Genomic DNA, 230686 nt, shown 5'->3' with positions numbered 1-230686 from the left:
GATGGAAACCCGTAACAAGTCGCGGCGGAACACCGCCGCGCCCTTCAGCGTGGCGGTTGTAGTAGTCGGACTGACCGCATCGGGAGGCGGGTTCGCCCACGCCGCGACAACTGGGCCCGCGACTACCGAGCCCGCGACAACTGGGCCCGCGACTACTGAGCCCGCCGAGGACCAAGCTCCGCCGGTGTTGCTGGAAAGCCAACTCGAGCGCATCCTCGCCTCGGTGGCGACCGTCGTCGCGGAAGGCGATGCGGCCTCCGACGCGGAACTGCTGGAGCCACGGGTAGCCGGGGCCGCGCTGGCCCTGCGGACCGCTAACTATGACGTCCGGTCCCAGACCAGCGATATCCCGGAGCCGACCCCGGTTGCTGCCGAGCCGGTGTTGACCTCGATGGTCTCGTCGGAGAGCGGCTGGCCCCGCACCGTCGTCGCCCTGACCCAGTCTGAAGACAACCCCGTTCCGCATGCGCTGGTGCTGGTCCAGGATGACCCGCGCTCCAACTATCACCTCAGTGCGGCAATTCAGATGCTTCCCGGCACCACCTTCCCCGGCTCGGACGGTGCCGCGGGAGTGGCCGAAGTACCCCTCGACGAAGCCCCCGGGCTAGCTCTGGCGCCCCAGACCGCCATGAACGCTATCGCCGATTTCCTTTCCGAGCCCGACGGCGACAACGCCGCTACCTTCGAAGAGAACTCCTTCGCGGATGCCGTCACCTCGTTCCAGGCCGACGTGGTGGCTGACCCGGATAATGACTCCGCAAAGATCACCTTCGTGCATGAGGCGGATCCCGACTTTACGTATGCCCTGTCCACCGGCGACGGCGGCGCCATGGTGTTCGGCTACCTCAACCACACCTATTCCAGCGTGCCGCGCGGAGCCGGTGACTCGATTGACCTCGATGGCACAGTGTATGAGGCACTGACCGGTGAAACCTCGACCGATGAGGGCATTGACGTGCGCTATGGCGAGGCGGTGATGTTGTACGTGCCGCCCGCCGATAGCGATGAACGCGTCACGGTGATCGGCGCTGCCCAGCAACTGCTCTCCGCTGAACTACGGTAATCACTGAACTACGGGTAATTTCAGCAGGACCCCAACGTATTAGGGTGGAACCATGAGTATTCCCAACAGCCGCGGTCCCCTTCCGCCGTCGTCAATGAACCTGCACGGAGCCGTTGACCTGTCAGCCTTGAAAGCCCGGGCCGATGCCGCCCGGACCGCCCAGCAGGGTGGCTCACCGACGCCGGGAGCGCCTCAACCGGTTGCCGTAACAGGAGCGGGAAGTCCCTACGTCGTCGAAGTGACGGAGCAAAGTTTCCCACAACTGGTGCAGCTCTCATCACAGGTGCCGGTCATCATGGACCTCAGGGCCAGCTGGAGCGAGGAGTCCTCGAGGGTCACCGCCGTCCTCGAGGCGATCACTGTCGAGCATGACGGCCGGGTGCTGCTGGCGAAAGTGGACGTCGAGGCGCAGCCCCAGATCGCGCAGGCCTTCCAGGCCCAGACCGTGCCGACAGCCGTTGCGGTCCTGAAGGGCCAGCCCGTCCCATTGTTTGAGGGTGAACTGCCGGAGGCCCAGATCCGCTCGTTCATTGATGAACTCCTGAAGGTGGCCAATACCAATGGAGTCTCCGGCTCATTGCGCGAAGGGGCCGAGGGGGAACCGGCTCCCGAGGAGCCACCCCTGCCGCCTCTCCACCAGGCTGCCTTCGACGCTATCGAGGCCGGCGACTACCCGGCCGCTGCGGCCGCCTACCGGCAAGCCCTCGCAGAACAGCCCGCCGACACCGAGGCCAAGGCTGGGCTCGCCCAGGTTGAACTGATGCAACGGCTCACGGACGTCGACGCCGAGGCCATTCGCCAAAGCGCCGCTGACGAACCCGAGTCGCTCGCGAGTCAGCTTGCTGTCGCGGACCTTGACATCTCCGGCGGTCACGTCGAGGACGGGTTCGCCAGGGTCGTCGCCTTCATCGGGCGGACAGCCGGTGAGCCCCGGGAAGCGGCGCGCGTTCGGCTGATCGAGCTGTTCGACGTCGTCGGCAGCAGCGATCCACGAGTGGCCAAGGCCAGGGGAGCTCTCGCCCGCGCCCTGTTCTAGACGTTTCATCCGCCCGACGGACCGTGGCAGGGGGTATTTAGTCCCTTTGGATGACGAGGAGTTGCCCCCGGCGTTGTTAGCGTTGAGGCATGAGCTCACCAACCCTGCCCTTATCTTCCGGGTCCGCCAGCAGTCCCGCCGCTCAGGAGAGCCCAGCGCTCGTGATCCGGGGTCTCGCCAAGCGGTTCGGCGAGAAAATTGCCGTCAACGGCGTGGACCTCGACGTTCCGGCCGGATCTTTTTATGGACTGGTGGGGCCCAACGGGGCGGGTAAAACCACCATGCTGTCGATGGCGACCGGCCTGCTTCGCCCCGACCACGGCCAGGTGTGGGTCCACGGGGTGGACGTCTGGGAGCGGCCCCTGGAAGCCAAGAAGCTGATGGGTATCCTGCCCGACGGCGTGCGGCTCTTCGACCGCCTGACCGGGGAACAGCTGGTCACCTACGCCGGACTGCTGCGCGGCATGGACCGCGACACGGTGGCCGAGCGGGTAGCTGACCTCCTCCGGGCCCTTGACCTGACCAACGACGCCGGGACCCTGGTGGTGGATTATTCAGCCGGTATGACCAAGAAAATAGCGTTGGCATCCGCCCTGATCCACGCGCCGTCCCTGCTCGTCCTCGACGAACCGTTCGAATCGGTGGACCCGGTCTCCGCAGCCAACATCCGCGACATTCTGCAGAGCTATGTCTCCTCGGGTGGTTCAGTCATTGTTTCCAGCCACGTGATGGACCTGGTGCAGCGGATGTGCGACCACGTCGCGGTGATTGCCGCCGGCGCGGTGCTTGCTGCCGGCACGGTGGAAGAGGTGCGCGGCGGGTCCAGCCTTGAGGACCGGTTCGTTGAACTGGTGGGCGGCCGGAACACGGCGGAGGGTCTGACATGGTTGCGCACCTCCTGAGGCTCAAACTCACCCTGCTCCGCAACTCCTTCAAGCGCAGCACCTGGGCGCTGATCGGGGTGATTCTCGGGGGCATCTACGGGCTCGGGATGCTGGGGCTGTTGGTTGTTGGACTGATTGTGCTTGGCACCGCCGATCCGGCTGTGATCCGCAACGTGCTGGTGATTGGTGGCTCGGCCGTGGTGCTGGGCTGGGTCGTGGTCCCGATGGTTTCCGCCGGCATCGACATGACCCTGGACCCAGCCCGTTTCGTCACGTTCGCCGTGCCGATGCGCCAACTGGTGGCAGGCCTGGCCCTTGGCGCCGTGATCGGCATCCCCGGGATCATTACCCTGCTCGCCTCACTGGCCCAGGTCGGAACCTGGATCCGTTATCCCGCCGCCGCTGCAGTGGCGGCGGTGTGTGCTGTACTCGCCGTGCTGCTTTGCGTCGTCGCGTCGCGCACTGCCGCCACGGCGGTCATCTCCCTGACCTCATCCCGCCGGTTCAAGGACGTCAGTTCCATGGTGGTGCTGGTCCCGCTCATCCTGCTGGGCCCGATCATCGCCGGGATTACAGCGGGCTTTGAACAGTCTCCGGGTTTCGCCAACGAGCTCGCCGTCATCCTGGGCTGGACGCCACTGGGCTACTTCTGGGCGGTACCCGCTGACGTGGCCGACGGCGCCTACCTCACCGCGGCGATCCGGTTTGCCCTGGGCATCGCTACCCTTGCTGCTCTTGCATGGCTCTGGAAGGTCAACCTGGCCCGAGCCCTGGTCACCCCCGCCTACAACGCGGTCACCCGCAAAGGCGCCGGTAACCTGGGATTCTTCAGCCGCTTCCCGGCCACGCCCACCGGGGCCGTCGCTGCCCGCGCGTTGACGTACTGGGCCAGGGATCCGCGCTACCTGGGCTCGATCGTGATCGTACCGCTGGTGCCGTTGCTGATGCTGTTCTGGTCCTACCAATCCGGTGACTACACGACGCTGAACTTCGTGGGACCGATCATCGCCTTCCTGCTCTCCTGGTCCATTTCGGCCGATATTTCGTATGACAACACGGCATTCTGGCTTCATCTCTCGACCGGTGTGACCGGGCAGGCCGACCGGGCAGGCCGTGCGCTGGCCGTCGGCGTGCTCTCGGCTCCGGCAGTGCTGGTCTTCACTGTGGTTCCGCTGTGGATCTCCGGCAACCTCGCGGACCTACCGATGATGCTGGGCCTGTCGGTGGGTGTCCTGCTGACCGGGATCGGGTTTGCCAGTGTGGTGTCGGCGCGGTACACCTACAACGTGCCCCTGCCGGGGGAGAGCGCCATGAAGACCCCACCGGGCACAGGTTTCTCGATGCTCGCGATCCAGTTGATCGGCTGGCTGGTCCTGCTCGCCCTGATGCTCCCCGAACTGGGTCTTGCCATTGCCTACGTTGCTACCGGCAATAGCGCCTTCGGCTGGCTTACGCTGGTGGTGGGTGGTGTCCTCGGAACCGCCTTCCTCCTCGGCGGGGTGAAGGTGGGCGGACGATGGTACGACCGGAGGGCGCCCGAGCTGCTGCAGGCGGTGTCCGTCAACAAATAGGACGCACAGGTTAGGACATTTGATGGAAGTTGTCATCCTCCCCGATCCGTCGGCCATTGCAGCTGTGGCGGCGAATGCCATCGAAGCCCTGATCCGGCAGAAGCCGGCAGCGGTGTTGGGGCTTGCTACCGGGTCCTCGCCGCTGGGGGTTTACGACGAACTTGTGGACAGGTGCCATTCGGGCGGCCTGAGCTTTGCCGACGTCGTGGGGTTCGCGCTGGATGAGTACGTCGGCCTTCCCGCGGGACACCACCAGTCCTACCGGGAAGTGATCCGCAGGGAGTTTACCGACCGGATCGACATCAACCCGACCAATGTTCATGGCCCGGATGGTACCGCCGGGGACATTCCCGCCGCCTGCGCCGCGTTCGAGGAGGCTATTCGCGCGGCGGGCGGAGTGGATCTCCAGCTGCTCGGGGTGGGCACCGACGGCCATATCGGTTTCAACGAACCAGGCAGTTCGCTGGCGTCCCGGACGCGGATCAAAAGTCTTGTCGACCAGACGCGCAAGGACAACTCGCGCTTCTTCAACAGCATCGACGACGTGCCCCACCATGTGGTGACGCAGGGCCTGGGCACCATCATGGATGCGCGGCACGTCGTGCTGATTGCTACCGGTGCGCAGAAGGCCCGGGCGGTCCACGACCTTGTCGAAGGCCCCGTGGCCGCGATCTGCGCGGCGTCAGTGCTGCAACTCCACCCCCACGCCACGGTTCTGATCGACGAGGCAGCCGCCTCGGGGTTGAAACTCGCCGACTACTATCGCCATACTTACGCCAACAAGCCTGCCTGGCAGGGAATCTAACGACCCCGTGCCACCGGCCGCGCTCCGCCGGGGACCGATAGGATGGATCTATGAGTACGCCAGCTGACCCTTTTGACAATGACCCCCGCAATGACCCGCGCAGCGATCCCCAGCGGGGCGGGTCGACCGCTACGATCGAGCGTGAAGAGCTTCGCGAAGAGCTGGAGCCCGGTGATCGCGAACGCCTCGCCCACTATGTGCGCAAAGAGAAGATCATGGAATCCGCGCTGTCCGGGGATCCGGTCATCGCGCTCTGCGGCAAGGTCTGGACTCCAGGCCGCGACCCCCAGAAGTTCCCGGTCTGCCCCGAGTGCAAGGACATTTACAACGGCATGCGTCCCGGCAAGGACGACAAGGACAACAAAGATAAATAAGGTAAGCACCTGTGTCGCCCGTGGTTGGGGAACCGGCTAGCCTGCGGCCGCTGACCTTCGGCATTATTGCCATCATCACCTGTGCCGCCTTCGAGGCGATGGCAGTCGCAACTGCCATGCCCGCAGTCGTCGCCGAACTCGGCGGAGAGTCCAGCTACGGGCTTGCCTTTTCGATGTACCTCACCGCCTCCCTGCTGGGCACCGTGATCGCTGGTACCTGGTGCGACAGAGTGGGCGCCCGCCCCGCGCTCGCCGTCGGGATGACCCTCATGATCGCTGGGCTGCTGGTTTCCGGTGCGGCCGGGGCGTTCTGGCTGGTTACTGCCGGACGGGCCGTCTCGGGGCTCGGCGGCGGCTTCCTGGTGGTGGCCGTTTACGTGATTATCGGCGGGGCCTACCCTCAGCATCGCCAGCCGGTGATCTTCGGGTGGCTCTCTGCTGCCTGGGTGCTGCCGTCACTGATCGGACCGGCAGTGGCAGGCTATCTGGCTGAGGAGGTCACCTGGCGGTGGGTGTTCCTCGGCGTCGCACCGATTGTCCTCGCGGCCTTTGCCCTGGTCTGGCCGCGAACCGCTACGCTCGCGCCGCCCGAGCCGGGTGCCGGGAATCGCAGTGATGGCCGACGTCGGGCGCTTACCGGGTTGGGGCTCGCGGGTGGCGTACTAGTGGCCCAGTTCGCCGTCAACCGGCTGGCGGCGCAGGGTCTGGCGGACGCCGCGGCGTCGGTGGTGCTGGTGGTCCTCGCCGTCGGCGGGATTGTTACCGCCGCGGTGACCTTTCCCCGGCTGCTGCCCCGAGGCACGGTCCGGTTGGCCCGCGGGCTGCCGAGCATCATCGCGACCCGGGGGCTGGTGACGGCAACCTTCTTCGGCGCGGAGGCGTTCCTTCCGTTGATGCTGGTGACCTCCCGTGGGATGGACGCCGCCACCGCGGGGCTGACGCTCAGCGCAGGAGCGCTGGGGTGGAGTGCCGGGTCGTTCGTGCAGGCACGCGTCACGTTCCGCAGGCAATGGTTACTGGTGATCGGCGCGTCGATCCTGTCGATGAGCGTTGGCGGGCTGGCGCTCGCCTCAGCCCCGATGGTGCCGTTCTGGGTTCTGGTTCTGGTCTGGACCCTCGCCGGTTTTGCCATGGGCCTGACCCTGTCCAGCACGTCGGTGCTGGTGTTGAAGCTCTCACCAGCGCCCGAGCGCGGCCGGAATTCGTCGTCGCTCCAGCTCAGCGACCAGTTGGGCGGAGTGGTGGGAAGCACCATTGCGGGAGGGCTTTTCGCCCTGCTGCGCGACCCTTCCGACCCGGGACAGGTCGGCGTGTTTGTTGCGATCTGGCTGGCTCTGTGCCTCTTTGCGGTTGCCGGTATAGTTGCCGGTTTGAGGGGGACACTGGAGATCTCCGACGATCCGGTTGATCCCCGCCCGGACACCACCAGGCATGGAAAGGTCTCTTCTTAAGCGTGAGTAACAACCTGCTCTTCGGCCTCGCCCCGGCCACCGGTGCGTCTCTACCGCCGGCGTACCCCGAACGGGCGGCGTGGGGCACAGCGCCCAAGCTCCGCCAGTGGCAGGAGCAGGCGCTCGCCAAATATTTCAGCACCGGGCCGCAGGACTTCCTCGCCGTGGCAACCCCAGGTGCCGGCAAGACCACGTTCGCGTTGCGCGTTGCCACCGAACTGGTGGAACGCGGCACCATCAACCGGATCACCATCGTTGCCCCCACCGACCACCTGAAACGGCAGTGGGCTGACGCGGCGGCGCGGATCGGTCTGGCCATCGACCCCAACTTCCGGAACGCCGATGGGCGCCACGGCCAGGGGTTCATCGGCGTGGCAGTGACCTACGCCCAGGTGGCCAGCAAACCGATGCTGCACCGCGCCAAGACCGAGGCGGCCAGGACCCTCGTGATCCTCGATGAGATCCACCACGGTGGTGACGCGCTGTCCTGGGGGGACGGCATCCGGGAGGCCTTCGAACCGGCCACCCGGCGGCTGGCGCTCACCGGCACCCCGTTCCGTTCGGACACCGCTGCCATTCCCTTCGTGGAGTACGCGGCCGATGCCGACGGGATCCGCCGGTCCAGGTCCGATTACACCTACGGCTATGGCGAAGCGCTGCGGGACCACGTGGTGCGCCCGGTCATCTTCATGGCCTATTCGGGTCAGATGCGGTGGCGGACCAGCGCCGGTGAGGAAATGGCCGCGTCACTCGGCGAGTCTGCTGTCACCAAGGACATCACTGCCCACGCGTGGCGCACGGCGCTGAACCCCACCGGTGAGTGGATTCCTGCCGTCCTCGCGGCGGCGGACAAGCGGCTCTCCGAGGTGCGGCGCACGGTGGCCGACGCCGGTGGGATGGTGATCGCCACCGATCACGACGACGCCAGGGCCTATGCCGGGCTGCTCAAGAAGATCACCGGTGAATCGCCGACGGTGATTCTGTCGGACGATGCCAAGGCCTCCGAGAAGATCGAGGAGTACTCGGCCGGCGACAAGCGCTGGATGGTGGCCGTCCGCATGGTCTCCGAAGGGGTTGACGTGCCGCGGCTAGCCGTCGGCGTCTACGCGACGTCGACAGCAACGCCCCTCTTCTTCGCCCAGGCGGTGGGACGCTTTGTGCGCGCCCGACGCCGCGGCGAGACGGCGTCGGTGTTCCTGCCATCGGTGCCCACCCTGATGATCCTGGCCAACCAGCTGGAACTGGAGCGGGACCATGCACTGGACCGCCCGGCGACCGACGAGGACGGGCTTGCACCCGAGGAAGCCCTGATGGAGGAGGCGAACCGGTCCGAGAAGGCCTCCGACGAGTTGACCAAGCAGAAGTTCGAGGCGCTTGAGTCCCAGGCGTCGTTTGACCGGGTGCTGTTCGACGGCGGCGAATTTGGCACGGGCGGTGAAATGGGCAGCGAGGATGAGCAGGACTTCCTGGGCATCCCCGGGCTGCTCGACGCCGATCAGGTGGGAGTCCTGCTACGCCAACGCCAGCAGGAACAGCAGACGAGGCGCGGACGCAAGGGCGTCGCTGCCGCGCCCTCGCCGGAGCCTCTGGTTGTTGACCACCGGATGCTGACCGAACTGCGCGGTGAGTTGGCGAAAAACGTGTCGGCGTGGTCGGCGCGTTCAGGGATGCCGCACGGCGTGGTGCATACCGAGTTGAGGAAAGCCTGCGGCGGCCCCGCAGTGGCCCAGGCCAACGAGGACCAGCTCCAACGGCGGCTGAAGAAGCTGCAGGGCTGGTTTATCGGCAAGAAGTAGCCGCCGCTGCTGCTCTAGCGCGAGAGGTGAGGACGCGCCCGCGGTCGGTCGCCGTCGGGCCTGCCATTTCGGTGAGCAACTCCGACCTGCCGGGTCGCCCTGGACATCCGTGAGGGAAATCTTGACCCCCGATGACTTATTCCCTCACCGATCCGCGTCTGCAACTGGCAGGAGCGTGCCGGCGCGCAGACTCGGTGCTACTCGACGAGCTCCACCCCGGCGTCCTCCAGTTCCTCAAGCGCCGTCTCGCTGCTGTCGGGGTGCACTCCGCGGGTGAAGCGGACCAGCACCGAGGTGGTGTACCCGGCGGCGACGGCGTCCAGCGCTGTTGCCCGCACGCAAAAATCGGTGGCCAGACCAACCACTGCCACCTCGTCGACCTCCCGCTCACGCAGCCAGTCATCGAGGGTCACCAGTTCCTCGGGCGTCAGGTCGTCGCCGGCCCCGAGCTTCTGCTCGCCCGTCGGAACCTCGTCTTCGGGTGCAAGGACCCCCTCAAAGCCCGAGTAGGCCGCCTCGAACTGGCCTTTCCGGAACACCGCCTCGATATTTTCCGTATCCAGGTCCCGGTGGAACCCCGACCCCCGAGTGTCGGCGACGCAATGCACGGGCCAGGAGCGGAGAAAGTCCGGGGTCTCGGAAAAATGGGCTCCGGGATCGATGTGCCAGTCCTGGGTGGCGACGATGTGGTCAAACTCGCCGCCTTTCTCGTCCATGAAATCGCTGAGGAGCGCGGCGACGTCCGCGCCCCCGTCGACAGCCAGCGACCCTCCCTCACAAAAATCGTTCTGCACATCGACAATAATCAGGGCACGGGTCATGATTCCTCCTCGTATTCGGTCGGGATGGCAGGCTCGCCGCGTTGCATCCGCATCACTGAGCCGGGCAATTCGGCCATCGACGTGCGGTGGTGGTCAACTGCCCGCCTTACACCGTCTGGTCCCGTCCAGCCTGGCAGGATGTGGCCGTCGCTGACGAACTGCTGCAGCAGGGGACGGTCGTTGCCGTCGTCGAGCGGGGACCGCCCGATGCCCACTACCTCAGCGGTGGCAATGCCGGCGCGATTGAGGCGGCGGAGTGCATACTTCCGGCCGCCGCGTGAGGTCTTGTTCAGCGCCGCTTTCGCCACCGAGACGAACTCGCCGTCATCGTCGGTCCGGCTGACCAGTTTGTAGACCAGGCCCGCGGTCGGGGCCCCGGAACCCGTGACCAGGGAGGTACCGACGCCGTAGGAATCCACCGGAGCCGAGGCGAGGGACCCGATCGCGAACTCGTCAAGATCGGAGGTGACCACAATCCTGGTCTTGTGGTTGCCCAGATCGTCCAGCAACTGCCTGACCCAGCGGGCCTGCGCCACCAGGTCTCCCGAGTCCAGCCGCACCGCACCCAGCTCGGGTCCGGCCACCTCCACTGCGGTCCGGACGCCGCGTTCGACGTCGTATGTGTCAACCAGCAGGGACGTGCCAGCGCCCAGGGAGGCCACCTGCGCGGCGAACGCATCCCGCTCGGAGTCATGCAGCAGGGTGAACGAGTGGGCGGCGGTGCCCACGGTCTTCACGCCGTAGCGCCGCCCGGCCTCGAGATTGGAGGTGCTGGCGAAGCCGCCGATGATCGCGGCCCGCGCGGCCGCCACGGCAGCCTCCTCCTGGGTGCGGCGGGACCCCATCTCGATGCAGGGTCGGCTGCCCGCGGCGCCGGTCATCCGTGAGGCGGCGGATGCGATCGCGCTGTCATGGTTGAGGACCGACAGCACCAGGGTTTCCAGGATGCACGCCTCGGCGAAGGTGCCCTCGACGATCAGGAGGGGGGAGTGCGGGAAGTACGCCTCGCCTTCCGCATAGCCCCAGATGTTCCCGCCGAAGCGGAAATTGGCTAGCCAGTCGAGGGTCAGGCTGTCAACTACCCCGGCCGCCGACAGATGGTCCAGTTGCTCGGTGCCGAACCGGAAATTCTCAAGGCTGTCCAGGAGCCGTCCGGTGCCAGCAACCACTCCGTAGCGGCGGCCTTCGGGGAGCCGTCGGGCGAATGCCTCGAAGACCGATTTCCGGTGGGCTGCCCCGGAGTGCAGGGCTGCCTGCAGCATGGTCAGCTCATAGTGGTCCGTGTATAGGGCGGTGCTGGCCCGGGTGCTGATGACCGGGGCGGAGTTGGAGGCGCTCACAACCAAAACTCTAACCCCTCACGGCGCCGGGATGCCCGGAAAATTCGGTCCATGCCCCGTCCTACAATGGAGTTATGACAGTTGGCACCGCTCCGGACACCAAACGGCTCGAGGAAACGGACGCCGACCAGCTCACGCTCAGCGACATCCCCTGGGTCGTGATTGTCTGGAATGACCCGGTGAATTTGATGAGCTACGTCAGCTACGTGTTCCAGACCTACTTCGGCTATGGCGAGTCCAAGGCGAACAAGCTCATGATGGAAGTCCACCAGGCGGGCAAATCGGTGGTTGCCGGTGGCAGCCGGGAAGAGGCGGAGCGGGATACGCTGGCCATGCATTCCTACGGGCTGTGGGCCACGTTCCAGAAGTCCGACGCCCCCTGAGGCCCTGCTAGCCCGTAACTGGGCTTTCCACACGCGGCGTTTTCGCCGCGACCCGATTCCGACACTGCGCGTTAAGGAGAATTTTTGGCCAAGGCATTCAAGGCAACCCGCCGCGGGATCAATGGGGCGCTGGATCCGGGGGAGCGGCAACTGCTCCGCAAGTTGTTCGAGGACATCATCGAGCTGCTGGAACCCGCCGAGCCGGCAAATGCCGATCCGCTCGCCGCCATGGTGGGTGTGGACAGCATGGCGGTAACCCCGTCGGACAGTGCTGTCAGACGGCTGTTGCCGGACGCGGTCCGCAACGACGACGACGAGGCCCTGGAGTTCCGCCGCCTGACCGAGCGTTCCCTGCGCGAGGACAAGATTGGCGCCCTACGCGGCAGCGCCCTCCTTCTTGAGTCGAGCCCGCTGACCCTCACCGCCGAGCAGGCCCGGATGCTGGCGCGCGCCCTGAACGACGTCCGCCTGGTGCTCGCCGACCGGCTGAAGATCCAGTCCGATGAGGACGCCGCCCGCCTGCATGAGATCGACGACGTCGCCGACGCCGACGACGTCGAGACGTACCTTGCGTTGGTCTACAACTTCACGAGCTGGCTTCAGGAGTCACTGGTTCAGGCCATGTTCGGGCTCAAGGACAAGTGATCCGCCCTCACCCCTGTGGCGGCCACTGGTCACTGTGACTAATTCCACTGGGGTTGGGTTCGTCGAATGTCGGGTGCACGTCTTATGGTCGGTAGATCATGACCTCCGTCCCGGCTGATCTTTCATCGCTGAAGCGAACCGAGGCTCCGATCGGCATTTTTGATTCGGGCGTTGGTGGGCTGACTGTGGCGCGCGCCGTGATCGATCAGCTGCCGCACGAGTCGATCCTTTACGTCGGCGACACCGCGCATGGACCCTACGGGCCCCTGCCGATCGCCAAGGTCCGCGCCCATGCGCTGGGGGTCATGGATGAGCTGGTGGATTCGGGAGTGAAACTCCTGGTCATCGCCTGCAACTCGGCTTCAGCGGCAGTGCTCCGTGACGCGCGCGAACGGTACACGGCCCGCTACGGCATCCCCGTGATCGAGGTGATCCAGCCGGCCGTCAGGCGGGCTGTCGCCTCGACCCGCAGTGGCAAGATCGGCGTCATCGGCACCTCAGCCACCGTGGGATCCCGCGCCTACGAGGACACCTTCGCTGCCGCCCCGCAGCTGTCCATCACGTCGGCTGCCTGCCCGGAGTTCGTCGAGTTCGTCGAAGCGGGCATCACCTCCGGACCTGAGCTCCTCTCAACGGCCCAGCGCTACCTGGAGCCGCTCAAACACGGCGGCGTCGACACGCTGGTGTTGGGCTGCACCCACTATCCGCTGCTGACAGGAGTCATCTCCTATGTGATGGGTGACGCCGTGACACTGGTATCCAGTGCCGAGGAAACCGCCAAGGACGTGTATCGCGCCCTGATTTCCCACGATCTGGTCCGCGTCGGTGACGCAGCACCCAAGCATCACTTCATCGCAACGGGGGACGCCCAGCGGTTCGGCGAACTCGCGCGCCGGTTCCTTGGTCCCGAGGTACTCAGCGTGGAGCACGTCGATCACGTCGCCGCCCAGTACCCCACAGGAAGCCTGGCCCGGATTACCCCCGAGATGATCGCCGCTGCCCGTGTCGACCCGGTGGGGAACCGCCGGGTATGAAGTTGACTATCGTGGGCTGCAGTGGGTCCTTTCCCGGCCCCCAGTCGCCGGCGTCGTGCTATCTCATTACGGCCACAGTGCCCGACGGCAACAGCTCCCGCACCTGGCGGATTCTGCTGGATCTAGGTAACGGCGCCCTGGGTGCACTGCAGCGTTATATGGATCTCCGCGACATCGACGCAGTGTTCCTGAGCCACCTTCATCCCGACCACTGCATGGACCTTTGCGGGCTGCATGTCGCTGTGCACTGGGATCCCAACGGGTGGAACCGGCCCCGTATCCCAGTCTGGGGGCCGGAGGCTACTGCCGACCGGATGGCCACCGCCTACGGACTGGATCTCGATCCGGGTATGCATGAGGACTTCGACTTCAAGCTTTGGGAACCGCGCGCCCCGGTTACCCTCGGCCCCTTCACCATCACCCCGTACCCGGTGCTGCATCCCGTCGAGGAGGCCTATGCCTTGCGCGTCGAGGTGGCCGGCGAAAGGCCGGGCGACCCGCCCCGCGTGTTGACCTACTCGGGCGACACCGACGCCTGCGACGGCCTGATCGAAGCCGCAACCGGGTCCAATGTCTTCCTGTGCGAGGCGGCATTCCACGAGGGCCGCGATGACGCCATTGAGGGCGTCCACCTCACCGGTCGGCGGGCCGGACAGGTGGCGGCAGCAGCGGCGTCGCACCGGTTGCTGCTGACCCACATCCCGGTGTGGAACGACGCCAACCGAACCGTGGAAGAAGCCAGAACCAGCTACCGTGGGGACCTCGCCGTCGCCGTCGCCGGTGTGTCGTACGAAATTTGAGACGACGGCCGCCTTTTATCCGGTGCCACGGCGGGATGCCTGGTCACTCGTCGGGATGTGGTCGCCGTGATCTTCGATTGCCGCGAACGCGGGATCGTCGGCATATGACTTGAGCTTCGCGATGCGGTAAATGATCAGCGCATAGAGCGCCTTCGCGGCGATGTCAGCGATCGAATAGCCGCCCTGTTTCAATACCCATGCGTCGGCTCCCGAGATTCCGAGGAGTGGCAGGGAGTATGCAAGCGGATAGACGATCCAGCTGGCGAGGAGGAGGAGCCGAAGACGGCTGATGAGTACTCGAACCCGCGCGGGCTGTCGATCGAGGGATTTGGTCAGTTCGACGAACAGCACGTAGAGGATAAATAGGAAAGGGATCGTCGACAGAACACCCCACAGCACTCGGGTGCCGTCCGTGGAACTCACCTCACCTGGATACCCGAGGAGGATCATCAAGGCTGCGGCTGGAACGAGTTTCCAGAGGAGCGCCGTCTGAATCTTGCGCGCCAGGGCGAGTACCGCGATCAGCTCCACGAGCAGCAGCGGCACGGTGAGTAACCAGTCGACGTACCGGTACCCTTCGTTGAACGACGCGCCGTCCGCCTGGGTGTATAGGCCACGTCCGCCGACCGCTTCAGTAACGAACGCCTCCTTGAACGAATCAAAGATCCGGAAATAGTGGTAGGCGGCGATGCCACACACCACAGCCGCGATGATGATGGCCTGGCGGTAGCGCGGCAGGACACGTTGCAGGGCCAGGATCAGGAAGAGCGCCGTAAAGAGTTGCGCTGCAATGACGAGCGACAGAAGGTTGTAGACCGTATCGAACTGATTTTGGGTTAGAGCCTCGGGGATCATGAACGTTCTCCCATGCACAGAGTTGGATGAGCCTCGCACCGCCAATTGCGGTGGAGGGAATTGCCCCGTTTCACTGGTTGGTGGGGTAATTCTACGCCTTGTAGAAGAGATGTCCAGAGGCAGTTTTCTTCGGCCGTGAGGTGCGCCCCGTAGACTTAACTCCATGAATCCCGCAGACACTTCCTCACCCGCCGCTGCCATCCTTCGCGCGGATGGCCGGACCCCCGACCAGCTCCGAAACATCAGCATCACCCGTGGTTGGTCCACTCAGGCCGAAGGGTCGGCGCTCATCGAGTTCGGCAATACCCGTGTCCTTTGCACCGCTTCCCTCACCCAGGGTGTACCCCGCTGGCTCAAGGGTGAAGGCAAAGGCTGGGTGACCGCCGAGTACGCGATGCTCCCGCGTGCCACCAACACCCGGTCGGACCGCGAATCGGTCAAGGGCAAGATCGGCGGCCGCACCCACGAGATCTCCCGGCTGATCGGCCGGTCCCTGCGGTCCATCATCGACACCAAGGCGCTGGGCGAAACCACCATCGTGCTGGACTGCGACGTCCTGCAGGCCGACGGCGGTACCCGGACCGCAGCGATCACCGGCGCCTATGTGGCCCTTGCCGAAGCGATCCGCTACGCACAGGACAACAAGCTCATCGCCGCATCGGCTCGTCCCCTGATCGACACGGTGGCAGCGGTGAGCGTGGGAATCATCGACGGCGTGCCCATGCTGGATCTGCCCTACGTCGAGGATGTGCGGGCCGAGACCGACATGAACGTTGTCGTGACCGGCGGCGGCAAGTTCGTCGAGGTGCAGGGAACAGCTGAGGGTGCTCCGTTCGACCGGGACGAACTCGACGCGCTCCTGGATCTCGCATTGCTCGGCACGTCGCAGCTGACCCAGATCCAGCTCGACATCCTCGGTGAGGGTGCTGGTGCCTGAGACGGCGGCCGCGTCACAGCATCCACCTGAGCCGCGGCTGGTCCTGGCCACCCGCAATCCCGGCAAGCTGCGCGAGCTGCGCGAGCTGTTGCGCGGCACGGTGCCTGGCCTCGACGTCGATACCCAGGTGATTGACGCGGAGACCGCCGGCGCGCCCGACGTCGTCGAAAGTGGCACCACATTCGAAGCCAACTCGCTGCTGAAGGCGCGGGAGGTTGCTGCGGCAACCGGGCTGGTGGCGGTTGCCGACGATTCGGGTCTCGCCGTCGAGGTGCTGGGCGGGGCGCCGGGAATCTTCTCGGCGCGGTGGTCGGGTCGCCACGGCGACGACGACGCCAACCTGCACCTCCTGCTGGCGCAGCTAGCCGACATTCCTGTTGGGCAGCGCGGCGCGTCCTTCGTCTGCGCGGCGGCCGTTGCGCTGCCGGATGGCACGGCGCGGGCGACCTTTGGGGAGCTCAAAGGAACTCTGCTCACCGAACCCCGTGGGACGGGTGGGTTCGGGTACGACCCGATCCTGCAGCCGATTGGAGACCACCGGAGCTGTGCCGAATTGTCGGCGGGCGAGAAGAACTCCATCAGTCACCGGGCACAGGCGTTCGCGGCGCTGCTGCCGCATCTGGTCAACGCGCTGAGGTGGTGGGCTGGCGCTGGCGGTGAGGCAATAAACAGCTTAGTAAGGCAAACTTGATGGGAATATGACTACTTCACTGCGTGCCACACTCACCACCCCCGCCGGGGGCGGGTCCCTGATCGAGACGATCTCCGACTGGGCCGTCTCCATGATGGAAACGATTGGAGCCCCAGGCGCGGGCCTGGCGATCGCACTGGAGAATCTGTTCCCCCCGCTCCCCAGCGAGGTCATCCTGCCGCTGGCAGGGTTCACCGCCAGCCGGGGCAGCTTTACCCTGTTCGAGGCGATCTTCTGGACCACTGCGGGTTCGGTGGTCGGCGCGTTGGCCCTGTACCTCCTGGGTGCCTGGCTGGGCCGGGACCGGATGCGGGCGATCGTGTCCCGGGTGCCCTTGGTGGATCTTGAGGACGTCGACCATGTGGAGGACTGGTTCAACCGCCACGGGTACAAAGCGGTGTTCTTTGGCCGGATGATCCCGCTGTTCCGAAGTCTGGTGTCGATCCCGGCCGGTATCGAGCGGATGTCGCTCTGGAAGTTTGTTGTTCTGACCACCGCCGGAAGCCTGATCTGGAACTGCATCTTCGTGATGGCCGGGTTCTATCTGGGCGAGAACTGGCATCTGGTGGAGGCTTACGCCGATGTCTTCCAGAAGATCGTGATCGCTGCGGTCATCCTGTTCGTCGGCTATCTTGTGGTCAGCCGGGTGCTGAGAATCCGCCGCAGGCGCGCGAAGCATGACGCCGCCTGAGGACGTCTGGCCGCTTTTCGGGCTCAGGATCTTGACGCCCCGGCTTGAGCTGAACCCGGTGCGCGATGACCAGCTTCCCGGCCTCATTGACGCGGTGCTGGCCGGGATTCATGATCCCTCGGAGATGCCATTCACCGTTCCCTGGACTGATGCGCCGCGCGAGGTACTGATCCGGGAGACCCTGAAACACCAGTGGAGGCAGCGGTGCAGTGTGCTGCCCGACCACTGGACCCTCAACTTTGCCATCACCTATCAGGGCAGGGTGATCGGGATGCAGGACCTGTCGGCTGAGGACCTGAGCCTCAGACGGACCGTTCAAACCGGCTCCTGGCTCACCCGCTCGAAGCACGGCGACGGGCTGGGCATAGAAATGCGGGCTGCCGTGCTCATGTTCGCGTTCGCGTTCGACTACCTTGGCGCCCACTGGGCGGTGTCCGAGGCCGCCGCGTGGAACACCTCATCGCTGGCAGTCTCCCGAAGCCTCGGCTATACGGACAACGGCGTCAGTGTCAGCGTCCCTAGACCGGGCGAGTGTCAGGAACTCCAGCATGTCCGGCTGAGTGCGGCCGGGTTCATTCGGCCCGGCTGGTCGATCGCTGTAGAGGGGTTCGACGCCGCCCGCCCAGCGCTGCTCTCGTCCTAGGACCCTCCCGGACGTCCGCCGGTGGGCGCTTAGGAATTGTGCAGCTGTGGTGGGTGAGTGTCACCGAATGTGCAGTAGCGGCGGGTTGGAGCGTGTTTCACCCGCCAGTGCTGCGCAATAGTTCCCGACGTCGTCGGACTCACGAACAAACGTCCTCCAGAACCCTTGGCATCGCCCCCTCAGTAACTAACCAACTGACCTGGCTGGTGACCACCCGGAGTGCCGCAATGATCGATGACAGCAGGCCCATCTTTCTGCAGATTGCCGAAGAGATCGAGAGCGAAATCGTCGCGGGGACCCTGGCCGAAGACGCCCAGGTCCCATCACCCAACGAGTTTGCCGCCTTCCACCGCATCAACCCGGCCACCGCCGCCAAGGGCGTCAACCGGCTCGTGGATGAGGGCATCCTGTACAAGCAACGGGGAGTAGGAATGTTTGTTGCCTCCGGTGCCCGCGCCGCGCTCCTGCAGCGCCGACGGGACCGCTTCTTTGATCAATACGTTCGCCACTGGCCATTGAGGCTCGAAAGCTGGGCATTGACCCCCATGAACTCGCGGAGATGGTCCGCACCAGTGAATCAGTGTCAGGGAGGACACCATGAGCTGCGTTATCGAAACCCAGAATCTGGTCAAAACCTACCGGAAGTCAACTGCACTCGACGGAGTCACCCTGTCCCTCGAGCCAGAGAAGATCTATGGCCTGCTCGGCCGCAACGGTGCAGGCAAGACCACGCTGATGTCCATCCTGACCGCTCAGGGATTCCCCACCTCGGGAAGCATCGCGGTCTTCGGTGCCAACCCGTATGAGAACGAGGGGGTGCTCAGCCGGATCTGCTTCATCCGCGAATCCCAGAAGTACGTTGACGCGCTCACCCCGAAGCATGCGTTTCGGTCGGCGGCACTGTTCTTTAGCAACTGGGACCAGTCACTCGCCGACCGGCTGGTGGCGGACTTTCAGCTGCCGGTCAAACGCCCCATGTGGAAACTTTCCCGGGGCAGCTCTCAGCCGTCGGAGTGATTATCGGTCTGGCCTCGCGGGCCGAGCTGACCTTCTTCGATGAGCCCTACCTCGATCTGGACGCAGTGGCGCGCCAACTCTTCTACGATCGGCTGGTCGAGGACTACGCGCTGCACCCACGGACCGTGGTCCTGTCCTCCCACCTGATCGATGAAGTGGCGAATCTCCTGGAGCACGTCATCGTGATCGATCGGGGCCGCATCATCATGAACGACGACGCCGAAAGGGTCTGGGCCGCATCATCATGAACGACGACGCCGAAAGGGTCTGGGCCGCGACCATCTACAAGCGGTGGCAGGCCACCGGGCTTCTCATCACCGGGATCGGCACCGGGCTACTCCTGGTGGTACTGCTGTACTACTTCACCCGGCAGGTCCTGTGGGGACAGGTGGGCCAATTTCTGGGCGGCCAGTCACAGCTGAGCGTCGCGGGCTGGCTCGCCGTCGTCGGGCTGGCGCTGGCCGGAGGCTCCTATCTGACCCTGCGGCGGGCGGAGCCTTAAGGCCCGACCAGCTCCCGTTGGAGGTCGATGCCCGGCTGGTGGAGCCGGGCATCGATCCCCAGCTCCCGGGCCGCTGAGACATTGACCGGGGCGTCATCAACGAACGTGACCTTCCCCGGCTCCACTCCCAGGTCCCGCAGCACATGCTCAAAAATCTCGCGTTGCGGCTTGACCAGCTGAAGGGTGGAACTGAAATACCTCTTGGAGAAGTAGCCGGTCCAGGAGGCCTCTTCGAACCGCGCCACCATCGGGGCCGGCATGTTCGACAGCAACGCCAGCCGCGCACCCTGACTGCTGAGCTCCTCCAGCACATCGATGGTCTCGAGATTGAAGTGGGACCACTGATTGGCGTCCAGCGTATCCAGCAGGTTCGTCTGGTTAGTCGTCACCTCGCGTCCGGTGACCAGGGACCAATAGTCAACCGACGTGGTGCGCCCGGCGTCGAAGTCCAGCCGATGCCGCCAATAGGGCGAGCCGGGGTCCATCAGCCGCACACCGGCGGCATCCTCGAGGTTCAGCCAATCCTCGGGCGTGGGCGCGTTGGAGATCACCATGCCGTAATCGAACAGGTACCACTGTGTGTTTCCCATACCTCAGGGTAGGGGACTGTGGCAGGTATCTCCCGGCGCGCGGGTGAACGTTGGGTAAAATCCAGTCCCGCGCCGCGTAGCGTTGACCCCGTGGGAATAGAGTTCACAGCGATCGACTTCGAGACGGCAAACGGGTTCCGCGGTTCTCCCTGCGCGGTGGGACTGAGCAAGGTACGCGACGGCAGGATTATCGACGAGGCACACTGGCTGATGCGCCCTCCCGCCGGCCACGACCACTTCGACTGGCGCAACGTGCGGATCCATGGGATCTCGGCGGAGATGGTGGCGGACCAGCCACGGTTCGGGGACCTCTTTCCGGAGATCGGAGCCTTCATCGGAGGCGACGTGCTGGTGGCCCATAACGCTGCCTTCGATCTGGGAGTCATCAGGTCGGGGCAGGAGGTGTCCAACATCGCCGGTCCTGCATACAGCTACTCCTGCACCGTGGTGCTGTCCCGGCGCAGCTATTCCCTTCCTTCGTATTCATTGCCGTTCGTTGCCGAGGCGGCGGGCGTCCCGCTGGTCAACCATCACGACGCGGTCGAAGACGCCCGGGCCTGCGCCGGCATCATGATCGATATTGCCCGCAGGAACAACGCTGACTCCCTTGAGGACCTGGCGGCGATGCAGCAACTCCCGCTCTCCACCCAGGATGCCTATCTGCCGGGGATCAACGCGGTGTCCAAAGCGACGCGCGGCGCCCTGTCCCGTGGACCGGTTCGCGCCGGTCCCTCCGGGTGGCCGGAAGAAGGCCTTAATCCGCCGGCGAATGGTGGAGCCGATCCGGCGCACCCGTTATACGGCCAAACCGTGGTGTTCACGGGCATGCTCGGGATGCCGCGCCCGCAGGCCAAGGAACGGGCGGCGGGACTCGGAGCGCAACCCGCCAGCACGGTCACCCACCGCACCACGGTCCTCGTGGTGGGCGACGGGTTTGTGGCATCGGACCTGCGCAATGGTCGGGTCACCGGGAAGGCGCGGCGCGTTCTCGACCTCCACGAGCGGGGCCAGCGGATCGAAGTCTTGTCCGAGGCGGAATTCCTGCAGATGACCGAGGGCCGCTGGCCCATCGACAGTCCGTGACACTCAGCAATTACAGCTCCAGGTGAACCCCGGTCAGGTCCTGCGATGCATCGATCAGCCGGGACGCGGTGTTGCGCTCGCGGGCGTGGGGCTGCGCCGCGACCGCTACCGGGCGCCCCCGCAACTGGAACCAGCCATCCGGGCCACAATAGGAGCCGTTGTCGACGCCGGGATCCGCCACTGCGCGAACCAGCGGCCAGGCCCCGGCGTCTTTGCCCTGTGAAACGGGTGCAAGGATGCGACGCCGGGGAGCGGGCGCGGTAGTGTTCAGCCCGATTCCCGGCCGCCGCGGAGTAAGCATATCCAGGGCCAGGCCGGGGTGGGCCACAATGCTCTGGACCGGGCTGCCCAACAGGCGGAGTCGGGTGGCGAGTTCGAAGCCGAAGGTCATGACAGCCAGTTTCGACGTCGCATAGGCCCGCGGGTTGTTGTACCTGGCGGGCATCAGGTCAGCGGTGTTCAGCCGCACCCAGCGGTGGCTGATACTGCCTAGGTGAACCACTCGTCCGCGCGCGGCGGCAAGCGCCGGGAGCAGGCCAGCCGTGAGGGCGAAGTGGCCGAGATGATTGGTCCCGAACTGCAGCTCAAACCCGTCGGCGGTGTGCTGGCGTGTTGTCGACCCCACCACGCCAGCGTTGGCGAGCAGTGCATCCACCGAACCGCGGGCGGACAGGACATCCACAGCCCGGCGCACCGAATCGAGCCGGGCCAGGTCGAGTTCCTGGAATGACACGTCGGCTGCGGGCATCCGCCGGCGGATCGTAGCGATCGCGGCAGAGGCCTTCTGCTCATTCCTGGACGCCATCACGACTGTCGCCCCGGCCGCCGCGAGCTGCTCGCACGCAAAGTAGCCGAGGCCGGCATTTCCTCCGGTCACCACAACAGTGCGGCCGCTGAGGTCTGTCAGGTCGTTCGGGTTCCAGGTATGCATCACCCAAGCCTAGGCAGTCGGTGGCTCGCAGCACGCATCGCTGGGTTGGCTGGCCTCACCCGGCCGAGGTGATGTCGACGAGAAGGCGGGCCATGGCACTGACGACGTCGGCGCCCTCCAGTTGCGCGGTCCACGCGGCCGGGAGGCCCTGCACCCCGTAGAGCGCGCCCAGGATGGTGCCGGTGATCGAGCCGGTGGTGTCGCTGTCGCCGTCGTGATTGACGGCCAGGGTAACCGCGCTCCTGAAGTGCTGTTCCGCACCGGCGTCAGTCCGGCTCGCCAACACGGCATACACCGCGATTGCCACTGCTTCGTCGGCCGTCCAGCCGCCGCCGAGGGTCGCCGTCATCTGCTCGGGGGAGACGTCGTCGTCGTCCGCCAACTCAACGGCCGCGTCGAGCAACCGCACGAGTTCGGGGACGTTGGAGGCGTGGGCGCGGGCGACAGCGGCTGCCACGGCCTCCGGCAGCGCCCGCCCGTCGCGCACGATGGCGTGGATCAGGACGGCGACCACAGCAGCCCCATGCAGGGCGGCAGGATGACCGTGGGTGAGCGCCGCGGCATTCATCGCCAACCGATCGGCCACCTCCGCCGGAATATGCGGCACCAGGCCGAAGGGAGCCGAGCGCATCACCGTGCCCGACCCCTTGGCGTCCGGGTTGATGGGTCGCGCCTGGGTGCCCATCTCGCCGCTGCGCAACGCGCTCAGGCACGCAGCGCCGGGCCCGCGGCGCTGCCGGAGTACCTCCTGGCTATCAATCCAACGCGGGGGAGGGGCAGGAGCCGACGACGGCGGCGTCTCGCCTTGCGACGCCAGCCACCGCAGGTAGGCCAGCCACAAACACGCAGTTTCGTCGGCGGCCACCCCGTCGTTGGCCCACTGGATGGCGTCCACCAGTCCGTCGACTGTGTACAGCGTGAGCTGCGTGTCGTCGGAGAACTGGAGGTTGCCGGGCAGCGTTTCCGGTGAGGTCACGCCGTCGGGACCGTAGGTCGCGCGGATGGCGTGCAGATCGAGGGTCTCGACCGCGTAGCCGAGCGCGTCCCCAAGAGCGCCGCCCAGCAGGCAGCCATGAACACGGTCCGAAAAGGTAGGAAGGGTAGACACCTTGACAGTCTAATGTCGGGTAGGGTTCTACTGCCCCGGCCCTCACCGGTGCCGCCCGTTACCCCCCCACGTCAGCTCACCCCAATAGCTCAAAGGATTACGTCCACCATGACGCAGACATCGTTGCCTTCCCACGATCTGCACGCTGAGCCGGAACATCCCGGCCGCGCTGCACCGATCCGAGAATTTTCTATCGTAGCCCGGTCCCTGGCTGAAGCGGCGGGCTCATTCCTGTTGGTACTCGCCGGTCTGGGTGTCACCATCCTCAACACCCAGACGGGTGTGCAGCCCACCCTTGCCTTCGGGCTGGCCTTGATTGGAGCAATTGTCGCGTTCGGCTATGTGTCGGGCGGCCACTTCAACCCCGCCGTGACGCTGGGGTCCGCCGTCGCGGGCAAGACCCCGTGGGCTGCGGTTCTGCCCTACGTGGTGGCGCAGGTGGTCGGTGGCCTGGTCGCCGCCGGTTTCATCTGGTTGCTGTTGAGTGCCAACCAGCAGTTTGCTGGCAGTGTGCAGGAGTTGTTCGCCGTGTCGGCGAACGGATTCGCTGACCATTCCCCCACCCAGTTCGCTGTGAGCAGCGCGTTCCTCGCCGAGGTGGTTGGCACAGCGATCTTCGTCGCAGTAGTTCTGGGCGCCACCTCCCGCACCGCAACGGGTGCGCTGCGCAACGCTGGTGGCCCGTTCGCCATCGGCCTGGTCTACGCAGCCCTGCTGACTTTCCTGCTGCCGATCACCAACGGGTCGCTGAACCCGGCACGCTCCACCGCTGCGGCGATCTTCTCCGAATCCTGGGCCATCGAGCAGCTGTGGCTGTTCTGGGCGGCGCCGGTGCTAGGTGCGGCCATTACCGGACTGATCTACCGCAGCACCGATCTCTTCGGCGCGCGGAAGAATGACGACTCCTTGAATGAATCGGCTGGCGACGACCCCGTCCCGGCCGCTTCCGTCCCGGCAGCTTCCGCGGCGCCGGAACCCGTTGGGAAGTCCACGCGGCGTGAATCGACCGACCGGTACCCGGCAGACCACGCCCGCACCGGCGAGGCGGCTGACGACGGCCAGGTGGATCGTCCTGCCGATAGCGACGATGCTCGGACCTTCTTCGACGAATCCGAGAACCGTCCCGACGGGAAATAGGCCTGGTTTCGGCGAAAATCCGCACCGCCGAGGGTGCTGCCCAGGAATGTCAGTGGGGGCCGGTAGCTTGGAAACATGAGGCTACTGCACACATCCGATTGGCACCTGGGACGTTCGTTCCATGGTGCGGGTACCCTGCAGGCGCAGCGGATCTTCATCGATCAGCTCGAGAAGTCAGTCCGTGAACTTGAGGTTGACGTGGTGTTGATCGCCGGCGACGTCTACGACCGGGCACTGCCCGGCGTGGACGTCGTCGGGCTCTTCGATGAGGCCCTCGAACGCCTGACCGGCGCGGGCGCGCAGGTGGTCGTGTCCAGCGGAAACCACGATTCGGCCACCCGGCTGGGTTTTGGCGGACGCATCCTGGAACGCGGGGGAGTGCATTTGCGCACCCGCCTCGAGGACATCGGCCGGCCGGTCCTCTTTCCCCTTGACGACGACGGCGCTGAGCTCGCCGTGTATGGCTTGCCCTACCTCGAACCGCGCCTGGTAGCGGATGCGCTGGGCGCCGGCGCTCCCACGCATACTGCGGTCACCCGGGCGGCACTTGACCTGGTCCGCACCGATCTTGCCCATCGCCAGTCTGCAGGGACAGTCAGGTCTCTGGTCATGGCGCACACCTTTGCCAGCGGGGGAATCACCTCGGCAAGCGAACGTGACCTTAGTGTTGGCGGCGTCGGTGCCGTCCCGTTGGATCTGTTCGAGTCGTTCGACTACGCGGCGCTGGGCCACCTCCACGGCCAGCAGCGGCTCGCCCCCAACGTGCGGTACTCCGGCTCGCCCCTGCCCTATTCCTTCTCCGAAGCCAACCAGGCGAAGGGCGCCTGGTTGGTGGAGATCGGGCCGAAGGGTCTCGGCGAGGTGAGCGCGGTGGAATGGCCCGGATACCGTGAACTTGCCGTGTTGAGCGGGCAGCTCGACGAACTGCTCGCCGACCCACTGCACGAGTGGGCGGAAGACGCCTACTGCCACATCACGCTCGTCGACGCCGACCGGCCCGCCCAGGCGATGGAGCGGCTACGTAGCCGCTTCCCCGCCACCCTGGTGCTGGTTTTCGAACCGGAAGGCGATCGCCGGCAGCCCCCGCAGACCTACAGTCAGCGGATTGCCCGGGCCACCGATGATGTGGACGTCTGCTGTGGCTTCCTCGACCACGTGCGGTCCCGTTCAGCTAGCGAGAGTGAACGCGCGGTCATCACCACAACCCTCGAAGCGGTTCGCTCGGGTCAGGTCGAGCGGTGAGGATCCACCGCCTCGAGCTGCAGGCGTTCGGCCCCTTCGCCGACCGGCAGGAGGTGGACTTCGACCGGCTGGGCGCCCACGGGTTGTTTCTCCTGAACGGTCCCACCGGGGCCGGCAAGTCGAGTGTCCTTGACGCGATCTGCTACGCGCTGTACGGGTCTGTCCCGGGCGCCCGGCAGGCAGCGAAACGGCTCCGGAGTGACCACGCCCCAGAGTCGCTGGCTCCCGAGGTGAGCTGCGAGTTCAGCGTGGGCGGACGCCGCCTTGAAGTGATCCGCAATCCGCAGTGGAGCCGCCCGGCAAAACGGGGAAAAGGCACCACCGCCGAGCCGGCTCGCACCCTGTTGCGTGAACGGATCGACGGGGAATGGGTCCAGAAATCTGCGCGCAATGACGAAGCGGGGGCGGAGATCCAGGCCCTCCTCGGGATGGATCGGGAGCAGTTCACGCGAGTGGTGATGCTGCCGCAGGGAGAATTCGCGGCCTTTCTGCGCTCCGACGCAAAATCCCGCAGGGACCTGCTCCAGCGGCTCTTCTCCACCGACCGTTACGAACAGGTCGAGCAGGTGCTGGCCGACCGTGCCAAGGTGATCGGGGCGCTGGTAGCGGACGCTGAGGCAGGGCTAACCCACATCCGCCGGCGTGCGGTGGACGAGGTGGAACGCTACGCCCCGGCCGGTTCCGGCGACGCCGGTGCGGAGGATCCGAACGCGGAGGATTCCCGTGCTGGGCAGCCGGAGCCGGACTCCATCGTGGTGCTCCAGAAGCGTCTCTCGACAGTGCTGACGATCGCCGCCCGCACCTCACAGGAGAACGCGCTGGAGCAGACAGCATTTCGTGAGGCTTACGAGGACAGGTCCGCCGCGCACGCACGACGGGTGATGCTGGCGCGATTCCGGGACGCCGAACAGTCCCACGCAGCGCAGCGTGACGAGGCGGAAAACCTCCTGGCTCTCGTTGAACGGGAGGGGAAAGCTCGAATTCTGGAGGGTAGCCTGCGGGCCCTCGATCAGGCGGAGGAGACACTGCGCCAGGCTGGGGTCACCGCCACGGCGGCAACCGAGACGGTTGCGGGCTCCAGGGTGGCAGGATCGTTGCTGCCTGACCTCGATACCGGCACCCTGGTCGACGGTGCGGGTGCCACCCGCCGAGAGGTGGACGACACGATCGCCATCCTGGATACCGCCTGCACTGCTGCAACCTCAGATCTGGGGGCATTGCGTGCGGCACTCCCCGACGAGCAGCGACTGCAGGCCCTCGACAACAGGCTCGCCGAGTCTGTGGAGGAGCAGTCACGGATCGAGGCCGCCGTCGGCGAGTGCGCCGCGGCTCAGACCGCGGTCCGCGAGGAGACCGCCGCGGCCCGCGCGGAGTGCAGTGAGCTGGAGCGGCAGGTCAATGAGGAATCGGCTGTGGGGGACCGGGTAGCCGAAGGCAATCGGCTGCTGGCCACTATTGCGGCACTGAACACTGCGCGCACCCGAGTGGCGCGCGAGCAGGACATGTACACGGCGGCCGACCGGCGTTTTCTTGAACTCAAAGGACTCTGGCTGGACACCCTCAGGCAGCGGCTGGAGCAGGCGGCAGCCGAACTGGCGGCCAGTCTCGGGGAGGGCAGTGACTGCCCGGTGTGCGGCAGTCAATCCCATCCTCGGCCGGCGTCGGCTGGCGGGGCACGCCTGGTCACTCATGAACAGGAACAGGCTGCGCGTCAGGAGCAGGACCGCGCAGAACGGGAACTGGATGGTATCCGCCGGGTACGGGATGATGCAGCGCTGGACGTCGCGAGACTTGAAGCTCAGGGCGGTGACAGCGATGGCGCTGCGGTTCAGGCGCAGCTGGAGCGGGATACCGACCTGGTGAAGACGGCAGCGGCAGCACGGCGGGCTCTGGAGCGCACCACGATCCGCCTGGGTGAGCTGGCCGTGCTCGAGGAGGAACGCACAGTCACGCAGCAGTGGTTGGTGACTTCCCTGGCTGAGCTGCGATCCTCGGCGGCCGGTCTGCAGGAACAACGCGGGGAATTGCTGGAGCGTCTCACCGCGCTCCGCGGCGGGTATGCGACTTTGGCCGCCCGTATTGCTGAGTTGGCGTCAGCGCACCAGGCGATGGCCGGGTGCCGTGACGCCATCCAGGGTCTGGTACGTGCTGGTGAGAATCACCGCCGGGCGTCATCCACCCTCACCGAGGCGCTGGCCGGCTCAGTCTTTGCGGACTCCGACGACGTGCGGGACTCCCTGCTGCCGCTCGCTGACGTGCAGCGAGCCGAGCTATTTCTTGCCGCCTATCAGCGGGCCGGGCACCGGCTCGAAGCGGAACGGGAGCTCCCGGAGATCGCGGGGGCGCTCAAGGATGAGGTGGCCGGCCTGCCTGTGGTGACGCGTGAGGTGGTCGACGCGGCGGCGGCCGCCGAGCAGGACTCCGCAGCGCGAGCGGCCGCGAGCCTCCTGTCGCTCAGGATGATCCAGGAGTCAGCGCTTCAGCTGGACCGCTATGCCGGTGAGCTGGACGCGCAGGAGCAGGTGGTGGTGCCGCTGCGCCGCGAGCACCACTTGGTGAGATCGCTGGCTGACACCGCGATGGGTGGTGGGGACAACACCTACAAGATGAGTCTGGGCACCTATGTGCTGGCTGCGCGCCTGGAGCAGGTAGCCGATGCGGCCACCGAACGCCTGCTGGCCATGTCCGATGGACGCTACGCGTTGGTCCACAGCGATGCGTTGTCGGGCAACAAGAAATCGGGGCTTGGCCTGAACGTGATCGATGGGTGGACCGGAAATCGACGCGACACGGCCACCCTCTCCGGCGGTGAGTCCTTCATGGCTGCTCTGGCGCTCGCTCTCGGCCTGGCCGACGTCGTCCAGGCCGAGTCCGGCGGGATTGAGATTGAGACCCTGTTCGTCGACGAGGGGTTCGGCAGCCTCGATGACCAGTCGCTGGAACAGGTGATGGACGCGTTGGAGGGCCTCCGGGATGGCGGGCGGATGGTGGGGCTTGTCAGCCATGTTGCCGAGTTGAAGCAGCGAATCGGCGCCCAACTGCAGGTCGTGAAGGGACGGAACGGGTCTACCCTGCGCATTGTTGACCAGCTGCCGGGCGAGGTGCATCCGGCGGGCTGGTTACAGACAGTGTAAATTGGGGTGCGTCACAGGGTTGGGCGCATCGGGAGGGGGGACGATGCGCGAATAGTTGTATCCGGAAAGACCAACACCATGACCACTAGTACAGCAACCGGCAGTCGGTTGGGGCGCTACGGCCGCCTCCCCGCACTGGCCGGATCTTCTTTCCTCACCATCGGTTTCTTCGCCCGGCTGCCGCTGGCCATGCTGACCGTGGGCGCCCTCACCCTGGTCACGGCAGCCAGCGGATCCGTGGCCACCGGCGGGTTCGCCGCCGGAGCTGTCGGGGTGGGATCGGCCCTCGGCGCTCCCATCCTTGGCTATCTCGCCGACCGCACCGGCCAACGACCGGTGCTGCTCATCGCGGCGGTGCTCAACACGGTCGCCATCGCCCTGGTCATTGGCGCCAGCTACGTCGTTCCCGACTTCTCATCGTCTTCGACCGCAGTGATTCTAGCAGCGGCGTTCGGTATGGGGCTGACCTGCCCGCAGATCGGACCGCTCGCCCGGGTGCGCTGGATTGCACTGACCCGCGGCACCCAGCCGGGGGATCTGGACATTGCACTGTCCTATGAGAGCACAGCCGACGAACTGACCTTCGTGTTGGGCCCGGCACTGGTGGGTCTGCTGGCGAGCCTGATCACACCCTGGCTCCCGTTGGCGCTCGCAGCCATACTCACCATCGCCATGGTGAGTGCCTTCGCGGTTCACAGCACGGTCCAGACAGTGGTGCCGCTGCGCCGCCAGCCGCACCCGGCGCCCCATGGCACGCCGCCCCGGCAGCGTCAGCCCGGTAGCCGTAAATTCTGGCTGTTGGTCCCGCTACCCGTGTTCGGCATGCTTGCCATAGGTACCTTCTTTGGGTCAACGCAGACGGCTCTCATCGCCTTCGCCGGCGAATTTGGCGCAGCAACAACGGCTGGCCTGCTCTACGCGATGATGGGGCTGAGCTCCGCCGCTGCTGCCCTGTCCGTGGCGTACTGGCCGACGCTATTCTCGGCATCCTGGCGGTGGATCATCTCGGCCGGTGGGATGACCCTGCTGGGCCTGCTTCTGTTCCTCCCGCAGGAGGTGCCCCTGATGCTGCTTGTGCTGTTCGTCCTCGGGATCCCCGTCGGCCCCACCATGGTCACCATCTTCAGTATCGGCTCGATGGTCGCGCCGAAGGAGCTGATGGGAACAGTCATGACGTTGCTGGCCAGCGGAATTGTCGCGGGGACGGCGATCGGCGCGTCAGTCGCCGGAAAGCTGGCCGAGGCCAACGGGTTCAGCACCGCCTTCGTGGTGCCGGTGACCGCTGCCGGCGTGCTCCTGGTGCTGGGGTTTGTTTCGCTGGCAGTTCCGCGACAGGATTCAGCCAGCTGACGGCGCCAGCAGTGGTTAGCGGAGCTGGTGCTCGATGGTCCGCGCGCACCCAATGAGCTGCGCGCCGAGCTCAGCGGGGGTGTGCTGGCTGCGGATGTAGACCAGCGCCACAGCCGCGGGGAGCTGTCCGGGAATCCTGACCGGCACCGCAACTGAGGACACGCCGTCGATCACCTCGTCGCGGCTGACCGCGTACCCGGTCCGCTGGGCAGTCCGGGCGTCGTCCCGGTAGTGCTGTCCCGGGGCAAAGCGTTCCCAGTCCTGCTCGGTGAGCGCTGACTGAATGGCAATTCCCGGCGCCCCGGCATTCACTGAATGGCGACTGCCGGGCCGCTGCGCCACGGTAGCCCCGGTGTGCCGTGGCTCCACCGCCACCAATGTGACGCAGTCGTGCTGGTTCAGAACCACCACGAAGGCTGTCATGCTCAGGGTGTTGGCGAGCAGGGTGAGTTCGGGGAGGGCTGCAGACTGCAAGTCACTCGACACGCCGCGGGCCAGCGCAGCGAGGCCTGGACCCGCCTGCACCCGCCCCGCGGTGTCCCGAACCACCAGCGAGTGATCCTCAAGAGTCCGCAGGATGCGGTAGGCAATGGAACGGTGAACCCCGAGGAGCGCTGCCAACTCGGCGATCGACAGCGGGGCGCTCGCCTCAGCCAGAATTTCCAGTGCACGGATCCCCCGGGACAGGGTCTGCGAGTGAGCCGAGGGCGTAGCCGGGATGCGGCTGTGCGCAGACTCCATAGTCATTCCCCTTGCTGTCTGGTGGGCACCTGCGTCACACGTCGTCCGCAGGATTCGTTCAACTATAGAACAAACGGGACGATGGGTGCTGACCACGGGCATGTTCAGTTCATGGGGTGTATGATCGGCGTCACAATTACCGAACGTTCTGTCAGTAAATAGCCGTCCCATTTTTGGAGTACACAATGACGTCTTCTTCAACCAGTGTTGGCAAGCCCAGCCAGCGCGTCACCCGCGAGGAACGCAAGGTGCTGGCAGGCACCCTGGTCGGCACCACCATCGAGTGGTACGACTTCTTCATTTTCGCTCAGCTCACCGCAACAGTCCTGGCCGGGCTCTTCCTGACCCCCCTCTCAGACTCAAACCCCGGCCTGGCGCAGATCCTGTCCTTCGCCCTGATCGGCATCAGCTTCCTGTTCCGCCCGTTGGGAGCCATTGTCGCCGGCCACCTCGGCGACCGGATCGGACGCAAGGCCGTCCTGGTGATGACCCTCGTCCTGATGGGCGGCGCAACGGCGTTGATCGGTCTCCTACCCACCTATGCACAAATCGGCATCTGGGCGCCGGTCCTGCTGATCCTGTTCCGCATCATCCAGGGCTTCTCCGCCGGCGGCGAATGGGGCGGTGCCGCGTTGATGGCTGTCGAACATGCGCCAGTGCACAAGCGCGGCCTCTTCGGAGCTTTCCCCCAGATTGGCGTGCCTGTAGGCATGATTCTGGCGACCAGCCTGCTCCTGCTGCTGCGGACCGTCCTCACCGAAGACGAATTCCTGGCCTGGGGCTGGAGAATCCCGTTCCTGCTCTCGGTGGTACTGATCGTGGTGGGATACCTGATCCGTCGGTCGGTCGCAGAGAGCCCCGTCTTCAAGGAAATGGCGCAACGTAAGGCCGAGAGCAAGGCGCCCCTCCGCGAACTGTTCAGGAACCACACCAAAGAGGTCTTCCTGTCGGCGGCCATCTTCATCGGCAACAATGCGGCCGGGTATCTCCTGATCGCGTTCTTCATCTCCTATGCCACCGGGCGCCTCGAACTGCCCATCCAGCAGGTCCTCCTCGCGACGGTCCTCGCTTCCTTCGGCTGGCTGATCTTCACAATGGTCGGGGGCTGGCTGTCGGACAAGATTGGCCGGGTCCGCACCTTCCAGCTCGGCTATGCGCTGGTGTTCCTCTGGATGCTGCCGATGTTCATCATGATCGACAGCGGCGACATCGTCCTCTACGGGATCGCCCTGTTCATCCTGACCATCGGGCTGGGCCTGTCCTACGGGCCGATGTCCGCCACGTACGCCGAGATGTTCCCGGCGCAGGTCCGGTACTCGGGCATCAGCATCGGGTACGCCCTCGGCGCGATCCTCGGCGGCGCGTTCGCTGCAACAGTGGCACAGGCGCTCCTTGAGGCGTATGAGTGGTCCGGTTCAGTGGCGATCTACATCATGGTGCTGTGCGTGATTTCCTTCATCGGCGTCAGCCTGGTCAAGGAAACCAAGGGCGCGCCGCTCGGCGTGTCACACCACTAACACTCGCGCTGACCACACCGGGGCCGACAGCGGCGGAAAGTTCCACGCTGCTGTCGGCCTCCGTCGTCGGGCGGCGGTGTTAACCTTGGTCCATGCCAGAGATGCCGGAGGTGCAGGGACTCGTCGATTTCCTCAGTCGGAAGCTCCTCCCAGCTGAGGGCCCGCCCGCCGTCGTCGCCGGTCTTGAAGTGGCGTCTTTTTCCGTGCTGAAGACCGCTCAGTTTCCCGTGCAGGCACTCGCCGGGCTGGCGGTGGAATCGGTAAACCGACGCGGCAAGTTCCTGATGCTGGAGATCGGCGGCCTGTTTCTGGTGATGCATCTGGCCCGTGCTGGCTGGCTCAGGTGGTCGGATAGCCTCAGCACCGCGGCGTTGAAACCGGGGAAAGGGCCGATTGCCCTGCGCGTGAGGTTCGCCGATCAGGGGTCAGGTGGTGAGCCAGGCTTTGACCTGACGGAGGCGGGCACCAGAAAGTCGCTCGCAGCCTATCTGGTGGAGCACCCTGAGGAAGTTCCGGGGATTGCCCGGCTGGGACCGGATGCCCTCGAGCTGGATCGCGACTCGTTCACCGAGTTGCTGCATTCGCATGGTGGGCAGCTCAAGGGGCTGCTGCGGGACCAGTCAAAGTTGGCGGGGATCGGGAACGCTTATAGCGACGAAATCCTCCATGCAGCGCGGCTGTCACCATTCGCGCTCGCCAACAAACTCGACGACGACGCCATCGGCACCCTGCATGCCACAATGCACCAACTGCTGAGGACCGCGATTGACGCGGCTGCGGGGCGGCCCGCCAAGGAACTCAAGGACACCAAGCGGGAGGCCCTGCGGGTGCACGCCCGTACCGGTCAGGCGTGCCCCGTGTGCGGTGACACAGTACGTGAAGTCTCCTTCGCCGATTCCTCGCTGCAGTACTGTCCCACCTGCCAGACCGGCGGAAAGCCGCTTGCAGACCGCCGGACCTCGAAGTTTCTTAAGTAGGCATAGCTTCGCGGTGGTTAGCGCGCGGGTCGTGCGCGCCGGAAGCGCCGGTAGCTGTAGACGATGAGGGAGATAGCGATCACGCCGGACCCGATCATGGTCCCCCCGGTAACCCAGCCACCCGGCAGCCACCACCGGTCTTCCAGGGGCCACCAACCGGGAACGGGCGGCTGCAACCCCCACAGCACGCCGATGGCCATGATGATCACGGCGCCGAGGAGGCTGAACGCGATGCGGGGCCAGGTCTGGACGCCTAGGGCAGCCGCCTGCAGTGCGCGAGCCTTCACCGGATGCAGCAGGCGGTCCGCCCACGCGTACCTAAGGGACAGCACCGCCAGGCCCGCGGCCAGCATCAAGAGGCCGGGGCCGGGTAGGACCAGTGCCGCGACGCCGAGTATCACGAGGGTCCACCCGCCCACTTCAATGGCCACTCGCCGTATCCACGGGTGAACACGATCAGACTTCATCATTGGATCAGCTTCCCATATCCAGCCGGCCGGTCGTGTCGCCGCCTCCACCTCGAAGCCACGGGGTGACGTCGTTTTTGGGCCTGGTCGGCTGACTCATAGGATTGCAGGACGAGATGACCAGCAACCAGGAGGACCGCCATGACTGAGCAGCCGAACCGCGAAGATATCAACGCCGACGAGAAGTCCAAGGGCCCCGACGGTACCATCCCGGAGTCCGAAGACGGAGTAGGGGCGGGCGTCACCAGGGAACCGACCAGTTTTGAGCCCGAGGAAGACGCGGACGAGGACAAGTAGGGAAGCAGCTGGGGCGGTCCGCTCAGCCCGGCGTCGGCCTAGCCCAGGGTCGGGGCGTGAGTTGGCGGCGCAGGAATGTAGACGCTGCCGGTGGTCACCCCGCCGGTGACAATCCCACTCGTGACAATCCCGCCGGTGACAAGCTCTGAAGGGTCATGGAATCCGTCGGCGGGGAGAACCTGACCGCTGCCCAGACCGTTGACACCGTCGTCGGCGGTGAATTCCCGCAGGACGAGCGCCACCTCATGCGCGTCGGGGCGCCCCTCGGGACTGCGCGCGGTCATGCTGGTCAACAACGGCACCCACAACGGCCCCAACGATTCCGGGACTTCGGGATCCCTCAGCAGCCGGGCAACAGCCGCCTCGACCACTGCGCCGGGGAATGCCTTTTCGCCCGTGAGGCACTCAAGTAAGACCAAACCAAGAGAGTAGATGTCCGACTTGTAGTCGACAGGAATGCCGTGTGCCTGCTCCGGGCTGAGGTAGTTGGCGGTGCCGATGGTGGCACCGGTCGCTGTGGCTGTCGTGGCGTCGATCACCCTGGCAATGCCAAAGTCGGTCAGCTTGGAGTATAGGCGGGTGTCCTGCTCGCCCGCCCGGAACAACAGGACGTTCGCTGGTTTGACGTCCCGGTGGATGACGCCCTGGGAGTGTACGTAGGCCAGCGCGTCGGCCAGATCGGCGCCGAGTTGGGCCACCTCGAAGGGTTCCAGCCGTTCGGTCTTCAGTAGTTTCCGCAGGTCCCGGCCATCAACAAGTTCCATCACCAAAAAACTGGTGGTCAGCCCCGATCCGTCCTCGTGCAGTCCAGCGTCATGCAGGGTGACGAGCCCGGGATGATTGAGCGTGGCCAACAGCATGGTTTCGGTGTGCTGACGGCGGTAATCGTCGTCGTCGGACGTGCTGGGATTGAACACCTTAACCGCCACATCGCGGCCCAGATTCTGATCGGTCGCGCGGTACACAGCTGCTGCGCCACCCGTGCCAAGGAGCTCAGCGGTTTGATACCGCTGAGCCAGAAGTTCGTTCACGGGGTCCTCACGGTGCGGATGATATGCCAGGGATCAGCTCATAGTGCTAAGTCCGCTGACTATGCCACGGTATCGTACTTTGGCGTGGCGGATGACGCGCCGCACGCAACCCGCAGAAAAGCGTGCGGGTTACCCGTTGATGAAGTCCAGGGCCGCTGTCTTGAAGGCCCTCGACGTCACCGCGTTGGTGTGGGTACGGCCCGGGAGCCAGAGAATCTCGGCGTGTTTGCTGAGGGCCGCCAGTTCGGGCATCGTGGATGCCCGGTCGTCCCTCTCTCCTGCCACCAGCAGCAGCGGCATCCGTGGTACCGCCTCGGCCGGGTTGAACGGTTCACCCTTGATGGCCTCCACCATGGTGAGCAACGCAAAGATGTCGTGGGAGGGCACCAGGCGGGCCATCCGCAGCAGGTCGGCAGTGGAAGCGTCATCGATCGGGGTGCCATCGGTCAGGTAGCGCTGGGCCGCCTCAAGGTCGAAGTCGGCCAGCGGGTCCTCGGATCCCGGCCCGCCCAGGACCATACGGTGCACCAGATCGTGTTGGGTGGCGCCAAACTCCCACGCGATCCTCGACCCGAGCGAATACCCGATAATGTCCACGCCGCTCGCGGCCTTCGAGTCATCGAGGGGGATCACCTGCGCGTCCTGCAACACCTGCAGGAGGTCCGCGCGGATCCGGCTCGGCGCGTAGGCGTCCCGTTCCTCGGGGGACGCGCTCTTGCCGTGCCCGGGCAGATCTACGGTGATGACCCGGCGCCCGGCGTCGGTCAGGGCCCTGACCCAGCCAGAATCGTGCCAGTTCAGCTTGGCCGACGACGCGAAGCCGTGCAGCAGCAGCACCGGGCGGGAGCTGGACTCCGGCCCTGGGCTGTGCTCCTCGACGAACAGGTGAGGGTCGATGCCCTCGACGAGGTGGTCCCGGTGTCGTCCCATGTCGATCTCCTCAGGTTGGATGGATCAGTCGTCGTCGGACACGGGGCTCAGGCGCACCCGCCGCTTGGGCGCATGCTCCTGCGGGACCGTTCCGACAATGCCGGCCGTGTTGTCGGGGACCTCAAACACGATGAGCGGTTGCCCCACTGTGACGACGTCGCCCGGCTCACCATGAACTCTAACCACAATTCCGGCCTGGGGTGACGGCAGCTCGACAGCGGACTTGGTGGTTTCCACCTCGACCAGCGGCTGGTTGCGTTCAACAGTGTCGCCGACGGCGACCAGCCATTCGAGGACTGTGGCCTCGATCAAGCCCTCGCCGAGGTCAGGGAGTGGAAAGGACAGTTCAGCCACGGCGGTGCTCCAATACTCGTTGAATGCCAAACAGGATTCTGTCGATGTTCGGCAGATACTCGTCCTCCAGATTGCCCGAGGGGTAGGGGACATCGAATCCTGTCACCCGTTCCACCGGTGCTCTCAGCACATTGAAGCACTGCTCGGTGATGAGCGCAGCAATTTCCGCTCCCAGCCCGCTGGTGCGTGGTGCTTCATGGACGACGACGGCGCGGCGCGTCTTGGTCACGGAGGCGGCCAGGGCGGCGGCATCGATGGGCTTCAGCCAGCGCAGGTCGACGACTTCGACGTCGATCCCGTCTTCGGCGGCCAGCTCGGCGACCTGCAGGCAACGCGCCACCATGGCTCCCCAGGCGATCAACGTGACATGTCGTCCGCTGCGGGCAACGTGAGCGCCATCGAGGGTGCCGCCGTCGGCAGTGTTGACGTCGCCCTTCTGCCAGTATCGGGCCTTCGGTTCCATGAAGATCACCGGGTCGGGGCGCCGCGCGGCGTGTTTGAGCAGGTGATACGCCTGATGCGGGGTGGACGGTGAGACCACTTTCAGGCCCGGCACGTGCGCGAAGAGGCTCTCAAGGCTTTCGCCGTGGTGCTCGGGCGCGCGGATCCCGCCGAAGCTGGGCACCCGCAGGGTGATGGGCATCGGGAGCGCGCCGCGGCTGCGGTAGTTCATCCGGCCGATCTGACAGACAATCTGGTTGACGGCCGGGTAGGCGAAACCGTCGAACTGCACCTCGGGGATGGGGTGGAAACCGGCCATTGCGAGGCCCACCGACATGCCCAGAATGCCCGACTCGGCCAGCGGGGTGTCAAAGACCCGGTCGGTGCCGAAGCGTTCCTGCAGCCCGTCGGTAACCCTGAAGACGCCGCCCAGACGGCCGACATCTTCGCCGAAGATCAGGGTCTTTGAATTTTCAGCTAGCGATTCAGCCAGGGCCCGGTTCAGGGCCTGCTGCATGGAGAGGTGTTCCAGGTGGGATCCGGGTTGGCCCGTTGCTTCAGCTGCGGCCTCAGCTGTTGCCGTCTGCTCAGACATGCTCTGATTCCTCTCTCCAAGCCTTCTCCTGCTGGTGCAGGGTGGGGGTGTTTTCCTGAAACACGTAGGTGAACATGTCGGAACCCGGCCGCGGGCCGAGAGACTCAACGCCCTCGCGCACGCGTTCGCTTTCTGCTTCCGCGTCGGCCAGAACCCTGTCGAAGTAGTCGGCGCCCGTGCCGTAGGCGGTGCGCAGCAGCTCTGCGCAGCGCTGGACCGGATTGAGGCTGCGGGCTGCCTGTTCGTCGGCGAGGGAGCGGTAGCGGCCGGGGTCGTCGCTGGTGGAGTGCGGGCCGAGGCGATACGTGATGGCTTCGATCAGCATGGGCCCGTTCCCGGCCCGGCAGTGCCCGATGGCCTGGCGGGTCGCGGCCAGGACGGCGACGACGTTGTTCCCGTCAACGGTGAGCGACGGCATCCCGTACCCGGCAGCACGGGCCGCCACCGCGCCGCCGGCAACCTGCGCCGAGGTGGGAACGGAGATGGCCCAGCCGTTGTTCTGCACGAAGAACACCACCGGAGCCTTCATGACTGCGGCAAAGTTCATCGCCTCGTGGACGTCGCCCTGGGAGCTGGCGCCGTCGCCGAAGTAGGCGAGAGCCACCCCGCTGCCGGTCCCGGGTTCGCGCTCCTGTTGGGCGAGGGTCTGGCCGTGGGCCCAGCCGACGGCGTGGAGGACCGAGCCGGCCACCACAGCCTGGATGGGGGCAAGGCGGGTGGTGGCGGAATCGTAGAGGCCGCCGTGCCAGGTGGCCTTATGGGTGGCCATGTACTGCACCATGTCGACGTTCATGGCCCGGGCGACACCCATTTCCCGGTAGGTGGGGAAGACGAAGTCCCTGGTGGTATCCACTGCGTAACCGCTGCCCACCTGGGCGGCTTCCTGGCCCAGCAGGGGAGCGTACCCGGGGATGATGCCCTGCCGCTGCCAGCGGACTGCGGCGATATCCAACTGACGCACTGCCACCAGGAGCCGGTGCAGGGTCTTCAGTTCCTCCTCGGGAGGGATGGGCGTCGGGTTCATTGCCGTCCTTTATGATCGAAGTCACTGTGCTGCAGCGACGCTACGGCCAAATTAGGGGCTCTGCAATCTGTTCTGCTTTAGCTGCGCACTATGTACCGAAATGCCGAGTCTTATGGTCGATCACTGGACAGAGTGTTCGGTAAGCTGGGGAAAGGACGACACAAAAAAAGCGACAGGAGCACGTGCGCCGTCGAACCCACCCCTGCCGCGTGGTCAATAGACCAACGATTGTGACAGTAGTCACTATTGCGCCAAGACACAACCGCGGCGCGCCTGTCCCCGACCCGAAAGGTCACACATGGCTATCGATCCCCTCGACTCCCGGATTGCGGAACTCTTCACGGATGATCCCCGGATGAGTGTGCTTGAGGCGTCACGGCGGCTAGCGGTAGCCCGCGCGACAGTCCAGGCGCGGCTGGATCGGATGCAACGCGATGGCGTGATTGCCGGCTGGGGTCCGCGGATCGAGCCGCGCAGCCTGGGCTACCCGGTAGTCGCCTACTGCTCGCTAACCATCAACCAGGACTCGGGGCACGACGCCGTCGCCGTCGCGCTGGCCGAGATTCCGGAGATCCAGGAGGTGCACACCGTCTCGGGGGAGAGCGACCTGATCGCCAAGGTTGCGGCCCGGTCCAACCCGGACCTGCAACGGGTCATCGACGCGATCATCGCTACCCGGACGGTGGTGCGCTCGTCGACCGTGATTGTGCTCAACACCCACTTCGAGGGGCGGACCCTCCCCCTGATGCGCGCCGCCGCCGAGCACCCCACCAGATAAGAGGGTGAAGTTGGAGAAGTGGCGGACTCCGACTAGAATCACTTAGAGTCACAATGACATTAAGTGTGGGATCGAGGGATCTAATGTACACAGACGCGGCAAACGTCTCCGAACGGCAGCTGCAGCCACCCACCCTGGCTATCTCTACGGTGATCTTCGCCCTGCGGCCCAGCGCGAGGTCGGGCCGTCCCACCCTGTGGCTGCCGTTGGTCCGCCGGATCAGGCAGCCGCATCTCGGCAAGTGGGCGCTGCCGGGTGGCCCCCTTGCCCAGGTCGAATCACTACAGGATGCAGCATCACGTAACCTCCGGGAGACCACAGGGCTGGTCCCCAACTACCTGGAGCAGCTCTATGCCTTCGGGGGGCTCGACCGGGCGGCCACCCAGCGTCTGGTCTCCATCGTCTATTGGGCACTGGTTCAACCTGATGAAGCTGCCCTGACCCAGGAGTCCGAAAATGTCAGCTGGGTCCGGGCTGACAAGCTGGCGGACCTCGCCTTCGACCACAACGCCATTGTTGACTACGCCCTCTGGCGGCTCCGCAGCAAAATGGAGTACGGCTCGATCGCCTACCACTTCCTCGGCGACACCTTCACCCTCGCGCAGGTCAGGGAGGTCTACGAGGCGGTGCTTGACCGCCACCTGGATCCCGCGAATTTCCGCCGCCAGCTTCGAGCGACCCCAGACATCACCCCCACCGATGAGTACCTCCAGGGCGTCCGCCACCGGCCGCCCCGGCTGTACCGCTACACGGGGACGGCGGGCACCCCTGGCGCCGGGACCATCCCCGTGCCGGCCAGCACGTCCACTGACGAGACCCTCAGGAGCCACCCATGACCAGTGTCACCACCGCGATCCAGCTCGTGACCCGCGAGCACGCCCAGACCCAGCGTGTCACCACGTGCTCGCCGGCCCTCGCCAAGGACCCGTGGACAGTCGACCGGGAGATACTGCCTGCCTACGGTCCCGGCGCCTCCATGGGCGACGTTGCGCCACCGTCCACCCCACGGCAGGGGGAGCTACCCGAGGAATACCGGGTCGCCACCGACGAGGAGCTCGACACGAGGATTCTCGCGGCCAAGGCAACACTCGGCGGGCGCGCGGTCATCCTGGGCCACTTCTACCAGCGCGATGAGGTGGTCAAGTACGCAGACTTCGTGGGCGATTCCTACCAGCTGGCGCGCGCCGCCACCGAAAAGACGCAAGCCGAAGCCATCATCTTCTGCGGCGTCCATTTCATGGCCGAAACCGCCGACATGCTCTCCCGCCCGGACCAAGCGGTGATCCTACCTAACCTCGCCGCTGGCTGCTCGATGGCCGACATGGCCGACATCGATTCCGTCACCGACTGCTGGGAGGACCTCGCCGAGCTGTTCGGGACAGAGCCCGACGACGACGGCCGCGTACCGGTCATACCCGTCACCTACATGAACTCCTCGGCAGCGCTCAAGGGATTCTGCGGCCGCAATGGAGGGATTGTGTGTACCTCCTCGAACGCCGCGGCCGTGCTCGAATGGGCTTTCCAGCGGGGTCAGCGGGTGCTGTTCTTCCCCGACCAGCACCTGGGACGGAACACCGCCAAAGCGATGGGGGTGCCAGTGGGGCAGATGCCCCTGTGGAACCCGCGCAAACCGCTCGGCGGCAACGACGAGGCAGCACTGCAGGATGCCCGGGTCATCCTCTGGCACGGCTTCTGCTCGGTCCACAAACGCTTCTCAGTGAGCCAGATTGACCAGGCGAGAGCCGACTACCCCGGGGTCCGCGTGATCGTCCACCCGGAATGCCCCATGGAGGTGGTCGACGCAGCCGACGCCGCGGGCTCCACCGACTACATCCGGCGGGCCATCGAGTCGGCCGAACCTGGGACCACCTTCGCCGTCGGCACCGAAATCAACATGGTCAACCGGCTGGCCGGCCAGCACCCGGAGCACACCATCTTCTGCCTCGATCCGGTGATCTGCCCTTGTTCCACCATGTACCGCATCCACCCGGGCTACCTGGCCTGGGTGCTTGAGGGGCTGGTCGCAGGCACAGTGCTTAACCGGATCACCGTCGACGAGTCAGTCGCCGAACCGTCCCGGGTTGCGTTGGAACGCATGCTCGTCGTCCAGCCATGAGCACTGCCTCGCCCCGCCACGTTGTGGTGGTGGGCAGCGGTATCGCCGGACTCTACTCGGCGCTCCGCCTGCGGCACGCTATCCCCGGAGCCGCAGTCACCCTGATCACGAAGGCACAGGTTGAGGACAGTAACACCTGGTACGCCCAGGGCGGAATTGCTTGCGTGCTGCACAGCAGCGGCGGATCTGGGGACACGGCTCACCAGTGCGGCGCAGACCGGGGCGACAGCGTGGCGAGTCACGTTGCCGACACCCTCGCCGCTGGCGGCGGGTCCTGCGCGCCGGAAGCGGTGCAGGTCCTGTGCGCCGAGGCAGCCCGGCACATCGACGTGCTGCTGGGCCTGGGGATCCCGTTCGACCGCACCGCCGTCGGAGAACTGGCCCTGGGCAGGGAAGCAGCGCACTCGGCGTCGCGCATCCTGCACGCGGGCGGAGACGCCACAGGTCCAGCGGTCGCCCAGGCCCTGATTGCTGCGGTCCGGCAGGATCCGGGCATCTCCGTGCTGGAGAACTCGTTCCTGGCGGACCTGCTCACCGGCGGAGCTAACACAGCGGCACCGGCGGTAACCGGTGTCCAGATCCTGCGCGAGGGGGCCCTGACCACGGTCGACGCCGACGCCGTCATCCTCGCCACCGGGGGTGCGGGCCAGCTCTTCACCCACAACACGAATCCGGCGGTCGCCACCGGGGACGGGGTGGCGGCCGCGTGGCGGGCGGGCGCCGTCGTGAAGGATCTTGAATTTTTTCAGTTCCATCCCACGGCCCTTGACGTCCCCGGTAATGTGCTGATCTCGGAGGCGGTGCGTGGAGAGGGAGCGGTCCTGCTTGACGGGTCGGGGCAACGGTTCATGGCCGCTTACCACCCGGCCGCCGAGCTGGCCCCGCGGGACGTCATCTCCCGCAGCATCGCCCTCCACCTCAGGGACCGCGGCGAGGAAAGGGTGTACCTCGATGCGACCGGTCTGGGCGGGCCGGACTTTCTCGCCACCCGCTTCCCGTCCCTGCACAGGCTGACGGCCGCCCACGGCTTCGACTGGTCGGTTGATCCACTGCCTGTCGTCCCGGCAGCCCACTACTGGATGGGCGGCATCCAGACAGACCTCTGGGGGCGGACCTCCCTTAAGGGTCTCTACGCCGTCGGCGAGACCGCCTGTACCGGGGTCCACGGGGCCAACCGGCTGGCCTCCAACTCCCTGCTGGAGGGGCTCGTCTTTGCCAGCCGTGCAGTCGACGCGCTCGCCGCAAGGACGGACGACGACGGCAGCGGCTGGCCCGGGTTCCCCGCCACACCGCTACAGTTCCCCGACACTGCAGCGAACGAGGTCTGCGACCGTCGTACCCTGCAGCGTCTGCTGACCGACCATGCGGCCGTGACGCGCAGCGGAGCCGGCCTGCGGGTAGCAGCCAAACAGCTCGACCAGTTCTCCGGTGCCAGCGGAACGGTCGAGCAGCGAGAAACGGGAAACCTGCTCATCGCCGCGCGGCTGCTCGTGCACGCGGCGGCGGCCCGCGAGGAATCGCGCGGCGCCCACTACCGCACCGATTTCCCGGGACGGCAGGCACACGGCGGCGACCCCCACCTCACCTCCTACCGAAGGGCGCAGCCATGAATCAGCTGACCACTCAGCCGGCACCGGCCGACGTCGATCGGATCGTTGCCGCGGCCCTCGCCGAAGACGCGCCGTGGGGGGACATCACGTCCGAGACGCTGATTCCCGCTGCCGCCACCGCGCAGGCATCGATCGTGGCTCGGCAGGCGGGAGTGTTCTGTGGCCAGCAGGTCATTGAGGCGGCGCTGCGGCTGACCGATCAGCGCACCACTGTGCGGTTCCTGGTGAACGACGGCGAGGCGTTCGCCGCCGGCGCCGTCCTGGCCGTCCTCACGGGCCCCGCCCGCGCGGTCCTCACCGCCGAGCGGGTGGCGCTGAACCTGGCGCAGCGACTCAGCGGGATCGCCACCCTGACCGCACAGTTCGTGCAGGCGGTGGCGGGCACCGGCGCGCGGATCGTCGACACCCGCAAGACCACGCCGGGGCTTCGGGTCCTGGAACGCTACGCGGTCCGCTGCGGGGGAGGATTCAATCACCGTTTCGGTCTCTCGGACGCCCTCATGGCCAAGGACAACCATCTTGCCCTGCTGACCCGCGGTGGTAGCACAGGCCTCACTGAGGCCCTCACCGCTGCGAAGGCACGTCTTCCGCACACCGTGCACTTCGAGGTTGAGGTGGACCGGATCGACCAGATCGAGCCGGTACTGGCCGCCGGGGTGGACACGATCATGCTTGACAACTTCAGTGTGGACCAGCTGACCGAGGGGGTCAGGCTGGTAGCCGGGCGCGCCCTGGTGGAAGCCAGCGGCAATGTGCGGCTGGACACCGTTGCGGCAATTGCCCGCACCGGGGTGGACATCATTTCCTCCGGCGCCCTGACCCACAGCGTCCATTCACTGGATCTGGGGCTCGACCTGGATCTTGGCCCGGCCCCGGACCAGGCCCCGGCCCCGGCGAGCGGCGCCCCCTGATGATCTATCTTGATGCAGCAGCGACTGCCCCGGTGCGGCAGGAGGTGCTGACCGCGATGTGGCCGCTGATGAGTTCGGACTTCGGGAACCCCTCCAGCCACCACGGGCTCGGGGAAGTGGCCGCAACAGCGCTCAGCGCCGCCCGCCAGGGCGCCGCAACGGTGCTCGGCTGCCGCGCCTCCGAACTGACCTTCACCTCGGGTGGCACTGAAGCCAACAACCTTGCGCTGAAGGGCATGGCCCTCGCCACTCCCCGCGACCGGCACCTGGTCTCCAGCGCCATCGAGCACCCGGCAGTCCTTGAAACACTCGACTACCTGCGCCGGTTTCACGGGTTCCGGATCACCGTCGTCCCGGTATCGTCCACTGGCCTCGTCGACCCGGATGACCTGACCGCGGCGCTCACCCCTGGCACCACCCTGTGCTCGATCATGTACGCGAACAACGAGGTGGGAACTGTCCAGCCCGTGCGGGTCCTTGCGGACCGCTGCGCGGAGGTGTCAGTCCCCTTCCACACCGACGCCGTCCAGGCGGGCGGCTGGCTCCCGCTCACCGTCAGCGAGCTGGGAGTCGACGCGCTGACGCTGTCCGGGCACAAGTTGGGCGCGCCCAAGGGAACCGGTCTGCTCTATGTCAGGGGCCGCACCCCGGTGGAACCGCTGATCCACGGTGGCGGCCAGGAACGGGGGAGGCGTTCGGGGACGGAAAACGTTGCCGGAGCCGTGGGTCTCGCCACCGCCCTGGCGTTGGCGCAGGGGGAGCGGGAGGCCGCGGTCCCTGCCGCAACGGCGCAGCGGGACTTTCTCATCGGTCGGGTGCTGGACACCGTCCCCGGGGCGATCCTTACCGGCGACCCAGGGCAGCGGCTACCGCATCTTGCATCCTTCTGCTTTCCCGGTACCAGCGGCGAATCGGTTTTGCTGGAACTGGAACGGCGTGGCGTCGTCTGCTCCAGCGGGTCGGCCTGCGCCGCGGGCAGCGACGAGCCATCCGCGGTCCTTCTGGCGCTAGGGATAGAGCGGGAAACCGCGCAGACCGCGATCCGGTTCTCGTGGACCGCCGCCACCACTGAACGCGACATTGCCCTCGCCTCCAGGGCCGTCACCGCGGCCGTCGCATCGGTGCGGGGTCTGGGTCGGACGGCCTAGTCCGTATCGAAGACGGTGGGCGGCGCGGCTGTCTCCCGCGCCAGGAAGTGTGCCACAGCCTCGGGATCCTCGACATGGGCGAAATGCCCGGTTCTTGGTAGCACGCCGGCCCGTGCCTGTGGCAGCAACTGGGTCAGTTCCGCAACCTCCGCAGCCGAAGTGAAGACATCATGCCCGCCCCGCAGGATCAGTTGAGTGCCCCCGGCCTGCCGCCAGGGAGAAAAGTCATAGTCCCTGAGTTCTTTCGCTGCAACAGCGAAGGCGGCGGGACGGGCATCGACGGCGAGTGCATCGACGACCGGTCCGGTCAGGGCCGTCGGGCTGACGACGAAGGGCCTCAAGACCAGTTTCAGCAGGCCGGTCCGTTGCGCGACCGCGACCAGGCGGGGTCCCAGCGATCCGGTGAGGTCGAGGAACCGCATGATGGTCCTCATGCCGAGGAGCGGACCCATCGTCGGGAGGTTCCGCCACGGGTGGCGAAACGCACGCGAAGCGATCACCGTGGTGGGGGAGAGGACAACCACTGCCAGGGTGCGGTCCGGTTCGGCTGTAGCGATTTGGAGGGCTGGAACGGCGCCCATCGAATGCCCGAAGAGACGCCATCGACTGTAGCCCGCCTGGGTGAGCACCTCGACGATGGCCGCAGCCTGAGAGCGAATCGTAAAAGCGCCGACGCCGGGAGAGCCACCCCACCCTGGAAGGTCGATCACTACCGTATCCACCTCGGTGGGGAAGCTTGGTGCGGCCTGCAACTGACTGAAGGTGCGCCAGGATCCCGCCGCGCCATGCAGCAGCACCCACGGCGGCGCATCAACCCCGGCGGTCCGCGAAATCCTCACCTGAACCGATCCCAGCGCGGTGTGAAAGCGCTCGGTGGTGACGGTCGTGTAGGGCGAAACGGTGGGCATACCAGTAATTCTGCGTGGTGACCGGTGTGGATGCCTCCCTGTGAGCGGTTTCACTGATTAGACTCACAGCAGGGCACGGCAACCACGATGACAGGACACAGATGAGCCGATCAACGCGAACCGCGCGGATCACTGCCAGGTGTGCGCTGGCGGTCACCGTCACGGTGGCGCTGGCCGGCTGCACCGGTCTGGAAATCGGTGACCGCCCGGCGCAAACCGGGACGGCGTCGTCGTCGTCGTCGGACAGCAGCCCTGCGGCACCCCAGGCGACCACCGAATCGGCGCCAAATCCGACGGTCGCAGTGCGCCCGGTCCCCGACGACGAGTGGGTGGTCTTCACCGACCCGGACTCCCTCGCAAGCTTTGAGGTTCCGCCGGATTGGGTTGTCGAGCCGATCGAAGCCCCCGGGGACGGGTTCGCACCCGATTCCATCCACCTCGCCGTCGAGAATCCCGACGGCGATCTGATGGCGGAGCTCCACACCGGCATCAGTGCGGCGCCGGGGGATTGTTCGCCCGACGACGCCAGCCCTTACACGGTCATCCTCAGCCAACCGGTGGAGCTGCCGTCCACAGCAGCATCCGATCAGTCAATTGACCCCCGGCTAGTGGTCCGCCTGATCGAGGGCTTCAGGTTCTTCAGCTCCTACGGCATCACCGACGTGGTGGGTGGCGCCAACGGTGCCGCGTGCACGCTCACCAACACGGTGCAGGGCCCGGAGCACATCGGGCTGTACTCGTTTGGGGACGCGATCTCGCTGACCGCGTTGACTCCCGAGCAGGTCGGTTCCCGGACCGAGTCCTTCGAAACCATTGCCGACGCCGACAAATTCTTCGACTCGGCGCAATTCACCAGCATCCGCCGGATGATCGCGTCGCTGCAGCTCGCCGAGTAACGCTCACACCGCCGGCAGGTCGGGGAAGGTGACGCCGGTCATCGCGGCGCTGACGTCCCACAGCCTTCCGGCAATCACGGGGTCAAGCACCCGCGGCACCGGCGCCACCAGGACTGCGCTGCCTCTGGTCTCGCCCGGCCCGTCGGGGCCAAAGTAGTCGCCGCCGTGGGCCTGGGGAGACGTCGCCGCCGCCAGAATGGGCAGGGACCCGGCGATATCGGACTGCCCCAGGAGCCTGATGACGCCGCCGAGGACGTTCAACACGCCCGTGGTGCCCATGCCTGCTGTGAGATTGGTATTGGACAGGCCGGGATGGGCGGCCACCGCCATCAACGGCTCGCCCGACGCCTTCACCCGCCGGTCGAGCTCCATCGTGAAGAACAGGTTGGCAATCTTGCTCTGGTTGTAGGCGGTCCACCGGCGGTATTTGGTGGTGGAATTGAGGTCGTCGAAGTTGATGGCGCCCCGCTTGTGCGCCAGGCTGGAGACCGACACGACCCGCGGTGCTGCCGCTTCGCGGAGCCGGGCCAGCAGGAGACCCGTCAGCGCGTAGTGACCGAGGTGGTTGATGCCCAGTTGCTGCTCGAAGCCGTCCTCGGTGAGGATGCGTGGCGTGGCCATTACACCGGCATTGTTGATCAGAAGGTCAAGCGGAGCGGTCCAGTCGGCGGCGAAGCGCCGCACCGAGGCCAGCGATGACAGGTCGAGGATCCGCAGCTCTGCCGTGGCGCCGTTGACCTGGGAACGAAGTGTCTCCAGGGCTGTCGCCCCCCGCGCCTCGTTCCGGCAGGCCAGGGTCACCGAGGCTCCTCGCCGGGCCAGGGCTATTGCCGTTTGCAGCCCGAGACCGCTGTTGGCTCCCGTGATCACCGCTGTGCGACCCTCAAGGTCGTGGACCTGGTGCTGGTGAGTGGAATTCACGAGGGAGCCTTCCTTGTTCTAACGTGGTGGTAGCTTCAGCATAGAGTCCCAACCCCGGGCTCGTCGCGCACTGCCACCCCACGTCGATCAGGAGTACATCCATGCAGCGATCGGTCACTGCCCGCATCACCGCGCGGACCAGCTCCGCCTCATCACTCGTCTTCGCCCTGGCGGCCGTGCGGAACTCCGGGTACAGCAGTTTCGACGAGAACCTTGTGGTGCTGGTGAATGACCAGCCGGTGGTCCCGGGGGAGCTGGCAGATATCCATGGGGGACGGCTTCACACCCTCCAGGTGGACGGCGAGGCGAGCATCGCACTTGAGTACAGCGCGACCGTCACTGGGACGGCCACCGCCGAGGAGGCTTCCGAAGCGGATCTTATTCGCTATGTCCGCCCCAGCCGCTACTGCGAATCGGACCGGCTCCTGCCGACGTCGTACGCCGAATTTGGCTCGTTGGCCGGATCTGGGCTGCTCAACGCGGTACGCGACTGGGTGGGTCAGGAGCTTGCGTATGTCGCCGGGTCCTCACGGCCGACCGACGGTGCCGTCGAAACCCTACTGGGCCGCCGCGGCGTGTGCCGGGACTACGCCCACCTGGTCATCTCGCTGTTGCGGGCGAAGGACGTCCCGGCACGGCTTGCCGCCGTGTATGCGCCGGGCCTGACCCCGATGGATTTCCACGCTGTTGCCGAGGCATGGGTGGACGGTGCCTGGCACGTAGTCGACGCCACCGGGATGGCACCGAGACAGGCGCTGCTGCGGATTGCCACGGGCCGGGATGCCGCGGACACGGCTTTTCTATCGACGGTGGGCGGCAGCCTGCGGCTGGAGAAGCTTGAGGTCACGGCGGTGGTTGACTCCCTGCCCGTCGATCAGCCGGGTGCGCTGGTCCAGCTTCAGTAGTCGACGCGCGCGGAGTCGTCGACCCCCTCGCGGATTCGATGGGTAAGATCAAGCAGCTGTTCCAGCTCCCCGGTCTTGAGGATCGGACCCAGCAGGGTGTGGATCACCCGAACGTGCGCCGCGCCAATCTCGCGTTGCAGCTCGCGGCCCTGATCCGTCAGCGCCACCATCACGCCGCGCTGATCCTCCGGCGCCTGTTTCCGTTTGACCAACCCCTTGGACTCGAGACGTTCCACCATCCGACTGAGACTTGGCTGGGATATCAGCAGGCTTCGGTTGAGCTCGTTGAGCCGGGTCCAGCCAGTGGGACAGCGGGTGAGATTGAAAAGGACGTCGTACTCGCCGATCGCCAGCTTTTTGAAGGAGGGATCGGTGCGCAGGCGGCGCATCACTGCGACCTGGGCCCGGAACAGGGACTCCCAGGCCTCGGCCGTGAGACGGATCGCTGGCTCGGTGGTGTCAGACACGATGGGCCTCGGTCGGCGCGGTGAGCCGGTTCTGGAAGGTGGGTGGCGCCGGGATATGGGCGGGAGTGCGCTCGGCAAACTCTCTTCGAAGAACCGGAAGGACGTCTGATCCCAGCAGGTCCAGTTGCTCAAGCACTGCCTTCAGCGGCAATCCGGCGTGATCCACAAGGAACAGTTGGCGTTGGTAGTCGCCGAAGAACTCCCGGAACGTGAGGGTCTTCTCGATCATTTCCTGCGGGCTTCCGACGGTCAGCGGTGTCTGGGCGGTGAAGTCTTCGAGCGACGGTCCGTGGCCGTAGACCGGTGCGTTGTCGAAGTAGGGGCGGAACTTCCTCACCGCGTCCTGAGAGTTGCGGCTGATGAAAAACTGTCCGCCCAGGCCCACGATTGCCTGTTCGGCGGTGCCGTGACCGTAGTGGGCATACCGTTCGCGATACAGCGAAATGAGCTGCTGATAGTGCTCCTTTGGCCAGAAGATGTTGTTGGCGAAAAAGCCGTCCCCGTAGTAGGCGGCGATCTCGGCCACCTGGGGGGTGCGGATTGAGCCATGCCACACGAAAGGGGCGACGCCGTCGAGCGGGCGGGGTGTTGAGGTGAAGTTGCGCAGTGGGGTGCGGTGTTTACCTTCCCAGGTCACCACGTCTTCGTCCCAGAGGCGACGGAGCAGGTTGTAGTTCTCAATGGTGAGCTCCACGCTGTCCTGCTGGTTCTTTCCAAACCATGGATAGACCGGCGCCGTGTTGCCCCGGCCGAGGATAAGATCAACGCGGCCGTCGGAGAGGTGTTGCAGCATGGCGAAGTCTTCGGCGATTTTCACCGGGTCATTGGTGGTGATCAGCGTGGTGGAGGTCGACAGGATGATGCGCTCGGTCTGGGCGGCAATGTAGCCGAGCAGGGTGGTGGGCGAGCTTGGCACGAAGGGCGGGTTGTGGTGCTCGCCGGTGGCGAAGACGTCCAGACCCACGTCCTCGGCGTGCTTGGCGATGGTCACCATTGCCTTGATGCGCTCGTGTTCGGTCGGTGCCGTCCCTGTGGTCGGGTCGACAGTGATATCGCCTACGCTGAAAATGCCGATTTGCATGGTTCCTCCTCCGGGTAGATGCATTTGCATCTACTATACGTGTAACCGGGGTGTCCGGCGCTTTGTTCCCGCGGTGAATTCGCCGCGGCCCGTCAGTGGGACTTCGCGCGCCGGCCGGAGGGATGGGATCCGTCGCGGGAGCGCAGGCGGGCCTCCCGCCGACCCTCCACGAGCCGGTACAGCACCGGCACCAGGATCAGCGTGAGAGCGGTGGACGAGACCAGGCCGCCGACCACCACGATCGCCAACGGCTGCGAGATGAAGCCTCCCTCGCCGGTGAATCCGAGCGCCATCGGGGTGAGCGCGAAGACAGTTGCCAGCGCGGTCATCAGAATGGGCCGCAGCCGCTGGCGGGCACCCTGGATGATGGCGTCCTCGACGCTCATGCCCGGGCTGCCGTCGTGTGGACGCCGGTACTGGTTGATGAGGTCGATGAGCACAATCGCGTTCGTCACCACGATGCCCACCAGCATCAACATGCCGATCAGTGATGGGAGCCCCAGGGGGATCTGCGTGATGACTAGCAGGGCAATGGCTCCAGTCGCGGCGAACGGCACTGAAACCAGCAGAATCAACGGTTGGATCAGGGACTTGAAGGTGGCCACCATGATCACGTAGACGATGGCGACGGCCGCCCAGAGCGCCAGGAACAGCTGGGCAAAGGAATCCGCCTGCTCAGCCGACGCGCCTCCCAGAGTGGCTGTAGCGCCCACCGGCAGGTCAATTCCCTCCAGACGCTCAGTCACGGCGGCGGTCAGCGCCCCCAGATTCTGCTCGGACGGCGTAATGGACACCTGGGCCGTGCGTTCCCCGTTGGCGCTGGTGACGGACAGCGGCACCGCAACCTCGACCACCGACGCCACCGAGGTCAGCGGAATAGGCCCGGCCGGCGTGGGAAGGCTCAGGTCCTGCAGCTGCCCGAGACTGGTCAGCTCGGTGCCTTCGCCGATCAGTACCGGATAGTCGGTGGTATCGAGGCGCACCTGGCCGCCAGGCACCGGGCTGATACTCCCGCCCAGCAGGCCCGCAATCTGGCCCTCGCTGAGACCGGCGGCGACGGCGGCAGCCCGGTCCACGCTGATCTGCACCTGGGGCTGCGCGGCCGACAGGTTGCTGGTCACGTCGCCAGCACCCTCAACCCCCTGCAATGCGTCGACGACGACGTCGCTCGCGGCCCGCAGGTCCCCGGACGTTGGAGCAGTGATGCTCACGTCGATGGTACTCGAGGTGCCTAGGCCCCCCTGCTGGGCGGACAGCGCGAAGGCCCCGACGCCGGTCAGCGACTCAAGGTCCTGCCGCACGTCATCCTGCAACTGCTCCTGGTCGGCGTCCTCAGCGGTGATGACCGTGAAGGAGGCCACCGACGTCCCACCGGAGAGACGTGCAGCGAACCCGCTGGAGGCGTTGCCGATTGTCACCTGGACGTCGCGCACCTCGGGGAAGCCGGCCAGTACCTCTTCGGTCTGCGACGCGGCCGCCACTGTCGTGTCGAGGCTCGAACCAGGCTCAAGAGTCTGGGTGATGCTGAAGTTGTTCTGCCCGGTGCTTCCCAGCAGATTGGTCTGGAGCAGCGGAATCATGGCCGCCGTCCCGGCCAGGACCAGCGCACCAGCGGTCAGGGTCCAGACGGGATGCCGTTGAGTGGCGCCCAGTACGGGAAGGTAGCCGCGCTGCAGCCACGACTTTCGCTCGGCCTGGTGTGCCCTGGCGCGCACCTCGGCGGGGTCGACGTCGGACGCCGCCGAGGGCAGGAACCAGTAGGCCAGCACCGGAACGATGGTGAGCGACACGGCGAGGGAGGCCAGCAGTGCCATCGAGACGGTCAGGGCAAACGGCCTGAACAGTTCACCGGCCAGGTCGCCGACAAAGGCGATGGGCGCAAAGACGGCAACCGTGGTCAGGGTGGAGGCGGTGATGGCCCCGGCCACCTCGCGGATGGCAGTCAAAATGGCGTCGCGTTTGTCTTCGCCGTAGCTGAGGTGCCGTTTGATGTTCTCGATCACCACGATCGAGTCATCCACCACCCGTCCGATGGCGATGGTGAGGGCGCCCAGCGTGAGGATGTTCAGCGAGTACCCGGTGGCCCACAGGCCGATGAAGGTCACCAGCAGGGACAACGGAATCGAGATGGCCGTGACCAGGGTGGACCGAACCGAGAGCAGGAACACCAGGATAACCAGGACGGCGAAACCAAGGCCCAGGACGCCCTCAGTGGTCAGGTCGCTGATGGAGCGCTCAATGAAGGGTGCCTGGTCAAAGATGACCGTGATCTCCGCGCCGTTGCCCAGCTCGGCTTCCAGCTGGGGCACCAGCTCGCCCACGAGGTTGGAGATCGCCACCGTATCGCCGTCAGGAATCTTCGTCACGGTCAAAGCGAGGGTTTCGGTGCCGTTGGTGCGGGTCACCGACGTGGCGTCGTCGTCGGCCACCGCCACGTCAGCGACGGATCCGAGAGTCGGCGGCGTGTCTGCCGGGTCAGGGGAACCGTCCTCCGACAGGAGAGGGAGCGCCCGGATGTCGTCGAGCGAAGCGATGGGGCTGCCGGCCTGGATGGTGAGGGAGCGGTCGCCGTCGGCAAGGGTGCCCACCGGGATCAGCTCGCCGTTGTTTTCCAGGGCGGTGGCGATGTCGCCGATCGTCAGGTCGTTCGCGGCCAGCTCCTGCCGGTCGGGGAGGATCGAGATGTACTGTCCGGCGCCGCCGCTGACCTCGGCGGCCCGCACGCCCTCGAGTTTCTGCAACCGTGGGACGGTCAGCCGGGCAAGGTCCCCGCTCAGTTCGCTCAGCGGCTGATCTGAGGAGACCGCCATGAACACGATGGGCAGGTCGGTAATGCTCCCGGCCAGGGACTGCGGTTCCACCTCGTCGGGGAGCAACGGCCGCACCGTGGAGATTGCGCGGTCCACCTGCCCCCGCGCCCGGTCCAGGTCGGTGCCGTAGGCGAACATCAGGTTGATGGTCGACACCCCGGTGCGGGAGGTGGCCGACGACGACTCAAGCCCCTCCACCCCGCTCAGGGCACTCTCCAGCGGCTCGCTCACTTGCTGATCAAGGTACTCGGGGGAGGCCCCGGGCACCGAGGACAGCACAGTGATCTGCGGGAACTCGAGCGACGGAATGAGTTCCTGTTTGAGCGAGCCCATGGTGATGACACCAAAGACCGACGCCAAAATGGTGATCAGTGCAATCAGCGCACGATTTCCCAGGGAGAGCTGAGCCAGACGGAACATGTGCCGCGCCTTCTACTTCTGCCGGCCGGATCGACGGCTCAGGGGGTGATTACTGGAGCTTCAGTACCCGGTCGGTTCTTGACAGGATGTCTGCGGCGAGTGAACGGTTCTCGTTGAGCTTGACGCCGTAGCCGGGGATCATGTCTTTCAGCTTCGGCTCCCAGGCCGGCAACTGCGCCGGGAAGCAGCGGCGCAGGATCTCCAGCATGATGGGCGCTGCGGTCGAGGCGCCGGGGGAAGCTCCCAGCAGTGCGCCAACCGAGCCGTCGGCGGCTGTGATGACCTCGGTGCCGAACTGCAGCACCCCGCCCTTGCCCGGAGCCTTCTTGATGATCTGCACGCGTTGTCCGGCGGTGATCAGGTCCCACTTGTCGCCGTCAGCGTCGGGAATGAACTCGTTGAGATAGGTGTTTTTCGCCTCGCGGTTTTTCAACACCTCGGAGATCAGGTACTTGGTCAGGGGCACGTTGTCCTTGGCGACCGCCAGCATGGGCACCAGGTTCGACGGGCGGATGGACCCGGGCAGGTCAAAGAACGAGCCGCGCTTGAGGAACTTTGTGGAGAAACCGGCGTAAGGACCGAACAACAGCGACCGTTCGCCGTTGACGTACCGGGTGTCAAGGTGCGGGACCGACATGGGCGGGGCGCCGACTGACGCCTGGCCGTAGACCTTGGCATTGTGCTGGTTGGCGACGTCGGGGTCGCCGCACTTCAGGAACTGTCCTGAGACGGGGAAGCCAGCAAAGCCCTTGCCTTCGGGGATGCCGGTGCGCTGCAGAAGGTGCAGGGCACCACCGCCCGCGCCGATGAACACGAAGCGGGCGCTCACTGTGCGCGCCTGCCCGGTGGCACGGTTGCGGACCTTGACGTCCCAGCGGCCGTTGGACCCGCGGGAGAGGTCAGCGACGTCGTGGTTGTAGTTCAGGTCCACACCCGTGGTTTCAAGGTAACTGGTGAGGCCGCGGGTCAGCGACCCGAAGTCGACGTCGGTCCCGCCCGCCACCCGTGAGGCGGCCACAGGCTGCCCCCCGGTCCGGCCGCTCATCAGCAGCGGTGCCCACTCAGCGATCGCCGAAGGATCCTCGGCGTGTTCGATGGTTTCGAAGAGCGGCTGGCTCCGCAGTGCTTCGTAGCGCCTGCGCAGGTAGGCGGTGTTCTTCTCGCCCCAGACGAAGCTCATGTGCGGCACCGGGTTGATGAATCCCGAGGGGTCGCCCAGGTGTCCGCTTTCCACCATGTGGGACCAGAACTGGCGCGATACCTGGAACTGTTCGTTGATCGCGACGGCTTTGGCGGAGTCGACCGTGCCGTCGGGTCCGGCGGGGGAGTAGTTCAGCTCGCAGAGGGCGGCGTGCCCGGTGCCCGCGTTATTCCACGGATCGGAACTTTCCAGTCCGGCCCGGTCGAGGCGCTCGAAGAGCGAGATGCTCCAGTCTGGCTGCAACTGCTTGAGGAAGGCGCCCAGGGTGGCGCTCATGATCCCTCCGCCGATCAGGACGACGTCGGTGTGTTCTGCGGGCATTCCCGCCTGGCTTGTAGCAGTCAACTTCATCTCCAGTAGCAAGGGCGCTTAGCTTTGAAGCGTAGCGTCTGGTGGGTTCCTTGGGTAATTGGCCAGCGGTTGTGGTCAGTACAGTGGTGGGTCATCAGTCGGTCTCGGTGGCTTCCAGGTCGACGTCGGCGAGATCGATGAGGTTGAATACCTCGTTCATCACCGGGCTGACCGGGTAGGTCGCCACCCGCTCCGAGACGGCCAGGGCGGAGATGGGGAAGGCCAGAGGGACCGCCGGCAGCCGCCGGGCAATCTGGTCGCTGATGTCCTGGTAGGCGGCCACCCGGTCTTCTCCGTTGGGTAGCGTACGGGCACGATCGATCTTGCTGAACAACTGGTTGTCAGTGAAGGCGAACTCGTCAGTAGTGGTGCCGAACAACTGGCCCACAAAGTTGTCAGGATCCTGGTACGTCCCACTCCAGCCCAGGAGGTGGAACGCGCGGTCGTCGTCGTTCTGCACTGTCTCAAGGTACCCGTCGGCCCAGGCTGTGGGCACCGGCTCGATGGTGAAGCCTGCCTCTTCCAGCTGGGCCTGTACGACGGCGAATACCCCCTCGGGTGCGGGAAGGTAAGGCCGTGAGACATCGGTGGGGTAATGGAAAGGAAGGGGTTCCCCGTCGTAGCCGGATTCCTCGAGCAACTCCCGGGCCAACTCGACGTCGTAATCGTAGGTGGTAATTTCCTCATTGGTGACCGCGAGCTTGGGTGGGACAAACTGATCCGCGGGGGCCGTGCCGTTCAGGAACAGACCCTCAATCACCGCTTGCTTGTCGATGGCGTGGGCTACCGCCTGGCGGAACAGGAGGCTATCCACTCCGGGAAAGTCCTGGTTCATGCCCAGGTACAGGATCGAGTAGGGGTCGCGCTGCAGGAGCTGCTGGCCTTCCCTGACCAGGGTGCCGGCATTGTCAACGGTGACGAAGTCGTAGCCGTCGATCTCGCCGGTAGTGAGAGCATCCAGTCGATCGTCGGGCAGGGCGAGCGTGGTGAACACGACGGTGCCGATCTCGCCGCGTTCGCCCCAGTAGTCGTCGAATGAGGTCAGCCGTACGTCGCCTGCCTCCCAGCTGTCGAAGGTGTAGGGCCCGGTGCCCACCGGATTGAGCGCATACCTCGAGAGCGCAGTGCCGTTGCGCTCTTCGGACAGGTCATCGGCCGCCAGTTCCTCAAGGGCCCGCGGTGAGGACATTGCGAACGAGGGCATCGCCAGGGCGGGGATAAACCCGGTGAGGCGGCTGTTGAGCTGGATCAGGACTTCGAATTGACCGAGCGGCTGGCAGGACGAGTAGACGGATAGCTCGGGTTCGTCGGAGTAGGCGTTGAAGACCGAGCCGAAGGCGATGGCGTTGTCCGCGGTGCGGGTATCGGCGGGCAGTGAATACCAGCGGTCGAAGTTCGCGCAGACGGCCTCGGCGTTGAACGGCTCGCCGTCGTGAAATTCAACGTCCTCGCGGAGGGTGAACGCGTAGGCGCGGCCGTCATCCCGTTCGTCCCAGGAAGCGGCGAGCAGGGGGACCGGCTCAGAGGTGAGGGGGTCAATACCGACCAGGCCCTCAAGCAGCTGGCGTGTGATCCGGTAGGACTCGGTGTCGGCCACCAGTGCCGGGTCGAGCCCCGTCGGGTCGGCGGCGGCGCCGAAGGTGAAGACCGCCTCCGGCGCTCGGGGTGGAGCGGTTGCCGACGGCGTCGGAGTGGACGTCGTCGTCGGCGTAGGAACGGGGGTAGCGCCGGTGCAACCAGCAATGGTGAGGCCGAGAACCGCTGCCACTGCACCGCGGGCCGCTCTGGCCCAGCGGGAGGGTCGGGCAGCTTCGGTCGTCGCCATGGTCTCCTCAGCCGTAGCCGCGCACGGCGGAAAATTGATTAGGTTCTCCAGTCTAAATGATGATCACCGCCGCGGTCTGCGACCAACCGGCGGCCGGTCACCTAACGGGAAAAGGCTGGGATCCCGAGCACCATGACGGTGCTTGGGATCCCAGCCTAGATCGCCCTGGTCCGAATTAGAGGAGTCGAATCAGGGAGTCGATTACTCGCTAGGAGGCATCAGAACGGAGTCAACCATGTACACGGTTGCGTTCTGGGTCATGACGCCACCGCAAACAACAGCTGAGCCGTCTTCGCCGACAGTGATTTCGTCGCCCGAGCCCTCAACGGTCAGCTCTGCACCATTGGCGGTCATGTGGGTTCCGGCAACCTCGTCAGGGGACAGCTGACCTGGGACAACGTGGTAGGTCAGGATGCCTTCGAGGAGAGCCTTGTCGGTCTTGAGGGTTTCGATGGTTGCTTCGTCGATCTTGGCGAAGGCATCATCGGTAGGAGCGAAGACGGTGAACTCGCCACCGTTGAGGGTGTCAACGAGGTCAACGTCGGGGTTCAGCTGGCCGGTGACAGCAGCGGTCAGGGTGGTGAGGATGGGGTTGTTGGAAGCAGCGGTGGCTACTGGATCCAGGGCCATGCCGGCAACTGAGCCGTCGCCTTCTGGAACGGCTGCAGCGTAGTCGGCGCAGCCTGGGCCAACCAGGTTAGCGGCTGGGTCCATGTCTTCGCCCATTTCCTCTTCCATCCCCGACTCGGTTGCTTCGGGTGCGGCTTCGGTGGTGGTTGTTTCCTCAGCGGGCTCAGCTGCAGTGTCGCCGCCGCCGCATGCTGCGAGGCCGAACATGGCCACTGCAGCGACACCGAGGATGGAGAGCTTACGGCTCATGATGTTTCCCATTGAATTTTCTCCTTCATAGGTGTGACCGGGCGTACTCTGCCGATCAGCTAACTAACTTGTCGAACACATCGTGTCGATGTCTCATAGGTACTTCGCTCATGTCCGAACAGAGGATTGGTGGCTGATCCTGAAATCTTCTACGCCATTGAGAAACCGCGGAAACCCGGGGACTTTTAGGACTGAATGTGACCCAAGTCCCACTTTATGGCGGCCCGGCCGGGTAACGGAACGGTCACGCTGGCGGCCTCCTGCAGGTCGGCGTGCTACCCCGCAGCACAGCCTCGTTCAGGCAAAAGAAAACACCCCCGGCCGATACCGGGGGTGTTTACCTCTAACCCTGTGCGCAAGAAGGGACTTGAACCCTCACGTCCGAAGACACTGGATCCTAAATCCAGCGCGTCTGCCAATTCCGCCACTCGCGCCTTCGATGCCGAGGACAGCCAGGCCGCCCAAAACATCAGCCTCCAGTGTACGCGAATCTACTGAACCCCGAGGTCCTTCCTGAGCTTGGCCACATGGCCGGTAGCGCGCACGTTGTACTGAGCCAACTGCACCAGGCCATCGGGCCCGACGACGACGGTCGAGCGGATCAGCCCCTCATAGATTTTGCCATAGTTCTTCTTCTCTCCCCAGGCTCCCCATGCTTCAGCCACCGTGTGGTCCTCATCGGACAACAGTGGGAAGGTGAGCTCCTCGGCGTCGGCGAATTTCCTGAGTTTGGAGACCCCATCGGGCGAGATACCCACCACTGTGTAGCCGGCCGCGGCCAGCGACGCGAGATTGTCGCGGAAGTTGCATGCCTGGGTGGTGCATCCAGGGGTGGCCGCGGCTGGGTAAAAATAGACGACCACACTGGTACCCGCAAGGTCCTTCAGCGAGACCGAGGATCCGTCGGCTGCGGGCAGGGTGAAATCCGGGGCCGCATCGCCTGACATTAGCCGTTCAGCCATTATCAATATCCTTTCAGCTATTTGATTAGTTGCCTTGCACATGGTTGCGCTGACACTTTTCGCAAATCCTTAGCTATCATAAGTAAATAGGGTCGAGCCGTTTGAAACTACACCCAACTGCGGGACCAAGATCAACGCCACACGCCAGTGGGGCGAGAGGAAGTGTTTTCTTTTATGCCGGACCTGGAGCAATGGCCCACCGGTCGACTGCTGACAACCGCCGCTCGACTGGTGGAGCATGCGTGGAACGAGCAGTTGGTGTCGCTTGGCGTGACGCACGCCGGCGTGATCGCACTAGGTGTGCTGGCCAGCCAGGGGCCAATGACTCAGGCGAACCTTGCACAGATCGTGCGGGTTCAGGCGCAGACGATGGGTAAAACACTCTCCAGGCTTGAGACGCGGGGCCACGTCTCACGCACTCGGAATGATCTTGATCGCCGCAGCCACGTGGTTTCCATCACGGACGCTGGCAGCAGCGTCTTGCTAATGGCGAAAGATATTGAACGCACCCTGATCACCGGTGAGGGGCTGGTCTCGGACGAGCTGCGCGTCCACCTTCAGGGTGTGATCCGCGAACTTGGAGCGCCCCGGTGGATTACGAGCGCACCCGCCCCGTCGGTCGCCGTCGATGCCGTACCCGACGACGGCGAACTGCCGCCGTCCGGTTTGTCTGACGGCCCCGATGCACTGGTTCCTAGGGAACACTAGGGCATATCGTTCCTGAAGCTGGAGGTGGCGCCGCGCTTCACCAGACGCCCTTCACCAGCGGCTTCACCAGACGAGGTCGAGGTCGCCGTGCGCGGCGTAGATCAGGCGTTCCGGATCGCTCAGGACGTCGACCGGTCTGTCGCCACCGAGGTACCCATTGGGTAGGCAGAACCATTGCAGTAAATGTCTGTCTCTCCACCCTCCTGCGAGCCCGATCATGGCTACGCGGGCAATCGCGGGACGCGCGTGTCCGCTGTTGGGATCAAACTGGAACCCTGGGTAGAGGACCCGCCCTGCCCGGGTCACCACGCCCAGGATCTGGCGTTTCGCCGCGAGGCAGCCAGCTGGAGGTGAGAGAGGACCCACCATGTCGTCGACCTCCGGCCCGGTGAGCATGCCGAATTCTGCAGCAATGGAGGCCCAGCGGCCGCGTGCCACCCGCCGGCTTATTTCGCCGGCGTGTATTTCCCCGAAGGATGGCACCCCTTCCATGGCGACAATGTACTGCTTTACAGCCCCGTAGTCACTGATCCTGGGGAATTGCAACCAAATTGGTATCCGAGCGGGCGGTCTGCCCCCTCCTCGCGAGCATCGACCGCACCGGCTCTCACGACTGCCGAAGAGGTTTGCGGTCAGCGGTGGTCAGTAGAGGGCCGCAGCCCAGCTTTCGGCAAAGTAATCGGCGATGGGATACTTTTCGCGTCTGCAGGTCAATCAAAAAATAGCCTGACCGGGCGTTCTGCCGGTCAGGCTATTTTCGTGTGGTGCACCCCTCGGGACTTGAACCCGAAACCCTCTGATTATGGGTTGGTGCTGCACCCAAAATTCGAAGCGGTCTCAGAGGTAGCTGCATCAGCGCTAGGGGTAGCGCACGATGAACATCTTGGCCTTTGCCCGGCTGTGGCCGCGTGAGCGTCCAGACGCACACCTGCCGACATAGTGCGATGGCTCTCCGGCTTGTTGGCGGCGGCACTCAATACCGGGCCTACTGCGAGGCGTGCGACCTCGGGTTGAACTGGTACGCCGACGACGAGGGGCGACAAGCTGCCGAACGCTACGCGGAGGGACATAGGTGCTCGACGTGAGCATAGACTCGAAACCGGGTGAACTGTAGCTGGCTCCGAATAGACGGCATGAAACCCTTACTTGCTCCCATCCAGTGGGAAGATGCCATAGCGCCCTGGACAGAATGGCTGCGCGCCGCCGGCCGGCCCAAAACCACAATTTACCTGCGCACGGTTCAGCTGCGACGCTTAGGACGCTTCCACGCCAAACTCTCCCCGTGGGATCTGAGCGCCGGGGAGCTAGTTGCGTGGATCGGCTCTCACAACTGGGATAGCGACACCATTCGCTCCCATCGGGCGGCGCTGCGCTCGTTTTACGCCTGGGGATTGCTCGGCGGCATGGTCGAGGTCAATCCTGCTGCGGGTCTGCCGAGCGTGAAGGCAAAGGCCGGACGTCCCAAGCCAGCGCAGGAATCGCAGTGGAAAGACGCCATGCTCTCCTCCGATCCGCGGGATGCACTGATGATCAGGCTCGGCGCTGAAGCAGGCCTGCGCTGCTGCGAGATATGCAAGGTTCACACTGACGACGTAGAGCACGATTTGATCGGCTACTCGCTGCGCGTCGTGGGTAAGGGTGGAAAGGTGCGCACGGTGCCGCTTTCACCACGGCTAGCGCTAGAACTGCGAGCACGGCCGGCTGGCTACGCGTTCAAGGGCGCGGTTGATGGGCATTTGTCGGCGGCTTACGTCTCCAAACGGCTTAGTTGGGCGCTGGGCAAGGGCACCACGGGGCATATGCTGCGTCACCGCTTCGCGTCGGTCGCCTACTCGGCTGAACGGGATCTAAGGGCGGTGCAAGAGCTTCTAGGCCACAGTTCACCAGAGACAACAGCTCGCTACACCGCGATACCTGACGGTGCGTTGCGTGCGGCTGTGCTGGCGGCGGCGTCCTAGATGAGAGGATGACGACCATGGAAAAATTGTTCATCGTCATACTTTGTCTATTGGGTTTGATCCTGCCAGTCACGGGGATTGTTATTGCATGGTCAAGGCACATCGTCAGGTGGTTCGAGTTCAAAACTCACGCCTAATCCGTTCCAATCTGGACGCTGAGTTTGCTGAACGATACGAACAAGCGCAGCAAGACGGCGAGGCCATGAGGATGTCGGCCATAACCAGTGAAAAGGACAGACTGGCAATTGAGCGTGGGGCCTTACCTGGCACTACCTATGGGCAATTAGATGATCTGGCGTTGTACGGAAACCCATTCGTGCATCTGAATCAAGCTAGGAGCGAGCTTGGGTTCGTAGCCACAGGTGTAATCGCGGCCACGGCAGCTAGCATCTGGTCCCTTTGGGCCACTTAGCGGATCACTAGAGCGCTGGCGAGGGCTGTCGCCAAGGCAGATAAACCCGAGAGACCTGCAACGGCTACTGCGCGAACAATCCACGTTTGTGAGTCTTCCAACGCTTTGATGGCTTTGTCTTGGGACTCCTGTTGCAGCCCGAAGTATTTACGCGCATTCTCCAAATCCGCATGGTCTGGACGGTTGTCCAATTTGTCTGTGAGCGTGCTCACCGTCGTCGTGAGCACGTCCAGCCTCCGGCCGATTTCCCCCATAGTTATGTCATCACTCACGCTTGGCTCGCTTTCCTTCCGGTGCGTTGGGGATGCCGTAGACCGCTACTGCGGCGGTGATGGTGGCTTGGGCGGTCTGAACCCATTCCTGCGCCGTCATGGCGTTGTCGTTGAGTCCGACGTACACCACGGCTAGGCCAGCGAGGATGCCGGCGGTGATGGCTTTGGCGTACTTTGCCGGGTTCATGATGCTTTGCGCTTTCCGTGCGCTCTGCGGCGTGCCTGCTCGTCGATCTTCACGCCGGCCTTCGCTGCGATTGCTCGGATGACGGCAAAGCTGTTGCCGTCGGACTGGACGCCGATGATGCCCTGGCGCTGGTCGTCGTGGAGGTTCTTCACCATTGCGTACAGGTTTTCCTGCTGTGCATCTGAGAGGGCCATGAGAAATCCAACTTTCTTGGGTAGTTTGCTGCGAATTTTGGTGCGGGGGTCGAAACGGCCGTAGGTGCCGTGTTGGGGCACTGGGTCGGTGAACGTTTCTAGGTGGACGTGGGGGCCGGTGCTGTTGCCTGTGCTGCCGACGTAGCCGATGGTCTGGCCTTCGGTGATCTGCTGCCCGGGTTCGAGGTCTTCCTTGTCGAGGTGGGCGTACAGGCTGTACCAGTCGCCGTGGTCGATGATCACGAGGATTCCCGAGCCGGGGTGAAAGGCGATCATGCCGTAGAGGTTCGGGCCTAGAAGTGATCCCCAGTCAGCGAAGACCACTACACCGTTGGCGAGGGCCGGGATGGGTGTGCCGGTTGGTGCGGCAATGTCCGTACCCCAGTGGCCGTGGGGTTGGACAGGTGAGTAGGGGTTCTGCCAGATTTCCTGGCTGACCCACCCAATATCGAGAATGCTGGTCATGATTGCTCCGTTTCGGGACGGTCCTCGGGTGCTTCGGTTTCCTGCGGAACGTCTGCGCACAGTGCACAGACTCCCGTAGGTATGAAGGGGTCAATGTCGATGTGGATCGGCTGACCTGTTGCGTCTAGTTTGTGGTTGCTCATGCTGGGATCGTTTCTACTGCGGTGCCGGGTAGTGTCGTCGGCCAGGGGTCGTTGGTTTGGAAGATGTATTGCCGGTAAACGGGGGTACCGTTCGTTCCTCCGAGGATGGTTAGTGAACCGGCAGTGAACGAGATGATTGTGCGGCAGGCTGTCGTCTGCCCGATGTGAACTGGACCGTTGTCCAGTAGGTGGTAGTCGGGACGGAAACCTGCGGGGAGCGTGTAGACGGGGACTGCCAAGTCAGTGAAGGACACACCGTAGATGTTCAGCTGGACTGTATTGTCGTTACGCCGGAGGTAGGCGTTCGTGCCTGTGTGCGCGGAGAGGTTTGTTTCGATATTGCGGCGTCCTGTGTCTCCGTAAATCATCTGCTCACGGTTGTTCAGGTAGTCCCAGATTTTGACGGCGCGGCCTACCGATTGGTCGATGGTGTACCCACGCTTGCCGAGTGGGATGCGTGCCTTTAGGCCGTCGCCGAGGTCGAGTTCGGCTTCTCCTGTGGTGAATGCATCGGTGAAGCTGTTGATACGCATGGGCTCTCCTTAGATGCTCTGTAGGCGAATGTCGGTGACGTCTACTGGGCCGCCGGCTACCCGTCCACCGGCAACTGTGAGGTTGCCGGTGAAGTTCGCGGGGATCACCATTTGCTTGCGGACCTGAACCCAGTTCGGTGACGCCGGAAGCACACGGTCCTTGGCGGCGTTGATACCCGTCCCGGTTGCCGCGGTCCTCACTGTGGCTCCGGTCGTGGCGCGGACTCGGTAGATGAGTTCGCGGACGCCGCCGAGTTGGGCTTCCTTGCGGCTGAATCCAAAGCTCTGGGTTAGCGGGGTTCCGGTGGCCGTGGTTGCGTAGGGGATGGGGCCGGCGCTGTTGATGGTCCACCCAGTGGTGTTGGCCCAGTTATTGAGGCCGTCGGTGAATCGGCCGTTGGTGATCAGGGTGTTGCGATGTCTCGTGGTCGGGTCAGCGAGCAAAAGACCACCGGGGGTCAGGACGACCAGTTCGCCGGCGTCACGGCGGGCAGCGATGTTGGCGAAGACCGCTTCAAGATCGGCGGTGGTCATGTAGCCGGGGGTGTCGAGGTAAATCGGGTGAAGCATCAGCTTCAGCCCAGCGCGGTCAGCTATCGCACCCCGAATCACGCCGTCAACCCACGCGGGAGTTTGCTCATCAATCGTCGCGTGGCCTAAGCCGATAGGAAGGTCGGCGGGTAGGGTGCGGTGCAGGCCGGGGAGGTAGCCGCTCACCGCCGCGTGGTTGGCGATAGCGAGCTGGCCTGCATAGGTGTTCCAGTGCTGCTCTATGGTTTGCATCGGTGAATAGCCGTCAAATTCCCCGCTGAGAACGCCGGGTGGATCCCACGCCTCGCAAATGATCGCGGGAAGGTTCGTGGTGAATTCCCCGAGTGGGCCAAGAATCTGAGCGTCAATGTTCCCTTTGCCCGTCGCACCAATATGGTCGCGGCCATGGTTAGCCATTTCCCCGCCATCGTTGATGAGCAGGCCTTGCAGTTCTGCCCAGGTCGAAGCGTTACCGGCGGAGCCAAGCTGCCGGGAATTGATGGCTTGCAGCCACGGAAAATCGTATTTGCGAAGCAGGGGAAGTACTTTTGTTTTGAAGTTGGCTAGCCCGTGGTCAAACTTTATGGCTAGGGCGGGTAGGCCAGCGGTGCCGATGACGCCGCCGCGTCGGTCTTTGAACGCGGCTACCAGAGCGGCGCGGTGCGCGGCGGGTGCGACGGCGTAGGGGGTTGGGTCGATGAGCGGAGTCCAGGGGGTCCAAGTGGCGTTGGTGACCGAGCCGGTGGAACGGAACCAGATATTGGCGAAACTTCCGGTAGTTACCTGAAGCTGGTAGGTCACACCGTTGGAGGTGCTCCACACATGGAAGTTGCAGATTTCCTTCGCCGCGAAGTTGGTGATGTTTGCGGCGTCGTTGGTGAAGCGGATGTGGGACCATCCCGTAGTGCGCATGGTGTTGGCGTCCGCGTCTAGCGGCAGAGACGTGCCGGCGAAGGGGTTGATGAAGGTCAGCAAGTTATCTACGTCTTCCAAACCGTTTTGCATGGCTGCGGCGATTTGAGAGATTTTTAGGCTCCCGTCGGGGTAGCGGATGCCCTTACCTGTTGTGCCCATTAGGGTGCACCAATCCTTTGGAAGTCGTTGAAGGTGAGTTCGTCGCCAACATTGTTGATTTGGCCGTCCGAGAATGCGGACACTGCGATGAGGTCGCAGGTCCAGTAGTCGCCGCCGGCCGACGTTTTAGGTGGCCGGCCGAGGATCAGGCTGATATCCCAGCGAGTCCTCTTCCCGTTCCAGACCGCTTCGCCGCCGATGGCGAACCCGCGGATGTCGCTGTAGGCCATATCGGGGCGGTTGTCCTGTAATGCGCGGATCACTACGAGGGTGGTGAAGCGTTGGCGGGGGTCCAGTAGGGCGCGTAGGCCGGCGCGGTCGAAGATCTCCGAATCGTTGATGGTCAGATCCTTCGCACGCCATTGGGTGTCGGTGGCGAGCCACCGCTCGAAAATCGGGTTGATCATGCTTGCGCCGATTCCGATGGATTGCAGGTCAGTTCTGAATGAGGTGGACCGGACGCCGAACTCGGCGCGTGCTGCGCTGGTATCCATGAAGGATCGAGAGTTGACTTCGCGGGTGTCGGAGTCCGCGTAGCCGGCTAGCTCGGCGTCGTATTCGGGAGGAATCACAACGTCGAGAGTCACTTCGGTGATCACGTCTTCGGGTTCTTTCGACCAGGACAGGTCGCGTTGCACGTCCCGGCCTTCGAGGTAACAGACGGTACCGCCGACGTAGTACGGGGCGCCGGGGGTGCGGCCCCAGCGGACGCCGCCGGTAAGTTTGGTCAGCTGGTCGGGGCGTGTGTCGTTGGACACGTCGTGCACGAGGTCGAGCCGGCGATAGGTGGTGTTATCCGGTGGCGAGTAGTAGCTGGTGTGGCGTCTGATCATCAGCTGCCCTCGCAGGTAGGCGTCGATCAGATCGAGCATCGGAATGTTCTGGTAGTGCAGTTCCGCGTGCTGTTTTGTTGGGTAGCGTGTGCCGTCCAGGGTGCGAGGTTCCCACCCTTCGGCTTCGAGGAACGCCTGCACTTCGGCCATCCGCGACGTGCCAGGGCGTGCGGGAAGTGACACGTCGTAAAGTTCGGTCGCGGCGAGGTCGGTCAGCAGGTCAACGCAGACCACGGTATAGAGCATTGCGCCGTCGATGAAGTCCGATGGGTGCGCTTCGGCGCGTTGGATTCTGCCGACAAAGTAGGTGAACGCGTCACTGACGGGTTCGCCGTCCAGGGGCACGTGAACGATAGCCACCATGCGGCCTAGTTCGATGAAGGTCAGTTCTTCAGCGGCACGGACAAGAATGTCAAAGCGTGCCGCTTCAGGGCTTTGCATATCAAGATCGGTGTCAGTGCCGAAGGTCAACGTCAGGCCATCGAGGACCGGCCGATTCGACATGGCGTAGTCGTCCATCAGCCGACCGTCGATGTAGACGCTCGGGGCTGGGTGCTTCATCGTCGGCCCTTGCGCCCGCTGGCGCGTTCGTAGGTTTCGATGCTCTTCACGAGTTCACGGCCGAGCGCTACCCGGTCGGTGCCGGGGCCGGCCTGCACCTCTATGCGGTACTCGTTGCGGACGGTCATCCCACCGGCGCTGGACGAGCCGCTGCCGCCGAATCCGAACCCACCAAACCCGCCGCCGCTGTCACCTTCGCCGGCACCGAACATGCCGGGGACGGGTTCGCCCGGGCCGGCACCGAAGAGCCCACCGGAGCGGGGTGCGGCGGGCATACCGGCGGCGCTCTGCACACCCAGACCGAAAAGACCGCCGGCGATATTTTTGATGGCATCGACTGGGCCGGAGAGCAGACCCTGAATTTTGCTGGCGAGGTCGCCAACCCAGCTGATGGCGTCTTTGATCGCGCCAACGAATCCGGAGATCCCCGAGGTGACGTTTGACCAGACGATGCCGGCGACGGTGCCGAAGGCTGAGAGGGCACCTTCGATACCGCCGATGGGTTCCAGGGTGTTGTTGATCCAGAGGATCGCGTCTTGTGCGCCGCTGACGATCCATTGCCAGACCATGACGGCTACCCGGCCAGCGGCGTTGACCGCGTCCCTGAAAACGTCCACGTTGTTGTAGGCGAGGATCACGCCGGCTACCAGCGCGGCAATGAGGGCGATAACAATGCCGATCGGGTTAGCGGTCAGGGCTGCGTTGAAGAGCCACTGGGCGGCTGTTGCCACGCCGATGGCGGCGGCGGCGGCCAGCTGAGCGCCGCGCGCCGCCACTGACGCTACGGTGTGCCCGATCAGGCCGGCCGTGGAGGTAAGTCGGGTGAGTATGGAGGTGCGCTCGGCGATGATCTGTGTGCCGGTCGCTGCCGTGTTGGCCCTGATCGCTGCGGCCAGTGAGAAGTTCGCTGCCGCCTGAGCTACGGCGATGGGCAGGCCGAGTGCGGCGGCGAGGTTCGCGGCGGTCTGCGCGGCTTTGATGATGACGAAAGCGGCGGCGAGGCCGACGATGAGGGCGGTCAGTGCGCCAGTGTTTTCGGCAAGGAACTGCATGCCGGTGGCTGCGCCTTCCAGCAAAGGGATCGCCAGGGGAAGGGCGCTGGCGACGAGTTCGCCGAGGGTCTGCGACATGTCGCCGACCGCTTTGCCGACTTCGATCAGGATGGGGCCGGCCGGCTTCGCTACGGCGAGGAAGGCATCGAACACGCCAGAGAGCTTCGAGAAGTCGCCCTGCACTGCTCCGGCGAAGAAAGTGGTCAGAGATTCCCACGCGGTGCGGATGCGGAAGGCTGCGGCTTCCATGAATCCGGGGAACCCTGATGACGTGATTTCGCCGTCGTTGTACTTCCATGCAGCGGTGAAGGCCCGTAGACCGCCGATTGCTTCGTTGACTACCTTCCCGAATCCCTGCGAGGGGTCCAAGCCGAGAGCGGTGGTGATGTCCTGTGTCAGACCGCCGGTGCCGAGCAGGTCGATGCCTGCCTGTAGGCGGTCGAGGTAGGAGGAAATGGCCCCCACGCCAGCGAGCAGTTTCAGGTTCACGGCGGTGACCGCTGGGGCGAGGAAACCGCCGAGCTTCGCTGAAAGGTTCGTGGTGGCCGCTGCGAGGGTCTTCTGAACGTTCGCCGTTGATGTGCTGGTGCGCGCGTAATCGCCCTGGGCGTCTTTGGTCTGCTCAAAGATCAGAGCCTGCGCAGCGAGGATCTTGTTCTGCGGGGTCAGCGCGTCCTTGGTGGTCGAGACTAGCCCCAGTTCGAGGGCTTTCTGACGCATGGTGGCGTCATCGAGTAGGACGCCGTAGGCGCGCAAAGGTTCTGCTTCCCCGCGTAGGGCCGCGCCGATGGCTTCAACGGACTGCTCGGTGCTGGTGCCTTTGAAGGATGCGAGGTCACCGGCGAGGGCGGTGAGGTCGGTCGAGAATTTGCCGAGGTCATCCCCGGCGAGGCCGGCTGCTTTACCGTAGGTTCCGTAGGTGTTGGCGGCGTCGATCACTTGCTGGCTGGACAGGCCCAGTTTGGTGTCGGCGGTCGCTGCCTGATCGGTGATCATCTGCATGCTGTCGCCGAACACGACGCCGGCGGCGGCAGTGGAGTCTTCCAGTTCGGAGAACGCGGCCACACCCTGTTTAGCGAAGTCGAAGGTTTTCTTCGCTGCGAAAGCAAGGCCAGCGGCGACGGCTAACTTCAGTGCACCGAACCGCTTCGTCGTCGCGTCCACGGACTGATCCACGCCAGAGAGCGCGCCGCGAGTATCCGCGGCGGCCCTCTGCGCGCCGGTGGCTTCCCCGATGATCTTCAGCGAGAGTACAGCGGTTTTGCCGGCCATCGGGGTTAGTCCTTCCTGTGCCTTGCCTGTTCCTGTTCTTGCAGGATGTGAACGGCCGTGGTGATCACTTCGGGGTCTTCACGTCGCCACGCACTGACCGGGATGTGCGTGGCGACTGCCAGCGCTACGAGTAGGTAGTGGGCTGTTCCGTCGGCGTACCTAAACCCAGCGGCGTCTCGGTGTCCTCGTCGGTGTCCTCGACGGCTTCGACGTTGCTCACGTCGGCCACGTTGGTAGTGAACTCGTCCCACGTCTCGGTGATCGAGCCTTCACGCCGGCCGGCCGACCAGGCACGGAACGGACCCATCTTCAGGGCGTTCTCTTCGAGCGTTCCCCACTTGGCCTTGTTCTTACGCAGAGTTGTTTCGAAGTTCAGGGTGTCGCCGAGGTTCGGGGTGACCACGATTTCGGTGCCGTCGAGACGGGTGATCTTCAGCTGCTGGATAGACATTGCTTTGGCGCTCCTAGAGTTTGTTGATGAGGAATTCAAGATGTTCAGAGAATTCGGCGGACCATGCCGGTTCGGAAGAGGTCGCGCCGTCTGAGAGGAAATGGGTGGCCCCGATGTTTCGGGCTGCCCAACCCCAGTGAATGACGGCGGCATAGGGGGCGTTGGAGTAGACGGTGCCGCCGCTGCTGCTGATGCTGCGTGCGAGGAACCCTGAGACTTTCGGTGCCCGTTCGCGGCCAGCGGTCGCCGCTATGCGTGCCGCTGCGGCCGTGGGTTCGTCCAGGTTCCCTAGGCCGTCGATCAGTCCGGCAAGGCCGGCGGTGATCTGCCGATTACCTGCCAGACTGATCGACAACATGGGCTAAACGACGGCAGGGATATCGAAGGTGGTCGGCTCGCCGATGACTTTGAACTCGAAGTCGCTGGTGTTGCGCGTCTTCACGTCGCCGCCGACTTCCAGCGGAATGATCTTGGCGAATCCTTTCCAGCCGTAATCTGATTCGGCGGTGCTGGGGGTGAACTTGAACGGCAAGACCGTCAGCCGGTTCTCGTAGGCCCAGTGGAGCAGGCCGGCCTTGTCGTAGGACTGAAGCAGGGTTCCCGAAAGTGTCCACGTCAGCGTGTCGTCGCCGTCGAGGGTTTCCCCGCTGAGGACGGGGATAGAGTCCTCTTCCTCTAGCGAGGGGGTGAGCTTCGTTGCCGTGGTCTGACTGCCGAACTGGGTAAGAGTGCCGAGTTCCCCGAACTCCAGCACGCCCGGGCCGAGCCGGTGAGCTTTTACTGCCATGATTTTGTTCTCCTAGATTGAGTCGGTGAAGCTGACGACGTACGCGGGATAGGCGGGCATGCCCGGGTGGCTGAAGGTGGCCGGTTCGGCCGTGTCCAGGCTCATGGGTTCGTGAAGCGCTGACAGGATCGGGTCGATGTTCGCCCACGCTGCAAGACGATCCGCTGAGGGGCCAGCGATGACGTACAGTTCCCACGTCGCTTCGGCGATGTAGTGGTTGAGGTACTTCAGCTTCGGCGGCTGCACAGCCACGGCCGGCCCGTTGGCAAGTGCCGCCGGCACCTTCGCCAGATCCGTCGTGACCAGTGCAAATTCCACGCCGGCGGCGGTGAGCGCCCGGGAGACTTCCTCCACGATTTCTGCGGCGCGTTCGATAGTGCTCATGCGACAGCCGGCCCGAGGTAGGGCTGAAGGAACGGCATGGCCGCTTTCATCGGGTCACGAGCGATACGCATGGGTGCGAACTCGGGGGAGTCCAACCCCACAAGACCATTGCGGGACTGCCGGCGGTGGTACAGCTCCGCGCCGGCTTCGAGGACCGCACGCGCAACCGCGCTGGCAGGCACAGTGTCAGCAGGCACTTTGCTTACCGGCCGTGCCACCATTGCTACGGCTTCATCGGCGCAGTCGATCACGTACTGATCGGTCTCCGACGCCTGCACGTAGGTGGCGAGGGCTTTCACGGTTGCGGGTGCGACGGCCACGATTAGACGCCTGCTGCGGCCGGGGCGGCGATCTTGACGGGCAGGATGGCTTCGGGGAACGGGTTGGTTACCGCGACGTACCCATAGAGGCTCAGCTGCTTGGTGAGGTTGATAATGTTCTCGTCCTGCAGCTGCACAGGTGCGCCGGGGGATTCCAGCGTTTCGATGGCCGTGGGGTCGTAGAAGGAAAGCACTTCGCGGGTAGCGCGGGTGCCGACCAGGGAAACCGGGACGTTGGCAAGGGTGCCGTCGGCGCGCTTCAAGTTCAGCTCGCCGACCTGATTCATGCCGGAGCCGTAGACGTTCATCAGCCGGCGTCCGTCGCCGTCGGTGAGACGGTTCAGGATCTTGAACTGGTCGATGGACGCGTGCATTCCCTCGAGGAGGAAACCGCGCTCTTCGTAGATCAGCGCGGCGTCTACGATCAGATCTAGCCACTCGTTCGTGGTGGCACCTGGGGCGATGGTCAGGGCGCGCTCGGTGAGCGGATCGGCGGTGTTTGCGGCGATGTGGGCGGCGATGATCGCGAAGTACTCGGCGCGCACTCGTGCTTCGGTGCCGGCGGCGTACTTGAGCATCATGGCTTTCCACAGCGTGTTCAGCGTGGGGATGGTAGCTCGCTGGATGGCCTGGAAGCTCATCGAGGACCAACCGCCGACGGTGTGCACTTCGGCGTTCTCGATCTTCAGGGAGACCTTGCCGGGGCCGGCGAGGTTGTCACCTTCGAGCAGCTGCTCACCAACAACGGTGGTGTTGGCCAGAAGCTTGCCGTACTCGATGGTCATGCCCGTTGCTGGGAGGGTGCCACGGCCGAAGGTGTTGAAGATCCGCCGCCGCTCTTCTACCAGCTTGATGTAGTCGCCTACCCATGATTCCTTCACGATGGCATCAGCCAGGACATTGGCCGGCGCTTCGCGGTTCGTCAGTTCGGCGTGGAACGTGAGCGCTTCCTCGTCGCGGTTGGCGACGGCGCGGACGAATTCGCCGATGCTGCGGTAGGCGGGAATGTGGATGGCCGGCGCTTCGGCGGCATTGCCGGCCTGAAGGCTGGCTAGCGCGCGCTCCAATTCCTGCTGGCCGTCGAGGACGGGCTGAAGATCAGCGCGGGTCAGGGTGTCAACTTCAGGGGGCATGGTGGAACCTTTCGGTGATGCAGGGGCGGCTGAGCGGATGGAGGAAACTTTTGCGGTGGTGTAGGCAGGGAAGTTGACCAGCGAGAATTCGCGGGCCTTCACCTTGGTGTGAATGACGGTGATGTTTCCGTCGTCGTCTTTCTCGGTGCGGTAGTCCACCGGGATAAAGCCGATGCTCAGCGAGTCCACTGCACCGTCTTCGAGAAGGGTCCAGGCGTCGCGGCCGACGGCGGTATCTGAGACTTTGCCGGTGACCTCAAAGCCGGCTTCGGTGTCGTTGCCGGCGGTGGCGCGGCCGATGACTTCGCGGTGCTGCCAAAAGATCTTGGTGCCATCCAACTCGATAGCGCCGGGTTCGAACCGTTCGCTGTAGCCATAGCCGAGGTCATAGGTTTCGCCGTAGGGAACGCCGATGCCGGTGAACTCCCGCTTAGCTGTGTCTTTCGAGCGGATGGTGAAAGAGCGGACCATGAGGCCGGCGTCGTTGGTCAGTTCTTCGAGGTCCATTACGCGGCTTCGCTCTCGGTTGATGGTTTGGCTGTGCGGGCTGGCCGGTTTTCCTTGATTTGCTCCCGTTGCGCGTTGGTCAGCGGTGCCCAGCCTTCGATGCCGCGAACCTCGTCGTCGGTGAGGAAGCCGGCGGTCAGGCCGATGGCGTGAGCTTCGTACCGGGTCTTGGTGTCCGTGCGCAGGAGGGCGTCGAAGTTGAAGCGGACCTCCTGACCGCGCACGGTGAGCGAGGTCAGTGCTTCCTCGATCTTGCGGAGGTAGCCCATGAGGGTGAACCGGACAAACGCAATCCAGTCCTGTTCCACGTTCGAGTAGGTCATTGCCGAGCCTTCGACGGCGGCGAGCATCAGCGATGCCGGGGTGCCGAACAACCGTGCCAGCTGGGTGGTAGTGAACTGCTGAGATTCCAGCCACTGGGCGTCGGCCGGCTTTAGCATGATCGGTTCATAGGTGGTGCCCTTGCCCAGCACCTTCACACCGCTCGGGTTGTCCGTGTCTGCCGCGCCGTTCCAGGCGGCCTTGAAGATCTTCGCGACGTCGCCGGTAAGTACCTGCTCCGAGGTGAGAATGCCGGAGGGGATCTTGCCCTCAGAGAACCAAAGGGCTGCGTAGTCGCGCAGTTCCAGAGCGCCGCGTAGCTCGATCTGCGCGGCTTGGATCGGCCCAAGTCCAGTGAGCCGGCCGGGGAGCTTCAGCAGGGTCATGTGCTTGATCTGGTTCGCGGCGTAGGTCTTGCCCTTGTGGTGGTACACAATGACGCCGGTCTTAGCGTCCTTCGCTGGCCGTACCTCGTGCGGGTTCAACGGTGTCAGATCCAGCACGCCGGCTGGGGTGTTTCCGAAGGCCGGCCCTTCGTTGATCTTCCAGTAGGCGTTGCCGGAGACGATCAGCGAGAGCACGGTCTGTTCGATGAAGTCGCTGCGGCTCATGTCCAGGCAGGGCTTTTTCATCAGTGAGGACATCTGATCGAACGGAAGCCGAAGGCCGTTGCGTTCGACGTTGTAGGTGATCTGGCTGGCCGAGGTCGAGAGGATCTGAATGGCCCGGTAGACGGTGGACAGGCTTACCGCTGTTTCGGCTGAGACGCCGCCGGCGGCGTAGCCGCGGTGTGGGGGAGTGATGCCGGGGAGCATTTGAGCGGTGCCGGCATCTGCACGCTTGGCTAGGCCAAGGGCTGCGGCTACGCGGTGGAGGATCGGCATGAGCAAAACTGTGGGGCCGGGGGCTACGGCTGGCCAAGCTTCGGTGCGGTCTCAGCGCATCTCAGCGCGTCTCATGTGATTTGGGCGCATTTCAGCGCAAGCACTCTTAGAAGATTTGGATGCCGGCGACTTCGGGCATGTGATCAATACCGTAGGTGCCCAGCGTGGCGGCTTCCAGCGCCGAGGTAGATCCGTTTGAGGCGCGCCGGCCCCACACCCACGCGCCGTCACCCACGCTCCGTTTCACCGCGATATCGGCGGCGGCGTCCAATGCTGGGTCGGGCCGGTAGCGCCAGATCGCCGGCTCTCCCCTGCGCACGAGACCGGAGTAGACGGCTTGGCAGGCTGCGGCGACGTTGACGGTTTTGATTGGCACGAGCGGTATACCGGCGCGTTCAGCCCTGTCGGCGAGGTCGGCCGACGGGCCGTAGCCGTCGATGGCGAATGGTGCGCCGTGCTTGGCTGAAAGCTCCTTCATGCGGGGCAGAGCCCATGAAGATCCTTCGTGGTGGTCGATAACTTCGGTGATCTTGAACCCGTCCACGATCCCTGTGGCGGTGATCGTGGTGTCGGAATCGTCCATACCGACCGCGGCGGCGAAACACACCTGGCCGGCGAGCTTCACGGCCGTGGAGCCGGCGCGCCAGTCGGCTTCGCTGATAACACGTTCGGTCGCACCAGTGCGGCGGTTGCCGTAGGCCCGACAGAATTCGGAGAGGCCGAGGGAATCCAACCATGAGTCGAGGTCTTCGCGTTCGAGTAGGAACCCGGCGCCGGGGTGAACGGCGTACACGGCATCGAGGAAGGTGGACACTTCGTCGTCCCGGGCGAGGTTTGGCAACTCAAGGTCGGGGGAGATCCCGAAGTCAAAAAACGCCGTGTCGGCAGGCATGTCGAGGCGCAAGCTATCGAGCAGTTCGTTTAGGTACTCGGATTCCGTTGTTCCTTCGGTTGAGAGGATCCAAAGCTGTGGGCGTTGACCGGTGAGCTTGCGGCGCGTCGTCGTCGTCGGGACAATCGCGCCGAGCAACGCTTCGGCCTTCGCTGCGCTGAAATACCACGCTTCGTCAATCGTGTTTTTATCCGATTGTTTCGAGTGAAGTGAATCTTCGGTAGGGGGGTGCGGGCGAATTGCCGAACCATTCAAGAATGTCAATGATTGGGTGCCGTTCGAGAATCGGGCTTTTCCCAGTCGCTTGAGGGGAGATTCTTTGAATAGTTCGGCCATTTGCTTCCACTTCGCCGACGCATGTTGACCGGTTTGCGCCGTGTACCACACCTCTCGGCGCTTTCCCATGAGACAGTTCTGGATATCGTTGGCAAGGTCGAGCGTGGTCTTTCCAGCCTGCCGCTGGACGGTCACAACAATCCTTGAGTAGATGAACTGGCCGCGTTCGTCTATCTCGCCAGCCACATCGGCGACGTAGCGTTGCCAGGGGATCAGCGGTTGGCCGAGTGCAGCCGCTGCTGCGGCCGTGTGAGCGCCGTAGGTCGCGCGGCTGAGGTCGCGGGGCGTACAGTAGCGCGGTTCAACTAGCCCGGGGTATTGCTGGGCGAGACTCGAAAGCATCTAGGAACTCTCTTAGGTCGGCGGGAATATCGCCGGCGTCGGGGCCGGTGTCGGGCGGGTCAAGGATTTCGAGAGTTGCCACGAGCTGCGCGGACTCTTGCGCTACGGCGCGGCCCTTCATGTTGCCTTTGGCGATGCTTTGGGCAAGCTCCAAGGCCGTTTGTGCGAGGAACATTTTAGAAGCAGGTATTCCTCGGTCGGCTTTAATAGCTTCAATGCTTTCACGGACGGACTTTTCTATTTGGCTCTCCCCGTAAATAGGCGCGCGCGAGGGAATGTCTAGCGTTTCCTGTCCGATTGCCATGTTTCGGGTCATTTTCCTACTCGCTTTTTTTATTTTGGGGGGTTGGGGGAGAGGAGGGGAGACGTGGATCTCCCCGCTGGAAAAACCGAACCAGAAAAACGCAAATCATCAGACATACCAGACGACTGCGCGCGTCACTCCGCGACTTCCGAGCTTCGAATCATCAAGCTGCATCCACCACCATGAGTATTCGGGGTCGCTGCTTGGATTGAACCTGCCTACCTGCAACTGTGGTTCGTTGTTCAAGTACTCACGCTCATCAGTGCACCGTGTGCAGTCTGCATGTGGGCCAGCGTTCGGTCCACAGATCTGATCATGCTCGGCTTGATTGGCATAGTCCCGAGCTATCGCTACATCGTGCGTGCGGGTGATGAGTACTCCACCGTCTGAGAAGGTGTGAGCGGCGGGGTTCTTCATTGGGCTACCAATCTCTTGATGGTGCGTGTTCGAGGGCTGCGGTGGTGGTGTCGTAGGCAGTGGTGGTGGTGTGGGTGGTGCCGGCCTTCAGTGCGTACCAGCGGTCTACCGATGCCATCGTGTAATCGGGGCGCATTGTGCGGCAGCGCTCCACCACCGTGGGTCGGCCTGGGTCTATCTCGATGACGTCGTAGTGCAGCGACTTGTACAGGGCTACCTCTAGCGGGTCGGGGATGGCGTGGATGATCCAGACGGTAATGCGACGGGATAGGCGGGTGGCGCGGTCTATCGCTGCTTTACGGGCACCAATGGCGATATGGCGAACGTAGTCGGGGTAGGCGTGTTCGGGGCTTGGCGGTGATGGCATGAGCGCTGCGGCGATCTTGTCGAGGTCGATGATCACATCGCCGGCTATTGCGTGCTCGGCGACGTGAGTGGTCTTCCCCGCTGCGGGTGGGCCGGTCACGATCTTGATGGTTGCGCCGACACCGCTAATCACCCTGTCTTGGCGTTGGGAGTTGCATGAGTGGCAGGCCGGCCTGAAGTTGGTTACGTCATCGGTACCGCCGTGAGCGTAGGGCACAACATGGTCTTTGGTGGTTGCTCGGCGGGTGCAACCGGGTAGCTTCAGCCAGCACCGTATCCCGTAGGTTTGTAGCACCTGTGCGGTGAGTGCTGAGGACTTCCGGCCAGCTCTGCGGCTCATGCCTTCACGACGAGAACAAGATGCTTCGTCGCTTCCTTGTGGTCTTTCGCGGCGTGCATGGTGATACTGAGGGGCATCGGCATGCTCTTGTAATCACACTCCACACAATCGGCCAGAGCACCGTCTCGGCGGCGGTTTCGCCGGCCTTCGAAGACCATGCCAAACCAGAACCAGATGGGGGCGAGAATTAGGGCGGGAACGGCAGCGAGTACGTCGATCATGAGCTTTCCTTGCTGGTCTGGCGTTCGTTTTCGGCTATCCAGCGGCGCACGTTGCCGGGTACATAGCGGATTTCGCGGCCGAACTTGGTGAACGTCGGGCCTTTGCCTGTGCGGCGTAAGTGGGCAACCTGAGTGAGGGTCAAGCGTGCGAACCGGGCGAACTCTTCAGGGGTCCACAAGGCAGGGGCGTCGTTCACTTGATGATCACGCATGCTTCGCCCTGCCGCTGCAGAAGGGTGATTAGATCCGAGACAAGCAACCAAGCGTGCCCGAACGCTCCCCAGCTGGCTCCCCAGCTGTTCTGGATCATGATGGCCGGCCGGCTGTCCGTGGCAGACAAGCGGGATGCATAGGCGACAGCGGTGACGCAGTGACCGCCGATCCTCTCACCGTCCAAGCTCATCAGCCCGTTCACTGGTTTCTGCATGCCGGTTGTCCAGTACAGGCCGAGCACTACCGGGCCGGCGTAGCACAGGGCATCAATCACGTCTTCGTGGCCGAATGCCCAGCGGTAACCCTTGATGTAGCCGAGCATCTGCATGGCTTTCGCGCCGGCTACAACGCTGGTGCCAGGGGTGTCCTCCCCGGGGAACTCGTCCAGCGTCTTCGCGAGCGTGAACGCGCGTTCGGCGAAGTCGGCGAGGTCTTCGGCTTCATGTTCCACCAAGCGTGGAAGAGGTTCGGCGGCGACCGCGGCAGTGAACGCATACCCAACACAGGCACCGTCTGGCCCCTGATGCATCACTGGGCCGTTCGGCCAGAAGCTTTGCGGTTGGCCTAGCCCTTCACGGCCGAGGATTTCGCGCACTGGGTAGTCCCGGCTGCGCTGGTCGTGCTTCGGTGCCCAATCAAGCTTCACGTCGTGTTTTCCTTGTCATTTGCTCGCTGTAAAGGTCTTCAAGAATGTCTGCTGCTTCGCCTGCCCGGCGTTTGGCGGCTTCTACCTGTGCGGTGGCTTCGAGGACTGCTCGGTAGGTGGTTTCCACGTCTGCGCCGGTTTCGGCGCGGTAGAAGGTGAGTCGGCGCTTGTGTAGCTGTTCCCGGTAGGCCGCTAGCACGTCTTTGGCTTCTCGGTGTCGGGATTCAGCTACTTCGAGGGCAGCGGTGCTCATAGGAGGGTGTCCTGGTGTGGTGCGTTGTACCCGGGCTGAAGGCGTCGATGCTCTGGGCAGTAGAAGTAGTCCTGACCGGGCCAGCGGCGTTTACCGACCAGTGGGCAGCCGTCGATGCGGCAGTTGATGATTGGGGTATCACGGCCGGCGTTCACGCAGGAATCGCAGTACCTTCGGCGGCGGCCTTCATGTTGTTTACCGCAGGCCATACAGCGTTGTGGTCGTGGATCTGTTTTGACGTAGGCCGGCCGGGTTGGTGGTGGCTTGTAGGTGGGTAGCTTGATCAAGTCGCCCATGGTGGTTCTCCAATCTCGTGTATACATACGGTCGCTAGCGCGAGGTATTCCCGCGTGGTCCCTCTCCCCAGTTCGCCACCGGTCCAAACAGCGCCAAATACGGTATACGGCTAACACCAATAGCCCCGGCCCTTTTTCGGGACGTGGCTAGCTGTTACATGGCTTTGTCACTGATCAGGATCAAAAGTCACGGCTGGGTCCGGTTCAACCCAATGTTTTCTGCCCGTGTGCTCTGGTTTCTGGCGGGAGCACCTTCACGAAAACGCCATCACGCGGTCTACAGGCAGGCAACACCGCCTACGATTAGCCGAATGGATGAAATAGGTACGTTGGCGCTCGTTGTGTCCGTGATAGCACTCGGCGTTTCGGGGTGGAGCGCGTTGCGGGAGCATGGAAGAGATAGGGCCGATGTGGTTCTGCTGTATTCCGAGGATCGGCAGGAGGTGAAGATCGTCAATAACGGGCCGAAGGCGGCGACGCGAGTGGCGCTGCTGATGATGGAAGAGAAACGTCTGGTAGGCCTACCGATGCGGATACCTTCGCTAGAGAGCGGGGCCGAACAGGTCAATGGTGCGCCGACGACGGAGAGGTTCACTTGCTATCTGTCCTGGCGGGATGGTGGCTGGAATGAGTATCGGCAGGAAATCCCAATTCACCCTGGTGAAGCTGGCTGGCAAGGAACTGGCTATTCTGAGCTGCTTCGGCAGATTCGTCCCGGGGTGAAGGTGAGCACGATACGGGCGGGGCTGAAACGTAAGACGTTCCTCCGCAGGCGTGGGCGCTGGGAGTACATAGCACCTGATATTTGGCAGACAGATCCACCTGACCGGAAATAAGGGCTTGCTCGATGTAGTCCCATGCTGCTGGGAACCCGCCAGCCTGGGGGTTGTTCCGCAAGGCGACAAGTTGATTCGTCTCTGAATCGAGCGAAACGGTCGCTACGTAATCAAACCCGCAGAATTTCACATACACGTCGCGTGTCCGTCTCCACGCAAGCACTTCAGCTTCGGTAATCACAGGCAACGTGCGCCGCTTCGCCCAAGAACGCGAGATCACTCGGGGCCGGCCTTACGAGAATCCGCAAGAGCGTCAACAGCGGCAGGCTCAAACAGGAAGTCGCCGCGATAGCCTGGAAGGCGTTTGGCTGGCAGTCTGCCGTCGTTCGCCATCCGATTAACCGTTCGGGGGGACGTTGAGAGCCTACGGGCCGCTTCGCGGGTGTCAATCAAGCCTAATTGCTGCATGAGCGTCAGTTTGTCGTCTATGCGACAAAAAGTCAAAAGCCAAAACTATTGGCGTGGCGGCCGTTGGTGTCGTATCTTGGACAGTATGACGATCCAGACAACACGATCAATAGGCGCTAGGCCGGACTGGGACCTAACCGACAAGCTGCGTAAGGCTAGGGAGCACGCGGGTATGGAGCAGGGCCAGTTGGCCGAAGCTCTCGGCGTCTCAGGGCGCACGATAGGCCGCTATGAGCAGGGCGCACCGGTCAAGAGGGCTACCCTAATCGCGTGGTCGATGGCTACTGGCGTAGCCCTAGATTGGCTGATGAACGAAGAAAGCCCCTCACCTGATGGTGCGAGGCTTTCTAGTGGGTGCACCCCTCGGGACTTGAACCCGAAACCCTCTGATTAAGAGTCAGATGCTCTGCCAATTGAGCTAGAGGTGCGTGTTGATTGGGCCCATTGGGCCAACCGCAACAGCATGAAACTCTACCAGCACATCGGCTGAAACCCGAAATTGATTCTCCACGCCGTGGTTAGTCCACGCCGACCGACAGCACCCGGGACTGGGCCCCCTCATTCGTGGCAATCCACAGTGTGCCACCGGCGCCTTCGATCACGTCGCGCAATCGCCCATGCTCGCCGCCGAAATGGTTGACCGGCGTTCCGGCCGTTCCGGACGCGAGCGGCACCTGCCAGAGCCGTTCGCCGCGCAGACTACCGATGTAGGCAACGTCGTCGACGATCGCCATCCCGCTGGGGGAGGAGGTAGCTGTCGACGGCCAGACCACCTGGGCGTCGATGAACCCGTCAGTCCCGGGAGCGCCCGTCACGGCGGGCCAGCCGTAATTCCCACCGGGTTCAATGAGGTTTAGCTCGTCGTCGACCTCGGGGCCAAATTCGCTCGCCCACAGCCGGTCGGCGGAGTCCCAGGCAAGGCCCTGCACATTGCGGTGTCCGAGGCTGTAGATCGGTGAACCCTCCACCGGGTTGCCGGGGGCTGGATTGCCGTCGGCAGTGATGCGAAGGATCTTTCCGCCCAGGCTTGCTGGGTTCTGGGCCGAGGCGTCCTGCCCGGCATCGCCGGTGCCAACATACAAGTATCCGTCGGGGCCGAACTTGATCCGTCCGCCGTTGTGGATATTGGCCTTCGGAAGACCGGTCAACACCTCCTGGGGCTCACCCAGTCCGCCCTCGCCATAGGCGACGCCGACCACCCGGTTATCATCCGGTCCGGTGAAGTAGACGAACAGTCGCGGATCGGTGTCGAAGTCTGGTCCGATCGCCAGCCCGAGTAGCCCGCCCTCGCCCGCCGCGGCAATCTCCCGGCCAAGGGTGCCGATGGTGGTGGTAGATCCGTCCACGATCCGTTTGATCTCTCCGGATTCCCGTTCAGTGACCAGCAGCGACCCGTCGGGCAGCGCAGCCAACCCCCAGGGCACACTGAGATCTGCGGCGACAGTCTTTGCGGGGGAGAGGGCAGGCAAGGGGGACGTGGTCGACGGCGCCGGACTGGCCGACGTCGGGCCGCTCGCGGAAGATGATTCCCCCGCCGGGGTGGCCGACGTCGGGGCTCCGCCAACGATCGGTGCTGGCTCAAGGGCTGTGCACGCGCTGACGCCCACGAGCATCACGAGCAGCGGGACGCTCAGCACGCATGTGAAGAGATGTCGGTTTGTCAGCACGATGGCTCACTCCTTGATTTGGCGACCCCGCGGGTCTGGGCCTTCCCCTAGCGCGGGAGTCGACCTCGGCCCAGCATCGTCCGCGACCTGGCTGCGGGAATCGAGAGGTGCGCGGGAGCGGAACCACCAGACGGCGCCAACGACGACGACGATCAGCAGCACCCAGAGCAGTGCATCCATGACACGTCTCCTCCTCATGATGCGGAAAACCCGGACACGTTCGACGTTACGGCCACGTTTCGCGGGTGTCCACCGCCGGGCGGGTGCTCATTCGGCGAGAGACTAGGGTGGGGCGAATGGACAAGATCACCACCGTGTCGGTGCCCAGCGTGGAAATGCTCGATGCCCTGCGGCCAGGTCCCGCGGGGATTTCGCTGGTCGTGTGGGACTTCGACCAAGGGCCGGTGGGGGTGGAGTTGGCTGACATTGACGCCGCGGTTCTGCCGTATATGTCGTCACCCGATCAGTTCGGTCACGCGGTGCGGAGCGCACCCAGCCTGCTGCTCGTGCAGACCCAGACCACCGGCTACGAGGGCATCCCCGAACTGGTTGGCGACGACGTCGCTGTCGCCAGTGCAGCGGGGGTCCACGCTGCGGCGACCGCCGAGCTTGCGATCGGCCTGGCCATTGCCTCGCTCCGGGGCATCGACGACGCGGTCCGCAACCAGACCCTCGGGCAGTGGAAACCCGCGCGCTACCCGGGGCTCGCCGATCGGAGGGTGCTGCTCGTCGGGGTGGGAGGAATCGGCGTCGAGATTGCTCGCCGTCTCGACCCCTTCGAGGTGGAACTTACCCGGGTGGGCCGTTCTGCCCGCGACGACGAGCGGGGGCACGTTCACGGCACCGATGAACTCGTGGCGCTCGCCGAACAGGCTGAGGTGCTGATTGTCATCACCCCGCTGAGCGATTCCACCCGTGGCCTGATCAACGCCGAGGTGCTGGCGGCGATGCCCGACGGCGCACTGGTGGTCAACGTTGCCCGCGGCGCAGTGGTCGATAGTGAGGCTTTGACAGCGGAGGTGGTCTCCGGTCGGCTCTCGGCGGCCGTTGACGTCTTCGATCCGGAACCTGTTCCGGAGGGGCACCCGCTGTGGTTAGCTAGTGGGGCTTTAATCACACCGCATAGCGGAGGTAACACCGGGGCCTTCTGGCCACGCATGATCAAACTGCTGAAGCACCAACTGGACTGCTTTGCCACCGGCAAGGAACCGGAAAACCTGGTACAGCGGGGGTCGCTGTACAGCTGATCTTGCTGGCAATCATCAGCCCATCGCGATGAATGTGGTCATGAACGCGCTGAAGTCCTCGTGGTCGTCCCGTTGATCGATCATGAGGCGGGAGTGTGGGCCCGAGCTGAATCGGGCCTCAGGGTGGACGCCGAACCTGAAGGTCCGCCCCGTACTGGTGCCGACCTCGAAGTGACCGCCGGCGAGGCGGCGGGCATGCGACAGGTTGGTCATGTTGATCTCGACCGGTACCCCCGCGCTGGCCAGCGTCTGTGCATCGACGGGAGCAATCATGATCTCGGTCGGCTTCCACCGGTAGCCCACCACGTAATATTTCGGGGTGACCACACGGGCGCCGTCGGGATCCCGGTGGTGATAGCGTTCGTTGGCCGCGAAGACCAGGTTGTAGTCGCCATAGTTGGGGATCTGCGAGTCAAAAATCTTCCGCAGGCTGTCCTTGAGCTGGTCGCTATCGGGGGTCCGGTCGGGCGGTTGCGGGAGGGCAGGGTCCGATGGAGGCGTCGACATAGTGCCAAGTTTACGTGCCACGGATCCCAGCTTGATGGTCCAGCATGAGGGTGGCGAGTCCCCGCGGGGCCGGCGACCGCATAACCGGGGAGCGGCCGACGTCGGGCAGGAACCGTGCGCAGCCGCCCGCCGATCCCGTAACAGGCCGGTCATATGGAATTGAAGTGAAAGCGCATACGCCTAGACTTTGACCCATGAGCGTGGAAAATACCCCAGATATCAAGCCGCGAAGCCGGGCCGTCACCGATGGATTTGAACGGGCTCCGGCCCGCGGAATGCTCCGGGCGATCGGGATGGGCGATGACGATTTCGCCAAGCCGCAGGTCGGCGTCGCGAGCTCGTGGAACGAAATCACGCCGTGCAACCTGTCCTTGAACCGGCTGGCTCAGAGCGCCAAGGAAGGCGTGCATGCTGCTGGCGGGTTCCCGATGCAGTTCGGGACCATCTCCGTTTCCGACGGCATTTCGATGGGCCATTCCGGTATGCATTTCTCGCTGGTGTCGCGTGAAGTGATCGCCGATTCGGTGGAGACCGTCATGGAGGCCGAGCGGATCGACGGGTCGGTGCTGCTGGCGGGCTGCGACAAGTCGCTGCCGGGGATGCTGATGGCCGCGGCCCGGCTCAACCTGGCAAGCGTCTTTTTGTACGGTGGGTCGATCATGCCGGGCTGGGTGAAGCTCGAAGACGGCACCGAGCGGGAAGTCACCCTCATCGACGCTTTCGAAGCCGTGGGCGCCTGCGCCGCCGGCAAGATGAGCGAAGAGGATCTCACCCGCATCGAAAAGGCAGTCTGTCCCGGTGAAGGCGCCTGCGGTGGCATGTACACCGCCAACACCATGGCGTGCATCGGTGAGGCGTTGGGCATGTCGCTTCCGGGCTCGGCGGCGCCGCCGTCGGCCGACCGGCGTCGGGATGAGTTTGCCCGCAAATCGGGGCAGGCAGTGGTCAACCTGCTGCGCCTCGGGATCACCGCCCGCGACATCATGACCCGCAAGGCGTTCGAGAACGCCATTGCCGTCACCATGGCCTTCGGCGGGTCGACCAACGCCGTGCTGCACCTGCTGGCGATTGCCCGCGAAGCCGAGGTCGAGCTCACCCTTGACGACTTCAACCGGATCGGAGACCGGATTCCTCACCTCGGCGACCTGAAGCCGTTCGGCCGCTACGTGATGACCGACGTTGACAAGGTGGGAGGCGTCCCGGTCATCATGCGTGCGCTGCTCGACGCCGGGCTGTTGCACGGCGACGTCATGACCGTGACCGGGAAGACCCTCGCCGAGAACCTGGCGGCCATCAATCCGCCCGACCTCGACGGCAAGATCCTCCGCGCGCTCGACAACCCGATCCACGCCAGTGGCGGGATCACGATCGTGAAGGGGTCGCTCGCCCCGGACGGTGCGGTCGTCAAGACCGCGGGATTCGACGCCGAGGTCTTCGAAGGAACGGCCCGCGTGTTCGAGCGGGAGCAGGGCGCGTTGAAGGCGCTTGCCGACGGCGAAGTGAAGGCTGGCGACGTCGTCGTGATCCGCTACGAGGGCCCCAAGGGCGGTCCGGGGATGCGGGAAATGCTGGCGATCACAGGTGCAATAAAGGGCGCAGGTCTGGGCAGGGATGTGCTGCTGCTGACCGACGGCCGGTTCTCCGGCGGCACCACCGGGCTGTGCATTGGACATGTCGCGCCGGAAGCCGTCGACGGCGGGCCCATCGCCTTTGTGAAGGATGGCGACCGGATCCGCGTCGACATCCCGAACAAGACCTTTGACCTGCTGGTGGACGAAGCCGAACTGGAGAGCCGGAAGGTGGGCTGGGAGCCGCTGCCGGCGATCTACACCAAGGGTGTGCTGGCCAAGTACGCGAAGCTGGTGCACTCGGCATCCGAGGGCGCCTACTGCGGCTAGCCCGGGGGCCCGCCGCGCCTGTTGCGCCGCGGTGTTGCTGTCGCGCTGCGGGGTTGCTGTTGCGCTGCGAGTGCGGCGTCGCGCTGCGAGTGCGACAGGCTCGACCCTTGCCGCTGAATCGTGTTGAACCTGACCGGTCGCGGATTCCGGCCCTCGACCGGATGGAATCCGCGGGCCCTGGGGCCGTTTGCCGGGTGGGTCTGTGCGGCGGATCTGTCGCGGTTGAGTCCGGTTTGGTAGCGCCAAAAATAGCCGAGTCCCCACGTGAGGCAGACCTAGTAGCCTGCCTCAAGGTCCGAGCGGCGGGAGTGCATTTGGGTCCTTCGGTGGCCGGTTTTTTGGTCTGGAAAATACTTCAGAAAGTTTTTCTGTGTACCTGGGTTGGGCCCTAATAATGTCGGTGGCGGGTGATGGAATGGGGGTATGAAAAGCAGTAGAGCTTCTGCTACCGGATCGGGGTTCCGTCCCGGGTCCGGTCCGGATTCCGGCTCCACGGGTGGGCCCGCGGATATGTCCGCGGGGGCTTCCACGGGCGGTCCCGCGGGGGCTTTCGGTGGGGCTTCGGGTGGGGGTCTGGGTGGGTATGGTCTGGGTGGTCCGTTGAGTGTGGCCGCCGTGTGGACGGCACCTGTGATGAAGGCGCCGGAGCCCCGGCCGAAAAGGGATCTCACTGATTCTCAGACTGACTTTCTGAATTTCTTCCGGGTGGGGTCTGATCCGGATGTGCGGGTGCGTTCCAGTGATGGCCCGCCGGCGTTGACGGGTCGGCTCGGGTTGGTCGCGGTCGCTGGCCTGGACTCTAATCAGGCACTGGATGCGTTGAAGGACGTCGGTGAGGCGAGGTCCTGGTTGGATGCGCAGGAAGCGAAGCTCGCCACCCGGGTCCTGGATCTTCAGGCCGAGCGGAGCCGTGCTGGTCGCGGAGAATGGGGTTTCGAACAAACCCTCGCCGCGAGTGAGATTGGCGCCGCCCTGCACTTACCGGAGCGGACCGCTGGGTTCTTAGTCGACCATAGTGTGCTGCTTACCCGGCATTGCCCAGCGACGTTGAACGCGTTGGAGGATGGCAGGCTCTCGCGCCGGCATGCGTGGGCGGTCGCCGAGGAGACCAGCAGTAAGCCCCGCACCGCGACCGACGAGTTTGCCGCCGACTACGAGAGCAGACTTATCACGCTGGCGGGCCGGACCACGGTGACGAAGTTCTGCCGTCAGGCCGGGCGGTTACGGGAGGCGCTGCACCCCGAATCGATTAGCACCCGGCACCAGAAAGCGGTCAGGGAACGCGGAGTTCTCCTCAACCCGGCCTATGACGGGATGGCCTGGCTCGCAGCGTATTTGCCCGTCGAGGATGCCGCGGGAATCTACCACCGGGTGGACACTGCTGCCCGGAATTTGCAGGGCCCCGACGAACCCCGCACGTTGACCCAGTTACGCGCCGATGTCCTCGTGGATGTCCTTACCGGCGCCGGCCCGGGATCCGTTGGTGAGACCAACCCTGAGAGGGCTACCGGTGATTCTCTTACCGGCTCACGGGCCGGGTCACAGGCCGAAGCACCCGGTGAAGGCAACCAGTCCGGGGAGGGCAACCAGTCGCGGGACAGCGACTCGTTTTGGGGTGTGCAGGCGAAGGTTTTCGTGACGGTCCCGGTGTTGACCCTCATGGGTGGGGATGCGCCGGGTGAGTTGGAAGGGTACGGGCCAATCGACCCGGACACTGCCCGCAGGCTCGCCGGGCACGCGCCGTCGTTTACGAGGATCCTCACCCACCCCTTCACGGGGGCCAGGTTGGGTGCTGATGCGACCACGTACCGGGTGCCCAAAGACCTCCAAGATGCTGTGAGAGTCAGAGACGGGACGTGCCGGCATCCGGGGTGTAACCGGTTGGCGGTGTTCTGCGAACTCGACCACACGATCCCCTGGTCCCGGGGCGGGAGGACCAGTTACTCAAATCTGGCAGCGCTCTGTAAACGTCACCACATGTTCAAAACGGAGGGTTTCTGGCAGTACACCCAACCCGAACCAGGGACGATCATCGCGATCTCCCCCGCCGGGGAAACCTACACCACCAAACCCAACCCACCACCCACACCACCACCACCGCGACCAGAAACCCCACCACCGTTCTAGGATGAAGTGCTTCTTGATGGCCCTGATCGTTCGTGTCTGCGGCTGAACGGTGAGGTAGGGCGGGTTCGTGACCGTTGAACCAGCCTATTCCCACTTTTCCACCCTTTCGGGGGCCGTGGCGGGGTGTGAGGGTGTGAGGTGGGTGGCGGTAGCCGGGTCTAGGATCCGGCAGGGTCCTGCGGGATCAAAGTGATCAATATTGGGTTGTGGATAACTGGTTGCAAAACTTTGGATTCGGTTATTCTGGTGTTTTCGATTGCTTCGACTTGCCCCGTTGTTCCAGGGAGTCATCATGCCACAGCCTCGCAGCACGTATCGTTCGCGGAGTTCGACCGCCGCGTTGGCCATTGTTTTCGGCCTTCTTGTTGCCGGTTGTGACGGTGATGCCGGGCCTCCTGGCCCGCCGAGTCCCGGGACGTCGACGCCGGCTGCCACGTCCTCGGTCCCCGCGGGCACCCCCACACCGTCTGAGCCCGCGACGTCTGGGCCCGCGACGCCTGAGCCGACGGCTGCTTCATCAGACGGCCCCGCCGCGAACATCCCCTTACCGGAGAAACCTGCCCTGGCGGATAAAAACACTGTTGAAGGATTGGAAGCGTTTACCGAGTACTGGTTCGACCTTCTCAACTATGCGTACGCCACGAATGATTGGGCACCACTCGAAGCAGTGACCGATTCTGGATGCGAAACTTGTATGGCGATAAAGGGAGAAGTGCAGCGAGTCTACGGCGATGGTAGCTGGCTCAAAGGTGCGGAGATTGACGTGATGAGCTTCTCCAGCGAGTTCGCGCTTAACACGTCGGGGTCGATTAGCTCGTTTGTGCAGAAGCGACAAAGTGAAGTCACCTACTTCGATTCCGACGGAAGTGAATTGAGCCGTGATCCCATGACAGAGCCGGTGTTCGACGTGGTGATTGCTCTTCACGAGAGTGATCGCTGGTTGATGCTTGACTATGGAAAGCCCGAGGGAACCTAAATGAGCTGCTCGTCAAGCCGGGTTTTGGCCGCCAGCCTGTTGGTATTGATCCTGGTTGGCGGAACATTGGCGTTTCCCGCGTTTAGCGCGGAAGACGAATCTGAATATGGTGTCCAGGTCGATGAGAATTCGTTTGCGGCTTCTGGAGTGACAAAGTCGGGTGCAGACGGTCGAGAGGCCGCGAAGAGCGGTTCGCCCCTCGGCTCGGTTGAGCCCGCTGTTCTGCCGTCGGATGATGGGGTTGATTATACGTATGAGCGGGTGTGTACGGCGGGGTTGCAGGATTTTATGGATCCGGCGTATTGCGTGGAGTTGAATGCTCAGTGTGCTGCGCGTGGGGGTGGGGTGTTGGTGCAGTGGATTGAGGTGAATCGGAATGCGAGTCCGCCGACTCGGACGGCGACGGGCCGGAGTGGGTGTTTGTATCCTGATGAGCCTTTGGTGGCTCCGACGGTTGGGGCGTTGGTGGTGGCTCCGGTGGTGATTTCGTTGGTTGAGTTTGAGAGTCAGCCGATTGTTGCTGCTGGGGTGTTTTCGCAGCCGGATCATTTCGGGGTGCGTAATGCTCACAGCAATGTGTATGCGGTGGCGGGGGAGCAGGAGTTCACGTTTGTGTTTCGGGACGCGCAGATCCGGTTGAGGGCGTGGCCGGTGTCGTATGAGTGGTCTTATGGTGATGGGTCGGATCTGGTGACTACTGATCCGGGGTCGGCTCTTCCTGGTGATGGGTTCAACGTTCAGACGTCGACGAGTCATGTGTATGTGGAGACGGGGGATTATCCGGTGGGGTTGGATACTTTGTTCGCTGGGGATTATTCGGTCGATGGTGGGTCGTGGTTGCCGGTCGCGGGGTTGGCCAGGGTTTCCTCGGAGCCGCATGTGATGAGTATTTGGCGTAGCGAACGGCACAGTGTCGCGCAGACGTGTCTGGAAAACCCTGCCGGGATCGGCTGCTGACCGCCGACGACCGCTGACAATAGCAATCCGCCCAGAAGTCAGCTGAGGTGGATTGGCGGCGTTCCGGCCCGCCGTATCCTACGGCTCGGCGAAGCACGGTTCGGCGACGCACGTCTCGGCGAAGGCCGGGTGGAAGTGGTCCGCACACCGAACCAGTTAGTGTCCACTAACTGGACGACGCGTCCACATAGTGAGACGCGAGACCTGCCCGTTTGACACCCCCCAAAGGGTGAGTGGAAACTACAGATATGCAGTTCGAACCCGTAGTAGTCCTCCTTGCCAAGCGCGTGGCCTAAAGCCCGACTGGTAGTACTACGTCACGCGCAACCCCTCACGGAGCCAACAAGGCTGAGGGGTTTTTTTGTTCCCACCGGACGCAAAGCGCACGACACCCGAAGTACGCAAGCAGTATCGATTCATCAAGGAAGTCACCAATGTCCAAGGGATCGCCCTCCAGCCCCTCGCTGATGGCCAAACCAACCGCTCCGGCGCGCAACCAGCCCCGCGACGCAGTGCAGGCCGTCCAGCCCACTGCGGTCCGAGGCTCCAACACCGTTGTTCCACCCACTGAGATGCTTGGATCCGCAGCGATCGTGCGCTCACTCGAGGAACTCGGTGTCGACGACATCTTCGGCCTTCCCGGTGGTGCCATCCTTCCAACCTACGATCCACTGCTGGCCTCCAAAAAGCTCCGGCACATCCTGGTGCGCCACGAGCAGGGTGCTGGGCACGCGGCTCAGGGCTACGCGATGGTCACCGGCCGGCCGGGTGTCTGCATCGTCACGTCCGGCCCGGGCGCCACCAACCTGGTCACCGCCATCGCCGACGCCCACATGGACTCGGTCCCGATGGTGATCATCACCGGCCAGGTCAACAGCGCGGTGATCGGATCCGATGCCTTCCAGGAGGCGGACATCGTGGGGATCACCATGCCCATCACCAAGCACTCCTACCTGGTCACCAAGGCCGCAGACATCCCGCGGATCATCGCCGAGGCTTTCCACATCGCGTCGACCGGCCGTCCCGGCCCGGTTCTCGTGGACATCTCCAAGGACGCCCAGCAGGCGACGACGACGTTCTCCTGGCCACCCAGGATCGACCTGCCCGGTTACCGCACTGTGGTCCGCGGGCACTCGAAGCAGGTCCGCGAAGCGGCCCGACTGATCGGTGAATCCCAGCGCCCCGTGTTCTACGTAGGCGGTGGAGTCATCAAGGCCCACGGGGCGGCTGAACTGCTGGAACTGGCCGAGCTCGTCGGTGCCCCGGTGGTCACCACCCTGATGGCCCGCGGTGTCTTTCCCGATTCACACCCGCAGCACGTCGGCATGCCCGGCATGCACGGCTCCGTGTCGGCGGTGACGGCTCTGCAGCAGTCGGATCTGCTCATCACCCTGGGCGCCCGGTTCGACGACCGCGTCACCGGCGTGCTCTCCACCTTCGCGCCCGGCGCCAAGGTGATCCACGCTGACATTGACCCGGCCGAGATCTCCAAAAACCGGACGGCGGACGTGCCCATCGTCGGATCGGTCAAGGAGATCATGCCCGAACTCACCATCGCCCTCCGCGAGCAGTTCGCCGCCACCGGTGCGCCGGACATCGAGGCATGGTGGACCATGATCAACCGGCTTCGCGAAACCTATCCGATGGGCTACACCCAGCCCGACGACGGCCTTTCGGCACCGCAGCACGTGATCAAGCGCATCGGCGAAATGACCGGGCCCGAAGGGGTCTACGCTGCCGGAGTGGGCCAACACCAGATGTGGGCCGCCCAGTTCATCAAGTACGAGCGCCCTCACGCCTGGCTGAACTCCGGTGGCCTCGGCACCATGGGGTATGCGGTTCCCGCCGCCATGGGCGCCAAGGTGGGCAACCCGGATCGCGTGGTCTGGGCGATCGACGGTGACGGCTGCTTCCAGATGACCAACCAGGAACTCGCCACCTGCGTCATCAACAACATCCCCATCAAGGTCGCCATCATCAACAACTCCTCACTGGGGATGGTCCGCCAGTGGCAGACCCTGTTCTACGAGGGCCGATATTCCAACACGGATCTGAATACCGGACACGACACCGCCCGGGTGCCCGACTTCGTGAAGCTCGCTGACGCGTACGGATGTGTGGGCCTCCGTTGCGAACGGGACGAGGATATCGATGCCACGATCGCCCAGGCGTTGGAGATCAACGATCGCCCAGTCGTCATCGACTTCGTAGTCAGCCGCGACTCGATGGTGTGGCCGATGGTCCCGTCAGGAGTCAGCAATGACCTCATCCAGATTGCCCGCGACATGACCCCGGACTGGGAGCAGGAGGACTAACATGGCTCGTCACACGCTTTCCGTTCTGGTGGAGGACGTCCCCGGCGTCCTGACCCGCGTCGCCAGCCTTTTTGCGCGCCGCGCGTTCAACATCAACTCTTTGGCCGTCGGCCCCACCGAGGTCCAGGGCATGTCCCGGATCACCGTGGTGGTTGAAGCCGAGGGTGACCTGCTGGAGCAGGTCACCAAGCAACTGAACAAACTCATCAACGTGATCAAGATTGTTGAGTTGCTTCCCGAATCCTCTGTGCAGCGAGACCACATCCTGGTCAAGGTGCGGGCAGACGCTGCAACACGGCTGCAGGTAACCCAGGCAGCCGACCTGTTCAGGGCCTCGGTGGTGGATGTCTCAACGGACGCCCTGATCATCGAAGCCACCGGCACCGCCGAAAAGCTCACAGCACTCCTGTCAGTGCTTGAGCCGTTCGGGATTCGCGAAATCGTTCAGTCAGGAACCCTGGCCGTTGGCCGCGGAGCCAAATCCATGAGCGATAGAGCTCTCCGCAGCGCCTAAAACACGCCGCCGGTTTCACCCCAAGACCACAAGCTGGACTCCAGCACCAAAACACAGGAGAAAATCAAGTGACTGAGTTGTTCTACGACGACGATGCAGACCTTTCAATCATCCAGGGCCGTACCGTGGCCGTCATCGGCTACGGCAGCCAGGGTCACGCTCACGCGTTGAGCCTCCGCGACTCCGGCGTCGACGTCCGCGTGGGCCTCAAGGAAGGCTCGAAGTCACGTGCCAAGGCTGAGGCCGAGGGCCTGCGCGTCCTCAGCGTTGCCGACGCCACCGCCGAAGCTGACCTCATCATGGTGCTCACACCGGACCAGGTGCAGCGCCACGTCTACGCCGAGGACATCGCCCCCAACCTCCAGGCTGGCGACGCCCTGTTCTTCGGTCACGGCTTCAACATCCGCTACGGCTACATCAAGGCACCTGCCGACGTCGACGTCGCACTGGTTGCACCCAAGGGCCCCGGCCACATTGTGCGCCGCGAGTTTGAGGCAGGCCGAGGCGTCCCCGACCTGATCGCCGTCGAGCAGAACCCGTCGGGCAAGGCCCGTGAACTCGCGCTGTCCTACGCCAAGGCCATCGGCGGTACCCGCGCCGGAGTCATTGAGACCACTTTCACCGAGGAGACCGAAACCGATCTTTTCGGGGAGCAGGCTGTCCTCTGTGGTGGCGCATCGCAGCTCATCCAGTACGGTTTCGAAACCCTGACCGAGGCTGGCTATAAGCCGGAGGTTGCCTACTTTGAGGTACTGCACGAGCTGAAGCTGATCGTCGATCTGATGGTTGAGGGTGGGATCGCCAAGCAGCGCTGGAGCGTTTCCGATACTGCTGAGTACGGCGATTACGTCTCCGGGCCCCGCGTCATCGACCCCTCAGTGAAGGAGAACATGAAGGCGGTCCTCGCTGACATCCAGAACGGTGCCTTCGCCAAGCGTTTCATCGACGACCAGGACAACGGCGGCAAGGAATTCGCGGAGCTGCGTAAGAAGGGTGAGGACCACCCCATCGAGACCACAGGCCGCGAATTGCGGAAGCTCTTTTCCTGGATCAAGACCAACGACGATTACAACGAGGGCTCAGTAGCCCGCTAACAAAACGGCAACAAAGCGGCACGACAGGACTCGGCCAGGACGCTCCGGCGTCCTGGCCGAGTGCTGTAACGGCAGGAGCGGTGACGGCAAGGCGGGCCAACGAGCCGCCGAGTCACAAAGCGGACCCAAATGAGACGCCCATTTAGACTTGCCACACCGCTTCACATTCACCAACTCATACAGCACAGCAGCGAAGGATCACCCCCGTGACCAGTAAACCCGTCGTTCTCCTCGCCGAAGAACTGTCGCCAGCCACTGTAGAGGCACTCGGCCCTGACTTCGAGATCCGGCAAATCGACGGGTCAGATCGCGCCCAGCTGCTTGCAGCGATTGTCGACGCCGACGCCATCCTCGTGCGCTCGGCCACCCAGGTGGACGCCGAAGCCATCGCCGCGGCACCGAATCTGAAGGTGATCGCCCGCGCTGGCGTGGGCCTCGACAACGTGGATATCAAAGCCGCCACCCAGGCAGGCGTCATGGTGGTCAACGCGCCCACCTCCAACATCATCTCTGCCGCCGAACTGACCGTCGGCCACATTCTCAGCCTCGCCCGCCACATCCCGCAGGCCAGCGCCGCACTCAAGGGCGGCGAGTGGAAGCGTTCCAGGTACTCGGGTATCGAACTGTACGAGAAGAAGGTCGGCATCATCGGCCTCGGCCGCATCGGCGCCCTCGTGGCGGCGCGCCTGCAGGGCTTCGACACCGAAATCCTCGCCTACGACCCGTACATCACGTCGGCCCGCGCCGCCCAGCTCGGCGTCCAGCTGGTCACCCTGGACGAGCTCCTCGAACAGTCCGATTTCATCACCATCCACATGCCGAAAACCCCCGAGACCCTCGGGATGCTCGGCGAGGCCGCCTTCAAGAAGATGAAGTCCTCGGCCTACGTGGTCAACGTGGCCCGCGGCGGTCTCGTGGACGAGGCAGCCTTGTTCACCGCGCTGCAGGCGAACGAGATCGCCGGCGCCGGCGTCGACGTTTTCGTCACCGAGCCCAGCACCGATCTGCCGTTCTTCACGCTCGACAACGTGGTGGTCACCCCGCACCTCGGCGCGTCCACTGACGAAGCGCAGGAAAAGGCGGGCGTTTCGGTTGCCAAGTCGGTGCGGCTCGCCCTCGCCGGGGAACTGGTGCCCGACGCCGTCAACGTCGCTGGCGGCGTGATCGCACCGGAGGTGCGCCCAGGTATCCCGTTGATCGAAAAGTTGGGCCGGATCTTCACCGCGCTGACCCACGATTCGCTCACCCAGATCGAGGTCGAGGTCGCCGGCGAAATCGCCTCCCTGGATGTGAAGGCACTGGAGCTTGCGGCCCTCAAGGGAGTCTTCACCGACATCGTCTCCGAGCAGGTCTCTTACGTGAACGCGCCGGTCCTCGCCGAGCAGCGCGGCATCATTACCCGCCTGGTCACCACCCCGGAATCGGAGGAGTACCGCAACGTGCTCACCATCCGCGGTGCGCTCTCCGACGGCTCGCAGATTTCGGTGGCCGGGACCCTGACCGGCCCCAAACAAATCGAGAAGCTGGTCGGCGTCAACGGCTACGACCTTGAGATCCCGATCAGTGAACATCTGCTGGTGCTCCTCTACCAGGATCGGCCCGGTGTGATCGGCACCCTCGGCCGGTTGCTGGGTGAGAAGGACATCAACATCGCAGGCATGCAGGTGGCCCGTAACACCGAGGGTGGCCAGGCACTGTCGCTCCTTACCGTGGATAGCTCGGTGCCGCAGGACGTGCTCGACGCCCTCAAGGAAGCGATCGGCGCCACCGTGGCCCGCGAAGTGGACCTGCAGAGCTAGGTTTTGAAATGTTTCAGGGCCTCTCGCCGCGACAGCGGTGAGAGGCCCTTTTCCTTGTGCTGCACAAACGCCACCACCCAGTCGGCGTTCGTCTTGGCGTACTCCCTCAGCGCCCAACCAATCGCCTTGCGGATGAAGAACTCTCTGCCGTAGCGACTGTCGGAGAGGTTCGTCCCGACGACGTCGGCCAGCAGTTGTGGATCGGTTGCAGCCTTGCTGGAGAGCTGGCACAGGATCGCCGTCCGGCGCACCCACAGGTGGTCGTCGCGGGCCCACGCCTGCATCAGCGGTGCGACGGTCTGCGGCGATTCCCGCAGGATCGGTCCCACACCGTGGCTGGCAATCACATCGACAAAGTCCCACCAGGCGCCCGTCTCCACCAGCTGCCGATACAGCGCCAGCGTCTGCTCGTCCTGATACCTGCCATACAGGCGGTCGGTCATGAGCGCGACCGCGGCGTATCGTTCCTCGCGAAAGGCGGCCCCGTCCCACAGTTGGCGGACCGCCCACTCCCACTGCGTCCGGTTAGCGAGCGGGTGCTCAGCGAACACCGACCGGCAGATGAGGTGGAGCGGCCGGGACGACACCCCCAGACAGGGCATCGCCGACTTCATGTAGGCCTGCATCCGGGGCGCCCTCGCCGGATCGGCCACCGCCCGGAGCCGGTCGCGCACGGCAGCGACCAGGTGCCTCGCTTCAGCGACCGCGGCAGGGGAGCCGTCGTCGTCGTGCTCCATCTCAGGGACCATGGCAGGGACGTTACCAGCGGGCCGCCCGGTCACGAAGCGACAACCGGGCCGAAAACAGGGTAATTTCTTTAGGTGACATCCACAGAGCAGCTGCCCCCGTATTACCTCACCACGGCGATCTCCTACCCCAACGGGATCCCGCACATCGGTCACGCCTACGAGGCGATCGCCACCGATGCGTTGGCCAGGTTCAAGCGCCTCGACGGCCATGACGTGATGTTCCTGACCGGTACCGATGAGCACGGCCTGAAGATGCAGCAGACCGCCGACCGGGAGGGCATTCCCGTCCGCGACCTGGCCACCCGCAACGCGCAGGCGTTTCAGGCCATGAACGACGACGTCGGCAGCTCCTACAACCGCTTCATCCGCACCACCGACGCGGACCACTACGAGGCTGCCGCCGCGATCTGGAAGCTGATGGAAGCCCGGGGAGACATTTACCTGGACAAATACGTCGGCTGGTACTCGGTGCGGGACGAGGCGTTCCACAACGAGGACGACACCGAGGTGCGCGACGACGGCGTGCGGTACGCCACCGAAACAGACACCGAGGTGACCTGGACCGAGGAGGAAAGCTACTTCTTCCGCCTGTCCGCCTACCAGGATAAACTCCTCGCGCTCTACTTCGACCAGCCCGAATTTGGGGCACCCCAGTCGCGGTTCAACGAGGTCATCAGCTTCGTCAAGCGCGGGCTGGAGGATTTGTCCATCAGCCGTACCACCTTCGACTGGGGCGTCCCCGTCCCCGGCAACAAGGACCACGTCATGTACGTGTGGGTGGATGCGCTCACCAATTACCTCACCGGCGTCGGCTTCCCTGACACCGAGTCGGAGCGCTTCAAAAAGTACTGGCCGGCGGACGTCCACGTCATCGGCAAGGACATTTCGCGCTTCCACGCCATCTATTGGCCGGCGTTCCTGATGTCCGCCGGGCTTGAGCTGCCCAAGCGGATCATGATTCACGGGTTCCTGTTCAACAAGGGCGTCAAGATGTCCAAGTCACTGGGCAACACGATCGCGCCGAAGGACTGGGTAAACCAGTACGGGCTCGACCAGGTGCGGTTCTTCCTGCTGCGTGAAGTGCCTTTCGGCGCCGACGGGTCCTACAGCCACGAGGCAATCGTCGGCCGGATGAACTCCGATCTGGCGAACAACCTCGGCAACCTCGCCCAGCGGTCGCTGTCGATGGTGGCCAAGAATTGCGACGCGCAGGTACCCGCCCCGTCGTCGTTGGCGCCAGCCGACGAGGAGATCCTGGCTCAGGCCAGCGGACTCCTCGAGGCGTCCCGCGCCGCGTTCGACCGGCAGGAATTCTCCCGCGCGCTCGAACTGACCTGGGGGGTGCTGGGCGACACCAACGCCTACTTCGCCGACCAGCAGCCCTGGGTGCTGCGCAAGACCGACCCCGAGCGGATGAACACAGTGCTGTACGTGACGCTCGAGGTGCTGCGAATCGTCTCGATCCTCGCGCAGCCGGTGATGCCCGACGGCGCCGCGCGGCTGCTGACCGCGCTGGGGCAGGGGACCGGGCCCAACGACGTCGCCCGCCAGTTCGTTGCGATCGCCACGCCGCTGGTGCCGGGCACGGCGCTCCCAGCGCCGTCCCCAATTTTCCCGAAGTACGAGGAGCCAGCGGAGGCCTAACCCCTTTCCGCCGAGACGTCAGATCTGGCGACTCAAAGCCTGTCTGAGTCGCCAGATCTCGCTGTTCGCGGCAGGTTAGTGGTCGCCGGTGAGGAACCGCTCGTGAGCCGTGACCCGCATGATGTGCGCCAGCTGTTGCTGCTGGGTGCGGGCCCGCTCGGTCAAGCGACGAAGTTGTTCGGCGTCCAGCGCGGTTGACCCGGTCTCGGTAAGGGCCTGAAGGGTTTCCCACATGCATTCCTTGCCCCGGACGGCGCTCTGGAGTGCTTCGAGCTCCAGTTGCGCACCGCTGCCCTTGTCCGAGCGGCGCAGGTTCAGGGGATTGATTCTGGTCAACTGCGCGCCAACCTGGGCGATGACCATCTTGACCTTACTCGGCGTGTAGCCGAGGGAACTCACGATCTGCGCCAGTTCCTCCCGGTCAGCTGAGATTTCCTTCACCAGCGAGGCGAAGGTCTGCTCGTGCTCGGTGCCCTCCCAGGATCCTTTGGCGGTGGCGAACAGCTTGACTCCCGACGCCGCGGCTACTAGATGGTCATCAAGGTAGGCCGATAGCCTGCTCGAGTCCGCCGGGTTCGAGTTGCTGCGGGGAGTTGAGGACTGATCCATGGTCTGACCTTTCGAGCGGAACCTGCGAAACGTAAAATCTTATCTTCGCAGGTTTCCTTCGGGGAGGTGCCCGGAGATTCCCCCGGGCACGTCCCAGGACATCCGGCGGGCTATCCGCTCGCCTAGACCGTTGCGAGCCCGTCCACCGGCGACAGCCGTGCGGCTCTGCGGGCGGGCAGCACCGACGCCAGCAGTGCCGCCAGCACGGCGACGGCAAGAACACCCCCCAGCTGCGCCCAGGGGACCGACGGCGTGACGGGGGCGATTGACCCGAGGGCCGATTGGGTGCCCAGCCATCCGTACATCACCCCGAGCAGACACCCGAAGGTTGCCGCCACCCCTGCGACGAGGACTGCCTCGACGGCCAGCATCCCGCGCAGCTGCGCCCGGGTGAGTCCCAGCGCCCGCAGCAGGGACGATTCACGGGTACGTTCGAGCACGGACAGGGACAGCGTGTTGGCGACACCGATCAGCGCGATCAGCACCGCCACGGCCAGTAGCGCGGTCACCACCAGCAGCAGCACGTCGATGATCTCGTTGAAGGACACCCGCTCCAACGCAGCGCCATTAACCTGGTACTCGGAGACGCCGAGTGCCTCAACAATGTCCGACCGAAGCCCGGTCACCCCACCCGCGTCCAGCGAGTCGTCGAGCTTGAGCCAGAGCACGCTGGTCTCGTCGCCCAGCGATTCCACCCCGGGCAGCTGCCCGTCGCCTAGCCGCTTGGCGGTGGCCTCGGTGATCGAGGGGAGGAAATCGCGTGACTGCACTTCCTGCACCGGCAGCGTGACCGGACCGTCGGAGCCCTGCAGGGTGACCTCGGTGAGCGCCGAGTCCTGTGCCATGAAAACGACGCCGTCCGCGAGCTCCACTTCATCGTTGCGGAGCACCAATTCCGCCTCCTCCGGAGCAAACCCGTAGACGGGTGTCTCGCCGGCAGCCTTATCGGTGACAGCCGCCACGGATAGCGTCATCACCGAGTCAACGCCGGCCAGCCGATCGAGGGTGTCAGCAGCGGTGGCGGCATTGTCGATGTCGCCAATGCCTTGAACTGCGAGGTCCACCGGATAGTTGGCGCCCAGTTCGCCCTCAAGCGCCGAACGGGAGGTTTGCGCTCCGGCCATCATCATGGTCACCAGGGTCACCCCGACCAGCAGGGCGCTGGCAGTAGCCGTGGTGCGGGCGGGGTTGCGGACTGCGTTGATGGCGGCGAGCCGGCCGGGCACCCCCAGCGGGGCGGCCAGCTTCCCGACGGCGGTGACCAAGGCCGGCAGGAACAGGGAAGCGCACAGCAGTATCCCGACAAAGGAGAACACTCCACCCGGCAAGGCGATCAGCAGGTTCGCCGCCGCGGCGCCTACCCCCAGCAGACCGAAACCCAGGAGCACCAACACTCCTCCTACCATCAGCCGTGCCTTCCCCTTGCGGGTGGCGGTAGTGGCGTCGTCGGCCGGGCGCAGCGCCTCGAGCGGTGCAACGGCCGTCGCCGCACGCGCTGGTATGAACGCCGCTATCAGGGTCATCACCACACCCACGCCGAGGCCCACCAGCACTGACGACGGCGGGACGGCCAGGGTGGCAAACCCGGTACCCTCCTGGGCTGCTGCCACGCTCACCAGGGCAAACATGACCCCGGCGGCCAGCACGACACCGAGCGTCGAGGACACCAGCCCCACCACCGCAGCTTCGATCAGCACCGAGCTGCGGATCTGCCGCCGAGACGCCCCGATGCACCGCAGCAGCGCAAGATCCCGTGTCCGTTGCGCCACGAGCACCGAGAAGGTATTTGAGATCACCAGCCCGGTGACCAGGACGGCGACGACGGCGAACGCCAGCAGGATGATCGTCAAGTGGTCGGTTCCGCCGGACAACGCAGCCACATCTTCGGTGACCTGCTCGGCGCTGGTGCGTATCTCCGCCGTGACCCCGGCGGTGGTCAGTGCCGCGTTGGCATCGGTCCGGACGGTCGATGGATCGGCCGAGCCGTCGAGGGCGAGCTGGGCGGAGGTGGCCTGGGGTGGAGCGTCGCCGGGGGACGGAACACTGAGGGATTGCACCAGATCCGGCGTCGCGTACACGTGCGGCAGGCCGGAAAGGTACGGGTCGGCGGAATTTTCGGTGATCCCTGTGAGCGTCACGGCAACGGTCAGGGGAGCGGCTGCCTCGCCGTCCAGGGAGTAGAGGGACTGAGCCAGCGAATAGGTGTCGCCTACCGTCAAGTCCAGCTTGGACGCCGAGGACTGGTCAATACTGATTTCCGTCCCGTCGGTGGGCAGGCTGCCCTCCACGAGGGTCGACGTCTGAAGCTCCGCGGGAGCCGTGCTCAGCACAAACACATCGGCTGGACCCGAGGGGAGATCAAGTGCAGCGATGGTCCGTTGCTGGGCGTGGACCGCTGAGACCCCGTCGACGCCGTCCAGCAGCTGTTCGGTGTCCGACGCCGGCAGTCCGGCGTCGGACATGGTGATCACCAGGTCAGCCTTCGCGTAGGTTGCGCCGACGCTTTCCTGGAGGCTTGCCTGGGTGGTGCCCGAGACCATGAGGGTGGCGGCGAGGAAACCGACGCCGAGCATCACTGCCAGCCCCACCGCAACAAATCGCCGGGCATGAAGGCGCAGCTGGGCGAGTGCAACCTGCAGCACGAGTTACGCTCCCAGTCCGGCGAGGGCCTGCGAGATGACGTCGGGGCTACTGCGGTCGAGCTGACCCACCAGTTCGCCGTCGTTCATGAGCAGGACACTGTCGGCGTAGGACGCGGCCACCGGATCGTGGGTGACCATGATGATGCTCTGCCCCATTTCCCGGGTGCTGCGGCGCAGGAGTGAGAGCACCTCGGCGCCTGAGCGCGAGTCAAGATTGCCGGTGGGTTCATCGCCGAACAGCACATCGGGGCGGGTCAGTAGGGCACGGGCCACAGCCACTCGCTGCTGCTGGCCTCCGGATAGCTCGTGCGGGCGGTGCGTGAGCCGGTCGGTCAGCCCAAGGGTGGAGCAGATTTGAGTCAGCCAGTCGGTGTCGAGTTTCCCACCGGCCAGCGCCACGGGAAGGGTGATGTTCTGTTCCGCGGTCAGGGTGGGAATGAGGTTGTACGCCTGGAAGACGAACCCGATCCGGTCCCGCCGTAACCGGGTAAGTTCGTTATCGGTGAGGCCAGTGATTTCAGTACCGCCGATCCAGACGCGCCCGGAGTCGGCGACATCCAATCCCGCCAGGCAGTGCATCAGCGTCGACTTCCCGGACCCGGAGGGACCCATGATCGCGGTGAACCGTGCCCGCTCGAAGGTGATGCTCACGTTTTTCAGGGCCCTTACCCGGGCATCCCCGCGACCGTAGGTCTTCGAGACTGAATCGGCTACTGCGGCGGGGTGGGACGAGATGGACGACGTCGGCGTCGGATCGGCAAGATTGGCTGAAGTATTCATACCTCAACGCTAGGGACCTGCGGTCCACAGCGGATCAGCCTGCGGTGCGGTCTCCGCGGGTGGGTCACTCATCCCGCGGGATGAGCTTGCGCGGGCGCAAGGAGCCACCTACGGGTGTACAACTCCCGTTTCATAGGCGATCAGCACAGCCTGGACCCGGTCCCTGGCCTGCAGCTTCGCGAGGATGTGACCCACATGGGTTTTTACCGTCGCCTCCGACAGGTGCAGATCCGCGGCGATTTCCGGATTCGACAGGCCCCGAGCGATGAGTTCAAATACTTCGCGTTCGCGCACCGTCAGAGACCTCACGGAGTCCGCGTTCTGGCCCGTCGCTGTCGCAGCGCGTCTCAGCATGGGCGCCACGTGGTCCAGGAGTCGGCGGGTGGTGGACGGCGCGATGACGGCGTCGCCCCGATACACGGTGCGGATCGCCTCCAACAGCTCCTCGGGCGGCGCATCCTTGAGGAGGAACCCGCTGGCACCCGCCTGGATCGCGGCCAGGGCATATTCATCCAGATCGAAGGTGGTCAGCACCACGATTCTGGGCCCAGTTTGCCCGGTGTTCGCCGGCAGGCTCGCCGCCGCCAGGATCCGGCGGGTCGCTTCGATGCCGTCCATCCCGGGCATCCGCACATCCATCAGCACCACGTCGGCGCTGGTCGCGTCCAGGGCAGCGACCGCCTCGGCGCCATTGCCAGCCTCGCAGACCACCTGCAGGTCTGGTTGAGAATTGATCAACATGGTGAAGCCGCTGCGAACCAGCCGCTGATCATCAACCAGAGCCACCCGGATGGTAGGAGAGGCAGGCGCGGGTTGAATGGACATAGGTTGGTCGGGCGCGGGGTTGGTGGGGACCGAATTCTCGATCACCGAGGTATTGAACGCTGGATCGTTGAACACTGTCAAGCCTCCGTGTAGGGGATGAATGCGGTGATGCGGTACCCGCCACCGGCTGGGGCGACGGCGGTCAGCTCCCCATCGTAGAGTCTCAGCCGCTCCCGCATGCCCTTGATGCCCTGCCCGGCACCGGTCGACGCCGGATCGGCGCCAGCGCCGCGGCCGTCGTCGTCGATCGTCAGGTTCAGACCTTTTGGCGTCCACGCCAGCGCGACGACGGCGGACGCCGCAGGGCCCGCGTGTTTCAACACGTTGGTGAGGGATTCCTGTACCACCCGGTAGGCCGTCAGTTCGGCGCCGGCGGGGAGGTCCCGCCGGTTGGTGCCGTCCATCGTGTAGGTGGTGGTGAGACCGGCGTGCTGGACCGTTTCGATCAACGCAGGAATGTCACCCAATACCGGCAGCGGGCGGGTGGAGGCTTCCTCATCGGCGAGGAGAACGCCAAGGAGGCGCCGCATTTCGCGTAGCGAAGCCCTGCCGGTCTCGGCAATGGTGCCGAGCGTCGCCGGTGCCACTGTGGGGTCCTGCGCGCTTGCGTACCTGGCGCCGTCGGCCTGGGTGATGATGACCGACAGCGAATGGGCAACAATGTCATGCATTTCGCGCGCAATGTGGCTGCGTTCGTCAGCCGCTGCCAGATCCCGCTCCTGCTGGCCCTCCACCTCAAGACGGCGGGCACGGTCCTCAAGCGCCCGCAGGGTGAGCCGGCGGTTGCGTGCCAGGTCGCCGGAAGTCCAGGACAGCAGCACCATCGTCTGAACGAGGATAATCACAATCGCGTACAACGGGAGGAAGCCGACACCTACCTGAAGAGGGCTGATCCCAAAGTCGGCGCCGTAGCGGATCACGCCAGCAAAACAGCCGGCCGAAGCGAGGGCAAGGCCCCCGAGGCTGGCCCACCGCGGAGCAAGGGCGGCCAAGGTATAAAGAGAGATGAGCACTGCAAACTGGGCTGGCATGGGCGGCAGACCAGTGACAAGCTGCAGCACCGAAACGCCAGCGATAGTCGCAGCGGCAGACACCGGGTGGGACCGCCGCCAGGCGAGGGGAATGGTCAGCGTGGCGGACACCAGGACGTGCGTCAGCAACGCGGAGCTGAGGAACAGTGGAACCACGAGGATCAGGAACAGCACCGCCATCAACACCAGGTCCACCCGGCCCGGGTGGGCGCGCAGCAAACGAGCGAGACGGTGGTGAAGGTCCATGAGGCTCAACTCTAGGCTGGCGTGGACTGGTGTACATCAGCCCGCAGGAGGAGAACGCTGTATTGTCTATTCAGCCAATCTCAGGAAGTGAGACCGATTGTCCATCATGTGACCCAAATCCCTAACCTGTTCGTATGAGCGAACTATCTTCAACAGTCCAGCTGGCCGTTATTCCGGGCGACGGCATCGGTCCTGAGGTGATCGCCGAAGCGGTGAAGGTGCTGCGCAGCGTCACCGCGGCCCTCGATACCACCTTTGCCCTGACCGAGTTCAAGCTCGGCGCTGAACACTGGCTCGAATCCGGTGTCACCCTGCCCGAGGAAACGCTGGACCAACTGCGCACGCATGACGCGATCCTCTTCGGTGCGGTCGGCGCCGCCCCGGGCGACACCCGGATCCCCTCCGGGCTCATTGAGCGCGAGATGCTGTTGAAGCTCAGGTTCTCGCTGGACCACTATGTGAACCTGCGCCCCTCCCGCCTCTACCCGGGCATTGCGAGCCCGCTCGCTTCCCCCGGCACCATCGATTTCGTCGTCGTCCGTGAGGGAACCGAAGGACCCTACGTCGGCAACGGTGGCACGCTCCGTGCGGGGACGCCCCACGAAATCGCCACCGAGGTCTCCCTCAACACCGCCCACGGTGTGGAGCGGGTCGTCCGGGACGCGTTCCGCCGGGCCAGTGACCGTCCGCGCCGGCACCTGACCCTCGTCCACAAACATAATGTGCTCGTGTACTCGGGCCACCTCTGGCGTCGGACGGTCGAGGCGGTTGCCGCCGAGTTCCCTGAGGTCACCCACGACTACCTGCACGTCGACGCCGCCATGATCTTCATGGTCACCGACCCGGCGCGATTCGACGTCATCGTCACCGACAACCTCTTCGGTGACATCATCACGGACCTCGCTGCGGCGATCACCGGGGGAATCGGGCTCGCCGCCTCGGGCAACCTCAACATGGACCGGACCGCTCCGTCCATGTTCGAACCGGTCCACGGGTCAGCTCCGGACATTGCCGGCCAGCAGAAAGCCGATCCGACGGCGGCCATCCTGTCGGTCGCGCTGCTGTTGCGTCATCTTGGCTTCGACAACGCCGCCGCGCGGGTGGAGAGCGCGGTGGACGACGACGTCGCCTCCCGCACCGATGCCCGGCGAACCACAGCCCAAATCGGCGATGCGATCGCCGCCTTGGTGTCCTAAGCTGGTTAACCATGACAGCCACCGACCTGGAATTCAGCCAGCACCCGTCCGCCAACCCGAAATCCGACCAGCAGCGCGCCGAGATTCTCGCCGAGCCCGGGTTCGGTAACCACTTCACCGATCACACGGTTGTGGTCGATTTCACGGTGGACACCGCAGGCAACGGCGGCTGGGGTAACGCACGGCTCGAAGCCTATGGGCCTATCGCGCTCGACCCTGCGGCAGCGGTGTTGCATTACGGTCAGGAAATTTTTGAGGGCATGAAGGCCTACCGTCACGAGGATGGGTCGGTGTGGACGTTCAGGGCTGACCAGAACGCTGCCCGCTTGAACCGCTCGGCGGCACGGTTGGCCCTGCCTCAGCTCCCGGAGAGCATTTTCCTTGAGTCGTTGCGTCAGCTGGTGGCGGCGGACCAGAAGTGGATTCCTACCCGCGAGGGCGAAAGCTTGTACATTCGGCCGTTCATGATCGCCACCGAGGCGTTTCTCGGGGTGCGGCCAGCGCGTGAAGTGTCCTTCAGGGTCATCGCCTCACCGGCCGGCAACTACTTCGGCGGCGAACTGGCGCCAGTGGACATCTGGGTCTCCCGGAACTACGCCCGCGCCGGCCGGGGTGGCACCGGCAACGCCAAATGCGGTGGCAACTACGCCGCATCCCTCGCGGCGCAGCTTGAGGCCGAAGCCCAGGGCTGCAAGCAGGTCCTGTTCCTCGACCAGTTCAATGACAACGCCGTCGAGGAACTCGGCGGGATGAACGTGTTCTTCGTGTTCGAGGATGGTTCGCTGGTCACTCCGGCACTGTCGGGAACTATCCTTGAAGGTGTCACCAGATCCTCGGTGATCCAGCTGGTTAGGGATCGTGGACTCACGGTGACCGAGCGCAAAATCACCCTGGATGAATGGCGCGACGGTGTGGCGTCCGGCGACATCACCGAAGTGTTTGCCTGCGGCACCGCTGCGGTCATCACGCCGATCGGTCAGCTGAAGGATGGCACCGAAGTCATTGGTGCTCCTGACTTGAAGGCCGGCGAGGTGACCATGTCCATCAGGGAGCAGCTACTCGGCATCCAGACGGGCACCTCACCTGACACCCACGGCTGGTTGACCCGCCTGGTCTGACCCGAACTACCAGGAGACTTCTCCACACCCGGGGACGGCGACAGGGGCGTCGCCGTCCCCGGGATGGTTATGAGCCGAGAGGAAGCTTGGCACCGGACCGCAACAGGGTTGTGGTTTTTTCAACGGGCAGCGGCCGGCTGAAGTAATACCCCTGGCCGCCAACGCAGCCCATTTCCTGCAGCTTCAGCGCCTGTTCCTCGGTCTCGATGCCTTCGAAGACGGCTTCCAGACCGGCGGCGCGGATCAGCTGCAGGATGGCTGCGATAAACCCGAACTGGATCGACCCGGTGGACAGTTCACCGAGCAGGGACCGGTCCACCTTGACCATGCTGACCGGCAGTTTCCGCAGATAGCTGATTGACGAGTAGCCGGTGCCGAAGTCGTCGATTTCAATGCACACGCCAAGCTGTTTCAGGCTCAAGAGTGAGTAGGCTTCCACCTCGCCGCCGGTCACGAGGGCGGTCTCGGTGATTTCCAGTACCAACGCGGCAGGGGGAATGTCGAATCGTCGCAGCAGACCCCGCACGTAATCCACCAGGTCGAGCTGCTGCAGTTCGACGGCCGAGAGGTTCAGCCGAAGCTGGAAGTCGTCGTCGAGCTGTATCTCTGCGCGCCAGAGCGCATACTGCTGGATTGCCGAGGCCATCACCCAGCGGTCAAGTTCGATGACCGCACCGATCTCCTCCGCCAGCGGGATGAACTCGTCGGGCATGATGAAGCCCCGTGTCGGGTGGTTCCACCGGACCAGCGCCTCCAAACCGAGGACCCGACCGTCGCGCAGGTCCACCACCGGCTGGTAATTCAGGCTCAACTGGTCCGATTGAATGGCGTCCCTCAGCTCGGACGCAATCTGGCTGCGGAGCTGGCGCTGCAGCAGCATCACCGGTTCGAAGACCTTGATGGTGCTGCGGCCCTCGCGCTTGGCCGCATACATTGCGGTATCGGCATCGAGCAGGACACTTTCGGCGCTCTGCCGGCCGTCAGCGAGCCTGACGCCGATACTCGCACGGGAAAAGACGTGAAGTTCTTCAAGAGAGATCCGGTCGCCCAGTGCAGCCAGGGCTCGATTCGCAATTCTGAGGGCGATTTCCAGCGTTGCCTCGGGTACCAGAATGGCGAATTCGTCACCACCTAGCCGGGCAACAGTGTCGGAATCTCGCACCACTCCGAGGAGGCGGTGGGCGACCTCCTGCAAAACCCGGTCGCCGGCGTCGTGCCCGAAACTGTCGTTGACATCCTTGAAGGAGTCCAGGTCAAGGAGAATCAGCGCCGGCATGGTGGTCTCGCCATCGGCGTTCAGTTCAGCCTCAAGTTTGGCGAGCAGTGCAATCCTGTTGTCCAGGCCAGTCAGGGCATCGGTCATCGCCATAGTCCGCATGTCCTGATGCGCCTGATGGAGCATGGCCGTGCGGCTGGCAACGCGCTCCTCGAAGTCGCGGTGCACCAGTTCGAGTTCTTCGGCGAGCAGATTGAAGCCGGTAATGACGGCATCGACGTCGTCCCGTGCCGGGGAAGGTTCCATCCGGCTGCTCAAATCGCCCCGGGCGAGCTTCACAACCCCTTCGACCAACATGGCGAGTCGGGGATCAGCGTCCTGTTCAGGCATTGAAACAGCTACCCAACCAGGCCATCGCCTCGGACTCAGTGGTGAAGAAACGTGTGGGGCACGGTGGGGGGTCGCCGCCGAGGAGAAAATTGGCTAGCACGCGGTCCACGGAGGAGGTGCCCAGCACAGCGATCGCCGAAGAGGATCGTGAGCCCGTGAAGACGGCTCGTGCATCGCGGCTGATCGAGCCAACCCCGGAGATCTCCAGCAGCACTGGCCGAAGGCTGCCGTTGGCGAGAGCACGCGCCCGTTCGGCATGAGCCTCGGCGATCTCACCCGTGATCTCCACGCCCCGTGGCATGACAAGCCGGATGACGTCAGTCGGGTGATCTTCGCCCGCCTGGTCATTCGGTGTAATTATTGCCGACATGATCCCTTTCACTGCGCCTGCGACTGCTTTTCAACCCGGTGGGTAGTGCACGAACCGCTACCGCGAGGAAATGCGACGGCGACGGTCGTTTGATCCTCTGAGGTCACGGTTGAGGCGGCGATCTCCGTGGTACAGGATGGAGGACCAATCCGCTTCTTCTGGTGTCTTTTCGATGACCGGCGACTTCGTTTCGCGCTTCGTGCGGGGCGGAACATAGAGCCAGTTGAGGACCCCGAGCACCATGTCCACAACTGAATTGTTTACCCCAATGTAGGCGCGAATGGCGCCGGCCGCCAGCACCGCGTTCAGCCCGGCAAACGCGGCGTTGCCCCAGTTCCCCTGCATGGCGTCGCGCCACAGGGTCAGAACGGAGAACGCGACGATGACGTAGGGAATGAACACGTAGAGGGCAGGGGCGGCGGTACGGTCCTTGACCTTCGGGGTGCGCACGAAGGGAATCTTCTCGCCGGTGAACGCCTGCTGGATGGACTTCAGCACACCGGCGAGGTTCACCGGCAGCAGGACAATGTTGAAACCGTAGATCCTGAAGATGTCGCTGAAGCGGTGTCCGCAGTCGCGGAGGTCGCTGCCCATGGCGAGGAAATAGGGCAGAGCGGTCATAAAGACCAACGGGCTGAGAAGCCTGCTGTCGTACGGGTAGCCCAGCAGGAACATCAGCCCGAAGCTGGCCCATGCGATGGACGCCATGTAGTTCACCCGAAGCAGTACCTCGCGCACCAGAATCCGGTCGCGGCGGTAGCGTCGATCCTGGAGCTGGTTCCACAGTTTCGGCAGGATTAGAAGTCCGCCGTTCGCCCAGCGACGACGCTGAACCACCAGGGAGCCAAAGTCCGGGGGAGTGGCGCTGTAGCTAAGACGCTCAGGATAGTTCACGAGGGTCCAGCCGTGGGCGCCCAGGTCGACGCTCGACTCGGTGTCCTCGATGACCGTCCGGTCCTGGATGTAGGTGTGGATCTCGAATCCGCCCACATCCTCAACCTCGAGGATGTCCATCAGGGCTTCCTTGCGTATTACTGCGTTCGCTCCCACCCAGAAGGTGGCGCCGTAATAGGTCATGCCCTGATGCAGGATGTGCTGGATGTCGGTGGTGGCGCCGGCTACCCGTTCAATACGGGTCGGTGCCCCGCGGAAGGAGGAGTACGGGGTCTGCGTGACGGCGACCCGTTCATTTCCCGGCGATTCCAGAAGGTAGACAAGGCGGAGGCAGTAGTCACGCAGAAGCAGCGAATCGGCGTCGAGAGTCAACAGGTAGGTGGAGTCGGGGACGTCAAGGTCCACCTGGGCAGGGCCCTCGGCAGGCCGCAGGATGGTGCCGTTGGGGGACTCCTCGCGATGCCATCGCTTCCCCATCAGGGAGATGTAGGAGTTGAGGTTCATTGCCTTATTGGCCTCATGGGAAAGCGAGGCGAACATCTTCCGTTCAAACGTCTCAAGGCGAGCGGTGAAGATCCGGCACAGCCTGAAGTACAGCTCGGTCACCCGGTCCTCGTTGGGTTGCTCGCCCTGCGCGCGGGCAGCGGTGAGTCCCAGCACCGTCAGCCGAAGCTCCCGGGCGAGACCCATCAGCACCAGGTCGACGAAGAACTCGTCGACGTGGTCCTCGACCCGCTCCGCCGCTGCCATGTCTTCAAGCCAGGCGGCGGCCGCGATGTACTCGTTGGTGAGGACTTCCAGTTCGTCGACACCGGGTGGCACCGGCGCGGTGACACGCTCACGATAGCTGATGAGCGCATCGTTGAAACGGGTTGATGGATCGAGCAGCTGCGACTCGATGTCTTCGGAGAGCTCACGGGTGGTTTTCAGGCGTGCTGCAACTGCGGGATCAGTGGGGAACGGGGGATCGTCGAGGAGCAGGACCACCCGGAGGTCAGGAAATTCCTGAAGGGCCGCGGACCAGAGGGTGGCACGCACCACCTGTGGTTCTTCGGCGTAGGAGGGTACCAGGACGGTGATGCCGTCGTCGTAATGCGCGAAGTGGCGGTCCAGCTCACCCCGCGGCACGCGTTTGTGATCCCGGAACCGGTACAGCGCACCCTGGCGTGCCACCAGATACAGCAGGGCGGAAAAGGTAAGGAACGTGACCACGATCAGGTAGGACACCGCTTCGAGCTGGAAGCGGAATCCCGCAGCCGGGTTATCGACGAGCTGCCGCAGGATCGTTGAAACGACGTACGATGCCCAGCCCACCATGGTTGCGACAATCGCCAGCCGGCCGAGTGCTATCTTCCGGCGGGATGGGGTGGGGTGGACTATCGAGAGGGGCTCGGAACGCTTCTCGGCACCCCACTGGCGTTTGCGCGCGCCCGGACCGTTTTCCTTCGTCTGCTCATCAGTCGCTGCGGTCACTTTGTGATCCTTCATCTCGCTCCCCAGCGACTCGATTGCAGGATCGATCCCTGCTGCTCCCTGCGCAGACGGCACTTGCCGACCACCCGACGGGCGGGGTTCTTCTGCGTTCATTTGGCGGCTCCGCGCAACGGCGGTGAACCGGGTGCATCCGTTATCTGACCGTGCAACAGTAGCACTCGGCAGTGGGACTTATCGTGGTCGGGTAACATGACAGTTTACCGTTCAAGTTTCCCCTCGATCGGCGGGGGGCACGATTCGTGGGGGCACTCATTGGCAAGGCACTTTCCGGGCCGGAAACTTTCGTTCGTTCGTCTTGTTCTGGTGATAGGTGTTTTCGTCGCCGTGGTCGCGGCATCGTTCTCCGGGTGGAACCGTTTTGAGGATGCCAGGGCCGCCGAGAACAGTGGTTCCTGGTTCGCTGGCTACGTCGATGCAACAGCCACCCCCTTCTACGCCTTCGAACGCCCACAGACTGAAGAGGGCGGCAGCGTGGTGTTGTCCTTCATCGTGGCTGATCCTGAAAGCCCCTGCGAGCCCTCCTGGGGTGCCGCCTACACCTTTGACGAAGCCGAATCCACCATGGACCTGGATCGCCGGATCGCCCGCCTGATTCAAAGCGGCGGAGAAGTTGCGGTCTCCTTTGGTGGCCTGCTCAACGACGAGCTTGCTACTTCGTGCACCGATGTCGATGACCTGAAGGACGCGTACGGCTCCGTGGTTGAGCGCTACAACCTCACCACCATCGATCTGGACGTGGAAGGTGAGAACCTGCTCGACACGGCCGCTGGAGAGCGTCGGGCCGAGGCCCTCGCCCTGCTGCAGGAAGAACGCCTCGCCGACGACGAACCGTTGAACGTCTGGCTGACGCTGCCGGTCGCGCCATCAGGACTCACCGAACCGGGCACCACAGCTGTGACCCAGATGCTCGAAGGCGGAGTTGACCTCGCCGGGGTGAACATTATGACCATGGACTTCGGTGGAAGCCGGCCGGAAACCATGAGCATGCTCGACGCCTCGATCACAGCCGCCGAGGCCACCCACGCGCAACTTTCCACCCTGTATGGCCGGGCCGACATGCCGCTCGGTCCCCAGGCGCTCTGGACCAAACTCGGGCTCACCCCCATGATCGGCCAGAACGACGTCGTCGGTGAGGTGTTCTCCCTCGAACACGCTGCCGGTCTTAACGCCTTCGCGGTCGAACGCGGAATTGGCAGAATGTCTATGTGGTCGTTGAACCGCGACGCCACCTGCAGCGACAACTACGCCGATGTCTCAGTCGTATCAGTGGGCTGCAGCGGTATCGATCAGGATGGTCAGAGCTTCGCGCAGATCCTCGGCCAGAAGTTCGAGGGAAGCGCCGGGAGTATTGCCACCACGTCGGCGTCGCCGGAGCCGACGTCGGAACTTGTGGAAGATAACCCCAAGACCAGCCCGTATCCCATCTGGTCCGAGGATGCCACCTACGTGGCGGAGCAGCGCGTGGTGTGGCACGGTAACGTGTACGTCGCCAAGTGGTGGAATGAAGAGGCTACCCCTGACAACCCGGTGCTGCAGGCTGACGAGACGCCGTGGACTCTGATCGGGCCGGTTCTTCCGGGTGAAGCGCCGGTCACGGCACCCACCATTCCTGCAGGAACTGTTGACGAATGGGATCCGGAGCAGGTGTACGAGAGCGGTGACCGCGTTCAGCTCGACGATCACGTGTTCGAATGTAAGTGGTGGAGCCAGGGCGACAGCCCTGAAGCCGCGCTGCAGGGCTCGGCCGGATCGCCGTGGAACCGGCTGACCAACGACGACGTCGTCAAGCTACTGGAAGGTCTTGAGGACGCGGACACCCCGACTCCAACGCCGTCGGCGAAGCCGAGTGCCGCCGCGAAGCCGAGCGCTACTCCTAGTGCCACCGCGAAGCCCACGGCTGACAAGGACTCCTGAGGCTAGGCGGCCGTGACCGGCGGTAAGCCGGGCTTACTGCGGACTTCCCTGCGGCTGCATCAGGGATTCGATCAGCTTGCCCACGTGAGCGGCGCGGTCCTGAGCTCCTGACTGAACGAAAAACGTCTTGGCGGAATCGAGGTAGCTCATGGCTTCGAAATCCTCGCCACGTCCGGCGAGTGAGCGTCCAAGCAACAGATACGCTTCGCCGGCGGTCTGCGAGGCAAGCATGGTGGCGTCGGCGCAGATCGGTTTGAGACGCTTGACTGCTGCGTTGAGCTGGCCGGTCAGGACCAACCAGTGGGCCCGGGTCAGGGACAGCTCCAGCTGATCACGTTCGTTTCCCCCGACGATAGAGCTGGCGGTCTCCGCCCGCTCAATGCATTCGAGGGTTTCAGCGTCCACGACGCCTGCCGCCAATCTGAGCGCAGCAGATGCACGGTTGAACCGTGCCCAGAGGTCAAGGTCATTGTTAGGGGAGAGACTCACGGCGGCCAATGAGTGATATTTGGTGCCGTTGGCAACCTCGTGGCGCATGAACGCTACGTTGCCGATCGTCCAGTGAGCCTTACCCGCGGTCTGTGAGCGCGTTTCGGTGGTCAGCAATACTGATAGGGCGAGGCATTGCGCCCAGGCTTCGTCCAATCGGTCGCTTTCGGCGAGCGATGCAATCAGCGCCTGGTGTGCTTCAACCCGGAGCTCGGGAGCATCGATGGCATCGGCATCGGCAGCGACATCGACTGCTGCAGTAGCCTGTCGCACTGCTTCGGGGAGTTGGCCCAGCCCTTGCAGCCCGACGGCAAGCAGAGTAAGAACCCGGACCGCCAGGGACGGTGACTGGCTGGTCAGTGAATGATCCCGCAGTTGCTGAGCTACTTTGACCGACTCTTCGACTGCCCCTTCTTCCCGCAGACACTCAGCCTGCAGGAATGCCATGTTCCACCAGGCAACCTCATTGTCATCGTCGAGCGCCAGATCAACCGCCTGCCCCGCAATGACGCGCGCTCGCTCGTAATCGCGCTGGCTCCACGCCTCCCTCGCCCGCAGCTCATATAACAGCTGGTCGCCGGGTTGGTTTATCGCCATGGGTGGTAGCCCCTTCGTGCGGTTCTTAGTGGACCTCGGGTGGTGCTAACGGAGTCTCCCGAGTGAAGGTGAGACTCCATGATTTGAGTTTAGGGGATATTGGGCGGGTATTGCTTCCGAAAGTCCATCTTTTCAAACGCTTGGTTTTCTGTATATCGTTCGTATACTAATAAAACTGCGTGAGGTTCGGTGTCTCACGCTTTCTCGCACAAGCAAAGGACTCTCGTATGAAAAGATTATTTGTTTCTCTCCTGGTTGTATCCGTGCTGACGATCGGCGGAGTCTCCACAGCGACTGCTGCTGACGCGGCGACCGGGTTCCAAAGCTCCACGACCATTTCCAAAATTGGAAACTGGCCTCACTAGTCACCTTCTGAGTAACCGACACTTCGTTTCTCGTTGATCCGACTGTCTGGCTGGATGGCCGTGAACTTGCCCGCTGGGGACAAGGTTCACGGCCATTCGCATCTCCGGGTCTCGCCCCGATTCCCAGGCAGGACCCGGGCCGCGGTAACGTGTGATCCATGCGTATAGCCCGATTTGTCGTTGACAGTGACCCAGCATTCGGAGTGGTTGAGGGGGAGGATGGGCAGGAGGAGATTGCGGTCATGGCCGGCGATCCCTTCTACTCAGGCGTACAGCTCACCGGAGTTCGCCACCAACTGGCCGACGTCCGACTCCTGGCTCCGGTCATCCCGCGCAGCAAGATTGTCGGCATCGGCCGCAATTACGCCGATCACGCCAGGGAACTGGGCAACGAGGTGCCACCAGCACCCCTCATGTTCTTCAAACCCAACACGTCGGTCATCGGCCCCGGCGACCCCATAGTGCTTCCAGCATTCTCGGATGAGATCTCCTTTGAGTCCGAACTCGCCGTCGTCATCGGTCGGATCTGCAAGGACGTTCCCCTCGATCGCGTGGACGAAGTGGTTTTCGGTTACACCTGCGCCAACGACCTCACTGCCCGCGACGCCCAGAAAACCGATAACCAGTGGGCGCGCGCCAAAGGCTTCGATACCTCCTGCCCGGTGGGCCCATGGATCGAGACGGACCTCGATACCGAAAACCTGCGTGTCCTGGGAAGGCTCGACGGCGAGCTGAAGCAGGACGGGTCGACCAGCCAGATGATCTGGGGTGTCAGAGAGCTGGTGTCCTACGTATCCCAGGCCTTCACGCTGCTCCCAGGAGACCTCATCCTGACCGGTACGCCGGCCGGAGTAGGCCTGATCAGCGAAGGCGAAAGCTACGAAGTAGAGATCGAAGGCATCGGACGCCTGTCGAACCCGGCGCGTCGCTAATCATGCGGCGGGTACCACGGGGGCCCGTGCGGAAAGGTAGTCCGAGCGCTGAACGCCGTCGGCTTGGCCGATACATTGCGGTCGCAGCCTGCGGCATCCCGTTGGTTTCGGCGCGGGCTGCCTCCCTGAGCGGTGCGCCCCAGATATGGGTGGCGGCACTCGCAGCCCTGGGATTTGGCGCGGCCGCTGTTCTGCCGCTGCGGTATTTCCGTCCGAAAACCCGGGTCCGTACCCAGGGACTGGTTGGGCTGGCCGTCGCAGCGCTCATCTTCGCCGCCTGGTGGTACTTTGCCGCTCCGCTCGGGGTTGGGGCCCTCGCCCCGTAGCGTCTCCGGGGCTCCCAACTCCTCGCTCCGCTCGGGGTTGGGGCCCTCGCCCCGTAGCGTCTCCGGGGCTCCCAACTCCTCGCTCCGCTCGGGGTCGGGGCCCTCGCCCCGTAGACTTAGGACCATCATGACTAATGCTGCTGAGATCCCCCTCGTCACCGATCAGACCCCCGTTCGTGTGCGGTTTTGCCCCTCGCCGACCGGTACCCCGCACGTCGGCCTGATCCGCACCGCGTTGTTCAACTGGGCCTACGCCCGGCACACGGGCGGCACCATGGTGTTCAGGATTGAAGACACTGACGCGGCACGCGACAGCGAGGAGAGCTACACCCAGCTCCTTGATGCGTTGAAGTGGCTTGGCATTGACTGGGACGAAGGCGTGGAAGTGGGCGGACCCCACGCTCCCTACCGCCAGTCCCAGCGCGGCGAGCTGTATCAGGACGTGATCGCTAAATTGCGGACCGCCGGCCACCTTTACGAGTCCTTCTCCACCCCCGAGGAGGTAGAGGAACGCCACCACGCCGCGGACCGGGATGTGAAGCTCGGCTACGACAACTACGACCGCACCCTCACGCAGGACCAGCAGGAGGCCTTCCGCAGCGAAGGCCGCGCCGCCGTGCTGCGGCTGCGGATGCCCGACGACGACATCACCTTCACCGACCTGGTGCGGGGAGAGATCACCTTCCGCGCCGGCAGCATCCCCGACTTCGCGGTGGTCCGTGCCAACGGCGCCCCCCTCTACACGCTGGTCAACCCGGTGGACGACGCCCTGATGGGAATCACCCACGTGCTGAGGGGCGAAGACCTCCTCTCCTCCACACCCCGCCAGATTGCGCTGTACCGCGCACTGATCGACATTGGCGTGGCCAGCTACATGCCACTGTTTGGTCATCTGCCATATGTCATGGGCCAGGGCAACAAGAAACTTTCCAAACGGGATCCCGAATCCAACCTCTTCCTTCACCGGGAGCGAGGCTTCATTCCCGAAGGCCTGCTGAACTATTTGTCGCTGCTGGGCTGGAGCCTGTCCGCCGATGAGGACATCTTCACTGTCGACACCCTGGTCGAGAAGTTCGATGTCCACGATGTGCTGGGCAACCCTGCCCGGTTCGACTTGAAGAAAGCCGAAGCGATCAACGGAACCCACGTCCGTCTGCTGGAGCCCGAAGACTTCCGCCAGCGGATCATTCCGTATCTGCAGGGGGCTGGACTGGTTGGCGAGACCTTGACCGAGCGGGACCACCGGATCCTCGCCGAGGCCGCCCCGCTGATTCAGGAACGGATCACCCTCCTCGGCGAAGCGCCGGACATGCTGGGCTTTCTCTTCACTGACGACGCCGGTATCGAGATTGCCGACGACGCCCGCAAGGGCCTCCCAGCCAACGTGGGTGAAGTGCTCGACGCTGCCCACGCAGCACTGCAGCCGCTCGAAGAGTGGACCACCGAGAATATCCAGAACGCCCTCCGACAGGCACTGGTCGAAGAACTGGGCATGAAGCCGCGGCTTGCCTTCGGCCCGGTTCGGACCGCCGTCTCCGGCAAGCGGATTTCGCCGCCACTTTTCGAATCGATGGTCATCCTGGGTAAGGACTCGTCGCTGGCCCGGATCAGCGCGTTCCGCAGCACGGCCGCCTGAGCGTGGACAACCTCCCGGAGATCGCAGGGGTGTTATTCGATATAGACGACACGCTGGTGGATCTGGAAACCGCGATGGGCAGGACCCTGCACCACCTTGGCTCCGATACCTTGACGCACCTCAGCAACGCGGACTGGACCGAGTACAAGCGGCTCTATATCCACGACCCGTTGGGCTCGTATGACCGGTTCCTCGCCGGTGAGCTCACCTTCACCGAGCAACGGCTGCGTCGGGCGAAGCACGCTCAGGCGGCCTTCGTCGAGGAACCGCTGGAAGGCGAAGCGGCCCGGCGCTGGAACACTGCCTATGAGGCGACGCTACCGTTGCACTTCGAGCCGTATGACGACGTCGTTCCGCTCCTCGACGCGCTGGACGCGGCAGGCGTGCCCTATGGGGCGGTCAGCAATAACGTTTACGATTATCAACGCGTCAAACTCGACCGCTCAGGACTGTCCCGGTTCGACGTCCTCGTCGGGATCGACACGGTTGGCGCAGCGAAGCCTGCTCCGGCGATCTATTGGGAGGGCGCCCGGCAACTCGGCACCCCGCCGGAGCGCACCCTGTATGTAGGGGACAACAGGGTTGTCGACGCCGAGGGTGCCGACGCCGCAGGGCTAATCGGGGTCTGGCTGGATCGGCGTGCTGCCGGACCGGCCGACTTTACCGGTCGCCGGGTCACGTCGTTAGCAGGCGTTTTGCAGTTCCTGCCGGATGTCCGGTAAAGTGATCTCTCGGCGCAGAGCGGTTTGAAGCGGCCTGGATGCTCCGTCTGGAGCAGTCCGGGATGTGCCATTGGGGTATGGTGTAATTGGCAACACACTGGTTTCTGGTACCAACATTCTAGGTTCGAGTCCTGGTACCCCAGCGTTGGATGTGGGCAATTTGGCCGCATTTAGCAGATGTGAAATAATCATCTAGCTCGTTTGGCGCAAGCCGGACAGCACACAGTACTGGCCCCATCGTATAGCGGCCTAGTACGCTGCCCTCTCACGGCGGTAACGCGGGTTCGAATCCCGCTGGGGTCACCATTACCCCCGGAGCCTCATAGGTTCCGGGGGTTTTTCTTTGCCTACCGCAGACTCAGCAGGGCGTACGGCAGAATGGAGTGGTGACCGACACCCTTCCCGCCGCCCAGCCGCTTCTGGCAACGCTGCGCCAGACCGGGGAGGCCCTGCGGGGGCTGTCCTTCCCCCTTGCCGTCCACGGGTCCGACGACGCACAGCTCACCGCGGCGGCCGTGGCAGCCCAGCTGGAGGACTACGTCGTTCCCCGGCTCCTCAGCCTCGATGCACCGCTGCTCGCCGTCGTCGGCGGATCCACCGGTGCCGGAAAGTCGACCCTGGTCAATGCCGTGGTGGGGCACCCTGTCACCCGTTCGGGCGCCATCCGCCCCACCACACGGCAACCGGTGCTGTTACACCACCCGGCCGATGGCCACTGGTTTGCCGACCAACGCATCCTCCCCACCCTGAGCCGGGTTCATGCTGTCGACGCCGGCAGCACTGAACAAGTCGCGGGGCAGCCTGCCGGCGCCGGTACTCCCGGCGCCGCAGCTCCGGGCGCGGGCACCCTCCTGCTGCGACCCGACGCCATGATCCCGCGGGGTCTGGCACTGCTGGACGCCCCTGACCTCGACTCCATTGCCGACGAGAACCGGCGGCTCTCCGGGCAGCTCCTCGCCGCCGCCGACCTCTGGGTCTTCGTCACCACCGCCAACCGCTACGCCGACGCAGTGCCGTGGACGTTGCTGGCCGACGCCGCAGCGCGGGACATCCTGCTCGCAGTGGTCCTGGATCGGGTTCCCGCAGGGGTCGAGGAGGAGGTGCGCAGTGACCTGCACACACTGCTCGCCGCCGCCGACCTGGGCCATGCACCGATCTTCATCGTTCCGGAGCTCCCCCTGGATTCCCAGGGCATGCTCCCGGCCGATGCGGCAGACCCGATCCGCCGGTGGCTGCAGGCTCTGGCCGTCGACGCGTCGGGACGCCAGGAAATTGCCCGCCGGACCCTCTACGGCGCTGTCAGAGCGGTCGCGGGCCGGGTTCACGCCGCAGCCGACGCCCAGGACAACCAGCACGCCGAGTACCTGCGCCTGCAGGTCGCGGCGACCCGCGCCTACGACGACGCCCTGAAGGGAATCCACGAATCCACCCAGGACGGAACGCTACTCCGCGGGGAGGTGCTGGCCCGGTGGCAGGACTTTGTCGGCACCGGCGAGTTTATGAGGGGACTCGAATCGAGGGTCGGCAGGGCGAGGGATGCAATTGGCTCGTTCTTCACCGGCCGGCCGACGCGGGCCATCACCGTTGAAACCGCCATCGAAACCGGGCTCCACGCGGTCATCGTTGAACAGGCGGCGCAGGCGGCAGAGAAAACCGAGCATGCCTGGCGGGACGGTGACGCCGGCCGGGACCTGCTCGCCGGACTACCCCCACGGGGTGACTTCTCGGCGGAGGCTGCACGGGAAATCCGGGCCTGGCAGAAAGACCTGCTGGACCTGGTCAGCGCCGAGGGCGCCAACAAACGGTTCACCGCGAGGATGCTCTCCTTCGGTGTGAACGGCGTCGCGGTGGCCCTCATGGTCGTGGTGTTCGCCTCCACCGCCGGGCTGACCGGACTGGAGATCGGCGTCGCCGGAGGATCGGCTGTCGTCGGGCAGAAGCTGCTCGAAGCGGTGTTCGGCGACGATGCGGTACGCCGCCTCGCCAAGACGGCGCGGGAGAATTTGCGGCACCGGTGCGAGTCGTTGCTCAGCGCGGAACAGCAGCGTTACCAGGCGCTCCTGGAGCCGGCAGCCCGGCAGCTCCCGGCCGAGACGCTTCGCTCCTACGCCCGGAAGCTCCAGACACACGGATCAGCCGACCCCGTAGAGCGCGTCGTGAACGACGACGTGCATGACGACGAGAACGACGACGAGAACGACGACGACGGGCATGACCAATGAGCCGGCATAAGGGTAGGCAGGCCGAATCGGCGGTGCAGACCCAGCTCGAAGCCCTGGACACGGCCCGCGAGCTGGCCACCGGGCGCCTGCCCGAGGGAGACCTGCAAGCTGCCTACGACGTACTCGATCGGGCCAGTACGCGCCGGTCGCTGTCAGACGCCCATACGGTTGTCGGGATCTTCGGTCCCACTGGCAGCGGCAAGTCCTCGCTGCTCAACGCGCTGACCGGGACCGACGTTGCGCGGGTTGCCGCACGCCGCCCCACTACCTCCGAACCGCTCGCCGTCCTCTGGCAGAGCGACGGCAGCGGACCGCTGCTCGACTGGCTGCAGGTGGCCCAGCGCCACGAGCTCCCCGATGACTCCCGGCTGGCGTTCGGCGGACGGTCATCGGCCGACGACGGCGGCGGGCTGATCCTGCTGGATCTCCCTGACTTTGACTCCACCGCTACCAGCCACCGCGAGGTCGTGGAGCGCCTGGCCGGGCAGGTCGATGTCCTGCTCTGGGTAGTCGATCCGCAGAAGTACGCTGATGCAGCACTCCACCACGGGTTCCTCCGGGGGATGTCCGCCCACGGGGCGGTCACAGTGGTGGCGCTCAACCAGACCGACCGCCTGGTCGGGGACGAAGTGGACCAGGTGACGGCCTCACTGCGGGGCATCCTCGCCGCCGAGGGACTCGGTTCCGTGGGGGTCCACCCGGTCTCCGCGGTGACCGGCGCCGGGCTGGACAAGCTGGTGAGGGAAATCGGGCTGACAGTGAAACGCCGGCAAGCCGCGACCGCGCGCCTTACCGCTGATGTCACGGCAACTGCCACCCGGCTGGCCGGTCAGGCAGGACCCACCGACGCCACGCTGCCGTCCAAGGCCGCACGGTCGCGGCTGGTGGATCGGCTGGCTGGGGCGGTCGGCACCGAAACGGTGGTCGATGCGGTAGTCGGGTCCTATCGCCGGGATGCCCACGCCGTCACGGGCTGGCCCGTGACCCGCTGGCTCGGAAAGCTCCGCCCGGATCCGCTGCGCCGCCTGAACCTGCGCCGCTCCGAGGTGGACGCTGCAGTCAGCCGAACCTCGCTTCCGACGCCGGGCCCCGCCCAGCGTGCCGCAATGGATGGTGCGTTGCGCGACTACGCCGACACTGCTACCGAGACGGTGGCCGGACCCTGGTGGGAGCAGATCCGTGCCGCCGCCCAGGGGGCAGCCGAATCGCTGGCCGACGGGCTGGATCAGGCCATCGCGCAGACAGACCTGCGCTGGGGGAGGCGCTCATGGTGGTGGCCCGTAATTGGAGTGCTGCAATGGGCGCTCTTCGCCGCTGCAGTCGCCGGGCTGGCCTGGCTCGGTGTGTTGGCAGCGCTGGGTTTCCTCCAGCTCCCAGCGCCGGAGACCCCGCTGGTCGAAGGTTTCCCCCTGCCCACGTTGCTGGCTATTGGGGGAGCGGTACTCGGTGTCGCACTGGCGGTGCTGTCGTCGGTCGCCGCGCGATTCTCGGCAGCGTCGCGTGGGCGCCGGGCACGACGCCGGCTTCACACCGCGGTGACTGAAGTTGCCGTGCGGGACGTGGTCACCCCGGTGGCGGCCGAGATCACCAGGTACAACGGATTCCGGAAGGCTGTGGCGGCGGCACGCGGCAGCGGCTAGCGGATAGGGGAGGAAGACGGGCATCGGTGGGCAACCTTTCCCTCGCGGATGTCTGGGTTGACCCGGCCTGTTGGAGTTGCTCACCGAAATGGCCCTCCCGACGGCGAACTAACCGGCTGCCGGCATGTCAGGGCGGCGCGTCGTGGTCCAGACCCTCGATCAGCTGCCGAGCGCCGCAAGGACCTTGTGCAAGGTGCGCAGGTTCCGGGTGGTGGTCGAGTTCTTGAACCGCGGCTTGGCCGTCAGCTTGCTCAGCGGGGACTCGAGGGTCCCGCCGCGTGGGGCCAGCCAGGCGGCTGCCTCCGGTCCGAGCACAGTCAGGCCCGGTTCCAGATCCGCCGCGGCGTGAACCAGATCGGCGAGCGCGTCCGGGGCCGAGAACAGTGTGAGGTAGCTGTGGGTGTCAGGATCGTCGGCGGGAAACGGACAGGAATCCACCAGCTCGCGGAGACGGCCTGCCTCAAGGACCACCACCCACGCGTCATAGCCAAAGGTTGACCGCAGCAGTGCCTCAACCGAACTCTTGAGCTCCGGCGCCGACAGATCGGTGGAGCAGGTGAGGTTGCCGGATGCCAGCAGGGTCTTCACATTGCCGACCTCGAGCGTCTGAACAGCTGCACGCAGCTCAGCCATCTTGAGGTTGATCCCGCCAACGTTGACCCCGCGCAGGAAGACAACAAAGTTGGTCATGGCGCACCGGGATTCATAGCCACACCCTACTCGTGCGCCGCCAGGAAGGAGCCAGGTGCCGGCGGTCAGTCGGCGGATTTCCCCACCGCGTGGGTCAGTTGCACGGCGGCGTTGAGCACCACCTCGGCGTGTATGCGTCCCGGCTGCCGGGTGAGCCGCTCCATCGGTCCGGAGATTGACACGGCGGCGATCACCCGCCCCGATGGGCCCCTCACCGGAGCGGACACCGAGGCGACCCCTGCCTCCCGTTCGCCGAGGCTCTGAGCCCAGCCCCGTCGTCGCACCCCGGCCAGTACGGTTGGAGTGAACCGGGCGTCCTGCAGCCCTTTGAGGAGGCGGTCGTGGTCCTCCCAGGCGAGCAGGCACTGGGCAGCGGAGCCAGCCTTCATGGACAGCTGGGTGCCCACCGGAATGGTGTCGCGCAGACCGATCGGGCGCTCGGCCGAGGCCACACAAACCCGCCACTCGCCTTGCCTGCGGAAGAGCTGGGCACTTTCACCCGTCGCGTCGCGCAGGTGCAGCAGCACCGGCGACGCCGAGGCGATCAACCGGTCCTCGCCGGCGGCTGCCGCCAGCTCAACGAGCCGGCTGCCCAGCACGAAACGCCCCTGGATGTCGCGGCTGACCAGTCGGTGGTGCACCAGGGCCTGGGCCAGCCGGTGCACGGTGGGCCGCGCCAGTCCGGTGGCCGCAACCAGCTGCGCCAGTGTGGTGGGACCGGCCTCCAGCGCGTCGAGCACGGTCGCCGCTTTGTCGATCACACCTACACCGCTAGAATTGTCCATAGGATGATATTGCCGTCTCAGCATTTGAGATGCAACTGTTTGGGATATACGACGTCAGTGGAACAGCACCGAAGGGAACCGGTCATGGGCAACACGCTCGCAGAAAAGGTCTGGGACGCGCACGTTGTGCGCAAAGGCGAGGTGCAGGGTGCCGAATCCCAGCCGGATCTGCTCTACATCGACCTCCACCTGGTCCATGAGGTCACCTCGCCGCAGGCCTTCGAGGGACTGCGGCTCGCCGGTCGCCCGCTGCGTCGTCCCGATCTGACAATTGCCACCGAGGATCACAACACCCCCACCTGGGACATCGACAAGCCGATCGCTGACCTCACCAGCCGCACCCAGATCGAAACCCTGCGCGCCAACTGCAAGGAATTCGGCGTCCGGCTGCACTCGTTGGGCGACGCCGAGCAGGGCATCGTTCACATCATCGGCCCGCAGCTTGGCCTCACCCAGCCCGGCCTGACGGTCGTCTGCGGCGACTCGCATACGTCAACCCATGGCGCGTTCGGCGCGCTTGCGATGGGCATCGGGACCTCCGAGGTGGAGCACGTCATGGCTACCCAGACCCTGTCGCTCAAGCCCTTCAAGACCATGGCCATCACTGTGGAGGGCACCCTGAAGCCCGGGGTGACCTCCAAGGACATTATCCTGGCCGTGATCGCCAAGATCGGCACGGGCGGTGGCCAGGGCTACGTGCTCGAATACCGCGGATCGGCCATTCGGGCACTATCGATGGAAGCCCGCATGACCATCTGCAACATGTCCATCGAGGCGGGTGCGCGTGCTGGCATGGTGGCGCCGGATGACGTCACCTTCGAGTATCTGAAGGACAAGCCCCACGCACCCCAGGGCGAGGACTGGGACGCCGCCGTAGGGAATTGGACGACGCTGCGCACCGACGACGACGCCGCGTTCGACGCCGAGGTCTTCCTTGACGCCAACGAGCTGGAGCCGTTTGTCACCTGGGGCACCAACCCCGGGCAGGGCGTCTCCCTATCCCAGGTCGTGCCGTCCCCGGACGATTTCGCCGACGAAAACGATAAGGCCGCCTGCGAGCGTGCGCTCGAGTACATGGCACTGGATGCCGGAACGCCCATGAAAGACATCCGCGTGGATACGGTCTTCCTCGGCTCGTGCACCAACAGCCGGATCGAGGATCTACGGATCGCCGCCGATATCATTCGCGGCCGGGTCAAGGATCCGGCCATCCGCATGATGGTGGTTCCCGGTTCGGCTCGCGTGCGGCTCGAGGCCGAGGCCGAAGGGTTGGACCAGGTCTTCAAGGACTTCGGCGCCGAGTGGCGCTTCGCGGGCTGTTCCATGTGCCTGGGCATGAACCCGGACCAGTTGGCGCCGGGGGAGCGCTGCGCGTCGACGTCAAACCGCAACTTTGAGGGCCGGCAGGGCAAGGGCGGGCGTACCCACCTGGTGTCCCCGGTGGTCGCCGCCGCGACCGCCGTGCGCGGGACGCTCAGTTCGCCGTCGGATCTCGATCCCCTGCCGCCCACCACAAGCCGGCACGACGATACCGGCCAGCACGACGACGTCGTCGTCCCCTCCGCTTCGAACGCCGCTTAGGAGAGTCCCATGGAGAAGATCATCACGCACACCGGTATCGGAGTGCCCCTGCGCCAAAGCAACATCGACACCGACCAGATCATCCCGGCGGTGTATCTAAAGCGCATCACCCGGACCGGGTTCGAGGATGCCCTGTTCGCCGAATGGCGGAAGGATCCGAACTTCATCCTGAACCAGTCGCCGTTCGATGGTGGCTCCGTCTTGGTGGCGGGCCCCGACTTCGGCACCGGTTCGTCACGCGAACACGCAGTCTGGGCGCTGAAGGACTACGGGTTCAAAGCCGTGTTGGCGTCCCGGTTTGCCGATATTTTCCGCGGCAACTCGGGCAAGCAGGGGCTGGTCGCGGCGCAGGTGGCACAGGACGACATCGAACTGATCTGGAAGGTCCTCGAGAATCATCCGGGCACCGAGGTGACTGTTGATTTGCAGGAGCGCACAGTGGTGTGCGGCAGCGTCACGGCACCGTTCCAGATCGACGATTACACCCGGTGGCGGTTACTGGAGGGTCTCGACGACATCGGGCTCACACTCACCCACGAGGAAGCCATCACCGAGTACGAGAGTTCCCGGCCGGACTGGAAGCCCAAGACACTCCCGGTTCGGTCCTGAGCATTGCCTTCGAACCACGGAGATGAATTCAAAGCTACCCGCTTTGCAGACCACCTCCTCGTCATCGATCAGCAGCGTCCAGTCGCAGAGTTTGATGTCGCCCGTCCGTCGTTCAAAATCCTCAAGCACTGACCTGAACCCGGGCCCAAGCCCTCCTGCCGGAACGAGCTTTTGTGAGAACGCTGTTACCAGGTGGTGGTAAAGCGACGTCTGGTTGTAGAATTTCGATCGAGTGACCAGGCCGTCATGGTACGTCCGGACGGAGATGCGGATTCTGAGGTCGCCGCGTCGTGTGTCCAGATAGGAAACCTCCGCGACGTCCGTCGGATCCTCACTCGTACCCTCCCAATTGACTCGATGCAAGATGAACCGGTCGGCCGAGGACAGGCTGAGCAACGGGCTACCGAACTGTTCGAATCTCGCCCTGTAGTCGGCCATATAGTCGTCCTCCACCATCATCAGACCCCCTTCACGCTCAGTATCCGTGCCAGGTATCTCGGATTCAACGAAGCAAACGAAGCTAGCCGAGGTGGTGACCCTACCAGTCGAGGCGTACCAGGCTCTCCGGGTGACTCGGACGTACCTGACTTCACCTGCGCCCCCCGCGGCCATCGAGTCCAGATCGTTGCAATGCAATGGCTGACCGCGCACTTATCAGGGTTGGCGAAGTGGTCAGCGGTCCAGCGAATCACGAAGTGGGGCCGAGATGGGCCGTTGGGCGGGGAATGAATACGCGCAACCGGGGGTTTTCATTCAGTACCCCCGGGGAGCCTATTTCAGTCTGGTTGGACATGCTCCTATGCTTAGCGGGAGGCAATTGCTGCTTTGGGGGCAATCTCTGTTGTGTGCAAATCGAAGGAATTAGGTGTTCATGGGAAGCGTGCTGACCATTCGTGGTGGAGTCCCTCTGACCGGTAAGGTCTCCGTTCGTGGAGCCAAAAACTTGGTGCCCAAAGCGATGGTCGCTACCCTGCTGGGCAACGCCCCCTCGGTCCTCCGGAACGTCCCCGAAATCAAGGACGTGGAGGTGGTGACCAGCCTCCTGAAGCTCCATGGCGTTGAGGTCACCAAGGATCCGGTCACTGGTGACCTGAGCATGGACCCCAAGGGCGCCAAAATGGCTCAGTCGAAGGACATCGACGCCCACGCCGGCGACTCCCGCATCCCCATCCTGTTCTGCGGCCCTCTGATGCACAGCATCGGCGAAGCCTTCATCCCGGACCTTGGCGGCTGCAAGATCGGCGATCGTCCGATCGACTATCACCTGCAGGTGCTGCGTAACTTCGGTGCGGTGGTGGACAAGCGCCCCGGTGGAATCTCGATCTCGGCGCCAAAGGGCCTGCACGGCGCGAAGCTTGAACTGCCGTACCCCAGCGTCGGCGCAACAGAGCAGGTGCTTCTCACAGCCACCCGGGCAGAGGGAATCACTGAGCTCAAGGGCGCCGCCGTCGAGCCCGAGATCATGGATCTGATTGCCGTCCTCCAGAAAATGGGTGCAATCATCACGGTGCAGACGGACCGCACCATCCGCATCGAGGGCGTTGAGGAACTGAACGGCTTCAACCACAAGGCCATCTCTGATCGCAACGAGACGGCGTCCTGGGCATCGGCGGCGCTGGTCACAAAGGGCGATATCTACGTTGAGGGCGCGCGTCAGCTGGATCTGACCGCCTTCCTGAATACCTACCGCAAAATTGGCGGCGCGTTCGACGTCGACGACGACGGCATCCGGTTCTACCACCCGGGCGGCAAGCTGTCCCCCCTGGTCCTCGAAACCGATGTGCACCCCGGCTTCATGACCGACTGGCAGCAACCTCTCGTCGTCGCTCTGACGCAGGCTGAGGGCGTCTCAATCGTTCACGAAACCGTCTACGAGAACCGCTTCGGGTTCACCGACGCGTTGATTCGGATGGGCGCCAACATCCAGGTGCACCGTGAATGCCTGGGCAGCGTCCCGTGCCGGTTCGGGCAGCGGAATTTCCTCCACTCGGCAGTCATTTCCGGCCCGGCGCAGTTGCACGGGGCGGACATTGACATCCCCGACCTGCGCGGTGGTTTCAGCCATCTCATCGCGGCCCTCGCGGCGAAGGGCACCTCACGGGTGACCGGCATTGAGCTGATCAACCGCGGTTACGAGCGGTTCCAGGACAAGCTCGAAGGCCTCGGCGCCGACTTCGATATCAGCTCCGAGCTCGCTGCGGCATCAGTGGAGGGCGGCCGCTAGGCACGGCGGCACTCTTCTATGAATGAATCCCGGAGATCCCGCGCCACGTTTGCCGTGCTGTCAGTCACCGTCCGTCCGATCATGAACGCGCTGATGGCCAAAAAGTATTCGGGAGCGGAGAAACTGCCGCGGGACACCGGTTTCATCGTGTGCCCCAACCACATCACCGAAATTGATCCGGTGGTGATCGGCCACTTTCTGTTCAACCAGAAGGTGACGCCGCACTTCCTGGCCAAAGCATCCTTGTTCACGGTGCCCGTCATGGGGTGGATCCTTCGCGCTACCGGCCAGGTGCCGGTGGATCGGACCACCGCCGGCGCCAACCGGTCACTGGAAGCGGCGCGTGAGGCGATCAATGCTGGCGGCGGCATCGTGGTGTACCCGGAGGGAACGCTCACCCGGGATCCCGATATGTGGCCCATGAAGGGGCGCACCGGCGCCGCGCGGCTGGCCCTCCAGACCGGCGCGCCGGTGGTGCCGATTGCACACTGGGGAGCCCACGAAGTCTTCCCCCGCTACGCCAAACGGTTCTACCTCTTCCCCCGAAAAACCTCGCGGGTCCTGGTCGGCGACCCGGTCGACCTATCGGACCTCGTCGGCCAGCCCATCACCAAGACCGTGCTGGACGCCGGAACAGAGAGGATTCTTGATGCGTTGACGGCCCTGGTCGCCGAGCTGCGTCAGGAGGCACCGCCCACCGAACGGTGGAACCCTGCTGATAAGGACCAGAAGAGCACCGGCAGGGATTTCGAGAGCAAGCCCGAGGAGAATCCGTGACGCGTCCGCCGCCGGCAGTGGCCGCCGTCCTCGGCTCCGGTAGCTGGGGGACGACGTTCGCGAAGATCCTGGCCGACGCCGGGGCAGCCCACGGCACGCAGGTGCGGTTGTGGGCCCGGCGTGAAGATGTGGCGGACGAGATCAATACCTCACGCCGTAACAGCAGGTACCTCGCCGACACAGTGCTGCCCGGGAACATCTTGTGCTCCACCGATATTGCCGAGGTGCTCGACGGCGCCGAGCTGGTCGCCGTCGCCGTCCCCGCACAGTCGCTGCGTCCCCAGCTTCAGGGGTGGAAGCCTCTGCTGCGCGACGACGCCGTCGTGGTTTCGCTGATGAAGGGCCTCGAAATCGGATCGGACGCCCGGATGAGCCAGGTCATTGCCGCGGAACTGGACCTGCCAGCCGGCCGGATCGCGGTCGTCTCCGGGCCCAACCTGGCCCTGGAGATCGCTCGCCAGGAACCCACCGCCTCCGTGGTGGCGTGCCCCGATGAGGAAGTCGCAGCGTGGATCGCTGCTGCCTGCACCGCGAGGTACTTCCGCCCGTACACCAACCCTGATGTGGTGGGGGTGGAGATCGGCGGGATCGTCAAGAACGTGATCGCCCTCGCCGTCGGGATCTGTGAAGGAAAGCAGATGGGCGATAACACCAAGGCATCGGTCATCACCCGCGGACTGGCCGAGACCACCCGCCTTGCCGTCGCGCTCGGCGGCGAAGCGGAAACCATGGCTGGGCTGGCGGGGATGGGCGACCTGATTGCTACCTGTTCTTCTGCCCTGTCCCGCAACCATACGGCGGGCCGGCTGCTGGGCCAAGGGCTGACCCTCGCCGAGGTCACCGGGACCATGAACCAGACCGCCGAGGGGATCAAATCGGCGCAGGCTGTCCTGGATCTTGCCGGCCAGCTGGGCGTGGATATGCCCATCACCGAGAACGTGGTGGCGGTGCTCCAGGGCACCGTCTCCGTCCATGACCTGGGGCCGCGTCTGCTGGCCCGCGATCTGAAATCCGAAGGCTGACTGTGACTGCTGTTTTTCCTCATTCCACCGGTCTCGATTCGACGCTTCCCGACTCGACCGGTCCTGATTCGACGCTTCCCGATTCGACGCGGCGGCCGCGGGTGCTGGTGCTCTTCGGCGGACGATCCAGCGAGCATGCTGTCAGTTGCATCACTGCCGCAGGGGTGCTGGAAGCGATCGATCGGGAGAAGTACGAGGTGATTCCGGTGGGGATCGCCAAGAACGGCCAGTGGGTCGAGGTCTCCGGTGACCCCTCCCAGTGGTCCCTACGGTCGGCAACCCTGCCCGAGGTCACCGCGTCTGACGAGTCGCTGGTGCTGGCCGCTGCGGCGTCCGGAGCCGATTTCGCTGCCACCGAGCTGATGGTCACCGCGGCAGCCCAGATGCCGCGCAGCCTGGGTGGGGTCGACGTCGTCGTCCCCCTCCTGCACGGCCCGTTCGGCGAGGATGGCACCCTGCAGGGCCTGCTGGAAATGGCTGACATCAGGTATGTGGGTGCCGGGGTGTTGGCCTCAGCTGTGGGGATGGACAAGCACTACATGAAGGTGGTCTTCGCCGCCGCTGGTCTCACGGTGGGGCCGTACGAGGTCATCACCGACCGGCAATGGGCCACCGACCTTGACAGGTGCCTCGAACGGGCCGCCGCCCTCGGGTTTCCGTCCTTCGTCAAGCCCGCCCGCGCCGGGTCCTCGATGGGGATCACCCGGGTCTCATCGGCGTCAGACCTTGCCGCCGCCGTCGAGACCGCGCGGGAGTTCGATCCCAAGGTGCTGGTCGAGGCTGGCATCCTTGGTCGGGAGATTGAGGTGGCGGTGCTGCAGGGTCGCGGCACCAACGAACCCCGTACCTCCCTGCCCGGCGAGATCGCTGTCCAGCCGGGGGAGCACGACTGGTACGATTTCGATGCCAAATACGTCGACGGCGCCGCTGCAGAACTGAGCTGTCCCGCTGATCTGCCCCCCGCCGCCAGCGAAAAGGTCCGTACCCTGGCCGCCGCCGCGTTCGACGCAGTGGGCGCCGAGGGCCTGTCCCGGGTCGACTTCTTCTACACTCCCGCCGGGGACCTCATCATCAACGAGATCAACACCATGCCAGGCTTCACGCCGATCAGCATGTACCCGCAGATGTGGGCCAAGTCGGGCCTCACCTACACGGAGCTGATCGATGAGCTGATCTCTCTGGCCCTGAGCCGCAAAACCGGCCTCCGCTAGCCCTCTTATGGGGTAGCCCGATCCGGTTGCGGGTGATGCAGCACGACGACGGCGCCCGCCCCGTTTGGCCGGTCAGGCGTGGACGACGACGGCGCCCGCCCCGTTTGGCCGGTCAGGCGTGGACGACGACGTCGTTCCGGTGAGCAGTCTGGACCGGCGGGGTCAACCTCGACGAGTGGGGCGGAAATGTCGGCCACCGATGTCCAGTTTGCCCACCGATCGGGGCAAAGCCGGAACCGGACCCGGAACCGGACCCGGACACGGAGCCGGACCCGGGCGATACAGCTAGGCGGTGACCAGCACAGCCCCGGCGAGCGTGATCCCGCCAAGGAAGACAGTGGAGATGCCGCCGAGGACGAGGTTTTTCCCACCGGTGCGGGCCAGATGGGGGATGTCGATCCCTGTGCCGAGGCCAAACATCGCGGCGGCGAGTAGCAGCGTCGCGGCGAGTGAGGCAAACCCGAGCACAGGTTCGGGTACGACGCCGGTAGAGCGGAGCAGGACCAGTGCCAGGAATCCCACCACGAAGAGCGGCACAATCGGGGCCGCCCGCCCGGGCACGGTCGGCCGGGTACCCTCGGCGCGGCGGATACCGATCGAGACGAACGCGGCCACCGGCGCCAACAGCACCACACGGCCGAGTTTCACCACGGTCGCCACAGCAAGCGCTACAGCCCCGGCGGTGCTGGCCGTCGCCACCACCTGGGCCACCTCGTGCACGGCGAGACCGGACCAGATGCCGAACGTTTCGGGGGAGAGCCCCAGCAGATTACCCATCAGCGGCAACCCCAGAATCACCGCCGACCCGTACAGAGTGACCATCGCGATGGCGCTGGCCACCTCGTCGTCGTCGGCGTTGACAATGCTCTGCATCCCGGCGATCGCCGATGCCCCGCAGATCGAAAACCCGGCAGCCATCAGCGTGGAGGCGGCCCGGCTGAGCCCGAGCCGTTCGCCGATGTACCGGGTGAAGAGGAAGCTAATGAAGACCGAGGCGATGATTAACGCGAGCACCGGGACGCCAAGGCCCAGAATCTCGGGAAGGGACAGTTGCAGACCCAGGACGACGACGCCGAGCCGTAGGAATCTTTTGGTCGCCCGCTGGATACCGGGCCGGATCCGGGGGTGGAACATCCCCGTGTTGCGCACCAGCAGCCCTAGGGCCAGGGCCACGACGAGAGCGCCGATGAACCCCTGCAGGCTGGCGACAAAAAGGGAAAGAGCCACAGCGGCAGCCATGACCAGCACTCCCGGGAGCAGGCTAAGAAACGCGGCCGAGCGCTGTGTAGTCACTGGGTTTCTTTCAGGGCGCTCGGGTGGGAAGTGCCAAAGAGGAGGTGCTGCCCGTCCCAACAGCGAAAAGCCGGGACGGGCAGCCACTGCCTACAGGAGGTTGTACTCTTCGAGGAAGGCTGTCGCGACAGTCGCGCTGGACTCCTTGTCCACCTGAACCCGTGCAAGGTACTCGGTGAGGTTCTCGGTGGTCAGCGCCGCGGAGACCGCGTTGAGCGACTCTGTCACCGCGTCGGTGACCTTCGCTTCGCGCACGATCGGCACAATGTTCTCCGACAGGAACAGGTTCTGGGTGTCCTCGAGGACCACCAGCGACTCGGTTTCGATCGTCGAATCGGTGCTGAAGATGTTGGCGACATCCGCTTCGCCGCTCAGCAGGGCTTCGCGGGTCAGCGGACCACCGGCGTCGAGGGGCTTGAACTCACCGAAGGTGATGCCGTACACCTCTTCAAGACCGACGAGACCCTGGAAACGCTCGGAGAATTCAGGGCCAGCGGCGAGCGTGAGATCCCCGGCGATGTCCGTCAAGTCATCCATAGTCGCCAGGCCGAATTCCTCGGCCGTTTCGGGCAGGACGGCAAGCGTGTCCTTGTCCTCAGCCTCTGACTGCTCGAGCGCGACAATTCCCTCAGGGAGGACCTCAACCATCGCGTCATACACTTCGTCGGGACCGGTGACACCCTCAGGCGCGCCACCCTCAACGAGCGAGGAATACAGCGCACCGTTGTATTCGGGCAGCAGGTCAATCGAGCCGTCTTCAAGCGCGGCCAGGTAGAGGTCGCGTGCACCGATGTTGAAGCTACGTTCAACCTCAATGCCTTCAGCTTCGAGAACCTGGGCATACATCTCGGCGAGCAGTTCGCTCTCCGGGAAGTTGGCCGAACCAATCGCAATGGTCTCGGCGTCGACTGACTCTCCGCCGGCGTCGGGCTCCAGCGGATCGCCGCCACAGCCGGAAAGGGCGAGGGCCGCCACTCCGAGGAGAGCAACACTGCTCAGCAGTTTGGGTGAGCGTTTCTTTATCATGGGTCGTGCCTTTCGGTCTGGTGTTTACAGCTTATCGGGCATTAGGACGTCGGAACATCCGCGCTGACGGGCGTGGTGCGCCGCGCGGGCTTGTTCGATGTGCGGGTCAGCGCCCTACCCGACACGCCAGGTGACACCACCAGCCGCTGAAGGGCCGCGGCGCCAAGGTCAAGAATGATCGCCAGGAGTGCGACGACGACGGCGCCCGCCACCACACGGTCATACTGGTTCAGCGCGATGCCGTCAACCAGCAGGCGGCCCAGCCCGCCCAGACCTACATAGGCGCAGACGGTTGCGGTGGAGACCACCTGGAGGGTGGCGCTGCGCAGCCCGCTCATGATGAGGGGCAGCGCCATGGGGATTTCCACTCTGAACATGATCTGCAGCGGCCTCATCCCCATGCCCTTCGCGGCATCCACTGAGGCGGGGTCGAGGGCGCGCAGGCCGGCATAGGTGGAGGTGAGGATGGGCGGGATGGCGAGGATCACCAGCGCGGTAATCACTGGCACCAGTCCGAAGCCGATGAGGGTCACCAGCAGGATGATCAGCCCGAGAGTGGGAAGCGACCGACCGGCGTTGCCGGCGTTGATGGCAACGAACGCGAATTTTCCTGTGTGGCCGATGTAGAGCCCGACGGGGATTGCAATCAGCGCACCGATGAGCAGCGTCAGGAATGTATAGAACAGGTGTTCAGTGATCAACGAGGGAATGGTGCCGCTCCGGCCCAGCTCCCAGTTCTCAGGATCAAGGAGAAACTCGAAATAGTCCATCAGGCCCTGCCCCCCACTCGTGTCCACGGAGTCAGGCGCCGCTGGATCACCACAATAATAATGTCGCAGACCGCCGCCAGTAGCACTGACAGGATGATCCCCACGTAGATGGGTGCCAGGTAGTCGAGCTGCAGACCGCGTAGGAACAGCGCACCGAGCCCGCCGACACCGATCAGCGCGCCGACGCTGACGATGCTGACGTTGGCGACCGTTGCCACCCGCAGTCCGGCAAGCATCACCGGCAGGGCAATCGGAAGTTCAACGCTCAGCAAGCGTTTGACCCGCCGGTAACCCATCGCGGTGGCTGCCTGGGTGACAGCCGGGTCCACCGAGTTCAGGCCGTCGGCGACCACGCGGACCAGGAGCGCCACCGTATAGATGGTCAGGGCGATGATGATGTTCAGCGGTGACAGGACGGGGGTTCCGAGGACTGCCGGGATGAGCAGGAACAGAGCCAGGGAGGGGATCGCGTAGAGAATTCCGCTCAGATTGACCAGCGGGTAGTAGAGCTTGTTGTAGCGGACCGCAAGATAGCCCAGTGGCAGCGAAATGATGATGCCGAGGATCACAGGGATCAGCGCCAGATACAGATGTTCCCGAAACGCGATCCAGATTAGCTCGGAGTTGCCGGTGATGTAGTCGATCATGCGGTGGTCCCCGCACGCTGTCGGCGCCGTTCGTCCAGTTGCCGCACCAGGCTTGGGTGCCTGATGACGCCGTCGGCCACGCCTGAGGTATTGACCCTGATGGCGATGCCCACTGGGGAGCTGATCGCCAGGTCGGTCACCACGCGCAGGGAGTCGGTAGCGGTGAACGTGCCAGCCACGGGAAGGGGCAAGCGTTCGTCGGCCAGGCCAGGACCGGACCAGCCAAGCGGACGCCCGGCGCCGTCGAGCACCAGCACCTCGCTTCCCGAGGTCACCGACTCCACCGGATCCAGGACCAGCATCTCGGAGGAGTCGAAGGACAGGCTGCGGAATCCACGGTCCCGGCCCACAAAGTCGGCAACGAAGTCGTTGGCGGGGTTCTCGAGCAGTTCCTGCGGGGAGGCGTACTGGGCAAGATGCCCGCCTTCCTTAAACACAGCCACCATGTCGCCGAGCTTGATGGCCTCATCAATGTCATGCGTCACGAACGCAATAGTTTTCCCCAGCTCGCCCTGGAGGCGAAGAAACTCGGTCTGCAGGCCGGCGCGGACAATGGGGTCGACGGCGCTGAATGGTTCGTCCATCAGCATCACGGGGGGATCGGCGGCGAGCGCCCGGGCCACCCCGACGCGTTGCGCCTGTCCGCCGGAGAGCTGGACCGGGTACTTGTTGGCCATGCTCTCGGTGAGCCCCACCCGGAGCAGCAACTCCATCGCCGAGTCCCGCGACTTTTTCTTGTCGCTGCCAACCAGATTGGGCACCGTCATGACGTTTTCTATCACCGTGCGGTGAGGGAACAGTCCCGCGTGCTGGATGACATATCCAATGGATCGGCGGAGCAGTGCTGCGTCCTGCGAGGTGACGTCCTGCCCATCAATGAGGATTCGGCCGCCGGTGGGCTCGATCATCCGGTTGATCATGCGGAGGGAGGTGGTCTTGCCGCAACCCGACGGACCCACGAACACGGTGATCTTTCCGGTGGGCAACTCGAGGTTCAGATTCTCGACGGCGAGGGTGCCATCCGGAAAAGTCTTGCTTACCTTGTCGAACGTAATCACGGTGGCTCTCCAGGTCCCTTGGCACCAGCCCTAAAAACAGGCAGTGAATAAGTTGATTCATAGTTCCAGCGAATGAATAGACAGTTGACCCGATATGTGAGATGACTTACCTATCGACATGTAAAGGACAACGGTTCACCCATGACTTCCGAGGACAACATCAACCGGGTGGTGCTGGATGGCGCCTCGCTGACACTTGACGATCTTATTACTATTTCAACGGGTACTTCCCGGGTGGGTGTTCCCGACGGCGTTTTCCTCGCCTTGGAGGGGGCACATACCCAACTCGTGCGGGCCCGGGAATCGGGTCGGGTGTATGGGGCCAACACCGGAGTCGGAGCCAATCGGGCCATGAATGTTGACCCGGGCGGTTCGCCGGATGAGCGGCGGGCGGCCCACGCCCGGCGCCTGTTGCTGAGCCATTGCGCGGGGGCGGGCCGGGTCGATGAGGAGACAACCGTCCGCGCCACCATGGCGGTGCGGCTCAACCAGTTCCTCGCTGGCGGTTCGGGAATCAGCGTGGGGGTGGTGGAGGGTCTGCTGGAGGCCCTCGACAACGGATCGGTAGCCACCATTCACAGCCTCGGCGGGCTGGGGACCGGCGACCTGGCAGCCATGGCCGAGCTCGCCCTGACCCTGAGTGGCGATCGCCAGTGGCTCATCGGGGGAATCGCCCCGGTACGCTTCGAGGACACCGATTCGCTGCCCTTCATGAGCTCCAGCGCCCTGACCCTGGCCACCGCCACCCAGGGAGCCGTCGCAATGGAAAACCTGATGAAGAGCGCAATGGTGGTGGCGTCCCTGACCATGCTGGCGCTGGAGGGTTCACCCGAACCGTATGCGGAGGCAGTTCATCGGGCGAGGGTTCACCCGCACCAGGCCTCCGTCGCGGCGGAGATGCGCCGGTTGACCGGACCGGACACACCGGTGGCTCCGGCCCGGTTGCAGGATCCCTTTGCGCTCAGGGCCTTGCCGCAGGTACACGCACCGGCGCTTGACGCGCTGCAGCGGCTGAGGTCCATCATCGAAACCGAGTTCAACGGGGCTGCTGAGAACCCGTTGATGACCCAGGAAGGGCTCTTCCACCACGGGCAATTCCACCTGGCCATGCTCTCCGCGGCCTTGGACGCGACGAGAAATGCCGTCTATCCGGTGATCTCGCTCTCGGCGGCGAGGCTGTCCCACCTTTTCCGCCCCGAGCTGAGCGGCCTGCCGTCCTTCCTGGCGGCCGGTCCGGCGGGAAGTTCGGGCCTGATGATTGCCGAGTATGTGGCCCAGGACGTGCTGTCGATCCTGCGCACCTACGCGGCACCCGCCAACGGGCCTGGTATCAGTGTGTCCCTCGGCCTTGAGGAACACGCCGGTTTTGCCACTCAGGGTGCCCGGCTGCTGCGGCACCTGGCAGCAGAGGCGCCAGTCGTCGTCGCACTCGAAGCAGTGGCAGCGGTGAGGGCGTTGCGGATGGCTCCCCAGCGGCTCGGGACCGCCCCGGCGAGGGCGGCGTTCGACTACCTCGCGGCGGGGCTGGACCCGGACCAGAACGACCGGCCGCTGGGCGAGGACCTGGAGCGGGCACTAGTGCTGCTCCCGGGCCTTGCGCGGTTCTGAAGAGCCGTCCTAGAGAGCAGTTCGAGGCCAGGTCCAGAAGGACTTATCGACCCAGTTCGTCGGTGACCGACTGGAGTTGCTTGTACTTCTCGATGACGCTTTCGTCGTCCATAGGCCGCAGTTCGTCGGCGTAGCTCACCGACATGCGCCGGATTACCCCGTTGCGCCCAATCGCGTACTGTCCCATCCGCCACAGCGGCGGGGAGTACGCGTGGATGGTGACCGACCCGTCGACCGAACCGCCCATCCGGTGCACGTGGTCGGGTCCGAAGGAAAACGAGCGGCCAGCCTCGACCACCCGGCGCACCGGTTCGCCGTTCATCCGCGGGTTGGCTTCGGAGACCGCGCCGTGGGTAACGACGACGGCGCCGGAGGAGATGTCGTGATCATGCCAGCCCGTGTCGTCCTCGGTATTCCAGCACAGCAGCCAGACGTCGATATTGGAGTCCCGGTACACGGAGGCGTAGTGGCGCTTGCCTCCCTCGTGGTTGATGTGGTGTTCCCACAGTTCGGGGTGCGCCGCGAGGCGGGTGACCCAGTCCTGCAGCTCTTTCTGGCTCAGGGTGCGCCCGGGCAGGGCAGGAACATCTGACTCGGTGAGGGCTGCGCCCTTGAACGGTGTGGTGGTCATCGTGGAGTTCCTTTCAGAAGATGTTGAGGGTTGGCGGAGAACAACGCATGGGTGAAAGCGTGCCCGAGGCCCGGATCGCGCGGCTCGGCATACGGCCGGTCGGAGCCGTGGATGATCGGGTCGACGCCGACCACCCGGATGGTCGCGTCAATCGCCCGGGTGTCGTAGGAGGACGTTTCGTAATAGACCAGCGGGTCGACGGCGCCGAAGGTGCCGCCGCGTGCCGCGAGCCGCTCGTGGTGCAGCGGTGCGAGTCCGGCCAGGGCCACGAACGCCACGCGCAACCGGGGGTGCTGGGCCCGGCCCACTGCGTGCCAGGCCAGCCAGGATGCGTGGAGCTGGGCCACGTAGGGCACCAGGGCGGGCCACCACGACGGCGTCCCGGCGGTCACCGGGGCGGGCCCCGGGTGGATCAGCAACGGTTTGTCGGATGCCTGCACCACGTCGAGGACCGGTTGCATCCGACGGATCGCGTCGGGGTCACCCAGTGCTGTGGCGGGCAGTTGCAGGCCGACCACCCGCTCATGGTCGAGGATGCGCGCCAGCCCGTCGAGATCGAAGCTGCTTACCGGCGTTGCCGCCCAGACCAGGAAGGGGTCGCCGAGCGCGATCGCCGAGCGGTGCCAGATCTCGATCAGTTCGCGCGCTTCCCCGGACGGCAGATGTTCGATGCCGAGGGGACTGGAGAGGGACAGCAGCACCTGGTCCTTGCCCTCGCGTGTCTCGCGGGTGCGGCGGATCTCGGGGTCGTGGGCCAGGGGGTCGACGGCGTAGGGTGCTTCGCCGTCGATCAGCAGCTCCCAGCCGTCGAGGCGGGGGTTCCGGGTGCGGGTGCGGAGGGCTTCGATCAACGCGGCTGGCCACAGGTGCTGGTGGCAATCCGTGCGCATGATGCCCTTTCGCTGGCCTTGATCGGCTGGAGACTTGATGTCGAGCAAACTTCGGTGTGAACCGGTTCACTCCATCAATTGAACCGGTTCACACGTCCCCTTGTCAACTTCCCCACCCCATCCGCCAAACCCCCGCCCCACCCCTTTTCCGCCGAGATGCTAGATAAGGCGAGTCAGGAGCGATCTAACGCCTCGGCGGGACACTCGGCGGGACACTCGGCGGAACTCTCGGCGGGGGGCGAGCCAGCCCGCGTCCCACGTATGCTGGTCTGATGACCGGGGCCCAGCGAAAAACACTCCAGGACATCGCAGACGCTGCAGGGTTGTCGAAGGCGGCGACCTCGTATGCGCTGCGGGGGCTGAGGGGTTCGGAAGCCACCCAGGCCAGGGTCCGGGCTCTGGCCGAGGAGCTGGGATATTCGGCCGATCCGATCGCCCGGGCGCTCGCCAGTGGGCGCAGCGGCAACGTAGCCATCGTCGGATCGCTTCGCGACCTGTGGCGCCAGGGCCTGGCGGTGATGCTCTCCGAGGCGCTCCGGGTGCAGGAACTCTCATCGATCATTGCCGACGTCGACGGCTCGCCCCAGCGCGAAGAGGAAGTCCTCCACTCCCTTGCTGCGCAGCGGGTCGACGGAGTCATCGTGCTCCCCGTGGATCCGTCGGCCGGCTACTGGGCGGAGGTGCCGGCCCAGACCCGGATTGTGTCCATCGGGGATGCGCTCACGGCCCGCCCCGAATCGGAAAGCGTCCTCTTCGATAACGAGTATGGCGTCGGCACGGCCCTTCAGCACCTGGCCGACCTGGGACACCGAACAGTCGGGTTGTTGGCGCCAACCATGCCCACGACGCCGGGCCGGCCCGCTGAACTGCTGGCCCGGAGCCTTGGGGAATCAATGGGGGTGAAAGTCACCGTGTCGTCGTCGCCGTCGTCAGTCCACGGTGCTGCCCACGCCGCGGCCCGGCTACTCGAAGGCACGGACCGGCCCACGGCACTGTTCTGTCTGGGCGACTCGATCGCCTTCGGTGCCTACCGCGCGGCCCGGGGCCTTGGGCTCACGGTCCCCGAGGACCTGTCGATCCTTGGGTTCGACGACAGCGAGTTGGCCTCACTGGTCAGCCCGGAGTTGACCACCTTCGGCTGGGACGAGCAGGCAATTGTCGACGCCGCGGTCAGCGCGCTCACGTCCCCGGAAGGCACCGGGACTGCCAGCGGCCAGGTGATGTTCCGCCCGGTGTTCATTGCGCGGGCGTCGACAGCTCGTCCGTCGACACCCAACGCCCCCAACCACTCGCCAGCAGGCCGTTGAGCACAGTGATGTCCTTGCCGTAGGCGCGGTCATCGGTACCTTCGGGCAGGAGGGCCGAGGCATCGTCCACCAGGGTTTCGAGGCGCGGATCAATGCGCTCCAGCGGGCGATCCGCCAACCGCACGCCCTGGATGACCGTCAGGAGTTCACACGCCAGCACGTCGCGCAGCCCAGTTGCGGAGTGGCAGCACGCCTCGGCCGCTTCAGCGGAGAAGCTTTGCACGTCCTCCTGGCCGAAGGAGGTCTCAATCGCCCCGACGCTTGAGGGCCGGGCGACCGCCACCAGTTCGTGGATGACGCCGACCGCGCGTTTGTGGACGGCCACCATCCCGGCGTGCAGGCCGGGTTGGCCGGACAGCTGCCGGGGGAGCCCGGTGAATTTCTCATCCAGGAGGCGGTGCACGCGGGCAGCCGAGGTTTCGGCCACGTGCGTCATGGAGAGCCGCAGTCCGTCCAGGGTCGCGGCAAGGTCAAACCCGTCGAAGCCGGCGGTCCCGATGAACCGCCCGTCCAGGTAGGCCGGTGAATCGGTCACACCATTCAGTGCGCGTTCGACGGCGTCCTCCACCGACGCGATGGACCGCAGCAGTTGGGCGACAGCCGTTCCCAGCACCCTGAACGAGAGGGGTGACTGAAGGGTGCGCGGCCGCGGATCGGGTCCGGACAACCGGCGGATGGCCCCCAGTACAGTGCCCAGCCCGACGTCGGCCCGCGCCAGAGCGGGATCAAACGGATCGCGGCTGGCTCCCACGAGGGAGACCTCCGCAGCGGTGAGGGCGACCGCCTGAGCGGCGAGCAGGCGGGCATCGGCGGCACGGAGAATGGCGAGCGCCGTGGTGACGGGGATTCCCTCGATCAGAGCGACCCCTTCCTTGGTCCCAAAGGAGTAAGGATCCATGTCTGCCGCCCTGAGCACTGCTGCAGCGTCCACAGCCGACCCGTCTGCAAGGAACTCGCCGGATCCCGTCAACGCCCCACCCAGATGGGCGAGCGGGATGATCTCCCCGGCAGCACCAATCCGGGTGCGGGGAATGGCCGGCAACATGTCGGCGCTGAGCAGTTCAGCTAACCTGACGCACAAGTTCTCCGATACCCCGGCGTCGCCGGAGAGGAAGGTCCGCAGCCGCACCGCGAGGACTGCCCGGGTTTCCGGTTCAGTCAGCCAGGGCGCTGATCCCACGGCACGGCCCAACATCAGGTTGTTCTGGTGCCGGGATTGAGCCGCATTGTCGAGACGAACCTCGCTGGCAGCGCCCATCCCGGTGTTGACGCCGTAGACCGGATCGCCGTCGGTCAACAGATGGAGTACCTCGCGGCGTCGGGCGGAGATGCGGTCCAGCAGGGTTTGTTCAAGTCGCAGGGGCCGGCCGCCGGCAATATCCGCGATGGCGTCGGCGTCGAGCTGTTCAGCCTGTGAGATCCGCAGCACCGGGAGGAGCAGGGCGGGGCTTGTGGTGGTGTGCACGGTGATTACCGGTACCTCAGCATGGTTCCGGTGTCGGACTGTTCAGCCTTGGTCAGAATCAGGTGTGCCACCGCCACGTCAAGGATGGACAGCCCGCGGTGCCAGAACAGGATCCGTTCGTCGTCGGATTCGCGTCCCGGTTTCTGCCCGCTGACAATTTCCCCGAGCTGCGCGTAGAGAGTTTCGGGCGACAGTCGACCGGTATCAACATGCGGGCGCAGGGCGCCGAACCGTCCCGATTGCGCCTCACGCCAGTCATCGACCACCACCTTGTCCATCACGTCGAGCAGGTCGAGTTCGACGGCGCTCACTGTCCCGTAGGGGACCACGAAGGCGCCGGGCTTGACCGCCGCGGTCCGCAGCAGGGGGGTGGGTTCGTTGAGGCGGGATGCCTCCACCAGGATGTCGGCGTCGTCGAAGGCCTCCTCGGCGGTGCCCACGACGCGCACCGGAGTGCTGATCTCGGCGCGCAACTGCTCGGCGAAAGCTTCACGGGACTCCTCGCGTTTGCTGGTTACCCGGATCTCGTCGAAGTCGAACATGCTGTCCAGCATGGTGACGTTGGAGAACGCCGTACCGCGGGCGCCCACGTGCCCCAGAATTTTCGAGTCCTTCCGGGCCAGGTGCTTGGCGCCGACGGCGGTCATGGCGCCGGTGCGCACCTCGGTCACCAGTGTGGCGTCCATGACGCAGAGCGGCACCCCGGTGGTCGGGTCGTACAGGGTGGCCATGGCAAGTTCGCTGGGGAGTCCCTGCAGGTAGTTGGGGACAAAGTCGCCCACGACCTTGACGCCGCTGATGCCGTGGGCTCCCAGGTTGGAGACGTGCCCGCGCAGGACGTTGAAGTGACCTATTCCGCCGTTGCTGGGCATCAGGTGCATGCGGGGTTCGAAGACCGTCTCGCCCCTGCCATGGGAGGCGACGACGTCGTCCACTGCCCGGATGATCTCGGGGCGAGTGAGTTCAAGAGAATCGATATCCGGACCGGAGAGAAACCTTAACCAGATTTCGCGGTGACTCTGCTGTGACATTCGAACCTCCGAATATGAATTGTTTCATGCACGTAGCTTGACTGTGTATCATGCTATTCATGGTGAGCGGTATCACCAAACGATGACGTCACCGAAACCGGGGGACTGACCATGCTGAGCGACCAATCATCTGCTGACCGCGCGCACGACTGGCTGGTCGACCTGGCCCATCGTCATCGGGTGTCACCCACCCAGCGCCGCGTCATCCAGTACATGCTCTCCTCCCTGCCAGATGTTGCGTTCGCCTCAACCATCGACGTCGCCGAGGCGGCCGGGGTCAGCCAGCCCACCGTCACCCGACTGGCCACAGCGCTGGGCTATCCCGGCTACCCCGAGTTCCGCAGTGCCATCCGCGATGTGGTGCGGGGAAAGTCGGCTCCGCTGAACGGTGCAAAGGTTGAGCGACCCACCATCCTCGAATTCGAGCAGCAGAACATCGGCGCGCTGGAACGAACAGTCGCCAGTGAGCAGATGCAGAAGGCCATTGACCTGCTCGCCGCCACCCAGCCGCTCGGGATCATCGGGCTACGGGTTTCGGCCGCGCTCGCCGAGTACCTGGGCTATTTCGCCCGCCGGGTGCTGCCCGACGTTCATGTGCTCTCCGACGCAGCCTCCATGGACGACGCCATCCTCCAACTGCACCGCAACGGCGCCACCGCCGTCCTGGCCTTCGTGATGCCCCGGTACCCTGCGGCAACGGTCCGCGCGCTGGCGCAGGCCCGGGCGCTGGGCATGGCGACGGTAGCCGTCGTCGACAGCCCGCTGGTCCCGTTTGCCAACGACGTCGACGCCCTGCTGGTCGCGCCGGTTGGCACCGATCTGGTGTTCGACTCCCACGCGGCAGCCGTTGTCCTCTCTATCTCGCTGTTGGACGCCCTCGCTGCCCGCGATCCGCACCGCACTCAGGAGCTGCTCGAAGCCCATGAGGAGCTGGTCGAGCGGTGGGCCCACACCCAGCGATGAGCGCCATTCTGCTTCCCGCGTCGGCGCACCGGCGCGTGCCGTGGCGGAACGGCGGCGGCCACACCACCGAGCTGGCAATACGGCCCGACGACGGCGCCGCCACCCGTGGCAGCGGTCCATTTGACTGGCGGCTCAGTATCGCCACGGTCGACAGCGACGGCGGATTCTCGACGTTCCCCGGCGTGGATCGTTCCCTGATGGCGCTGTCGCCCCACGGCCTGCGACTGGTTGATGACGGAAACCCGGTGAACCTGCGCCAGCATGAGGTACACCGGTTTGCCGGCGAGCACCAGGTCGCGGCGGTGGGCGTGACCGTTCCGACGCTCGACCTGAACCTGATGACCCGACGCACTGCGTTCTCCGGTGGACTTCAGTATCGTGAGCTGACTTCGGGGCAGATCATCGAGACCGAGCTGGGCGTCGTCGTCGTCGTTCTCTTGTCGGGGGAGCTTAGGTTCAGCGACACGCGGCTGGAACCGCATGATGCAGTGCTGATTGAGAACGGAGTGGCTGAGTTCACCGGTCACGCTAAGGTAGCCATCGCCTCGGTCTCGCCCCGCTAGTAGCTGGTTCGGTGCGGCGCTCACCGGATGAGGCGGACGTGGATTGGGAGATCGAGACTCTTCCATGCCTCCCCTAGGTCGTCGAGCAGCTCGCCAACACCGAGCGACAGACGCCTAAAGAATGAGCACGGTCTTTCCCCGGACGTTGCCACTCATGGCATGTCGATAGGCGTCGGCGACTTGGTCGAGTGGGAACGACCGGTCCAGGGGGACCCTTATTCGTCCCGTTTCGATGAGGGTGCTGAGATACGCCAGATCCTGGTTGGGGGGTCTCGTTGTCACGACGGTGAATCTTTGGGTCCGCCGGTGAGCGGACGCCGGGTTCAGCATCCGAAGTGTGTCGACGGCGATTGGTCTAGTGGATACGAGCATGCCCTGAGGCGTCAGTATTGGCCGAACCGTTCGGTAGTGGAACGAGCCGGGAACGTCCAGCACAACGTCATATCGAAGTCCGCGACCGAGAAGGTCTGTCTCGTGCCGGTCCAGGACGGTATCCGCGCCGAGGTTGTGGAGGTAGCGTTGGCGGTTGTTGCTGGTAATGGCGGTTACGTGAGCGCCGAAGTTCTTGGCCAGTTGTACCGCGAACGAGCCAATTCCCCCCGCCGCTCCGTTGACCAGCACCTTCATCCCCTCGCGCCGGTGGATTCCCGCTCGACCTCGTAGTGCCTGGAGTGCAGTAAGCCCGGCGAGAGGAAGCGCCGCAGCGTCGCCGTCTGTCATGAAGTCCGGTACCCGTGCGGCGCTGCGTTGCGGGACGAGAACCAGCTGGCCTTGGCCGCCACCGCGGTGGCCCAGCAGCGCCATTACCCTGTCGCCCGGTGTAAAGGCGGTCACCGCTTCGCCGCAGGCCGCCACCACGCCCGAGATGTCGAAACCGGGCCTCGCCTTCCGGCTCAGCCAGGCCATGAGCGAACCGCTGCGGACGAGCCCCAGGTCGCTACCGTTGATGCTTGATGCTGCCACCCTGACCAGAATTTGTGACCCGGCCGGTACGGATGGTTCAACGACGTCGTCGACCGTGGGCTCAATGCTTCCACTCACGGTTTTGAAAGTCACGGCACGCATCCCCTTAGCGTAGGGCGGCCGAACCCGATCCGCCAGGATTTACCCGGGGTTGAGGTCTGCGGCGGATCGGGCAGCGTGACCCCGGCCTGTTTGTCGTGTGGCGCCGTAGTTCGCCACGGCTCGTGGCAGGCCGACGACGAGCGTCGCCCCGACCAGGACGTGCATCAGCATCAGTACCGCTTTGGTTGCAGTGCTGGCTTCGGCGGTCAGCGGGCCAGCCATGGACAGGACCAGCACGACGACGGCGACGATCATCCAGATTCGTTTTCCGTTGCGAAGGTAGCGCTGCAGCAGCAGCAAAAGGCCCCACGCCACCAGTCCGGAGAGAACCGAAGCCATCACGACAGAGATGGGGGTGATGTCCATGGGTGGCATGCCACCCATCGCGACAGTGAGCGCGACGTCAGCAATCGGGCCAGCTATGAGCCAGACGATAAGTGCTGCCACCGCGGCCAGGAGTATCCAGCCGAGGGGCTGGAGGATGTGGGATTTCATGACGTTCTCCTTTGCCATGTTTTCGTTAGGTGCCTAACAAACATCATGTTAGGCACCTAAACACTTCGGCACAAGAGGGTCTTTAGGCCTGCCTCAGACTATTGGCGAGATCGTTCAAGGTCGCGATCAGATTCTGAAGCTCGGTGTGTTCGAGACCGGCAACAGTTTCGTCGGCCAACTCCTGCCACAGCCGCTCTAGGTCAGCGATTACTGCTTCGCCTGTGGGTGTGAGTTCGACGATCATTGCTCGGCGGTCAGCGGAGGAGGGCGACCGGGTAACCAGCCCGTTTGCTTCCATCTTCTTGACAGCGGAAGTAATGGTCGGTGGCTCACAGCAGGCCGCCGTGGAAAGCTGAGACTGCGTTCGAGGACCTTTTGCGAACAACTCTTTCAGCAGCATCTCCTGCCCCAGAGAGAGGCCTATTTCGGCCAGCTTGGCGCCCGCCAGGGATCGGTGGCGCATGCCGATCGTGCGGATGGCAGCGTTTATGACTGCAGCTTGCTCTGGATCCACTAATACTCCCTGATTGCGGCGTGCGCGGTGATTGATTAGACAGGTAACTATATCCTGCAACGCTACGACACCGGGTCTCGCTCCGCGGTTCTAACTTGCCTCCGAATTCGGATCTGCGCGCCCGCTCCTGCCCGGACCGGTCCGCACGGCGTCCCACTGCCCAAGACTTTTCGCCGTCACCAGAATACGCGGGCAGGGCCCTTCACGGCACGTCCAAGGCTGTCTTGAGGAGGCGTAGCCCGTCGCATATTCGGGACTTCACGGTGAGCTCCGAAACGCCGAGGAGTTCGGCGGTCTCCCGATAGGTGAACCCACCCCAGTAGGCGAGGTTCATTGCTTCGCGCTGCGGGTCGGTTAAGGCTGCTTGCTGGGACAGAAAGTTCTCAGTCCCAATCCGGTCGGTGGCGGCTTCAGTAGCCTTCTCGTGTTTGATGATCCTCGAGACTGCGGTCCAACGGGCAGCCTTCCCGGCGGAACTGTGATCGGAGCGCGCCCGTTCAACGGCCCGGCGGTGGGTGATGGCGGTCAGCCACGCCAGCGGACTGCCCCGGGAAGGGTCGAAGCGGGCAGCTGTCAGCCATACCTCGACATAGACGTCCTGGACGGTTTCATTGCTTCGTACCTGGTCGAGGATCACACGTCGCACCAACCCCTGGATACGCCCGGAGGTGTGGCCGTAAAGCCGGGTAAAGGCCTCCCGATCGCCCTGTCCCGTCCACAGCAACAAGTCCTCAAGACCGTCAGTACCTGCGATCACCGGGGTGCGAATGGCTTGGTTTCGGGCGCTGAATGGATCATGCACGAGAGCCCGTTGTCCCTACGGTCCACGCAGATCGTATTCTGTCGAACCGCGAAGACCAAGCGTCTAGCTCCGGAACGGTGTCTCCAGGTAGATTCCGCCCGCTCCGGAGTTGTCGCTGCTGACTGGCAAGCAAAGTCATATTCGTCTCCCCTTTTGCGCGTGCTGTCTCAATGAGGCCATGCCGGGGTTCTGGGCAAGTACTGCCAATGTAATACTAAGCACCCTGATTGTCCATCATGACCCCATGAGCCAAGCCGACCTGATGCTGGCTTGGCTATGAAGGGCTGGGGCGGGGGCCTGCGGACCAGACGAGGCTGCACGGGTCTATGGTTGTCTCAAAGGGTAAGGGTTTGCAACGACGCGAAGGGTCGGAGATTGGAAGCTATGACCAGTACCCTGACTTCCTGTTCGGACCTCCGGTGGTGCCATGTCTGAGTGGTTCCCTGATGCTGCTCCCGGAGAGGCGCAACTATGCGATCCATTTCTTGAGTTGCTGCCGGTGACGGGGGCTTCGGTATCAGTATTTGGCGGAACAATGCAGGAGACGCTGCTTTGTGCCAGTGATTCGGTGGCAGCCCGGCTCGATGAGCTGCAATTTGACTTGGGCGAGGGGCCCCGCTGGGTGGCCCTTCGCACCCGACTTCCGGTCCTGCTGCCCGACCTACAGTCCGCGGATCATCATTCTTGGCCGGTGTTTGGGAAGGCCGTCGCCGCGACGGGGGCGGCGGCACTTTTCGTTTTTCCGTTGGCTGTGGGGGCGATCGACATCGGGGTGGTCGAACTCTACAGGGCATCACCCTGGGAGCTGAGCCGTGAGGATCAAGGCACTGCCTCGGTTCTTGCGGGGCGGACGTCGTGGACGGTGTTGCGTCAACTGCTGAATCTTGGTGCCGTCAGCGGTGAGGAGGCACCGCAGGGAGGCTCGACGCCGTCCCGGCGGGAGATTCATCAGGCCACGGGCATGGTCCTTGCCCAGGCATCGCTGACCGCAGTTGAAGCGTTACTGCTACTGCGGGCGCACGCGTTTGCCAACGGGCGCACACTGGCGGAGATTTCCCGGGATGTTGTCGCCAGGGAGCTGAATTTTTCCCCACCCGATGAAGGGAACGACCGGCGTGTGCTGCAGTAAACTGGGTGGATGGTGACTACATCGCGCGCGGAACGGGTCAGTGCCGCGTTTGTGCGACTCACAGACACACTCGTCGCCGGTTACGATGTGCTGGATCTCTTCCACACGCTAGTGGAGGAGACGGTTAGTCTGCTTGACGCCGCTGCTGTCGGACTGCTGTTGGCCGATCCCCAGGGAGAGTTACAGGTGGTGGCCTCCACCAGTGAGGAAAGTCAGCTGGTTGAGATACTGCAGCTCCAGGCCGGAGAAGGGCCGTGCGTTGAATGCTTCGAAACAGGCGTTGCTGTTGCCATTGACAACATCGACGCCCTGGAGGGGCGCTGGCCAGGATTTCAGGCGGCGGCGCTAAGCCAGGGATTCCACTCCGTGCATGCGGTCCCCCTGCGGGTTCACGGTCGAACGATAGGCGCAATGGGCCTATTTGGTCACGACATCGGAGCAATGACCGCGGAAGATTCGTCCATTGGACAGGCGCTGGCAGATGTCGCGACCATTAGCCTGCTCCAGGAGCGCACCATCCGCGAAAGCTCACTGGTCAACGAGCAGCTACAGCGTGCGCTGAACAATCGCATCCTGGTTGAGCAGGCGAAGGGGGTCATCTCCCACCTGGGCGATGTGGACATGAGCGAGGCCTTCAGCCGACTTCGCGGATACGCCCGTTCGAACAGAGTCAGCCTGCACGAAACCGCAAGCAGGATCGTCGACCGATCGCTCACGTTGTAGCGCTAGTGGGCTTCCGCGTCTCTGCGGTCGAGTTCTTCAGTAACCTCGTCCAGCCGTGCGCTTGTTTCCGGATTCGGCTCCAGATCGCGGAGGTATTCCGTGTCCAGCTGACGGTGGGTTCGGCTATTGAGTACCTCAACCTCAGTCTGATCCAACGCGGTAAGATCCGCAGGGAAAGGTTCGTCGGGCGCGAGCCAGGTCCACGGCCCCGTGCGCACCTGTTTCTGCCGGTCGACTTCGCTGGACAGGGGGTTGGTGGCGGAGCCGTCGCTCATCATGGTGGTCACGGGCGAGCCCGGCTCGATGACCATCCATGTGGGGTAGTTCCCGAGCCTACTCACAGCCTGGCTTTCCACGGTCTTTGCCTCGCTGAGATCCACTGTGATACTAAGATCGGAGGCCAGGTAACTGGTACGGGCGACCATCCGGATCAGCTCGTCGCAGTTCGACCGGGAGAGTGATCCGCGCACAACCACTGTTGCGTATCCCAGATCGGGATTCACCTGGATCAGAGTGTTTAGCCGCAATTCCGGGGTGGAGTACCTTACTTGTTGCTGTCTGGCCTGCTGGCTGGCGTCCACTGCAATCATCCCCTCATTCTTAGACGTCCACATAGTCCATGCGGCTTTGCCGGGGTCCGGGGCAAGCTCAACAGTAGCCCGCAAGAGACAATCAGTCCACTATCGGCCGTTATTCTTGGCCGGTGAATGGATCATGCCGGACAGCTCTCTGATCGGTCCCGCCAGGCTCTATCGATCAATACATTGGAGGTCTTATTGTCCGCCTCTGTAGTGATCGTCATCCGGGCGGTCACGTGAGGAGACCGTGGAGCTTTTCTGTCAGTGACAGTTTCACGGTCGGCCACTCGCTCTCAATGATCGAGAACACCACAATGTCGCGCATGGTCCCGTCACGCCACAGGTCGTGGTTACGCAGCACTCCGTCCTGCTTTGCTCCGAGCGCGGCGACGGCCCGGCGGGACCGCTGGTTGTGCCAGTGGGTGCGGAATTCCACGGCAATGCAGTCGAGTGCTTCGAAGGCGCGGGTGAGCTGCAATAACTTCACCTCGGTGTTGAGTCCGGTTCCTTGAGCGCTGGGAGCGATCCAGGTAGACCCGATTTCCAGCCGCCGGTGGTCGGGGCGGAGATTGAGGAAGGTCGTCATCCCTACAGCCTTGCCATCGCTTGCCCTGCGGATCGTCCACGGGACTATCCGGCGGGCGGCGTGTTTGGCCAGCCGGTTCTCGATTTCGGCGCCCATCTCTTCCGGAGAGGGCAACCGGGTGTACCAGACCGTGTACAGGTCGTTCTCGGCAACCGCGTCAGCCAATTCCGCGGCGTGTTCCGGCAAGAGCGGTTCCAAAGTGGTCAGGGAGCCGATGAGCGGAGGGATCGAAACGAAGGTCATCCCGCCAGCCTACAAAACGATCGTGCCTGCAGAAGGCGAAGCGTTGCCTGCCCCGGGGTGTTCAGCAGGAATAGCGGTTGCTACAGTCCTTGATTGGCGGTCCTACTATTCGAGTATCCAACCCGCTGCTGACGGCGATTAGTTTAGTCTGGGCCTATGATTCCTTCGACTTGGACCGCCTATCACCGCGAGGACGACGGCGAGCTTCTCGGCTACCTTGTTGTTGACGGCTCCCTGCACACTCCGGTCACGTTTTTCGGCTATCGACTTGCCGACGCCGCAGACGAGTTCGACGCTAGCCAGGTGCTTCAGGGTGTCGGTCTGAGCTACTTAGCCGATACGTGGCGGCTCTCGCTGAAGGACCGCAAGGAGCCGATCAACGTACAGATCGTCGAAGCCAGTCCTGAACGGCTCCGAGTCAAAAGCATCGATTACGGCTATGCAGAAAACTACGGGACTATCTTCGAGCTACCGGTGCCAGAGACCGGGCGGCTGACAAGGTAACCCGGCCTTCTCACCTGTTTTCATGGCATTGCTCCAAGAATCGGCCGTCTTCGGCGAACTCAAATATTTCAGGAAGAACCTGCTGCTCAGACCATCATCGAGAAGGCTCGACTGCGGTTCGATAATTAGACAGTCTCCTTGAGCCGTGCGGTGGAGTGAATGATGGTTCCGGGAGTCGGTTCCAGGGATCCGGCCGATCCGCCCTCGATGTGCAGCACGAGGCGTCTGGTCCCGCTCGGCGTCGCGGTGGGGAACCAATGCCGGCCACGATTCACCAGGATAAGCAGGCCCTCGAGATCTCCGACCGGTTGGAACGTGGGTGCCCCGCTGCCGTAGGCATCCAGGCCGAGAACCCGTTTAGCGCATGCCGCGCTCTCGGGAACGTCGTCGACGGCGATGCCGACTTCGCTGGCGCATCGGACGTGCTCGGGGCGGAAGGGCCCACCCTGGTCATCGTGGATATCTCTGCGGATGATGAACTCAAGGATGTTGCCGTCCGGGTCCGGGAAGTAGAGGGAATGGGCGTTCCAGTGCGGCGACGTTTCGAATTCATCCCGCCCATCGGCGTCGAGAAGCAGCGGAGCACGCTGGGCTGTCCATTCCTTGGCGCTGTCGAACAGGAGGCGCGGGATGGTGAAGGCGAGATGCTGCTTGCCTCGATCACTAGGCCCCTGTTTGAGGAGGATTATCGACGAGCCGGCCCGAATGGTGAGGGTGCAGCCCTCCCGTGCCGTCGGAAGGCCGAGAAGGGAGCCATAGAACTTTTCTGCCCGGGTGAGGTCTTCTGTTTCAAATTCGACTGAGATTATTCGCATGTTCTTTACCCAACAAGCTCAAGTGGACTTGAGGTCAAGTCGGCTTCGATGGCATTCTTGGGCGATGCCTACGATTGAACCCGACGAGCTCCTTTCCATCGGTTTCATCGCGCGCCGGTCCGGGGTGAGTGTCTCGGCTTTGCGGTATTACGAGGAGCGTCGCCTCATTCGCGCGGCCAGATCGGACATCGGCCGGCGCGTGTTTCCGCGCCACACGCTGCGCCGCCTGGCCGTGGTTGCTGCCGGGCGACGGATCGGACTCTCGTTGGAACAGATCATGTCGACTCTCAGCGCCGTTCCGGTCGATCGCGCCCCAACTCAGCGCGAGTGGACTGGGATCAGCACCCGTTGGGCTGAGCTGGTGGCGGCTCGTATCAGCGAATTGCAGGCGCTCCAGGGCGATCTCGGCGGGTGTATTGGTTGTGGTTGCCTTTCGTTGGGTCGTTGTACGTTGTTCAATCCCGGCGACGTGGCAGCGGTCGAAGGCCCGGGTTCCCGCTGGGTAAGATCGGCCGCGATACGGTCAGCCGGTCGCACGGGCCATAGCGCCAGCTGATTAGGGAAGCCGGGATCCGACGATCTTCCCGTGATGCTGGGTGCCTTTCGCCAGAGCGGGCGCGTCCTGGTCAGCGAGGTGGCGGTGAAGGTCGGACGCTGTCATCGGTCGGTTGAGGAGGAAGCCCTGGACAGCGTCGCAGCCGAGTTCGCGTAGCTGGTCAAGTTGAGCCGGGGTTTCTACTCCTTCCGCGACGACCTGAAGACCCATTCCGTGAGCCATGTCCACGATGGCTTTGAGGATGAGATCTTTGGGCCCGGCGTCGATAAGCACGTCGATGAAGGTTTTGTCGATCTTCAAGGTGGTGAAGGGCAGGTTGCGTAGTCTGCCGACTGAGGAGTGCCCGGTACCGAAGTCGTCCACCGCCAGCTTCACGCCGAGGGCACGTAGCTCCCGCAACTAGACTGCGATGGCAGCGTCGGGTCCGGCGAGTATGCTCTCGGTGAGCTCTAGGGTGAGGCGGCTAGCAGATAGCCCTGATACCTCAAGGACATGCCTGACGACGTCGACGAAGCCGGGTGTGGTGAGTTGGCGGACGGACAGATTCACGGAGACAGCCAAGTCACCCGAAGCGGAGGGCACCTGAGAGATCTGGCAGCAGGCTTCGGCAAGTACCCAGGCGCCAATGGGGACGATCAACCCGTTCTTTTCGGCGATGGGGATGAAGTCAACGGGTGAAATCGGGCCGAGGGTGGGTGGTGCCAGCGCAGCAGCGCTTCGGCCGCTATGGTCCGGCCCGTAACAAGATCGCAGATCGGCTGGTAATTGAGGGTCAACTGACCGGTTTCAGGAGCAACGTGCAGGTCCGCCTCCAGCTGCACCCGTGCGGTGAGCATTTGGTGCATACCGGCCCGGAAGCTTTGCCATTGGGCTTTGCCGGCTGTTTTGGCCGCGTACATCGCCAGGTCGGCGTTGCGGAGCAGATCCTCGGGACCGACGGGGTGTTCTCCACCGGCTTCGGCAAGCCCGATACTGGCGCAGGGGATGATGCGTTGGCCACTGATGTCAACCGGTTTACCGAGTGTTTCCACGATCCGTCGGGCGAGTACCTCACCCTGCGCGGTAGACGTTTGCTCGGCGAGGATCGCGAACTCGTCCCCACCGAGCCTTGCCACGGTGTCGCCGGTCCGAACAATGGTGCCGAGCCGTTCGGCGATCTCACAGAGCAGTTGGTCTCCGGCTTTGTGTCCGAGGGTGTCGTTGACATATCTGAAGTCATCGATATCAATCATCAACAAGATGGTGGTGGCATCGGTCCGTTCGGCCTGAACCAAGGCAAGCCCGACCCGATCCATCAGCAACGCCCGGTTCGCTATTCCCGTTAGCGGGTCGTGGAAGGCCCGATGCTCCATTTCCATGGCCTGACGGGCTAGCGCGTCCCTGGTCTCGCGCAACCGCCGGTCCGCGGTCTTGGCCGCGGTGATGTCACGCCCAACATACGCCAGCCGCAGCACTGCTCCGGCTTCATCCCTGACAGGTGAGATCGCCAGCGACATCTCCACTGGCATCCCGTCGGCCCGAAGCCGGACTGTCTCCATTTGTTCGATCCGCCGTCCCGCGGACACCTCAGCCAGAATGTACTCAAACTCGGCAGATAAGTCTGCCGGAATGAGCCGGACAAATGATTTACCGATCATCTCAGCCGCCGTGTAACCATAGATCCGCTCGGCGCCCGCGTTCCAGGTCCGCACAGTACCGTCCAATTCAGTGCTAAAAATCGCGTCGGACGACGCCGTGACGATCGCGGCGAGCTGCCCGGACAACTCGGACGCTGCTGCCCGTTCGCTGACATCGCGCACGAACGCATACATCGACATCCCATCAGGATCCTCTTGCGCCCAGATTGTCAGATCAATGGGGAACTCACGGCCCAGCCGGTGCTGAGCAGTAACCTGGACCGGTCGCCCGACCAGCCGCGCTTCGCTCGTATCCACGAACCGGTGCAACCCTGCATCATGTGCTGCCCGGTCCTGTTCGCGGATGATCAGTTTGCTGACCGTCTGGCCAATGGCTTCGTCCTTGGTGCTGCCGAAAAGTCTCTCCGCCGCGTGATTCCAATCGGTCACCACCCCGAGAGCATTCATTCCAACGAAACCATCAGCGGCGGTGTCGACCAGCCGCTGCGCTCGCTGGTCAGCTTTCAGCAGCTTCATCTCCGAACCATCGGGCATTTCTTACTCTCTCAACTCGGGACCACGCGGGCCTGCCCGAGCTGGTGAGCGCGTCGTGGGCTGCCGAATCGAGCCCCGTGTGGACACCATCCTCGCCTGAGTCTATCGGCACCCAAACCCAGGCTGTTAGAGGTACCACTGCGGTTCCGCGCAAGCTGATGCGATAACGCCGGACCGCGTGCGTGTCCTTGTCGCCAGGTTCTGGTCGGGCGACCGGTCGACTGATACCGTTTTTGCATGGGGAGCAACCGGTTTCAGCGTTGGGTTGGCATTGTTATTGCGGTCTTGGCCGGTGGTGCCGCCGCGCTGCTGTGGTTTGCAGTTGCCAGTGGTGACCCTGAAGTCCGTGATGAACCCTCCGAGGGTATCGTCCTGGGATTCTGGCGTGTCCTCTACGATGCCGAAGCGCCTGCGCTACGCGTGATCCTGACGGCAGTGGCTATGGCCCTCTTGCTCGCTATCGGGGTCGCCTTGCTCGAACGGCGAATCTCTTCGAGGTCACGACGCTCAGATGACGCCGCAGCCGCTCCGCTGGCACCGAAGATTGTGATGGCAGCTACTCGCGGAGTGTATGCGGGTCCGGTCACGGTGACTGTCCTGATCCCCGCTCACAACGAGGAAATCTCCTTGCCATCGACCATCGCCTCGCTCCTCGCCCAGTCCCACCCGCCAGACCGTGTCATCGTCGTGGCCGACAACTGCACCGATTCAACTCCCGACATCGCCCGCAACGCAGGCGTCGAGCTATTCCTCTCAGTGGACAACGAGCACAAGAAGGCTGGCGCGCTGAACCAGGTGCTGGCACAACTCCTGCCGGGCCAGAAGGACAACGACGTCGTCATGGTGATGGATGCTGATACCAGGCTCGACGACGGTTTCATCGAGGCAGCCATCGCGCGGTTCACCAATGACAGGGCCCTGATGGCTATCGGTGGCCTTTTCTACGGCGAGGATGGTCACGGTCTGCTAGGGCAGTTCCAACGCAACGAGTACATCCGGTACGGGCGCGAGATTCGCCGACGGCGGGGCCGTGTGTTCGTACTGACCGGCACCGCTTCGATGTTCCGTCCCGTCGCCCTTCGCACCGTGGCAGGGAGCCGGGGCCAGTCGATCCCGGGTGCGCCCGGCATGGTGTATGACACGGCCGCGTTGACTGAGGACAACGAACTGACAATCGCGCTGAAGTCTCTCGGCGCCCAGATGGTGTCACCCGCGCAATGCACTGTGGTCACCGAGCTGATGCCCAGCTGGCGGACCCTGTGGGCCCAGCGGCTACGGTGGCAGCGCGGCGCGCTGGAGAACCTAGGCGCATACGGTCTGAGGTCACAGACCATGCGGTACTGGGCACAACAACTCGGTATCGGCTACGGGGTCATTGCCCTCAGCTCCTATCTCCTGCTGATCCTGCTGGCGCTATTGTCACTGGAGAACTGGATCTGGTTCCCCTTCTGGCTGGGACTCGGGGCGCTCTTCATGGTTGAGCGGGTTGTCACGGTCTGGAAGGGCGGGTGGCGGGCGCGGATCCTCGCGGCGACCCTGTTTCCCGAATTGCTGTTCGATACGGTCCTGAACCTTGTCTACGTGAAGGGGATCCTGGATATCGCCGTCGGCAGGCAGGCGGCCTGGAAACATGTCACCCACGAAACCCCCGAACCTCACAACCAGTCCCTGGAGGTCGGTCGATGATCAAGACGGCTGTTGTCGAGTTGCCCACCGGGATTTTGTTGCCCGAATCAATTGTGCACACCGAGGTGTTCGCGGTTCTTGCCGCCTTTGTCGCCATCAATACGGTGATGTATGCGGCGCTGGCCGCCTCGAAGGTATTGCCGAAGGTCTACCCCTCAGACTGGGTGCGGGGGCGCAATCGCCGTTCGGAGACGCGCAGCATTCACCCGGAGGGTGCGTCTTGAAGAAGCGCCTGATGTGGGCCGCTGCGGAGCGTCAACCGCGAGGATAGTTCGATCCCACGCTGACAGGCCATCCCAGCAGTAGACAGGAGGACGGGCGGAATGAGTAACACGGTAGACCGGGAACGGCTGCTCCAGTTACGTCTTTCCGCCCAGTTGATCCGGAACGACGACGGCGCCCGGCCACCGGTTCGCGACGTCGTCGGGCGGCTGCTGGCGATGCAGGCGCAGGACTTCAACCAGGCCCTGTGGGCTGTCGGTCTACGGTCGCCAGGCTTAACCCGGGGCGATGTCCTTGCGGCGCTCGAACGCGGCGACGTCGTGCGGTCGTGGCCCATGCGCGGCACGCTGCACTTTGTGCTGCCGGCCGATCTACGCTGGTTTCTCAGTCTCACCACAGACCGTCTGCTTGCCGGCGCTGCTGCCCGACGCCGGGAGTTGGGGCTTGACCAGGTGACGCTCGAGCGAGCACGCGCTGTCGCCCGGACGGTGCTGGCCGGCGGCGGACAATTGGGCCGCAACGAGTTCCTCTCCGCGCTCAATGTGGCGGGCATCGACACAGCCAGCCAACGCGGCTACCACCTGATCTGGTATCTCGCACAGACCGGCACTCTCTGCTGGGGTCCACCCGCCGGCACCCAGCAGGCGCTGGTGTTACTCGACGAGTGGGCGCCATCCGGCGCCGAGCCGGACCGAGAGGAAGCGCTCGGCCGTTTCGTCCTCGGGTACTTCACCGGGCACGGTCCGGCCACACTCCGGGATTTTGTCTGGTGGTCCAAGCTGACGGTCGCCGACGCGAAAGTTGGATTGGCACTGGCCCGCAGCCACCTGACAGAGCTGATCTGTGACGACATCACCTATTGGGTGGAAACGGCGCGCTCCGAGGACCTACCGCGGACGGCGGGCCTGAACCTCCTGCCGGCGTTCGACGAGTATGTGATCGGCTATCAGGATCGTTCACCGGTGCTCGCACCTGAGTACGCGCAGCGCATAGTCCCCGGCGGCAACGGGGTGTTCAGGCCCACCGTGGTGACGAACGGCCGCGTCACCGGGACCTGGCGTAGCTCTGCGGGCCGGTCCGGCGGCCCAGTCGCCGATTCGTTCGAGCCAATGACGAGGAGGAATGAGCGAGAGTTACTCAGGGCGGGACGTTCATACGAGAGGTTTACCGCTGCACCTAACGCCAGTTCTCCCCCGCGAGGGGGTCTGGAGACATACCCGGCAGAGGCGAGGCCCGCACAGGAGCGTTGACCTCACGGGGTCCCGGGTCCAGCCGCTGGTCGGACAAGGCGCAGGAGCCGCCCAAGTTCGCGGACCTCGGCCGCCGACAGCGCATCGAAGCGGGGGGCGAGCGCTTCCTGGTAGCCACGCTGGAAGTCATCAACCTCGTCCCGCGCCCGGTCGGTGAGGGTGACGATCCGGGCGCGCGCGTCTGCCTGATCAACCTCCACCCGGACAAGTCCTGCCCGTTTGAGCGCCTCGACGGTCTGGCTGACGGCACCGCTGGTGACATTCAGGGCGGCAGCCAGACCTCCAATTCCTAGCCCTTCAGAACGGGATAGTTGATACAGCAGGTTCATCTGCGCCCGGCCAAGCCGACGTTCCCGGAACGGGTAGGTGCCTCCCGCGGCGAAGTCACGAGTCAGCGACCCGATAGCGTCGATCGCCTGAGCAAGGTGTTTGTCCCGATCCGATGCCGTCCCACCCGCCATCAGCGACTGACCAGGGGAAGCTGATGCAGGTAAGTCTCGTCAGTAACCTGGCGCACAATGAATTCAGCCAGATCCGCTCGCCCTATCGATGTGCTGGCATTGACACCCACCCATCCCACGCGATACCGGCCAGAATACGGTTGGTCAAGCAGCCGCGGACCGCGCACCACAACCCAGTCCAGGCCGCTCTCCTGCAGGACAATCAGGTGCTCCTTGGCATCCCTGAGAACCTTTGGTGCAAGTAGTTTCAGCAGGGTGCGGATGATGTGGTCAGGCATTTTGGGGCGGTCGTGCCCAGGGTCGGGAAGTCCGCCGCCGGAAAGCGACACGATACGGCGCACCCCGTGCCCGGCCATGGCCGCGGTGATGTTGCGAATTCCATCGGTCTGAAGAAAGGCGGGGGAGCCCTTCACCTGCCCAAAGACGCTGATCACGGCGTCCGAACCGTCAATCACCCGCGCCACCGCCTTGGCATCCAACACATCGCCCTCGATGACGGTGAGCCGCGAATTGGTCTGCGGAATCGATAATCCCGACCGCGCCAACGCGCGCACCGCGTAACCGGCAGCAAGCGCCTGCTCAATCACCAAGCGGCCTGTCCTACCCGAACCGCCAAATACCGCGAGTGTCGCCACTGTCTTGTCCATTCTCGGTCCTGCCCTTCCACTAGATGGGTTAGCTACTAAACTAAATGCATTAGGAGCTAAATTAAACCATGTGCGAACCAGGAGACACGGCGCCAAATCGGCGGGTCTTGCCTCGGTTTAACCCGACTCCTATTCTTAGGTACCCGACAGACCGCAATCCTCGGACGCGGCCCTATCGGTCCGTCCCGGAAAGAGGCTGGCATGGCAACAAGTGAAATAGCGATTAGCGCCGAAGCTGTAGTACGACGCTTCGCCGATGTGGTCGCCGTCGACGGCGTCAGCCTCGCGGTGAGACGGGGCGAAATCTATGGGTTTCTCGGACCGAATGGGGCAGGCAAATCGACGCTTACACGTGTCCTGTGCACCTTGTTGAAACCCTCAGCGGGTCGCGCGACGGTAGCTGGATACGATGTGGAGTCCCAACCCGGGCAGGTGCGGTTGCGCGCCGGTGTCGCCCTGCAGGAAGCAGCCCTGGACGATATGCAGACCGGGGCCGAAATGCTGGCTCTTCAGGGGCGCTTTTACGGGCTGTCCGACAAAGCAACGAAAGCCCGGGTCGGCCAGTTGACCGAACTGGTGGATATCGGGGAGGCGCTCAATCGCAGAATAGGCACCTACTCGGGCGGAATGAAGCGCCGGCTGGACCTTGCTTTGGCGCTCGTTCACGATCCCGAAGTGCTCTTCCTCGACGAGCCGACCACAGGCCTTGACCCGGTCAGCCGGGCCAAAGTGTGGCAGGAGGTACGAAGGCTCAACGAAGAGCTGGGAGTGACGGTCTTCCTCACCACCCAGTACCTCGAGGAGGCGGACGAACTCGCCGATCGGGTCGGCATCATCAATAGGGGCACACTGGTTGCCGAAGGTACGCCAACCGAGCTCAAACGCACGATCGGTACGGATGTGGTCACTGTCAGCATTGCCGGTCAACCGTTGAAAGCGCGGCGGGCACTGGAAACCCTTGATCTGGTCGAACGCATCGAAGTAAATGAGACAACCCTGACGCTCAGCGTGTCCGACGGACCCTCAGCGATCAGCCCCATCGCGGTGGCGCTGGCTCAAGTGAACGAGGTTGAGGTTCTCGAACTGTCCCTGCGTAGGCCCTCACTCGACGACGTCTTCCTGTCCGTGACCGGCGAGCACATCACCACCTCGACCTCGCCCGCCGTCGGCGCCTCAGTTCCACCACAATCACGGGAGTCCTAATGGCAACATCGACCACATCGACGCGAGCCTCCCGGATCGAACCCAAAAGTGCTGGATTCATCCGTGACCTCACCTCCGTGGCGGGGCGGGCGCTCCGTGCGATACCGCGGGAACCAGCAGCGGTGATCCCCGCCCTCCTGATCCCGCTCTTCTTCTTCATCGTGAACATCGGCGCCCTGGAACCGGTAGCGCAGGCCACCGGAGTCGAGGACTTCCGAGCCTTCCAGCTGCCCGTGGCCATCGTCTTCGCGGTAACCGGGGTGTCACGGGCAAGCGGACTGGTGACTGACATCAGCAGCGGCTACTTCGACAGACTCCTCCTCACCCCGATGCGCCGTTCGGCGCTCCTTCTGGGCCTGATGGTCGCCGATCTTGTGCTGGTCATGGCCCTGTGCGTGCCGGTCCTCATCCTCGGGGTCATCGTCGGCGTCAACTTCGCCACCGGCCTGCTCGGGGTGATCGGATTCGTGGTTATCGCCGGCCTCTGGGGCCTGGCTTTCACCGGGTTCCCCTACGCTATCGCGCTACGCACCGGCAGCCCGGCGGCGGTCAACTCATCATTCCTACTGTTCTTCCCGTTCGCGTTCCTCACCACCGCGTTCCTGCCCAAAGAGGCCCTGACCGGTTGGCTTGCGACAATCGCTGACTACAATCCGATCACCTACCTCCTCGCCTCCCTCAGGTCGTTGCTCACCGACGGGTGGATCTGGGCGGACCTCTGGCCGGGACTCACGGCAATTCTCGTGGTCGGTGCCACGAGCTTCGCGCTGGCCTTTGCCGCCCTCAGGGGACGCGTCTCACGCGGGTGATTCTCAGCGTTCCTCTGAGTTCTGCAGGGAGGGAAGGCGGACGGCGAACCGTACTCCCGGCCCCGGAGCCAGGTTCTGTGCGGTCACTGACCCGCCGTGATCGGCGACCACTGCGCGGACGATGGCGAGGCCCAGACCCACGCCTGCTGCCGCGGGGGTGCGGGCGTCGTCGAGGCGGACAAAGCGGTCAAAGACTCGCTCAGCATCCTCCGGCGGGATACCAGGACCGGCGTCGGTAATCTCCAGCACGAAGTCGTCAGCTTCCGTCGTCAGCGCCACACGGATCGGCGAAGCCCCGTGCGCCGCCGCGTTCTCCAGGAGATTGCGCACCATCCGGGCCAGCCGTGCGGGCCGGCCAAGAACCCGCGCCGCTCCGACGGCACGGGTCTGCACCGACACCGTGGGATGTGCCACGCGTAGCGCAGCCACTTCGCGGAAGACGATGTCATCCAAGTCGACCACCTCGGCACCCGGAGCGGCCTGCGGGTCGCCGCTTGCCGCCAAGGCCAGCAGATCGTCGACCAGCCGCTCAAGTGCGATGAGGTCGCCATGCCGGTTGGTGCGTTCGGTGTCCTCGTCGGTGAGTTCCGGGTGGGCGATCTGCACGTCGAGGTTCGCACGCATCCTGGCGATGGGGCTGCGAAGTTCATGGGATGCGTCCGCAACGAACTGCTGCTGCTGCTTCGCGGCCCGCTCGACCCGGTCGAGCATGCCATTCATGGTGGCCGCCAACCGGGCGATTTCATCGCCGGTGCGCGGGTCGGGGACCCGCCGGGACAGCGTCTCCGACCCGATACCCGCCACCTCGCGTCTGATGGAATCCACCGGCTCCAGCACACGCCCGACGAGCAGCCACACCCCTGCTCCGAGCAGGGCGGCGGTGAGTGGCACGCTCACGAGGAGCCCCACCGAGAGGGTATCCACGCTTTCGTTGACGTCGTCCATCGAGGTGGCGGTGTGGACCACGACGTCGCCTGGCTGCTCGGATCGCACCCGGTAGGGCTCGCCGTCGTTGGGCGCAATTACCGTGGTGAAGACTGCCGCATCCACCGCGGGCGCGACCAGGCGGATTCCTCCCGTGCCACGCGCTGTGGCGGCAATCACGGTCCCTGCAGGATTGAGAATCACCGCGAAGGAGTCCTCATCGCCGGCCGGCGGCAACACTGTCGGGGAGGCGGCGGACTGGGCCTGCGCGAGTACCGTCGCTGCACGCACGGTGAGCGTCTCGTCAACCGATTCGGTGAGCACCACGCGCTGCGCCGTGATCAGGGCCCATCCGGCGAGTGCAAGTACCGCCAGCACCAGGACAGTTACGACGGCGGTCGTTCGGCCGCGGATGCCGGCGAGCACGTCAGCCCTCCTCGATTCGATAGCCTGCGCCCCGCAGGGTCGTGATCCGCGCCGTTGAACTGTGCGTCTCCAGCTTTCGCCGCAAGCGGCCGATGTAGACCTCGACAATGTTCGGATCTCCGTCGAAGAAGTCCGTCCAGACTCCTTCGATGATCTGGTGCCTGGACAGGGACTCACCGGCGTGACGGATCAGGTAGTGCAGCACCTCGAACTCACGGGAAGTGAAGGGCACCTCCCGGTCCCCGACGTGCGCCCGTCGGGTCCGCGCGTCGACGGACAGATTGCCGACCGATTCCGGCGTCGGTGCGCGGGTTCCCCGCCTGAGCAGGGCATGCAGCCGGGCCACGAGTACCACGAAGGAGAATGGTTTGACCAGATAGTCGTCTGCTCCGGTGTCCAGCGCCTCCGATTCGTCGAGTTCACCGTCTTTGGCGGTGAGCATGAGGATCGGTGTCCAGCATCCCGCGCGCCGCAACTCGCGGCACACCACGAACCCGTTCATGCCGGGGAGCATAATGTCGAGGACAATCGCGTCGAAGGAACCCTCGGTTGCCCGCCACAGGCCACCGGGGCCGTCGTGTTCCGTTTCGACCAGGAAACCTTCGGCGGTCAACCCACGCGCGACGATCGACGCCAGTTGGATGTCGTCATCGACGATGAGCACCTTCACCTTCCGGGCTCCCTCCTGCCGATACCGACCATGATAGATCCGCAACGCCGGCGGCGCAGCGCATCGCCACCTTAAATTTGGTGGCCTGACGGCAGCCTGAACTTCCGGTTGTCGTGGTTCAGGAACGGGTCAGCACCCCGGACCCACTATGGAAGTCGGACCGGCCGTTTCGCCGGAGATTGGAGCAGACCATAAAAAATCGAACACGGCAGACGATCGTAGCGGTCGGACTGAGCACCTTGATGGCCGCAGAGGTCACCGGGTGCGCGGGCGTCGCCCCGTCGGCGTCGACTACGTCACCTGACCAAGCATCCGCAGCCCTCCCGGTAGGGGACCAGCCTGTGACGCTTGACCCGTCGACCTTTACCACTGACATCGACAATCCGTACTGGCCGATGAAGCCAGGCACCCAGTGGAGCTACCGCGAAGTCGGCGGTACCGGAGACACCCTGCGTGTCACGGTCATCGTCACTTCTGAGACGAAGAAGATCGCCAACGGCGTGACGGCCCGGGTAGTGCGCGACACGGTCCGGCGGGGCGACGTCATCGTGGAGGACACGATCGACTGGTACGCGCAGGACGCCGCCGGAGCTATCTGGTACCTCGGCGAAGACACCGCCGATTTTGAGAACGGGAAGCTGGCGTCCCGCGCCGGCTCGTTTGAGGCTGGCGTGAACGGCGCACTGCCCGGAATCGCGGTGCCCGCGAAACCCGCAGTCGGCATGGCATACCGCCAGGAGTACCTCGCCGGTGGAGCCGAAGATAACGGTGAAGTTCTCAGCGTTAAGGCGATGGCCGAAACCCCCGCTGGCCATTTCGACGATGTGCTTATGACGTGGGACACGATCACTATCGAACCCGACGTCGGCCAGGTCAAGTTTTACGCAACGGGGGTTGGTCCGGTACTCGCACTCGGAGCCGCTGGCGGCTCAGGACGTGAGGAGCTAGTCGCTATTGACACGGTGGCGGCGGGGACCGGTCTGGGCCCGCTCGGCAGTCCCTAGTCAGCCGAGCGTCAGCATCTGAAGAGTATTGTCCACAATCGAAGGAGGAAATCAATCATGGAACCAGGAACACGGAAAAGAATCATGACCACGGTCGCCGTTGCCGTCGCACTTGTTGGCGGGGGTGGCGCGGTGGCCGTCGCGGGAAACATGGAGGAGGATGCGTCGGAGACGGCGATAACCGGCGACGCGCTGAATCGGGCCGGGTCCGCGGCGCTGACGTTCATCGGTGAAGGCACTGTGACAGGCACCGAGATCGGCGACGAAGAAAGCTACTACGAAGTCGAGGTGACCAGAGGCGACGGCTCACAAGTTGACGTTCAGCTCGACGAAACGTTCACCGTCGTCGGCTCTAAAGCTGACACCGAAGACGACGGGTAGGCCGCCATTTGGCTGACTAGGCTCCGAGCCGTGCCTCATGCAGGCGGTCATCGAGCTCTTCGAGATCCTTGACCGCCGCACACAGCAGTAGCTGCCCGAAGGTCGGCGTGGCGGCCTGTGCCGGGAGGTCGGATTCAGCAGGGAGCGGAGGCGTGGCGGTGCGTTCGCATAGTTCGCGGGCATCGAGGACCGCACGCACCAGCGGGTGCCGCAGGGCTTCCAGGCCAGAGAGTCGCTGCTCGGAGCTCTCGATCCGGCGACGGGCGGGTGGGGCGGCGTCGGGGGAATCAACCACGACCGCGAGGCTGCCAGCTCGCGCAGTAGATGACCGTGCCAGGCGGCGTCCAGTGTCCGGTGATGCCCGTTGCGGTTCCATGCTGCCTTACGCTCGAATGGAGGCAGCACCCCAGCGGGCTGCCCGTGTTGCATCACCGGCGCGTCCGGTCCTCACCGGATGGCCTAGCTCTCGGGTTCAACGTCCCGGGCGCGCGGCCGGTTCCTGTTGCTGACGATAGTGATCTCAGAGGATCAAGGCAATAATCAGCAGGCTTTCTTTATTCGAGTGTAGGGGACTCCTGCTGGCAGTGACGAGTCCATGACAATATCGCCGGTAGCGGATTGCAGGATCTTCTCTCCCGCAGGTCGCCTATTGTAGGTCTATGTCGATCAGTTCGGCTCCCGGCTGGGGCGCCTCTCAGGTAGAACGTGTTGTAGAAACGGTACTGCCGACGCGCTACGGCGTGTTCCGGATGGTGGGCTATCGCGACGCTCAGGAAAACGAGCACGTAGCGCTGGTCCGAGGTGACATTGAGGGGATCGTGCCGCTGGTGAGGGTCCACTCCGAATGCCTCACGGGAGACGCGCTCGGCTCCTACCGGTGCGACTGTGGCGAACAGTTGGATGCGTCGCTGCGGCGCATCAGCGAGGAGGGCACCGGCGTCGTCATCTATGTCAGGGGCCATGAAGGCAGGGGGATCGGCCTCCTCGAAAAGCTTCGTGCCTACGCGCTGCAGGACCAGGGCGTGGATACAGTGGACGCCAATACCACTCTCGGGCTCCCGGTCGATGCCAGGGACTACCAGCAGAGCACCGAGATCCTACTCGACCTCGGTGTCAGCCGCATCCGGCTGTTGTCCTCCAACCCCGCCAAGCAGGAGGCGCTGGAAAGCGGCGGGATCACCGTCGCCTCACGCAGTGGGCTGAACGTTGCGCAGCGCCCCGAGAACGCCGGCTATATCGCCACCAAACGTGCCAGGATGAGGCACGACCGCGAACCCGCCCAGGATGTGTGGCGCCACCTCACCGAGGGAGTTGTCCCGCGGGGGTCGGTCCACGGCCTCGGAGCCGACCTGCTCGCCCGGTACGGCCCCCTGGTTCAGGCGATCCGCCCGGACGGACGGCTGGTGATCGGCCAGCTCGGGCAGAGCCTGGACGGATTCATCGCATCGCGCACCGGCGATGCCCGGTTCGTCACTGGCGGGGAGGACCGCGAACACCTGCACCGGCTCCGGGCACTCGTGGACGCCGTCGTGATCGGCGCGTCGACAGTCGCGTCCGACGACTGCCAGCTCACCGTCCGCACGGTTGCAGGAACGAACCCCGTCAGGGTGGTGCTTGATCCTCAGGGCCGGATCCCTCGCGGCTCCCTGGTACTGACCGATGGTGCAGCCCCCACTCTCTGGCTGGTCGGGAACAAGGCGGTCATCCCGGAAGCCCTTGCCGCTCAGGTGAGCGTCAGGCGCCTGTCCGCCGAAGAATTCGAGCCACGCCGCATTCTTGACCTGCTGGCGGAGCTCGGCCACCCGCGGGTTCTGGTGGAAGGCGGCGGGCACACGGTGTCGCGTTTCCTTGAGGCGGGTGCGCTCGACCGGCTGTACCTCACCTGCGCACCCATCCTGGTGGGCGACGGCGTGCCGGGTATCCGCTTCACGGGGAGCGACGCGCTCTCAGGCGCTCTCTCCGCTCCCGTAAGGCGCTTCGAATTTGGCCGGGATATCTGCACCGAGTTCGACTTTTCGGCTGCGGTTTCCGCCTCTGTTGCGTAAGAGCCCACGCACGGCCAGCACCAGCAGCAGGGCTGCGCCGGGCAGCACCGATACCAGCGCCAGCAACCCGTAGCCCACCGACACCTCAAGTCCGAGGGCGCCCGGGTAGCCGGTCATGATGAACGCCAGCGCCGCGACTCCCTCGCGCGGACCCCACCCGCCCAGATTCAGGGGGATGGACATGCCGGCCAGGCAGATCGCTGCGAGAACGACGACGTCGGCAGTGTCCAGGTGGGGCGCCGTCAGCGCGGCCGACACGGCAAACAGGGACGCATACGACGCCCACCCCAGTACCGACAGAGCCCACACCGCGGCGACGGCCCGACCGGGAAGCCGCCGCAAGGACGGTCGTGCGGCGAGGAGCACCAGCACCGCACCGGCGGCAACAGCTGCCGCGAGCCGCCAGTCGGTGGTGAGAAGTGCGGTCACAGCGGCAAAGAGTACCACCACGGTGCCGGCCAGGCGTTCGCCTAGCACCGAGCCGATACTGTCGAGCCAGCTGGAGTGGTGGGCTGAGCGTTGCCGAGCGGTGCGAATGGCGTCGCCGGCGAGCCCGCCGGGTAGCACCGAGTTCAGGAACGACGCCTCATAACACTGGACGAGTGCGCCACTTCGGGGTAGCCGCATCGCGAATCCGCTGGACACCAGCCGCCAGCGTTGTGCCTGGGCGGCGGTCCCGATCAGGCCAAGCAGCAGCGCTGCGGCGATCGAGGGGGCGGTGAGAGCCTCCGTCCCGGCAGCGAACGGCGCGGTCCCGAAGGTCAGCACGAGGTAGTAGATGACCGCCGCGGCGCAGGCCGCCTGGAGAATCCCCAGCCAGATCCGGCGCGTCACTGCTGCGGAGGGAGGGCCAGCAGGTCCCGGTGCCCAATCGTGATGCGTAGCGAGCCGTCAGCGGCCTGGGCGCTCCGACGGGAGAGCCACTGCCCCACGTCGTCGGCTAGGGCCGGGTTTTCCTCACGGATGGCATCGGCCCGGTCGCCAAGGAACCGTTCAATGAGCTGGGAATGATTGCCCGTGAGTTCCCACGGTGTCTCCACCGTGGTGACGGCGAACCCGGCATCAGCGAGGAACCGGGCGGTGAGATCAACGCCTCGTGGTCCTGCGCGACCCCCGCGATTCTGGTGGGTGTTGAAGGTGTCGTTGAGGAGGCCGTCCAGGGGATCCGCGGGGTGGATGGCCATTACCCCGGTAACGCTGAGGCTGAACAACGCGGCGGTTCTCGTTTCGGCAAGCGCCGCGCACAAAGTGTGGAGCTGCGCCGGGGTGAGCAGATCCAGCAGCGCTGAACAGGTGACAATCCGGGGCCCGTCAGCCGGCGGACCTTCGCCGAGAATCCGCCCGAGGTCATCTATCCCGGCAACCACGGCTTCCGTGCCGGCGACGCCGTCGAATGCTGGGGCGCTCGCCGTGTACTCCAGGAGATCCGGGTCGTGGTCAATCAGGGTCCAATGCTGGGTCAGGGCCGGTTGGGTCAGGGCCAGCTGCGGGGCCAGCCACGCCTGGTTGGCTCCGGTACCCGCTCCGAGATCGAAAACCCGGATCGTACGGGCGTCGTCGCCGTCGGGCAGTGAACCCTGGGTCAGGAAAGCCTGCAGTTCGGCAATGAGCGGCAGGCTGGACTGCCGGGCGGCTTCGTCGGCGGGGCGACGGAGGGTGAGCCAGCCGCTGCTGATCGGCCGGGGCGCGTCGGAATCGGGGTTGGTCACCGATGAATGATTCTCAGGAGTGTTGTCGCGGTCTTGGCCCATGTCGGCAGTGTATCGCGGCGGCGCAGAGCGGCGTCCCGCCAGGATCGGCGCAGGGCCGGGTCGGTGAGCCAGTCCCGCAGCAGCCCGGCCAGTTGGTCCGGGTCGTAAGGGTCGACGACGCCGCCCGGCAGCGTCGGGCACGCGCGAACGGCGCCACGATCGAAAGCGTTGCCAGCAGCGCCCCCGGTGAGTGCCTCGACGGCGCCGGTGCCCGCGCCGACCACGCCCGGGATCCCGCGGGCCAGCCCCTCGGTGACCACCATGCCGAAGGTTTCAGCCACCGACGGCAACAGCACCAGGTTCGTCCGGTTCCATTCGGCGTCGAGCTCGGGACCCTGCAGTACCCCCGGAAAGGTGATGCGGCCGGGCTCGAAGCGGTCTGCGAGGTGTTGCAACATCGCGACGTGGGAGCCGCCCTGCTGACCTGCGCCGCCCACGAAAGCAGCGGTCCACGGCAGGTCGGTAACGTCGGCGAGCGCCGCCAGCACCATCGGGTGGTTCTTCCGGGGCGTCAGGGACCCCAGCAGCAGCAGATGCGGGGGGATGCTACCCGTTGCCACCGCCGCAGGTTCGGTGCCGGGAGGCACCGCGTGTACCCGATCCAGCCGGTAGCGGCGGAGCAGATCATCCCGGGCCCAGACGCTGGTGCAGATCACACCGCTCGCGTGCTGCAGCGCCGCTTCCTCGGAGGCCGCAAAAGCGGTCATCTCCTGTTCGGATAGGCCGGTCTCTGCTGGGAGCGGCAGATGCAACAGCACCCAGACGGTGGTCCCGGCGTCGACGGCGGTGCGGATCGCCTCGGGAGCCGCGGACGCGATGATCCCGTCGACCACCACCACCGGCTCCTGGCGGAGCGCCCGGGTCAGCGCCCGATGGTCTTCGGGGGTGGCATTCGGCCAGTTGCCTCTTACCGGGGAGATCGCCACGAGATGTCCGGCCTCGCCGAGGGCGGCGGCGAGGTAGTGGTTGTAGACGCTGCCGCCGCTCGGTCCTGGCAGACCGCGGGGAACTACCAGACCCAGCTCCACGTCGCGGCTAGCGTGGGGCGTCGGCTGGTGTGAAGTCCACCGAATAGCCAGCCCATGCGTCGGGGTGTTCGCGGAGCACGACATCCAGCCCGGCGAATAGCACCGTGTCGAAGCGCTTGCCCAGTTGGTCCGAGATATACCGGGCAACAGCTTCGGTCGTGGAGAGGACGCCGTCGAAGTCGGGATGCTCATCCAGATTCTGGTACCGCAGGCCGTTCAACACCTCGCCGAGCATGGCGGTCGCCTCGCCGATGTCGATCACCACCGCGTGCTCCGTCAGCTCACGACGCCGCCATGTCACCTCCACTACGAGGGTGGCCCCATGCAGCCCCTGGGCGGGTCCGAAGAAGGGGTCGGGCAGGCTGTGGGCGATCATCACGTGGTCGCGGACGGTCAGGCGATACATGGGGCTCCTGAGGGAGGGGGTGGCCGCGGCGATGGCGGGATCTCGATTGCGGGTTCGTCGGCGCCCGGGTAGGCGATCACATGGCAGACGGCGGACAGGGTACCGCTGGAAAGGTCGCGCATCACATGGGGGAGGTCTTCGAACTGCGACGTTCCGCTGAGCAGCGCATCGAACGCCGGATCCTTGAGGGCGTCCAGGGCGGCAGCGAGCCGGTCCTGGTGGGTCCGGCGGGCGCGGCGCGGCGCGGCGATGCTTCCCACCTGGCTGGCCCTGATGCTGAGGCGTCGGGCGTGGAAGTCCGCACCCAGCGGCACCTGGGGCTCGTGGGTGCCGTACCAGGACAGCTCGATCACCTCGCCTTCGTCGCCGAGCAGGCCAAGCCCCAGAGCCAGGCCGGGGGCTGTGGAGGAGCAGTGGAACACGATGTCGCAGTTGCCCAGGGCATCGTCCGGGTGCACCCAGTCGACCCCCAGTTGCGCAGCGAGGTCGGCGCGGGACGGATCCGGGTCCACCAGCTGGAGGCGGTCCAGCGGGAACCGGCGCAGGAGCATCGCCAGCGTCGCACCGATCATGCCGCCGCCGACGACGGCGATCCGGTCGCCCATGCAGGGTCGGGCATCCCACAGGGCGTTGACCGCCGTCTCGACGGCGCCAGCCAACACGGCGCGCTCGCTCGGGACGTCGTCGGGAATCACGGTAAGCGCCGCAACCGGAACCACATACAGGTCCTGGTGAGGGTAGAGGCAGAAGACCCGCTGGCCCACCAGGGTTGCGGGTCCTTCTTCCACGACGCCGACGGAGAGGTAGCCGTACTTCACGGGGCCGGGGAAGGAACCCTCCTGGAAGGGGGCCTCCATCCGGGCGGCCACCTCGGGCGGGATGTGTCCGTCATGGACCAGCGTTTCGGTGCCTCTGCTGATCCCCGAATACAGGGTGCGGACCAACGCCTCGTCGGGTGCCAGCGCAGGCAGGGGAGCGGTGCGCAGTTCGCCGTGGCCGGGCCCGGTGGTCCAGTACGATTGGCTCTGCTCACAAGAGGTGCTGTCCATAGCTTGATTATGCCCTGCGGCGTCGACACGACGTTTCCTAACCATTTGCCAAAGTCCGTCAGTAAGCTGGGTAGATGATCACTGTCAAGGGAACCATCAGCACACCCCTCTCGCCGTCGAAGGCCTTCGCCTTCCTCTCCGAGTTTGAGCACACCAGCGAATGGGATCCAGGCACTCCAGTGGTGGAGAAGCGTTCCATTGGCCCCGTGGCTGTCGGTCACCGGTATCACGCGGAGGCGGAGTTCCGTGGGAAGCGGCAGCCGATCGAGTATGAGGTCACCGAACTGCGCGAAGGCCACATCAAGTTGCGCGGCGAGAACAAGACGCTGGTCTCGTTCGATTCCATCGACGTCGTGCCATCCGGATCGGGCAGTGACGTCACCTATACCGCCGAGTTTGAGCTGAAAGGGTTTCGCCGGATTGCTGAGCCCTTCGTGAAGCCAGCACTGAACGGCCTGCGCGATCCCGCGTTGAACGGTCTGCGGGACAAACTGAACTCGCTCGCCTAGTTCGACAGGCAATCCGGTGGCTCAGGTCAGCAGGCGGGCCCTGTTCGATGCGGCGAGCGCAGTCCTCGGCTCGATCGGGGTCGGCGTCACGCTGCTAGCGCTGAACGATTCCCGGGATGTGACCAACCTGGCGGCGGTGGTGGCCGGTCTGACGCTGGTGACCATCGCTGCGCTCAGCGTCGTGCGACGCCGGCCGTCCTATTCCGGGCCAGCTGACCGGGTCACCCTGTTCCGGGCGGTGCTTGCGGGTGGGTGCGCCACTATCGTGGTGTTGTCGCTGTGGGGGACGGTCCCCACCCGGTCCTGGTGGCTGGTGCTGTTGGCTGCGCCGGCGGTGCTGCTGGACGCCGTGGATGGAGCGGTGGCCAGACGGACCGGCACAGCCTCTCCAGCGGGCGCTCGCCTTGATATGGAGACCGACGCCATCCTGCTCCTGGTGCTGTCCATTCCCGTTGCGCTGACCCTCGGCTGGTGGGCGTTGCTGATCGGGCTGATGCGGTACCTGTATGTCGCGGCGTCCTGGTTCCGTCCCGCGCTCAGGCGCGAGCTGGAGTTCAGCCAATTCCGCCGGTTAATAGCTGCCACCCAGTCAGTGGTGCTGGTGGTGGTACTGATCCCGGTGGTGCCGGTGGCTTGCGCGACGCTGGTGACTGGTGCCGCGCTCGCGGTGCTGTGTGTGTCATTTGGCCGGGACGTGGTCGCGTTGGAGCGGAACACCGCCCGGCCCGTCCACCCCTGAGGTCAGGAACCTGTCAGCGTCTGAATTCGGCCGCTGTACGATCGACGCATGGATGCCGAGGAGCTCATCAATACGATTCGTTTGCTGGTGGAGGAGGGCGTCGTGCCCGGCGCAGTGGTGGGCGTTCTGGATGGAAGCGACGAAACATTCGCGGCGGTCGGAAAGACCGAACCCGGGGGAGCCCGCGCGATGCCCGTCGACGCGCTCATGCGCATCAGCTCCATTACGAAGCCGATGCTCGCCGCGGTCGCTCTGCTCTTGATTCAGGACGGGGTGCTGAACCTCGACGATACCGTTGAGGCTTTTGTTCCCGAACTGGCAGACCGCCGCGTCCTGAATCGACTTGACGGGCCACTCGACGACACCGAGCCAGCCCATCGCGCGATCCCCCTCAGGGATCTACTGACCATGCGAATGGGGTTCGGGTTTGTGTTTGAAAGCCCTTGCCCGGCCGTCGAGGCCGCTTGGGCCGCCGCTTTGGGATTCGGCCCACCCGATCCGCAGGCGATGCCTGCACCCGCAGAGTGGGTGACCCGCTTCGCTACCCTGCCGCTGCTCGAGCAGCTGGGGACAGTGTGGCGTTACGAGCTCGCGTATGCGCTGCTGGGGGTGGTACTTGCCCGTGCGGCAGGGAGTTCGCTGGACGTGCTCATGAGTGAGCGGTTGTTCACGCCTCTTGCCATGTCGGAGACGGCGTTCGTTGCCGCGCCCGGACGCCTCGTGCCCTCGTACATGAGAGGTGAGAACGGATTGGTCAGTTTTGACAGCGTCGATGAGAGCCGCTGGTCGACGGCGCCAGCGTTCCCCGACGCCCGGAGCGGGTTGGCGTCCACAGCGGGTGACATGCTGTGCTTCGCCGGCATGCTGCTCGACGACGGCGGCGGGCTGTTGTCTCCTGAACTGACAGAGGCCATGACAACCGATCAGCTCACCGCCGAGCAGCGATCAGGTCCCTCAGCACAAGCCTTCCTCGACGGAGGTGGTTGGGGATATGGCGTAGGGGTAAAGCAGGGGCCTCCTGGCCGCCGTTACGGATGGGGTGGCGGTCTGGGCACGCTTTGGTATAGCTGGCCCGACCAGGGGGTAGCCATTACCCTGATGACTCAGGTGCTGCCGCCATCCGCCGCCTTATTCGATACTTTCGTTGACGCCGCCGAAGCGGCATTGGGGCGTCGTTAGCGAGTTTAGCTTCTCATTCGTACCTCAGGGCGTCGATGGGATTTTGACGTGATGCCCGTCGGGCGGGGAGTGTGCCGGCGAGGAAGGCGATGAGCATGACCAGGAGGATGATGGCGCCCACAGGTAGAGGTGCAAACCGGAGAACTTCAAGTCCCTCAAGTTCGGCATGCACGGAGCCTGCGCGCACATTGTTGGCGATCGCCCCGGTTCCGATCGCTGCAAGGGCTCCGATGACGCGTCCGAGGAAGCCAATGAACACGGCTTCGATGCTGAACAGGGCGTAGATCCGTCCACCTCCCATCCCCATGGCCTTCATCAGCCCGATTTCACGAGTTCGTTCCTGCACACTCATGAGCAGTGTGTTGATGATCCCGAAGCCCGCGGCGATCAATGCGATCACGGCAAAGGCGTTGAGTACGCCAATGATTCCGCTGATGACGGTTTGGATGATTCCGACCTGGTCAGCCACCGTGACAACCGCATAGCCTTGCTCTGCGAGGTCTGCCTGGAGCACATCAATATTCTCCTCGCTCGATACTGAGTCGAAGTGTCGTCGGCGAAGATCACTTTCGGATTGTTCACCAAAGCGCGGGCGATCACCACGCGCTGCTTTTGCCCGCCGGAGAGGGTGATGGCCTAGTTTTTCGCCTTATCGTCGAGTTCGAGCTGCTTCAACACAGCTATTCCACGGTTCTTGCGTTCCCGGGCTTCGACTCCCGCGATCTTCAAGGGCAGAACCATGTTTTCAAGCACGGAAGCGTTGGGTGTGAGAAAAAACTGCTGGAACACGAATCCGAAGTCTTCGTTGCGGAGTCGGCCGACCTGCTTCACACTGAGTTCGTCCGCGTTCGTACCCTGAACGAGCAGCGCGCCGCCGTCGGGCTTGTCCAAGAGGGCAAGCAAGTGCATCAGAGTTGACTTCCCGGAGCCGCTCTTACCGACGATGGCGAGCGATTCGCCCGCCCGAATTTCCAGCGACACGCTTTCGAGGGCATTGAAGCGTGCGGTGCCGTGTCCGTAGGACTTGCGGATGTCACGGACTGCCAGGACTGGAGTGCTCATTGGGCCGGACCTGGTCTGGAAAGGGCGGACTGTGGGGGTGGGTCGAGTGCACCCTGGTCCAGCCGGAAGGGCGGGTAATCGTCGCGCATCAGGGCTACATAGGTGATGGTCCGGTAGACCCATCGGTTGATGCCCATGATCAGGTTGAAGAGACCCAGACGGTAGACACCGGTGAACAGCAGGATCACGGCGGTGATGAACACGAGCAGACCCAACAGTGACATCCCGTTGGTGCCTCCCTCGGCTGAGGAGGCCCACACGCTGCCGGTGAGCACCCCGACAATGAGCAGATGGGGCAGTGCGAGGAGCCAGGACTTGACCAGGACCCGCGCATGCGAGAGTTTTTCCGGATATGCCACGTCGAAGGAGGCCGGGTAATCGGTGTGCGCCAGGGTGAAGGGGGGATAGTGGTCCGTGCCCATCACACCGTTGGCGTAGAAGGCGACCCGCCAGTTCCAGCGCATGACGCCGACGGTGAACTGGAAGAGCGACGCCGGGTAACGGCCAGTGAACAGGATCATCACGCCTGCGGCGACGGTGACCATCACGAAGGCAATCCCGAGGATGGCCAGCACGATGTAGTGGGGAATCGCCAAAATCCACTTAACCAGCCACATCCACCGCGAGAGATTGGGATCCAGTTCTCCCTCAAGCCGCGCTGGATAGGTTCCTCCGGCGTCTGCGTTGATTCCACGGCTGGATGAGGAGAGCATCCCCCTACCAAGACCGGCAGCCCCGGCGATGACAAGGGATGCCCCGACGACCAGCATCGCGATCACTGCGAGGACGGGTCCCGAGTTGGCGACGACGCCGATCGAGCCTGCGGCTAGCAGAACTCCGGTGACGAGAATGAACATGTGCGGCGGACTCATTTTTTCGGCCGGCGGACTGTACTGCCCGGAGGTTTGGGTTGGGTGGGTGTTCATGGTGATTATCCTGGGTTTCTCGTGGTGGAACTGATTGGAATTTGATGTCACCCACCGCGTGCGGCGGGCAACGGAACAGGACGGGGACTGGACTTGGGTTCACGCTTGCTATTGGACGCGATGGGCCTGACGGGCCGGGCTGGTCGGCGTGGTTGCTGGCGAGGCGGTGCGGGGCCAGGTCCAGGCGGAGCGCAGGATGAAGGCTAGGAGCAGCACTTCCAGTGCTACGCCGAGGCCGTAGTAGTACGTCCAGGACTCGCCCACCACGTTGAATGCCGCGTAGGGGATTTGTATCGAGGCCACGATGAGGTTCATGATGCGGTTCGCCCGGGCCGGCAGCGTCATTGACAGCACGATCATGAGGATCGGGATCGCCATGAGGGCAAGGAAGGTGGTCAGCAACGTCTGGCTGATGTCGAATTCAAAGACGACGCCGACCAGGATGTCATCGATGACGCCGGGCTTGAAGAAGGCGATAATGTCCACGTAGGCGTACAGGAACATGAAGCTGATCCAGGCTGCAGCGATCTTGGCTTGCACAGGGATCGGTGGGTTGTCGAGCAGGGTCGGGGTTTTCGTTCGTATGGTCATCGGTTCTTCTTTCGAGAGGAGCGGTCCGTCCACCGGAGTGGCGGCAGGCCTGGGCGTTTATACGCACGGGTTGGGTCGTTCTCGTCGATCCGGTTGTCAGACGGTGATCACGACCTTCCCTCGGGTGTGGCCGGCCCCGACGTAGCGGAGGGCATCGGCTGTTTTGTCGAGGGGGTAGGTGCGGTCGATGACGGGAGTGACCTGCCCGGTCGTGAGCAATCCGGCCAAGGTGAGCAGGTCCTCGTGCTTCCCGACCGATAGGAAGGGCTTCAGCTGCTGACGGGTGAACCCGGATAGCACGCGCGCTTTGACGACCCGACCGAGGGGGCCGAGCCAGCGTCCGCCGCGTCCGCTGTTGGGGATCAGGGTGCCGGTGGGCGTCAGTGCCCGGCGGACAGCCGCCAGGGGCTGGGCTTCCACATTGTCGAGAATGACGTCGTAGCGCTTCTCGGTGCGGGTGAAGTCGGTCCTCGTGTAGTCAACGACGTAGTCGGCACCGAGAGACCGGACCAGGTCGGCGTTACGGGTGCTGCACACACCCGTCACCTCGGCGCCAAACGCCTTGCTGATCTGTACGGCGAAGGAGCCCACGCCGCCCGACGCGCCCGTGACCAGCACTGTCTGGCCCGGTCGAACGTTCGCGATGTTGCGCAATGCCTGCAACGCCGTCATAGCCGACGTGGGCACCGCTGCCGCCTCCATGACCGACAGGTTGGCAGGCACGGACACGAGGTTGTCCGCCGGGACGCAGGCGTACTCCCCGAACGTTCCAGCGGTGCTCCAGCCGAACACCTCGTCGCCGAGGTGGAAGGAGTTGACATCCCTCCCGACCGCTGCCACCACGCCAGCGAGGTCCATGCCAGGGATGTCGTGGCGCGGCCGCCGGAGCCCGAACGCCAGGCGCACCACGTATGGCTCACCGGTCATGACAAAGTAGTCGCCAGGATGTACCGAGGCCGCGCCCACCCGGACGAGCACATCGCCTCGACCGGGTAGCGGTAGCCCGACCTCGGACGACTCGAGCACTGAAGGCGGGCCGTAGCGGTGCTGGACGGCGGCCCGCATCGTCGCCGCCCCGGCCGGACTCGCCCCCGGCACCGGGCGTGCTCCGGCATTCGATCGCTGTTCGTTTCCCACAAGGGCCTCCTCATCTCCGAGCTGCGACTCTCACTGGCTCGTACACCGTACGTCTTACGGTGTACGCTACACTATGCTCGTACGCTGTACTAGTGTCAAGGGTTTCGAGAAAGAAGGAGAGAACCGTGTCTGCGAGGGAACAACGCCAGGGCGCGTCAGACGCGGGGCTGAGCAAGCAGCGGGTGGTTGTCGAGGCGGTCCGGCTCGCCGACCGCGAAGGGGTCGACGGGCTGAGCATGCGCCGGCTGGCTGGCGTACTCGGCGCGGGCGCGATGTCGCTGTACCACTATGTGGCAAGCAAGGAGGAGTTGCTGGACGCCATGATCGACATCGTGTTCGAGGAGATCGAGCTCCCGCCCGAAGACACCGACTGGCAGTCGGCGATGCGACGGCGGGCGGTATCCGCCCGACAGGTTCTCGCACGCCACTCGTGGGCGATCGGCCTGATGGAGTCGCGGACATCGCCGGGGCCCGCGAACCTCCGCCACCACGAAGCGGTCACCGCCTGCCTGAGGAGGGCTGGCTTCCCGGTCTTGATGGCGACGCATGCCAACTGGTTGCTCGACAGCCTTGTCTACGGTTACGCCCTGCAGGAAGCCAGCCTGCCGTTCGACACCGCTGATGAGCTCGCGGACATGGCCGAGAACGTCTTCCTGCCCCAGCTCCCTCCTGACGAGTTCCCCTACCTCAACGAGTCAGCCGCGGCGCTCGTCGCTGCCGGCTACGACCCTGGGGAGGAGTTCATCTTCGGCCTCGACCTCGTCCTAGTCGCCCTCGAGCCACTGAGGGCCTCCGCATAGCGACGCTCAGCGGCGCCGCATACCGTTCCAGGTGATCCCAACAGTCTTTCCGCAGAAGGGTTTGAACGACCATCAGGTGCTTCCCTGGTTGGTGACGGATTTCGACGGCGGTCGGTGGGGCGAGTGCGCGCGACGATGGTAGATCACCGAAAGTCGGTGAAGGTTCGATCCCTCGACAGGTGGGTCAGCGATTCTACAGAGTGTCTTTCGCATCATGTCTTGACAGCTTGCAGTATTACAAAGCATGCTTATATTGTTGCCCCGGTCCCCGGCAGCATGCCAAGTAGATGGCTGCTATCAAGGGGACAGTTCATATGATTTTGACGGGTAACCTGCGTCAGATCCAACCTCGGGATCCACAGATATTGCGCGCGTCAGCCGCGGCGACCGTCATCCCGTCCACCTCCCATTTGCCCGTTCTGGAAACGGTCTGTGCACCCACCACACGGCGCACCGGACGATTCGCGCGCGGTCAGCGTGTCTCGGTCGATTTTGGCGGCGCCGAAGCGGCTGATGTCGCGGCATTCGCTCGGCACTACCTCGAACGGCCCCGGGACCGCGAATGCGTAGTAGACCGAGACAAAGGGGACGGAAGGAGGAACAAGGGTGGAAACCTACAGGAAAGCCTGGACAGCGATCTGGGGTAGCGTGCTGACAATCGGGGTCGTTATCGGCTTGCTCATCCTTCCTCTCGCTGGCCTGATCTGGGCGGGTATCGTCGCGGTCGCCGCGGCTTTGGTAGGCGTCGCTTCTCTGCGTTCCCGGCAGCCCGGAGAGAAGCAAAATCTGCTGCGTCCGGTTGCCATCCGTACAGGGCTGATCACGGCCGTCATGGTCGGTGCGGCCGGACTCATGGCCTTTCTCGGGAGCATGGTTCTGGTTCTGGCGCTGTTCGCCGCGGCCACCTATCCGCCGCTTATTTGCTTTTATCACCGGCGCCTGGGCACGGTGCACCGGCCCCTCGTCTCACGCGCAACCACTGCCCTACCGCCCGACCAAATCACTGCCCCTCTCGGACCTGAGCTGGACCGCTACTCCCAGCCGGTTCACCAACTTAGTGATGCTGACCTGTGCCGGACGTGGCGTTGCACCTACCTCGTGGTGATCCGCGCCAGCACGGCGCATGAGCTGAACCGTTTCGGAGTCCTCCGCGGCGACTGCCTGGATGAACTGCAGCGCCGCGACCCGGCAGCCTTCGCAGCGTGGATCAAGTCCGGCGCCCGCGCCTCGAGCGACCCCGAGAAGTTTTTCGGCCACAACCTAAGAAACCCCCGCACAGGGGCTGTATAAAGGACCCGTAGCAACCACCCAATTACCGAATTCCCGTTAGACCATCACGACGCATTGAAAGGATGAATGACAAATGAACTACAAGAGCTTGCTTTCACCTGAAGATCCGTTCCCCGTGGACCTCACCAGTCTCGACGACACGGAGGTCGAGGTACTGAACAGCCGGATACACCGGGCGTTGGATGCCGAATACCGGGCCTTTGGTACCCCTGACCCGGAAACGGAATTCCGTAAAGAATTCCTCACCGAAGAACTTGACCGGCGCGATGCCGCTGCGATGATCGCCGTCCCCAAAGTGATGCGCTCCGTGGAAACTTTCTAACCATCTGATCAAGAGCCTCGGTGCTCGGGCACCGGCGGCGGCCCCGCCAACATGAGCGCTAAATGATCAGCGTGCGGTTCAGTACGGCTTCTGCTACTTCATGGAGGCTTCGCCTGTTGGTCCGCGCGTAGCTTCGAAGGCGGTGAAAAGCCTCGTTTGTGTCGACGTCCTGGAGGTGAGCGATCATGCCCTTGGCTTGTTCGATAAGGATCCGGCTGTTGAGGGCCTCCTGCAATTGCTCGTTGACGACTTCGGATTCCCTGACCAGGCGCTTTTGCAGGATCCCGATGGTTGACACGTCAGCTAGCGCCTGTCCAATCGCTACGTCTTCGTCGGTGAGCTCTCCGACGTCCGTCCGGAAAAGGTTCATTGCCCCGATGGTCCTGCCGTGTAGACGCATCGGGAAGGCGTGTACTGAACGGAAGCCCTGCGCCGTCGCTGCGTCCCTAAACTCAGGCCAGCGGTCTCTGGTTCCAGCGATGTCGCGGACGGTGACCGGGACCCCTGTGGTGTAGCACTCAACGCAGGGCCCTGCGCCGGATTCCTGCTGGAGCACCTCAACTAGCTGGCTTTCCTCGCTGGTGGATGCCAGCACCTGGAGCACCCCGTCAGGGCTAGCCAGCATCAACCCAGCGGCCGTGGCATCGAGTAGTTCCACGGACTGCTCCACCAGCGTGTACAGCAGGTCCAGCACATCGTAATCACCGACCAGGGTATCGGCGATCTTAACAAAGGCGGCGCTGACCCGGCTCGAGCGGGTTGCCATGTCCATGCAAACATGGTACCAAGGATCCGTTACTTCCATCAGGGCATGGAGGGGGTGAAGTTCAGCCTCCTATCCAACACGGCGTCGGAGGTTTGGCGGAGGGTGAGCCCGTTGGCGAACGCGTGGCCCCTCAGGATCAGCAAAGCACTAGCGGCAGAGCCGCCAGTCTGCGCCAGCACCATCCCGGTCGCCTGATGAATTTCCCGCCGGGACATCAACGAAGCAGACTGGTGTTCGCCGTCGTCGGGGTCCAATGCCAGGATGCTACGCAGCAAAGTCCACGCCGCACCGTCGGCAAGAGATCGCGCTGTCGAAAGATCAGGTCCACTCAGTGGTCCCGGACTGTCGCAGTACAGTTCGACCACCCCAATGTCCATTGCGCCGATAGCCAGCGGGAAAATGAAGAGGGCTTGCGCGTCCGTTTCGAGCAAAGCGTTGCCGAACACCGGCCAGTCCTCATGGGACTCCGAACGCACCCGGGGAATGAGCACCGGCGCGCGGGAACGGACGGCAGTCCATCGAGGTCCTTCACCCAAGTCGAACTGCAGCTCATCCAGCCGGGCGGAGAGGGCATCGCTCGCACATAGAGTGGTTTCCTGCATGGAACCGCCAAATGCGGACAGAGCGGCCCCAGACACCGGCAGTGCGTCAAGAAAGGATGCACACAAGGTGCAACACACCTCTTCCAGCCCGGATACCGTTCCGTCAGTCATCGTTGCGCTTTGATCTGAACGACGACGACGACGCGGCAGCGGCGGGGTAGAGAGTCCGTGTACTGGGGGTGCGCAACGCGGACAGCATCCTTCTCGCCCTTTCTTACGGCCGCCGACTCCCGAGGCAGTGAGCCAACCGCGCCGAATTTGAAAACTTCTCCAATTTTAGCCGCATGTGACCCAGCAAAAAAGATACGCAGAGATAGGCGGGCTCACCGTTTTAGGACACTCTGAGCGGTCGTCAGTCGTCGGACTTCGCCGAGCTGGACTCAACCCCGCCGGAAGGCGTAGGACCCCGGGGATAGGGTCGGCGTCCGCCGGATAGGGATGCAGGGGACATAGCTCGTTCTGCGATTCGTCCGGACGCTCTGCTGTCGGCGCATCATGAGCGTAAAGTCATTTCATCTGGCTAGGAGGTGACCATGAAGTGGACCAAAGCAAGTGACATCGACGCAGGTTACACCTGTCGGGTCGACGGCGTTGAGCGTGCGCACGCCGGGTAACTCGCATTCAGCGGCCGTCAGCTCGCGCGCGTGGCTCGAAGACGCACGAGCGCGTGATCGTGGGCGGGTTCAAATGTTCAACGCCACCCGCCCGGATGGCCTGGACGGGTGGACAATCGCCGTCGAGCAGTACGAACTGCTTGTCGACATTATTCTCAAGACGATCGATGCTTTCTCCGCGGAGGATGGCACAGTACTTTTGCAGGTCATCGTCAATGAAGCTCAGAACACCCTTGGAGCCCATCCTGCCTTCCCTAACGGAAGGCTTTCCAATTACGTCCGCTACACCAAGGTCGATCTCGAGGCCCGCGGCATCGTTGAAAGAGTCCTGAAAAGTTCACCCCAACGCGTCCGCAGGACACCGGGTAGCTAGCGACGGGCGGCGGACCGTTCAGATGATGGATCGATTCAGGCCAAGGAATGCCTGTCGAAAGATCATGGGCAAGCTTCCACCGATTCGTAGAACTCATGATCCCGTTGGGCCCGCAGATCACCTTCCTCCTCAGGGCTCACGAGCTCGACGACGAAAAGGACATCGCGGCAAGGAGCCGGGCAATCGACGTCGTGATCCGCGAGGCAATCTCGCGCGGACAGCACCGCGGAGCTCTCACCGGGGATTACACAGCTGAATGGATGACCGCTTCCCTCCATGCGCTGCTTTTTACCGCGTGGGAACACGTCGACGTCGGGCGCCTGGCCAAACTTGACGCACCTACTCTGGTAATCCGATCCTGGCTCTACGGGGCAGCTGCCACCAAAAACCTAGCCGTACGCTGACACCTGCGTACCACTCGCTCGACCGTGCGCGCGCGGGGGAGTGGAAACCGAGTAGTCCGACGTCGGAGCCGAGAAAAGTCGGGTAGGTGCCACTCGTGCGTGCGGGCTGGGGAATTCCTAGATTGGGCCTTGTCAACATTCACAGTTAGTTGAAGGTCTCGGATATGACTCAGTCAGTAGATTTCGGCGTAATTCGGCCCCTCATCAGTAGGCCGTCCACCACTTCATGCCATCTCAGCATCCAGCTCATCGGAAGCCTCATCGTGAGGCGCGGCGATACAGTGCTCAACGCGCGGCAGCTCGGCGGGCCCAAGCCGCGCCAGATCCTGGAGTTGCTTCTTCTGGAACTTGGACACCCCGTGTCCAAGGACCGGCTCATCGAGCGGCTATGGGCAGGGAACAAGCCTGCAGAGGCGCTTCCGACCCTTGAAAGCTATATCAGCGTGCTTCGTCGTCACATTCAACCGGGTGCGGGGAAAGCCGGACCCCTGCGGACGGTCACCGCCGGCTACGTCATGGATCGTGACCTCGTCGACCTTGACCTGGACCGCTTCTCCGCGCAGATCAGTGCGGCACACCGGTGCGTCGACCCGTCGGCGGCTTACGAACTCTTGTGCGACGCGCTACGGCTCAACCATTCGCCGCTTCTCGGGGACGAACTCCGGCCTGCCTGGGCGGATGAAGAACGTGCACTCCACGCGGCGAGAGCAGCCGCGGCCAGTGTCCTTGCCGCCGAGGCCGCCGCGTTTCTTGGCAAACCCGCTGAGGCCGTGTCCTGGGCACGACAGGCGCTGGCAACAGATCAGCTGAATGAACGCGCCTGGGTTGCCCTCATCCTTGGGTTGGAGCAGGACTCCCAGTTTGCGGAGGGACTGCAATGCTATGAGCAATGCCGCCGCACCTTTGACCAGGAGCTGGGGTGTGCCCCAGGCCCCGTCCTTCTGGCAGCCTACGCTCGGCTCCTCAGCGCAACGGCGGAGGGGGAGAACGAATTGGCACCCCTTTTGTCGGCCTTACTCGTCCTCCACCGGCAACTTGCCCAGCGTCCGGATTCGACGGATCCCGCTGCGCTGCAGTCAGTTCCCCCGGTTCGAAGCGCCCTCATCGAAGCAAGCGAACTCCTCACATCGTTCCTGATCCGCACGGTGCCAGCGGCGTAAGGTCGTCCGTCAAGGAAGTTGTCGCTGCACCGCGTCGTCGTTTGCAAAGGTGAGCGGGCAAAGCGGAAGCGGGTAAAGGTGAGCGGGCAAACCAAGGGTTCTAGACCGCGTGAATCCGCCACGAGGCAGTGTGCTCCGCGCCGGGCTGCAGCGCCACCAGATCCGTTCCCGAGTTGAAGGCGTCAGGCGGGCAAGTCATGGGTTCGACGGCGAGTCCCCGTCTGCTACCCGCAGGATCCGCCGGCAGATCCCCGGTGTGCACCTGTACCCAGGGTAGGTCGCGGCCAAACGAGACCGCAGCCCCACGCCCGTCGGCACCGGTCACGCTGACCGTGGCCTCGTCGCCGTCGTACTGGACATCGGTGAACGCGTGGTCGAGGAACGCGGAATCGATCTGCCGCGGCGAACGGAAATCAAAGGTACCGCGCACGGGTGTCAAAACCGTGGGAATCAGCCGGTCGGGCGTCGCTTCCAGCACTGTGGCGGCGGGCAGGGCCAGGGTCCAGTCATCCACGTGGTCGTCGCTGGCCACCAGATAGGGGTGGGGTGCCACCCCGTAGGGTGCAGCGTCGGGGCCGGTGTTGAGAGCGGTGACCGAGGTGGTGAGGCCGCCGTCGTCGAGCGTGTACGTCGCCTGGACGGTGAGCCGGAACGGGTACCCCTCCTGTGGGACCACGGTCGCCCGAAGCCGCACCGACGATTCACTCTGCTCAACCGTTTCCCAGTCCTCCCAGGCGAGGAGCCCGTGCAGGGCGTGGCCGCGCTCGGGCTCGGACAGGCCGAGCTGGTGCGCGTCGCCGCCGAACGCGTAGGTGCCGTCCACCACCCGGTTGGGCCAGGGGATCAGCAGCGCGCCCCGATAGTTGGGGCGGATCTCGTCGGCGGAATAGGCGCGAATCAGGTCGCGGCCCCCGAAGCGGAGTTCGCGCAGCGACGCTCCAACACTGACGACGACGGCGGTGTACTCGCCGCGCCGCAAGCTGAGTTGGCGCCCGGACAGGGGAGTGGCGGCGGCGTGATCCATCACGAGCCCTCGGGTAGTTCCAGGTCGTCATTGAGGCTGAGGCACTCGGAATCCTGCGCCACCACAGACACAGCCGCCCCCAGATCTACCAGAATGGTGCTCGACGGCACCTCATTCGGATCAAACAGCACTTCCACCGCCGGGTTGCGGCCATAGGTGGTGGCCCGCCACACCTCGGCTTCTTCCTGGACGATCCAGTCGACGCCGTTCACTGACGCGCAGGAATCCGTGGTGGGTCCAGGGACGGCGACGCCGCAGCGCAGCACCACCTGCGAGGGATTGCCCCACGCAGCGGTGGCCTGGCTGTTGGTTTCGCGCAGCTCGTTCTCGGCAACCAGTTTCGGCAGGGACACCATCACTGACGCGCATTCTGGGTTGGCGGCGTCGGCGGCTGCCTCCACACCAACGATCGGCGAGCAGGCCGTCAAGCCAAGGACGACGACGGCGAGCGGGGCTAGGAGACGGGAGGCACGCATGGTGTCAGTTTAGTGGCCCCTGGTGACGCCGTTGCGCCTCTCAGCTTCTTCCCACGGTTGATCGCTAGGATGAGGAGCTGTCTCAGGTCAGGAAAAATTGTCGTGTCACAGTATCCCGAAGAACCCGTTCAGCGGAGCGCTCGCCGGAAGCGCCATCCGGTCCGCGTTGTTCTCGTCTCCGCGGTCGCGTTGGTGCTGGTCACTGGCCTCGTCGTCGGCGGGTACGTGTTTAACCTGGCGAGTACGTACAACACGCAGACCCAGACCATCGAAGACGCGTTCCCGGATTCGGCCGACCGGCCCACCCGCACTGCAGCAGCCGAGGGAGCCCAAACCATCCTCTTGCTCGGCACCGACGAGAACGGTGGCAGCGGCGAGACCGAGGACCTGCCGGGCGTACCCAATGCTGGACGCTCCGACACCATCATGGTGATGCACATTCCCGCCAACCGCGAGGGTGTGTACGTCATGTCGATCATGCGGGACATCTGGACCGAGATCCCCGGCTACGGGGAGCACAAGATCAATGCCGCCACGGCGTTTGGGGGAGTGCCGCTGCTGGTTCAGACGCTTGAGGGCATGTTCGATGCGCCGATCGACCACGTTGCGATCCTCGACTTCGAAGGCTTTACCGGCCTCACTGATGCGCTGGGCGGTGTGACGGTCAGCAACGAGATCCCGTTCCAGTCACGCGGAGCGGACGGCGAGTTCTTCGAGCAGGGCGAGATTAACCTGCGAGGGGAATCGGCGCTCAAGTTCGTTCGTGAGCGGTATGCCTTTACCGACGGCGACTTTCAACGGGTGAAGAATCAGCAGCTGTTTATTAAGGCCATCATGGGCAAGATCCTCACCTCTGAGACGCTATTTAATCCGTTCAAGGTCTACGAGGTGGTGGATCAGGTCACGCCGTATCTGAGCGTTGATGAGGGGCTGGACGCCGGGACGGCGGGCGGTCTGGCGCTGTCATTGAGGAGTGTTCGCGGCGATGATGTGCAATTCTTCACGTTGCCAAACCTGGGGATTGGCACCTCCGTCGATGGTCAGTCGATTATTCTGAAGGACGACGCCGCAATTGCGGATATTGCCGGAGCGCTGGACACCGACACGCTGGGCGACTACGTCCAGGGTGCAGCACAGTAGAATTAGGACCCATGGGATCATTGATGCGCCGTGCTTTCGCCGGTCTAGCCGCGGCCTCACTCTGTGTTGGTGCCGGGGTAGGCGTCGCTCAGGCCGATGTCATAGAGCCGCCGTTGCCCGTGGGACCGGTTGAGCCAATACCCGCGCCTTCGGCAACCACGCGCCCGCCGGCGCCAGCGCCGGCACCCACAACCCGGCCGACGCAGCCCGCACCTGCACCCGCACCTCAGCCCGCTCCTGCACCACAGCCCGCTCCTGCACCCGCTCCGCAGCCCGCTCCGGCTCCGGCTCCCGCTCCGGCTCCGGCTCCCGCTCCGCAGCCCGAACCCGCTCCGGAGCCAGCACCCGAGCCGGAGCCGGAGGAGGATCCGGCTCCAGCTATTGATCCTGCAACTGGTTTTGCTATTGACCCGGTAACCGGATACCCGATCCACCCGCCCACAGGGTTCCTGATCGAACCCGACACCGGCAATCTCATTGACCCAACCACGTTTTTCTACACAGACTTCAGGTTCATTGCCGTCACCGGTGCAGTGGTCGATTTGACTGAGTCGACCGAGACTGAGGAGCCGGAAGAAACACCGGAGCCGGAAGAATCGGAATCCGCCGAGCCTGAAGAGTCCGAGTCTCCCGAACCGACAGCCACCGAAAGTCGTACGGCAACACCTACGCCGACCTCTACTTCGTCGGCAACGCCGTCCTCAACGCCATCTGCGGCAGCCGTGAGCGAAGCGAGCGTCACGTCTGAGGAGACCTCCATTGGCTCCAGCCCGGTTACCAGGGTCTTGGTCATCCTGGCTCTCGTCGGCCTGGGAGTTCTGTATTACGCGAAGCTTCGCGGCGGCGGCTCGGCCAGTCCAAGGCCCAAAAAGTAGCTCGAAGGTCCCGAGCGGACCAGCACGGGAACCGGTGACGTTTCGATCACGCTTACCCCCGATTCGCGCTCACAGCACGTATGGCCAGTAGCCCCGCCATACGATGAATGAAACATTCGTATCAGTAGGGGGACTCAGCATGACCAGAGTGGAATTACCGCGCCCGGACAACCAGCCACAAACCCGCTGGAGTGTTGGGCGACGTGCAACCGCAGCTGCATCGGGCCTTCTCATCTCGACCCTGCTGATGGGCGCGGGAATCCCCTCCGAACCGCCAGTACAAGAATTAGGTCAAATCACGGGAACCGTCGACGCCGATCAACAGGTCTGCGTGTCTGCCTTCCCGATTACTGGCAGCACCCTCCTACCCGGGGTGCCCTCCGAGCCCGTAGCGGATCTGGCGTCCGAAACCATGGCTCCGGAAAGGCCTTGTAAGGCAATCCCCGGCGCTGTGCAGACCCAGCCTGTCGTCGACGGAAGCTACTTGCTAGACGGACTCGAGCCCGGGTCCTACCGCCTGTACCTGGACGAGTCACGGCCCGACCAGGCCGAATTGGCTGGTGCATCCCAGTGGATAGCGGCGAAGGTGCTCAAGACCGCTGCGGAGACAGTGATTGTCGAGGCCGGCGTAACGGTCGTCGCGACCACCGCCAAAGCCTTTCCCGTCCGCTCTTTCGCCGACGTTCCCCGGAAAGTGCAGTTTTTCAAGGAGATCTCGTGGCTAGGCTCAACCGGCATCACTACTGGCTGGAATGAAGGGAACGGGAGGACAACGTTCCGTCCGGTCACACCCATCGCCAGGGATGCGATGGCAGCGTTCATCTACCGCCTCGCCGGTTCACCGGACTACACGCCGCCGGCAGTCTCGCCGTTCACTGACGTCGCCAAAAGCAACGTGTACTACAAGGAGATCTCGTGGCTGGCCGGCGAGCGGATCAGCACCGGCTGGGCGCAGGACGACGGAACGCGAATCTTCATGCCTCTGAGCCCGGTAGCCCGGGATGCAATGGCAGTCTTCCTGTATCGGTTTGCTGATCGGTCCGACTTGGAGAAGCCGCCGGCGTCGCCGTTCGCTGACGTGGCCACCGACAATGTCTATTTCAAAGAGATATCCTGGCTGGCATCTACTGGAATCAGTGGAGGGTGGAACGAAGGCAACGGCTCTAAGACCTTCAGGCCCTTTACGGCTGTCAACCGCGACGCCATGGCAGCGTTCATGAATCGCTACGCGGTGATGATCAACACGCAACCATAGCGACCGCCGTGATCCAGTCAAGACGGTCGCAAACCGGATCTTTGGTTGCCCGAGGTCTACACTTGATCCTGATCCTGATTGACACGAAGCAACCGAGACACGTTGGGGGTGCATGGTGCGTATTTTATTGTTGACGCATTCTTATGCCCCGGAGCACAGCCCGCCGCAGAGAAGGTGGACACAGTTCGTTCGTTCGTTCCGCGCCGCTGGCTGGGACGTCGACGTCGTTACGCCGGTTGCGCATGCGCCGCACGGCCGACGGACACTGCCCCGTAGCGTAGCGGGAGTTCCTTTTCTGTGCTCCCGCGGAGAGCACGGTGAACGGATCCGAAGGGTTCCTTTCCTCTGGCACCGGAATACGCGCTTGGGTCGTCTCAGCAATCACCTTTTCTCCGCAGCGTGCAGCATTCCCGCGGCCCTCATATCCAAGCGGCCCGACGTCGTCGTCGTCACGGTTCCCAGCCTCCCCATTCTTGGTGCAGGGTTTGTGGTGTCCCGGATGCTGAAGCGCCCGCTGGTCGTGGACATGCGCGATGCCTGGCCGGATATTGCCCGGGATGCGCGGCTTGTGCGCGGGAGCGCCAAGGGCGTCGTGGAGCGAATCATCATGGCCATCCAGGATCGGGCCGACCTGGTGGTGACGGTCACCCACGGGTTCGCCAGGACACTACGCGACCGTGGCCTCCAGAATGTTGCCACGGTGACCAACGGGGTGGACCTGCGTGGGCTGGATAAGCTGCCAGCGCCCCCGCTGGAATCGGACCGGCTTGAGGTGCTGTATCTCGGCAATCATGGCGAGAGCCAGCGATTGGATGTGCCCATCAGGGCGGCAGCGCTGGTCGGTCGCCAGATGCGTTTGACGATGGTGGGTAACGGCGTGCAGAGAGCCGATCTAGTGCGATTGGCCCACGATCTGCAGGCACCGGTGGAGTTTCACCAACCCGTGCATGGGCCGGCGGTGATGGGCTTTTATGATCGTACGGATAGCTGCATCGTGTCGCTGCGCGATGATTGGAAGTCCTTCGAGACGACCATTCCTTCCAAGACCTACGAAGTCTTGTCCTTGGGCAGGCACGTTACCGGAATCGTCCTCGGCGAGGCACGGAAAATCCTTGAGGATGCCGAGTCGGGTCATATTGTCTCTTCCTCTCCCGAGGATGTCGCCGAGCTGTGGCGGTCCCTGCTGGCAGACCGAACCTTGCTTCAGGTGAACGGTGCCGGGCGCGCGTGGGTGGAGAATAACGCCGACGTCGATGCGCTGGGCCAAACGTATATTGATCTGCTGGCCGAGGTTGCTGGGGGCCCACACCGGTGAGTCCAGGATCGGTGCTGCGCAACACGCGGTTGTTAGGTGTGACTGCTTTCCGTCATCTGGGGGATGATCCATTTCTGCTCTTGCTGCAGGTCTCGCGAAGGCTGTCCGTCGGTTTGGTGTACCGGCTGGCTGGGGTGGCGGCCCGGCTGAACGGCGGGCCAGTGGTTCAGTCGGTGGCGGCTTACCTCCGGGGTGACCAGTCGCGCACTCAAGCCGTCTTGAAGGCAGCCCTTGATAGCGGTGCTTCTGCATCGCGGGCGGCTTTGTTGGCAGATATAGCCCTCGCCGCTGGGTATCCGTTGCGGGCCGACGAGTTCCTCCTTCAGTCACAGCTCACGGGCGCCGCGGATGTGAGTAGAACTGTTGCTCGACGGCGATGGTTCGACGGCGATATGTGCGGCGCAGTGGCGGCGCTCGAGTCAGGCGGGCACCGCGGCGCAGCGGAACGGCTTGACTCCGAACGGCGGGTCTTTGCTGGCTGGACACCGACACTAAGCGAAGTGACGGGGTATGTTCCCCGTGACCGCACGGTGCTTCACGTCCTGACCAACTCGTTGCCCCATACGGGCAGCGGATATGCCCAGCGCTCACACTCGATACTCAAGGCACAGCACGACGCCGGGTGGCACGTTCACGCTGCCACCCGTGTTGGCTATCCGGTGCAGGTAGGCAAGCTCTTTGCCGCTGACATCGATCACATCGATGGGGTGTCCTATCATCGGCTTCTTCCGGCGAAGCTGGCGAAGGGTTTTGACGCCAGGTTGCAGCAGCAGGCAGAAGAACTCTTGGGGCTGGCATTACGGATCCGACCAACCGTGTTACACACCACTACGCACTTTGTTAACGGCGTAGTTGTCCGGGAGGTGGCGCGGGTTCTCGGCATTCCCTGGGTGTACGAGGTTCGCGGTCAGTTGGCGGATACCTGGGCGTCGAGCCGTGCTGATGCGGCAAAGCAGAGTGAACGCTATAAGCTTTTCACTGAAAGTGAAGCCCAGGTTATGCAAAGTGCCAGCCTGGTGGTGACGTTGGGCGAGGCTATGAAGCAGGACATTGTGACCAAGGGAGTTGATCCCAGGAGGATTCTGTTGTGCCCCAACGCAGTGGGCGATGAGTACCTTACTGAACCGATGGATTCACGGAGTGCACGTGAGTTGCTGGGACTGCCCACTGACGGAGTTTACGTTGGCACTGTCAGCAGCATCGTGGACTATGAGGGGCTCGATGATTTGCTGCGGGCATTGGCCCTTCTGACGCCGGAGCGTGCTGGATTGCGATGCCTGATTGTAGGAGATGGGGCTGCTTTGCCTTCGCTCAAAGCCTTGGCCCTGGAACTCGGCGTATCCGGTTTGGTCACCTTCACCGGTCGGGTGCCACGGGAAAAGGCGCGGCTTCATCATCAAGCCATCGACATTTTTGTTGTACCGCGAAAGGACCTGGCAGTGACCCGAGCGGTAACGCCGTTGAAGCCAGTCGAGGCGATGGCCTGCGCCCGTCCGGTGGTCGCAAGTGATCTGCCAGCGCTGCGCGAAATAGTCTCCACCGGAACCGGAGTCTTGGTTCCGCCTGAGGATGTGGCATTCCTTGCCGCGGGGATCGGTAGTCTGATTGACGACGGCGGTCGCTTCACCCCGGTGGCTGTGGCGCTCGGCGACGTTGCCCGCTCATTGGTGCTGGCGAAGCGGACCTGGGCCGGTAACTCAACAGCCCTGCTGGAGGCCTACGTCGGGCTGGGGCGGTCCGCCTAGTGGCCAGTGTGAACGATGGGCACCAGAGCGGCGTCGTACCGACGTCGGTAGACCTTCGCCCGCTCACCCGGGTGGGGGCCAAACCTCCGTTCTTCGACTATCTCGTGGCGCTCTGGGATTACCGGCACTTCGTCTTTTTCGATGCGAAGGCAAGCGTCCAGACGGGAAACACCAAAGACAGACTTGGAAGTTTTTGGCTGATTCTCAACCCAGTGCTGAACGGGTTGACCTTTTACCTCATTTTCGGCGTCCTGCTGCAGGCAAGCCGCGGCATGGAGAACTTCATTGGCTATCTGATTATTGGGGTTTTTCTTTTCCAGATGAGCAGCCGGGCCATTTCCACGGGTGCCCGTGCAATCCCATCCAATCTGAAGGTTATCCAGGCATTCAATTTCCCCCGGGCAACTCTGCTGCTTTCAGTGAACATCCGTGAGCTCTTGACCAGTGTCCCGGTAGTCATCACCATGTTGGTGTTGGTACTGCTATTAGAACCCACTGAAGACATCACCTGGCTGTGGCTGCTGATCATCCCGGCGTTACTCCTCCAAACAGTCTTCAACCTGGGGATCGGTCTTCTTCTGGCGCGCGCGGTATCCAAAGTCAACGACCTAGCAAATTTCGTCGGCTTCGCAATGCGCCTGTGGATGTACGCGTCCTGCGTCATGTTTTCTATCGAGCTGTTTGACCCCTACCCCGCCGTAAGGCCCTTCATCGAACTGAACCCGATTTACCAAGTACTCACCATAGTGCGGCAGGCGGTTTTGTACAGTGAGGTTCCGTCCTGGGAATCGTGGGCAATTCTCGGTGCGTGGGCGCTCGGGGCGTTGGCAGTTGGCATGATTTACTTTTGGTTCGCAGAAGAGACGTACGGCCGTGACGAGTGAGCTAGAGTTCGTTCACGAACCCCCAGCGGTCGTGGTAGACAACGTCAGCATGGTCTATCGGGTACCTACTACCCAGCACGATTCCGAAGCTAGACGGGGCCTCTTAGGCTCCATTCGTCGGTCCATTGGACATGGGCCAACTGTTCATGTCCATGCAGTGAAGAACGTTTCGCTGGTGGTGGCTAGAGGCGAGTCCGTAGGAATCATCGGGCGTAATGGATCAGGCAAGAGCACGCTGATGAAGCTAATAAACGGGCGCGTGCCGCCTACTTCAGGGGCAATCTATGCGTCTTCTCGTCCCACCCTGCTGGGGGTGAGTGCAGCTCTGGTACCGGACATCTCCGGTGAGGAGAACATCACGCTCGGTTGCTTAGCAATGGGTATGTCAAGGAGCGATATCGCCGGCGCGTACCAAAATATCGTGGAGTTGTCTGGACTTGAGGAATCAATCCATTTACCAATGCGGACCTATTCATCTGGTATGGGGTCGCGGCTTCAATTTGCGATTGCAACGGCAGTCGATCCGGAGATTCTGCTGATCGATGAAGCGCTCAACACCGGGGACGACCAGTTCAAGGGCCGCACTAAACAGCGGATGGATGAACTTCTTGATAAGGCGGGCTGTGTCTTCCTGGTCAGTCACAGCGTGGGCACCATCACGGAAATGTGCAGCAGGGTGGTCTGGTTGGATGAGGGCGAGGTGGTGATGGACGGCGACCCAAGCGAGGTCATCAAGTGGTACCGGATGTTCATCAAGCATCTAACTGCGCGCGATCGCGTCGCGGCAATGAAGGTAAAGCGCCGGATGATGAACGACCTCCTAACTCCACAACTGGTGGCACGAGAAACTGGCCGTCGGAGCACCGAATGACCGCGCTGGATGTACGCCGGCTGAGAACCATGATTTGGCATCTGCGCCACGGTGGGACAGCGGCAGTCCAGGCCTGGCGACGCCGAGAAAGCGCTGCACGGGGAGTTTTCACCGTTGACAATGCACAGGGCGCCGAAGGCGCGTGGACTGGGCGCCGGAAGACGCGGCAATTAGTCTTCGCTGACGCACACCCAACGACCCATGCTGGCGCTCGGCACGCGATCCGCGTTGCCACTATTCTGGATGAGTTCTCATCGCTGGCATTCTCTTATGAGTGGGACACAGTCGCCCTCACCCCGTCGAACTGGCGGCGGGTGATTGCTGAGGAACGAATCGACCTGCTCTTTGTCGAATCAGCGTGGCATGGCAGCTCGGACGCCTGGAAATACCAGCTCTCGGGGGCGGATGGGCCGTCAGATGTGATCAAGGAATTGGTGGGGGGTTTTCGAGTTGGCGGCACCCCCACGGTGTTCTGGAATAAGGAAGACCCGCCGCACTATCAGGACTTTCTTCCTACTGCCAAGCTCTTCGACCACGTCTTCACTAGCGATTCGAACAAGGTAGAAAGCTACATAAAGGATTTAGGTCACAACCGAGTTTCGACCTTGCCCTTTGCGGCACATCCCGCGCTCCACAATCCCGTCCGTCCTCGAAAGGGCTGGCATACACGCGACTTGGCCTTTGCCGGTATGTATTTTGCCCATAAGTTTCCCGAGCGCCGGGATCAAATGGACTTGCTACTAGGGGCAGCCGCGGACGTTTCTGATTCCATGGTTACCGGACTGGAAATTTTCTCCCGTCAGTTGGGGGGAGCAGATCAGTACCAGTTTCCAGAAACTCTGCGGAACCACGTAGTCGGGTCTTTGCCCTACACCCAGATGCTGACTGCCTACAAGGCCTACAAAGTGTTCTTGAACGTGAATTCAGTGGTGGACTCTCCCAGTATGTGCGCCCGGCGGGTTTTCGAGATCGCCGCGTCAGGCACTCCCGTGGTCACCACCCGAAGCGCAGCGATCGAGGGATTCTTTCCGAACGAAGAGATCCCGATCGTCGATACCCGTGATCAGGCGCGCAGTGTCTTATCGGCACTCGTTCGACAGCAATCGCTGGGGGATCGGCAAGTCCATCTGGCGCAGCGTCGGATTTGGAACGAGCACACCTATGCGCATCGGGCGGAAAAGATCCTCGCTGCAGCAGTGCCTGCTCTCGCCCAACCGGTAACCTTGCCGTCGCTGTCGGTCTTGGTTTCAACAATCCGACCGCATCAGTTGGATCATGTGTTCCGCACCGTGACTTCCCAACTTGGCGTATGTCTTGAGCTTGTTCTGCTGACACATGGTTTCACGGCCGGAGCGCGAGAGCTCGAAGAACTGCGTCAGAGGTATCAGCTTGACGCTCTCACAATTTTGACTGCGCCCGTCAGCCAAAGCCTCGGTGAGTGTCTCAATCGCTGTGTTGATGCGGCGACTGGGGAAGTCTTGACGAAAATGGACGACGATGACTACTACGGTCCGCATTACCTGCTGGATCAACTGCATGCCCTGAATTACTCGGGCGCTCAGGTGGTCGGCAAACAGGCGCACTACATGTACCTGCAGACTCAGGACGCCACAGTGCTGCGATTCGCCCAAAAGGAACATCGTTTCACTAACATGGTCATGGGTCCCACGCTCATGGCAGCGGGCGACGTGTTCCGAAGTTTTCGGTTTGAACAGCGGACCAGAGGCGAAGATACAGCGTTCCTCGGCGCGGTGACAGCGGCGGCCGGTGCTGTTTACTCAGCTGACAAATACAACTACTACCAACAACGCAACGGGACAGGCCATACTTGGCAGGTTTCCGATCAGGACATACTCGCAACAACAAATGTCGTTTTCTTCGGAAAGCCCGACCGCCATGTATCCATCTAAGGGGACAAAATGAACAACATAAAAAAAGTCGCGGTCATCGGGCTCGGCTACATTGGCTTACCTACCGCAGCAATCCTCGCTACAAATGGACTTGAGGTTGTTGGCGTGGACATCAAGCAGGAGAACGTTGACGCAATCAACCGCGGCGAGGTGCCGTTTGTTGAACCGGACCTGAACATTCACGTAGCAGGTGCAGTAAGTGTCGGATCACTGACGGCGACAACCGTCACACCGCCCGCTGATGCCTTCATTCTCGCAGTGCCAACTCCCTTCAACGCCGATAAGACGGCTGATCTTAGTTATATCGAAGCTGCGGCACGGGGACTCGCGCCACAGTTGCAGGGTGGGGAGCTTATCATCCTAGAGTCCACTTCACCTCCGGGAACTACTCAACATCTGGCCGATTATCTCGTCGGTCTTCGGCCCGACCTCAGCCTTGATGGCGTCAATGGGAAGCCCATCCTGCACGTCGCCCATTGCCCAGAACGGGTACTTCCCGGCCGGGTCATGATCGAGTTGGTCACCAACGATCGAATCGTCGGCGGAATCACCGACGAGTCGACCGAACTTGCAAGGCAGCTCTACCACGTATTTTGCCAGGGTGACATCCACCTCACAGATGCGGCAACTGCTGAAATGGCTAAGCTGGTTGAGAATGCTTACCGCGACGTCAATATCGCCTTCGCTAACGAGCTCTCGGTCATAAGCGATAAAGTCGGCATCGATGTTTGGGAACTGATCGAGTTGGCCAACCACCACCCTCGTGTCAACATCCTGCAGCCCGGCCCAGGTGTGGGTGGGCACTGCATTGCCGTCGACCCTTGGTTCATTGTTTCGGCAGCACCCAACGAGTCGAAGTTGATCCGCCAGGCCCGCGAAACCAATGACGCTAAACCCGCTTGGGTTATCGATCAAGTGAAGCTTGCCTTAAAAGATGTTGGGAGCGATGCGAAGGTCGTTGCCTTGGGGCTTGCGTTCAAAGCAAACATAGACGATCTGCGCGAGTCTCCATCAGTCAGCATTGTGAAGCAGCTGAGCGCTGACCTACCGGGCCACACCATCCTTGTGGCTGAGCCGCATGTGTCAGAACTTCCCCCTATGCTGTCTCCCATTGCAAACGTTCAACTCATGGAGACGGAGCGGGCCATCAGCGAAGCAGATGTGGTTCTCCTTCTTGTTGACCATGACGAGTTTAGGGAGATGGACCGGTCGGCGCTAGAAGGTAAGTCGGTAGTGGATACCAGAGGGATTTGGCGGTGACAGTGAGGCCCACCGGCCGACGGGCGCCAACGGAGGAGTATTGTGCAGTTTGAAGACGAAGTTCGTACCCAACCCATAAGCGTCTCGGCTAAAAGGTCGGAATATTTGACCGATATCGATCGATTCATCACCGAGCACGAGAAGCTAATGTTGCGCAGACGCCGTGATGCCACCACTATTAGGTCCTTAGAGAGGGATCTGAAAGCGGCCAAATTTGGTAACAACAAAATACTACGTGAAACGAAAACTTTACGAGAAGAAAACACGAAGCTACGGGCTAACCTTTCCGCGCTCCGTCAATCGAAGCGGTTGAAAATCGGATCCGCAATTGTCACACCAGCGAATGCAATTGCTCGACTTTGGGCACGCCCGGCTCCGGAGCGGGCAAATCCAAAGCAGCTGGAACTTCGAAACAACACCCTTAGTGCAGCCACGCCAGCTAAGGTTCCGCTGGCTTCAGCTAACGAACCAGCCACTCTAACGGTTGGGCGCCCAGTGGGGCCAACGCTGACGCCGGTGGGACAGTCAGAACGCGCCGAGCAACTTCGCGATACGGTATCGAAGCAGCCATCCAAAGCAAATGTCTATAACCTGATCGCGCATCTCTATTTCGTTTCGGGTAATATCGCTGAACCAGCTAGGCTAATCGACGCTCACGCGGGTAACTTAACAGAACTAAGCGCTAAGCAACAGCAACTCGTCGACGCTGTGTTGGGGTTGGATCGGCTCATTAAACATCCGCCTAAGTTACCGCCGAAACAGGACACACCGGGCTATCAGGCGGAGAGGGGACGGATTCTCTACTGCGCACATAGCGTTTCACCCTACAATTCGAACGGCTATTCGACTCGAACTGCTGGCCTGATCAAGGGTTGGACTCAGGCCGGGGCCGACATCGTCATAGCTGCTCGGCCGGGATATCCGTGGGACATCAAAACCGACGTTGCACCGCGGTCGGCTTCGAGCTACAACGAAGTCCACGACGGAATCAACCACTTTTTTAGTCAAGGTCCCACCTGGACACAGGGTCCGCTTGACTACTATGTCCAGCAGGCCGCCGACAGCTATGTGCAAGTGGCTATGCGCAATCGCGTCGAGCGAATCCATGCAGCATCGAATCACGTGACTGCTCTACCTGCGCTGATCGCCGCGCGACGGCTCGGACTGCCCTTCAGCTATGAGGTTCGCGGACTGTGGGAGATTACTGAGTCCTCGACGAAGGCGGACTGGGATCAATCCGACCGATTCCAATTCGCAAAACAGATGGAAACCTTAGTGGCGATAGAAGCCGACCAGGTGTTCGCCATCACCGATCAGGTGCGGGACGAACTCGTTCGCCGAGGGGTCCAGTCCGAGAAAATTTTGGTCCTTCCAAATGCTGTTGATACTGACGAGTTCAGCGACATGCCGCCTCACGGTCCAACAATTAAGCGACTCGGCATCGACAAGAATGTTCCGGTGATCGGTTATGCCGGGAGCCTCGTCGATTACGAGGGCTTAGGTACGCTACTCGATGCATGTCATCAAATGTTGACGAAGGGCACCAAATTCAGGCTTGTAATAGTCGGAGACGGCTCCGCGTTGCCGACCTTGAAGTCCCGGGCAGCCGCCCTGGGTTTATCTGAATTTACGGTATTTGCGGGCCGGGTACCAGCCAGCGAGATTCCAGCCTTCATCAGTGTGTTCGACATTATGCCCTGCCCAAGGCTGCCTCTTCCGGTGACAGAGATGGTGTCACCCATCAAGCCTTTGGAGGCGATGGCGGCCGCTAAAGCTGTAGTGCTTTCTGACTTAGCCCCGTTGAGGGACCTGGCCGGCGGTAATGGTGAACGAGCAATCCTGTTTCCTGCCGGGGACGCAGTCCAGCTCGCCGCGGTTCTCGACAATCTGGTGAATGACGAGGGCCTCCGTCGGGATCTGGGCCGCCGAGCGCGATTGTGGACTGTGGGGGAAAGAACCTGGCGAACCATGGGCGAGTTCACTCAGAGGGCTCTGGCTGCTTCGGAACAATTGGCAACTCCCGCACCAGCTAGCAAATTGTCGGACCTGACGATCGGGATCATCGCTGATGAGTTTACGACCGCAGGATTGCGCCCCGACATCTCGCTCGTCGAGCTACTGCCCGATAGCTGGGAGAGCCAAATAACCAATTCCCGGCTGGACGCAGTGTTTGTCGAATCGGCATGGGATGGAAATGGGGGTGCGTGGCGTGGGAAGGTAGGCTATTACGATGAAGAATCATTCGCTGATCTTCGCGCCCTACTAAAACATTGTCGTGCCGAGTCGATTCCGACCATTTTTTGGAATAAGGAAGACCCGATACACTTCAACCGGTTCCAGGAGACCGCTAGGCATTTTGAACATGTTTTCACCAGCGACGACGGATCAATCCGACGCTACTTGAAGTCTGGTGGAGAATTTCTCAAGACGGTGGCCTCACTTCCTTTTTATGCACAACCAGCGCTTCATAACCCGCTCCCCAGCGCCAGGGATTACTCGCACACCGTTACCTATGCGGGCTCGTACTATGGCGCGCGGTACCAGAAAAGGTCGGATCAGCTCCACAGTTTGTTAGCGGCCGCCCTTCCTGCAGGACTGACCATCTATGACCGCCAGCATCTGAACGAAGAAAGTCCTTACAAGTTCCCACTTGATCTAGCCCCGCACGTCAGTGGCGGTTTGCCCTACGCAGACATGGTGGAAGCGTATAAGGCTCATCCGGTACACGTGAACGTGAACTCGGTAGAACAATCAGGAACTATGTTTTCCCGGCGGGTTTTTGAGGTGGCCGCCTGCGGTGGGGCCATCATTAGTGGGCCGGGTAAAGGAATTGATCGGGTTTTCGGAGGCATTATCCCGCTTGTATCGGATGAGCCTAGTGCCCAGGCGCTAATCACCTATTGGATGGAGAATGAGGAAGCCCGGAATGACGACGCGTGGTTGGCGATGCGTGCCGTCTTCCGAGCCCATACAGCGGCCTTTCGCATGACGTACGTGCTCAGAACGGCAGGCCTCAAAGTCCGTACGCCAACGCTTGAGAAGTATGCACTCCGAGTTGACGAAATTACTCCGGAAGTCGTTGCGGGGCTCAAAGCCCAAAGTGTCAGGCCTGCCTTACTGTTAACCGATTCCAAGTCTGTTTCGACTGGGTCGATCGACGGAATCGAGGTTCAGACCATGGGTCCGATCGATTCTCAGAACCTTTTGGCCGCTGGAATCACCCTCATTGGAGGTCATCTCTCCCGACCGGTCGACCGCACGTATTATGAAGACCTGCTGACCTCGAGGAAATATCTGGCATGGGATTCGGCACGTGTAGACCAGACCGACATTGGTAAGCCTGGCGGGGGACTGATCCGTGTTGAGGCTAACGAATTGGCTGACGAGGGTGACCTCGAGGCTTTGGTACCTAGCGGTACCGGAAAATCGATAGTCCTTAGTCGGAAAGTATCCGAATATGCACGGACGGGTGGGTTGCATTCTACCCAAACTGGGAGAAAGATTCTTGTCGCTGGACATGACCTGAAGTTCGCCAGGGGCATCATCGCGCATCTCAAGGCCGTCGGCCACACGGTAGAAATCGATCAGTGGCTGGGACATTCTCAACACGACGAAGAAACCAGCCGCTCCAAGCTGAAAGATGCAGACGTCATATTTTGTGAATGGACGCTGGGAAATGCGGTGTGGTTTGCCAAAAACAAGCGAGTTGGTCAAAGGCTGGTGTGCCGATTGCACCTTCAGGAGTTGAACACTCCATACCTTCGACAGTTGAATGCCAAGAGCGTTGATAAATTCATCTTTGTCGGTCGGCATATCGCGAAGGTCGCCGAGCGAGATTTCAACATTCCGGATTCTAAATCAGTAGTGATACCCAATTACGTGGACACGCAGGGCCTTGACCGAGACAAGCAGCATGGTGCCGAATGGAACCTCGGATTAGTAGGCATCGTTCCACAGCGAAAACGATTGGATTTAGCGCTCGATGTCCTACGTGGTTTGAGGACTGCTGACAAGCGATACCACCTGTTCATCAAGGGCAGACGTCCTGAAGACTTCCCATGGATGGCCGACCGCACTGACGAACTTGCATACTACCTAGACCAGTATGAGCGTATTGAAAACGATCCGCTGTTATCAGGTGCAGTTACTTTTGACGCTCAGGGCGATGATATGGCTGAGTGGTATAGCAAGATCGGGACGGTCTTATCGGTAAGTGACTTCGAGTCCTTCCATCTCACACTCGCCGATGGGGCAGCATCAGGGGCACTTCCAGTAACATTGGCCTGGGCTGGAGCAGACCAGATCTATCCAGCGTCGTGGGTATTTCCGACAGTGGAATCTATGACGGAACATATCGCATCGATGATATCTCGCAGCCCCGCGCGGGTAAGTGCCCTCAAGAATGCCACGCGATACACTCGAGATAATTTCAATCAATCGATGGTTCTACAGGTCTTAATGGAAACCATTCTGGAAGAGTGAAAATCATGAAGCATACTCAAATCCAGGACGTCGAGGGGTGGAAATGAAAGTTTTTTTCACTTTCAAGGACGCTGCAAGATACAGTCGACAAGGTGGATTCTATATTTCCTATAGAAACGTACTTTTCCCTTTTTGGTGGAACCTGACCGGCTCCCATGAATGGACTCTTTTCACGCCAGGCCGATTCGATCGAACGAAGCCTGTCCCGGCCTTTCAAAGATCTTCATATGCAGAATCCATGGACGAAAATGTTGTTTCGATGTTTGATCCGATGCTTTTCATGAATCGCGACATCAGTCTGGGATGGTACGTGGGGAACCGGTCTCACCATTATGCGGAGTGGCTTGCAATCCTGGTGGAAAAGATGGTGGCCCAAATGAACGTTGACGCATCGAAAATCGTCATTTACGCGTCGTCGGGTGGAGGTATACCTGCTATCAGAATTGGGACGCGAACGGCTGGCGTCAAGATTTACTGTTCGAATATTCAGGTCGATGTCAGATCATATTACAAGAAAACATTCAACAAAATGATTGAAGTGGCCTATCCAGGAATGGGGGAGGTCGAGGTGTCTGAAAAGTTTTCATCCAACCTAACGTGTATTGACTGGGATGGGGACTTTTCTCTTACTTACGCTCAAAATTTGAGCGATAATTTTCATTTTGAAAATCATTTTTTGCCATATAGGGAAGAATACAATAAGATGCCGGGACGCCGGAAGGTTCGATTCCTGGTCTACCGGGATGAGGAGAGCGGTCACGGCGTACTCAGTAGAGGAGTTGAGTTGGAAATAATTAAATCGATGCATTCTGGTAGTGACGTCTCTGTGCTATTGCCTGCTGGACGTGTCGTGGTGAAATCTGAACCACTCAAAAAGCCGCTAAAAGATGTCGGCCACAGATGAAGCCACAGCATGACCTATGGCCGATGAGCGGCTGATCGCATTGGATTCGAAAGAGTTCGGCCAAAAATTGATGTACCGATGGCCGATGGACAGCTACACACAGCAGGCCTTCGACAACCATGCCAAAGAGCTTCGCACCCGGTTTGCCACGCGCGGATCGGCTGTGACCAAGGGCGCTCGAGTCGACTTTAGAAACTACATCGATTTCCTAAGGGTTTCTCAGGGACTCCCTGAGGCACTAGCGCGGCTGGAAGATCTCCGCGAGAGCGGATTGATGCCGGAACTATATGCGACAGCCGGCATGATTGCGGCCCGACGGGCGGGCGAATACGGTCAGGCGGCAGACTTCCTCGTCGCTGCGCATAATCGGTGGCGCGACCACTCAGGAATTTTTGTGTTCCTTATTGAGACCCTCATATCCGCAGACCGCGTTCCGCAGGCGGTTGATTTGCTAAGTGGAGTCAATCGATCCGACAACTACGTGCGTATCTCTCGGTCCGCGATTGGCCTTAAGCTCGGTGAGTTGGCGTCGGTTTGCGGGGCTTGGGAGGAGGTCATGCGATTTGCGGAGTCGATCGTGCCCGATCCCGAGGATTTTGCTGGTCAAATCATGAGCAAGAGGGCAGAAATGTCTTTGTCGTACAGCGGCCAGACAGCAGAACTACCTGCTTTTGTGCTGAACATGACGGAAGATAGCCGGAAGCTCAGCCTGTTGCTGGGGCTCTACCGTAAGTTCGACCTGGTTCCAGAACGACGAGAGGCAGTCGACGGACGCGCCCTCGACCCCTCTGGCCTACCCGACATCGCTGCACACCGAGGGCTGAGGATTGGCGGGGGTGCGCTCGGATGCGCTCTGGGGCACATTTCGATGTGGAAGGAATTTCTAGTGGGAGGGCAGAGCCATGGTTTGTTCCTTGAGGACGATGGTCTGCCTTTCGCCTGGCAAGACCTATCAGAAATTATTGCAAAGGCAGGATTCTTTGACGTTTTGTATGTAAACGAGCGGATGTCAGGAACTAAGGCCGGGATTTTATCCACCGGGATCAGCGCACTTTGGGATACTTTGGGCACCAGGCCCGATTCGGTTCACGGTTGGGGAGCTGATGGCTACATGCTAAGCAGAGAGGGAGCTGACCGCCTTCTGGACGCTGTATCTGCGGATAAAGTACTTGGCCACATTGACGGCCAAATCGCGGCTTACGGCATACCACAAGAGTCAATTGCAAGTAACCTAGCGCAGACTATTGGACTCTCGGTGCGTCAGACGAGCCGATATACGCCAACCCTGACGATTAAGTGTCTAGATTTCCCCCTGGTAGCAAGCATGGACTTCGGAGATTCCACGATCGGACGGGTTGGCGGACACTAGCTGCGCGTGGGATCGAGATGTTCAGATGATATTGAGCCAGCGTGTCGTAAACGCCGTTGTTTGGCTGGGATCAGCGTCCATTCGAAAAACCCGCACCCGATACGTTCCCGGGGGAAGGTCATCAAAAACAACGACCTGACGGTTGGAATAGCTGCGGCGGCGGACAATCTCCGACCCTTTAAATAGCCGGTAGGAAAGTTGAACACCCAGTGGCGCATAGACCTTTATGCGAATGCTTCGGGCTTCATTGTTTTGGGTTAAGATGTACGGTAGAGCTTCTTCCGGCGATCCCGAGACCCACTGCTCAAGGTTCGCCTGAAGATAAAACCTGAACACCGACCCAATATCGGCATGTGACAGGTCAGCGAGCACAGTGACCTGTGGGAGAGTCAGCTGATTGGCAGACATTGCCTCCACGAGGGGTTGAACGTGACGAGGCAGATGGTGGTCATTGTCACCCACGAGGATCGAAACGCGAGTTGAAGGGCTGGCTTTCAGAGCATACTGATCTACAATCTTGTCCAGATAGGCAATATCGTCGGATGAGTCGCCTCCAGTCATGAACTTAAGGATGTTACGATGCGGCCCCGAAACGAAGGTTCCAATGCGCGTTTGAGGAGCCCCGGCAATAACCCGACCAGCCGGCAGCGCGAAGCCATGGATTAGAGCGGCGGTCCCACCTTTGGACGACCCGACTGTCGCAACATCGGCAAGTTCCATCCCTTGGTCGAGCACGATTTTTCTGATTAGAGCTTGGACAGCGTCGAATATTTTGGGGGAGCGGTGGTCAGAATGGTAGTAAGACCCCTGATCACCGAAATCATCCAAAATGTACAGTGCACTGATGTCGACCTCATCGACGGTCGCTTTGTAGTTGTAAGTAAAATCACCCGGGTGATGGATTGCTGTAAAAACCACTGCTAGACGCTTGCGTCCCGCAGCAGATTTCCCTGGAACGAATAAGTAATTCAGTGGTATCTCGCCACTGTCCTGAGACCATTCGGAGCCGGACTTACTAAGGCCACGATCTGTATAGCTGAAATCGGCAAGTCGGATCTTTGTATCTACTACTGCATTTCTTGCAGCAAAACTGATCACGACCACTTTCGAAGGCACTGCTTCCCCAAATGTTGGAAACCGCCATCCTAAAGGTTTTGGTCGATCTACGCCTTCCTGAATTGAAATCGAAGTCGCAACATCAGCCGCAAATGTAAGATCCATTCGTTTCTGATTATTGTGAAAAAGTTCAAATCCTTGTCCGTGCAACGTTACGGAAACGTCAGGGCTGAGGTTCCAAAGAAGCTGGTAATTATGTTCTGAATCACTGAATATGTGGTCAGTAAGATCAAATTTTGGAACACCATTTTCCTCGGTGACATCTACCATTCTCTGGTGGATTACATCATCGTAGCGGGCATTGGTGCCAATGACGGTGAATTCACTTGCTTGTTCGTCAATAGCACGAAGAGTGACCTTATCGGCTCTGTTATCGGTACGAGGAAGACTAGTTCCGTCTACAATGAGGGTGTTATGGGCAAACTGGGAATAGGCATATTTAGAAAAGGGGTCCTTATAGTCGTAGCTGTAGGGACCAGACTCACTGAGAAGGTCGACGCCAGAACTGCGAAGGAAAAAGCTTAGGTCATCGGAGTGCTTATGATAATCCGCGTTGTACGCTGCGGAGAAAAAGGCGAATGTCGCTAGCGGATCGCCCCATGCGCTGCGATATATGGCGTATCCAGAACGCGGAAAAATGACTGCTCTTTCGGTCGGGGCAGTGCCTAATTTTCCTTTTGTGCTGGCGAACGCAAACGCGGGGTTCGTGAAAACCTTTCGCATTGGGCCCCGCCCAATGTCCGTTTGCTTTGTGTCGCTGATTGGAGGGTAGGTCCCGTCCGGCATTAGTGCATGGGTGGCGTAGTGCTCGGCTCTACCGACGAGATCGGAGTAGTAAGCGGCATCCGTATGCCCGGAAATAGCTGCAATTTTCTGGATCGTCGCTACGTGTCGCGAAACCATTAAATGATAGGTGGGCGTGTTTTCTACGTGTACCCCTTCTGACGTAAAACAAAGACCGAAGTAGGCTCGTAAACGGACCATCGATTTTTCGAAGTAGTTCGTGCGTCTGGGGTCCTGGTGGCCGGCCGACATAATGCTCCAGTAAAGGATAGCCAAATCCTGGAACATTCCATGATTATTGCCCTCGGCGTAAAATTCATCGCTGGCCAACAGGTCAGCAGTCGCGCTAATTAGTGGGCGCAGGGGATCTGCTGCCTCGTTCGGAGACGAGCCCAGGAACGCCTGCTCAAGTGAAACCAGGTTTATGAGCCGCTGCGCGGTGGTTTCATCGTGGTAGGCCATCGCGGGGGCAGTTGAGCGTTCACCATGGAGAATTTCCCAGGTGGTAACAATTTTTAGGGCTGCGTCGACTGCCTCGAAAGCGGTGGACTCGTCGGCCAGGACCGTGTCGTACCAATCGACAAAAAACAAGAAGCCGTGTAAGTACCGTTGCTGGCTACGAGCGCCACGTACGCTCCAGACATCCCCGTCTCCGAAAGGGATGTCTGGGAAAACATTCGACGAAATGATCCGCGATGAGAGAAAGGCCGTAGCGCGCTCCCGCGCCGCATGTCCCAATACCGAGGGGAGTTGAGAGCCGACAATCGCACGGAGCGCAGCCTCTTGTTGTGTCGTGAACATTGATCCCCAGGGTTGATAGATGGTCCAGCGGGCATGCTGGGCCTGATTACAAGTCTAATTGTTCTGCCGTCTTTTCTGAATCAGGACCATCAATAGCAACGAAGTGATCCTATTGTCACCACCTGCCGCAACGCTCAGCGTCGCCTGGCTCCTGGCTAAGAGACCGGCAACCCCGGTTCAGAGAACGCGTGCAGATCGGCCCAACGAATCGAACCCTGTCTATTGGCGGAGGGCCGCTTTCCACATGTAATGAGACCGGATCTACATTGATCTTGCGGATTTGTGGTTCCTGCGCCGACCTTCGGCCTCGAAGCGAGCGATGACGGATTTGTCGCCCAGACCTCGTGCAGTTCCGATACCGCTACCTTCGGAGGACGGTGAGATTACAGTCAGCTTCCCAGCAACCTGACACGCGACCCGCGACCCGCCCCGAATCCTTGGCTCAAGATCCCTTGACAAGGGAGTGCTAACACCATTCGCCTTGCCATCAGGTCGGCTGCTCTGACTCGGCTGTGTTTCAGACGCTGTGGCATCAGAACCGTGTACGCCATACTTAGTCGCCTTCAGGGCACCCGAGATTGCTCTCGACCGAGGCGATTCGAGCACGAACAGCACAACTCGTCGGAGCGCTAATAGGATTGAAAGCTTTAAGCATACTTTCCCAATTTAAGGGATTTTTTATGATTATCGACAGGATCGCAGACACAAGATTTCGGGGCGGTGAGACGTGCCCGGAGCCCCAATGATCCATAATGAGATGAATGGAACTATTTTCGGGGAAGGCCTCGCAGAAAGGAATTAGGTGCTTGTCAACGTGATCATCTGATATGTTTTGGAGGTAAACAATAGTAAATATTTTCTTAGACATCGGAAGCTTTCGAAGGTCGGATACAATTCTGGTTTCGAGAGCTTCTGAGATATTTCGAGAAGTTTGCGCGTTCCAGCAAATTTTAGCAAATGACTCCACAATTCGAGGTATATAGTTTGCGATTATAGTTTGAGGGTTGGCGATTATAGCAATGGAGGCGTTGAAGAACTGTGCGTAGTATGCCGCGGCGAACCCACCGCCCGACGCGCCGAATAGGAGGGTTCGTACTCCGCCGGCGTCCGCGACGAACTTCTGCAGGATTGCCGGAAGCTCATTTTGCAACGGAAACGTTGCGGACCCTGCGTACCACGCCAGCATAAGAGAGTCATCGAGGTGGAGGCTTGCGTCAAACACAAATATTCCATTTGTTTCGAGTTCATCAAACAACGGGCCGGCCATGAACCGCGGGATTTCTTGGGTATTGGTATTTAGTGCTGCATTAAAAACCAGTGATGTGACCGCCGACCTTTTGGGAGTGTACATAATTTCCAACGGCAGTCCATTCGATCTAATGACATGCAGTCCGGGCTCAAGTAATTTTGCTGAAAAAAAACTTCCTGTTGTTGGATACTCGAATATTTCGCAGTCAAAGCGGTCTAAATTTCGAAACGACTTAAAGGGCGAAGACGTCCCCTGAATGGGCTCCCGCGCGTCCTCCTGCTTCAGGAGAACTTTTCCTACGAAAACATTTTCAGCGGACCGAGACCAGGGAACTAAGACGACTCGGAGGCAAATTGTGTCGCTAGGCAAGGTGATGGATAACTGCGCCGTGTGGTGGCCAGCCTTTGTCTCTAGGTAACAAAAGTATCCTGCGCGCGGATTTGTTGACCGCATAAGGCCAGTGCCATCGACCGATCGTAACGGCTTCGTCAGCTCAAATCTGAGCAGGACCGAACGGTCGATCGCTTCCGGAGGTGAGTCTAATTCAACGGTGCAATGCAATGTTCCCTGCATTCCGCCGGTTTCCAACTGAATTTCTTTGTGTAAATATTGTTCTAGTGTGTAGATTTTCTCCTCTGACAATGTGAGGGTCTCCTTCTGCTTCGACGAGTCTGGATGGAGACTCTCATTGATGACCTCCGGACGATACAATTGACGAGTATCCGAAATTGTAGGAAGCGACTAGTGGGAAACGCATGCATTTTATGCGCAGAGGTTCATGAAGTCGCATATTTTTGCGGCAATTCAATCCAACTCTCTGAGCCCTACTGATTGCCTTCGAAGTCGGGTCTATACCGTAAGACCCTATTTGCCCATCTATATGTCCCACAATTTTGTCCTCACTAATCATTTCAAGCAACCTCTGAGCAGCTTCTCTGCTTACAATGTAGCCGTCAGCGCCCCAACCTTGCATTCCTTCCGGGCGCGACTCAAGAGTGTCCCATAATTGACTGATCCCCGTCTCATACTCATTCCCCGCAGCACTAGACATTCGTTCGTTCACGTATAGGATATCGAAGGTCCCTGCCTCTTGAATTATATTATTGATATTTTGCCAACTGTAGGGCAACCCATCGTCTTCTAGGACCAGACCATGTTGTTCGGTGCCATCCGATATTCGTTCCCACGCGGCAATGTGGCTGAGAGCACACCCCACAGCCCCTGGACCGAGCAGTCGTCCGGACTTCGAAACGACGCTGTTATGCACGAACTTACTGATGTCTGTACCCCGGGTGGCTTCCACCCGGTTTAGTGACAGGCCCATCTTCTCGTACAAAGCGATTGCGAGGTCATACTTGCGGCTATCTTCTTTCAGATTCAGAATTGCGGTCGACACAACCGTATCCTGAGACTGGAAAATTTCAGCGCTGGCGATTCGTGCAACGAGAAGTTCCCGGCGTTTGATGTTGGCAGGATTCTCTTCTGTCGTACGGCCAAGGAACGTGCGGCAGGCATCCCACTCTCCACCTATCGCAGCAGTAGTGGCCAGGCGCAATGCTGGTTCGTCGGCTATCACCATTGACTTGTTTTCTTCAATAAGCCGAAGAGCGTCGGAAAAGTTGGTCAGCTGTCCTGTGGCTAGAATGTTTTCCAGAAGGGAATTCGCCACGTAGGGATCGTTGGGGTGTGCTCCCATCAAAGCCGTCGCCAATTCGACACCCAAAGAATAGTTATTGGTGTGACGGGAAATGTTCTGTATAGACAACGCCGCCAGGGCCGGCATCAATCCGTTCTCCACATAACTTTGAAGGCTGGCAACCGCCGAAGGTGTCCCCTCTAACAGAATCAGTTGGTCTAGATAGGCAAGGAAGTCTGATCTATTGGCATGGGCAGATTTCACCGATACCGATGAAAATTGGGTAATCAGTGAAGCGGGAATTTCAAGATCCGACACTCTGTTCCTCTGATCTAATGTACTGATGATCTGCCGCGACCTCCACGATCATGGCCTCGGCTAGTTACGTTTGGCCTTTATATTAGCGGTAAAATTTGGGGTTTGGCGGTTCGGGCCATTGGCGCCTGTCCAACAGGAAGGGGTACTCGTTGCCCGATTTTCGAGGGCCGTTGTAGCTGTCCAGGTTAGCTCGGCATCAGTGAATCACGAGGTGTCCCATGCGGCGTTACCCGTCGCGTCGTAGACGAAGTACGGCTAGTCGGAGAGGGCAAATGGGGGTAACTGTGGAAGATCAATTCGTCGTGTTGTGGCTAACGAGCGCAGGGTCTGTTAACTCGGTCGCGAACGTAACTCGGTCGCGAACGGGCCCTGTCGGTGGTTCCTTCACTGAAGACATCTGTTAGGCGGGCATAAGACAAGGTGACCGAACCAGGCCGACTGGGGTCAATGAATTCGGTCTCGAGAGGTTACGTCCCGCTGGGTGGTGGGGTTTCCTCGACACCGTGCGGTCAGTACTTTTGATTACGCTGCAGTGAGCTCGGGAAGCAAACCTGTCTCCTCGACCGGCGTGGTGGCGGGTGTGTTCATGGTGGTGAGTTCGGCCATGGAGGCCTCGGAGAGGTAGCGGCGGTCGCCGGCTTCCCATTCGTCGTGCTGTTCGACGAGGACCGCTTCGGCGAGCCGTAGACGCGCCGCGGGGTTGGGGAGAACACCGACGACGTCGATGCGTCGTTTGATCTCTTTGTTGACGTTCCATCGGGTTTGTGGACCAGGTTTGACGCCAGTGTCGGGTAGGGAATCCGGCGGACGCGAGCACGTCGTCCCGGGTGTCGTTGACCGTCGCGGCGACCTCGGGATGAGATTTGGTGAGCATCCGGGTGACTTCGTCGAATTGGGTGTTCACCTGCGCGGTGTCGGGTTGGGAGAAAGCGGTTCGGACGATCGAGGCGACCATTTCCTGGGAGCCCTTCGGCACGGTGGAGAGCACGTTGCGCATGAAGTGCACCTGGCAGCGCTGCCACGCGGCGCCCTCAAAATCGGAGCCGATGGCTTTCTTAAGCCCGCTGTGGGCATCGGAGATGGCGAGCTTGACCCCGCCCAGGCCACGAGCCTTCAGGGACCGCAGGAACGCCGTCCAGAAGCCCTCGTTTTCGCTGTCGCCGACGTCGAAGTCGGGGACTTCGCGCCGCCCGCCGGCGGGGACCCCGAAAGCGACCACGATGGCCTGGAACACCACCCGGTGCCCGACCCAGGCCTTGCAGTAGGTGGCGTCGAGGAACACATACGGGTATGGAAGCGCCAAGAGGTCCCGGTCCCGGAACGCACCGACTTCATGATCGAGGTCCTCGCAGATCCTGGACACCTCGGACTTCGAAATTCCGGTATCCGCGCCGAGGGCCTTGACCAGGTCATCGACCTTGCGGGTGGAAACACCGTGCAGGTAGGGCTTCCATCACGTCCGCGTAAAGGACCTAATCGACCCGGCGGCGCTCCAGCAGCGCGGGAAAGAACGAACCCGCCCGCAGCTTTGAGATCTTCAGATTCAGGCCCCCCGCGGTGGTTGTCAACGTCCGGGCCCGAGACCCGTTTCGCTGAGTCGTGCGCGTCTCGGAGCGTTCGAACGGGCTGGCACCGATGAACGCGGTAGCCTCCGCTTTGATCACCTGCTGATACAGGGCCTCGGTTGCGGTCCGAATCCGATCCGGCACGTCGGTGAGCTTCAATTGTCCAAGCAGGTCAAGCAGGTCAAGCAGGTCAGACTGGTCTAGAGCCATCGCGTGTTTTGTGTCTTCCTGTGAGTGACTTTGATCGGTACTGACCAACAATCGCGCGATGGCTCACCACGTCGCGTACGCAACGCTCAACAGCAGAAAACTACACTGGTTGGGTCCCCGTGTAGGTGATAGGGGTCCCGTCTATTCCACCGGTTTTATGTGAAAAGGAGCGGATTGTGGATGTCGTTCCAGAGTACTTCGTAGGGCATCTGGGCTCATATAGCCGGTGTAGCTGTGCCGGCGTTTACCGTTGTAGAAATCGATCCAGCCGTTCATGGCGGTCACTAATTCGATGACGGTCTGCCAGTTCCGTTTCCGGTCCAGCAACTCGGTCTGCATGCGTGCCCAGAAAGTTTCCATGGCGGCATTGTCGTAGCAATCTCCCACGCTCCCGAGTGAAGCGGTGAGTTCGAACTGGCGCAGGTTTTCGCTGAATCCCCAGGAGGTGAAGTTCGTGCCGTGATCCGAATGCATGATCGTGGCTCCGGCGCGTTCACGACTGTGGTGGGCCTGACTGACTGCCCGGCTTACCAGCGCTGTGTCATTAATCGTTGAGAACGAACGGCCCACAGCTGTCCGGGCGAAGCAATCGAGTACGACGCAGCAATAGACCGTTCCTTCCCGGCTCGGATGCTCGGTGACGTCTGTGAGCCACAGCCTGTTTGGTCCATCGGAGGTGAAGACCCTCTTGACCAGATCCGCATCGGTTCGTTTATCTGCCAGCGGGTTACGAAAGGCCCTGACGCGCGGAACCCCGGTAATACGTTGCTCGCGCATGAGAGCTTTGATGAGTTTGCGGTTGACGATCATTTCGTACTCATCGAGCAGTTCGGCACGGATTCGGCGCCACCCGTAGGTCCCGCCGGACTGCCCATGGATCATCACGACATGGTCGGCCACGATGCGTCGTCTGATGACCCGAATCGAGAGCTCACAGCGAAGGTGTTTTATGTAGGTCGAACGGTTCAAGGCGATGGTGCGGCAGGCACGTCGGGCTGAGAAGCCCTGGGCGACGAGCCCGTCGACAATCGCGAACTTCCTTTTGGGGGCACCACCACTTGCTCGTCGTAGAGGGCGCTGGCGGCCTTCACGATGGCCAGTTCGTCCTCAAGCTGCCGGATCCTTTTCGCGGCCGACTGCAGATCCGGGATCTGCGTGCTAGGCGTTCCCGCAGCCAGGCCCGCATCAACCAGAGCCTGGTGCTTCCATCGGTACAACGTTCCCAAACAGATCCCAGATTCGGCATGAACGGCCAGGACTGCCTCCCCTTGCCGCATGCGCTCACTGAGTCCCCGGCGGACGGACGAAGGATAGTGAAAAGGCATTTCATGACCTCCTAGAAGTCACTATGCACCTTTCACATAAAGCCGGTCTGCCAAGAGGGGCCTGGAACAACTGGACTCCTACCCGGGGACCCAACCAACAACACTCCACCTGCCGTAACCTTTCGAGAATCGGTTGCAAAGAAACACTGGACCCAGGATGAGGCGGTGTCTCAGGATCGGGGATTCCATCCGAATGGTGCGACGGTCAGGCCTGCCCCGTTTGCTTTGCAGGTGAGCCCGCCTTCTTGACTCGCCTCGGGGTGGCGACGGCTGTCGAAGCAAGCTTTGCGCAACCTTGGAAAAGAAGAAATTTCTCCTCTTACGGTATGGACCGGCATCCTACAAAAGACAAGGGCCACTAGACTCAGCGTGTAGGGTGTTCGCACATGCAAGCGTTTCCTTCGAATCGCGTGCGGCACATATCTCTGTGAGTCGCCACCGGATAAGTTTGGTTGGGTGTGTGCCTAGATCTCGTGTTGACGTGGTCGGCTAACGAAACCCTGAGAGGTAGCAGTATTCATGGATGCGGTAACAGTAGAGGGCGCCGATCGTCAATCGGGAGACAAGTCCCAGCTTGCAGCCCGGGTAATCCACGAGATGCGCGAGGTAGTGCTAGAGGTGCCTTCGATTACCGATCACATAGGTGCCGCACTTTTATCGAACAATTCGTTTTACGAATTAGACTTTCTAAGACAATTAAAAGCGATCCTTCGACCCGGGTCTCTCGTGATTGACGTAGGTGCCAATATCGGAAATCATTCGCTCTTTTTTGCTATCGAGTGTGCATGTCGTGTGATTGCGTACGAACCAGTTTCGAGCACGGCGGATATTCTCAATAGAAACATTGACCTGAACTTCTCTTACGGTCTAATCGAGCCACGTCGCATCGCATTGGGAGCGGCGGCGGGCAGCGCACGACTGAAACGTCTTCCCGAAAATAATGTCGGGGGCGCCCAACTGGTGTCGGACGGCTTCGGGTCGATACCGCTCTCATCGCTTGATCAGGAGTATTTCGATATGCCCGTAAGCCTAATTAAAATAGATGCGGAAGGCATGGATTTCGAGGTCCTAAGCGGCGGAATGGACCTAATAGAGAGAGATCGACCCCTTTTAAGTTTCGAAGCTGCAACTGGAACTGAGCGGGAGGCATTGCGTGAAATGATGCTATCTATAGGATACGCGGGGCTGGGTGTTTTTAATGCGACGCCGACCTACCTGTACGCGCCTGCCGCTTCGACGGAGGAGATTTGCCGGTTCCTACAAAAACAGGGGGAGTTGGAAATATTGAAACGAGAAGACGTCAATCTTATGAGAGCCGATATTGACCGAAACCTTAGGTACACTAATCGCTTGGTGAATAACCACATCGCTAATGAGCATCGAGCCTTATAAAAAGACTAAAACGCCGAAATTCCGGCCACCCCACATTACCATGACCCTGGGTTGGAAACAGACACATGACGAGTTCAATTTTCGAAGAATGCGACCATTCTGCGTGGAAAACATCCATTCATGATTGGGACGATTTACCCAGCTTTTTGTCTGCTGATAACTGGGCCGATGGAATCCATTCAATAGTTTTTACAGATGCACCGCATCTTGATCTGCTAGTACAAGGACTTTCAAGAATAGATCGCGATGGGCTCGCGATACCAGTATTTTTTAATGGTGCGGTGACATCAAGGGAAACAAGCAATCCTCCTTTTTTCTCGGGCATTAAAATTGCAGCCAAGGGTAGAATGCCATTCGTTACTATCTCCGATCCTTCGCTTAACCTCGATCGTTCCTTGGGACTTGCATGGTATGCGGGGAGTCGCCACACGCGGACGCAAGAAGTCATAGAGCAGGTTCTGTTGCGTCTTCACGATATGACCGGTTTAGAACTACTTCTAGTAGGCGGATCTGGAGGCGGTTTCGCCGCTTTGTACTTCGCTCACAAATTGGGTTCGAAAGCATCCGCCTTTGTATGGAATCCGCAAACTAATGTACTGGAGTATAACCAGAAATTTGTGAAGAATTATCTGAAATGGGCTATGCCTGGTTCTCAAGAGATTGACTTTGAGGCGCCAAATTGGAAGGCAGCAGCATCAAGTTATTTTGGACGTAATGGCATAGAACTAGACGTCTGTGGCGAGCCGACCAGCACGCGGCCTCGTCGCCTACTTTATCTCCAGAATTCAGATGACTGGCATGTCCAATCCCATATGAAGCCCTATTTGGAACGATCGAGTTTCTCTTTCGATCAGCCCGGGCGCTATGGCGAAACTGATTACCGTCAAGTGTTGGTAGCGCAATTTGGTTCTGGCCATTCGCCTCCTGAACCGGATGTTGTATCCCTGATAGTTGAATTGCTAAGAGATCCGACGGTGACAGCAAGGTCGGTTGTTGATTCAGTTCTCAAATCCAAGATTTTGGGACCGCAAAAACGGGAAATCTTGCCAAGGGATTTGCGAGAAATTGCGCACCGAATTGAAGAATGTGTCAGCTTCGCTGTCATGCAGGATGGTCACAATTTCTCCTTGGAGGTCAACTTGGGGATTGTTCCCATTGGATACGGAGGGCTGAATTTCGAATTTTTTGCCGTGTGCGACGGTGATAAGAAGAGGTTGCGAATGGCTGAAACGACACCGACGTTTCAGTACGCAAGCGTAGAGCCAACGGCGCGAACTAATAGATTCTGTGCGATGGTCCGTGATGGGTTTGGTAACCATCTGCTGACTATAGAGTCATCAGTCAGCGCTGCCGGTCCTACTCGGCTGGTACTGCTTGGTAGCAGCGCAACCCAAGAGTCGGTTGCAGGATCTGATGAAATAGACGTTATTGAATATATTACTAGAAGTTCATTAGCTAGTATGTTTCAGAAACCCTTACCTTCGATCATGGAGATGGTCCAGGATAAATCCCGAACGCATCCTGCTAACCAGTTTCAAGAAAAAATTCTGCGAAATGACATAACGAAGACTATTCCTGAACTACTCAAATCAACAGACTTCGACATGCTATTAGTGGATCTAATAGATGAGAGGATCGCCCTGCTGGACATTGATGGTTCCTATATTACCAATAGTCCGGAATTTCGCTCGATTGGTCTTGATCTTAATGGAATTAGCGAAATCGAACCCGGTAGCAAAGTCCACCTCGATCTTTTTAGGACCGGGATCGAGTCGCTAGTTGAGCTTGTCGGCGAGCGACGCATCGTTGTCAACAGGCTTTTCTGGGCTAAACGCGACTCTTCCGGCCAACACTTTCCGAATCAACGGCAGATTGACCAAAGTAATATTATTCTTTCGAAATTGTATAGCATGTTCGATAAATTTGAAGGAGTGCAATATATAGATTATCCTGATGGTCTGCTTGTCGGTGAAGAGAAGCATAAGTGGGGAGCGACTCCGTACAGGTATGGCTCGGATGTGCACGCACATTTGCTGGCTTCGATCCCGCCGTTATTGTCCAGGAGGAAATAGAAGATCAGCGGTTTTAGGGCAACCCGAAGATACTGTTGTGGCAGCGGGCTCTTCGCTGCTCTTTTGATATTCTTGATAAGGTATTGTCGGTGTCGATCTCCGTGGTGGTACCCGGTGACGGCGACAACTTCGATCTCGTTCCGCCACCGTTAGTCCGTACAGGATAATCTCTTAGGCCGACCTGGCCCGCGCTCGGCACGTCTACTTAGCACGTCGCTCGCCGCGGCAGCCTTGGCGAGGGAACCGGTGCCCAACAACGGTCAAAGTTAGTCCTTTACTTCCAGTCGTCTTGTAGCCCGGCGGCGGGATCGCTACTAGCTAAGGCCCTCTCGAGGCACGTCCGCCCCGGAGCGAAAGCCGTTTGGCGCTTTGCAGCAGTAGCTTTCGGTTCAGCCACATCGTGTCGGTGGTGCGCCTGCGTTGGTCCTTACCTTCCTAGTTGTTGAGCTCCCGTTGTCAGTCCCGTCACGGATCGATAGCTGAATGGTTTTCTGCGGTCCGGTTTGACCACAATATTGCCACCACCGCTTGGCGCCAAGCCTAAGAGGTATGATCATCGCCCTATTCAGGGTACGCGCCACGTCAGGGTTTGGACGCCGGCGACCGAAGGCAAGCTATTGAAGTCGTCCGCCGACTCCAGCAAGCCAACATCAAGAACCCCAAACCGCGCATGCGTATTCGGGCCTATTCTGACTAATGGTTCGCCTCGCTGGGGACTGGTGTGCGTTTCTGAGACTATATGGTGCCAGTGGCCAAACCGTGCCGCATGCAGAAGGTCCTCGTAGTGAGTTTCGGGTAGCGAACTATCGAACTCCGCAATCCACTTTGTGGTAACTACGCCACTTAGCGAATCGTAACCTGGGACTACGACCGTTTCGATACCGTTACGCGATGCCTTCATGATCGCCTCAGTGTCAGCTTTCAAAGCGTACACGGTTGTCGGTCTCCAGGTTTGGAGAATTATGCTGCTGATAATGTCCAAATTGAGATTTGGGGTAACAATAGAATAGTTTTGTAAGGAGGGTGCCTTAATCGGGAGTCCCGCGGTACGCATCATAAGCGTTAACGCATGCTCGGCGAGGTGAGCGCGGGTGACCGCACGTAACTGCTTCCAGACAGCTGCTAGACGGGCTTGTTCGTCGTTCATCCATTGCCCGAGCAACTCAGTCCACTTTTCGGTGGAATCGGTAGCGATGATACCTGGAATTTGCTCGTTTATTCCTCGACCTTTTCCACTGAGAACTAGGCCTCCACTGGCTGCAACCTCCACAATACGTCTGGAAAACATGGTGGGCGAGTCGGATGCCGAATTGACGTTAATACTTACAGGATGGGCTTTGTAAACTTTTAGAACTTCATCATAAGGCACGCCTGGCTTGACGTAAGCGGACAAACCATCCGGAAAACGGTAGGGTGAATTAGGAACATTAACCTGACGATCATAAATTGTTAGCCCAAACGGCTTGGCCGCCTCGAAAATTCGATCAAGTTCTTCTGATCGGTCTGCAAACCTAGGCCCATAATAGGTCCCCGCGTAGGAAACTGTGTGTTCGTAGGCTCTTTCGGAAGGGAGAGGGTTATGCAGAAGTGGTTCTGCATAAAACGAAATCGAAGACGCCGTTAGGGTCTTGGAATCTTCTTGAGCGAGATAGTTGCCGACCATATCTCCATCAGTCGTAAAAACATGTGCGATATTCGCAGCGGTATGGGAAAAAGCTTTAAAGTGAACCGGATCCTCTTTATTCCAAAATATCACGGGAATATTTCGCATTTGAGCGACTGCCAGTATTTTTTCTAAGTCATGATCATGACCCGCGTAGTACGCCACCCCGCGACGCCACTCATTATTCGGACCCTCCCAGGCAGACTCTACGAATATGACGTCCAGATTGCCAATGGCTACCTCAACATATCCACTGGCCCGGGACAGTGGCACAGTGTTGAAAGATTGTGAGACCGTGCGTGCCGTAAATTCGTCTGCAATTAGGCCGACCCGGAGGTCACGCAATTCACGATCTGCTGTATCCTTCAGGTATTGAAGATGAGTGTCCGTCATTTTTTGAACCTGGGCAGGAAAGGCTGCTCCGTTCTCTATATGGTCTGAATTTTCTACCACGTACTTGTCAATGTACGTATCGCTGTGATCTGGGAAGCAGGGGGCTGCATCACATAGAAACGGGATCCCAAGTCTCCTAGCAGCGATAATTGCTGGTAAAGCAACCCAATAATCTCGTTGTGATCGTATATATTCCGGTCGATGAACCCTTGCCTCTCGCACGATCGCATCGGCGCTAGCGATAATAAGCTTGTCTATTCTAAGTGCTAATACGTTTTTGAGAGGCATCAGTGTATATTGGAGATTGCCAATAAAAGTAACGCTACGTGATGAAACTCCTAGGTCATATCCATTGCCCAAGAATGACGGGGCGGTTGTACTGATGAGACGAACGTTGGCATCTTCATTCTGGAGCTTTTCCGTCACCGTGGGACTCACCACGTAGAGGGAGACCCCGTGGGCGGCCAAGTAGGCAGCCCCCCTGGACCGGGAGGGTACCGACAATTCTCCGTCGACGATGGCCTTCCTCGCAATCCTCGAGTGGATGCCAATCGACAAATAGCTGGGCAAAGCGCCTACCAGATCGGAATGGGTCTCGAGTATCTCGTCGATCTGGGCTTCATCGCCGTCTCGGAGTAGGACTGTGAGCCATCGCCCCAGATGCGCCGGGGTTGGGCTCTTGGCAAACGAGTCCTCCAACTGCTGAGAGGTGATGGATACTGGTGGTCTAAAACTCTGGGAAGAAGGTACGGTCCCGAGTAACTGAAGCCATACCTTTCCAACTTCGCCCAAGTCATATTTACCTGCGCTTGAAGTGGCCCGTTCCGAGGCTTCACTATATGACTGAGAGTCGGCATTGACTTTTTGGATGTATTCAGCCGCACGCTCGGTTGAATCGTGGATCCAGTCTGCCTCGAATATTTCACCGGCTCCATCACGATTCCAGACAACGGGCACCGCACCCGATGCCATGCCCTCCACCGGAGCGAGATGGAAGGTCTCCCGCGTGCTGGGCGAGAGCACCCATCCGATTTTGCGAAACCATCTACCCATATCGGGAGCAAATGATTCGAAGGCAACCCGCCGGCGAAGATCAGGGTTGAGCGCTAGACGTTCATAAAACGCTTCGTACGCGTCGCGAACATAATCTTCCTTCCACATCCAGCCATAGTCCCACGGGACCCGGCCGCGCACATGTAAGGTGTATCGGTTGTCCTGCTGAAGTAGGTTTTCCAGCAGATCTAGAGCGCGATCGGGCCTTTTCAGAATCGGTACTATACCGGCGATGCCTAAATGGAAACGAGAATCTGTGAGTTTGGTCCGATTGAAGTCGGAAACATCCACCATGTTGGGAATTACCATTGTTTTTTCTATAGGCCAATTGAGTTTTTCAACAACCATTTGACGATAAAACTCAGAGACGAAAATGACCATATCAATGTTTCCAATGTTGATATCACGAATCCAGTCTGAGTGCAGTTCATAACCGTGAAACCTCACGATCAGGGATTGGCCTGGCTGTTTTGCCCAGGAGTATCGTACAGCATTATGGGAAGCAAATTCACAGAAAATTACGTCTGCCCATAGGTTTAGCCGTGCACTAACTGCCTCGTTGTGGATGTTTTGTTTTTCCCAGTGGTCAACTCTTAACAATATTTCTCGACGATTCGCCAAAAGCTCGAACAACTCACCGGCGAATTTAAAATCATGCCCAACAAAAAGTAGTTTTATGGATTCGCCATTTGTTGATTTAAGCGGGTGATTTGAGATCAATCGACCCAGTTCATTAGCTAATTGAACGGCTGCGTTAGCATTTTCCCCATTACTATTTTCATGAGCAGTCATGGCGTGGGGGAGTATTAGTGTTTTGGATGTAGCGGCGGGGAAATGGGACTCAAACGTGGATCGAGCTTCTTCATTCGGAAAAACTAACCTGCGACATTTTTCCACTATAGGCTCTATTGCCGATTTTGCCTGAGTCATTTCCTCTAAAGCCATATACCCGAATACCGGATACAGACGATCAAGCAAGGAGGTGTTTGCCAAAGCAAATGAAGTGGTGGATAGGTCAGTTAAAACGGCTGATGCGTCGAAAGTATCAGCTAGAACAGACAAGTGCCAGGCTGCATATCGCGGCAGTAAAAACCCATCTAAGTTTTGGTGACTTCTAACCGATGGATAAACAGCATGTAGGTTGCCACAATCTGCAATTGATCTCCTGAGATCTTCGTGCATGGTCGCCACGGGAAGGACCAAGATAACAAACTGATTTTCAGAGGCGATGCTACGGACGAATCGGATCAAACCTTCGGACGAGTCAGTCAACAGACGAAGGTCGACATCAGCATAGACCACTACTCGATGGTTTGCGGTCTCCATCATGATAAGTTGTTTAATTGTCATGTCGAACTGTCGATTTGATGAGACGTAGGCGGGGTTAGAAGAAAGCTCGTAAGAGGGTTCGACCAGAGCGATCTTCGACGATAAGCCGGGGAACCTGAGCTGCAATGCTTTTCTTGCTTCGGTATTATGAACTATTATCTGTCTCGCTACCGTCAAGGCTCTTTCAAAAGACGGTCTGACCTTTTTGGTCGATTTAGTGTGCAGTTCGACGTCCTGATTTGAGAGAATGCCCCACATGCGCTTGGAAACTTTATCGTTCCCAGAAAATGATATAGAAAGAGATAATCCTTGGGAGACTACGATTGGTTCTTCGAATTTTTCGGCTTCTAAGAAAACTTTCCAGGCTAATTCTTTAGCTCCCATAGTAGTGTTTTTTGTCTCCCAAAAAGCGACATTGGAAAACGTTTCGAGGATTTTATTTTGGGAGTCTCGATTGAAATGGCCTGGAGCCATTACTAGTACCGGCTGACCCGAAGTCGCGAGTATTCCTATGATTTGGGAGCCTACCCCGTCTAACATATCCGGTGAAACGGATTCGTCAGCGCAATAGATAAACTGCGTCTTTCCCATTGATTTATTCTCCGTCATATTCTTGCTTATGGCGCCCGAATTGTTGAGCCAGTTCGTATATTTTTCGTCTTCGAGGGCTCTCTGGGAGTACGTCAAAGAACTCTTCAGAAGGGAAAATCACTGTACCAATATTACGGATACTTTGTGTGTACGTTTGCTCTTCTTGCCCATTTTCTACAAAAACGACGGGTACGTTCTTTTTTCTACTCCAGGGAAGAATCCGCCTTAATTCATCGATCATTGTGCCCCCGGCGCTAGTTTCGCTTCCAAACCAAGGTCCATCAGCAAACGCGGATCGGTGAATTATTATCAGATTAGGCTGACCGGCGTCGATCGATTCCACCAGAGTCGATGGGAAAAGTGGCAGGACCAAATAGTAGGTTTGAAGTTCGTCGAGAAATAGATCGTGCACAATCGCAGCTACCCGCAACTTCGGATGAAATGTATTATGGCAGTGGTAATCTATGGCGAGCATATCTTTTAGCTTTAGGTCGCCTTGGTTTGGTGGAGGGGGGGTGGAAGATCGTCCCCTAGATGCGAGCAGTGATGTGATGGCACCAAGGTCGAGATCGGGGTCGATCGTTCGGTCGTTAGTTTTCATCTAGCCTTCCTTATCCCCGACACTAGAATTAGCCGGAACGGATCCCCTAGTTCTTTAGGCGTACAATCCCCCAATAAGTCTAGGGGATCTCCAGCTGGCCCGGCGGTTGAGCCGAGAAGGGCATGACTGGACGCCTGTTTCTGCGGTTCAGTGACGCGCAGACCGAGGCATTCGGACACGTCCAGTTCAGGTTGTTGCCTTTCTGACCTGTTGCTTGGGGCTATCTGGGCTGAGCGCCGTTTCCGGATCGTCTGCCTCTGGCGATTGTGAGAACTCGCTTATCCTCGTACCGCAGTCAAATAGCTGAGCGATGGCGGCCACGGATCGTTCTGCAGCTCGGCCATCCCCATAAGGGTTCACCGCATTGGCCATTTCGCTAAACGCATTGGCGTCGTTCAGAAGTCTCAAGACCTCGAATACGATTCGATCCTCGTCGGTCCCTATGAGACGGACGGTTCCCGCGTCTACGGCTTCAGGCCTCTCGGTGTTTTCCCTCATCACTAGGACGGGTTTCCCCAGGCTTGGAGCCTCTTCCTGGACTCCGCCGGAGTCGGTCAACACGATGTGCGCCAGGGAGAGTAACCGGGTGAATTCGCCGTAGGCCAAGGGTTCCGTCACAACCACATTGGACTTGCCCTCCAAAGCAGGAAGGACCGCCTCTCTTACTGCAGGGTTCTTGTGAACTGGGAGTACAATCACCAATCCGGGCTCGGACTCAGCAATGCGGGCTATCGCACGTCCAACACCCCTCATGGCTTCACCCTGATTCTCACGGCGATGTGTGGTGACCAGCAGGATGTTCCGGCCGGACAGAGCTACCTTTTCCAGTTGGGGGTCAGCGAAGGGAACCTGTTTCTTGACGGTTTCAAGGAGGGCATCGATCACGGTATTGCCGGTGACGACGATGTCCGTAATCGGAATGTTTTCTGCTAACAGGTTTTCGCGACTGGTCGAGGTGGGCGCCAAATGCAAGCTTGCAATCTGGGAAGTAATCTTCCGGTTCGCCTCCTCGGGGAACGGGGAGAAAAGGTTACCGGAACGGAGACCTGCCTCCACATGCACGACGGGTATGCCGTGGTAGAAAGCGGCAATAGCTGCCGCCGTAGATGTGGTCGTGTCTCCCTGAACTATTACGGCATCAGGCTTTGACTTTGCGAACAATTGATCAAGACCATCGATCGTCTTGGTCATGATCGAAGTGAGGGTCTGCCTCTGCTGGATGATGTTCAGATCATGGTCGGGGCTTATGCCGAATAGCTCGTTCACTTGATCCAACATCGCTCGATGCTGGCCTGTGACAGTCACTACACAGTCAAAAAGCTCAGATTCATCCAGTGCCTTGACAATTGGCGCCATTTTGATGGCTTCCGGCCGGGTTCCATATATTGGCATGATGACAGGCAAGTTTTCCCCTGATTCTGTGAGATTGGTTCGGTAACAGCCTAGCTCAGCAGAAGGAGCGCCGTGATGAGTACCGGAACGGTTATTGCCACTGTGGCGGCTAAAACAACGGCGATTAATCTCTTTCGGCGGTGACTCAATGACCGCGAACGGAGGGTCATTGAAGACGTGGATCGAGTCGCGGAGTTTGCCCGCTGGCTGCGGTCCATGTGTTGGTTGGGAGTTCGGTCAGGTCCCAAATGGCGCGCGGCCGGGAGGCCGGGGTCGGTTGAAGCACTCACGCTTTACCTCCAATACGCCAGGCGCAGATGACGAACGCCGCCTCTACTATAGTTCGCGCAGTACTTGGTGCGATTGTTTGGCGCAGACCTTGTTTCAACTGAAGGCGCTGTACCTAACCTACCGGCTGAAGTTATGACAGGTAGTTTTGAAGTATGAATCTCACAGTTGCTGATCTCAGCGAGTCAGGCTTGTTGGCACGTATTTTTCCTCGCCTACCACCCGCCGAAGCTGCCGTCGTCGGACCGGGGGACGACGCAGCCGTTTTAGAGGCGGCGGATGGGCGGGTGGTAATTTCCATAGATACGATCGTAGAGAATTTGGACTTCAGGTTGGTTCGCGCAAACGGGCACGTGACTTCCGGTTTCGACGTGGGGTGGAAGGCCGCAGCGCAAAATCTGAGCGACATTAGCGCTATGGGGGCTAGAGCTACATCCCTTGTCGTCAGCCTGACATTGCCAAGCCAGACTGAAGTGAAGTGGGTGGAGGACCTCGCCGATGGTATGACTGCTGCGATTCGGCAACTTGGCGCTGACGGTTGTGGGGTTGTAGGGGGAGATTTAAGTGGAGGACGTGACTTAGCGGTCGCGATTGCCGTGACTGGGACGCTCGAAACGCGCGACCCGGTTCTGAGGTCCGGCGCTAGGCCTGGCGACGTCGTCACTTTAGCCGGAACCGTGGGGCGGGCGGCCGCCGGATTGTCTCTGATGGAATCAAACTTCGAATCGACTTTTCTATCGCCCGGCCTTCTCCAACTCGTCGACGCGCAGCGCCGCCCCCGGCCACCTTTAGCTGCTGGACCCGCCGCAGCACTAGCCGGGGCCAGCTCGATGCTGGATCTTTCGGATGGGCTAATCAAGGATGCAGGGCGAATTGCTGCAGCTAGTTCTGTGGCCATCAGCCTTAGCCTCGACGCCGCTACGCGGCTGGCAGCGCCGTTGCGAGAGGCTTCAACACTGCTGCAGATGGATCCGTTGGAGTGGGTGCTTTCAGGGGGAGAGGATTATGGGCTCCTTGCAACCTTCCCTTCACGATGCGATGTACCGGAAAGCTTTCATGCCATAGGGAGGGTCGTCGAAGGTGCCCCGAGCGTCACTGTAGGTTCCAGAGATAGGGCCACCGGTGGGTGGGATCACTTTGCAGGCTGACACGCGAACCTGTTGAGGTCAATCGTCAGGTGCTGCTCTGCATGCGCAGGTTTGAATCAGCTTTGGGTCATTTTTGACGAATGAACCAACTTATGGCTGAAACTACGGGTAACTTCAGGATAACCGGGAATCTATCCATGGTGTCGGTCGTTGGGGCTGGCTTATGCGGAGGTCAGCCTTTTGTCTTTCTTCACTCATGCTCGTCGTCTGGTAGCTACAACAACTGCATTCCTCTTGGTGGTGCCATTCCTCGCAGTCGGGTCGGCGAATGCCGTCCTCCCGCTGGAGAACGTCGCACCAACTGCGTCAGACCCCTTCTTCGACGTCAGCAGCGATAACCAGTTTTATGATGAGATCGGTTGGCTCGCAACCGAGGCAATCTCAACTGGCTACTCGGACGGCTCTTTTCGCCCAATTCAGCCGGTGAATCGTGACGCGATGGCGGCCTTTATGTACCGCCTTGCAGGCAAACCGGCCTACACTCCGCCAGCGGCGTCGCCGTTTAGCGACGTTACTTCCCAGACGCAGTTCTATAAGGAGATCAGCTGGCTGGCCTCCAAAGGAATTTCAACGGGATACGCCGACAAAACTTTTCGACCTGTACAGCCGGTGAACCGCGATGCGATGGCAGCTTTCATGTACCGCCTTGCAGGCAAACCGGCCTACACTCCGCCAGCGGCGTCGCCGTTTAGCGACGTTACTTCCCAGACGCAGTTCTATCAGGAGATCAGCTGGCTGGCCTCCAAAGGAATTTCAACGGGTTACGCCGACAAGACCTTCCGACCGGTCCAGCCGGTGAATCGTGATGCGATGGCTGCGTTCATGTATCGCTACGCCGGCAGCCCGGCTGTCGCGGACACCCCAGTTCCCTCGGTTTCCGGGGTGTCGGCTTACGCCGGAACGCCCACCAGCGTGACCCTCCGATGGACCAATCCTACGTCGAGCGTCTACACCGGCGTGATGATCCGGCGGGCTACGGGCACCGTCGCGCCGGCCTCCGCTACTGACGGAACAGCCGTCAGCGATGTTCCGGTTCCCAAAACTACCGTGACCAACACTGGGCTCCAAGCATCGACGACGTACTCCTACTCCTATTTTGCCCATGACCAGCAGGGGCGATTCTCCATTGCAGCCAAAGCAACAGTCACGACGCCAGGTGAAGCTACGGCAGGGGGCCCGAGCCTCAGCAATCAAAGGACCGCTCTGCGGGATAAAATCGCGGCCGCGAAAATCCTGTATGTCGATTCTCGACCGTTCATTTCTGCTTTGGCCCGCGCCGACGGCCTAATTGTCAAGAACGCGGTAGCGAACGGTAGCGCGAGCCTGGATAAGGCAGGCGTCTTGGTAACCGCGGCGACCACGCAGGCCGCTATGACAGCGGCCGCACAGGCAGTCGATACGGAAAGCCTGCGAGCTGCGACCGTCAAGACCAGCGCATCACAACTGAAGATCCTCAAGGATCTTCGGGCGGTCCAGCAAGGGGTTGCGGGGACGACACTGGCTGATCTGAAGGCTGGCCGAATTACCGCGTCTGTTTACCAGACAACAAAAGTCCGGGCTGAGGCATTCACCACCCTCCTGGCCGCAGACGGCGCTGCCCAGCGGGACGCCATCGGGAAGGTCGTTTCCGCGGCTAAACTGCAGTCGCCGGGTTGGCGCGACGAGCTCGAAGGCCGCACCGGCACTATTCCAGCGGCTTCAGGGTGGGTGGGTTTCTTTGGTGGGTGCGCCCTCCCAGTAGCTGAATCGAAGTTCGCTCCAAAGCTGCCCTCCAGCGGTCCAGGAGTAGTCACCACCAATCAAATGATCACGAATGCTAACTCGCGGGCACAATCCGATCCCGCCATAGAGGCGATCCATGGACAAATGATCCGGGGAGCAGCCAACCAAGCCGCAGACGTGCTCACCATCGATCAGTTGCGCAGTAGCCTCTCGACACGAGTTTCGCGGCTCGGATATGGCTGGCTACAAGCGGGCGACACCAAATCGCGTGATGCGTTGCGCTCAGATACCAGACGGATCCTCGAAAGTGGCCCGGAGTCGATGAACACGTTGACAGCTTCGCATCTTCTGATGGCAGCGGGTACAGCGAACGACTGGGCACCGGTTGCAGGAATGGAAGAAACAGTGTTGGTGCGCTGGCTCGGTCCACAGACCTGTCTGCAAGCCGACCGGGAAAACTTCGTTGATGCAGCAACGAATATCGCGGCGATCCACAACACGGCTACCTTCGTCGCGGCTGCGGTTTACCTGGAAAAGTCACCTGTGCAGGCAGCCGCCCTGGCTAAGGAGTCACTCATCTCCATCCAACCCGCTCTCGCAATGGTTACCGCTGACGGCGGAACCCAGGAGGGGCCCGGGTACTGGACTTATGAAAGCCGAGCCTTCGCCACCTTGTATTCAACGCTTCCGAACGTTTACTCAACCAGCCCAATAGCGATGCCCTCACTGGTCAAGACCGCAGACTACGCGATGAATAGCACGGGATCCGACGGGTTGCCGACGCCGTTCGCGGATGCATTGCCGAATGCTCTGAGCCCTCTCATGCCCGGCTGGGTTTCTTTCATTACCAAAGACGCTGGGGTAGCCGCATGGGTATGGAAAGAGTTGCAGGCTAAGCCGGACTCGCAATTGCTGTGGTGGTGGGCCCAGCCAGGCCAGCTTCCGGCGAAGAAGTCGTCAGTGTATCCAAAGACCGGGTTCGCTGCCCTCCACCTTCCAAGCGGTCCAGCAGCTGGTACGGCAACGTTGAAGGGCGGAGAGAACACCACGGCTCATTCTCATCTTGACCTGGGTGCGGTGTCATTCTTCCGGAAGGGGGTCCAGTGGTCTATCGATCCAGGGACCGAGCTGAACAATCCGACCGGTTACTACAGCGCAGACACCCGCTTTGATTTCTGGAAGCCAGGCACTTCAGCGCACTCCACCCTGTTGTTGGGTCAGACAAATCAGCCGATCGGCGCAAAGGGCGCTACGAAGCTCCTCTCTTCGTCGTCGGCATCGGTAGATATGCTCCAGGCCTTGCCCGGGACTTCATCGGCAATCCGAACAGTGGCGCACAACTCCACCAGCATGGTGATCACCGATGTCGTAAAAGCAAGTTCTGGTAAGGCGCTGACCTGGCAATGGGTGACCGACGCTGCCGTCACGCTCGACACCAGCCGCAATATCGCAATCTTGAAGAAGAATGGGCAGCAGATCGCAATTAGTTTCGGCGGGGTTCCGTCCGGATCGAAGCTGACCGCTGTGACCGCGCCAGGCAAAGGATCCGACGGGAAGGTACTCACGGTGATCAAATTGACTATGGTCAACGTGTCCAGCCTGAATCTGACTGCTACGGCAAAGTAGGCCTAAAGCCGCTGGCCAGCTGCTGCGGAATGGTGGCCGGGGAAAGGATTGTTTTCCATTCGCCACCATTCCGTCGCTCGCTACTCTCCCTAAAGAGCGCACTGCGGTAGGCTCAGTATGTGCCGGATTGCCCGGCGTGACCGCAGCGCCGCAGTCACCCGCCAACGTGGGATGGGATCACTTTGCAGACAAAGATCACCGCTAACGCAGCTGCGTTGAAGCGATGGTTGAGCAAGGCCGAAGAGTCCCTGGGCAACCACAGCGATCGGCTCAACGCCATCAACATCTTCCCGGTGGCCGACGGCGATACCGGCACCAACCTGTACCTCACCGTCTGTGCCGCCTCCCAGGCGGCCTCCGCGGCCGACACCACCGACCTTGGCGTCCTCCTCAACATCGCCGGCCAGGCCGCCATGGAAGACGCACGCGGCAATTCCGGCACCCTCTTCGCCGTGTTCCTCGCAGCAGTGGCCGAACCGCTGCACCATCACACCCGCCTCTCGGGCCCCCTCCTCGCCACGGCATTGCAGCGAGCCCAGATCCGCAGCTGGTCAGCACTCAGCGACCCCGTCCCCGGGACCATGTTGTCAGTGCTCGAGGCAACAGCCCGCGGCGCGGCCATGGCCGACAGCGCCCAGAACGGCGATGACAGCAACCATGCCCTCGCCGTTACCCTCCAGGCCGCCGTCGAAGCCGCCCTGGAAGCCGTGATCCAGACCGAAAGCCAACTCGGCGTTCTCACTAAAGCGAAAGTCGTAGACGCCGGGGGAGTGGGCTTCCTGCTCATCCTTGATGCGCTCCGTGCCGCGTCCCTCGGGGAAGAGCTGCAGGACGAGCTCCTCGACGGACTCCACGGGTACGACATCCAGGCACCCCATATCCACGACGGCGGCGACGCCGAGGGCGTCGAAGTGATGTGCACCATCAACCTCAGCCCCCTCGACGCCGCAACCCTACGGCTCCACCTGGACGAGCTCGGCGATTCGGTCATCATGAGCGCCGTCACCGAGGTCGCCGAAGGTTACCGCTGGCGTGTCCACGTCCACGTGCCCACTCCCGAACCGGCGTTGAAACTGATCCAGGAAGCCGGCCATCCGACCAACGTGTCAGTGACCCAGCTGGCATCACCACGCTCACCACAGCTCAGCGAAGCCCAAGAGGCCAGTGGACAATAACAACACGACGGAACTCAACGTCCCCCTTGACGGGCTGATCGGGCCCAGGGCGGCCAAGCGCTTTGCGGAGCACCTCAACCTTCATACAATTGGCCATCTCCTCAACCACGTCCCGCGCGCCTATTTCAAGCGCGGCGAGCTGACTCCTGTCAGCAGCGTTCCGCTGGGCGAGGACGTCACCCTGATCGCCCGGGTGCAGTCCGCCAACAAGAGGAAAATGCAGACTCGCAAGGGTTTCCTGTGCGAGGTGATCATTACCGACGACGACGGCGGACGCCTGGGGAGTCTTAGCCTCACGTTTTTCAACGGGCACAATGCTCACCGGGACCTGGTCCCCGGCGCGCACGCCATGTTTTATGGCAAGGTCACCGCGTATAAAGGGCGATTGACGCTCACCAACCCCGGGTACTCCCTGCTGGACGAGGACGAGATGGTGGATCCGGCGCTCCTCGAAGAGCCCATACCGGTGTACCCGGCGGCGGCGAAGGTGGAAAGCAAAGAGATCCAGAAGGCTGTCGGGTCGCTGCTCGATAGTCTGGTGCATTCCCAACTCAATGATCCGGTGCCGCCTGAAATCTCTCGCCGCGACAAGCTGATGAACGTCACTCAAGCCTATGAACTGATCCACAGGCCGCACGTCCTCGAAGATACCTACCGTGCCAAACACCGGTTGCGCTACCAGGAGGCGCTCGTACTCCAGACCGCACTGGCCCGACGTCGGGCGCTGACCGCGCAGGAGGAGGCGACGTCGCGTCCGCTACTGCCAGGCGGCCTGCTGGAACAGTTCGACTCGCAGTTGTCCTTCACTCTGACCGATGGACAAAAGACAGTGGGGGAGACGCTGGCCGATGAGCTGGCTGCGTCCCGTCCGATGCATCGGCTGTTGCAGGGCGAGGTGGGCTCGGGAAAGACGTTGGTAGCGTTGCGGGGGATGCTGCAGGTGATCGATTCCGGTGGACAGGCTGCGCTGTTGGCACCCACTGAGGTGTTGGCTGCTCAACATTTGCAGTCGATCACCCGAACCCTGGGACCGCTCGCGATGGGCGGGATGCTGGGCGGTGCAGCCGATGGCACCAAGGTGGTGCTGCTGACGGGTTCCATGAGCACTGGGCAACGCAAGCAGGCAATGCTTGATGCGGCGACGGGGGAAGCTGGCATTGTAATCGGCACGCATGCGCTGTTGTCGGACAATGTGAGCTTTTTCGATCTGGGGCTCATCGTGGTCGACGAGCAGCATCGGTTCGGCGTCGAGCAGCGGGATGTGCTGCGATCCAAGGCGACCAACTCGCCGCACGTGCTGGTGATGACAGCGACGCCGATTCCCCGAACCGTTGCCATGACGGTGTTTGGCGATCTCGACGTGTCGACGTTGACCGAGTTGCCGGCGGGTAGGGCGCCGATCACCACCCATGAGGTGGGTTTGACCGAGAATCCGGGGTGGATTCAGCGGATTTGGGCGCGGGCGCGTGAGGAGATTGACGCCGGCCGCCAGGTGTATGTGGTGTGTCCCAAGATCGGCGACCAGGAAGAGGATTCGACGGCACTGGAGCTCTACTCGCCGGAGACGGTGTCGGCGCCCCGGTCGGCGCAGCAGGAGCTCACCTCGGTGAGTGAACTGTCCGAGACTCTTCAGGAGTTACCTGTTCTTGCGGGTGTGTCGATCGGGTTGTTGCATGGGCGGCTGGATCCCGCCGAGAAGACCGCCACGATGGCACGGTTCAACGACGGAAGTGTGCAGCTGTTGGTATCCACCACAGTGATTGAGGTTGGTGTGGATGTTGCCAATGCCACGATGATGGTGATCATGGACGCGGATCGGTTCGGTATCTCGCAGTTGCATCAGCTGCGGGGCCGGGTGGGTCGTGGCGGGCATCCGGGGACTTGTCTGTTGGTGACGCAGTTGGAACCGGATCATCCCAGTAGGGAGAGGTTGGCAGCGGTTGCGTCGACCACCGACGGGTTCGAGCTGTCGCAGAAGGATCTTGAGCTGAGGCGTGAAGGCAACATTCTTGGGGCGTCGCAGTCTGGTGGACGGTCGTCGTTGCACTTTTTGCGGGTGATTCAGGATGCGAAAATTATCGAGCGGGCGCGCGAGGATGCGCAGCAGATTGTGGCGGACGATCTGGATCTGGTTGATCATCCGGAGCTGGCTGAGGCGTTGGAAATCTATTTGGATCCCGTGAAGGAAGCGTATTTGGAGCGAGGCTAGAAATAGCGGGGCTAGATATAGCGGACAAGTTTCTGGATTCAGCTGCTTTACTGGCGGGATGCCTGTATGGTCTGAACAAAAGCTCGAAATCGGTCTCATCGTTGCCACGTCCGGTTGTGCCGGTGGCGGCGATTCTTCGGTGGGGGTCACACATTGGTTCACTCGGCTTCTCGTGGCATTGCAGCGCTTGTAGGCACTGTTCTTCTCCTTACCGCCGTTGGCGTTCCCGCTCGTGGGACCGATACAACTGGGTCTAATCCCGCGGTGTCTATTCCGACCACGGTGAGTGGTTGCGGTTCGCCGCCGGTGGCGCCGCTCATGGATGTTGTGATTCCCGACGGCGATCCTGGTGCTGTCACGGTCAGCCCCGACGGGTCGCGAGTCTATGTTTCGCTCACGAACCTTGGTGATCCTGGGAGCGGGGTCATCTCCGTTCTGGATTCTGAGACCCTCGAAGAAGTCGCAGCGATGCAAGTACCCGGGCATTACCCCTACGCGGGCAAGGTACATATGAATCCGGCCGGGACGAAAGGATACTTGGCGACCAATACCGGCACTGTCCAGGTCTTCGATGCGGCAACCAACACGATGACGACGTCCATTCCGAAACTTTCGCCCACGGCAATCGCCTTCAGCCCCGATGAGTCAAGGGTCTATATTACGGGCCGCAACCATTCAATAACCGTGGTCGACGCGCTCACCGATACGGTAATCGATGAGTGGATATACGACGATAATATCTATGGCAACTTCCGGGATATAGAGATCGATCCGACAAGCTCATTGGCCTATGTCGGTGATGTTCGGTGGGACTCCGTTTTCGTAGTCGACCTCAAATCAGGTTCGATCATCGATGACATCCCAGTGGGAGGGCCAGCGAGAAGCCTCACCCTCACCAAGGATGGCAAATCCCTTTATGTAGTCAATAACTATAATCAGCGAAGTGTCATCGTGAACACGGTAACCCGGTCTATCGAATCCAGTTTTTATCTGGAAACTGGCAATCTTCTGCTGAGTGAATCGGAGGATCGCGCCTACGTTTCAGACGTGACACAGAACCGTGTCAGCGTCATCGATCTCACTACCAACGCGTTGATCTGCTCGCATACACTTCTTCCAGCTCACACCAATTACCCAGGGGACATCGCACTTAGTCCTGACGGCAAGAGAATATATGTTGCCCAAGATAGCTCTGCCGATAAACGGATCACAGTCCTCTCTATCGCTGACGAGCGGAACGTGACCTTCAGGGACGTAAACAGCCGAATGCAGTTCGATCGTGAAATCCGATGGCTTGCCAACGCCGGCATCACCACCGGCCACGACGACGACACGTACCGCCCACTGGAACCAGTCCGCCGGGATGCTATGGCGGCATTCCTCTATCGGTTCCACGGATCGCCTGATTTCACTCCGCCGTCAGCGTCGCCGTTCATAGACCTGCGAACTACTGACAAGTTCTATAACGAGATCACCTGGCTGGTAAGCATGGGAATAGCCGAAGGCTGGCCCGATCGCACCTATCGCCCGCTCACACCGGTGAATCGAGACGCGATGGCAGCCTTCATGTTTCGGACGGTGGATCATGCGAACTTCGCGCCGCCGGCAACTAGTCCCTACACCGATGTGAAGAAGACCGATCAGTTCTACCCGGAAATGGCCTTTATGTCCGCATCAGGGGTCACGACAGGTTGGCCGGATGGAACATTTCGCCCCGTTCAGCCAGTGAATCGAGATGCGATGGCCGCTTTCTTGTTCAGGCTCAACCCTCTTGCTTCATCACTGGATAGGTAACACGCTTCACCAGGAGAGTGAGCAAAGAGTTCCACGCCGCCAGCATCTCGTCATCGCTCACCTTGACCACTTCGCTGGATCGAAGGGACAGCCGGTGCTTGAGAGCTGTGGAGGAGCAGTCGGACTGCTCCTGCACATTGGTCTTTTTTACTGGTTTGTTCGAAGGTGTATTCGATAGAATTGGTGTATGGCAATCACCCAGTTCGAGCGGCCGACTGATACTCCCCGGTATTTGGCGTGGTTGAACATGGAGCTGTCGGGGATTGCTGGTTCGTTTCGGGTCGAGAGTTTGTTGATGCCGACCCGTGAGCTCGCTGAGATTGCGGTTGCTATCGAGCAGGTCGCGAGGACCGCTGAGCAGCTACAGTTGATCGCCGCGCATGCGGTGGAGTATCAGAATGTGGCGGTGGTCGGTGAGTCCGATCAGCGGTTGAACCTTGCCGGTACTAACAGCGAAACCGCTGACAGGGATCCGGCGGG

At 62.6% G+C, this 230686-nt stretch carries 210 protein-coding genes, 5 tRNA genes and 6 pseudogenes (1 of these 221 cut by a window edge); 111 read left to right on the top strand and 110 right to left on the bottom strand.

What is annotated here, in order from left to right:
- The 8 genes from ACX80G_RS07865 to ACX80G_RS07830 form a co-directional block, all read left to right on the top strand.
- Nucleotides 1-1063, top strand: the 3' portion of a protein-coding gene (locus ACX80G_RS07865) for a DUF8094 domain-containing protein (protein WP_459307010.1). The gene continues 632 nt to the left of window position 1, outside the view; the window shows 1063 of its 1695 coding nt (coding positions 633-1695); the start codon falls outside the window, past its left edge; the stop codon is at nt 1061-1063.
- A gap of 52 nt (nt 1064-1115) precedes the next feature.
- Entirely contained in the window at nt 1116-2099 is a 984-nt protein-coding gene (locus tag ACX80G_RS07860) for a tetratricopeptide repeat protein (protein WP_459307008.1), read from the top strand.
- A gap of 89 nt (nt 2100-2188) precedes the next feature.
- Entirely contained in the window at nt 2189-3001 is an 813-nt protein-coding gene (locus ACX80G_RS07855; protein ID WP_459307007.1) for an ABC transporter ATP-binding protein, read from the top strand.
- Nucleotides 2983-4554 (top strand): transporter, encoded by a 1572-nt coding sequence (locus ACX80G_RS07850; RefSeq protein WP_459307005.1) that lies wholly within the window; start codon nt 2983-2985, stop codon nt 4552-4554. The genes ACX80G_RS07855 and ACX80G_RS07850 overlap by 19 nt, the downstream gene beginning before the upstream one ends.
- 22 nt (nt 4555-4576) lie before the next feature.
- Nucleotides 4577-5359, top strand: coding sequence for a glucosamine-6-phosphate deaminase (nagB, locus tag ACX80G_RS07845; RefSeq protein ID WP_459307003.1), 783 nt, complete (start codon nt 4577-4579; stop codon nt 5357-5359).
- Between the two features lie 50 nt (nt 5360-5409).
- On the top strand, nt 5410-5733 hold the full coding sequence (locus ACX80G_RS07840) for a DUF3039 domain-containing protein (RefSeq protein WP_459307002.1): 324 nt from the start codon (nt 5410-5412) through the stop codon (nt 5731-5733).
- 11 nt (nt 5734-5744) lie between these two features.
- A complete protein-coding gene (locus ACX80G_RS07835) occupies nt 5745-7184 on the top strand; it encodes an MFS transporter (RefSeq protein ID WP_459307000.1) in 1440 nt (479 codons plus the stop codon).
- Nucleotides 7185-7186: 2 nt separating this feature from the next.
- Nucleotides 7187-8980, top strand: coding sequence for a DEAD/DEAH box helicase (locus tag ACX80G_RS07830; protein ID WP_459306999.1), 1794 nt, complete (start codon nt 7187-7189; stop codon nt 8978-8980).
- A gap of 197 nt (nt 8981-9177) precedes the next feature.
- Here ACX80G_RS07830 and ACX80G_RS07825 read toward each other — a convergent pair whose 3' ends face one another.
- Together ACX80G_RS07825 and ACX80G_RS07820 are read right to left on the bottom strand one after the other, a co-directional pair.
- Nucleotides 9178-9801, bottom strand: a complete 624-nt coding sequence (locus ACX80G_RS07825) for a nicotinamidase (protein ID WP_459306998.1) — start codon at nt 9799-9801, stop codon at nt 9178-9180.
- A complete protein-coding gene (locus ACX80G_RS07820; RefSeq protein ID WP_459306996.1) occupies nt 9798-11147 on the bottom strand; it encodes a nicotinate phosphoribosyltransferase in 1350 nt (449 codons plus the stop codon). The genes ACX80G_RS07825 and ACX80G_RS07820 overlap by 4 nt, the downstream gene beginning before the upstream one ends.
- A 68-nt stretch (nt 11148-11215) precedes the next feature.
- On the opposite strand from ACX80G_RS07820, the gene clpS reads away from it, so the two are divergent.
- From clpS to ACX80G_RS07800, 4 genes are all read left to right on the top strand, one after another.
- Nucleotides 11216-11524 (top strand): ATP-dependent Clp protease adapter ClpS, encoded by a 309-nt coding sequence (gene clpS / locus ACX80G_RS07815; RefSeq protein ID WP_459306994.1) that lies wholly within the window; start codon nt 11216-11218, stop codon nt 11522-11524.
- An 84-nt stretch (nt 11525-11608) separates the two neighbouring features.
- Complete coding sequence (locus ACX80G_RS07810) at nt 11609-12169, top strand: DUF2017 domain-containing protein (RefSeq protein ID WP_459306992.1); 561 nt, start codon at nt 11609-11611, stop codon at nt 12167-12169.
- A gap of 98 nt (nt 12170-12267) precedes the next feature.
- Complete coding sequence (gene murI, locus ACX80G_RS07805; RefSeq protein WP_459306991.1) at nt 12268-13203, top strand: glutamate racemase; 936 nt, start codon at nt 12268-12270, stop codon at nt 13201-13203.
- The gene (locus tag ACX80G_RS07800) at nt 13200-14003 is read left to right on the top strand and encodes an MBL fold metallo-hydrolase (RefSeq protein WP_459306990.1); all 804 of its coding nucleotides are present in this window, start codon (nt 13200-13202) and stop codon (nt 14001-14003) included. The genes murI and ACX80G_RS07800 overlap by 4 nt, the downstream gene beginning before the upstream one ends.
- Nucleotides 14004-14018: 15 nt before the next feature.
- Here the strand turns inward: ACX80G_RS07800 and ACX80G_RS07795 are convergent, their stop codons facing one another.
- Nucleotides 14019-14858, bottom strand: coding sequence for a bacteriorhodopsin-like (locus tag ACX80G_RS07795; protein ID WP_459306988.1), 840 nt, complete (start codon nt 14856-14858; stop codon nt 14019-14021).
- A 163-nt stretch (nt 14859-15021) separates the two neighbouring features.
- Between ACX80G_RS07795 and rph the strand changes: the two genes are divergently transcribed.
- From rph to ACX80G_RS07760, 7 genes and pseudogenes are all read left to right on the top strand, one after another.
- Entirely contained in the window at nt 15022-15795 is a 774-nt protein-coding gene (gene rph / locus ACX80G_RS07790) for a ribonuclease PH (RefSeq protein ID WP_459306986.1), read from the top strand.
- Nucleotides 15788-16486, top strand: a complete 699-nt coding sequence (gene rdgB / locus ACX80G_RS07785) for an RdgB/HAM1 family non-canonical purine NTP pyrophosphatase (RefSeq protein ID WP_459306985.1) — start codon at nt 15788-15790, stop codon at nt 16484-16486. Before rph ends, rdgB begins: the two co-directional genes overlap by 8 nt.
- A gap of 7 nt (nt 16487-16493) precedes the next feature.
- Entirely contained in the window at nt 16494-17177 is a 684-nt protein-coding gene (locus ACX80G_RS07780; RefSeq protein WP_459306983.1) for a DedA family protein, read from the top strand.
- A complete protein-coding gene (locus ACX80G_RS07775) occupies nt 17164-17820 on the top strand; it encodes a GNAT family N-acetyltransferase (protein WP_459306981.1) in 657 nt (218 codons plus the stop codon). The genes ACX80G_RS07780 and ACX80G_RS07775 overlap by 14 nt, the downstream gene beginning before the upstream one ends.
- Nucleotides 17821-18047: 227 nt before the next feature.
- A pseudogene (locus ACX80G_RS07770) lies at nt 18048-18421 on the top strand (GntR family transcriptional regulator).
- A pseudogene (locus tag ACX80G_RS07765) lies at nt 18418-19067 on the top strand (ATP-binding cassette domain-containing protein); the annotation flags it as partial. The pseudogenes ACX80G_RS07770 and ACX80G_RS07765, both read left to right, overlap by 4 nt.
- 14 nt (nt 19068-19081) lie before the next feature.
- The gene (locus ACX80G_RS07760) at nt 19082-19339 is read left to right on the top strand and encodes a hypothetical protein (protein ID WP_459306979.1); all 258 of its coding nucleotides are present in this window, start codon (nt 19082-19084) and stop codon (nt 19337-19339) included.
- On the opposite strand, the gene ACX80G_RS07755 is transcribed toward ACX80G_RS07760, so the two are convergent.
- A complete protein-coding gene (locus tag ACX80G_RS07755; protein ID WP_459306978.1) occupies nt 19336-19929 on the bottom strand; it encodes an HAD family hydrolase in 594 nt (197 codons plus the stop codon). The two genes, ACX80G_RS07760 and ACX80G_RS07755, sit on opposite strands and share 4 nt — an antisense overlap.
- Nucleotides 19930-20019: 90 nt before the next feature.
- On the opposite strand from ACX80G_RS07755, the gene ACX80G_RS07750 reads away from it, so the two are divergent.
- Nucleotides 20020-21012, top strand: a complete 993-nt coding sequence (locus ACX80G_RS07750; RefSeq protein WP_459306976.1) for a 3'-5' exonuclease — start codon at nt 20020-20022, stop codon at nt 21010-21012.
- Between the two features lie 10 nt (nt 21013-21022).
- Here ACX80G_RS07750 and ACX80G_RS07745 read toward each other — a convergent pair whose 3' ends face one another.
- Both ACX80G_RS07745 and ACX80G_RS07740 read right to left on the bottom strand, forming a co-directional pair.
- Entirely contained in the window at nt 21023-21943 is a 921-nt protein-coding gene (locus tag ACX80G_RS07745; protein ID WP_459306975.1) for an SDR family NAD(P)-dependent oxidoreductase, read from the bottom strand.
- 55 nt (nt 21944-21998) lie between these two features.
- Nucleotides 21999-23051, bottom strand: a complete 1053-nt coding sequence (locus ACX80G_RS07740; RefSeq protein WP_459306974.1) for an ADP-ribosylglycohydrolase family protein — start codon at nt 23049-23051, stop codon at nt 21999-22001.
- A gap of 108 nt (nt 23052-23159) precedes the next feature.
- Here ACX80G_RS07740 and ACX80G_RS07735 point away from each other — a divergent pair, with 108 nt between their 5' ends.
- The 4 genes from ACX80G_RS07735 (at nt 23160) to ACX80G_RS07720 (ending at nt 29914) form a co-directional block, all read left to right on the top strand.
- Nucleotides 23160-24188 carry an MIP/aquaporin family protein gene (locus tag ACX80G_RS07735; RefSeq protein WP_459306973.1) on the top strand — a complete coding sequence of 343 codons (1029 nt, stop codon included), beginning with the start codon at nt 23160-23162 and terminating at the stop codon, nt 24186-24188.
- 75 nt (nt 24189-24263) lie between these two features.
- Nucleotides 24264-25430: an exonuclease SbcCD subunit D gene (locus ACX80G_RS07730; protein ID WP_459306971.1), complete on the top strand. Its 1167-nt coding sequence runs from the start codon at nt 24264-24266 to the stop codon at nt 25428-25430.
- The gene (locus ACX80G_RS07725) at nt 25427-28564 is read left to right on the top strand and encodes an AAA family ATPase (RefSeq protein ID WP_459306969.1); all 3138 of its coding nucleotides are present in this window, start codon (nt 25427-25429) and stop codon (nt 28562-28564) included. Before ACX80G_RS07730 ends, ACX80G_RS07725 begins: the two co-directional genes overlap by 4 nt.
- 78 nt (nt 28565-28642) lie before the next feature.
- Entirely contained in the window at nt 28643-29914 is a 1272-nt protein-coding gene (locus tag ACX80G_RS07720) for an MFS transporter (RefSeq protein WP_459306967.1), read from the top strand.
- A gap of 15 nt (nt 29915-29929) precedes the next feature.
- Here the strand turns inward: ACX80G_RS07720 and ACX80G_RS07715 are convergent, their stop codons facing one another.
- Nucleotides 29930-30661: an IclR family transcriptional regulator gene (locus ACX80G_RS07715; RefSeq protein ID WP_459306965.1), complete on the bottom strand. Its 732-nt coding sequence runs from the start codon at nt 30659-30661 to the stop codon at nt 29930-29932.
- A 179-nt stretch (nt 30662-30840) separates the two neighbouring features.
- Here ACX80G_RS07715 and ACX80G_RS07710 point away from each other — a divergent pair, with 179 nt between their 5' ends.
- Nucleotides 30841-32172 (top strand): MFS transporter, encoded by a 1332-nt coding sequence (locus ACX80G_RS07710; RefSeq protein WP_459306963.1) that lies wholly within the window; start codon nt 30841-30843, stop codon nt 32170-32172.
- A gap of 92 nt (nt 32173-32264) precedes the next feature.
- Nucleotides 32265-33149, top strand: a complete 885-nt coding sequence (locus ACX80G_RS07705; RefSeq protein WP_459306961.1) for a DNA-formamidopyrimidine glycosylase family protein — start codon at nt 32265-32267, stop codon at nt 33147-33149.
- A gap of 17 nt (nt 33150-33166) precedes the next feature.
- On the opposite strand, the gene ACX80G_RS07700 is transcribed toward ACX80G_RS07705, so the two are convergent.
- Nucleotides 33167-33580: a PGPGW domain-containing protein gene (locus ACX80G_RS07700; RefSeq protein WP_459306959.1), complete on the bottom strand. Its 414-nt coding sequence runs from the start codon at nt 33578-33580 to the stop codon at nt 33167-33169.
- Between the two features lie 177 nt (nt 33581-33757).
- Between ACX80G_RS07700 and ACX80G_RS07695 the strand changes: the two genes are divergently transcribed.
- Nucleotides 33758-33913, top strand: coding sequence for a hypothetical protein (locus tag ACX80G_RS07695; protein WP_459306957.1), 156 nt, complete (start codon nt 33758-33760; stop codon nt 33911-33913).
- A gap of 38 nt (nt 33914-33951) precedes the next feature.
- On the opposite strand, the gene ACX80G_RS07690 is transcribed toward ACX80G_RS07695, so the two are convergent.
- The 5 genes from ACX80G_RS07690 to ACX80G_RS07670 form a co-directional block, all read right to left on the bottom strand.
- Complete coding sequence (locus ACX80G_RS07690) at nt 33952-34944, bottom strand: serine/threonine-protein kinase (protein WP_459306955.1); 993 nt, start codon at nt 34942-34944, stop codon at nt 33952-33954.
- A gap of 129 nt (nt 34945-35073) precedes the next feature.
- Nucleotides 35074-35874 carry an alpha/beta fold hydrolase gene (locus ACX80G_RS07685; protein WP_459306953.1) on the bottom strand — a complete coding sequence of 267 codons (801 nt, stop codon included), beginning with the start codon at nt 35872-35874 and terminating at the stop codon, nt 35074-35076.
- Between the two features lie 24 nt (nt 35875-35898).
- Nucleotides 35899-36228, bottom strand: a complete 330-nt coding sequence (locus ACX80G_RS07680; protein WP_459306952.1) for a biotin/lipoyl-containing protein — start codon at nt 36226-36228, stop codon at nt 35899-35901.
- Nucleotides 36221-37264: an alpha-ketoacid dehydrogenase subunit beta gene (locus ACX80G_RS07675; RefSeq protein WP_459306950.1), complete on the bottom strand. Its 1044-nt coding sequence runs from the start codon at nt 37262-37264 to the stop codon at nt 36221-36223. Before ACX80G_RS07675 ends, ACX80G_RS07680 begins: the two co-directional genes overlap by 8 nt.
- Nucleotides 37257-38288, bottom strand: coding sequence for a thiamine pyrophosphate-dependent enzyme (locus tag ACX80G_RS07670; RefSeq protein ID WP_459306948.1), 1032 nt, complete (start codon nt 38286-38288; stop codon nt 37257-37259). Before ACX80G_RS07670 ends, ACX80G_RS07675 begins: the two co-directional genes overlap by 8 nt.
- 298 nt (nt 38289-38586) lie before the next feature.
- Here ACX80G_RS07670 and ACX80G_RS07665 point away from each other — a divergent pair, with 298 nt between their 5' ends.
- From ACX80G_RS07665 to ACX80G_RS07640, 6 genes are all read left to right on the top strand, one after another.
- Complete coding sequence (locus ACX80G_RS07665) at nt 38587-39066, top strand: Lrp/AsnC family transcriptional regulator (protein ID WP_459306946.1); 480 nt, start codon at nt 38587-38589, stop codon at nt 39064-39066.
- 83 nt (nt 39067-39149) lie between these two features.
- On the top strand, nt 39150-39902 hold the full coding sequence (locus ACX80G_RS07660) for an NUDIX hydrolase (RefSeq protein WP_459306944.1): 753 nt from the start codon (nt 39150-39152) through the stop codon (nt 39900-39902).
- Complete coding sequence (nadA, locus tag ACX80G_RS07655; RefSeq protein WP_459306942.1) at nt 39899-41182, top strand: quinolinate synthase NadA; 1284 nt, start codon at nt 39899-39901, stop codon at nt 41180-41182. The genes ACX80G_RS07660 and nadA overlap by 4 nt, the downstream gene beginning before the upstream one ends.
- Entirely contained in the window at nt 41179-42792 is a 1614-nt protein-coding gene (nadB, locus tag ACX80G_RS07650; protein ID WP_459306940.1) for an L-aspartate oxidase, read from the top strand. The genes nadA and nadB overlap by 4 nt, the downstream gene beginning before the upstream one ends.
- Nucleotides 42789-43703, top strand: coding sequence for a carboxylating nicotinate-nucleotide diphosphorylase (gene nadC / locus ACX80G_RS07645; RefSeq protein WP_459306938.1), 915 nt, complete (start codon nt 42789-42791; stop codon nt 43701-43703). Before nadB ends, nadC begins: the two co-directional genes overlap by 4 nt.
- Nucleotides 43703-44851, top strand: a complete 1149-nt coding sequence (locus tag ACX80G_RS07640; protein ID WP_459306936.1) for a cysteine desulfurase family protein — start codon at nt 43703-43705, stop codon at nt 44849-44851. Before nadC ends, ACX80G_RS07640 begins: the two co-directional genes overlap by 1 nt.
- Here the strand turns inward: ACX80G_RS07640 and ACX80G_RS07635 are convergent.
- Nucleotides 44848-45759, bottom strand: coding sequence for an alpha/beta fold hydrolase (locus ACX80G_RS07635; RefSeq protein ID WP_459306934.1), 912 nt, complete (start codon nt 45757-45759; stop codon nt 44848-44850). The genes ACX80G_RS07640 and ACX80G_RS07635 overlap by 4 nt on opposite strands.
- A gap of 101 nt (nt 45760-45860) precedes the next feature.
- Between ACX80G_RS07635 and ACX80G_RS07630 the strand changes: the two genes are divergently transcribed.
- On the top strand, nt 45861-46655 hold the full coding sequence (locus ACX80G_RS07630; protein WP_459306932.1) for a hypothetical protein: 795 nt from the start codon (nt 45861-45863) through the stop codon (nt 46653-46655).
- Nucleotides 46656-46658: 3 nt separating this feature from the next.
- Here ACX80G_RS07630 and ACX80G_RS07625 read toward each other — a convergent pair whose 3' ends face one another.
- Entirely contained in the window at nt 46659-47576 is a 918-nt protein-coding gene (locus tag ACX80G_RS07625) for an oxidoreductase (RefSeq protein ID WP_459306930.1), read from the bottom strand.
- A 101-nt stretch (nt 47577-47677) separates the two neighbouring features.
- Here ACX80G_RS07625 and ACX80G_RS07620 point away from each other — a divergent pair, with 101 nt between their 5' ends.
- Nucleotides 47678-48481 (top strand): transglutaminase-like domain-containing protein, encoded by an 804-nt coding sequence (locus ACX80G_RS07620; protein WP_459306928.1) that lies wholly within the window; start codon nt 47678-47680, stop codon nt 48479-48481.
- On the opposite strand, the gene ACX80G_RS07615 is transcribed toward ACX80G_RS07620, so the two are convergent.
- The 8 genes from ACX80G_RS07615 to bcp form a co-directional block, all read right to left on the bottom strand.
- A complete protein-coding gene (locus ACX80G_RS07615) occupies nt 48475-48951 on the bottom strand; it encodes a MarR family winged helix-turn-helix transcriptional regulator (RefSeq protein WP_459307030.1) in 477 nt (158 codons plus the stop codon). The two genes, ACX80G_RS07620 and ACX80G_RS07615, sit on opposite strands and share 7 nt — an antisense overlap.
- Complete coding sequence (locus ACX80G_RS07610; RefSeq protein WP_459306926.1) at nt 48941-50029, bottom strand: LLM class flavin-dependent oxidoreductase; 1089 nt, start codon at nt 50027-50029, stop codon at nt 48941-48943. Before ACX80G_RS07610 ends, ACX80G_RS07615 begins: the two co-directional genes overlap by 11 nt.
- A gap of 92 nt (nt 50030-50121) precedes the next feature.
- Complete coding sequence (locus ACX80G_RS07605; RefSeq protein WP_459306924.1) at nt 50122-53259, bottom strand: efflux RND transporter permease subunit; 3138 nt, start codon at nt 53257-53259, stop codon at nt 50122-50124.
- A gap of 49 nt (nt 53260-53308) precedes the next feature.
- On the bottom strand, nt 53309-54811 hold the full coding sequence (locus ACX80G_RS07600) for a malate:quinone oxidoreductase (protein WP_459306923.1): 1503 nt from the start codon (nt 54809-54811) through the stop codon (nt 53309-53311).
- A gap of 94 nt (nt 54812-54905) precedes the next feature.
- Nucleotides 54906-56636, bottom strand: a complete 1731-nt coding sequence (locus tag ACX80G_RS07595; protein ID WP_459306921.1) for an ABC transporter substrate-binding protein — start codon at nt 56634-56636, stop codon at nt 54906-54908.
- 201 nt (nt 56637-56837) lie between these two features.
- Nucleotides 56838-57527 (bottom strand): fasciclin domain-containing protein, encoded by a 690-nt coding sequence (locus tag ACX80G_RS07590; protein ID WP_459306919.1) that lies wholly within the window; start codon nt 57525-57527, stop codon nt 56838-56840.
- A gap of 340 nt (nt 57528-57867) precedes the next feature.
- Nucleotides 57868-57949, bottom strand: a tRNA-Leu gene (locus ACX80G_RS07585).
- Between the two features lie 57 nt (nt 57950-58006).
- Nucleotides 58007-58477, bottom strand: coding sequence for a thioredoxin-dependent thiol peroxidase (bcp, locus tag ACX80G_RS07580; protein WP_459306917.1), 471 nt, complete (start codon nt 58475-58477; stop codon nt 58007-58009).
- Nucleotides 58478-58651: 174 nt separating this feature from the next.
- Between bcp and ACX80G_RS07575 the strand changes: the two genes are divergently transcribed.
- Nucleotides 58652-59185: a MarR family winged helix-turn-helix transcriptional regulator gene (locus ACX80G_RS07575; protein ID WP_459306915.1), complete on the top strand. Its 534-nt coding sequence runs from the start codon at nt 58652-58654 to the stop codon at nt 59183-59185.
- A gap of 63 nt (nt 59186-59248) precedes the next feature.
- Here the strand turns inward: ACX80G_RS07575 and ACX80G_RS07570 are convergent, their stop codons facing one another.
- Both ACX80G_RS07570 and ACX80G_RS07565 read right to left on the bottom strand, forming a co-directional pair.
- Nucleotides 59249-59677: a hypothetical protein gene (locus ACX80G_RS07570; RefSeq protein ID WP_459306913.1), complete on the bottom strand. Its 429-nt coding sequence runs from the start codon at nt 59675-59677 to the stop codon at nt 59249-59251.
- 270 nt (nt 59678-59947) lie between these two features.
- Nucleotides 59948-60054, bottom strand: a tRNA-OTHER gene (locus ACX80G_RS07565).
- Nucleotides 60055-60318: 264 nt separating this feature from the next.
- On the opposite strand from ACX80G_RS07565, the gene ACX80G_RS07560 reads away from it, so the two are divergent.
- Nucleotides 60319-61143: a tyrosine-type recombinase/integrase gene (locus tag ACX80G_RS07560; RefSeq protein WP_459306911.1), complete on the top strand. Its 825-nt coding sequence runs from the start codon at nt 60319-60321 to the stop codon at nt 61141-61143.
- A gap of 408 nt (nt 61144-61551) precedes the next feature.
- Here ACX80G_RS07560 and ACX80G_RS07555 read toward each other — a convergent pair whose 3' ends face one another.
- From ACX80G_RS07555 to ACX80G_RS07455, 21 genes are all read right to left on the bottom strand, one after another.
- Nucleotides 61552-61827 (bottom strand): hypothetical protein, encoded by a 276-nt coding sequence (locus ACX80G_RS07555; RefSeq protein WP_459306909.1) that lies wholly within the window; start codon nt 61825-61827, stop codon nt 61552-61554.
- On the bottom strand, nt 61820-62014 hold the full coding sequence (locus ACX80G_RS07550) for a hypothetical protein (protein WP_459306907.1): 195 nt from the start codon (nt 62012-62014) through the stop codon (nt 61820-61822). The genes ACX80G_RS07555 and ACX80G_RS07550 overlap by 8 nt, the downstream gene beginning before the upstream one ends.
- Nucleotides 62011-62673, bottom strand: a complete 663-nt coding sequence (locus ACX80G_RS07545; RefSeq protein ID WP_459306905.1) for a M23 family metallopeptidase — start codon at nt 62671-62673, stop codon at nt 62011-62013. The genes ACX80G_RS07550 and ACX80G_RS07545 overlap by 4 nt, the downstream gene beginning before the upstream one ends.
- Nucleotides 62674-62812: 139 nt before the next feature.
- On the bottom strand, nt 62813-63349 hold the full coding sequence (locus ACX80G_RS07540) for a hypothetical protein (protein ID WP_459306904.1): 537 nt from the start codon (nt 63347-63349) through the stop codon (nt 62813-62815).
- A gap of 9 nt (nt 63350-63358) precedes the next feature.
- Nucleotides 63359-64954 (bottom strand): hypothetical protein, encoded by a 1596-nt coding sequence (locus ACX80G_RS07535; protein ID WP_459306902.1) that lies wholly within the window; start codon nt 64952-64954, stop codon nt 63359-63361.
- Nucleotides 64954-66348, bottom strand: a complete 1395-nt coding sequence (locus tag ACX80G_RS07530) for a hypothetical protein (RefSeq protein ID WP_459306900.1) — start codon at nt 66346-66348, stop codon at nt 64954-64956. The genes ACX80G_RS07535 and ACX80G_RS07530 overlap by 1 nt, the downstream gene beginning before the upstream one ends.
- Entirely contained in the window at nt 66345-68672 is a 2328-nt protein-coding gene (locus ACX80G_RS07525; protein ID WP_459306898.1) for a phage tail family protein, read from the bottom strand. Before ACX80G_RS07525 ends, ACX80G_RS07530 begins: the two co-directional genes overlap by 4 nt.
- Nucleotides 68673-68796: 124 nt before the next feature.
- Nucleotides 68797-69123 carry a hypothetical protein gene (locus ACX80G_RS07520; protein ID WP_459306896.1) on the bottom strand — a complete coding sequence of 109 codons (327 nt, stop codon included), beginning with the start codon at nt 69121-69123 and terminating at the stop codon, nt 68797-68799.
- A 13-nt stretch (nt 69124-69136) separates the two neighbouring features.
- Nucleotides 69137-69481, bottom strand: coding sequence for a hypothetical protein (locus ACX80G_RS07515; RefSeq protein ID WP_459306894.1), 345 nt, complete (start codon nt 69479-69481; stop codon nt 69137-69139).
- A gap of 3 nt (nt 69482-69484) precedes the next feature.
- A complete protein-coding gene (locus tag ACX80G_RS07510) occupies nt 69485-69910 on the bottom strand; it encodes a hypothetical protein (protein ID WP_459306892.1) in 426 nt (141 codons plus the stop codon).
- Between the two features lie 12 nt (nt 69911-69922).
- Entirely contained in the window at nt 69923-70294 is a 372-nt protein-coding gene (locus ACX80G_RS07505; protein WP_459306890.1) for a hypothetical protein, read from the bottom strand.
- A complete protein-coding gene (locus tag ACX80G_RS07500) occupies nt 70291-70614 on the bottom strand; it encodes a hypothetical protein (RefSeq protein WP_459306889.1) in 324 nt (107 codons plus the stop codon). The genes ACX80G_RS07505 and ACX80G_RS07500 overlap by 4 nt, the downstream gene beginning before the upstream one ends.
- A gap of 2 nt (nt 70615-70616) precedes the next feature.
- A complete protein-coding gene (locus tag ACX80G_RS07495) occupies nt 70617-72254 on the bottom strand; it encodes an HK97 family phage prohead protease (protein WP_459306887.1) in 1638 nt (545 codons plus the stop codon).
- Nucleotides 72254-73459 carry a phage portal protein gene (locus tag ACX80G_RS07490; protein WP_459306886.1) on the bottom strand — a complete coding sequence of 402 codons (1206 nt, stop codon included), beginning with the start codon at nt 73457-73459 and terminating at the stop codon, nt 72254-72256. The genes ACX80G_RS07495 and ACX80G_RS07490 overlap by 1 nt, the downstream gene beginning before the upstream one ends.
- A 106-nt stretch (nt 73460-73565) precedes the next feature.
- Nucleotides 73566-74822: a hypothetical protein gene (locus tag ACX80G_RS07485; RefSeq protein ID WP_459306884.1), complete on the bottom strand. Its 1257-nt coding sequence runs from the start codon at nt 74820-74822 to the stop codon at nt 73566-73568.
- 166 nt (nt 74823-74988) lie between these two features.
- Nucleotides 74989-75204 carry a hypothetical protein gene (locus ACX80G_RS07480; protein ID WP_459306883.1) on the bottom strand — a complete coding sequence of 72 codons (216 nt, stop codon included), beginning with the start codon at nt 75202-75204 and terminating at the stop codon, nt 74989-74991.
- Nucleotides 75205-75754: 550 nt separating this feature from the next.
- On the bottom strand, nt 75755-76456 hold the full coding sequence (locus ACX80G_RS07475) for an HNH endonuclease (protein WP_459306882.1): 702 nt from the start codon (nt 76454-76456) through the stop codon (nt 75755-75757).
- A complete protein-coding gene (locus ACX80G_RS07470; protein ID WP_459306881.1) occupies nt 76453-76677 on the bottom strand; it encodes a hypothetical protein in 225 nt (74 codons plus the stop codon). The genes ACX80G_RS07475 and ACX80G_RS07470 overlap by 4 nt, the downstream gene beginning before the upstream one ends.
- Nucleotides 76674-76889, bottom strand: coding sequence for a hypothetical protein (locus ACX80G_RS07465; protein WP_459306880.1), 216 nt, complete (start codon nt 76887-76889; stop codon nt 76674-76676). The genes ACX80G_RS07470 and ACX80G_RS07465 overlap by 4 nt, the downstream gene beginning before the upstream one ends.
- Nucleotides 76871-77536, bottom strand: coding sequence for a hypothetical protein (locus ACX80G_RS07460; RefSeq protein ID WP_459306879.1), 666 nt, complete (start codon nt 77534-77536; stop codon nt 76871-76873). The genes ACX80G_RS07465 and ACX80G_RS07460 overlap by 19 nt, the downstream gene beginning before the upstream one ends.
- Nucleotides 77526-77789 (bottom strand): hypothetical protein, encoded by a 264-nt coding sequence (locus tag ACX80G_RS07455; RefSeq protein ID WP_459306878.1) that lies wholly within the window; start codon nt 77787-77789, stop codon nt 77526-77528. The genes ACX80G_RS07460 and ACX80G_RS07455 overlap by 11 nt, the downstream gene beginning before the upstream one ends.
- A 607-nt stretch (nt 77790-78396) precedes the next feature.
- On the opposite strand from ACX80G_RS07455, the gene ACX80G_RS07450 reads away from it, so the two are divergent.
- Nucleotides 78397-78921, top strand: coding sequence for a hypothetical protein (locus ACX80G_RS07450; RefSeq protein ID WP_459306877.1), 525 nt, complete (start codon nt 78397-78399; stop codon nt 78919-78921).
- Between the two features lie 216 nt (nt 78922-79137).
- On the opposite strand, the gene ACX80G_RS07445 is transcribed toward ACX80G_RS07450, so the two are convergent.
- Entirely contained in the window at nt 79138-79329 is a 192-nt protein-coding gene (locus ACX80G_RS07445; RefSeq protein WP_459306875.1) for a helix-turn-helix domain-containing protein, read from the bottom strand.
- Here ACX80G_RS07445 and ACX80G_RS07440 point away from each other — a divergent pair.
- Nucleotides 79328-79723, top strand: coding sequence for a helix-turn-helix domain-containing protein (locus ACX80G_RS07440; protein ID WP_459307028.1), 396 nt, complete (start codon nt 79328-79330; stop codon nt 79721-79723). The genes ACX80G_RS07445 and ACX80G_RS07440 overlap by 2 nt on opposite strands.
- Here ACX80G_RS07440 and ACX80G_RS07435 read toward each other — a convergent pair.
- The 3 genes from ACX80G_RS07435 to ACX80G_RS07425 all read right to left on the bottom strand — a co-directional run bounded on the left by ACX80G_RS07435 (nt 79685) and on the right by ACX80G_RS07425 (nt 81176).
- Nucleotides 79685-79757: transfer RNA gene (locus tag ACX80G_RS07435), tRNA-Lys, on the bottom strand. The genes ACX80G_RS07440 and ACX80G_RS07435 overlap by 39 nt on opposite strands.
- 90 nt (nt 79758-79847) lie before the next feature.
- On the bottom strand, nt 79848-80996 hold the full coding sequence (locus tag ACX80G_RS07430; RefSeq protein WP_459306873.1) for a PQQ-dependent sugar dehydrogenase: 1149 nt from the start codon (nt 80994-80996) through the stop codon (nt 79848-79850).
- 6 nt (nt 80997-81002) lie between these two features.
- Nucleotides 81003-81176, bottom strand: coding sequence for a hypothetical protein (locus ACX80G_RS07425; RefSeq protein WP_459306871.1), 174 nt, complete (start codon nt 81174-81176; stop codon nt 81003-81005).
- A 116-nt stretch (nt 81177-81292) separates the two neighbouring features.
- Between ACX80G_RS07425 and ACX80G_RS07420 the strand changes: the two genes are divergently transcribed.
- Entirely contained in the window at nt 81293-82243 is a 951-nt protein-coding gene (locus ACX80G_RS07420; RefSeq protein ID WP_459306869.1) for a 2-hydroxyacid dehydrogenase, read from the top strand.
- A gap of 15 nt (nt 82244-82258) precedes the next feature.
- Here ACX80G_RS07420 and ACX80G_RS07415 read toward each other — a convergent pair whose 3' ends face one another.
- Entirely contained in the window at nt 82259-82750 is a 492-nt protein-coding gene (locus ACX80G_RS07415) for a hypothetical protein (protein ID WP_459306868.1), read from the bottom strand.
- A gap of 194 nt (nt 82751-82944) precedes the next feature.
- On the opposite strand from ACX80G_RS07415, the gene ilvD reads away from it, so the two are divergent.
- The 9 genes and pseudogenes from ilvD (at nt 82945) to serA (ending at nt 94430) form a co-directional block, all read left to right on the top strand.
- Nucleotides 82945-84648 (top strand): dihydroxy-acid dehydratase, encoded by a 1704-nt coding sequence (gene ilvD, locus ACX80G_RS07410; protein ID WP_459306867.1) that lies wholly within the window; start codon nt 82945-82947, stop codon nt 84646-84648.
- A gap of 126 nt (nt 84649-84774) precedes the next feature.
- Nucleotides 84775-84888, top strand: a pseudogene (locus tag ACX80G_RS07405) (ROK family protein); the annotation flags it as partial.
- Nucleotides 84889-85377: 489 nt separating this feature from the next.
- Nucleotides 85378-86775 carry an HNH endonuclease gene (locus tag ACX80G_RS07400; RefSeq protein WP_459306866.1) on the top strand — a complete coding sequence of 466 codons (1398 nt, stop codon included), beginning with the start codon at nt 85378-85380 and terminating at the stop codon, nt 86773-86775.
- Between the two features lie 292 nt (nt 86776-87067).
- Complete coding sequence (locus ACX80G_RS07395) at nt 87068-87751, top strand: DUF6318 family protein (protein WP_459306865.1); 684 nt, start codon at nt 87068-87070, stop codon at nt 87749-87751.
- Nucleotides 87752-88708: a hypothetical protein gene (locus tag ACX80G_RS07390; RefSeq protein WP_459306864.1), complete on the top strand. Its 957-nt coding sequence runs from the start codon at nt 87752-87754 to the stop codon at nt 88706-88708. It begins immediately after the preceding gene.
- 434 nt (nt 88709-89142) lie between these two features.
- On the top strand, nt 89143-91023 hold the full coding sequence (locus ACX80G_RS07385; RefSeq protein WP_459306862.1) for an acetolactate synthase large subunit: 1881 nt from the start codon (nt 89143-89145) through the stop codon (nt 91021-91023).
- 1 nt (nt 91024) lies between these two features.
- Nucleotides 91025-91537: an acetolactate synthase small subunit gene (ilvN, locus tag ACX80G_RS07380; RefSeq protein ID WP_459306860.1), complete on the top strand. Its 513-nt coding sequence runs from the start codon at nt 91025-91027 to the stop codon at nt 91535-91537.
- Nucleotides 91538-91605: 68 nt separating this feature from the next.
- Complete coding sequence (gene ilvC, locus ACX80G_RS07375; RefSeq protein ID WP_459306858.1) at nt 91606-92631, top strand: ketol-acid reductoisomerase; 1026 nt, start codon at nt 91606-91608, stop codon at nt 92629-92631.
- Nucleotides 92632-92837: 206 nt separating this feature from the next.
- The gene (gene serA, locus ACX80G_RS07370; protein ID WP_459306857.1) at nt 92838-94430 is read left to right on the top strand and encodes a phosphoglycerate dehydrogenase; all 1593 of its coding nucleotides are present in this window, start codon (nt 92838-92840) and stop codon (nt 94428-94430) included.
- On the opposite strand, the gene ACX80G_RS07365 is transcribed toward serA, so the two are convergent.
- Nucleotides 94427-95179, bottom strand: coding sequence for a DNA alkylation repair protein (locus ACX80G_RS07365; RefSeq protein ID WP_459306855.1), 753 nt, complete (start codon nt 95177-95179; stop codon nt 94427-94429). The genes serA and ACX80G_RS07365 overlap by 4 nt on opposite strands.
- 72 nt (nt 95180-95251) lie before the next feature.
- On the opposite strand from ACX80G_RS07365, the gene metG reads away from it, so the two are divergent.
- Nucleotides 95252-96823, top strand: a complete 1572-nt coding sequence (metG, locus tag ACX80G_RS07360) for a methionine--tRNA ligase (protein WP_459306854.1) — start codon at nt 95252-95254, stop codon at nt 96821-96823.
- A 75-nt stretch (nt 96824-96898) separates the two neighbouring features.
- Here metG and ACX80G_RS07355 read toward each other — a convergent pair whose 3' ends face one another.
- From ACX80G_RS07355 to ACX80G_RS07335, 5 genes are all read right to left on the bottom strand, one after another.
- Nucleotides 96899-97432: a hypothetical protein gene (locus ACX80G_RS07355; RefSeq protein WP_459306852.1), complete on the bottom strand. Its 534-nt coding sequence runs from the start codon at nt 97430-97432 to the stop codon at nt 96899-96901.
- Between the two features lie 122 nt (nt 97433-97554).
- On the bottom strand, nt 97555-100074 hold the full coding sequence (locus tag ACX80G_RS07350) for an ABC transporter permease (RefSeq protein WP_459306850.1): 2520 nt from the start codon (nt 100072-100074) through the stop codon (nt 97555-97557).
- Between the two features lie 3 nt (nt 100075-100077).
- Nucleotides 100078-100854, bottom strand: a complete 777-nt coding sequence (locus ACX80G_RS07345) for an ABC transporter ATP-binding protein (protein WP_459306849.1) — start codon at nt 100852-100854, stop codon at nt 100078-100080.
- A gap of 108 nt (nt 100855-100962) precedes the next feature.
- Nucleotides 100963-101679: a response regulator gene (locus tag ACX80G_RS07340; RefSeq protein WP_459307026.1), complete on the bottom strand. Its 717-nt coding sequence runs from the start codon at nt 101677-101679 to the stop codon at nt 100963-100965.
- 77 nt (nt 101680-101756) lie between these two features.
- Nucleotides 101757-102956 (bottom strand): sensor histidine kinase, encoded by a 1200-nt coding sequence (locus tag ACX80G_RS07335; protein WP_459306848.1) that lies wholly within the window; start codon nt 102954-102956, stop codon nt 101757-101759.
- Nucleotides 102957-103090: 134 nt separating this feature from the next.
- Here ACX80G_RS07335 and ACX80G_RS07330 point away from each other — a divergent pair, with 134 nt between their 5' ends.
- Nucleotides 103091-104152, top strand: coding sequence for a 3-isopropylmalate dehydrogenase (locus ACX80G_RS07330; RefSeq protein ID WP_459306847.1), 1062 nt, complete (start codon nt 103091-103093; stop codon nt 104150-104152).
- An 11-nt stretch (nt 104153-104163) separates the two neighbouring features.
- Entirely contained in the window at nt 104164-105270 is a 1107-nt protein-coding gene (locus ACX80G_RS07325) for a branched-chain amino acid aminotransferase (protein WP_459306846.1), read from the top strand.
- Nucleotides 105271-105337: 67 nt separating this feature from the next.
- On the opposite strand, the gene ACX80G_RS07320 is transcribed toward ACX80G_RS07325, so the two are convergent.
- The 3 genes from ACX80G_RS07320 to ACX80G_RS07310 are packed head-to-tail and all read right to left on the bottom strand — an operon-like array spanning nt 105338 to nt 109628.
- Entirely contained in the window at nt 105338-106876 is a 1539-nt protein-coding gene (locus ACX80G_RS07320; RefSeq protein ID WP_459306844.1) for a putative bifunctional diguanylate cyclase/phosphodiesterase, read from the bottom strand.
- Nucleotides 106869-107246, bottom strand: coding sequence for a SpoIIAA family protein (locus ACX80G_RS07315; RefSeq protein ID WP_459306843.1), 378 nt, complete (start codon nt 107244-107246; stop codon nt 106869-106871). Before ACX80G_RS07315 ends, ACX80G_RS07320 begins: the two co-directional genes overlap by 8 nt.
- 57 nt (nt 107247-107303) lie before the next feature.
- The gene (locus tag ACX80G_RS07310; RefSeq protein WP_459306841.1) at nt 107304-109628 is read right to left on the bottom strand and encodes a glycosyltransferase family 2 protein; all 2325 of its coding nucleotides are present in this window, start codon (nt 109626-109628) and stop codon (nt 107304-107306) included.
- Nucleotides 109629-109937: 309 nt separating this feature from the next.
- Here ACX80G_RS07310 and ACX80G_RS07305 point away from each other — a divergent pair, with 309 nt between their 5' ends.
- The gene (locus ACX80G_RS07305; RefSeq protein WP_459306839.1) at nt 109938-111548 is read left to right on the top strand and encodes a carbohydrate-binding protein; all 1611 of its coding nucleotides are present in this window, start codon (nt 109938-109940) and stop codon (nt 111546-111548) included.
- 33 nt (nt 111549-111581) lie between these two features.
- On the opposite strand, the gene ACX80G_RS07300 is transcribed toward ACX80G_RS07305, so the two are convergent.
- The gene (locus ACX80G_RS07300) at nt 111582-112634 is read right to left on the bottom strand and encodes a hypothetical protein (RefSeq protein WP_459306837.1); all 1053 of its coding nucleotides are present in this window, start codon (nt 112632-112634) and stop codon (nt 111582-111584) included.
- 523 nt (nt 112635-113157) lie between these two features.
- On the opposite strand from ACX80G_RS07300, the gene ACX80G_RS07295 reads away from it, so the two are divergent.
- The 8 genes from ACX80G_RS07295 (at nt 113158) to ACX80G_RS07260 (ending at nt 120477) form a co-directional block, all read left to right on the top strand.
- A complete protein-coding gene (locus tag ACX80G_RS07295) occupies nt 113158-113931 on the top strand; it encodes a fumarylacetoacetate hydrolase family protein (RefSeq protein WP_459306835.1) in 774 nt (257 codons plus the stop codon).
- Between the two features lie 26 nt (nt 113932-113957).
- Nucleotides 113958-114257: a hypothetical protein gene (locus ACX80G_RS07290; protein ID WP_459306834.1), complete on the top strand. Its 300-nt coding sequence runs from the start codon at nt 113958-113960 to the stop codon at nt 114255-114257.
- A 127-nt stretch (nt 114258-114384) separates the two neighbouring features.
- A complete protein-coding gene (gene gltX / locus ACX80G_RS07285) occupies nt 114385-115893 on the top strand; it encodes a glutamate--tRNA ligase (RefSeq protein WP_459306833.1) in 1509 nt (502 codons plus the stop codon).
- A 29-nt stretch (nt 115894-115922) separates the two neighbouring features.
- Nucleotides 115923-116615, top strand: a complete 693-nt coding sequence (locus ACX80G_RS07280; RefSeq protein WP_459306831.1) for an HAD family hydrolase — start codon at nt 115923-115925, stop codon at nt 116613-116615.
- Between the two features lie 71 nt (nt 116616-116686).
- Nucleotides 116687-116758 (top strand) — tRNA-Gln (locus tag ACX80G_RS07275).
- 87 nt (nt 116759-116845) lie between these two features.
- Nucleotides 116846-116921, top strand: a tRNA-Glu gene (locus ACX80G_RS07270).
- An 80-nt stretch (nt 116922-117001) separates the two neighbouring features.
- Nucleotides 117002-118837 carry a dynamin family protein gene (locus ACX80G_RS07265; RefSeq protein WP_459306830.1) on the top strand — a complete coding sequence of 612 codons (1836 nt, stop codon included), beginning with the start codon at nt 117002-117004 and terminating at the stop codon, nt 118835-118837.
- Complete coding sequence (locus ACX80G_RS07260) at nt 118834-120477, top strand: GTPase (RefSeq protein WP_459306828.1); 1644 nt, start codon at nt 118834-118836, stop codon at nt 120475-120477. The genes ACX80G_RS07265 and ACX80G_RS07260 overlap by 4 nt, the downstream gene beginning before the upstream one ends.
- 159 nt (nt 120478-120636) lie before the next feature.
- Here the strand turns inward: ACX80G_RS07260 and ACX80G_RS07255 are convergent, their stop codons facing one another.
- Together ACX80G_RS07255 and ACX80G_RS07250 are read right to left on the bottom strand one after the other, a co-directional pair.
- Nucleotides 120637-121167 carry a DUF1697 domain-containing protein gene (locus tag ACX80G_RS07255; protein ID WP_459306827.1) on the bottom strand — a complete coding sequence of 177 codons (531 nt, stop codon included), beginning with the start codon at nt 121165-121167 and terminating at the stop codon, nt 120637-120639.
- A 65-nt stretch (nt 121168-121232) separates the two neighbouring features.
- Nucleotides 121233-121952 (bottom strand): IclR family transcriptional regulator, encoded by a 720-nt coding sequence (locus tag ACX80G_RS07250; RefSeq protein WP_459306825.1) that lies wholly within the window; start codon nt 121950-121952, stop codon nt 121233-121235.
- 84 nt (nt 121953-122036) lie between these two features.
- Between ACX80G_RS07250 and leuC the strand changes: the two genes are divergently transcribed.
- The 6 genes from leuC to ACX80G_RS07220 all read left to right on the top strand — a co-directional run bounded on the left by leuC (nt 122037) and on the right by ACX80G_RS07220 (nt 129376).
- The gene (gene leuC / locus ACX80G_RS07245) at nt 122037-123533 is read left to right on the top strand and encodes a 3-isopropylmalate dehydratase large subunit (protein ID WP_459306823.1); all 1497 of its coding nucleotides are present in this window, start codon (nt 122037-122039) and stop codon (nt 123531-123533) included.
- A 9-nt stretch (nt 123534-123542) separates the two neighbouring features.
- On the top strand, nt 123543-124142 hold the full coding sequence (gene leuD, locus ACX80G_RS07240) for a 3-isopropylmalate dehydratase small subunit (RefSeq protein ID WP_459306821.1): 600 nt from the start codon (nt 123543-123545) through the stop codon (nt 124140-124142).
- An 871-nt stretch (nt 124143-125013) separates the two neighbouring features.
- The gene (gene murA / locus ACX80G_RS07235; RefSeq protein WP_459306819.1) at nt 125014-126366 is read left to right on the top strand and encodes a UDP-N-acetylglucosamine 1-carboxyvinyltransferase; all 1353 of its coding nucleotides are present in this window, start codon (nt 125014-125016) and stop codon (nt 126364-126366) included.
- Between the two features lie 18 nt (nt 126367-126384).
- Nucleotides 126385-127143 (top strand): lysophospholipid acyltransferase family protein, encoded by a 759-nt coding sequence (locus ACX80G_RS07230; RefSeq protein ID WP_459306817.1) that lies wholly within the window; start codon nt 126385-126387, stop codon nt 127141-127143.
- Nucleotides 127140-128165, top strand: a complete 1026-nt coding sequence (locus ACX80G_RS07225; RefSeq protein ID WP_459306815.1) for an NAD(P)H-dependent glycerol-3-phosphate dehydrogenase — start codon at nt 127140-127142, stop codon at nt 128163-128165. Before ACX80G_RS07230 ends, ACX80G_RS07225 begins: the two co-directional genes overlap by 4 nt.
- A gap of 101 nt (nt 128166-128266) precedes the next feature.
- Entirely contained in the window at nt 128267-129376 is a 1110-nt protein-coding gene (locus ACX80G_RS07220; protein ID WP_459307025.1) for a D-alanine--D-alanine ligase family protein, read from the top strand.
- 5 nt (nt 129377-129381) lie between these two features.
- Here ACX80G_RS07220 and ACX80G_RS07215 read toward each other — a convergent pair whose 3' ends face one another.
- From ACX80G_RS07215 to ACX80G_RS07190, 6 genes are all read right to left on the bottom strand, one after another.
- Nucleotides 129382-129573 (bottom strand): hypothetical protein, encoded by a 192-nt coding sequence (locus ACX80G_RS07215; RefSeq protein WP_459306813.1) that lies wholly within the window; start codon nt 129571-129573, stop codon nt 129382-129384.
- Between the two features lie 88 nt (nt 129574-129661).
- A complete protein-coding gene (locus ACX80G_RS07210) occupies nt 129662-130669 on the bottom strand; it encodes a YeiH family protein (RefSeq protein ID WP_459306811.1) in 1008 nt (335 codons plus the stop codon).
- 90 nt (nt 130670-130759) lie between these two features.
- Nucleotides 130760-131695, bottom strand: coding sequence for an ABC transporter substrate-binding protein (locus tag ACX80G_RS07205; RefSeq protein WP_459306809.1), 936 nt, complete (start codon nt 131693-131695; stop codon nt 130760-130762).
- Between the two features lie 41 nt (nt 131696-131736).
- Nucleotides 131737-132492, bottom strand: a complete 756-nt coding sequence (locus ACX80G_RS07200; RefSeq protein ID WP_459306808.1) for an ABC transporter permease — start codon at nt 132490-132492, stop codon at nt 131737-131739.
- Nucleotides 132465-133112 (bottom strand): ABC transporter permease, encoded by a 648-nt coding sequence (locus ACX80G_RS07195; protein ID WP_459306806.1) that lies wholly within the window; start codon nt 133110-133112, stop codon nt 132465-132467. The genes ACX80G_RS07200 and ACX80G_RS07195 overlap by 28 nt, the downstream gene beginning before the upstream one ends.
- Nucleotides 133109-134170 (bottom strand): ABC transporter ATP-binding protein, encoded by a 1062-nt coding sequence (locus ACX80G_RS07190; protein ID WP_459306804.1) that lies wholly within the window; start codon nt 134168-134170, stop codon nt 133109-133111. Before ACX80G_RS07190 ends, ACX80G_RS07195 begins: the two co-directional genes overlap by 4 nt.
- A 141-nt stretch (nt 134171-134311) precedes the next feature.
- On the opposite strand from ACX80G_RS07190, the gene ACX80G_RS07185 reads away from it, so the two are divergent.
- Nucleotides 134312-135778 (top strand): aromatic amino acid lyase, encoded by a 1467-nt coding sequence (locus ACX80G_RS07185; RefSeq protein WP_459306803.1) that lies wholly within the window; start codon nt 134312-134314, stop codon nt 135776-135778.
- 43 nt (nt 135779-135821) lie between these two features.
- Here the strand turns inward: ACX80G_RS07185 and ACX80G_RS07180 are convergent, their stop codons facing one another.
- Both ACX80G_RS07180 and ACX80G_RS07175 read right to left on the bottom strand, forming a co-directional pair.
- The gene (locus ACX80G_RS07180) at nt 135822-136409 is read right to left on the bottom strand and encodes a cysteine dioxygenase (RefSeq protein ID WP_459306801.1); all 588 of its coding nucleotides are present in this window, start codon (nt 136407-136409) and stop codon (nt 135822-135824) included.
- Nucleotides 136406-137299: an amidohydrolase family protein gene (locus ACX80G_RS07175; protein WP_459306800.1), complete on the bottom strand. Its 894-nt coding sequence runs from the start codon at nt 137297-137299 to the stop codon at nt 136406-136408. Before ACX80G_RS07175 ends, ACX80G_RS07180 begins: the two co-directional genes overlap by 4 nt.
- Before the next feature lie 272 nt (nt 137300-137571).
- On the opposite strand from ACX80G_RS07175, the gene ACX80G_RS07170 reads away from it, so the two are divergent.
- Nucleotides 137572-138606, top strand: coding sequence for a LacI family DNA-binding transcriptional regulator (locus ACX80G_RS07170; RefSeq protein WP_459306798.1), 1035 nt, complete (start codon nt 137572-137574; stop codon nt 138604-138606).
- Here the strand turns inward: ACX80G_RS07170 and ACX80G_RS07165 are convergent.
- Nucleotides 138536-140071, bottom strand: coding sequence for an aromatic amino acid lyase (locus ACX80G_RS07165; RefSeq protein ID WP_459306796.1), 1536 nt, complete (start codon nt 140069-140071; stop codon nt 138536-138538). The two genes, ACX80G_RS07170 and ACX80G_RS07165, sit on opposite strands and share 71 nt — an antisense overlap.
- A gap of 5 nt (nt 140072-140076) precedes the next feature.
- Complete coding sequence (locus tag ACX80G_RS07160; protein ID WP_459306794.1) at nt 140077-141102, bottom strand: ornithine cyclodeaminase family protein; 1026 nt, start codon at nt 141100-141102, stop codon at nt 140077-140079.
- 111 nt (nt 141103-141213) lie between these two features.
- On the opposite strand from ACX80G_RS07160, the gene ACX80G_RS07155 reads away from it, so the two are divergent.
- Together ACX80G_RS07155 and ACX80G_RS07150 are read left to right on the top strand one after the other, a co-directional pair.
- Entirely contained in the window at nt 141214-142065 is an 852-nt protein-coding gene (locus tag ACX80G_RS07155) for a MurR/RpiR family transcriptional regulator (RefSeq protein WP_459306792.1), read from the top strand.
- Nucleotides 142062-142628 carry a HutD/Ves family protein gene (locus ACX80G_RS07150; RefSeq protein ID WP_459306790.1) on the top strand — a complete coding sequence of 189 codons (567 nt, stop codon included), beginning with the start codon at nt 142062-142064 and terminating at the stop codon, nt 142626-142628. Before ACX80G_RS07155 ends, ACX80G_RS07150 begins: the two co-directional genes overlap by 4 nt.
- A 114-nt stretch (nt 142629-142742) precedes the next feature.
- Here ACX80G_RS07150 and ACX80G_RS07145 read toward each other — a convergent pair whose 3' ends face one another.
- The 4 genes from ACX80G_RS07145 to ACX80G_RS07130 form a co-directional block, all read right to left on the bottom strand.
- Entirely contained in the window at nt 142743-143693 is a 951-nt protein-coding gene (locus ACX80G_RS07145; RefSeq protein ID WP_459306788.1) for an NADP-dependent oxidoreductase, read from the bottom strand.
- Between the two features lie 39 nt (nt 143694-143732).
- On the bottom strand, nt 143733-144188 hold the full coding sequence (locus ACX80G_RS07140; protein WP_459306787.1) for a DUF6069 family protein: 456 nt from the start codon (nt 144186-144188) through the stop codon (nt 143733-143735).
- Nucleotides 144189-144270: 82 nt separating this feature from the next.
- Nucleotides 144271-144702, bottom strand: a complete 432-nt coding sequence (locus ACX80G_RS07135; RefSeq protein WP_459306785.1) for a MarR family winged helix-turn-helix transcriptional regulator — start codon at nt 144700-144702, stop codon at nt 144271-144273.
- Nucleotides 144703-144904: 202 nt separating this feature from the next.
- Nucleotides 144905-145504, bottom strand: a complete 600-nt coding sequence (locus tag ACX80G_RS07130; RefSeq protein WP_459306783.1) for a sigma-70 family RNA polymerase sigma factor — start codon at nt 145502-145504, stop codon at nt 144905-144907.
- A gap of 427 nt (nt 145505-145931) precedes the next feature.
- Between ACX80G_RS07130 and ACX80G_RS07125 the strand changes: the two genes are divergently transcribed.
- Both ACX80G_RS07125 and ACX80G_RS07120 read left to right on the top strand, forming a co-directional pair.
- Complete coding sequence (locus ACX80G_RS07125; RefSeq protein ID WP_459306782.1) at nt 145932-146633, top strand: GAF and ANTAR domain-containing protein; 702 nt, start codon at nt 145932-145934, stop codon at nt 146631-146633.
- Between the two features lie 9 nt (nt 146634-146642).
- Nucleotides 146643-147356 carry a GAF and ANTAR domain-containing protein gene (locus ACX80G_RS07120; protein ID WP_459306780.1) on the top strand — a complete coding sequence of 238 codons (714 nt, stop codon included), beginning with the start codon at nt 146643-146645 and terminating at the stop codon, nt 147354-147356.
- Between the two features lie 2 nt (nt 147357-147358).
- Here the strand turns inward: ACX80G_RS07120 and ACX80G_RS07115 are convergent, their stop codons facing one another.
- Together ACX80G_RS07115 and ACX80G_RS07110 are read right to left on the bottom strand one after the other, a co-directional pair.
- On the bottom strand, nt 147359-147946 hold the full coding sequence (locus ACX80G_RS07115) for a hypothetical protein (protein WP_459306778.1): 588 nt from the start codon (nt 147944-147946) through the stop codon (nt 147359-147361).
- 220 nt (nt 147947-148166) lie between these two features.
- Nucleotides 148167-148763, bottom strand: coding sequence for a GNAT family N-acetyltransferase (locus ACX80G_RS07110; RefSeq protein WP_459306776.1), 597 nt, complete (start codon nt 148761-148763; stop codon nt 148167-148169).
- 156 nt (nt 148764-148919) lie between these two features.
- Here ACX80G_RS07110 and ACX80G_RS07105 point away from each other — a divergent pair, with 156 nt between their 5' ends.
- Entirely contained in the window at nt 148920-149267 is a 348-nt protein-coding gene (locus tag ACX80G_RS07105) for a hypothetical protein (RefSeq protein ID WP_459306775.1), read from the top strand.
- 125 nt (nt 149268-149392) lie between these two features.
- Here the strand turns inward: ACX80G_RS07105 and ACX80G_RS07100 are convergent, their stop codons facing one another.
- Nucleotides 149393-150082, bottom strand: coding sequence for a VOC family protein (locus tag ACX80G_RS07100; RefSeq protein ID WP_459306773.1), 690 nt, complete (start codon nt 150080-150082; stop codon nt 149393-149395).
- Between the two features lie 64 nt (nt 150083-150146).
- Here ACX80G_RS07100 and soxR point away from each other — a divergent pair, with 64 nt between their 5' ends.
- Nucleotides 150147-150638, top strand: a complete 492-nt coding sequence (gene soxR, locus ACX80G_RS07095; protein ID WP_459306771.1) for a redox-sensitive transcriptional activator SoxR — start codon at nt 150147-150149, stop codon at nt 150636-150638.
- Here soxR and ACX80G_RS07090 read toward each other — a convergent pair.
- Nucleotides 150639-152791 (bottom strand): annotated as a pseudogene (locus ACX80G_RS07090) (putative bifunctional diguanylate cyclase/phosphodiesterase). It abuts the gene before it with no gap.
- 255 nt (nt 152792-153046) lie between these two features.
- Here ACX80G_RS07090 and ACX80G_RS07085 point away from each other — a divergent pair.
- The 3 genes from ACX80G_RS07085 (at nt 153047) to ACX80G_RS07075 (ending at nt 155967) form a co-directional block, all read left to right on the top strand.
- Nucleotides 153047-154495 (top strand): glycosyltransferase family 2 protein, encoded by a 1449-nt coding sequence (locus ACX80G_RS07085; protein WP_459306769.1) that lies wholly within the window; start codon nt 153047-153049, stop codon nt 154493-154495.
- On the top strand, nt 154492-154719 hold the full coding sequence (locus ACX80G_RS07080; protein WP_459306768.1) for a hypothetical protein: 228 nt from the start codon (nt 154492-154494) through the stop codon (nt 154717-154719). Before ACX80G_RS07085 ends, ACX80G_RS07080 begins: the two co-directional genes overlap by 4 nt.
- 99 nt (nt 154720-154818) lie before the next feature.
- Nucleotides 154819-155967 carry a winged helix DNA-binding domain-containing protein gene (locus ACX80G_RS07075; RefSeq protein ID WP_459306767.1) on the top strand — a complete coding sequence of 383 codons (1149 nt, stop codon included), beginning with the start codon at nt 154819-154821 and terminating at the stop codon, nt 155965-155967.
- A gap of 2 nt (nt 155968-155969) precedes the next feature.
- Here ACX80G_RS07075 and ACX80G_RS07070 read toward each other — a convergent pair whose 3' ends face one another.
- Both ACX80G_RS07070 and ACX80G_RS07065 read right to left on the bottom strand, forming a co-directional pair.
- Nucleotides 155970-156428 carry a MarR family winged helix-turn-helix transcriptional regulator gene (locus tag ACX80G_RS07070; protein WP_459306766.1) on the bottom strand — a complete coding sequence of 153 codons (459 nt, stop codon included), beginning with the start codon at nt 156426-156428 and terminating at the stop codon, nt 155970-155972.
- Nucleotides 156428-157075 carry an NAD(P)-dependent oxidoreductase gene (locus ACX80G_RS07065; protein ID WP_459306764.1) on the bottom strand — a complete coding sequence of 216 codons (648 nt, stop codon included), beginning with the start codon at nt 157073-157075 and terminating at the stop codon, nt 156428-156430. Before ACX80G_RS07065 ends, ACX80G_RS07070 begins: the two co-directional genes overlap by 1 nt.
- Before the next feature lie 201 nt (nt 157076-157276).
- Between ACX80G_RS07065 and ACX80G_RS07060 the strand changes: the two genes are divergently transcribed.
- Together ACX80G_RS07060 and ACX80G_RS07055 are read left to right on the top strand one after the other, a co-directional pair.
- Complete coding sequence (locus ACX80G_RS07060) at nt 157277-158278, top strand: efflux ABC transporter ATPase subunit, DrrA-related (RefSeq protein ID WP_459306762.1); 1002 nt, start codon at nt 157277-157279, stop codon at nt 158276-158278.
- Entirely contained in the window at nt 158278-159087 is an 810-nt protein-coding gene (locus ACX80G_RS07055; RefSeq protein WP_459306760.1) for an ABC transporter permease, read from the top strand. The genes ACX80G_RS07060 and ACX80G_RS07055 overlap by 1 nt, the downstream gene beginning before the upstream one ends.
- A gap of 3 nt (nt 159088-159090) precedes the next feature.
- On the opposite strand, the gene ACX80G_RS07050 is transcribed toward ACX80G_RS07055, so the two are convergent.
- Nucleotides 159091-160437, bottom strand: a complete 1347-nt coding sequence (locus tag ACX80G_RS07050) for a sensor histidine kinase (RefSeq protein ID WP_459306758.1) — start codon at nt 160435-160437, stop codon at nt 159091-159093.
- Nucleotide 160438: 1 nt separating this feature from the next.
- On the bottom strand, nt 160439-161107 hold the full coding sequence (locus ACX80G_RS07045) for a response regulator transcription factor (RefSeq protein WP_459306757.1): 669 nt from the start codon (nt 161105-161107) through the stop codon (nt 160439-160441).
- A gap of 341 nt (nt 161108-161448) precedes the next feature.
- On the opposite strand from ACX80G_RS07045, the gene ACX80G_RS07040 reads away from it, so the two are divergent.
- Together ACX80G_RS07040 and ACX80G_RS07035 are read left to right on the top strand one after the other, a co-directional pair.
- Nucleotides 161449-162111, top strand: a complete 663-nt coding sequence (locus ACX80G_RS07040) for a hypothetical protein (RefSeq protein WP_459306755.1) — start codon at nt 161449-161451, stop codon at nt 162109-162111.
- A 57-nt stretch (nt 162112-162168) separates the two neighbouring features.
- A complete protein-coding gene (locus tag ACX80G_RS07035; protein WP_459306754.1) occupies nt 162169-162492 on the top strand; it encodes a PepSY domain-containing protein in 324 nt (107 codons plus the stop codon).
- Between the two features lie 16 nt (nt 162493-162508).
- Here ACX80G_RS07035 and ACX80G_RS07030 read toward each other — a convergent pair whose 3' ends face one another.
- Complete coding sequence (locus ACX80G_RS07030; protein WP_459306752.1) at nt 162509-162787, bottom strand: hypothetical protein; 279 nt, start codon at nt 162785-162787, stop codon at nt 162509-162511.
- A gap of 364 nt (nt 162788-163151) precedes the next feature.
- Between ACX80G_RS07030 and ribA the strand changes: the two genes are divergently transcribed.
- Nucleotides 163152-164537 (top strand): GTP cyclohydrolase II, encoded by a 1386-nt coding sequence (ribA, locus tag ACX80G_RS07025; RefSeq protein ID WP_459306751.1) that lies wholly within the window; start codon nt 163152-163154, stop codon nt 164535-164537.
- Here ribA and ACX80G_RS07020 read toward each other — a convergent pair.
- From ACX80G_RS07020 to ACX80G_RS07000, 5 genes are read right to left on the bottom strand one after another with little or no spacing between them, the layout of a single operon-like run.
- Complete coding sequence (locus ACX80G_RS07020) at nt 164439-165371, bottom strand: lysylphosphatidylglycerol synthase transmembrane domain-containing protein (protein WP_459306750.1); 933 nt, start codon at nt 165369-165371, stop codon at nt 164439-164441. The two genes, ribA and ACX80G_RS07020, sit on opposite strands and share 99 nt — an antisense overlap.
- Nucleotides 165368-166288 carry a small ribosomal subunit Rsm22 family protein gene (locus ACX80G_RS07015; RefSeq protein WP_459306749.1) on the bottom strand — a complete coding sequence of 307 codons (921 nt, stop codon included), beginning with the start codon at nt 166286-166288 and terminating at the stop codon, nt 165368-165370. Before ACX80G_RS07015 ends, ACX80G_RS07020 begins: the two co-directional genes overlap by 4 nt.
- The gene (locus tag ACX80G_RS07010) at nt 166243-167316 is read right to left on the bottom strand and encodes a glycosyltransferase family 4 protein (RefSeq protein WP_459306747.1); all 1074 of its coding nucleotides are present in this window, start codon (nt 167314-167316) and stop codon (nt 166243-166245) included. Before ACX80G_RS07010 ends, ACX80G_RS07015 begins: the two co-directional genes overlap by 46 nt.
- Before the next feature lie 7 nt (nt 167317-167323).
- A complete protein-coding gene (locus ACX80G_RS07005; RefSeq protein WP_459306745.1) occupies nt 167324-167722 on the bottom strand; it encodes a 6-pyruvoyl trahydropterin synthase family protein in 399 nt (132 codons plus the stop codon).
- Nucleotides 167710-168771, bottom strand: coding sequence for a zinc-dependent alcohol dehydrogenase (locus tag ACX80G_RS07000; protein ID WP_459306744.1), 1062 nt, complete (start codon nt 168769-168771; stop codon nt 167710-167712). Before ACX80G_RS07000 ends, ACX80G_RS07005 begins: the two co-directional genes overlap by 13 nt.
- A 74-nt stretch (nt 168772-168845) precedes the next feature.
- Here ACX80G_RS07000 and ACX80G_RS06995 point away from each other — a divergent pair, with 74 nt between their 5' ends.
- Genes ACX80G_RS06995 through ACX80G_RS06985 form a run of 3 tightly spaced genes read left to right on the top strand, consistent with a single transcriptional unit; the run spans nt 168846 to nt 171198 of the window.
- Nucleotides 168846-169280, top strand: a complete 435-nt coding sequence (locus tag ACX80G_RS06995) for an SRPBCC family protein (protein WP_459306743.1) — start codon at nt 168846-168848, stop codon at nt 169278-169280.
- A gap of 16 nt (nt 169281-169296) precedes the next feature.
- The gene (locus tag ACX80G_RS06990) at nt 169297-170019 is read left to right on the top strand and encodes a CDP-alcohol phosphatidyltransferase family protein (protein ID WP_459306742.1); all 723 of its coding nucleotides are present in this window, start codon (nt 169297-169299) and stop codon (nt 170017-170019) included.
- A gap of 48 nt (nt 170020-170067) precedes the next feature.
- Nucleotides 170068-171198, top strand: coding sequence for a serine hydrolase domain-containing protein (locus ACX80G_RS06985; RefSeq protein ID WP_459306741.1), 1131 nt, complete (start codon nt 170068-170070; stop codon nt 171196-171198).
- A gap of 13 nt (nt 171199-171211) precedes the next feature.
- Here ACX80G_RS06985 and ACX80G_RS06980 read toward each other — a convergent pair whose 3' ends face one another.
- The 5 genes and pseudogenes from ACX80G_RS06980 to ACX80G_RS06960 all read right to left on the bottom strand — a co-directional run bounded on the left by ACX80G_RS06980 (nt 171212) and on the right by ACX80G_RS06960 (nt 174914).
- The gene (locus ACX80G_RS06980) at nt 171212-171712 is read right to left on the bottom strand and encodes an ABC transporter permease (protein ID WP_459306739.1); all 501 of its coding nucleotides are present in this window, start codon (nt 171710-171712) and stop codon (nt 171212-171214) included.
- A pseudogene (locus tag ACX80G_RS06975) lies at nt 171595-172260 on the bottom strand (ABC transporter ATP-binding protein). Before ACX80G_RS06975 ends, ACX80G_RS06980 begins: the two are co-directional and overlap by 118 nt.
- The gene (locus tag ACX80G_RS06970; protein ID WP_459306737.1) at nt 172257-173186 is read right to left on the bottom strand and encodes a DUF4389 domain-containing protein; all 930 of its coding nucleotides are present in this window, start codon (nt 173184-173186) and stop codon (nt 172257-172259) included. The pseudogene ACX80G_RS06975 and the gene ACX80G_RS06970 overlap by 4 nt, the downstream one beginning before the upstream one ends.
- A gap of 108 nt (nt 173187-173294) precedes the next feature.
- Entirely contained in the window at nt 173295-173777 is a 483-nt protein-coding gene (locus ACX80G_RS06965) for a DUF6326 family protein (protein ID WP_459306735.1), read from the bottom strand.
- Between the two features lie 96 nt (nt 173778-173873).
- A complete protein-coding gene (locus ACX80G_RS06960; RefSeq protein ID WP_459306733.1) occupies nt 173874-174914 on the bottom strand; it encodes an NAD(P)-dependent alcohol dehydrogenase in 1041 nt (346 codons plus the stop codon).
- A 125-nt stretch (nt 174915-175039) separates the two neighbouring features.
- On the opposite strand from ACX80G_RS06960, the gene ACX80G_RS06955 reads away from it, so the two are divergent.
- The 3 genes from ACX80G_RS06955 (at nt 175040) to ACX80G_RS06945 (ending at nt 177326) form a co-directional block, all read left to right on the top strand.
- Nucleotides 175040-175714: a TetR/AcrR family transcriptional regulator gene (locus ACX80G_RS06955; protein ID WP_459306731.1), complete on the top strand. Its 675-nt coding sequence runs from the start codon at nt 175040-175042 to the stop codon at nt 175712-175714.
- A gap of 606 nt (nt 175715-176320) precedes the next feature.
- Entirely contained in the window at nt 176321-177004 is a 684-nt protein-coding gene (locus ACX80G_RS06950) for a hypothetical protein (protein WP_459306729.1), read from the top strand.
- 73 nt (nt 177005-177077) lie between these two features.
- Complete coding sequence (locus tag ACX80G_RS06945; RefSeq protein WP_459306727.1) at nt 177078-177326, top strand: hypothetical protein; 249 nt, start codon at nt 177078-177080, stop codon at nt 177324-177326.
- Between the two features lie 58 nt (nt 177327-177384).
- Here the strand turns inward: ACX80G_RS06945 and ACX80G_RS06940 are convergent, their stop codons facing one another.
- Entirely contained in the window at nt 177385-178098 is a 714-nt protein-coding gene (locus ACX80G_RS06940) for an ANTAR domain-containing protein (RefSeq protein ID WP_459306725.1), read from the bottom strand.
- A 32-nt stretch (nt 178099-178130) separates the two neighbouring features.
- On the bottom strand, nt 178131-178694 hold the full coding sequence (locus ACX80G_RS06935; protein WP_459306723.1) for a GAF and ANTAR domain-containing protein: 564 nt from the start codon (nt 178692-178694) through the stop codon (nt 178131-178133).
- A gap of 552 nt (nt 178695-179246) precedes the next feature.
- Here ACX80G_RS06935 and ACX80G_RS06930 point away from each other — a divergent pair.
- From ACX80G_RS06930 to ACX80G_RS06920, 3 genes are all read left to right on the top strand, one after another.
- Nucleotides 179247-179681, top strand: coding sequence for a DUF6958 family protein (locus ACX80G_RS06930; RefSeq protein ID WP_459306721.1), 435 nt, complete (start codon nt 179247-179249; stop codon nt 179679-179681).
- Nucleotides 179682-179728: 47 nt separating this feature from the next.
- A complete protein-coding gene (locus ACX80G_RS06925; protein ID WP_459306719.1) occupies nt 179729-180085 on the top strand; it encodes a hypothetical protein in 357 nt (118 codons plus the stop codon).
- A 164-nt stretch (nt 180086-180249) separates the two neighbouring features.
- Nucleotides 180250-181245: an AfsR/SARP family transcriptional regulator gene (locus ACX80G_RS06920; RefSeq protein ID WP_459306717.1), complete on the top strand. Its 996-nt coding sequence runs from the start codon at nt 180250-180252 to the stop codon at nt 181243-181245.
- A 100-nt stretch (nt 181246-181345) separates the two neighbouring features.
- On the opposite strand, the gene ACX80G_RS06915 is transcribed toward ACX80G_RS06920, so the two are convergent.
- Both ACX80G_RS06915 and ACX80G_RS06910 read right to left on the bottom strand, forming a co-directional pair.
- Nucleotides 181346-182269, bottom strand: coding sequence for an aldose 1-epimerase family protein (locus tag ACX80G_RS06915; protein ID WP_459306715.1), 924 nt, complete (start codon nt 182267-182269; stop codon nt 181346-181348).
- Nucleotides 182269-182745, bottom strand: a complete 477-nt coding sequence (locus tag ACX80G_RS06910) for a DUF3515 family protein (RefSeq protein ID WP_459306713.1) — start codon at nt 182743-182745, stop codon at nt 182269-182271. Before ACX80G_RS06910 ends, ACX80G_RS06915 begins: the two co-directional genes overlap by 1 nt.
- A 102-nt stretch (nt 182746-182847) precedes the next feature.
- On the opposite strand from ACX80G_RS06910, the gene ACX80G_RS06905 reads away from it, so the two are divergent.
- Nucleotides 182848-183885 carry an LCP family protein gene (locus ACX80G_RS06905; protein ID WP_459306711.1) on the top strand — a complete coding sequence of 346 codons (1038 nt, stop codon included), beginning with the start codon at nt 182848-182850 and terminating at the stop codon, nt 183883-183885.
- A gap of 99 nt (nt 183886-183984) precedes the next feature.
- On the opposite strand, the gene ACX80G_RS06900 is transcribed toward ACX80G_RS06905, so the two are convergent.
- Together ACX80G_RS06900 and ACX80G_RS06895 are read right to left on the bottom strand one after the other, a co-directional pair.
- A complete protein-coding gene (locus ACX80G_RS06900) occupies nt 183985-184230 on the bottom strand; it encodes a hypothetical protein (RefSeq protein ID WP_459306709.1) in 246 nt (81 codons plus the stop codon).
- A gap of 151 nt (nt 184231-184381) precedes the next feature.
- The gene (locus ACX80G_RS06895) at nt 184382-184678 is read right to left on the bottom strand and encodes a hypothetical protein (RefSeq protein ID WP_459306707.1); all 297 of its coding nucleotides are present in this window, start codon (nt 184676-184678) and stop codon (nt 184382-184384) included.
- Between the two features lie 221 nt (nt 184679-184899).
- Between ACX80G_RS06895 and ACX80G_RS06890 the strand changes: the two genes are divergently transcribed.
- From ACX80G_RS06890 to ACX80G_RS06845, 10 genes are all read left to right on the top strand, one after another.
- On the top strand, nt 184900-186015 hold the full coding sequence (locus ACX80G_RS06890; RefSeq protein ID WP_459306705.1) for an S-layer homology domain-containing protein: 1116 nt from the start codon (nt 184900-184902) through the stop codon (nt 186013-186015).
- A gap of 112 nt (nt 186016-186127) precedes the next feature.
- A complete protein-coding gene (locus ACX80G_RS06885) occupies nt 186128-187330 on the top strand; it encodes a glycosyltransferase family 4 protein (protein WP_459306703.1) in 1203 nt (400 codons plus the stop codon).
- A gap of 38 nt (nt 187331-187368) precedes the next feature.
- A complete protein-coding gene (locus tag ACX80G_RS06880) occupies nt 187369-189075 on the top strand; it encodes a glycosyltransferase family 4 protein (RefSeq protein WP_459306701.1) in 1707 nt (568 codons plus the stop codon).
- Nucleotides 189075-189959: an ABC transporter permease gene (locus ACX80G_RS06875; protein WP_459306699.1), complete on the top strand. Its 885-nt coding sequence runs from the start codon at nt 189075-189077 to the stop codon at nt 189957-189959. Before ACX80G_RS06880 ends, ACX80G_RS06875 begins: the two co-directional genes overlap by 1 nt.
- 157 nt (nt 189960-190116) lie before the next feature.
- Nucleotides 190117-190830 carry an ABC transporter ATP-binding protein gene (locus ACX80G_RS06870; RefSeq protein WP_459306698.1) on the top strand — a complete coding sequence of 238 codons (714 nt, stop codon included), beginning with the start codon at nt 190117-190119 and terminating at the stop codon, nt 190828-190830.
- Nucleotides 190827-192740, top strand: a complete 1914-nt coding sequence (locus ACX80G_RS06865) for a glycosyltransferase family protein (protein ID WP_459306697.1) — start codon at nt 190827-190829, stop codon at nt 192738-192740. Before ACX80G_RS06870 ends, ACX80G_RS06865 begins: the two co-directional genes overlap by 4 nt.
- A 9-nt stretch (nt 192741-192749) precedes the next feature.
- Nucleotides 192750-194000, top strand: a complete 1251-nt coding sequence (gene wecC, locus ACX80G_RS06860; RefSeq protein ID WP_459306695.1) for a UDP-N-acetyl-D-mannosamine dehydrogenase — start codon at nt 192750-192752, stop codon at nt 193998-194000.
- Nucleotides 194001-194042: 42 nt separating this feature from the next.
- Nucleotides 194043-198482: a glycosyltransferase gene (locus ACX80G_RS06855; protein ID WP_459306693.1), complete on the top strand. Its 4440-nt coding sequence runs from the start codon at nt 194043-194045 to the stop codon at nt 198480-198482.
- A gap of 238 nt (nt 198483-198720) precedes the next feature.
- Complete coding sequence (locus ACX80G_RS06850; protein ID WP_459306691.1) at nt 198721-199386, top strand: hypothetical protein; 666 nt, start codon at nt 198721-198723, stop codon at nt 199384-199386.
- A 16-nt stretch (nt 199387-199402) separates the two neighbouring features.
- Nucleotides 199403-200755, top strand: coding sequence for a glycosyltransferase family protein (locus ACX80G_RS06845; RefSeq protein ID WP_459306689.1), 1353 nt, complete (start codon nt 199403-199405; stop codon nt 200753-200755).
- Between the two features lie 21 nt (nt 200756-200776).
- Here the strand turns inward: ACX80G_RS06845 and ACX80G_RS06840 are convergent, their stop codons facing one another.
- The 5 genes and pseudogenes from ACX80G_RS06840 to ACX80G_RS06820 form a co-directional block, all read right to left on the bottom strand.
- The gene (locus tag ACX80G_RS06840) at nt 200777-203455 is read right to left on the bottom strand and encodes a heparinase II/III domain-containing protein (RefSeq protein ID WP_459306687.1); all 2679 of its coding nucleotides are present in this window, start codon (nt 203453-203455) and stop codon (nt 200777-200779) included.
- A 553-nt stretch (nt 203456-204008) separates the two neighbouring features.
- Complete coding sequence (locus ACX80G_RS06835) at nt 204009-205346, bottom strand: hypothetical protein (RefSeq protein ID WP_459306686.1); 1338 nt, start codon at nt 205344-205346, stop codon at nt 204009-204011.
- Between the two features lie 43 nt (nt 205347-205389).
- Nucleotides 205390-206658, bottom strand: coding sequence for a glycosyltransferase family 25 protein (locus ACX80G_RS06830; protein ID WP_459306685.1), 1269 nt, complete (start codon nt 206656-206658; stop codon nt 205390-205392).
- A 522-nt stretch (nt 206659-207180) separates the two neighbouring features.
- Nucleotides 207181-208433, bottom strand: a pseudogene (locus tag ACX80G_RS06825) (IS256 family transposase).
- A 141-nt stretch (nt 208434-208574) separates the two neighbouring features.
- Nucleotides 208575-209462: an IS3 family transposase gene (locus tag ACX80G_RS06820; protein WP_459307023.1), complete on the bottom strand. Its 888-nt coding sequence runs from the start codon at nt 209460-209462 to the stop codon at nt 208575-208577.
- An 815-nt stretch (nt 209463-210277) separates the two neighbouring features.
- Between ACX80G_RS06820 and ACX80G_RS06815 the strand changes: the two genes are divergently transcribed.
- Both ACX80G_RS06815 and ACX80G_RS06810 read left to right on the top strand, forming a co-directional pair.
- Complete coding sequence (locus ACX80G_RS06815; protein ID WP_459306684.1) at nt 210278-211150, top strand: FkbM family methyltransferase; 873 nt, start codon at nt 210278-210280, stop codon at nt 211148-211150.
- 65 nt (nt 211151-211215) lie between these two features.
- Nucleotides 211216-213222, top strand: a complete 2007-nt coding sequence (locus ACX80G_RS06810; protein ID WP_459306682.1) for a DUF6270 domain-containing protein — start codon at nt 211216-211218, stop codon at nt 213220-213222.
- Nucleotides 213223-213787: 565 nt separating this feature from the next.
- On the opposite strand, the gene ACX80G_RS06805 is transcribed toward ACX80G_RS06810, so the two are convergent.
- From ACX80G_RS06805 to wecB, 3 genes are all read right to left on the bottom strand, one after another.
- Nucleotides 213788-218251 (bottom strand): glycosyltransferase family protein, encoded by a 4464-nt coding sequence (locus ACX80G_RS06805; RefSeq protein ID WP_459306680.1) that lies wholly within the window; start codon nt 218249-218251, stop codon nt 213788-213790.
- 4 nt (nt 218252-218255) lie between these two features.
- Nucleotides 218256-218852 (bottom strand): hypothetical protein, encoded by a 597-nt coding sequence (locus tag ACX80G_RS06800; RefSeq protein WP_459306679.1) that lies wholly within the window; start codon nt 218850-218852, stop codon nt 218256-218258.
- A gap of 186 nt (nt 218853-219038) precedes the next feature.
- Nucleotides 219039-220244, bottom strand: coding sequence for a non-hydrolyzing UDP-N-acetylglucosamine 2-epimerase (wecB, locus tag ACX80G_RS06795; RefSeq protein WP_459306677.1), 1206 nt, complete (start codon nt 220242-220244; stop codon nt 219039-219041).
- A 443-nt stretch (nt 220245-220687) separates the two neighbouring features.
- Between wecB and thiL the strand changes: the two genes are divergently transcribed.
- The 6 genes from thiL to ACX80G_RS06765 form a co-directional block, all read left to right on the top strand.
- Complete coding sequence (gene thiL, locus ACX80G_RS06790) at nt 220688-221680, top strand: thiamine-phosphate kinase (protein WP_459306675.1); 993 nt, start codon at nt 220688-220690, stop codon at nt 221678-221680.
- A gap of 240 nt (nt 221681-221920) precedes the next feature.
- Nucleotides 221921-225028 (top strand): S-layer homology domain-containing protein, encoded by a 3108-nt coding sequence (locus tag ACX80G_RS06785; RefSeq protein WP_459306673.1) that lies wholly within the window; start codon nt 221921-221923, stop codon nt 225026-225028.
- A 215-nt stretch (nt 225029-225243) separates the two neighbouring features.
- Nucleotides 225244-226203 (top strand): DAK2 domain-containing protein, encoded by a 960-nt coding sequence (locus tag ACX80G_RS06780; RefSeq protein WP_459307021.1) that lies wholly within the window; start codon nt 225244-225246, stop codon nt 226201-226203.
- Complete coding sequence (locus ACX80G_RS06775) at nt 226193-228412, top strand: ATP-dependent DNA helicase RecG (protein ID WP_459306672.1); 2220 nt, start codon at nt 226193-226195, stop codon at nt 228410-228412. The genes ACX80G_RS06780 and ACX80G_RS06775 overlap by 11 nt, the downstream gene beginning before the upstream one ends.
- Nucleotides 228413-228676: 264 nt before the next feature.
- On the top strand, nt 228677-230206 hold the full coding sequence (locus ACX80G_RS06770; protein WP_459306670.1) for an S-layer homology domain-containing protein: 1530 nt from the start codon (nt 228677-228679) through the stop codon (nt 230204-230206).
- Between the two features lie 187 nt (nt 230207-230393).
- Nucleotides 230394-230686 (top strand): hypothetical protein (locus ACX80G_RS06765; RefSeq protein ID WP_459306669.1); only part of this gene is annotated, 293 nt, incomplete at its 3' end.

Source organism: Arthrobacter glycogeni (assembly GCF_054510815.1).
This window is presented reverse-complemented; position numbering and strand designations above follow the sequence as displayed.

Bases quoted from the DNA above. Each gene is read 5' to 3' on its own strand.
- ACX80G_RS07085 (WP_459306769.1), top strand. From the start codon at position 153,047: ATGGGGAGCAACCGGTTTCAGCGTTGGGTTGGCATTGTTATTGCGGTC.
- ACX80G_RS07205 (WP_459306809.1), bottom strand. From the start codon at position 131,695: ATGATAAAGAAACGCTCACCCAAACTGCTGAGCAGTGTTGCTCTCCTC.
- ACX80G_RS07630 (WP_459306932.1), top strand. From the start codon at position 45,861: ATGAGCCGATCAACGCGAACCGCGCGGATCACTGCCAGGTGTGCGCTG.
- ACX80G_RS07705 (WP_459306961.1), top strand. From the start codon at position 32,265: ATGCCAGAGATGCCGGAGGTGCAGGGACTCGTCGATTTCCTCAGTCGG.
- ACX80G_RS07175 (WP_459306800.1), bottom strand. From the start codon at position 137,299: ATGCGCACGGATTGCCACCAGCACCTGTGGCCAGCCGCGTTGATCGAA.
- ACX80G_RS07670 (WP_459306948.1), bottom strand. From the start codon at position 38,288: ATGAACCCGACGCCCATCCCTCCCGAGGAGGAACTGAAGACCCTGCAC.
- ACX80G_RS07390 (WP_459306864.1), top strand. From the start codon at position 87,752: ATGAGCTGCTCGTCAAGCCGGGTTTTGGCCGCCAGCCTGTTGGTATTG.
- ACX80G_RS06890 (WP_459306705.1), top strand. From the start codon at position 184,900: ATGACCAGAGTGGAATTACCGCGCCCGGACAACCAGCCACAAACCCGC.
- ACX80G_RS07065 (WP_459306764.1), bottom strand. From the start codon at position 157,075: ATGGACAAGACAGTGGCGACACTCGCGGTATTTGGCGGTTCGGGTAGG.
- thiL (WP_459306675.1), top strand. From the start codon at position 220,688: ATGAATCTCACAGTTGCTGATCTCAGCGAGTCAGGCTTGTTGGCACGT.
- ACX80G_RS06935 (WP_459306723.1), bottom strand. From the start codon at position 178,694: ATGCAGGAAACCACTCTATGTGCGAGCGATGCCCTCTCCGCCCGGCTG.
- ACX80G_RS07775 (WP_459306981.1), top strand. From the start codon at position 17,164: ATGACGCCGCCTGAGGACGTCTGGCCGCTTTTCGGGCTCAGGATCTTG.
- ACX80G_RS06970 (WP_459306737.1), bottom strand. From the start codon at position 173,186: ATGAACACCCACCCAACCCAAACCTCCGGGCAGTACAGTCCGCCGGCC.
- ACX80G_RS07295 (WP_459306835.1), top strand. From the start codon at position 113,158: ATGCGTATAGCCCGATTTGTCGTTGACAGTGACCCAGCATTCGGAGTG.
- ACX80G_RS07145 (WP_459306788.1), bottom strand. From the start codon at position 143,693: ATGCGTGCCGTGACTTTCAAAACCGTGAGTGGAAGCATTGAGCCCACG.
- ACX80G_RS07230 (WP_459306817.1), top strand. From the start codon at position 126,385: ATGAATGAATCCCGGAGATCCCGCGCCACGTTTGCCGTGCTGTCAGTC.
- ACX80G_RS07800 (WP_459306990.1), top strand. From the start codon at position 13,200: ATGAAGTTGACTATCGTGGGCTGCAGTGGGTCCTTTCCCGGCCCCCAG.
- ilvD (WP_459306867.1), top strand. From the start codon at position 82,945: ATGAGCGTGGAAAATACCCCAGATATCAAGCCGCGAAGCCGGGCCGTC.
- ACX80G_RS07840 (WP_459307002.1), top strand. From the start codon at position 5,410: ATGAGTACGCCAGCTGACCCTTTTGACAATGACCCCCGCAATGACCCG.
- ACX80G_RS07720 (WP_459306967.1), top strand. From the start codon at position 28,643: ATGACCACTAGTACAGCAACCGGCAGTCGGTTGGGGCGCTACGGCCGC.
- ACX80G_RS06895 (WP_459306707.1), bottom strand. From the start codon at position 184,678: ATGACCAAGACCCTGGTAACCGGGCTGGAGCCAATGGAGGTCTCCTCA.
- ACX80G_RS07510 (WP_459306892.1), bottom strand. From the start codon at position 69,910: ATGGCAGTAAAAGCTCACCGGCTCGGCCCGGGCGTGCTGGAGTTCGGG.
- ACX80G_RS07195 (WP_459306806.1), bottom strand. From the start codon at position 133,112: ATGATCGACTACATCACCGGCAACTCCGAGCTAATCTGGATCGCGTTT.
- nadC (WP_459306938.1), top strand. From the start codon at position 42,789: ATGAATCAGCTGACCACTCAGCCGGCACCGGCCGACGTCGATCGGATC.
- ACX80G_RS07070 (WP_459306766.1), bottom strand. From the start codon at position 156,428: ATGGCGGGTGGGACGGCATCGGATCGGGACAAACACCTTGCTCAGGCG.
- ACX80G_RS07185 (WP_459306803.1), top strand. From the start codon at position 134,312: ATGACTTCCGAGGACAACATCAACCGGGTGGTGCTGGATGGCGCCTCG.
- ACX80G_RS07520 (WP_459306896.1), bottom strand. From the start codon at position 69,123: ATGTCTATCCAGCAGCTGAAGATCACCCGTCTCGACGGCACCGAAATC.
- ACX80G_RS07540 (WP_459306904.1), bottom strand. From the start codon at position 63,349: ATGCGTATCAACAGCTTCACCGATGCATTCACCACAGGAGAAGCCGAA.
- ACX80G_RS07745 (WP_459306975.1), bottom strand. From the start codon at position 21,943: ATGCATACCTGGAACCCGAACGACCTGACAGACCTCAGCGGCCGCACT.
- ribA (WP_459306751.1), top strand. From the start codon at position 163,152: ATGTCGATCAGTTCGGCTCCCGGCTGGGGCGCCTCTCAGGTAGAACGT.
- ACX80G_RS06815 (WP_459306684.1), top strand. From the start codon at position 210,278: ATGGATGCGGTAACAGTAGAGGGCGCCGATCGTCAATCGGGAGACAAG.
- ACX80G_RS07345 (WP_459306849.1), bottom strand. From the start codon at position 100,854: ATGAATACTTCAGCCAATCTTGCCGATCCGACGCCGACGTCGTCCATC.
- ACX80G_RS07170 (WP_459306798.1), top strand. From the start codon at position 137,572: ATGACCGGGGCCCAGCGAAAAACACTCCAGGACATCGCAGACGCTGCA.
- ACX80G_RS07495 (WP_459306887.1), bottom strand. From the start codon at position 72,254: ATGGACCTCGAAGAACTGACCAACGACGCCGGCCTCATGGTCCGCTCT.
- rph (WP_459306986.1), top strand. From the start codon at position 15,022: ATGAATCCCGCAGACACTTCCTCACCCGCCGCTGCCATCCTTCGCGCG.
- ACX80G_RS07395 (WP_459306865.1), top strand. From the start codon at position 87,068: ATGCCACAGCCTCGCAGCACGTATCGTTCGCGGAGTTCGACCGCCGCG.
- wecC (WP_459306695.1), top strand. From the start codon at position 192,750: ATGAACAACATAAAAAAAGTCGCGGTCATCGGGCTCGGCTACATTGGC.
- ACX80G_RS07300 (WP_459306837.1), bottom strand. From the start codon at position 112,634: ATGGCGATAAACCAACCCGGCGACCAGCTGTTATATGAGCTGCGGGCG.
- ACX80G_RS07550 (WP_459306907.1), bottom strand. From the start codon at position 62,014: ATGAACCCGGCAAAGTACGCCAAAGCCATCACCGCCGGCATCCTCGCT.
- ACX80G_RS07635 (WP_459306934.1), bottom strand. From the start codon at position 45,759: ATGCCCACCGTTTCGCCCTACACGACCGTCACCACCGAGCGCTTTCAC.
- ACX80G_RS07420 (WP_459306869.1), top strand. From the start codon at position 81,293: ATGGACAAGATCACCACCGTGTCGGTGCCCAGCGTGGAAATGCTCGAT.
- ACX80G_RS07675 (WP_459306950.1), bottom strand. From the start codon at position 37,264: ATGTCTGAGCAGACGGCAACAGCTGAGGCCGCAGCTGAAGCAACGGGC.
- ACX80G_RS07255 (WP_459306827.1), bottom strand. From the start codon at position 121,167: ATGACCAACTTTGTTGTCTTCCTGCGCGGGGTCAACGTTGGCGGGATC.
- ACX80G_RS07620 (WP_459306928.1), top strand. From the start codon at position 47,678: ATGCAGCGATCGGTCACTGCCCGCATCACCGCGCGGACCAGCTCCGCC.
- ACX80G_RS07015 (WP_459306749.1), bottom strand. From the start codon at position 166,288: ATGGGCCAAGACCGCGACAACACTCCTGAGAATCATTCATCGGTGACC.
- ACX80G_RS07335 (WP_459306848.1), bottom strand. From the start codon at position 102,956: ATGGACCTTCACCACCGTCTCGCTCGTTTGCTGCGCGCCCACCCGGGC.
- ACX80G_RS07415 (WP_459306868.1), bottom strand. From the start codon at position 82,750: ATGTCGACGCCTCCATCGGACCCTGCCCTCCCGCAACCGCCCGACCGG.
- bcp (WP_459306917.1), bottom strand. From the start codon at position 58,477: ATGGCTGAACGGCTAATGTCAGGCGATGCGGCCCCGGATTTCACCCTG.
- ACX80G_RS07575 (WP_459306915.1), top strand. From the start codon at position 58,652: ATGCCGGACCTGGAGCAATGGCCCACCGGTCGACTGCTGACAACCGCC.
- ACX80G_RS06800 (WP_459306679.1), bottom strand. From the start codon at position 218,852: ATGAAAACTAACGACCGAACGATCGACCCCGATCTCGACCTTGGTGCC.
- ACX80G_RS06945 (WP_459306727.1), top strand. From the start codon at position 177,078: ATGAACTACAAGAGCTTGCTTTCACCTGAAGATCCGTTCCCCGTGGAC.
- ACX80G_RS06920 (WP_459306717.1), top strand. From the start codon at position 180,250: ATGACTCAGTCAGTAGATTTCGGCGTAATTCGGCCCCTCATCAGTAGG.
- ACX80G_RS06850 (WP_459306691.1), top strand. From the start codon at position 198,721: ATGGACGAAAATGTTGTTTCGATGTTTGATCCGATGCTTTTCATGAAT.
- ACX80G_RS07570 (WP_459306913.1), bottom strand. From the start codon at position 59,677: ATGGAAGGGGTGCCATCCTTCGGGGAAATACACGCCGGCGAAATAAGC.
- ACX80G_RS07490 (WP_459306886.1), bottom strand. From the start codon at position 73,459: ATGCCGATCCTCCACCGCGTAGCCGCAGCCCTTGGCCTAGCCAAGCGT.
- ACX80G_RS07125 (WP_459306782.1), top strand. From the start codon at position 145,932: ATGTCTGAGTGGTTCCCTGATGCTGCTCCCGGAGAGGCGCAACTATGC.
- ACX80G_RS07325 (WP_459306846.1), top strand. From the start codon at position 104,164: ATGACAGCCACCGACCTGGAATTCAGCCAGCACCCGTCCGCCAACCCG.
- ACX80G_RS06995 (WP_459306743.1), top strand. From the start codon at position 168,846: ATGATCACTGTCAAGGGAACCATCAGCACACCCCTCTCGCCGTCGAAG.
- ACX80G_RS07340 (WP_459307026.1), bottom strand. From the start codon at position 101,679: ATGTCCATTCAACCCGCGCCTGCCTCTCCTACCATCCGGGTGGCTCTG.
- ACX80G_RS07605 (WP_459306924.1), bottom strand. From the start codon at position 53,259: ATGTTCCGTCTGGCTCAGCTCTCCCTGGGAAATCGTGCGCTGATTGCA.
- ACX80G_RS07505 (WP_459306890.1), bottom strand. From the start codon at position 70,294: ATGAGCACTATCGAACGCGCCGCAGAAATCGTGGAGGAAGTCTCCCGG.
- leuD (WP_459306821.1), top strand. From the start codon at position 123,543: ATGGAGAAGATCATCACGCACACCGGTATCGGAGTGCCCCTGCGCCAA.
- ACX80G_RS06965 (WP_459306735.1), bottom strand. From the start codon at position 173,777: ATGACCATACGAACGAAAACCCCGACCCTGCTCGACAACCCACCGATC.
- ACX80G_RS07480 (WP_459306883.1), bottom strand. From the start codon at position 75,204: ATGTTCCTCGCACAAACGGCCTTGGAGCTTGCCCAAAGCATCGCCAAA.
- ACX80G_RS07055 (WP_459306760.1), top strand. From the start codon at position 158,278: ATGGCAACATCGACCACATCGACGCGAGCCTCCCGGATCGAACCCAAA.
- ACX80G_RS07080 (WP_459306768.1), top strand. From the start codon at position 154,492: ATGATCAAGACGGCTGTTGTCGAGTTGCCCACCGGGATTTTGTTGCCC.
- ACX80G_RS07475 (WP_459306882.1), bottom strand. From the start codon at position 76,456: ATGAGCCGCAGAGCTGGCCGGAAGTCCTCAGCACTCACCGCACAGGTG.
- ACX80G_RS07465 (WP_459306880.1), bottom strand. From the start codon at position 76,889: ATGCGTGATCATCAAGTGAACGACGCCCCTGCCTTGTGGACCCCTGAA.
- ACX80G_RS06840 (WP_459306687.1), bottom strand. From the start codon at position 203,455: ATGTTCACGACACAACAAGAGGCTGCGCTCCGTGCGATTGTCGGCTCT.
- clpS (WP_459306994.1), top strand. From the start codon at position 11,216: ATGACAGTTGGCACCGCTCCGGACACCAAACGGCTCGAGGAAACGGAC.
- ACX80G_RS07120 (WP_459306780.1), top strand. From the start codon at position 146,643: ATGGTGACTACATCGCGCGCGGAACGGGTCAGTGCCGCGTTTGTGCGA.
- ACX80G_RS07445 (WP_459306875.1), bottom strand. From the start codon at position 79,329: ATGCAGCAATTAGGCTTGATTGACACCCGCGAAGCGGCCCGTAGGCTC.
- ACX80G_RS07545 (WP_459306905.1), bottom strand. From the start codon at position 62,673: ATGACCAGCATTCTCGATATTGGGTGGGTCAGCCAGGAAATCTGGCAG.
- ACX80G_RS07035 (WP_459306754.1), top strand. From the start codon at position 162,169: ATGGAACCAGGAACACGGAAAAGAATCATGACCACGGTCGCCGTTGCC.
- ACX80G_RS07660 (WP_459306944.1), top strand. From the start codon at position 39,150: ATGTACACAGACGCGGCAAACGTCTCCGAACGGCAGCTGCAGCCACCC.
- ACX80G_RS07310 (WP_459306841.1), bottom strand. From the start codon at position 109,628: ATGAAGGATCACAAAGTGACCGCAGCGACTGATGAGCAGACGAAGGAA.
- ACX80G_RS07525 (WP_459306898.1), bottom strand. From the start codon at position 68,672: ATGGCCGGCAAAACCGCTGTACTCTCGCTGAAGATCATCGGGGAAGCC.
- ACX80G_RS06915 (WP_459306715.1), bottom strand. From the start codon at position 182,269: ATGGATCACGCCGCCGCCACTCCCCTGTCCGGGCGCCAACTCAGCTTG.
- ACX80G_RS07610 (WP_459306926.1), bottom strand. From the start codon at position 50,029: ATGCAAATCGGCATTTTCAGCGTAGGCGATATCACTGTCGACCCGACC.
- ACX80G_RS07535 (WP_459306902.1), bottom strand. From the start codon at position 64,954: ATGGGCACAACAGGTAAGGGCATCCGCTACCCCGACGGGAGCCTAAAA.
- ACX80G_RS07795 (WP_459306988.1), bottom strand. From the start codon at position 14,858: ATGATCCCCGAGGCTCTAACCCAAAATCAGTTCGATACGGTCTACAAC.
- ACX80G_RS07515 (WP_459306894.1), bottom strand. From the start codon at position 69,481: ATGTTGTCGATCAGTCTGGCAGGTAATCGGCAGATCACCGCCGGCCTT.
- ACX80G_RS06845 (WP_459306689.1), top strand. From the start codon at position 199,403: ATGGCCGATGAGCGGCTGATCGCATTGGATTCGAAAGAGTTCGGCCAA.
- ACX80G_RS07560 (WP_459306911.1), top strand. From the start codon at position 60,319: ATGAAACCCTTACTTGCTCCCATCCAGTGGGAAGATGCCATAGCGCCC.
- ACX80G_RS07060 (WP_459306762.1), top strand. From the start codon at position 157,277: ATGGCAACAAGTGAAATAGCGATTAGCGCCGAAGCTGTAGTACGACGC.
- ACX80G_RS07385 (WP_459306862.1), top strand. From the start codon at position 89,143: ATGTCCAAGGGATCGCCCTCCAGCCCCTCGCTGATGGCCAAACCAACC.
- ACX80G_RS07640 (WP_459306936.1), top strand. From the start codon at position 43,703: ATGATCTATCTTGATGCAGCAGCGACTGCCCCGGTGCGGCAGGAGGTG.
- ACX80G_RS07425 (WP_459306871.1), bottom strand. From the start codon at position 81,176: ATGGATGCACTGCTCTGGGTGCTGCTGATCGTCGTCGTCGTTGGCGCC.
- ACX80G_RS07455 (WP_459306878.1), bottom strand. From the start codon at position 77,789: ATGAGCACCGCTGCCCTCGAAGTAGCTGAATCCCGACACCGAGAAGCC.
- ACX80G_RS07320 (WP_459306844.1), bottom strand. From the start codon at position 106,876: ATGCCTGAACAGGACGCTGATCCCCGACTCGCCATGTTGGTCGAAGGG.
- ACX80G_RS07730 (WP_459306971.1), top strand. From the start codon at position 24,264: ATGAGGCTACTGCACACATCCGATTGGCACCTGGGACGTTCGTTCCAT.
- ACX80G_RS07250 (WP_459306825.1), bottom strand. From the start codon at position 121,952: ATGGACAATTCTAGCGGTGTAGGTGTGATCGACAAAGCGGCGACCGTG.
- ACX80G_RS07780 (WP_459306983.1), top strand. From the start codon at position 16,494: ATGACTACTTCACTGCGTGCCACACTCACCACCCCCGCCGGGGGCGGG.
- ACX80G_RS07710 (WP_459306963.1), top strand. From the start codon at position 30,841: ATGACGTCTTCTTCAACCAGTGTTGGCAAGCCCAGCCAGCGCGTCACC.
- ACX80G_RS07850 (WP_459307005.1), top strand. From the start codon at position 2,983: ATGGTTGCGCACCTCCTGAGGCTCAAACTCACCCTGCTCCGCAACTCC.
- ACX80G_RS07315 (WP_459306843.1), bottom strand. From the start codon at position 107,246: ATGTCGGCAATAATTACACCGAATGACCAGGCGGGCGAAGATCACCCG.
- ACX80G_RS07855 (WP_459307007.1), top strand. From the start codon at position 2,189: ATGAGCTCACCAACCCTGCCCTTATCTTCCGGGTCCGCCAGCAGTCCC.
- ACX80G_RS07330 (WP_459306847.1), top strand. From the start codon at position 103,091: ATGAGCGAACTATCTTCAACAGTCCAGCTGGCCGTTATTCCGGGCGAC.
- ACX80G_RS06940 (WP_459306725.1), bottom strand. From the start codon at position 178,098: ATGGACATGGCAACCCGCTCGAGCCGGGTCAGCGCCGCCTTTGTTAAG.
- nagB (WP_459307003.1), top strand. From the start codon at position 4,577: ATGGAAGTTGTCATCCTCCCCGATCCGTCGGCCATTGCAGCTGTGGCG.
- ACX80G_RS07665 (WP_459306946.1), top strand. From the start codon at position 38,587: ATGGCTATCGATCCCCTCGACTCCCGGATTGCGGAACTCTTCACGGAT.
- ilvN (WP_459306860.1), top strand. From the start codon at position 91,025: ATGGCTCGTCACACGCTTTCCGTTCTGGTGGAGGACGTCCCCGGCGTC.
- ACX80G_RS06805 (WP_459306680.1), bottom strand. From the start codon at position 218,251: ATGGGAAAGACGCAGTTTATCTATTGCGCTGACGAATCCGTTTCACCG.
- murI (WP_459306991.1), top strand. From the start codon at position 12,268: ATGACCTCCGTCCCGGCTGATCTTTCATCGCTGAAGCGAACCGAGGCT.
- ACX80G_RS07440 (WP_459307028.1), top strand. From the start codon at position 79,328: ATGAGCGTCAGTTTGTCGTCTATGCGACAAAAAGTCAAAAGCCAAAAC.
- ACX80G_RS07695 (WP_459306957.1), top strand. From the start codon at position 33,758: ATGACTGAGCAGCCGAACCGCGAAGATATCAACGCCGACGAGAAGTCC.
- ACX80G_RS07355 (WP_459306852.1), bottom strand. From the start codon at position 97,432: ATGGATCAGTCCTCAACTCCCCGCAGCAACTCGAACCCGGCGGACTCG.
- ACX80G_RS07860 (WP_459307008.1), top strand. From the start codon at position 1,116: ATGAGTATTCCCAACAGCCGCGGTCCCCTTCCGCCGTCGTCAATGAAC.
- gltX (WP_459306833.1), top strand. From the start codon at position 114,385: ATGACTAATGCTGCTGAGATCCCCCTCGTCACCGATCAGACCCCCGTT.
- ACX80G_RS07180 (WP_459306801.1), bottom strand. From the start codon at position 136,409: ATGACCACCACACCGTTCAAGGGCGCAGCCCTCACCGAGTCAGATGTT.
- ACX80G_RS07755 (WP_459306978.1), bottom strand. From the start codon at position 19,929: ATGGGAAACACACAGTGGTACCTGTTCGATTACGGCATGGTGATCTCC.
- ACX80G_RS07100 (WP_459306773.1), bottom strand. From the start codon at position 150,082: ATGCGAATAATCTCAGTCGAATTTGAAACAGAAGACCTCACCCGGGCA.
- ACX80G_RS06865 (WP_459306697.1), top strand. From the start codon at position 190,827: ATGACCGCGCTGGATGTACGCCGGCTGAGAACCATGATTTGGCATCTG.
- ACX80G_RS07115 (WP_459306778.1), bottom strand. From the start codon at position 147,946: ATGATTGCAGTGGACGCCAGCCAGCAGGCCAGACAGCAACAAGTAAGG.
- ACX80G_RS07260 (WP_459306828.1), top strand. From the start codon at position 118,834: ATGAGCCGGCATAAGGGTAGGCAGGCCGAATCGGCGGTGCAGACCCAG.
- ACX80G_RS07105 (WP_459306775.1), top strand. From the start codon at position 148,920: ATGATTCCTTCGACTTGGACCGCCTATCACCGCGAGGACGACGGCGAG.
- ACX80G_RS06910 (WP_459306713.1), bottom strand. From the start codon at position 182,745: ATGCGTGCCTCCCGTCTCCTAGCCCCGCTCGCCGTCGTCGTCCTTGGC.
- ACX80G_RS07140 (WP_459306787.1), bottom strand. From the start codon at position 144,188: ATGAAATCCCACATCCTCCAGCCCCTCGGCTGGATACTCCTGGCCGCG.
- ACX80G_RS07155 (WP_459306792.1), top strand. From the start codon at position 141,214: ATGCTGAGCGACCAATCATCTGCTGACCGCGCGCACGACTGGCTGGTC.
- ACX80G_RS06925 (WP_459306719.1), top strand. From the start codon at position 179,729: ATGCCTGTCGAAAGATCATGGGCAAGCTTCCACCGATTCGTAGAACTC.
- ACX80G_RS07365 (WP_459306855.1), bottom strand. From the start codon at position 95,179: ATGGTCCCTGAGATGGAGCACGACGACGACGGCTCCCCTGCCGCGGTC.
- ACX80G_RS06985 (WP_459306741.1), top strand. From the start codon at position 170,068: ATGGATGCCGAGGAGCTCATCAATACGATTCGTTTGCTGGTGGAGGAG.
- ACX80G_RS07150 (WP_459306790.1), top strand. From the start codon at position 142,062: ATGAGCGCCATTCTGCTTCCCGCGTCGGCGCACCGGCGCGTGCCGTGG.
- ACX80G_RS07825 (WP_459306998.1), bottom strand. From the start codon at position 9,801: ATGACCCGTGCCCTGATTATTGTCGATGTGCAGAACGATTTTTGTGAG.
- leuC (WP_459306823.1), top strand. From the start codon at position 122,037: ATGGGCAACACGCTCGCAGAAAAGGTCTGGGACGCGCACGTTGTGCGC.
- ACX80G_RS07000 (WP_459306744.1), bottom strand. From the start codon at position 168,771: ATGGACAGCACCTCTTGTGAGCAGAGCCAATCGTACTGGACCACCGGG.
- ACX80G_RS06810 (WP_459306682.1), top strand. From the start codon at position 211,216: ATGACGAGTTCAATTTTCGAAGAATGCGACCATTCTGCGTGGAAAACA.
- ACX80G_RS07470 (WP_459306881.1), bottom strand. From the start codon at position 76,677: ATGATCGACGTACTCGCTGCCGTTCCCGCCCTAATTCTCGCCCCCATC.
- nadA (WP_459306942.1), top strand. From the start codon at position 39,899: ATGACCAGTGTCACCACCGCGATCCAGCTCGTGACCCGCGAGCACGCC.
- ACX80G_RS07005 (WP_459306745.1), bottom strand. From the start codon at position 167,722: ATGTATCGCCTGACCGTCCGCGACCACGTGATGATCGCCCACAGCCTG.
- ACX80G_RS07110 (WP_459306776.1), bottom strand. From the start codon at position 148,763: ATGACCTTCGTTTCGATCCCTCCGCTCATCGGCTCCCTGACCACTTTG.
- ACX80G_RS07450 (WP_459306877.1), top strand. From the start codon at position 78,397: ATGGATGAAATAGGTACGTTGGCGCTCGTTGTGTCCGTGATAGCACTC.
- ACX80G_RS07590 (WP_459306919.1), bottom strand. From the start codon at position 57,527: ATGGGAAACATCATGAGCCGTAAGCTCTCCATCCTCGGTGTCGCTGCA.
- wecB (WP_459306677.1), bottom strand. From the start codon at position 220,244: ATGCCAATATATGGAACCCGGCCGGAAGCCATCAAAATGGCGCCAATT.
- ACX80G_RS07595 (WP_459306921.1), bottom strand. From the start codon at position 56,636: ATGGCGACGACCGAAGCTGCCCGACCCTCCCGCTGGGCCAGAGCGGCC.
- ACX80G_RS07735 (WP_459306973.1), top strand. From the start codon at position 23,160: ATGACGCAGACATCGTTGCCTTCCCACGATCTGCACGCTGAGCCGGAA.
- ACX80G_RS07715 (WP_459306965.1), bottom strand. From the start codon at position 30,661: ATGACTATGGAGTCTGCGCACAGCCGCATCCCGGCTACGCCCTCGGCT.
- ACX80G_RS07160 (WP_459306794.1), bottom strand. From the start codon at position 141,102: ATGTCACAGCAGAGTCACCGCGAAATCTGGTTAAGGTTTCTCTCCGGT.
- ACX80G_RS06885 (WP_459306703.1), top strand. From the start codon at position 186,128: ATGGTGCGTATTTTATTGTTGACGCATTCTTATGCCCCGGAGCACAGC.
- ACX80G_RS07530 (WP_459306900.1), bottom strand. From the start codon at position 66,348: ATGAAGCACCCAGCCCCGAGCGTCTACATCGACGGTCGGCTGATGGAC.
- nadB (WP_459306940.1), top strand. From the start codon at position 41,179: ATGAGCACTGCCTCGCCCCGCCACGTTGTGGTGGTGGGCAGCGGTATC.
- ACX80G_RS07685 (WP_459306953.1), bottom strand. From the start codon at position 35,874: ATGGGACGACACCGGGACCACCTCGTCGAGGGCATCGACCCTCACCTG.
- murA (WP_459306819.1), top strand. From the start codon at position 125,014: ATGGGAAGCGTGCTGACCATTCGTGGTGGAGTCCCTCTGACCGGTAAG.
- ACX80G_RS07075 (WP_459306767.1), top strand. From the start codon at position 154,819: ATGAGTAACACGGTAGACCGGGAACGGCTGCTCCAGTTACGTCTTTCC.
- ACX80G_RS07760 (WP_459306979.1), top strand. From the start codon at position 19,082: ATGAACGACGACGCCGAAAGGGTCTGGGCCGCGACCATCTACAAGCGG.
- ACX80G_RS07600 (WP_459306923.1), bottom strand. From the start codon at position 54,811: ATGAAGTTGACTGCTACAAGCCAGGCGGGAATGCCCGCAGAACACACC.
- soxR (WP_459306771.1), top strand. From the start codon at position 150,147: ATGCCTACGATTGAACCCGACGAGCTCCTTTCCATCGGTTTCATCGCG.